The following is a 230686-nucleotide window of genomic DNA, read 5'->3' on the forward strand; positions in this document are numbered from 1 at the left end:
GGTGACGAACTGGACGGACCGCGCGGGCGTATCTATCAGATCAAACTGGTGCTGGAGGGACAGACGCCGACGCGCATCACGCAGCGGCATCTGGATCGCTGCCTGACCTGCCGCGCCTGCGAGACCACCTGTCCCTCCGGGGTGCGTTATGCGCGTCTGGCCGACATCGGGCGGCATCTGGTCGAGGAACGGGTGACGCGGCCATGGGGCGAACGCTGGCTGCGGCGCGCGCTCGTCGCCGTCGTGCCGCATCCAACGCGCATCGGTCCCCTGATGCGGCTGGCGCGACTGATGCGGCCAGTCCTGCCCGCCAGACTCCGTGCCAAATTGCCGATCCTGCGTCCGGCAGGCGTCTGGCCCCAGCCGAGCGGACGGCGGCGCATGCTGGCGCTCGCCGGCTGCGTGCAGTCGGTGGCGACACCGCTGACCAATGCCGCCGCCGCCCGGATTCTGTCGCGACTCGGCATCGATCTGATCGAATCGCCCAAGGCCGGCTGCTGCGGCGCGGTCGCCTGGCATCTGAATGCACAACAGGACGGACTCGACGCCATGCGGCGCAACATCGATGCCTGGTGGCCGGAGATCGAGTCCGGCTGCGAGGCGGTCCTCGTCACCGCCAGCGGTTGCGGGGCGCTGGTCAAGGACTATGGCGAGCTGCTTGCGCACGACCCCGACTATGGGGCAAAGGCGGCGCGGGTCGCGGCGCTGGCGCGGGATCCGGTCGAGATTCTGGCACAGGAGGATCTGAGCCCGCTCGGCGCGCCGGGACGTGGTCGCCGGGTCGCCTTCCATGCGCCCTGTACACTGCAACATGGTCAGCGGCTGAAACAGGTGGTCGAACCCATCCTGGCGCGTCTCGGCTTTATCCTCACCGCCGTCCCGGACGCTCATCTCTGCTGTGGTTCAGCCGGCACCTATTCCATCACCCAGCCGGCGCTGTCCGCCGCGTTGCGTGCGAGCAAGGTCGCCGCGCTCGCATCCGGCGCGCCCGAACTGATCGCCACCGCCAATATCGGCTGTCAGCTCCATCTGGCGGCGGGGACTGAGATTCCGGTGGTGCACTGGCTGGAACTGCTGGATGCGCTTCCTGGTGGGGCGGTTTAATTGAAGACGCGCTGCGAAATGCCGTTCATCACGACCACCTTGGCGAGTCCGGTGCGACCAAGCGGGCAGAAATAATTTTCGATGATGATGTTGTTAGTCGAACTTTGGGTGTTTTCGACGTTGGACGAGAGCGCCGCATGAGAGACGGGATTCGCCAGAAAGCAGCCGCAGGCTGAGAGCTGATCGGTCGTCATCCCCGCTGCCAGGGTGCATTTCGAAGACGTCGGCTGCATCGTCGGATGGGACTGACAGCCTGTACCGCTGAGTACAAGAGACAGGATGGCTGCCATCAGCCGGCATGCGTGCCGTCGCATCGGGGAAGGTATGGTCAGTGGCATGATCTCCAGTTGGACGCTGCATTGATCGCGAGGCAGGGAGATTGCCCTGCCTCGCCGTCCGTTTAGCGGAACCTGACCTCGCCACGGATGACGCGCATGTAGGTGGCGGATACGCCATCGCCCGGGGCGATCGAATTGAGCAGGGCATGATCACGCACGCCGAGCGTCACGGTCTGATTGGGGCCACGCACGGTCACGGTGGATTTGGCGTGATCCACCGATTCGACCCGCCCGTTCAGGGTCAGGGTGTCGATAATGGCGCCAGCCGGTTTGCGTCCCGGGGTGCGCTCGACGGTGGTTTCCTGAGTCGCGCCGACGCCCCCGGCGCTTGGTCCCTTCTTGAGATCGATCAGGACCGCTTCGGTTTGGCTGATCGTCAGGCGGTTGCCGATCTTGACCTGATCGAGGCGTGTGACCTCATCCGGCACATTCAGGACTTCAAAGCGGCCTTCCGGGGTGCGAATGGTCAGCATGCGCCGCGTCTGATCGACCACCACCACCTCTCCTGTGAGTTCGGCAGTGGTCACGGCGCCCGTGACCGGGGTTGTCTGTAGCTGCGCCAGGGCGACGGGTGACAGGGCCGTGCCGAGCAGGGCGCACGCAAGAGTCAATCCAGCAGGTCTGATGTGCATGATCGGGATTCCTTAAAAATAATGCAGTTGAGTGGATTTGCCGCAGCGCTGTTACGGTAGCCTTCGCCGCCGTGAGTCGCAACACCTAAACTGCGTCCAGTGCGATATGCCATGTTTTGACATGGATTATCTCTCGCCTGCAACCGGAAAATTTTGCGGTAACGCAGTTTAAATCTTTAATTTAAAAATGATTTAAACCGCGCCAGATCATGCGGTTGTCGATGCTCCAAGGTTGATTCAAACCAGAAACATGGCATATCGCACGGGGCGCGGTTTAATCGCTAACCAAAAATTAAGGATCCGTTCAGCCTCCGGCAATGCGGTGATGTCAATACTGTCCCCTGTCTACATGGTCGGCTGGATCCATCCTGATCTGACAGACAACTGACAGACAAGGTCAGGTCGAACGCGCCAGTCATTCCCGTCTTGCATTCAGGAGCCCGCGTATGAACGAACAGTCTCCCATTCATCAAGGTCAATCGGCCCCGACCGCCCGGCCAGTCGCCCGTCACGCCATCGCCGCTGCGGTTGCGCTCGCCCTCGCGGCTGGCGGGGTGGCGCTGGCTGAGATCAATACCCCTGCCGCAGGTTCGGTTGCGGTGCCGGCCACTGTGGCAGCGGTCGGCCTGCCCAGTTTTGCCGATGTCGCCGAGCGGGTGGTGCCAGCGGTGGTCAATGTCACGGTCACGTCTGAGTCGTCCCCTGCCGTGATGTTTCGCGGTCATCCGGGAATGCAGGACAATCTGCCGGTCCCGGAATTCTTCCGTCGCTTCTTCGATGAGCGCGGGCAGCTTGCGCCGCGTCAGACCCAAGGCCAGGGCTCCGGTTTTCTGGTGGACGCCGAGGGTCATGTCGTCACCAATAATCATGTCATCGATGGCGCCACGCAGGTGACTGTGGTGCTGAACGATGGCTCCAGCCATGAGGCGCGCGTGGTCGGTCGTGATGACAAGACCGATCTGGCGCTCCTGAAGATCGATGCCGGGCGACCGCTTGCCTATGTCGAACTGGGCGATTCGGGCAAGGCGCGGGTCGGTGACTGGGTGCTGGCGGTTGGCAACCCATTCGGGCTGGGCGGTTCGGTGAATGCCGGGATCATCTCGGCGCGCGGGCGCGATATTCACTCCGGCCCCTATGATGACTATCTCCAGATCGACGCCCCCATCAATCGCGGCAATTCAGGTGGTCCGCTGTTCGATACCAGCGGGCGTGTGATCGGGGTCAATACCGCCATCTATTCGCCGACCGGGGGCAGCGTTGGCATCGGCTTTGCCATTCCCGCCGAGACGGTCAGGCAGGTCGTGGCTGAACTCAAAACGACCGGTCGGGTGGCGCGCGGCTGGCTGGGGGTGCAGATCCAGGCGGTGACGCCCGAACTGGCGGCCGGACTGGGTCTCGACCGGCCGGACGGGGTGCTGATCGCCGAGGTGCTGGCTGACGGCCCGGCCAGCAAGAGCAATCTGCGGGCCGGCGATGTGATCCTGAGCCTGAACGGCCAGCCGCTGGAGAATTATCGTGATCTGCCCAAACGGGTCGCCGCAACCCCGGCGGGCAGTCGCTTGAATCTGGAAGTCTGGCGCAATGGCAAGCCCTGGCAGGTGGCGATCACGGTGGGTCAGATGCCTGACGACACGCAGCAGGCCGCACTCCCGGCTGGCGGTGCACCGGACGCCAGTCAGCCGCGCCTGGGTCTGGCGCTCGCGCCTCTGACCCCTGAACTGCGTCTGCAAAATGGGCTGGATGCCAACCGTGAAGGGCTCTATGTCACCCAGGTTGAGCCCGGTAGCCCGGCAGCGCGGGCCGGCATCGAAGCGGGCAGCCTGATCTCGATGGTGGGCGCTGACCCGCTCACCTCCCCCGAGCAGCTTCAGGCCGCCGTGCGCAAAGCGGTCGAAGACAAACGCACCGCCGTCATCCTGCGGGTCGAGCGGGGCGATAAGGCATTGTTCGTCGCGGTGCCGGTCGAGCAGCGGTAACACAGAGGATCCCGATGCGCATTCTGCTGATCGAAGATGACCGTCAGATGGCGGACTATCTGCGCAAGGCGCTGGCCGAGGTCGGGGCGCTGGTCGATCATGCGGCGGAAGGTCGTGAAGGTCTGCTCCAGGCGGCGAGTGGTGATTATGACGCGCTCATCGTGGACCGGATGCTGCCGGGACTGGACGGGCTCGGCATCGTCCGTACCCTGCGCGCATCCGGCAATCGCACGCCGGTGCTCTTTCTGAGCGCGTTGGGTGAGGTGGATGACCGCGTCCAGGGACTGCGCGCCGGTGGCGATGATTATCTGACCAAGCCCTTCGCCTTTTCCGAGCTCCATGCGCGGGTCGAGGCGCTGCTGCGGCGCGGGGTCGCGGAAGCGCCCGCGACCCGGCTGCGGGTCGCCGATCTGGAAATGGACCTGCTCAAGCGCGAGGTGAACCGGGCCGGCACCTCGATTGCGCTTCAGCCCCGCGAGTTCCGCCTGCTCGAATGTCTGATGCGTCACGCCGGGCAGGTGGTGACGCGCACCATGCTGCTGGAACAGGTCTGGGATTATCACTTCGATCCCCAGACCAATGTTATCGATGTCCATATCAGCCGGCTGCGCAGCAAGATCGACAGGGATTTCGATCCGCCACTGCTCCAGACCGTGCGCGGCAGCGGTTACATGATGGCCGCCGAATGAACCTGTCCGCAGAATCAGTCAGGGGCGCCGGGTTCGATCTGAGGATGCGCAGCGTGCGCATTCTGCGCAGTTCCATCTTCCGTCTGGCGCTGCTCTATGTCTTTCTGCTCGGGGTCTCGGTCGCGATCCTGCTGGGCTTCATCTACTGGTCAACGGCCGGTTATATGGACCGTCAGATCACCGCCACCATTGAGGCCGAGATCCGTGGTCTGGCCGAACAGTACCGTCGGCGCGGTCTGACCGGACTCACCTCGGTGATCGGCGAACGGGTGGCGCGCGATCCGGTGGGATCGAGCCTCTATCTGCTGGTGAACGACAGACTGGAGCACATCGTCGGCAATCTCGACCGCTGGCCGGCCGAATTTGCGGATGACGAGGGCTGGATCCGCTTTCGCCTGCGCGAGCGCGGCCCCGACCATACCGAGGAGCATGAGGCGCGGGCGCAGATGTTTCTGCTGCGGGGCGGTCTGCGTCTGCTGGTCGGGCGCGATGTCCGCGATCTGGAGGCCACCCGCGCCCTGATTCAGGATGCCCTGTCCTGGGGCTTCGCCATCACTGCCGCGCTGGCCATGCTGGGTGGCTGGCTGATGAGCGCCAGTCTGGTCCGGCGGCTGGAGTCCGTCAATCAGACCAGCCGTGAGATCATGGAAGGCGATCTCTCGCGACGGATTCCATTGAGCGGCAGCGGCGACGATTTCGATCAACTGGCGATCAGTCTCAACCGCATGCTGGAGCGGATCGAGATCCTCATGGCCGGTGTCCGGCAGGTGTCGGACAACATCGCCCATGACCTGCGCACGCCGCTGACGCGACTGCGCAACAAGCTGGAACTCCTGGATGCGGAACTCCCCGAGAGCGGAGCGGCGCGTGCGCTGGCCGAGGAAACCATTGCCGATGCGGATGAGCTGCTGCTCACCTTCAACGCCCTGCTGCGGATCGCACGCATCGAATCCGGCAGCCGTCGGGCCGCCTTCGCATCGGTCGATCTGGCGGCGCTGGTCGCCGATGTGGCGGAGCTTTACGAGCCGGTCGCCGCCGAGCAGGGACAATCCCTGATGCTCGTGGCGGACGATCCCGTCTGGATCGTTGGGGATCGGGATCTGTTGTTTCAGGCGCTCGTCAATCTGGTCGATAACGCGATCAAATACACTCAACCCGGCGGTGAACTGACCCTCTCGGTTGATGCCGCTGACGGACGGGCGCACATCCTGGTCGCCGACAATGGCCCCGGTATTCCGCACGCATTGCGTGAGCAGGTCTTCCGTCGCTTCTTCCGTATCGACGACAGCCGTTCACTGCCCGGCAGCGGGCTGGGCCTGAGTCTGGTCCAGGCCGTCGTGCAACTGCATCGCGCCACCATTGAACTCACCGATAACCGGCCCGGTTTGCGGGTTATGCTCTGCTTCGATCAGTAAATCATCAGCGGTGCGACGATTTCGCTCCAGCGTTCCTCGTCGGCAAGCAGGCGTGATTCCAGATCGCCCGGCTGTCCCTCGGGATCATCGACCCATTCGCGCAGCAGGGTTCCGCCCGACAGCAGATCAATCGCCAGCCGTTCGCTCTCGTATTCATAGTGGAATTGACGCCAGAGCGGATAGTCCGGGTATTCCCGTCGCACGCATTTGAGCAGCAGTGCGAGCAGGCGATAGGGCCGGAAGATTTCATGCTGATAAGCGGCGTTGTCGGTGTGGATCTGGAGTCCCGAGCAGAGCTGGCCGACGTGCTTGTGAAAGGTCGGCTCGAACCAGCAGGGACGAATGAGCGCGCCCTGGGTCCAGTCGGGACATTCGCGCTGCATCCGCTTGAGCAGCCGCTCGAAGTCCAGATCGGGCGCGCCGACCACTTCGAGCGCCGTGGTGGTGCCGCGACCTTCCGAGAGCGTGGTGCCTTCCAGCAGCACGGTGCCGGGGAAGCAGCGCGCCATGTTGAGACTGGAGGCATTGGGGCTGGGGTTGACCCACGCAAGTTCAGCGAGGGGCCAGCCAAATCCTGGCCCCTCGTTCGGGCGATAGCCGTCCATTGCGACCAGATGCAGATCCAGACTGCATCCGCGCTCGGCGACGAACCAGTTCGCCAGTTCGCCGAAGGTCAGACCGTGGCGCATGATGAGCGGCCCAGCGCCGACGAAGCTCTCCCAGCCGGGTTCCAGAATACTGCCCTCAATCGGACGCCCGGCCGGGTTGGGCCGGTCAAGGATCCAGAGCGTTTTACCGGCGCCAGCACAGGCATCGATCAGATACCCCAGGGTCGTCACATAGGTATAGATGCGGGTGCCGATGTCCTGGAGATCGACCAGCAGCACGTCAAAGCTGTCGAGCATCGCCGGGGTCGGATAGCGGACCTCGCCATAGAGGCTGTAGACCGGGATGCCGTAGCGCGGATCGATGGCGTCCGGGGTCTCGACCATGTTGTCCTGCTTGTCGCCGCGCATTCCGTGCTGTGGCCCGAAGGCGGCGACGATGTGCAGGTCGCCCAGCGCCATGAGCGCATCCAGGCTGTGCTGCCCGGTGGCGGTCAGAGAGGCGGGATGGCCGAGGAGCGCGATGCGCCGCCCCCGCAGCGGTTGGCGCAGATCGGGCGTTTCCAGCAGGCGGTCGATGCCGAGTTTCATCATGCGGAGTGGACCTGTGTCGGTCGGGCCGGTGGGTTCGCGCGGGCGGCGAGCCCGTCACGATGGCCTGAAATAAGTGGGTGGATTGTCGCCCGAATGTGCGCGACCACTCAATGTGGGTCAGAATTGTGCGCCAACATTCTCATTTTTGGCACAGTGATACCATTCGGAAGTGATACCATTCACTCAATGCAGCGCTCTGACTTTTATTACGATCTTCCGCCCGAATTGATTGCCCAACGCCCGCTCGCTGAGCGTGGCGGGGCACGGATGCTGGTTCTTGATGGCACGGAGGACAGCCCGCGCGACGGGATCTTCAGCGATCTGCCGCGCCTGCTGCGCCCGAATGACCTGCTCGTCTTCAATAACACCCGCGTCATGCGCGCCCGGCTGTTCGGTCAGAAGGCGACCGGCGGACGGGTCGAGATCCTGATCGAACGTCTGCTGGCGCCTGACGAGGCGCTCGCCCATGTCCGCGCCAGCAAGTCGCCCAGGTCGGGATCGATCATCCAGCTCGCCGATGGCGCGCGCCTGATGCTGACCGGTCGCGAGGGTGATCTGTTCCGTCTGCATGCGGTCGAAGCGACCTTCGCCGACATCATGTCCAGACAGGGTCACATTCCTTTGCCCCCCTATATTCAACGGCCTGATGACGAGGCCGATGATTCCCGCTATCAGACCCTCTATGCCAGCCGTGAGGGTGCGGTCGCGGCGCCCACAGCCGGACTGCATTTCGATGCACCCATGCTGCAACGCCTGGCTGAACTGGGCGTTGGACGGGCGGAGGTGACGCTGCATGTCGGGGCGGGAACCTTTCAGCCCGTGCGGGTGGATGACCTCGACCGGCACATCATGCATGCCGAATGGCTGGAGGTCAGCGAGGATACATGCGAACGCATCCGCCTGACGCGCCAGTCGGGCGGACGGATCATTGCGGTTGGCACCACCAGTGTGCGGAGTCTGGAGACCGCCGCCGCCGATGGCGAGCTCAAGCCCTTTCGTGGCGACAGCCGTCTCTTCATTCGTCCCGGTTATCGCTTCCGCATCGTCGATGTCATGCTGACCAATTTTCATCTGCCTGAATCGACATTATTGATGCTGGTGTCGGCCTTTGCCGGCCATGATCGCATCATGCATGCCTATCACCATGCGGTTGCCAAGGGCTATCGTTTCTTCAGTTATGGGGATGCGATGTTTCTTGTGCGGCGTCCCGACGCTTAGACGAACCACATTATCCCCAGCCTCTTCAGGTCTTCCCGGCATGTCACGTTCCGAGTATCCGGTCATCCATTGAGTCGGGATTTGCGCCATGCTCAATGGCTAAGTGCGGCAATGACCTTCTTGACATTTATTATGAATCGATTAAATTAGCCGCGAACGGTCATTCCGTCGACATAAATCTCAACTCAATCCAGTTTTGGAGGTATCGCAAGTGGAATACACTAATCTTAGCCTTGATGAAATCAGACGTCAGCTTGAAGAGGCCGAAAGCAAGCAGGCCGAGCTGAACCGTCTCCTCGCGGTTCGCCGCCATGAGGGCAGAGATGAAGTCATCCAGCAGATTCGCGAGATCATCGACAATAACGGCTATGAATATGATGAAATCGTCCCCTATTTGATCCCCAAGCGTGGTCGTGGACGTCGCCCATCACTCTTCACGCAGTCAAAGCCGAGCTCTTTCAGCACCCGTCAATATACTCGCTATGTCGATCCGGATAACGCTGAGAATGTCTATGTTCGTGGTGTTCTGCCCGCCTGGATGAAGCAGAAGATGCAGGAGCAGGGATACGATCCCTCGTCCAAGACTGATCGCGAGACATTCAAGGCCAACTCCCTGCGGGTGCTTGAAGGCTGAGGATCCATTGCCGTTCAAGCCGCGTTCAGTATGATTGCGCCATGCTGCATTGACCCGGAGCCATCTCCGCTAACCTGAAGCCGGAGAGGATGCGGTTTAAGTGTTTTATTTTAAAAATCATTTAAACCGCGTTTCTGTAACGATGCCTGTCGCTTCAGGCCGGTTGCGCAGTTTAAATCATCGAAAAATATCCGATTGCGTCACTGGCTTTTGTGCCTGATACCACGTAGACTGCCCACTTCGCATCATCCGGTCGATGCGTCGTCTCGCGGCTGAATCCCCTTCTGTCATCAGATATCACCCCCGAACGCCCCTCATTTTTGCCTAGGCCGGCCCCATCCACGCATGGGTTTGGCCGGCTCCAGGAGTTTTTCTTTCATGTCATTCGATTTGCTCGGCCTGCAGGCCGACTTGCTGCGTGCTGTCAAAACGCAGGGTTATGGCCGTCCCACCCCGATTCAGGCACAGGCGATCCCCGAGATTCTCGCCGGTCATGATCTGCTCGCCGGTGCGCAAACCGGAACCGGCAAGACCGCCGCATTCGTTTTGCCCGTGCTGCAATTGCTGGCCGAAAAAGGTCATCCGCAGCGTCACCCCCGCGCATTGATTCTCACCCCCACCCGTGAGCTTGCCGCTCAGGTTGGCGAGCGCGTGCATGCCTACGGCATTCATTTGCCATTGCGTTCCACCATCATTTTCGGTGGCGTGGGCATGCAGCCCCAGGTCAATCAATTGCATCGCGGCGTCGATATCCTGGTCGCGACCCCCGGTCGTCTGCTCGATCATGTCGGTCAGCGCACGCTTGATTTATCGCGGATCGAAATCCTGGTGCTCGATGAAGCGGATCGCATGCTCGATATGGGATTCATCCATGACGTGCGACGCATCATCAAGCTGTTGCCTGAACGACGCCAGAACCTGCTTTTTTCGGCAACCTATTCGGATGAGATCCGCCGCCTGTCCGATACCCTGCTCAAGCGTCCCAAACTGATCGAAGTCGCCCGTCGCAATACCGCTGCCGAAAGTGTGATCCAGGCCGCACATCCGGTCGATAAGGGTCGTAAGCGCGATCTGCTCGCGCACCTTTTTCATCGCGAAAGCTGGGATCAGGTGCTCGTCTTCACCCGCACCAAGGCTGGCGCCAATCGACTGGCCGAACACCTGGAAAAAGAAGGGATCACCGCTGCGGCCATTCATGGCAATAAAAGTCAATCCGCCCGCACCCGCGCATTGGATGACTTCAAACGCGGTGCGGTGCGCGCGCTGGTGGCGACCGATATTGCCGCGCGCGGACTGGATATCGCCAATCTGCCTCAGGTCGTCAATTTTGAATTGCCGAACGTGGCCGAAGATTATGTCCATCGCATTGGCCGCACCGGGCGCGCGGGTGCTGGCGGGCGGGCGCTGTCATTGGTGAGCCACGATGAAGTGGGATTGCTCAAGGGGATTCAACGACTGCTGCGACGCGATATCGCGCTGGAGCCGGTCGTTGGTTTCGAGCCGTCTCTGACGCCACCACCCTGCGAGCCGGATCCGGTTCCGGGCGGTCGTCGCGGCAATGCGGGTCTGGCTGGCGCGCCGCGCCGGCAAAATCGCCCGCCGGTGCGACCCCACGCCAACCCGCGCACGGGCCAGGGGCCAAAGCGCGGTGGTCGGGCGCGTCCCGGTCAGACCACGCATGCCAAACCATCAGCGTAGAGATACGGATGTTGCATGTCCGGTTTTTACAGTACTGTCCTGACCGGAAACCGACACCGGACAGGTGTCGGTTTTGCCAAACTTCGTCTCCAGCGGTTGGAGACAAAGACTGTCGAATCAGTTGTGCGTTGATTTTTCGACCGTTCTCACTTTCTCTTCAATGCGCTCTCCATGGAACTTGAATGATGAATATCTATGTTGGCAACCTGGCCTACGGCGTGACCCAAGAGGAACTGCGTGACGCTTTCGGCACTTATGGAGAAATCTCCAGCGTGAACCTGATCACCGACAAATTCACCGGTGACTCCAAGGGTTTTGGCTTCGTTGAGATGCCGAACAATGCTGAGGCCGATGCTGCCATCAAGGGCTTGAACGAAACCCCGCTGAAAGGCCGTAACCTGAAGGTTAACCAGGCCAAGCCGCGTGGCGAGCGTCCTGCCCGCGGGCCGCGCTGGTAAGCCAACGTCAATCCGGGGCGATTCGCCCCGGTGCATGCCGTCAGTGACGCCTCTGCGTCTGACGGCTTTTTTGTGTCCGCTGTCCGGGCGCGAGCCTGCATACATTTCATCTCCGATCAGCGGCCTGGGCCTTGAGTGACCGACAGACGCTGCACCCAGTTGCTGCATCTGCTAACGTGTCGGCTCGATCTTCAAGCCAGTACACCCATGCCAGACTCAAACCCTGTCTCGTTCGATCTGACCTATCGCGTATGCCCCGCCTTTCCGCAGGCGCATCTTTTTGCCGTCGAGATCCTGATCCCGCATCCGCCAAGCGATCCGCTGGTGCTGTCCCTGCCGGCCTGGATTCCCGGCAGCTACATGATCCGCGATTTTGCGCGCAATCTGCTGGACATCGCGGTGACCAACGCCGCCGGCCAGTCACTGCCGCTCGTCAAGCACGACAAGCAGACCTGGATCTGCGAAGGAGCGACGGGCGCGGTGAGGGTCGCTTATCGGGTCTTTGCCTGGGAACTCTCGGTGCGCGCCGCGCATCTGGACAGCACCCATGCCTATTTCAATGGGCCGAGTCTGCTGCTGCGGGTCGCGGGACTGGAAAATCGTCCCTGCCGCATTGATCTGCTGCCGCCGGACGACGAGATCGGTGTGGACTGGCGCGTCGCCACCAGCCTACGCCCGCTGGATGCCGAACCGCTCGGTTTCGGGAGCTATCGGGCCGAGGATTACGCCGATCTCATCGATCATCCGGTGGAGATGGGACGTTTCAGACTGGTGCCGTTCGCCGTGCGCGGTATCCCGCATCATGTCGCCATCAGCGGTCGGCACCGGCTCGACGAGACGCGTCTGATCGCGGATCTGGGGCCCATCTGTGCGGAACACGCGGCGCTCTTCGGCGAGTTACCGCTTGATCGCTATCTGTTTCTGGTGACGGCTGTGGGCGAAGGCTATGGCGGACTGGAACACGCCTGCTCCACCAGTCTGCTCTGCGCGCGCGACGACCTGCCCCAGCCGGGTGAGGATCCACCGTCGCTGCCGACCGAAGGCTACACCCGTTTTCTCGGGCTCTGTAGCCACGAATATTTCCATCTCTGGCTGGTCAAGCGGATCCGGCCTCAGGTTCTGATCAATGGAGGGCTGGAGCGCGAGGTCCACACCCGACTGCTGTGGGCCTTCGAGGGCATCACCTCCTACTATGACGAGCTGGCTTTGGTGCGCGCCGGCTGTATTGATCGCAAGACCTATCTCGGTCTGCTTGCCGCCACCATCACCCGCGTGATGCGCAATCCGGGGCGGCGTGTTCAGACCCTGGCTGATGCCAGCTTCGATGCCTGGACCAGGTTCTACAAACCCGACGAAAACGCCCCCAATGCGCTGGTCAGCTATTACGGCAAGGGCGCGCTGGTCGCGCTGGCGCTGGATCTGACCATCCGGCGCGGGACGGCTGGCGCCTGCTCGCTCGACGCGGTCATGCGCGAACTCTGGCGCCGCCACGGACAGACCGGCGTCGGGGTGCCGGAACGCGGCGTGGAAGCGGTCGCGGGTGCAGTCTCCGGGCTGGATCTGGATGGCTTCTTTGCCCAGACGCTCGATTCGACCGAGGATACGGATCTGGCCGATCTGCTCGCGAGCGTGGGCATCGGCATGCGGCTGCGTCCGAATCGGGGTCCGAAAGATCTCGGCGGCTGTGTGGAGCAATTCGCACCGCTCACATCCGCTGTGCCGACCCTGAATCTGCGTCTGCGTCCGGGCGGGAACGAGGTTGTGATTCAGTCGGTCATCTCCGGCGGGGCCGGCGAGCGTGCCGGTCTGGCGCCGGGTGACGTCCTGCTCGCGGTCGATGGTCTGCGCGCGACCCCGGAGAATCTGGAGCGGCTGGTCGCACGCGCGGCGGGTCAGACCGATGGCGTCGCGCTGCATCTGTTCCGGCGCGATGAGCTCATGACACTGACCGCTCATCCGCAGCCGGCCAATGCCGATACCTGCGAATTGATGTGGCTGGAGCCAGTTGCCGACGCCGTTGCCCGGACCCGTGACCGCTGGCTGGCCAGCCGTGTCTGAGCTGGAGTTGCTCGATACCGGACAGATTCGGGCAGGGTTATCGGACGCAGGTCGCGACCGGCTTGCCCGTCTGGAAATCCATGACCAGATCGATTCCACCAATACCCATCTCATGCGCGAGGCGTCAGCCGGCGCGCCATCTGGCGCCGTCTGTCTGGCCGAGCGCCAGACCGCCGGTCGCGGACGACGCGGGCGTGCCTGGATCTCGCCCTTCGGGGTCAATCTCTATCTGTCGATCCTCTGGCGCTATCCGCTGGCGCCAGCCGCGCTGGGCGGGGCGAGTCTGGCGGTCGGTGCAGCGCTGGCCGAGATCCTGCGCACGGCGGGGGTCTCGGATCTGGCCCTGAAATGGCCGAACGACATCCTGTGGCAGGGTCGCAAGCTCGCCGGACTGCTGCTGGAGGTCGCGGGCGAATCGCAGGGACCGAGCCATCTGGTGGTGGGGGTCGGTCTCAATCTGCGCATGGATCCAACGCAGGGAAACGACATCGATCAACCCTGGACGACGCTCGATCAGGCGCTGAACGGCAAGCCGCTCAGCCGCAACCGGCTGGCGGCGCGGATTCTGGATGATCTGATGGCGGCGCTGGAGCAGTATGGCAGCGAGGGGCTGGCGCCTTTTCTGGATCGCTGGCGGCAGTTCGATACATTGCAGGGCAAGCCGGTGCGACTGCTGATGGGCGAGCGGATCATCGAAGGGCGTCATGCCGGCATCGGCCCCGATGGGTCGCTGCAACTGGATACCCCGGATGGCCGACGGTCGTTTCAGACCGGCGAGGTCAGTTTGCGTGGATCTTAAACCGTGCCCAGCGCGGTATGCGAGGTTTTCGGTTTGGATCAACCTTGGCATACTCGCTAAAAACAGGCGGCACCTGATGTCTGAATCCACTCCCGTTATGGCTCCACACCGAAAACTCAGCGTGGAAGATTATCGCCGTAGGGGCGAGATCGGCATTCTGCAATGAACCTGCTCATCGACATCGGCAACACCAATCTGCGCTGGACCGGGTATGGCGACGGGGTGTCGTGGTCGGTTCAGGTCGTGCGCCACAGCGGTGGCGTGCCGCTGGATCTGCTGGCGGCCTGGGAGTCGCATCCGGCACCCGCGCGGATCCTGGTCAGCAATGTGGGTGGCGAGGCGGTGGCCGGTGCGCTGTGTCGGGTAACGCGCGCCTATTGGGGGCTGGAGCCCGAGTTCATCCGCACCCGCGCCGAGCAGGATGGCCTGCGGATCGCCTATGCCGATCCTGCCCGCTTTGGGGTTGATCGCTGGCTGACCCTGATCGCGGCCCATGCCGAGGCGCGGCAGGCGACCCTGATTCTCGATGCCGGCACGGCCGCCACCTTCGATCTGCTGCTCGCCGATGGACGTCATCTGGGCGGCCTGATTCTGCCTGGCATCGAGATGATGCGGACCAGTCTGCTGGCGGGCACCCGGATCCCCCGCATCGAATCCGAGCCGGTGGGCGATCCCTGGGCGGCGGATACCGGCACGGCGGTGGCCGCCGGCAGCGTGCAGGCGCTTGCGGCGCTGGCCGACCGACTGTTTGACCGTCTGGCTGTGGAGTCCGGCGACACCCCGCGTCTGCTCCTGACGGGCGGCGATGCGGAGCGGTTGCGACCGGCACTGGATCGGCCCTGCGTGGAGATTCCCGATCTGGTGCTGCGCGGACTGGCGCGGCTGACCGGGCGCTCTTCAGCGTGTTGATGATTGATTCTGCTTTTTTGAGTATTTGTCCGGGTGTACGACCCGGCCCGGACAGGCCAGAATGAGCTTCCACTCATTCATCTGCACAGTTCACCATGAAAATTGACCCTGCCATGATCTATCGCGATCTGGAGACCGACCCGGCCTCCTTTGGTGCTATTATCGCGGACAGACATTTAGCGGCTGACCAATTCGCGTCAACGCATCACGAAACCATCCGCCGTCATTATGCCCGGTCGGGCGTCTACGCACTGGATAAGGAAACGGCCCTCCAGGCCGCCGTTGACCTGTTGAATTATCTGCGCCCATCCCCGCGTCAAAGGACTCTGCATCGTTTCGATCATTGATCGCCGGATTCCTGCTTCGTTGCGCCAAATAGCCCCTGATATGCCGATGTGTGGATATGACTTGCTCGATCCATCGGTGCGTGATGCATCTTTGTTTAAGGAAACCCTGGACAGGCGCGCCGTCGGCTCCTGGGAGTTGCAGCAGGAACAGGCGCTCATTCTGGATCATGTGCCGGCCCTGATCTGGTACAAGGACACCTCCAATCGCCTGATTCGGGTCAACGCGGCGGTTGCCAGATCGCTCGGTTTGCCAAAAGAGCAGATCGAAGGTCGGCACACGTCAGAGCTCTATCCTGAAGAGGCTGATCGCTACTATCAGGACGACCTGATCGTGATTCAAACCGGCGAGCCGCGTTTAGGCATTATTGAACCCCAGCGCCTGCCATCCGGGGAACGGCGCTGGATCCGCACCGACAAGATTCCACTCAGGGATGCCTCCGGTCAGATCACGGGAATCCTGGTGATGTCGCTGGATATCACCACACAGCAAGAAACCGAAGAGGCGCTGCGCGAGGCTGATCGGCGCAAGGATGAATTTCTCGCCATTCTCGCCCACGAGCTGCGCAATCCACTGGCGCCAATCAGGAACGCCACAGAAATTCTGCGAATGGTGCTTGCGGATGACACGACACTCACCTGGTGTCGTAATCTGATCGAGCGTCAGGTCGAGCATCTGACTCAGTTGGTGGATGATCTGCTGGACATCTCCCGGATCAATCGTGGACGGATCGAGATCAGGTCAGTACCGCTGTCCATGACGGACGTTGTTGAGCGGGCCATCGAAACCAGCCGGCCTTTGATCGACGCCCGTCGGCACAGCTTCTCCGTCACGGTTCCGCGCGAGCCCCTGCGCGTCGAGGGCGATCTGATCCGTCTGGCGCAGGTGGTGTCGAATCTGCTCCACAATGCCGCGAAATTCACCGAACCCGGCGGGCGCATCCAGCTCAGTGTCGAACCGGATGGCAGCGAGGTTGTGCTGTGCGTCAGGGATACGGGTATTGGCATCTCGCCAGCGATGATCGACTCGATCTTCGAGATGTTCGTGCAGGCCGATTCATCGCGCAACAACTCCAGGGGCGGGCTTGGCATCGGTCTCAGTCTCGCCAGGCAGCTTGTCACCCTGCATGGTGGCACCCTGACGGCGATCAGTGCGGGCGAGGGAATGGGCAGTGAGTTCGTGGTCCGGCTGCCTCATCTCGTCACTTCCCTCGCCGCCTCTGCGACGACCGGCGCGGACGATGCGGCAAGGCGCCATCGGATTCTGGTCGCGGACGACAATGCGGATGTGGCGGACAGTCTGTCCATGCTGCTGAACCTCTTGGGACAGGAGGTCCGGATCGCCCGTGACGGAGTCGAAGCGGTCGAGATTGCGGCAACGTTTCGGCCCGACCTGATCCTTCTGGATCTGGGCATGCCAAGGCTTGACGGCTATGGCGCCTGCCAGCGTCTGCGCGCCGAGCTTGCGGATCCGAATGTCGTCATCGCGGCCCTGAGCGGATGGGGTCAACCGCAGGACAAGGCCGCAACCGAGGCGGCCGGATTCGATCATCATCTCGTGAAGCCGGCGAGTCTGCCCGACTTGCAGCACTTGCTGGAGTCGTTATCCTGATCAAGAGCCTCCAGCGATCCGTTTTCCACTGGACTCCAAAAAGCTGATAGCCTCACCGCTGACAGTGCGCGCAGTAAAAGCTCGAACGCTGTCCGATCAGCGTCTGGCGCACCGGCTCGCCGCAGACCCTGCAGGGTTCGCCCGTCCGTCCGTAGACCCGCAGCGATTGAGCGAAATAACCCGGCTGTCCATCCTCGTTGACGAAATCCCGCAGCGTGGTGCCGCCCTGTTCAATGGATGACCCCAGCACCGCGCGGATCACCGCCGCCAGACGCCGGTAACGCGCCAGACCGATGCGATTGCAGGGCCGCTTCGGATGGATGCCGGCCAGAAAGAGCGATTCGCTGGCGTAGATGTTGCCGACCCCCACCACCACGCTGCCGTCCATGACGAACGACTTGACCGCGACCCGCCGCGTCCGGCTCAGGTCATAGAGATGATCGCCGTCGAATCCATCCTCCAGTGGTTCCGGTCCCAGACCGCGCAGCAACGGGTGCTGGACGCGCACGATCCCGGGCGGTTCGGGTGTCCAGAGAAAGAGTCCGAAGCGGCGCGGGTCATGGAAACGCAGACAGCGCCGGTCGTCGAGAATCAGATCCAGATGATCGTGCCGTTTGGGCTGGCTCTCAGCCGCGACGATCCGCAGACTGCCGGACATTCCCAGATGCGCGATCAGGGTGCCGCGTTCGAGTCCGATCAGCAGATATTTGCCGCGTCGGGAGAGTGCACCGATGGTCTGTCCGGCGACCTGCTCCGGGGTGTCGGGCGGGATGGGCAGGCGCAGACGCGCCTCGCGGATCAGCAGACGCTCAATGCGCCGGCCTTCCAGATGTGGACGGATACCGCGCAGCGTGGTTTCGACCTCGGGGAGTTCGGGCATTTTGCTCTGAACGGGGTTCAATCCGGCACTGGATCCGGCGCGAAGGGATCCTGGCCGAAACCGGATGGCGGATCCTTATAGGGTTCGCCGCGCAGCGGCCCGTGCGGTTTCATGCCCTCCGGGCTCATTTTCGTTCTGACCGGCGCCTGGCCGTCGGGTGTCAGCCGTACCTCGGGAGGCGGGCCGACCGGGGCGTCGCCGGGCACGATGGCGTCGGGGTCGGCCTCGGGATCGAAACCATAGCCATCCGCTGTTTCGGGCAGTGGCGCGAAGGGGTCGGCCCCGTCGATCTCAGATGGCGGCATGCCTGGAGCGCGCATGACAGCCGCAGCAGGCGGTGTGGGATCGATGGCATCGGGATCCTCGATCAGTTCGGGCGCATTCGTCAGCACATAGAGCAGCCGCACATCCTCCCGGCTCCAGCGTCGGCGGTCTTCTGAAACCAGAAAACGCAGCGCGGTACCGTCGGCCAGCTTGAGTTCGACCGGTGTGCCGCCGGGCTCCCCGGTCAGCGGCTCAATCCGCTCGGCAACGATACCTTCCAGTCCGGTCAGCGTTTTGGTTGCCAGGGGGATGTCAGCGAGCCGCCCGAAGACCGGGACGAAACCGCGCGGCAGGAGTCGGCGCGAGACAGCGTCAAGCGGCGGGGCGATCAGGAGATGATAAAAGCGGTCATCGATCAGATGGACCAGTCCATCGCTGGCGACATAGCGATACTGACTCACCGGATCGATGCCGCCAAAGGTCAGTTCGAGCGCATCGAGCCGCAGCCGGAGTTTGGGCGACGCCAGACCCAGTTCGCCGAGCGCCGCCGTCTCGGCGGGGAGGCTGCGATGCACCGGAGTGCTCAGGATCGCGAGCAGTTGATCCACCCTGGCTGGATCGGCATCGATTTGCAGCGGCTCCTCCAGACGCCAGCCCTGGAGCGACTGGCCGAGCCGGATGGTCGGCTCGCCCTCGCGGGCGATCTCAATCCGCAGCAGATCGGATGCGATCAGATCGGTCAGGGTTGGCGGCGTCTGTGCACGGTTGACCTCATGCCGGATCATGGATCCCAGCAGGATGACCAGCACCAGCAGGAACAGGTTGACCAGCCAGCGTGCCGTCATTGTCCCCTCCAGCGCAGCCAGCGGATCGCCAGTCCGGCGGTTAAAAAGAGTCCCGGCAGCAACAAGAGTGCGCCGAGCCCGATCAGCATCCGCCGGCGGTCATCCAGGGTCAGCGGCTCGGCGGCGGTCGGAAGCGGTGGCAGTTCCAGCAGGCTTTCGCCGCCGCTCAACCAGCGCAGCAGTGCCATGCCGAGCGCCCGGTTGCCCTGTGCGCCGAGTTGGGCATTGCTCAGAAAATCGCCATCGCCGACCACCAGCACGCGCTGCTCGCGATCAGTCGCGCCGGTCTCGTCCGGGTCTGCGGCGGGCAGGGTCCGGGTCAGCGCCATCAGCACGGGGAGCGGCCCCGGCTGTTCGCCGACGATGGTATCGCGGTCGATCTGGCCTGTGGTGCGTCCGGTCTCGTTCCAGCTCTCTTTGCCGGTCGCCAGATAGCTGGCGAGCGTCCAGCCGGGCGCGATCTGGGGCTCGAAGGCGAGGCTCCCCGGCAGCAGCGCGGGGGCGCTGAGTCCTGTCGCCAGCGGATCGTCAGGATAGTCGGCGATGACGGCCACGGTCGGGGTTTCAATCTTCAGTTTCGCCGCTGCCGCATCCACCACCATCCCCGGCAGAATGGTCAGGCCCAGTTCATCCACCAGCGGCTCCAGACCGTTCAGCGGACCCGGATCCAGCAGCCAGAGCAGATTGCCGCCACGATTCAGATAGCGGATCAGGGCATCGATTTCGCCCGGAAAGAGCGGGATGTTCGGCAGCGAGAGGATCAGCAGACGGGTGTTGTCGGGGACATCCGGGACGGTGGCCAGATCCAGCGACCGCGCCAGAAAGCCCTGATCGGTCAGTTCGCGCCCGAAGCGCCCCAGATCGGTACCGCCCTGACCGGTGATGGCGCGCTCGCCATGACCTTCGACCACGGCGATCCAGGGCTTCCGCGTCTCGATGAGACGGGCGATGGCGGCGCCGATGGCGCGCTCGCTGACCTCTTTGAGCGTCTCACGCCGACCACGGTATTCGAGCAGGATCTGACCGACCAGCGAGACATCCGCCGCACGCGCGCGTTCCGGAAAGAGCTGCGGATCCAGATATTCGACCGCGAACGCTGACAGGTGCTGCGCATAACGGGTCAGAAGGCGTTCGATGGCCTGTGCGACCGGGCTGTCGGGGGCGGCGAAGACCGTCGCACGGAGCGGGCCGTCCAGTCGTTGCAGGATCGCCAGACTCTCCGGGGTCAGGCTGTTGCTGGCGGCGGCCGTCCAGTCCCAATAGCGGTCATGACGGGCGACCAGCCAGCCGGCGCTGACGACCAGTGCCAGCAGCAGCAGGGCAAAGAGCGCGTCCGCCAGTGGGCGTTCCAGTCGGCGTGCCTGATTCAGGATGCGGGTTGCGAGGTGCTTCATTGCAGACGCCGGTTCGCCAGCCGGCGATGGGTCAGGGCCAGAAAGAGGCCGGTGAACAGAATAAAGTAGGCCAGATCGCTCAGACGCACCGCGCCCAGCAGGAACCAGAACAGATGTTCGTTCCAGGACAGCCAGCCGAAGAGTGAGAGCGTTTGAACAGCGAACGACTCGGCGCGTCCGATGATGGAAAAGAGCAGCAGGATGCCGAAGGCGATGAGCACGGCGGCCCCTGGTTGGGCGGTGAGGCTGGAGGCATAGAGCCCGATCGCGCAGAACAGGATGGCGGCGAGCCAGAGCCCCAGGGTAGCGGCGGCGATCTGACCGGCATCCAGCCCGGCAACATCGGCGAGCAGCAGCAGATTGAGCGCCGGCAGCAGACAGAGCGGGGTGATGAGGGCGATCAGTCCCAGAAATTTGCCCAGCACCATCTCGACGATGCGCAGCGGCGCGGCGCCGATCAGATCGAAACTGCCGTCGCGGAACTCGCCGCTCAACATCCGCATCGCCAGCAGCGGCGCGGCCAGCATGGCGATGACGGCGGCGAAGCCGAAGAGATTCAGGGCCAGTTCCTGAGTCAGGCTTGCCACCCGCTCATCCGCGCCCAGCCCGCTGAAGGTCTCGATCACCTGCAGGAAGATCCAGGCCAGCACGATCTGACCCGCGCCGAGCAGGATCCAGGGCAGCGGCGTTACCAGACCGCTGCGGATCTCGCGTCCGGCCAGCACGCCGATCATGCCGCCTCCTCCACACCGATCAGATCGAAGAAGACCCGCTCCAGATCACTGCGATCCGGGATGAGCTCGCGCAGTTCAAGCCCGGCCAGCAGAATCACGCGCGCCAGATCGGCGGATGTCGCGTCGTCGGCCAGCATCACCCGATAGCGGTCATCGCCCAGCGCCAGCGCCCCGGCAACGCCGGGCAGATCGGCGACCTGCGCGACGCTGGACGGTGGCCCCAGGCGGATCCGCCAGCCATAGACCGGCTGCTCGGCAGGCAGATAGTCATCGAAACGGATCTGGCCCTGATACAGGATCGCGACCCGGTCGCAAACCGCCTGGACCTCCGGCAGCAGATGGCTGGAGAGGATGATGCCGCAGTCATGCGCCAGCTCCCGGATGAGTCCGCGCAGCTCGCGCATCTGGAAGGGATCGAGACCTTCGGTCGGCTCGTCGAGGATCAGCAGGGCTGGTTTGTGCAGGATCGCCTGAGCGATGCCGAGCCGCTGGCGAAAGCCCTTCGAGAGCTTGGCGATGAGACGCCGGCCAGCGTCTTCCAACCCGCAGCGGTGCTTGGCCTCCTCAATGGCCTCGCCGATGCGCCGCCGCGGGAGACGGTGAAGCCGCGCGCAGAAGGTCAGATATTCATCGACCCGCAGTTCGGGATAGAGCGGCGGGCGTTCGGGCAGATACCCGAGATGGCGTTTCGCCTCCAGCGGACGTCGCGCCAGATCGATGCCCTGGATCTCGATCCGTCCGCCGTCTGGCGCCAGCATCCCGCCCAACAGCCGCAGACAGGTGGTCTTGCCTGCGCCGTTGGGGCCGAGCAGTCCCAGCACCTCGCCGCGTTCCAGGCACAGATTGACCCCGGACAGCGCCAGATGGCTGCCGAAGCGACGACTGAGATCGGTGACGCGAACGAGGGTTTCCATAGGGCAGGGAAGATACCCCGTCAGAACCTCCTTGCCAAATCGTCGCTGGCTCGCCTCACGGCTCCGATGAGCCGATCACGCGCGCGACCTGTCGCAGATTCCCGACATAATCCGGTGCCAGCGGATCGATCACCTCCACGCGGCCGTCAATGGCGCGGGCGACCTGTTCCGCCGCTTTGCGTGGGAACTGCGGCTGAACGAAGATCACCCGCACCTGCTCGCGGCGGGCCTGATCGATCAGTGCGGTCAGACTGCGCGGTCCCGGCTCCTTGCCGGCCTTTTCGATGGGGATCTGGGTGAGCCCGTAAGTCTCGGCAAAATAGCCCCAGGCGGGATGAAAGACCATGAAGCGGCGCTGTGTCAGGTGTGCAAGATCGGCGCGGATGTCCCGATCCAGCGCATCCAGCTCGGTGCTGAAGGCGGTGAGATTGGCGGCATAATCCTGCGCGTGGGCGGGATCCAGCTCGGTGAGCGTCTCGCGGAGATTCCCGACCATCTGTCTGACCAGAACCGGACTGGTCCAGATGTGCGGATCCAGCTCGGTTTCGGCGTGTTCGTGGTTGTGGGCCTGATCATGATCATGTGCTTCATCGTGCTCGTGCTCGTGCTCTTGGTCATGCTCATGGTCGGATGCATGCGCATGTCCCTCGGCCCCGGCCTCATCGTCATGATCGTGCGCCGCCATCTCGCGCAGGGTGATTCCGTCACGGGCATCCAGGATCCGCATCTTTGGGTTGGCGGCGCGCAGACGCTCCATCCAGGCATCCTCGAAAGGCATGCCGATACGCACATAGAGATCCGCTTCGGCCAGTCTGGCGACCTGGCTCGGTGTCGGCTCATAGGTATGCGGACTGAAGCCCGGCCTGACCATGGATTCCACGACCACATGGCTGCCGCCGATGCGTTCGACGAAGGTCTGTTGCGGCAGGACGCTGACAAAGACCCGCAGCGGTTCGGCGCCCTGCGCCAGGGAGGCGCACAGCAACAGCGAGATGGCGATAAGCGATTTGCGCATGACTGGTGTCTCTAACCTGACTGAAGCGGGGAGGATGCCTGGAAACCCGATGCCTAATGCAGCAGTGCAGATGTTCCGAGACCGTTTCTGATCGTTGTCGTTGTCGTCTTCGGCTTGCGAATCTTCGATTACGACAACGACAACGAACGGCCTCGGGACTTATAAGCTGTTGCACTGGATCGGGAATTTTCTTTAAGACAGGATTAACAGGATTAAAAACAGGCGGTTAAAAAATCCTGCCCATCCTGAAAAATCCTGTCTGTTCACTTAAAACTCGACCGCCAACTGAGCGGTCAGGGTATTGCCTGACTTGCCGGTGCCGCCATCGTTGCGGCTGTAATCGTTATCGTGCGCCCATTCGAATGAAAGCGAGGTCTTGTCGAAGATGCCAATGGACCAGCCGACCAGCCAGCGTTCCTTGGGCAGTTCGAGCGCGAGCGCCTCGCGACTGCCCTGATAGGCGACGGCAGCGACCGTTTCCTTGCCCAGCACGTTAAAGGTGTAGCCGGCCTCGATGTTCCAGGCGGAGGGTTTGGCGCCCTGATCCCCGAAGCTCAGACTGTTGACATCGAAGTCGTCGGTGGCCGAGAGATATTCGCCAATGAGGTTGACGGGACCAAAGGTCGCGGCGGCGTTGACCGTCCAGCCGCCGACGCGATCCGTCGGGTCGATGCTGAAATCAGCCGGATCCTCACCCAGTTCGGCCAGCTCCTCCAGGACCGCGACGCGGTTGTCATTGATGAGATCCTGAAGGCTGTCCGAGTCGCCCAGGTCATTGATATAACCGGCGCCGATGGACCAGGCGCGGCCCTCGCCTTCCTGCGCGAAACCGAGATTGGCGCCCCAACTGCCAATCCGATCCTTGCCGTTGATGTTGCTGTCGCCATTGAAGACATAGGCGCTGCCCGAGAAGCCGCTGTGTTCGAAGCCAAGCTGGAGCGCGGTCTCGCGGCTCTCACCGATTTCCAGGGTGAGCGGATCGGAGACGAGGTTGCTCTCATAGGCACCGAAGGGGACATAGAGCTGGCCGGCGGTGAGAAAAACCGGCGTGCGTTCCGGGTTGGCAATGGTGATCCAGGCGGTATCCACTTCCAGATCGGTCTCATCCTGCTCATAGAGCAGCGAGGCGCCGGCCTTGACCCAGTCGCTGACCTGGGACTCGATACCCAGCTCGAAGGTCGCCAGCCGGATGTCGCTCTCGCTGCCGCCCTCATAGGGTGAGGTGTAATTGGCCTCGACCTCGATCAGACCGGCGATCTCGATGTGGCGATACCAGGCACCGCCATCTCCAGCGGCCTTCTGTTCAAGGTCGGTTTCCAGCTCTTTGACGCGACCGGGCGCGCCCTGCATCATCGCCCGCTGTTCGGCGATGGTCGCCTCCTGGCGCTTGAGCGCGGCTTCCTGCGCACGATTTTCAGCCTCCAGACGGCTCAGACGTGCATCGACGCTTTCAGCGAAGGCGGAGGTTTGAGTGGCCAGGGCGAGCGCCACGGCGGCTGGCAGGGTGTGTCGTGTCATCTTTCCAGGGTCTCCTGATAGCTTCAAGGTAAGCGGGATACTGAATTGATCCCAAACAAGAATTGTTAGTATTTATACAGGTAGACGGAATGGCTGTCAAAAGAGACGCTTGCTTCAGGTTGTTGATCCAACTGCTCAGGAGGCGCGCCAGTGCCATGGGCGCAGCAGAACGCGCGTTCCGCTTTGTGCCTGCTGAGCCGCCCTTTCCGGCTTATTTCGCGTGATGCATACCGGCATCTCGCGAACGGTGTTCCAATAACAACTCAATCAACAGCCTGACTCGACAGTCCCAACCACGATGTCGCTGACCACCAAAGTCATTTCGCTCATGCTGGCTGTCCTGGCAGGCTTTGCCGGTGTCGATTATCTCGTTCAGCGCCACGTTATCTTTCCAAGCTTCGTCGAGCTGGAGCGTGAGCAGGCGGCCAAAAATCTGGAGCGGGCCATTGAGGCGATTGCAAAAGAGCTGGAATTCCTGGCTTCCTCGGTCGCCGATTGGGCGCGCTGGGACGAAACCTACCGCTTCATGCTTGACCGCAATCCGCAGTACGTCGATGACAACCTGGGCCTGGACGCCATCCGTAATCTGCGTATCGATCTGATCGCCTTCCACTCGCTTGAGGGCGAACGGATCCAGGGGGTGGCGATCAATGCGGGCGCTCAGGACAGGCTGCCGATGGAGATCTTCCTGCCCCGCTTGCTGCCGCTTTCGCACCCACTCCAGCAGGATGCCTCGGCACGGGATTTGAAATCCGGGATTCTCATGTCCCCGGCGGGTGTGGTCCTGTTCGTCTCGCACCCCATCCTCACCAATGAAGGCGCCGGCCCATCGCATGGCAATCTGATCATGGGGCAGCGGCTGGACGACGCAGCGATTGCGCGGATCGCCACACAAACCCGTATCCAGCTGCGCGTCCAGCAAACTGCCGTCGGCGCAGCGGATGACGCATTTGCAACGCTCGGCGCGATCCATTACACCCCCATCGCCCTGCGCACCGAGACGGACTCCCTCATCGCTTCGACCCAGCTCCTGGATCTCAGCGGGCAGGCGGTGCTGACGCTGGTGGTCGAGACCCCGCGCCTGATCACGCAGCGCGGCGAGGATGCGCTGCGTCTGGCGAATCTCTCCACCGGCCTGGCCGGGTGTGCGGTCCTGATTCTGCTGCTGCTGCTGCTCAGACAAACCGTCTTCCGTCCGATCTCAAGGCTCACGTTACACGTCATGACCGTCGCCCCGCGCGATGATCGTCAGGCGCGTTTGCGTCATGCCTGCAACGATGAAATCGCGGTTCTGGTGCATGAGTTCGACGAGATGATCAAGCGGTTGGCGTCAGATGCGGCGGAGAAGCGGCGCCTCATCGACGAGCTGGAGCATCATCGGGCGCATCTGGAAGAGCGCGTGGCGACGCGCACGGCAGAGATCAGCCGGCAGAGCCAGGTGCTCCAGGCGCTCCTCGACAATCTGCCTCATCTGGCCTGGATGAAGGATCGGAGTGGTCATTATCTCGCCGTCAATCGTCTCTATGCCGAATTCCACGGGCGAGCCGTGGATGAATTGATCGGCGAGACCGATTCCGCTCTCTGGCCAGACGTGATCGCCTTTCGTTATCGGGCGGCGGAAACCGAGGTCATGACCAAGGGTCAGCCAGGGATCTTTGAAGAGCCGGATCCCAAGGGTTCGGACGGTCTGTACGAAATCGTCAGGGCGCCGATCTTCGACACCGACGGTGCGGTGATCGGGACGGTCGGGTTTGCACGCGACATTCGTCCGCAGCGCGAGATCGAGCGCGAACTGGCGCGGCGCGCCGAACTCGCCGAGAGCGCGACGCGCGCCAAAAATGCCTTCCTCGCCAACATGAACCATGAGATCCGCACGCCGATCAACGCCGTTCTGGGTCTTGTCCATCTGCTGCGACGCGATGGACTGAACACCCGCCAGAGCGAACGTGTGGCCCGGATTGAAACCGCCACCCGCCATCTGCTCAGGATCCTCAACGATATCCTGGACATTTCCAGGATGGAGTCCGGCACCTTGAGGCTGGAAGGCTCGGATTTTCTGCTGCCGGTCCTGCTCAATCAGGTGCGTTCACTCATCGCCGAGTCGGCGCGCGCAAAGGGGCTGAGCCTGACGGTGAGTCATGAGGGAGTGCCACGCTGGTTGACAGGCGATGTGACCCGTTTGCGTCAGGCGCTGCTGAATTACGCCAGCAATGCCGTCAAATTCACTGAGCATGGCAGCGTGACCTTGCGTGCGCGGTTGCTGAACGAGGACGCCGAGGGTTTGCTGGTGCGCTTCGAGGTCGAGGATACCGGTGTTGGCATTGAGGCGGACAAGCTGGCGGGACTCTTTCGCGCCTTCGAGCAGGCCGACGCTTCCACGGCCCGGCGTTATGGCGGCAGTGGTCTGGGGTTGGCCATCACCTTGCAACTGGCGCGACTGATGGGCGGCGAGGCCGGCGCCGAGAGTACGCCGGGGCAGGGAAGCCGCTTCTGGCTCACGGTCCGGCTCCAGCGTGGGCGGCATGACCGGATCGCGCATCCGGCGGCGCTGGAGTTGTTGCAAGCGGTCGATTTGGGGCTGGATACCGCCGACAAGGGTCATGATGCGTTGTATCAAGTCATGCAGGAGGATGAGGCCTGCGGTGAACTGATGGCGCTGCCCGGTCTGGATCCGGTTCAAGGCATGGCGGTTGTGGGAGGCGATCCGGCCAGATATCTGGGGTTGGTGGCGCAATTCGTCGCCACCCATCGCCGCGACCCCTCGCTGTTGAAGGAGGCGCTGGAGTCAGGTGACCGCAGCCGGATTCAGACATTGGTGCACGCACTGAAAGGCGTTTCGGCCACCCTCGGCGCGCACGACATCGCCAGGGCTGCCAGCCGTCTGGACGCCGCCCTGTGCGCCGGGACGGCGCTCATCGACGATCAGGTGCAGGATCTCATCGAGATGATCGAGGCGACTTTCGAGCCCCTGGAGCAGCGTCTCGACGCGCGCTCTTCCGTCTGGTCTGGCGTGGCCGAGACCGCTCGGGAGGTGAGCGCGGATCCGCAGCGCATCGAGCGGATCCACTGCCTTCTGATGGCACTGCTTGGCCGGCAGGACACCCGTGCGATTGATTTGGTCCGCACCGAGAAGGCCGTGCTGCACGCCGATCTGGGCGAACGCTTTATCCAGATCGAGCAACTGATCAACCGCTTCGAATTCGAGGAGGCGCTGACGCTGATCGGGGAAGCGGCACAGCAATCTCTGCATTAAGCGGTTTCCGGGGACGAAGATCCCGCCCGGCCAGATTCCGGTCGGTGCCTGGTCACGACCATCGGGCTGTGAAATTCGGCTTTCTCATGTACGCTTCACCCTGCATCAAGATCAACGCCGCCCGTGAGAACGCCTGAGTTCCCGCGCGACGGTTCGGCTTTCTGATGGCTCGCGCGAGGGATCAAGATGAAATTTGTCGATCTGGTTGATATCGGCGAGCTGCGGGGGCTCTGCGAGAGCTTCACGGCCTTGACCGGCGCGGTGACCGCGATCCTCGATCTGGAGGGGACGATCCTGGTCGCGACCGGGTGGCAGCGGATCTGCACCCAGTTCCACCGTGTCAATTCGCAGACCGCAGCGCGCTGCCGTCAGAGCGATACCCTGCTGGCGGGGCGTCTGCGCAGCGGGGACAGCTACAATGTCTATCGCTGCCAGAATGGTCTGGTCGATGTCGCGGTGCCGATCCGCGTCGGTGGCGAACATGTCGCCAACTTATTTACCGGACAGTTCTTTTTCGAGCCGCCGGATCTCGACTCTTTTCGCCGCCAGGCGGATGAGTTCGGTTTCAATGAGCGGGCCTATCTGGCGGCGCTGGTTGAGGCGCCCATCTTCACCGAGCCGCAGGTGCGGTCGATGATGGACTTTCTGACCCGTCTGGCGCAGGCGATCGGCGAGATGGGGCTGACCGGTCTGCGGTTGCAGCAGAACAATCGGGAACTGCAACAGCACCGCGAGCACCTCGAAGAGCTGGTGCAGTCGCGCACCCTGGAGCTGTTCCAGGCCAAGGAGCGGGCCGAGGTGGCGAGTCAGGCCAAGAGCCGGTTCCTGGCCAACATGAGCCACGAGATCCGCACCCCGCTCAATGCCATCACGGGTCTGGCCTACATGATCCGCACCTCCGGGGTCACGGCGTCGCAGGCCGTCTGGCTCGATAAGCTGGATGCCGCTGGCCGGCATCTGCTGGAGGTCATCAATGCGATCCTCGATCTCTCGAAGATCGATGCGGGACGGCTGGAATTGGAACGGCTCCCCGTCAGCATCGAAACGGTGGTGTCCAATGTCGTCACGATGATCGCGCCCCAGGCCCACGCCAGACAGCTACGTCTCACCACCAGGGTGGATGAGGTGTCCGTGCCCCTGGTGGGCGATCCGACCCGTTTGCAGCAGGCCCTGCTCAATTATGCCAATAACGCGGTGAAATTCACTCAGACCGGCGCGGTGACGCTGCGGGCGCGGGTGATTGAGCAGACCCTGGACGCGGCTGTCGTTTGTTTCGAGGTGGTGGACACCGGGGTGGGTATCGCGCCCGAGGCGATCAGTGGCCTGTTCGCCGACTTCGAACAGACCGACAATTCCATGACGCGACAGTTCGGTGGCACCGGGCTTGGTCTGTCCATTACGCGCCGTCTGGCCCATCTCATGGGGGGCGAGGCCGGGGTCTCCAGCACCCTGGGCGAGGGCAGCACCTTCTGGTTCACCGCACGTCTCGAGGTGCCATCCGCTGCGCATCGGATCGAACCTGACGCGCCGGACTCGGGCGATGCCTGTGACCGGCTGGTGCGTGATTTCAGCGCTCGCCGTGTGCTGCTGGTCGAAGACGATCCGATCAATCAGGAGGTGATGAAATTTCTCCTGGAGGAGGCGGGGTTGAGCGCGGAGATCGCTGCCAATGGGGCTCAGGCCACGGAACTGGCAGCCCATAACGGCTATGACCTGATCCTGATGGACATGCAGATGCCGGTGATGGACGGACTCGAAGCCGCCCGCCAGATTCGCACCCTGCCGCAGCATGCCGACACCCCGATCATCGCCATGACCGCCAATGCCTTCGCCGAAGACCGCGAGCATTGTTTGCAGGCGGGCATGAACGACTTTCTTTCCAAACCCATCGACCCCGACGCCTTTTACGCAATCCTGCTGAAGTGGTTTGTGGTGGCCGAATGAGGACGCGGGGGATGCTTATTCCCCCGCGCCGGTCCTGACGCTGCGCAAATCCGTCCATTGTGCTGACTGAGTCTGGCCGGTCAGTTGAGATCGGGCGTTTCGCCCGTCGCGACGAAGACCAGCCGCTCGGCGATATTGGTGGCGCGGTCGGCGACGCGCTCGTAGTGGTGGGCGATCCAGACCAGCTTGATGCCGATGAGCGATGACTGTGGGGACTGGCACATCCAGGCGGCGAGTTCCTGGATGGCCTGCTGCTCCTGGCGATCGACGGACGCCTCGCTGGCGACGGCAGAGCGGGCGCGCATGGCGTCCGCGCCGCTGGCGTAGATCGCCATGACATCGGTGAACATGGTCGCGGCAAGCTCACCCATGGCGACGATGCGCGCCACGGGTGCGTCTGGCAGGGACTGCCCCTCAGTCCGCAGGAGGATGACGGCCACGTCCGCCGCGTGATCGGCGATGCGTTCCATTTCCGTGATGATGTCGAGCGAGGCGCCGATCAGGCGCAGATCCGGGCCGGCCGGCTGATGCGCGGCCAGAACCACCAGCGCCTGCTGCTCCAGGGCGCGGCGCTCCTGATTGATGGTGGCATCGGCGTCGATGACCGCACGCGCCAGAGTGAAATCCTGTCGGCGCAGGGCGTCGAGCGAGCCATGCAGTGCCGTTTCGACCAGTCTGGACATGCCGACGATGCCCTCGCGCAAGGCGTCGCGTTTCTTTTCGATCAGGGAGTGACTCTCGGTCATTGATCTCTGCCTCGGATTAATTTCTGACACGTTACCCGGCGTCATCAGAGATAGAGGTTCACCATCCGCCGCCAGTGATAACCCTGATGGGCGCGTCCGTCCCACTCGTGCAGTGCATGCCAGATGCCTTTGTCCCAGAGCGTCCGGCTCAGATAACGGTTGTTGTCGAGGAATGGATCCTCATTGCCGATCACCAGCACGATGTCCATCCGCCGCAGCGCCGCCAGCCGCTCCGGACAGCCCAGATTGGGTAGATATTGAGTCGGGGTATGAAAATAGATCAGCTCGTCGCGGTGTCCGTCGAAGAGGTCGCGGAAGGATTCGACATTCAGGCCGAGGTCATAGCGCCCGGAGAAGGCCGCGACCTTGTGGAACAGATGCGGGTGCCGGAAGGCGATGTTGACCGCGTGAAAGGCGCCCAGGCTGCATCCGTGGGCGATGGTGCAGGGATGCGGATTCTTGCTCGCCATCAGCGGCAGCACCTCGTTCAGGATGTAATCCTCGAAGGCGTGGTGCCGGCGGATGCGGTCGGCGGGATGATTCCAGAAGCAGTAGAGCGATTCCCGGTCGATGCTGTCCACGCAGTAGAGCTGGAGCTGACCGGCCTCGATCTTGTGTCGGACTGTATCGACCAGATGCAGATCCTCGTACTCATGGAAACGCCCGTCGCGGGTCGGGAACACCAGCACCTTGGCACCGGCGTGACCGAAGATCAGCAGTTCCATGTCCCGCCCCAGCCGGTGGCTGTACCAGCGGTGATATTCGCGGTTCATCGGGTTATGGCCCATGTCAACACATCGCCTGTCGCACTGGACGCAGTTTAGTGGGGCAAGATTGCAGTTGAGTGAACCCGATGTTCGCTCACAGTGGGCCGAAGAAGGCCCAGAGCTGGCCCATGAGCCCGCGTTCCTGCGGCACGCGGTCGGGATAGTCGAAATGACCCGCCTCCAGCACCAGCAGCCGTCTGTCGCCGGGAATGGCGTTGTGGATCGCGAACTGTCCAGGCGGCGGGACGACGGGGTCGAAGCGCGCGGCGGCGATATGCATGGGCTGGCGGATGTGACGGGCGGCCAGCGCGGCGTCCAGATAGTTCAGCGCATCCGGCATCCGGCCCTGTTCGTGGGCGAAGCGCCGCACCGCCTCGCCGCTGCCGGTGGTCGGCAGATCGAGCCGCAGTGGCTGATGGCCGAAGGTCGGCACATTGAGATGACCGCGCCCGATGCGCGCATCCCAGGCGAGCGCGATGGCACCGAGCCCGCCGCCAAGGCTGATCCCCGCATAGCCGATATGGCCCTCCAGTTCGGGACAGAGTTGCGACAGGGCGCTGACGCCGGTCCAGATATCATCCACGCAGCCGGCGAGGATGTAGCGATCACGGTCATGGATGTCATGGAGGACGTGCCAGTTGGGATCCTCGGAGATGGGCGGGCGGCGGCTGAGACTGAGACCACGGAAGCAGGGGATGAGATAGGCGGTATCCTCGCGCGGCAGTTCCAGCGGCGGGTGGTCGATTCCGCCGTAGCCGTGGCCGAGCAGGAGTCCGCGTCGCGGCGGCTGATGCAGCGGGGTGAGCAGCCAGCCGCGAATCGCGAAACCGTCGGTGGAGTCATATTCCAGATCAAGGACGCGAAATCGCGGATGTCTCAGGCTGGACGGGCGCAGCCGTGGATTGGGATCGACCGCAAGGGCGCGCGCGCAACGGGCGCGCCAGAAATCCGCGAAATCCGCTGGTTCAGGTGGCGGTGCGACCGCGAGCAGTTGCTCCAGGTCGTGGCCGTAGGATGGATCGAAGGGGTAGCCGTGCGCGAAGGTCATGCGGTGCCTCCCGTGGTGAATCCGGGCCGTGAGCGCACGGCCAGGAGATTGGTGATCCAGTCGGCGCAAAAGGCCAGGTGAAGCAGCCCGGCATGGCGGGCGGTCCCCGGTCACCTTGGGGCAGGCGGTTCAGGCGCGGGGGATGCGCCCGCTCCGCCAGAGCAGCCAGATCGCCGTCGCCAGACTCAGGGTGAAGGCGATCCAGGCCAAATTCGCCAGGGACAGGCCAAAGATGGTCAGTTGTTTGTCCTCACAGAATCCGCTGGCCAGAAAGAGCGACGGCAGCGCCTGGCCGAGCCATTCGACCAGACGCTCGATCAGTCCCGGTTGCGCGCCGACGCAGGACAGGCTGTCGGTCGCTGGCTGCCATTGCAGCCAGCTCTGCCAAGCCGCCACGCCGCTGCCGAGTGCGGCAAGCAGCAGGAAGACCGTAGCCGGCAGATTTGCGATCAGGCGCGGAACGCCCGGTTGCGCCGCCCAGGCGGCGAGACCCGCGAAGAGCGCCAGCAGCATGAACAGCAGTCGCTGAAAGATGCAGAGATGGCAGGGCTCCAGACCCAGCCAGGGCGTCAGGATCAGGCTCGTCAGGGCAATGAAGGCGCTGACCACGGCCAGCAGGATCCAGATCAGACGAGGGTGCAGAGTCGTCATCGTTGTCAAAATTCCATGAAAATTTGATATTGGCGGTTTGCCGATTCACTGGTTGGTACTTGCGGCGGGGCGCGGGGCGGGCACAATAGGCTGACAACTCGTCTCTCAGGGGATCTGTCCATGCTGAAGTGTCTTGATCGATCGGGGTTCCGGGTTGCCGTCTGGCTGCTGGCCTTGTCCTTGCTGCCGGCAGGCGCTGCCCATGCCTTCAAATGTCTGCCGCTCTACGGCAACTGGTGCGGCCCCGGTCATCCGGCATCGGTCGCCCTGCCACCAGTGGATGTCTTCGACGCGGCCTGCATGCATCATGATTATTGCATTGCCAGCCCGGTTCCCGAGACCCTCTGTGATCGCGCCTTCGTCGGCGAACTGCATCAGCTCGCCGCCCAGACCGGATATCTGCCGCGACCGCTTCAGTGGGCCGAATATGCCATCCGGCTCAAGTCCGGCGGCGGCTGGGGCGGCATGCCCATGCCGACGCCGTGGGATGCGATGGGCATGCTGTCCAGCGCGCTGGCGCCCTGCCAGTAAGGTCAGGGGATGATGTCGGTGATCTTCCACTCGCTGCCGACCAGCGACAGCCGGACATGGGTTGCGCCCTGTCCCAGATCGCCGATGCGGATCAGAAAGCGGTTATAGGACTCGAAAAAGGCGAAATCGATCCCGGCCAGCAGATAAGGCGGGGTCTGGCCGGTGGCCTGCGTGACGGCATTGCGCAGGGTGTCGCGCACCCAGTCCAGGGTGATGGCCTGCTCCAGCGCCGATTCGCCGAGACGCTCGACGTTCTGGCGGATCCAGTTCATGACGCTGTCCGGGTCGGCGGACGGAAACATCGCATCCGCACCCGAGGCAAGCCGCCGCTTGTAGTTGGCGCGAATCGCCGGCAGATCCACGAAGGCGGCAAGCGGCGCGCTGCCGGGCTGGTTGATGGCGTCGTCGAGTCGATAGACGCTGGTGTACGGCCAGATGCCATAGCCGAGCAGCGCGAACAGAACCAGGTAACCGAAAAATCGCATCGTCGTGCCTCCATGATGAGTAGATTGACATGGATTCTAACCGCAACCCGGCGCCGGATATAATCCCGCGCCGCTGAATGCTGAATTGAGGAGGGGCGCATCATGCCGGCGACGCAGGACTTGACGATCTATCTGGTCGGCGGCGCGGTGCGTGACCGTCTGCTCGGTCGTGCGGTGCATGAGCGCGATTTCGTGGTGGTTGGCGCGACCGCCGGCGATCTGCTCGATCGGGGGTTTCAGCAGGTTGGCAAGGATTTCCCGGTCTTTCTGCATCCCGATACCAAAGACGAATACGCCCTCGCGCGCACCGAACGCAAGACCGCGCCCGGCTATCACGGCTTCTCCGTTCATGCCGATCCGTCCGTCACCCTTGAGCAGGATCTGCTGCGCCGCGATCTGACCATCAATGCGCTGGCGCAGGATGAAACGGGCCGCATCATCGATCCCTACGGCGGTCTGGCCGACCTCCAGGCGCGCGTACTGCGCCACGTCTCGCCGGCCTTTGCCGAAGATCCGGTGCGGATTCTGCGGCTGGCCCGCTTTGCCGCGCGCTTTGCCGATCTGGGCTTTCGGGTCGCGGATGAGACCCGCGAGCTGATGCGGGCGATGGTCGCAGCCGGCGAGGTGGACGCGCTGGTGCCCGAACGGGTGTGGCAGGAGTTGTCGCGCGCGCTCGGCGAGGATCGCCCGTCACGCTTTTTCGAGGTGCTGCGCGAAGGCGGCGCGCTGGCTCGGCTGCTGCCAGAGGTCGATGGTCTGTGGGGCGTGCCGCAGCCGGAGAAATGGCATCCCGAGGTCGATACCGGGGTGCATGCGATGCTGGTCGTCGATATGGCCGCGCGCCTTTCCCCCGACCTGGAGGTGCGCTTCGCGGCGCTCTGTCACGATCTGGGCAAGGGCACGACACCGGCGGACATCCTGCCCCGTCACAGCGGCCACGAAGAGCGCAGCGTCGGGCTGCTGGAAGCCGTGTGCGACCGCTTCAGGATTCCGACCCGCTGCCGCGATCTGGCACGCATCACGGCGCGCTATCACGGACTGGTGCACACGGTTGATGAACTGCGCGCGGGGACGATCCTGGATCTGCTCGAAGGCTGCGACGCCTTCCGCCGGCCCGAGCGTTTCAGACAGATGCTGACCGCCTGCGAGGCCGATTATCGCGGTCGCACCGGCTACGCGGAGCGTCACTATCCGCAGGGCGAGATCCTGCGCGGTCTGCTCGAAGCTGTCGCCGCGCTGGATGTCGGCGCCATTGCGCGGACGGCGCGCGAGCCGCGACTCATCCCCGAGCGCATTCGCGCGGCGCGGATTGCGGCGATCAAGACGCAGATGAGAACGGCGGGGTTGAGCGAAGGGCAGGGCGATGCCGGGGATTGCGGCTGATGCCACCCCGTGGGATCTCAGACTGGCCCGCCATTCAGCAATTGCGCCAGATCGTCGGCGTCGAAAATCCGTTCGGCCCAATCTTCCAACTGTTCCGGATCGGCCTGATTCAGTCGCTCCAGCGCCCACTCGGGCAGATCGCCAAAGCGTCGGCGGAGCTGTCTGGTCAGAATCGTCAGGGCTTCTTTTTGTCGGCCTTTTTCCATCCCGATGCCAACCAATTGTTGGTAGGCGCGGGTCTCTTCCAGCGGCGTCAATACCTGCAACATCTTCATCACCTCTTCGTAGGTTTTGCCTCGATAGCGCTCCATCAGCCATGAGATAAAGACATCCATCAAGGCTGTCGCGCCCGGTTCGTCCAAATGTTCGAGCCGTCGCCAGGCAGTCGGTGCCTGATCGGCCAACTCCCGTTCATCGGCAATCAACGGCAGGCAGGCTGCCAGCAGCGGATGCTGAGGTTGTTCCTGGCGCGCCTTGCGCAGCACGCGGTCCAGATAGACCGCATTCAGCAGCGGGCCATATCCCAGACAGGGGCGCCACGGCGACTCCGGTTCATCGCAGCCCGGCTCCAGGAACAGCACCAAGCCATACACCTTTCGTTCAGGATGGATCTTGCGATACAGAACCAGTTCCAGCACCAGCCGATCATAGACATCCCCGGATTTCCGGGCCTGAATCTCGACGAGATAGACCGGCCCCTGCCCGTTTTCCGGCTCGAAGACATGATCGGCCCGGCGCTCCAATTCCTTGAAGGCCACCGAGCGGCCCTGATAGGCGCCCGACAGTTCGATTCCGCCCGTCAGGAAGCGAAAGGCTTCCGGGCTGGAATTCAGCAGGATATGGATCTGCTTGTCGGTTTTCATCTTTCAGAATCCGAATCGGGTTATCGCGCGCATGCTAGCGGTTGCCTCCTGCCCGGCGCAATGTGTTGCCGTTGACAGGGCGCCGGCCCCTGTCGCATCGTGCGCCGCTCTTTGCCAACGGATGCTGATCGACCCATGCTGGAAACCCTGACCCATCACGCCGAGGGACTGGAACGCCGCCCCCTCAAGGATTTCACCGAAAAGGCGTATCTGGATTATTCCATGTACGTCATCCTCGACCGCGCCCTGCCGCATGTGGGCGACGGGCTCAAGCCGGTGCAGCGGCGCATCCTCTATGCCATGTCCGAGCTGGGTCTGTCGGCATCGGCCAAGTTCAAGAAATCGGCGCGTACCGTCGGCGACGTGCTCGGCAAGTTCCATCCGCATGGCGATTCGGCCTGTTACGAGGCGATGGTGCTGATGGCGCAGCCCTTCAGCTATCGCTATCCGCTGGTGGACGGTCAGGGCAACTGGGGCTCGCCGGACGATCCCAAGTCATTCGCTGCGATGCGCTATACCGAGTCGCGTCTGACGCCCTATGCCGAGCTGCTGCTGGGCGAGGTGGATCAGGGCACCGTGGACTGGCAGCCCAATTTCGACGGCACCCTGGAGGAGCCCCGACTGCTGCCGGCGCGTCTGCCGAATCTGCTGCTCAATGGCACCACCGGGATCGCCGTCGGCATGGCGACCGACATCCTGCCCCATAATCTGCGCGAAGTGGCGCGCGCCTGCGTGCATCTGCTGGAGCATCCCGAGGCGACGGTGGAAGACCTGATGCGCTTCGTGCCAGGGCCGGATTTTCCGACCACTGGCGAGATCGTCACCACGTCCGACGACTTGCTGAAGCTCTATCTGACCGGCGGCGGCAGTGTCAGGCAGCGCGCGCGCTACGAGGTGGAGCGGGGCGACATCGTCATCACGGCCTTGCCCTATCAGGTCTCGGGCAGTCGCGTGCTGGAGCAGATCGCGGCGCAGTTCAATGCCAAAAAGCTGCCGATGATTGAGGATTTCCGCGACGAATCGGACCACGAATACCCGACCCGCTTCGTCATCGTGCCGCGCTCCAACCGGGTCGATGTCGAGCGTCTCATGTCGCACCTGTTCGCGACCACCGATCTGGAGCGCAGCTATCGGGTGAACATGAACCTGATCGGTCTCAATGGCCGGCCCAGGGTCATGAATCTGCGCGAGATCCTGTCCGAATGGCTGACCTGTCGCACCGAGACCGTGCGCCGTCGTCTGCAACACCGGTTGGACAAGGTGCTGGAGCGGCTGCATCTGCTCGACGGTCTGCTGATCGCCTTTCTCAATCTCGACGAGGTGATCCGCATCGTCCGCACCGAGGACGAGCCCAGGCCGATCCTCATGGCCCGCTTCGCACTCTCTGAGGCGCAGGCCGACTATGTGCTCAACACCCGTCTGCGCCAGCTCGCGCGACTGGAGGAGATGAAGATCCGCGCCGAGCAGGCCGAACTGGCGCAGGAGCGGGATGGCTTGCAGCGTCTGCTGGGCAACGAGCAGGCGCTGAAACACCTGATTCGCGACGAGATCACCGCCGATGCGGAGCAATATGGCGATGCGCGCCGCTCGCCGCTGGTCGCCCGCGCCGCTGCTGCCGCCATCGACGAGACCGAGCTTTCGCCGAGCGAGCCGGTGACGGTGGTGCTGTCCGAAAAGGGCTGGATCCGCGCCGCCAAGGGGCACGAGGTCGATGCCGCCGGACTCAGCTACCGCTCCGGCGACCGTTTTCTCGGCGCGGCTAGGCTGCGCAGCAGTCAGAGCGTCGTCTTTCTGGATTCGACCGGACGCAGTTACTCGCTGCCGGCCCATACCCTGCCCTCGGCGCGCGGGCAGGGTGAGCCGCTCACCGGTCGGCTCGATCCGCCGCCCGGTGCGCGCTTCGTCGCCGTGCTCGGCGATGCGCTCGAGACGCGCTATGTGCTGGCCTCCGATGCTGGTTATGGTTTCATCGTGCGGCTGGAGGATCTGCTGGCCAAGCCCAAGGCCGGTAAGGCGGTGCTGACGCTGTCTCAGGGCGCGGAGGTGCTGCTGCCGGTGCCCTTGACCGATCCGGCGGCGCGGCTGGTGGCGGTGACGAGCGCGGGCTATCTGCTGCTGTTTCCGGTTTCAGACCTGCCTGAGATGCCGCGCGGCAAGGGCAACAAGCTCATCGGCATTCCTTCGGCTAAGGCTGCTAACCGTGAGGAAACGCTCATCGCGCTGGCGCTGGTCTCGGCGGGCGACAGCCTGACCGTGCTGGCGGGCAAGCGTGGACTCACCCTCAAGCCGGCTGATCTGGAGGTCTATCAGGGCGAGCGCGGGCGGCGGGGACGGTTGCTGCCGCGCGGATTTCAGCGGGTGGATGGGTTGGGTTGATGGTTCGTTGGTGCGAATTGATTCGCACAGGTGGGACGGGGCATTCACCCCATCCCGCCGGGGGCCGTTCGTTGTCGTTGTCGTTGTCGTTGTCGTAATCGTCGGCTTGCGAATCTTCGATTACGACAACGATCAGAGAGGGTTTCAGAACATCTGCATTGCTGCACTAACCAGCTTCAAGCTCGTGGTGGACGGCTCTTTCGACCAGGGCATTGAGACTGATGCCAGCGGCTTGGGCGGCTGTCACAGCTTGGGCGTGCAGAGTAGGCGAAAGGCGCACGACGAACTTGCCGCTGGCCTGTTTTTTGGGCGAGATGCCGTGTTTGGCGCAGGTCTCAAGGAAGAAGTCCAGAGAAGCGCGAAACTCGCGGCGCAGTTCGTCTGGCGTGCGACCGTAAAAGTCGGCACCACCGTTCAAGCCTTGAATCTCACCGCGAAATTCGTCTGTTTCCGGGTTATAACGAATCACGGCGGTGTAACCGTCCAGTTCCATCGTGTTCATCGTCATGGCGTCACCTCATGTTGTTTTAACCAGTCGCGCAATGCAGCAACCGCTCCCTTGTCCATCTTTGGCGATGGATGGGGCTTGTGCAATACGCGAACTTCACCGAACAACACCACGCCGACGCGCGAACCTTCGCGGTTGGTTTCGATGACTGCGCCAAGCTCGACCAGTAGTGCCAACACGTCATCGAACCTGACGTTGGCCGATACCGGGCGATGGAAGATCAGCGAGAGCGTCTTGGCGTGTTTATGTTTCACATCCACAATAGTATTGAAAAATAGTATCAAGCGAAAGGCGCAAGCTGGCTCGGAAAGTCAGGGGCGAGCGGCGACGATGTCTGGCCATTGCATAAGGTTTCGTCCTCCAGTCGGACGCGATTTAACGCGGGATTCAGTTGCGATGACCGGCATAATCCTGTCAAATTCCCCCACCCATGCTGTGCCGGATGCGGTTTCAGGAGGCTGAATGATCGACGGTGTTCTGCCGACGATCCTGATCGTCGATGATTCGCCTGAGAATCTCACCGTTCTCAGCGAGCTGCTGCAACCGGATTATCGGGTGCGCGCCGCCACGTCCGGCGAAAAGGCGCTGCGGATCGCCGCCACCGAGCCCTGGCCGGATCTGATCCTGCTGGATGTGATGATGCCGGGCATGGACGGCTACGAGGTCTTCACCCGGCTGCGCGCGGATCCGGTCACATGCGAGATTCCGGTGATCTTTGTCACCGCGATGGACAGCGCCGAGGCCGAACTGCGCGGGCTGGATGTCGGCGCGGTCGATTACATCGCCAAGCCGATCATACCGGCGATTCTGCTGGCGCGGGTCCATACCCAGCTCGAACTCAAGCAGGCGCGCGACTGGCTCAAGGATCAGAACGCCTGGCTCGAAACCGAACTCGCGCGGCGCATGAGCGAGAATCTGGTGGTGCAGGATGTCAGCATCCATGCGCTGGCGCATCTCGCCGAGATCCGTGACCCGGAGACCGGCAATCATCTGCGTCGCACCCAGGGTTATGTGCGCTCGCTCGCCAATCAACTGCGCGAGCATCCGCGTTTCGCGAGCTTTCTCACCGACCACACCGTTGATCAGTTGTCCAAATCCGCGCCGCTGCATGACATCGGCAAGGTCGGTATCCCGGATTCCATCCTGCTCAAACCCGGCAGGCTGATGCCCGAAGAGTGGGAGATCATGAAGACCCACGCCAAGCTGGGAAGCGACGCCATTGAGCAGGCCGAGCGTGACGCTGACCGCCCGGTCGAGTTTCTGGTGCTGGCGAAAGACATCGCCCATTATCATCATGAGAAATGGGACGGCAGCGGCTATCCCGATGGTCTGGCCGGCGACGCCATCCCGATCGCCGCGCGACTCATGGCCCTGGCCGATGTCTTCGATGCGCTCATTTCGCCGCGCGTCTACAAGCCGCCGATGACCTTCACCGAGGCGTTTGACATCATCGTCGCCGGGCGCGGCAGCCATTTCGACCCGGATGTGGTCGATGCCTTTCTGTCCCGGTTCGATGAGTTCTGCGAGATCGCGGTGCGTTATCGTGAGAACGAGCCACATCCGCCCCAATCGTCTCCGGGGTGACGGGCATCTCAATCCAGACAGGAGTCAGGGGATGACCAGGTTTGAATCCATGTCGATTTAGCCTCCTGCATCACGGGAGGGCATAGGGAGATGGCAATGATCCACGATTCTGAACGCCGCCCCCGTCCGCGTGCCTCATCCGCCATCCTGACGGTGGTGCTGGTCTACGCCATCTTCGCCGGGCTCTGGATTCTGCTGTCTGACAAGGCGCTGTCATGGCTGGTCAGCGCCCCGGCAGAGGCCGCCCTGATCAATACACTCAAGGGCTGGCTGTTCGTCGCTGTCACCTCGGTGCTGCTCTATGGTCTGATGCGGCGCTGGCTGGACCCGACCGCCCGGACTGCCGCAGCCGAGACCAGACTCCCCGATCCGTCATTCCGCACCATGCTGCTGCCCCTCAGTCTGCTGGCGGTGGCCATTGTCATCCTGACTGTGAGCGGCATCGCGCTCGATTTCCAGCGTTTGAAGGCGAGCGAGACGGACCGTCTCAAGACCATCGCCGAATTCAAGACGCGCCAGATCGCCGACTGGTTCGAAGATCGTCTGAACCATGCCCGTTTTCTGCGGGCCAGTCATTTTGCCGATGCATTCGATGCGCACTGGTTCGCGGACGGTCAGTCGGTGGCCGACATTGCGCTGCTAAACCGGCTCAAGGTCTTCCTGCGTTACAACGGCTTTCAGGGCGCCCTGCTGCTCAATACACAGGGCGCACCGCTGTGGAGTGCGGATGGCAGGGCAATGACCGCTGATGTGCGGCTGGCGGCGGCGGTCAGACAGGCCGTCATCCGGCAGGAGGTGATCCAGCATGGACCCTATCGCGATGACTCGGGTCGGATCCTGCTCGATTTTCTGGTGCCCCTGTCAACGGCGTCGGACGGCGTACCCGAAGCGGTCATCGCGCTGCATACCGATCTCACCAAGGATCTCTATCCCGAGATTGAAATCTGGCCCGTGCCGACCGAGAGCGGCGAAACGCTCCTGTTCCGGCGCGATGGCGATCAGGTGTTGTTCCTGAACGAACTGCGCCATCAGTCCGACACCGCTCTGACGCTGCATCTGCCGCTGACGAGCAGTCGGCTTCTGTCCGCGCGCTTTCTGCGCGATCCGGCGCAACTGGGTCAGATACTGGAAGGCGTCGATTATCGCGGCGAGCCGGTCGTGGGGGTGGCGCTGGCGGTGCCCGGAACCGACTGGTTTCTGCTGGTCAAGCAGGATCGCGCCGAGCTGTATGCCGTGACCTTCTATAACGGGATCTGGATTGGACTGGCGGGTCTGCTGGCGCTCTTCATGGCTGTCAGCGGCGCCTTTCTGCTGCGCCAGCGCCAGCAACTGGCGCTCGCCGCTGCCCTGCATCAATCGCAGTCTGAACGTTTGAATGCACTGAATCTGCTGGGCGCCATCGCCGACGGGTCAAGCGACGCCATTTTCGCCAAGGATCGAGCGGGCCGGTATCTGCTGTTCAATCGTGCCGCCGTGCGGCTCGTCGGCCAGCCTGTCGAGGCGGTGCTGGGGCGTGTCGATGACCAGCTTTTTCCGCCCGATGACGCGCGGTTGATCCGGTCAAACGACCGTCAGGTCATGCTTGCCCAGGAGAACCTGACCTTCCGCGAACCGTTGACGACGCAGGATGGCGAGGAGCGGCTGTTTCTGGCTCTCAAGGGACCGCTCTACGACACCGATGGTCAGGTGATGGGGATGTTCGGGATCTCACGTGACATCACCGAGACCGAGCGGGCCAATGAGGAACTGGCGCAGTACCGCCAGCATCTGGAAGAACTGGTCGCGGCGCGCACCGCCGAATTGCGTCAGAAGACCCGCTCGCTGCGGGCGCTGATCGACAATATCCCGCACCTGATCTGGATGAAGGATGTCGAGGGCCGTTTCGTCGCCGTCAACCGGTCGCTGGCGGAGGCGGTCGGTTGCCACTTTGCCGATCTGGTGGGCAGGACCGACTTCGAACTCTGGCCGAACGAACTGGCCGAGTGTTTCCGCGCCGACGATCTCGATGTCATGGCGACGGGCAAACAGAAAACGGTCGAGGGCGGGGTGCTGGCCCAGCATCCCGAGATCCTCTACGAGACCTTCAAGGCGCCCATCCTGGACGCCGATGGCAGCGTGCTGGGGACGGTGGGTTTCTCCCGCGACATCAGCGCCGAGAAAGAGACCGAACGGGTTCGGGATCTGGCGCGGCAGGCCGCCGAGGCCGCCAGTCTCGCCAAGAGCGCCTTTCTGGCCAATATGAGCCATGAGATCCGCACCCCCATGAACGCCATCGTCGGGCTCACCTATCTGCTCCAGCAAAGCGGCGTCACGCCTGAACAGGCCATACGTCTGGGCAAGATCGAATCCGCCGCCCATCATCTCCTGTCCATCGTCAATGACATTCTCGACCTGTCCAAGATCGAGGCGGGGCGACTGGAACTGGAGCAGACCGATTTTTCGCTGACGGCGATTCTGGACTATGTCTATTCGCTGATCGCCGACCAGGCCAGATCCAAAGGGCTGACCCTGGAAGTGGATACGGACGCGGTGCCGCTGTGGCTGCGTGGCGATCCCACCCGTCTGCGTCAGGCGCTGCTCAATTATGCCGGCAACGCGGTCAAGTTCACCGAGCGCGGCACCATCAGTCTCCGCGCGCGTCTGCTGGAGGAGGTCGGGGACCGGTTACTGGTGCGTTTCGAGGTGAGTGACACCGGTATCGGCATCGCGGCGGACGAACTGCCGCGACTCTTCGCGGCTTTCGGACAGGCCGATGTCTCGACCACGCGCAGGCACGGCGGCACCGGTCTGGGACTGGCGATCACCCGGCGTCTGGCCCAGCTCATGGATGGCGATGTCGGCGTCGAGAGCGTGCAGGGACAGGGCAGCACTTTCTGGTTCACCGCCCGTCTGACGCCGGGGCGCGGCGTCATGCCGGTCTCCACCGCGACGCCCGCACATCATGCCGAAGCCGATCTGCGCCGCCGCTGCGCTGGCGCGCGTCTGCTGCTGGCTGAAGACAATGCGGTCAACCGCGAGGTCGCGCTGGAGCTGCTGCACGCCGTGTCTCTGAACGTGGATATCGCGGAAAACGGTCGGGAGGCGGTGGCCAGGGTGGCCGCCGGCGCTTACGACCTGGTGCTGATGGATGTGCAGATGCCTGAAATGGACGGACTGGAGGCAGCCCGCGCGATCCGCGCCCAGCCCGAACAGGCCGCAGTGCCCATCCTCGCCATGACCGCCAATGCCTTTGAGGAAGACCGGCGGCTCTGCCTGGAGGCCGGCATGAATGACTTTGTCGCCAAGCCGGTGGAGCCCGAAACGCTCTATACCGTCCTGCTGAAATGGCTGCCTGCGACCGGCGAGGCCAGGGCATCGGCATCGCCGGTCGAACCGCCGGACAACCTGATCGCCTATCCCTGGCTCGCTGCCGTTCCCGGTCTGGACGGCCTGCGCGGGCTGGCGGCGGTGCGTGGTCAGCGCGCCATCTATCTGCGTCTGCTGCGACTCTTCGCGCAGACGCATGGCGGCGATATTGCCCGACTGCGCGAGCGTCTGGCGACCGGCGATGAGCTGGGGGCGGTGCGGGTGGCGCATGGTCTCAAGGGTGCGTCCGCGACCCTGGGCGCGGATCGGCTGGCGACCCTGGTGGCGCGACTGGAGGTGACGCTGGGGCGCCGCCCCGATCAGGGGGTGATCGAACCACTGATTGAGGAGGTCCGGCACGAACTTGAACGTCTGGTCGCCGCGATCCTGGCCCTGCCGGACGTGCACGAATGGACGCAGTCAGATACGCCGCCGCACGCGCTCAGTCATCTGCACCAGGTGCTGGATGAACTGGATGCGCTGCTGGCGGAGGACAATGTCCAGGCCGTGCAGTTCGTCCGCGACTCGGACGACCTCCTGCGCGGCATCCTGGGCGACGCCTTCCAGACGCTGATGCAGGCCATTGAGCGTTTCGATTTCGACGCCGCGCGAGTGACATTGAACGCCGCGCGTGCACGGCTGGGTGACGAGGCAGGGGATAAAGAATAGACAGGATTAACAGGATTTTTCAGGATTGAAAGGATTTTAAATCATTGTTTCTAATATCTTAAACCGCGTCCGCTCTCACGGTCGTTGATGCTGCCGAGGTTGATCCAGCCCCAGAACATGGCATGCCGCACTGGGCGCGGTTTAATCCTGTCTATTTCCCCTGCAACCGGATCTGATGGTGTTCCAGCGGATAACCCCGTTCGCGATAGATACGGAAACGCGCGCGTCCGGCGGCGCGGGTGGCGGGGTCATGGTCGATCGGTTCGCATAACCGCGCGAAGCGATCGACGAAGTCGGGAATCCCGCCGGACAGATTGATGAGCGCCTGATGCTCGGTCTCGGGGGTTCCGTCGCGGCTGATGAGCACCGGGGTCAGCCCGGCATCCACCTGACCGACCAGACCATGCGGCAGAAACCCATCCTCGCGGAAGGTCCAGAGCAGACGGTCGAGATGACGCGCCTGCTCGGCGTCAGGGCAGTGGATGAGCACCCGCAGATCGCTGGCGCGGATCCGCTCCACCAGCCGGCAGGTCAGCAGAAAGCGGTCGCCGCGACTGTCAGGCTGGAGGCTGTAGAAATCGATGCGGGTCATGTGTGAGCGCCCCTGAACTGCGAAGGCGCGAAGGCTTTCAGCCTGTCCGAAACGCCGCGAATGAGACAGGATTGACAGGATGATTCAAGATCAACAGGACAAAAAAAATCCTGTCCATCCTGGGAAATCCTGTTGATCCTGTCCATTCAAAGCACCGGCTAAAAACCATCCGTCGAGGTGAAGAGCCCCACTCGCAGATCGGAGGCGGTATAGATGGTGCGGTCATCGACCTGGACCACACCGTCGCCGATGCCGAGCACCAGCTTGCGGCTGATGACCCGCTTCATGTCGATGTGATAGGTCACTCTGGTGGCGCTCGGCAGCACCTGCCCGGTGAATTTGACCTCACCTACGCCCAGCGCGCGACCGTGGCCGGGATTGCCGATCCAGCCCAGATAGAAGCCGACGAGCTGCCAGAGCGCATCGAGCCCAAGACAGCCGGGCATCACCGGGTCGCCGGGAAAATGGCACTGGAAGAACCAGAGATCCGGGGTGATGTCGAGTTCGGCAAGGATCTCGCCTTTGCCATTGGCGCCGCCGAAATTCGCGATACGCACGATGCGGTCCATCATCAGCATGTTGGGCGTCGGCAACTGGGCATTGCCCGGACCGAACATCTCGCCGCGCCCGCAGGCCAGCAGTTCATCGCGATTGAAAGAGGCTTCTTTGTTCACAGGCGGTCTGGAGTCCCTAGAGAAGGTAATAGTTGAATTCGAGAATGGACAGGATTAACAGGATTTCTCAGGATGGGCAGGATTTTTCAATCGAGCCTTAATCAGGTGCGGCGCGTTCATTTGCTACCGATCCAACTATCAAAACATCCTGTTAATCTTGGAAAATCCTGTTAATCCTGTCCATTTTTTAAGTGTGTCTTAAGCCCGCAGGCGCTCGCGGACGAAGCCGACGATCTCGGCGATGGGCACGAGCTGCATGGCCTCGTCGGTGCGGCCTTTGTATTCGACCACGCTGTCGTCGAGTCCCTTGTCGCCCACGACGATGCGGTGGGGGATGCCGATGAGCTCCATATCGGCGAACATGACCCCGGCGCGGGCGTCGCGGTCATCGAGCAGGACGTCGATCCCGGCGGCCTGCAAGTCGGCATAAAGCTGCTCGGTCGCCTCGCGCACCCGGTAGGATTTGCCGAGTTTCATCGGCAGCAGCGCGACCTCGAAGGGGGCGATGGGGGCCGGCCAGCAGATGCCCTGCTCATCATGATGCTGCTCGATGGCGGCGGCGACCACGCGCGAGACGCCGATGCCATAACAGCCCATGGTCAGGGTGGTGGCGCGTCCGTCCTCGCCGAGCACGGTGGTTTTCATCGCCTCGCTGTATTTGCGTCCAAGCTGGAAGATGTGCCCCACCTCAATGCCGCGCGCGATGGTCAGGGTGCCCTGACCATCAGGGCTGGGATCACCCTCGACGACGTTGCGCAGATCGGCGACCTCGGGCAGCGGCAGATCGCGGCCCCAGTTGAGTCCGAACCAGTGTTTGCCGTCCGCATTGGCGCCAGCACTGAAATCGGCGGTGACCGCGACCGTGCGATCAGCGATGCAGGGGATGGGCAGGTCTTTCGGGCCCAGCGAGCCGGGGCCGGCGCCGATGGCCTCACGGATCTCGGCCTCGGTCGCCATCCGCAGCGGCGCGGCGACCTGGGGCAGTTTCGCGGCCTTGATGGCGTTGAGTTCGTGATCGCCGCGCACCAGCAGGGCGATCAGACCGCCGCCGCTTTCCTCCGATGCGGCGACGACGAGCGTCTTGACCGTGCGTTCGACCGGCTGGCCGAACTGCTCGACCAGATCGGCGATGGTGCGCGCATTCGGCGTCTCGACCAGACGCGCCGCTTCGTTCGGCGCGGGCAGGGTGTCGGTCAGCGCCACCGCCTCGGCCAGTTCGACGTTGGCGGCATAGTCGCTCGCGGTCGAGAAGGCGATGGCGTCCTCGCCGGAGGCCGCCAGCACATGGAACTCGTGCGAGGCGTTGCCGCCGATGCTGCCGGTATCCGCCTGTACCGGGCGGAAGTCGAGCCCGCAGCGGGTGAAGATGCGGCAGTAGGTCTCGTGCATCTGGCGGTAGGTCTCAGCCAGCGAGGCGTCGTCCAGATGGAATGAATAGGCGTCCTTCATCAGGAACTCTCGCGCGCGCATGACGCCAAAGCGCGGACGGATCTCGTCACGGAACTTGGTCTGGATCTGATAGAAATTGATCGGGAGCTGTTTGTAGCTCTTGAGTTCGTTGCGGGCGAGGTCGGTGATGATCTCTTCGTGCGTGGGGCCGAAGCAGAACTCGCGCTGATGGCGGTCTTTGAAGCGCAGGAGTTCGGGGCCATACTGGTCCCATCGGCCCGACTCCTGCCAGAGTTCGGACGGCTGCACGGCGGGCATGGAGATCTCCAGTGCGCCAGCGCGATCCATTTCTTCGCGCACGATCCGCTCAACCCGGCGCAGCACGCGCAAGCCCATTGGCAGCCAGGTATAGAGCCCGGCGGCGAGCTTGCGGATGAGCCCGGCGCGCAGCATCAGCCGGTGGCTGGCGATTTCGGCGTCAGATGGTGTTTCTTTGACGGTCTGTAGAGGGAACTGAGAAGTACGCATTGCAACGCCAATCGCCAGGTAAAGCGGGGGAGTTTATTGTTCAACGCGAGTGGAAACAACTCTTAAACTGTGTCATGTCGATCTCCATCCAGTGCAGCATCCTGGAAATCCTGAGGCCGTTCGCTTCGTTGTCGCTGTCGTAATCGTTGTCGTAATCGAAAGATTCGCAAGCCGACGACAACGATTCAGAAACGGTTTCGGAACATCTGCACTGCTGCACCAGATGCCTGTCTGCCATTTTCCAGCATGCCCGAACGGATCAGGCTTGTTAAAGTACGTCACTATCGAGTCGATGCCGGCTCCAGACCTCAAACATCAAGACGCAGGACACCTTGCCGATTGATCACCAGGAACATCCCGAGATGCAGCAGCCAGTCACTGAATCGAGTCCCCATGATCGACGCACCCAGGCGCGGATTCGGGTTCAGATCCCCATCAAAGTGATCCTGCCGGGTGTGGCGGAACCTGTCACCGCGCTCAACGAAGACATTTCCTGGGGCGGTGCGCTCTTTGCCATGGCTGAGCCCCTGCCGCAGCAGACGGAGCCCCTGCGTATCGTCCTGCCCTGGAAGCGTGACGAGCAGATCACAGCCGACGCCCGGTTGCTGCGTGCGCGTCCGCTGGAGAATGGCCGCTATCTGGTTGCCGTGCGTTTTGTCAGTCTCTCGCCCCGCAGCCAGTCACGACTGGAAAGGCTGCTGAAAATGCTCGGGGCCGGTGGGACGCAGGCGCATGGCGGCCCTTCCGACGGTCTGGTCAGGGAACTCGAAGTGACGGTCAATGATGCGGAGGATCTGCGCCGGATGCTGCTCCAGATCGCAGAGGGGCATTACAGCGTGACGGTGTTCGATGCCTATGAACTGGATCAGAGCATCCGTCTCTCGATTGCCGGCACCAAGGATCTGCCCGGCATCCGTCTGAGAACGCGCGTGGTCAAGGTGGAAAAGTCACACACCAAAGGGTTTGAGTGGGCCGATCTCCATACCCTGACGCTGGAGTTCGAGCATCCGCGCAAATCGCTCAAGGCGCTGGCCTCGCTGCTGTTGGGCCAACTGCCCGAGACCCAGGACGATTCCTATCTGTGTTTCTCCGAGATTCCCAGTTGGGTTCGCACCGCCGCCCCGCCCCTCGGCAAGTCGTCCGGTGACAGTCAGCCGTGTCCAGTGTCCGGGAGCACGCAACGCTGCGTGCTTGAGACGGATTTTCCAGAGGCGCTCAATCACCTGACTGCCGGCTGGGGTGATCCGGATGCCTTTCATGAATTGTTTCAGTCTTTGGTGATGGGGGACCACGGTCAGCCTGGCGGCTGGCCCGAAAATGCCTGGGAAGAGATTGAATTCCTGCAGAATCTGCATGACAGGTCGTATGGCCTGCCCAGAGCACGGCAGAATCCGTTGAAAGGCGGCAGACTCGCCTGAGTGGCCGGCGAATGGTCTGGCTTGACCCCTGTTGACGATCCCTGTTAGGCTCAGTCCCTTTTCAACCTTTTCCATGATCTGATTCGGAGGTCACTGAAGGTGGCACTGACTGGGGCGGAAGCGGATGGGGCGGATGCGATGGCGGTCGAGGAACTGAGCGGGGGCGAGATCGTCGTCCAGGCGCTCCTTGATGAAGGGGTCGAACTCGTTTTCGGCTATCCCGGCGGCTCGGTCCTGCATATCTATGACGCGCTCTTCAAGCGCGGATCGGTCAGACATATCCTGGTCCGTCACGAGCAGGCTGCCGCCCATGCGGCGGACGGCTATGCGCGCGCGACCGGCAAATGCGGCGTCTGTCTCGTCACCTCGGGACCGGGCGCGACCAATGCCGTGACCGGCATCGCCACGGCCTATATGGATTCCATCCCGATGGTGGTGCTGACCGGACAGGTGCCGACGCCGGTGATCGGCAGCGATGCCTTTCAGGAAGTCGATACCGTCGGCATCACCCGGCCCTGCGTGAAGCACAACTTCCTGGTCAAGGATGTCCGCGATCTGGCGCTGACCATCCGCAAGGCGTTTTACATCGCGACCACAGGCCGGCCCGGCCCGGTGGTGGTGGACATCCCCAAGGATGTGACGGATCCCAACGTCAGGGTGCCCTATCACTACCCGCGCGAGATCCGGATGCGTTCCTACAATCCGGTTGAGAAGGGGCATCCGGGACAGATCAGGAAGGCGGTCGATCTTCTGCTCCAGGCCAAACGTCCGGTGTTCTATACCGGCGGCGGCGTGGTGCTCGGCGAGGGTTCGACGCAGCTCACCGAACTGGTGCGCGCGACCGGCTTTCCGATCACCAGCACGCTCATGGGGCTCGGCGCCTTCCCGACCACCGATGGCCAGTTCATCGGCATGCTCGGGATGCACGGCACCTATGAGGCCAACATGGCGATGCACGAAACCGACGTGCTGATCGCCATCGGTGCCCGCTTCGATGATCGCGTGACCGGCAAGATCGAGCATTTCTGTCCGCACGCCAAGGTCATTCATATCGATGTCGATCCGTCATCGATCTCGAAGAATGTCCGGGTGGATGTGCCCATCGTGGGTCAGGTGGCGAGCGTGCTGACCGATCTGCTGCGGCTCTATCGCGAGCGCCAGCCGCAGCCCGACGCGCAGCCGGTCGCCGACTGGTGGGCGAAGATCAACGAGTGGCGTCGGCTCGACTGTCTCCGGTATGACCGCGCCAGCGCCGCGATCAAGCCCCAGTTCGCCATCGAGACGCTCCACAAGGTCACCAGTGGCGAGCTCTATGTGACCTCGGATGTCGGTCAGCATCAGATGTTCGTGGCCCAGTTCCATCCTTTCGACAAGCCGCGCCGCTGGATCAACTCGGGCGGTCTCGGCACCATGGGCTTCGGTCTGCCGGCGGCGATGGGGGTGCAGCTCGCGCATCCTGAGGCCCAGGTGGCCTGTGTCTCGGGCGATGCCAGCATCCTCATGTGCATCCAGGAGCTGGCGACCTGTCAGCAGTATTCGCTGCCGATCAAGGTCATCCTGCTCAACAATGGCTACATGGGCATGGTGCGGCAGTGGCAGGAGCTCTTCTACGAGAGCCGCTACTCGCATTCCTATGTCGATGCCCTGCCGGATTTCGTCAAACTCGCCGAGAGTTTCGGGCATGTCGGGATGCGGGTCGAGCGGCCCGCCGACCTGGAAGGCGCGATGCGTGACGCCTTCGCGATGAAGGACCGTTTCGTGTTCCTGGATGTGGTGGTCGATCCGACCGAAAACGTCTATCCCATGATCGTGGCCGGCAAGGGACACCATGAAATGCAACTGTCCCCGAGCCTGACCGAGCGCGAACTGTCCTGACCGCCGTCCAGAATCGATCCGATACGAGAGTTTTCGACTATGAGACACATCATCGCCGTGCTGCTGGAGAACGAGGCCGGAGCGCTGTCGCGCGTCGCCGGACTCTTCTCGGCCCGTGGCTATAACATCGAATCGCTGACCGTCGCGCCGACCGACGATCCGACCCTCTCGCGCATGACCCTGGTCACGACGGGCAACGACGAGGTCGTCGAGCAGATCAAGAAACAGCTCAACAAGCTGATCGACACCGTGAAGCTGCTGGATCTGTCCGAAGGACCGCACATCGAGCGCGAGATGATGATGGTCAAGGTGCGTGCCGAGCGATCCGACCGCGAGGAACTCAAGCGTCTGACCGACATCTTCCGCGCCAAGATCATCGATGTCACCGACACCAGCTATGTCATCGAACTGACCGGTGCCTCGCGCAAGCTCGACGCCTTCATCGACGCGCTGCCCGAGGGACTGCTGATCGAGGTCGTCCGCTCCGGCCCGACCGGCATCGCCCGTGGCGAAAAGGGTCTGAACCTGTAGGATGGGTGGAGCGCAGCGCAACCCATCGTCCCCGCTACACCAAACAGATTGACCTCAACCAGCATGCATGTCGGGTTACGCCCTCCGGGCTGACCCGACCGACACATCGACACCAACCAGGACCGTTCGCATGACCATCAACGTGTATTACGACAAAGACGCCGACCTTTCCCTGATCCAGGCCAAGCAGGTCGCCATCATCGGCTATGGCTCGCAGGGCCATGCCCATGCCAACAATCTCAAGGACTCAGGCGTCTCGGTCACGGTCGGTCTGCGTCCGGGCTCCGATTCGGCGGCCAAGGCGGCGAACGCCGGTCTGACCGTCAAGTCCATTGAAGAGGCCGTGGCTGGCGCCGACGTGGTGATGATCCTTGCCCCCGACGAGCATCAGGGCGCGCTCTACCGCGAGCAGGTTGCCCCGCACATCAAGCAGGGCGCGGCCCTGGCCTTTGCCCACGGCTTCAATGTTCATTTCGGCCAGATCACCCCGCGTGAAGACCTGGATGTCATCATGATCGCCCCCAAGGGGCCGGGCCACCTGGTGCGCTCCACCTACACCCAGGGTGGCGGTGTGCCCTCGCTGATCGCCGTTCATCAGGACGCCAGCGGTCAGGCGCGCGAGATCGCGCTGGCCTATGCCTCGGCCAATGGCGGCGGTCGCGCCGGCATCATCGAGACCAATTTCCGCGAGGAGTGCGAGACCGACCTCTTTGGCGAACAGGCGGTGCTCTGCGGTGGTCTGACCTCGCTGATCAAGGCCGGCTTCGAGACCCTGGTCGAGGCCGGTTATGCGCCTGAAATGGCCTATTTCGAGTGTCTGCACGAGGTCAAGCTGATCGTCGATCTCATCTATGAGGGCGGCATCGCCAACATGCGTTACTCGATCTCCAACACCGCCGAATACGGCGACCTGACCCGTGGTCCGCGTGTCGTCAACGCCGAGACCAAGGCCGAGATGAAGCGCATCCTGACCGAGATTCAGACCGGCCAGTTCGCCAAGGAATTCATGCTGGAGAATCAGGCTGGCGCCGCTTCGATGAAGGCCATGCGTCGTCTGGGCGCCGAGCATGAGATCGAAGTGGTCGGCGAACGTCTGCGCGAAATGATGCCCTGGATCCGCGAGAAGAAGCTGGTCGACAAGTCGCGCAACTGATCCTGCTGCTTTAAATTGGACAGGATTAACAGGATTCACAACAGGATATTAAAATCCTGTCGATCCTGTCCAAAATGCCTGTCAAACGGCTTTCCGGGAAAATGCCCGATCACTGGCGGAATCTCGGGTTCAGTTGCGGATGAATGACATGAACTCGGCGCGGGTACTGGGGTTCGCATCGAAAGCTCCGCGCATGGCGCTGGAGACCGTGGTGCTGCGCTGCTTCTGCACGCCGCGCATCATCATGCAGGTGTGACTGGCCTCCATGACCACCGCCACGCCGTGGGCGCTGAGATGTTCCATCAGGGCGTCCGCGACCTGATTGGTCAAGCGTTCCTGAACCTGGAGCCGGCGGGCGAAGACATCGACCACCCGCGCCACCTTGCTCAGTCCGACGACCTGTCCGTTCGGCAGATAGCCGACATGGGCATGCCCGAAGAAGGGCAGCATGTGATGCTCGCACATGGAGTAGAACTCGATGTCGCGTACCACGACCATTTCTTTGACATCCTCCTTGAAAATGGCCCCTTTGAGGATTTCCTCCGCCGACAGGCTGTAGCCGCTGGTCAGAAAATCCATCGCCTTGGCGACCCGTAGCGGGGTGCGGCGCAGACCTTCGCGCTCGGGATCTTCGCCAATCTCGGTCAGCATGCTGCGCACGAGCGATTCTTTGCGTGGGTCATAGACCTCTTCGGCTGATTCAGCGTCGAAACTCGTGGCGTAACGCCCGTGAGTCAGAACCTGAGACAGTTTTGGTTTTTCTGACATGGAGTGGCCTCGTTGTTCGTTGCTCGTGAAGGGTTCAATCAAATCCGTTCCACAAGGTGGGGCTGGTTTTGGAAAAAGGAACGCCGCCGATGCTGGCACAGCGTCTGTATTGCAACCGGAAATTTCTGATATGAATGATTCGTTTCGGGACGCCATGTTTGAGGCGACCCAACTGACCCAGGCGGGCCGACTGGCCGATGCGACGGTCATCATCCAGCGCGCCCTTGGCAACCTGTCTGGCGTCGCCGAGGCGATCCCCGATGAGCGGGATGTCATTGAGGGCGATTTCCAGATGGCAGCAGAAGGATTGACGGGGGTTGAAAATCGCCCGGATGCCAGCGACGTCATGATGTCCGGGGGCGGCATGGAGTCTGACCCCCTGCTCAATGAGATGTCCGGCCCTGGTTTTTTCGGCGGCTCCTACGCCAATCAGGCCGGCAGCCGTGACTACCGGCTCTATCTGCCCGGCCAGCGCGCCGGGGTTCGGCAGGCGCGGCCCCTGATCGTCATGCTGCATGGCTGCGGACAGGATCCCGAAGACTTCGCCACCGGCACCCGCATGAATCAGCTCGCCGAGGAGCAGGGCTGGGTCGTGCTCTATCCGGCGCAGGCCGACTCGGCCAATCTGTCAGGTTGCTGGAACTGGTTCAACGAGACGGATCAGCAGCGCGATCAGGGCGAGCCGTCCATCATCGCCGATCTGACGCGACAGGTGATGGCTTCCCACAATATTGATCCGCAGCGCGTTTATGTCGCGGGTCTGTCGGCAGGTGGCGCGATGGCGGCGACCCTGGCGGCGACCTATCCCGACCTCTACGCCGCCGTTGGCGTCCATTCCGGTTTGCCGCATGGTGCTGCGCGTGACATGGTCTCCGCCGTCGGCGCCATGCGTCAGGGTGTGGTGCGCAGCGGCTGGATCTCGCCGCCGTTGCAGAATCGTCCGTTACCAGCCATCGTCTTTCATGGCGACTGCGATACGACCGTGCATCCCGCCAATGCGCTGCAAGTGATCGCGCAGGCCTGCGGCCATCCGGCCTGCATGGAGGTTGGTGTGCAGGTCAGACAGGGGCGTATTCCCGGCGGTTACGGTTTCACCCACACCCGCTATCAGGACGCGGAGGGTCGTGCCAGGGCCGAACTCTGGCTGGTTCACAGCGCCGGTCACGGCTGGATGGGTGGCGATGACCTCGGCACCTACGCCGAGCCGCACGGGCCGGACGCCTCACGCGAAATGCTGCGGTTTTTTGACGAGCATCCCCGGCGGGATCGCTGATCCGGCTGTCCGGGAATGCTGATTGACATTCGCGCCGCCCCAACCGAAGCGGGCTCAAGTATCATTCCATTCTCTCCACGCATCCGGAGCAATCGCCCATGCTGGTCCTTCGCGGCGCCCCCGCCATGTCCGAATTCCGTCTCCGCAAGCTCGCCGACCGTCTGCGCGAGCATATCGGGATGCCGATTCAACCCTACGCCGAGTTCATTCATTTCGCCCAGTTGTCCGGTGAGCTGAACGGGGACGGGCAGGCGGTTCTGGAGCGCCTGCTGCGTTATGGTCCGAGCCTGCCCGATCATGACCCGGCGGGCGCGCTGGTGCTGGTGGTGCCGCGTCCGGGGACCATCTCGCCCTGGTCCTCGAAGGCGACCGACATCGCACACAACTGTGGTCTGAGTGCGATCCGGCGGCTGGAACGCGGGGTCGCCTATTACCTGACCCCGGCATCCGGCGGGATCGACGAGCGCACGCTGCGGGAGGCATCGGCCATCCTGCACGACCGCATGACCGAGCTGGCGCTCTTCGATCTGGATGCGGCGCAGCGTCTGTTCGAGGCCGCCGAGCCGCGTCCGCTGCGGCGGATCGCGCTGCTGGCCGACGGACGTCCGGCGCTGGTCGCGGCCAATCTGGAACTGGGTCTGGCCCTGTCCGACGACGAGATCGACTATCTGGCCGGGAATTTCGCCGCGCTGGGACGCGACCCGACCGATGTCGAGCTGATGATGTTCGCGCAGGCCAACTCGGAGCACTGCCGGCACAAGATCTTCAACGCCGACTGGGTCATCGACGGCGAGCCGCAGACGCATTCGCTCTTCGGCATGATCCGCCAGACCACCCAGGCGTCGCCCGAGGGCGTGCTGTCGGCGTACAAGGACAATGCGGCGGTCATCGCCGGCTGGGAGGGTCGGCGCTTCATCCCCGACCCGGCAAGCGCCGTCTATGGCGAGCACGAGGAACCCATCCATATCCTGATGAAGGTGGAGACCCACAACCATCCGACCGCCATTGCCCCGCATCCGGGCGCGGCGACCGGCTCGGGTGGTGAGATCCGCGACGAGGGTGCGACCGGTCAGGGCGCCAGGCCCAAGGCGGGGCTCTGCGGGTTTTCGGTCTCCAATCTGCGTCTTCCCGGTTTCGTGCAGCCCTGGGAGTCCGATCACGGCAAGCCGGGACGCATCGTCTCGGCGCTCGACATCATGCTCGATGGCCCCATCGGTGCGGCGGCCTTCAACAACGAATTCGGGCGACCCAATCTCGCCGGCTATTTCCGCACCTATGAACAGTGGATTCCTGGCCCCGATGGTGAACCCGAACTGCGCGGTTATCACAAGCCGATCATGCTGGCCGGGGGCTTGGGCAACATCCGCGCCGAGCATGTCGCCAAGCAGCCGTTTCCGCCCGGTACACCCCTGATCGTGCTGGGCGGGCCGGCGATGCTGATCGGACTCGGCGGCGGCGCGGCCTCCAGCATGACCTCCGGCAGTTCGGCGGAGGATCTGGACTTTGCCTCGGTGCAGCGCGCCAATCCCGAGATGGAGCGCCGCTGTCAGGAGGTCATCGACCGCTGCTGGGCGCGCGGCGAGGAAAACCCCATTCTTTTTATCCATGACGTGGGCGCGGGCGGACTCTCCAACGCGCTGCCCGAGCTGGTGCATGACGGCGAGCGCGGCGGCCACTTCGAGCTGCGTGAGGTGCCGAACGACGACCCCAGCATGTCGCCGATGGAGATCTGGTGCAACGAGTCGCAGGAACGCTATGTCCTGGCCGTGGCGGCGGAGCGGCTTGATGCGTTCAAGGCGATCTGCGCGCGCGAGCGCTGTCCCTTCGCGGTGGTCGGCGAGGCGACCGAAGCGGAAGAACTCCGGCTCAGTGACCGGCAGTTCGGCGACTGGCCCATCGATATGCCGCTGCCGCTGCTCTTTGGCAAACCGCCCAAAATGCAGCGCGCGGTGCAGCGGATCGACCCGCCGCGAACGGCCATCGCGACTGCTGGCATTGATCTCGGCGAGGCCATTTTCCGCGTGCTGCGACTGCCGACGGTCGCGGACAAGAGCTTTCTCATCACCATCGGCGACCGCAGCATCACCGGGCTGGTCGCGCGCGAGCAGATGGTCGGACCCTGGCAGGTGCCGGTGGCCGACTGTGCCGTGACCCTCAGCGATTATCGCGGCTTCACCGGCGAGGCCATGGCTATCGGCGAGCGCACCCCGCTGGCGCTGCTCGATGCCCCCGCCTCGGGCCGGATGGCGGTCGGCGAGGCGCTGACCAATCTCGCCGCGACCTATATCCACGACATCGGCGACATCAAGCTCTCGGCCAACTGGATGGCGGCGGCGGGCCATGCGGGCGAGGATGCACGGCTCTATGACACGGTCGCGGCGGTGTCGCGTCTCTGTCAGTCGCTCGGCATCGCCATCCCGGTCGGCAAGGACTCGATGAGCATGAAGACCGTCTGGTCTGGCGAGGACGGCGCGCGTCGCGAGATGACCGCCCCGCTGTCGCTGATCGTCTCGGCCTTCATGCCGGTTGAGGATGTGCGTCAGACCCTCACCCCGGTGCTGCGCACCGACGAGGGCGATACCGATCTGATCCTGATCGATCTGGGGCGCGGCCGGAACCGGCTTGGCGGCTCCTGTCTGGCCCAGGTCTATGGCCAGCTCGGCGATCAGGGGCCGGATCTCGATCAGCCCGAGCTGCTGGTGCAGTTGATTGCGGCGCTCCGCGATCTGTTCGGCGAACTGATGCTGCTCGCCTATCATGACCGCTCCGACGGCGGACTGCTGGTCACGCTCGCCGAAATGGCCTTTGCCGGACATTGCGGGATCGATATCGATCTGGATGCCCTGGGGCCGGATCCGCTCGCCGCACTCTTCAGCGAGGAACTGGGCGCCGTGATCCAGGTACCCCACAGCGGGACCGACTGCGCGCTGAAGATCCTCCGCGATCAGGGGTTGGGCGCATGCAGCACCGTGATCGGGACACTCAATGACGACGACCGGATCCGCATCCGGCGGCACGGTCAGGTGCTGTTCGAGTCCGGTCGGGCCGAACTGCAACAGGTCTGGTCCGAGACCAGCTACCGCATGCAGTCGCTGCGCGATCATCCCGACTGCGCCGCCGAATCCTTCGCGCGCATCGTCATGGATGATCCCGGACTCCATGCCGAGCTGACCTTCGACCCGGACGATGACATCGCCGCACCCTATATCGAGCGTGGCGCTCGTCCAGCCATCGCCATTCTGCGCGAACAGGGCGTCAACGGTCAGGTCGAGATGGCGGCGGCCTTCCATGCGGCGGGCTTCGAGTGTGTCGATGTACATCTGTCCGACATCATCGCCGGGCGCGTCGATCTGGCGCGCTTCCGGGGTCTGGCGGCCTGCGGCGGCTTTTCCTATGGCGACGTGCTGGGAGCCGGGGAGGGCTGGGCCAAGACCATCCTCTTCAACAACCGGGCGCGGGATCAGTTCCAGACCTTTTTCGCGCGCTCGGATACCTTCGCGCTCGGCATCTGCAACGGCTGTCAGATGCTCTCCAATCTGCGCGAGCTCATTCCGGGTGCGGATCATTGGCCGCATTTCGTGCGCAACCGCTCGGAGCAGTTCGAGGCGCGCACCCTGATGCTGGCGGTCGCCGACACGCCTTCAGTGCTGCTGGCGGATATGGCCGGCTCGCGGATGCCGATCGCGGTCGCGCATGGCGAGGGCCGCGCCGAGTTCCGCGACGCCGCGCAGTTGGCCGCTGCACAACCCTTCGTGACCGTTCGTTACGTGGAGAACGATGGCCGCGTGGCCGAACGCTATCCGGCCAACCCCAACGGTTCGCCGGAGGGCATCGCCGGTCTGACCACGGCGGATGGACGGGTAACGATCATGATGCCGCATCCCGAGCGGGTCTTTCGCGGGGTGCAGAATGCCTGGAATCCCGAAGAGTGGGAGCAGGACGGCCCCTGGATGCGGCTGTTCAGAAATGCACGGGTCTGGGTGGACTGAGGGCGTCGATTCGCGGCAACCGCCACTCAGGCGATTGCCCGGAAAGGTGATGTCAGCGCCGATGTTAGACAGGATTAACAGGATTTCCCAGGATTGACAGGGCTTTCAACTAATTGTTTTTAATCCTGTTAATCCTGTCCAATAGCGATCAGGTGCGCAGCAGGAAAAACACCAGGCCAGCGGCGCCGATGCCGAGGATCGCCGCCACGGCGATCAGTCCATGAAGTCGGCCGATTGCCCCGCGCAAGGCCTGTTCGGTCGCCTGCAGCGATTGCTGGGTCGTGATGAGCGCCGATTCGACGGCCTCCTGCGCGGCGCGGCGGGCCATTGCCTCCGTCCTGGCGAGAAGCGCCTGATCGCTCTCCTCCCCCCGCTCATGCCGGGCTGCCGCGCCGCTGGCGGGCGCGGCGTCGCGCAGATGGGCCTTGACCGCTTCCATGAGATGTCCCCGTTCGGCCTCGATCCCGCGCCGGAGCAGATCGGGCAGGGTTTCGGTGGCCAGACGTGTCGAGATCGCCTGCAAATCCGCCATCGTGGGCGGCGGTGCCGCCGTGCGGCGTGCCGCCTGTTCCGCCGCGAGACGGTCGTCAAGGATCTGGCGGACGTCGTTCTGGAGACCTTCGGTCAGATGGCGACGCAGATCATCGAGCATGGGCGTCAGCAGATGGGTCAATCGTTCATCCACACGCGCATTGATGAGTCTGGTGATGGCGTCCTCCGACAGCCCTGACGCCGTGGCGCCCATCACCGGTTTGCTCACTGCTTCGACTGGCGCGGATGTGCCGGGCGCGGCGAGACTGGCATGCAGTTTGTCGAGAATGTCAGGGAGCAGATCGGCGGCGGCTGATTTTGGCAGGATGCCGAAGACCCCCTTTTTGTTGGCCGTGGCGACGAATTCAGGCTCTTCGTGCGAGGTGCACATGATCACCGGGATCTGAGCCGTGCGCGGATCTTCACGGATCACGTCCAATGCCTCGAAGCCATTCAGCCCCGGCATCATGTGGTCCATCAGAATGGCGTCCGGCAGTTGCGTCTTGAGGATCTCGAAGGCCGACTCAGCGGAATCCGCCGTCTCGACCTCGACATTGTGACGCTGGAGCTGGAGCCGCAGGGCATACCGCGCGGATTTGGAGTCATCGACCAGGAGTATCTTCATCGGGGGCATGTTTCCAATGATGGAGTGGATGGAAAGATCGCCTTGCGTGGCGACATTTTGACCCTGGCCAGGGATGTGGGCAAGCAGGAAGGTACGTCCGCCCATTTCGATCATCGCTCGGGCCAGACGTGCACGACCCTGGATGCGGCTTGGGCTGGAGGTCAGGCACGGCGGGAGGATGTTCGGTCGGCCCGGGCGACTGGACCCGGGCGTAACCGAATGAAAAGCACTGCATCACATCACATCGGACTCAACGACAAACCGTCTCTCCGCCATTCCATTCGCCGAGATCCTCCTGCACGCTTTCCCGTGCACGCCTGAAGGCGGGTGAGTCGGTCTGCGACCGGGAGGTTGACGCCGCCGGGATCGCCCGCAGGGCGTTCAGACGTTTGGCAAGTTGCGGCGAGGAGCCGCCGGGCGCTTGCGTCAGACAGCGCAGGACGGCTGCCATCGCCTGAGGATCGAAACCGGCAGCGGTGAGCAGATCGACTGCTTTGGCGTCCGCCTCCAGTTCCGTTTTCAGATCGAAATGCTGCGTGACGCCGCCAAGATCGATACGCTCGGCGCTGCGCGGTGCCTGGCGGCAGAAATGATCCAGTTGCTGATGAGCGATCTCATGCGCGAGGACGGCGGCGAGTTCTGACTCGCTGCGCACGAAGGCGACGAGTCCGTCGCTGACGACGAAACGCCCGCCGCCGAGGGCGAAGGCGCTGGGTTCGAGATTGCGCACGACCGCAAACTCCCAGCGGCGCTGTCTTTGCGGATCGACCGTCCGCGTCAGGCGGCGCCCCAGATCCTGCACGGCGACCGCGACCGGATCCAGCGATGGCCGCAGGGGCCATTGCTGCCGGATCTCCTGCATGGTGCGGTCGGCCTGGGCGTCGGAGACGCAGCCGACGTCCGCTCCGCCGCCCAGCAGACCGCCGAACAGCCAGGTTGACATCAAAAAGGCGTTCATCGGCAATCAGGAGCGAATGACAAAGCTCGACTCGTCCATGTCATAGCTTCCACCCGACTTGACTGAGTGTTCGATCACATAGGTTCCCGGTGGCACGTCCGGCGGAATGGTGATCTCGGCCTGGGCCTCCCAGCCGCCAGCACTCCGGCTGGTGGATTTTTCCGGGAGCTGGGTGACGACCTTGCCGTCTTTTTTGAGTGTCCAGCTTTCTGTCACCAGGGCTGTGCCGGCGCTCGATGGCAGCATGACCGAGTAGTCGGTGACGATGTTGACCGGTTGTCCGGCGCGCACTGATTTGGGCGAGTTGGAACCCCTGCGGATCTTGACCTGGGTGCTGCTGACCGGTTTGGTCAGGCCGTAGACCCGGTTGTCGGCGGAGCTGGAGCGCACCTGCCGCGCCTGATACTGGTTGATGGCGACCACGCCCCAGCCCAGTACCCCACCGATTGCTGCGCCGGTGGCGCAGCCCCGGGCGTCGCCCGAAACCAGCGCGCCCACGCCGCACCCGAGTGCCGCGCCGATACCGGCCCCCATCGCCTGCCCCTGGGTGTCGCCGGTGGTGACGCAGCCGGAGAGCGTCAGGGCGATGGCGACTGTCAGCGCCGTCATGCTGCTGCGATTCGAGATAGTCATGTCATCGATCCTCTTTATTGTTGTGGCGTGGATTGCGGCATGGTCGATGGCCTCTCACTTGACACCCCATCCGCCGTTGGCCAGAAGGGATTGCCATCGGGAAGCGCGGGGATTTTCTGGTTCAGTTGCTGAATGGCCTCCATGGTGGCGGGGAAGGGTGGCGGCTGAATGGCCTCGAAGGTCGCGTCATCATAGACATATTTTCCGCTGCCGCTGGGATATTCGATGCCGAGCTTGATGTTATGGCTGGCGCCATCGACCGGGACATAGGAGCGGAAGGTGACGACATAGTCGCTTTGCAGGATATTCTGGATCTGTTCCACGACGCGCTGCATCTGATAGTTCGTTTCGCCGATGTGATAATAGATGCCGAATGAATTCTTCGACAGGGCTTCCAGGTTCTTGAAATAACTGCTGTCGATCCGCGAATAGGCGAGCGAATAGAGCGGAATCGGGATGCGCATATTGGAAATGCGCGTCATGAGTTCCTCGCGGCTGACCGAACTGCCTTCGTCCTTGCCGTCCGACATGACGATGACGGAACAGGAGATGACATAACTGCCGCCTGCGATCGATCCCTGCGCGCTCATGCCACAGAGTTGCAGGGCCGCGCCGATGCTGTCATAGAGCCGTGTCTTCATGCCGTCGGCGCGAATGTCGGCGATACGGCGCGCCAGTGCGCGCTCGTCGCGCTCGAATTGCGAGACCAGATCGTAGCCGTCTTTGGTGTCACGAATGGCGAGCACCGCCACTTCATCCTGCGGGCGCTTGCTTTCGATAAAGCGGATCGCGGCGCGCAGGGTTTCCTCGAATGGCGCGCCCGCCATCGATTTGCTGGCGTCGATCACCAGCACCGAACGGGTGGCCTCGGCGCGATCACGAATGGACTGAATGCCGTACTGCATCTTGCGCGGATCATAGGGGCGGCCCTGAATCATCAGACCCAGATTGCGCTCATTGAGATTGATCAGTGGCTGCATGTCCGCATCGAATGATCGCAGATAGATCTGCACGAATGGATAAAGCGAATAATCGGTTCGATAGACCTTGAGTCCGTAACCGCCGGGTGCGGCAAAGCCATAGCCGGGCTGTGCAACAGCGGCAAGGCTGCATAACGCCCAGATACCCAGGGCGGAAATCGCTTGGAAAAGGGTTCGTTTTTGATGCACGGTCAGGTCTCCTTTGGCATGTTGCAGATGAACTGATCAGGGGTTGGATTTGGCAAGTTAAATCGAATGATCTGGAATGAATGAGTTGGAATGACTGGTTTGAGTCAAGTCTTTGAGTCAATTCTTTCAGTCAATCCTTTTTCTCGGCTCCCTTGTATTGAAAGCCCCAGGACGAGGCGCTGCTGGCCGAACTGGATTTTGCTTGCGTGCTGGGTTTCCTTGTTGTCGTAGCGGTCGTTTTGGGCTTGGCCGGCTTTGGCGTGGTTGTCGTGCGGCTGGTCGTTGCCGGTTTGGCGGGTCTGGGTTGCTCGACGGTCAGCGGTTTGGGCGGCGAAACGGGCATCGGCAGTGGAGCCGGTCTGTCGGGTGTCAGCGGTTGGGCTGTCACAGGCACGGGTTGGGCTGTCACAGGCACGGGTTGGGTTGAGTCCGGCGCCTGGGTGGCGCGCTGCTGCTCAAAGACATCCAGCAGCGAACCGCCGCCAGCCGGTCGCGCCGGTGTGCTGGAGGCCGGCTGTTCACTGGAGAAGATGGACGGCAGCGCAGCGGATGGCTGGAATGATGCCGTCGCTGGAGCCGTTTGTGGCGATGCGGGCGCAGCCGTTTCGCTCCTGGCATTCAGCGCGGCCTGCGCGGCGGCGGCCGTTGCGGCGGTGGCGGCGACGCCGGCTGCCGCCGTGGAGGCAGACGCTGGCGTCAGGTCGGTTGGCGCGTCCTCCACCGGTGGTGGGCGCGCATCGTCCCCGGCTGTGCGTTGTCCCGCCGTCTGGTCGGCGGGCGCATCCTGTTGCGGTGGCTGGGCCTCTTTGCTGACTGGCGGGGTCTCTGCGACCTGTGAGCTGACATCCTGCTGTTGCTGCCAGTACCAGAATCCAGCCACGGCGAGCAGTGTGGGGATACTGATCCCGGCCAGTATGGCGATCCAGGGTCGGTTGGATGGCTCCGGGCTGGCCAGCGGCTGGTCGAGACGCATGCTGGCTGCCGCAAGACCCGCTGACGAGCGACTGGATGGAATCTGCACGCTCGGCAGATGGACCGCCGCGCCCGGTTGAGAGGGTCTGAGGGTCTCCGTCATGCCGGCGACAAGGACAGTGGCCGTGTCTGCGCCACCCGACTGCACCAGATCCAGCGTCTGAGCCAGTTCGTGGATCGACTGCTGACGCAGATTGATGTTGAGTTCCAGCGCCTTCATGACCGCCGCGTCGAGCAGGGGTGGGATCTCGGGCAGGATCTGCGACAGAGGAACGATGGTCTTGCCGATGACACGCTCATGCGCGGCGGGCGGCATGGTGTTGGTCAGGAGATTGTAGAGAATGGCGCCGAGCGCATAGACATCGGAGCGCGCATCGGTGCCGGTGCCGAGCACCTGCTCGGGCGGGCTGAAGCCCTGCGAGGCCGCGCGTCCCAGCGTGCGGGTCGCCGTATCGGGCGTGGAGTCCTTGGCGATGCCGAAATCGATCAGCATGATCCGGCCATTTTCGTCGAGCAGGACGTTGTCTGGCTTGAGATCGCGATGGATGATCGGCGGAGTCTGCTCATGCAGATAGTGCAGGACGTCACAGAGCTGGCGCATCCAGGGCAGCAGCACGAAGAGCGGAATGCGCCCGCCGCGCTGCGCCTGTTCGATTCTCAGGGTGCGGTTGCCACCGAACTCCAGCACCAGATAGACCATTCCCTGCTCGCTGAAACGGTCAGTGATGTCCGGTATGGCGGGATGGCTCAGACGCCCGAGCAGACGGGTTTCGTGCTCGTCGAAGAGTGCCTCCGGGATCTCCTTGAGCGCCCGGCGCTTGTGGTGGAGCCGCAGATCGTTGACCAGATAGGTGACGCCAAAGCCGCCCTTGCCGAGTACGGAGTCGATCCGGTAGCGATCATTGACCAGGGTGTCCACGTCCAGCAGCCAGCCCGTGATGCCACGGATGGTGCCGTGGATCGTCAGGTCCAGATGAGCGAGTTCCAGGCCGCAGTCGCCGCAGCGATAATCGCGCAGGGGCAGCTCGGCGATCAGGTTGAGCGCCTGACATTTGGGACAGCGTTTCTGCGCGGTCGAGTCGGTCATGTGTGCGGCCCGGTTCATAGGGTCGAAATATCTGAATTCAGACAGGATTAACAGGATTTTTAAACCACTGTTTTAAATCCTGTAAATCCTGTCTAAATAAATTTTCTGATTCAGGTACAAGGTTTCCAGGAAATCTCATTAAATCCTGCGATCCTTGAGTTTCAGGCCAATCAGCGTCAGGAGCACAAAGGCGGCTGTCTGCGCCCCGAGAAAGGCGGCGTCGCTGGCCCATTCGCCGCTGACCCGAATCAGCGGCGAGCCGTCGGGATGATGCAGGGCCAGGATCTCCGGGGCTAGAGTCGCGCGCATGGCGTCGAGCCCCCAGTAGGCGATGACGGTGATGCGCGCGAAGACCTCGGTGCCGTCCGACAGCGCCACCACTGAATTGGAGAGGATGAACTGCGGGATCAGCAGCAGCGGCAGCGCGGCAATCGCCTTGTCGTTTGAATTGACGAAGGCGCTCACGGCCAGACCCATGCCGGTCGCGGCCAGACCGGCGAGAAAGAGGACGACGAGCCGGTCGCCGAAGGATCCCGGAAAGCCGAGCATCCAGGTGACGATGGCGAGAAAGCTGGCACATTGCAGCAGACACAGGAGCGCGAGCGGAATGAGCTTGCTGACCAGATAGGCGGGCAGCCTGACCGTGACTGACCGCTCGCGCAGATAGACGGGCAGTTCCTTGACGATCTCGCGGGCTGAGTTGATACAGCCGAACCAGATCGCCGACAGCACCAGCACGAAGCTGACCTGACTCTCGGCGGCGGCGCGCTCGGGCAGTGAGCCGCCGGTCTCGAAGACCGCGCCGACCGCCAGCGCGATCAGCGGCGCCTGGAGCAGCAGCACCAGCAGATTCAGGCGATCAGACAGCAGCAGATCCAGATAACGGCGGGTGAGGGTGAGGCTCTGCCGGAAATCGAACAGCGCACGCAGACGGCGCGTGCGCCGGGGACGGGTCGGCGGAGCGGCATCGGCAGGCGTCGGCGGTTCGGCATTGCTCGGCAGACGCCCGCGCACATAACGCGCGTAGTGCTCAGAGGCGAGAAAGCGGGCATGCCACTCATCCGCCTTGCTGGATTCCAGCCGCTCGTAGACATCCGACAGACGCGCGACACCGAAATGGGCCGCCGCCTGCTGGGGCGGGCCGTAATAGACCAGACAGCCGCGATGCAGCAGCGCGACCAGATGACAGTGGTCGATGTTTTCGAGCGTGTGGGTGACACAGACCACGGTCTTGCCATCGGCGGCCAGATCGGCGAAGAGACGCATCATCTTCTTGTCGGTGCCGGCGTCGAGTCCGCTGGTGGCCTCGTCGAGAAAGAGCACATTGGGATTGGCGACCAGCTCGACCGCCAGACTGACACGCTTGAGCTGTCCGCCGCTCAGTGGCTCGGGCGTATCCACCGCCAGATCGGCCTTGTCGGCCATGCCGACCCGCTCCAGCACCCGCTCGATGTTGGCGTCGATCTCGCGCGGCGTGGTGTCGGGCGGCAGTCTGAGCCGCGCCGTGTAGCGTAGCGCGTTGCGCATGCGGATCTTGCGGTGAACGATGTCCTGCTGGGGCACATAGCCGATGCCGGAGCGGAAGAGGTCGAACGAACGGTAGAGATCGACACCGTTGTAAGCGACCTGTCCCGACGAGGCTGGACGGCGTCCGTTGAGCGCATCCATCAGGGTCGATTTGCCCGAGCCGCTGGTGCCGAAGATGACGACGAACTCGCCCGGTTCGATGACCAGATCGATCTGATTGAGCAGATGGCGCGGCTGGCCGCTGGCCCGATCAATCACCGTTTTGGTCAGCCCGCGCGCCGCGATTCGCACCCGGTTGCCGGCCTCGGCGGGTTCCAGTGCGGTCCCGGAAAAGAGAAAGACGAAGCTGGCGAAGGAGACGCGGTCGCCGGGACGCAGCGGCACGGGTTTGGTCACACGCTGACCATTGATCCAGGTCCCGTTGATGCTTCCGAGATCTTCCAGCCAGACGCCGTCGTCAGCGAGGATGAGTCGGGCGTGCTCGCGCGAGATCAGCGGCGAGTCGATCGGCAGGCCGCAGCCAGGCAGACGGCCGACAATGATGTCGGCGGCTGAATGGGTCGCCGTGCTGGTCGATGGTGGGCGTGGGGTTGCGGCGGTTTGAACGGGTGGCGCGCCGTCGGGCAGCCGGATTTGGATCAGGGTCTCGCCGAATGCCAGCCAGTCGCCGTCTTTGACCGCCATCGCCTGCTCGACCGGCGTGCCATTCAGCAGCAGGGGCGCGGTGCCCAGCGGTTCGATCCAGACGATTTCATTGCGGCAGACGAAGCGGGCATGCTGCGGCAGGACCGCCGGGCCGGCAATGCACAGCGGGCCGGCGTGATCGCTGCCGACCATGAGTTCCTGGTTCTGCCCCAGACCGATGCGCCCGATTGATCGACGCGATGTCCTGAACTCAATCTGTTGCATCGTTCGCTCCAGTGTCCCGATTCCAAGCGCGTTTGCAGCGATGGATCGATCATAGCCGCGCGGGAGCGGTCGCGCTAGAAGTCTCAGGCGCGAATGACGCGAATCCGCAGCGTGAAACAGCTTCCCAGGCCAGGGGTGCTGGCGACCCCCAGGGTGCCGCCCATGGTCTCGGCCAGTCGCCGGCTGATGGCGAGTCCCAGTCCGGTGCCGCCATAGCTTCGCGAGTGCGAGCCATCGACCTGGACAAAGGCGTCGAAGATGCTCTCGTGCAGCGCACTGGGGATGCCGATCCCGGTATCCATGACCGTCACCACGAGCATCGCGTGCTCATGGTCTGAATTCGCCGGCTCGCTCCAGACACGGACGCTGATCCCGCCGTCATGGGTGAACTTGATGGCGTTGGAGACGAGGTTGGTGAGGATCTGCCGGAAGCGAACCGGATCGGCGACGATCATGCCCGGTGGCGGTTCGAGCGTCTCGGCGCGCAGCGTCAGCGACTTTTTGTCTGCGTGCGGCGCAAAAAGTGCGAGGACAACCTGGATGGTCTCGACCGGATCGAAAGGGCTGGGTTTGAGCGTGATGCCGTGCGCCTCGATGCGCGAATAATCGAGAATGTCGGCGAGGATCGTCAGCAGCGATTCGGCGGAGCTTTTGACGATGCCAATCTGGCGGCGTTGTTTGTCGTTCAGTTCCGAGCGCAGCAGGATGTCGGTCATCCCCAGGATGCCGTTCATGGGGGTGCGCAGCTCGTGGCTCATGGTGGCGAGGAAGGTCGTTTTGGCCAGCGCCGCCGCCTCGGCGCGTTCCTTGGCGGCCAGCAGTTCCGCTTCATAACGCTTGCGCTCGGTCATGTCCGAGGTGACGCCGACACAGTGCTGAATCCGGCCTGCGTCATCCCGCACGGCATTGATGGTCAGGAGCCCGGTGTAGAGGCTGCCGTCCTTGCGGCGGTCGATGATTTCACCCTGCCAGTGCCCGGTCTCGATGACCGCGTTCCAGAGCGCGCGGTAAAAGGCCGCGTCGTGCTGTCCCGAGGCGAGCAGACGCGGGTTCCGCCCCCGCACCTCGTCCCCGCTGTAGCCGGTCATGTGCTCGAAGGCCGGGTTGGTGGAGAGGATCTCGCCGCTCGGCGTGGTCAGCATGATGGCGTCGGAGCTGGCGTCGAAGACACTGGAGGTCAGTCGGCGCTGCCGTTCCAGCTCGGCGCGCTGCTGTTCGAGCCTTTGATGACGCCGCCAGAACAGCAGCGTGGCGACCGACAGCGCCGCCAGAATGGGGAGCACGATCATCGACAGCCCACGCACGTCAGCCAACCACTGACCAAGAATGTACTTCCGGTCGAGATGGACGGCGATCACGACGGGGAAGCGGCTGGAGGCGCGGTAGGCCGTCAGCGTCTGCGTGCCGTCCGACAGCCTTTGCTCAAAGTCCCCGAATTCCTGCTGCTCCAGCCGGTTCGGCACCTGACCCGCCTGATCACTGCGCCCCGGAATGTCGTCGGGATGCGATGACAGCAGCAGCATGCCGTCATAGCGCAGGAGCTGGACGCGCCCCTCATCGACCGGCAGCAACTCGCTGAAGTGATTGATGAAGTCGTCCGGATTGAGCGCCGCCAGCCACCAGCCGGGCTGGTCCTTGAGTTCGACCGGGCGCATGACCGGGATGAAGCCCGGCGCGCTGGGTGGCGCGGGCTCCCCGGCGCAGGGCCGGGCGTCGCCGAGATCGCGCCCATGCCAGGGCGTGCCGATGCGCAATTGCGGCCAGTCCAGACCGGCCTCCGGATAAAACCCGTGCAGATTGATCGGCAGGCCGACATTGCGAGGGTCTGAACTGGCGATCACCCGGCCATCCGGGTTCAGCAGCGACAGTGAGCGGAGAAAAGGCGATGGACGCAGCATGACCGCCAGAGACTGATTGAGCGTCCCGGTGCTGGCGTGTCCACCGTCGGGCGGCAGGCTGTCCGCGCCCAGTTCGATCACCTGTAGCGTTTTGGTCAGATGATCCTCGACATTGCGCGCGTGCATCCGGGCATCGGCAAAGCCGTCGTCCAGCGCCTTGTCGTGCAGACTCCAGAGCGTGACGCCAAAGACCGCCAGCCAGCCGATCACCACTAGGAGCATCAGCGCCGCCAGCAGCAGGCCGCGCCGATGTGGCTGGAGCGAATGGGCCATGGCGGTGTTCAGCACCGAACTAACGGGCGACGATGGGTTCGAGTCCGTGGCGTCTGGCGTAGTCGAGCAGCCGGCCATCCTGCCTGATGGCGGTCAGAAACTGCTCGACGCGGGCGTAAAAGGCGTCGTCGCCCGGCTGCATTGCCCAGGCATAGGGCGTGATGTGATAGGTCGCAGCGGGGGAAACGAGCCGCGCCCAGTCATGGTTGTTGAGCATGCGGCGGCTGTAGGGAAAATCGGTCATGAAGACATCCGCGCGTCCGGACTGGACCTCCTGCTCGCGCGCGTGCGGGGTATCAAGGATGCGCAGTTCGGCGTGTTGCAGCTTCTCTTTCATCACCGGTTCGTGCAGCGTTCCCCTGGCGACGGCGACCACGGTGCCGGGCTGGTCGATGTCCGCCCAGCTTTGAATGCGCTGGTTGGTGCGGGTGGTAATGGCGTAGATGTCGCTTGCCAGATGCGGCTGGGTGAAGCGCAGTTTTTCCTGTCGCGATGGCGTGATGCCGATGGCGAACATGGCGATGTCGCAGCGGTCGCTGGTGACATCCTCGATCAGGGTGGCGAATGAACTGTCAATGAACTGAACCTCGACGCCCAGATCGGCAGCCAGATCGCGCGCCAGATCGATATCGATTCCCGAGAGCTGCCGGTTTTTCGGGTTGCGGAATGAAATGCCGTAATAGTCAGGCCAGATACAGACGCGCAGCGTTTTCGCCGCCTCAATGCGCTGGAGACGACCTTCGGATGTGGCCCATGTCAACGGCGGAACCAGCGACAGCAGCAGAACGGCGGCCAAAAGTCGGCGAGCGATTGGCATGACAGGCTCTCAATTTAGACAGGATTAACAGGATTTTCCAGGATGGACAGGATTTTTCAAACGATTGTTTTTAATCTTGTTAATCTTGAGTCATCCTGTTAATCCTGTCCGTTTTTGACCTCAGAAATCCGGCAGTACCCGCAGAAAGAGCGTCTTGAGATAAGCCGTCTCGGGAATCGCCGGATGCACCGGATGATCCGGTCCCTGCTGACCGGTTTCCAGCAACTGGAGACTGCGACCGGCCCGTCGCGCGGCCTGCTGCACCGCGCGCAGAAAGGCGTCGCGGTTCATGTGGAAGGAACAGGACGAGGTGACGAGCAGACCGCCCGGCTCCAGTAGCTCGATGCCGAGCCGGTTGAGCCGCTGATAGGCTTGAGCGCCTTCTTTTTCGTCCTTGCGACGCTTGATGAAGGCGGGCGGGTCGAGCATGACGGTGTCGAAGGTCTTGCCCTGCGCGCGCAGATCGCGCAGGACCTCGAAGGCGTCGCCCCGTTTGGTCTGCACCCGTTGATCCAGCCGGTTGCGGGCGGCATTCGCAATGATCCGTTCCAGTGCCGGCTGGGCGCTATCGACGCACAGCACTTCATCGGCGCCCAGCGCCGCCGCGCGCAGACCCCAGGCGCCGATGTAACTACAGACATCCAGCACCCGGTTGCCGACACCGTAGCGGGCCAGCCGCGAGCGGTTTTCGGCCTGATCGAAGAACCAGCCGGTCTTCTGTCCGGTTAGCGGCGAAACCTCGAATTCAAGCTCATGCTCGATCAGCGTCAGACTGTCAGCGGGTTGTCCAAGCACGACTTCCACGCCCTGCTCCAACCCTTCCAGTTCGCGCACCGAGGTATCGTTGCGCAGCACGATGGCCTTGGGCCGGATCACCTGTTCCAGCGCAGCCAGGATCTCGCCGCGTACCCGCTCCATGCCCGCCGTGGTGATCTGCACGCAGAGCAGATCGTCGTAGCGGTCTACGATCAGGCCCGGCAGACCATCGCTCTCGCCGAACACCAGCCGATAGAAAGGGCGTTTGTAGAGCCGCTCGCGCAGGGTCAGTGCATCGTGGATGCGCTGCACCCAGAGCGCCGGACTGAGCGGATGGCTGCGGTCGCGGCTGACGATCCGGGCGCAGATCAGCGAGTGCGGATTGACATAGCCATGCCCGATCCAGCGTTCGTGGTCGCTCAGGATCTCGACCGGCTGTCCGGGCGCGAAACCTTTCAGCGGGGTGGCCTGGGTATCGATCTCGTTGCTGTAGATCCAGCAATGGCCGGCGAGCAGGCGACGTTCCTGGTCCTTGCGCAGGATGAGGGGTTGGGGCTTCATGATGGGGTATCCGGTCAGGCTGAAAGCGGGTGGAGAGCATTTAAAGGTGCAAGCCTACCAGAAGCTGGCGCGAAGAGTCCTGTGGTGAGTGTCGCTCGGAGATTCTCGCTGAATGGAGCGTTGATGTGGACGCCCGCTTGCGGGCGACCCGATGCTGATAGCAAGACGCTTTCTGGGCCTCGCCCGGCCAGCTCAGAGCGATCTGCCGCCAGAAGCGGGTTCAGATGTCAGCCTGCGAAGGCGCACGCCAAGCCAAAACAAGAAGGGCAGGGCAATACTTTTTCGAGCCATCTTTCCCAGAATGGATGCTGAACGCGGCGATGGAGTCATTCCATCGCCGCGTGGACAAACCGATGACCAACACTCCTCATGGGGTGGCTGCGGAGGGTGTCGTGATCCTGAACCCGTTTTCATCCGGATACTCGGCCATTCCAGCGGTATTGCTATCGCGCAGATAGAAGGTGCCTGTCGCCGGTTTGAACAGCCCGATGGTGTCCGTGTCATCGCCGTTCCAGTCGCCGCCCAACGGCCACCAGTCGTTATCAACCGGTCCATAGCGGAAGATCACATTGGCGACACCCGGGGTATTGGTCTGGCGCAGATACACCAGCCCGGCCAACCCGTCGTAGAGCCCGATGGTGGTGGTTCCATCGCCATTCCAGTCACCGACCAGCGGGATCCAGCCAGGATCCAGCGGGCCGTACCGGAAGTGCTGATCGGCGACGCCGGGGGTGTGGGTGTTGCGCAGGAAGAAGATACCGGTTCGTGGGTCATAGAGCCCGACGGTATCGATCCCGTCATGGTTCCAGTCGCCGGCCAGCGGGTACCAGCCGGCATTCTTGGGGCCATAGCGGAAGGTGACATCGGCGACGCCGGGGGTATGGGCGTTGCGCAGATAGAAGGTGCCGGACAGCGGGTCGTACAAGCCGACCGTGGTGACGCCATCGCCGTCCCAGTCGCCGGCCAGCGGCCACCAGCCGGCATTCATCGGGCCATAGCGGAAGACGCTGTCAGCCGGGCCGGTGCGGTTGGCGTTGCGCAGGGCGAAGCGTCCGCTGACAGGGTCATAAAGCCCGGCGGTGACGGTCCCGTCGCCGTCCCAGTCGCCGACCAGTCCCAGCCAGGTGGAGGTCACGGCAAAGCGGGCCGTGACCGTGCAGGCGGCGGTGACGGGGGCGGTGGTGTAGGTCGTCCCGCTGAGGCGACCGCCGCAGCCGCTGACCTGGTCGATGGCGTAACCGTCCGCCGGGGTCAGGGTGAAGCTGGCGGTGAGACCGTGGCTGACGCGGCGACTGGCAGGGGCGATGGTGCCGCCGGGACCGGCGCTGGCGGTGACGGTGTATTGGCGGGGGCTGAAGGTGGCACTGACGATGCAGGCGCCGGTGATGACGCCGGTGGTGTAGGTGGTGCCATGCAGGGTGCCGCCGCAGCCGCTGACGCTGCTGAGGGCATAACCGGTCGCCGGGGTCAGGGTGAAGGTGGCGGTGGCGCCCTGGTTCACGACCTGCGACGGCGGGTTGATGGTGCCGCCGGCACTGGCGCTGGTGGTCACGGTATAGGTGGTGGCGGTGGCGCGGTTGGCACGGCAACTGGCCGCGCTGCCGCCGTTGCTGCCGAGACAGCTCCAGGTCCAGGGGCCGCTGCCGCTGACGGCGCTGGCGGTGCCGCTGGCGCAGAGGGCGCCGGTCGGCAGGTCATAGAAGAGACCGTTGTGGGCGCTGCCGCAGGTGCCGTTGACGGGGCTGGGGCCGCCGCCGCCCGCAGCGGCGATGGTCACACTGTAGGGCTGGGTGACGGTGGTATTGCCGTTGCCGGTATCGACCAGTTGCACGCTGAAGGTGAAGATGCCGGCCAGGGTCGGGGTGCCGCTGAGGGCGCCGGTCACGGGGTTGAGCGTGACGCCCGGCGGCAGGCCGCCAGCGGCGAGGCTCCAGTTATAAGGACCGGTGCCGCTGGTGGCGCTCAACGCGGCACTGTAGGCGCTGCCCACCTGGCCATTGCCCGGAGCGCCGCCGATCCCGAGGACCGGGCCGCCGGGGCCGCCCGGATCGGTGATGCTGCCGTTGGCGCTGAGGTCGTCGTCACCGAGACCGCCGTCGGTGATGGTGAAGCTGACGGTGTTGCCTTCGATGACGGCGGTGGGCAGGACGTACCAGTGGTCAGCCGAATTGTCGGCGGTCTTGCCGTATTTCCAGTATCGGGTGCCAGCGGGCAGTGCCGCCGGGTAGACCAGACGCACGGTCAGTCTGGTCTGACCGGGGGTGCAGCCCTGCACGGTCAGTTTGAACAGGCCGTAGGGCAAGGTGGTGCCGGTGGGCGGAGCGGCGGGCGCCCCGCTGTCGCCCAGATTGAGGATCAGGGTTTGCTGGTCGTCAAGCATGCAGGTGTTGCCGCCCTGCTCCGGGGTGAGGTTGGCGGCAACCTCGCTGCCGTTTTTGGTTTCGACCACCGTCGGGGCCGTCGTGGTCAGGGTGAGCGCCTGATCGGCGGTGCGATTGGCGGCATCCGTGACCCGGATCGTGAAGGGGGCGCTGGCGCCTAAATCAGTCGGGGTGCCGCTGAGTTCGCCGGTCGCGGCATCCAGGGTCAGGCCCGCTGGCAGGCTGCCGCTGAAGAGGCTCCAGGCGTAGGGGGTCTGGCCGCCGACGGCTTCGAGGGTTTGCTCGTAGCGGGCATTGGCCAGGCCAGCGGGCAGGCTGGTGGTGGCGACCGTGAGCTGGTTGACCAGAGATAGCGGCAGCGTTTGCGGCGGGCTGGTCTGGTTGAGGGCGTCGGTCACGGTGATGACGACGCTGGAGGTCGCAGCCGTGTTCCCGGTGCCGGACAGCAGGCCGGTCGTGCTGAGGCTGAATCCCGCCGGCAGGCCGGTGGCATTGAAGCGGTAGGGCGTCGCCGTGGTGACATGACCGCCGCTGGCGACCAGTTGCATCGCATAGGGCACCCCGACCACGCCGCTGTTCAGGCTGGGCGTCGCCAGACTCGGGGCGTCGGCCACCAGGTGGTTGGTGCCAGACGAGGCGCTGTTTTGCTTCCCTGCCGTTCCCGTATAACTAGCGATCAGGGTCTTGGTGCCGGCGCTGTTGAAGGTCAGGGTACAGCTTCCGCCGCCCGCCGTTCCGCTACAAGTGGTGCCGTCCTGGGCGGTCACCGTCACCGAATCGCTGGCCGCTCCGGGAGTGCTGACGCTATAACTCACCGTCACCGGCTGCCCGATCTTGGATGGCGTGGGATTGACGCTGATGATGGTCGTGCTGGTATTGGTCGCGGTGAAGCTGGCCGTGACCGTGCAAGCGGCATTCACCGTTCCGGTGGTGTACAGGTTGCCGTTCAGGCTGCCGCCGCAGGTGTCGCTGCTGACCGTGCCGATGGCAAAACCGTTGTCCGGCGTCACAGTGAAACTGGTCACGCCGCCGTCGTTGACGGTGCGACTGGTGGGACTGATCGAACCGTCCGCGCCCGCAGTAGCCGTCACGGTATGGAAGGTCGTGGCGGCGCAGTTGGCAGGCGCGCCGCCGCCTGTGCCGGCGCAGGTCCAGGTCCAGGGACCGGTGCCGCTGACCCCCGAGGCGCTGCCGGTGGCGCACAGGTTGGTCGGGGTGCTGCTCAGCGCCTTGCCGTGGTCGCTGCCGCACACCCCCGCCACCGCGTTCTGGCTGAAGCTCGCGCTGACCGTGCAGGTATTGTCGGTGATCGGGCCGGTGGTGTAGAGACTCCCCGACAGACTGCCGCCACAGCCGCTGACGCTGGCGATCCCGTAGCCGGTGGCCGGCGTGACCGCAAAGCTCGCCCGCGCGTTGTGACTGACGCTCTGGCTGGCCGGACTGATCGAGCCCCCGGTGCCATTCACGCTCGCCGTCGCGGTCCAGGTGCGCAGCGGGGCGGCGCAACTGGCAGTCGTGCCGCCGGCCAGGCCCTGACAGCTCCAGGCCCAGGGGCCGCTGCCGCTAACCGGCGAGGCGCGACCGGCGGCGCAGAGATTGGTCGTCGGCGCGCTGATTGCCGGCTGGTTCGCGGTGCCGCAACTGCCGTTGATCGGGCTCGCTTCCTCATAGGCGCCGATGTCGCAGCTCGTGCCCTGCGGGCGGGCGATGCCGCGCTGGTCGGTCGTGGGACAGCCAGTGTTGGTGCCGGCATCGATGGCCGGACTGGCGGCCAAGAGCGGGAAGGTGCCGGTGGTCGTGTCGAACGTGCCCAATGACGGGTTCGTGCTGCTCAGGGAGCCGTTGGCCGAACCGAAAGCGCAACTGGTGCCGTCGTCGAGGTTATGACCGTCGTTGCCAACAGTGCCAGAGCAATTGGTGCCATTCGTCGCCGTATTGCCGGCTAACAGCGTGTTCTTCAGCGTCAGATTGCTGCTGGCATTGCTGCCATGGTTGAACAGAGCACCGCCGGCGGTGGTGGCCGTATTGCCCTGGAAGGTGCCATTGGTGACGGTGGCGGTCGCGTTTAGATTGTTGAATAACCCGCCGCCGTTGGTGTCGCTATGATTACTGGTGACGGTCGTATTGCGCAGGCTGAGAGTGCCGTCGTTGAACAGGGCGCCGCCGGAGGCGGTCGTCGAATTGCCGCGCACCAGACACTCGTTCAGGGTCGCGCTGCCGCCAGGGGCCTGGTAGAGCGCGCCACCATTCACACCTGTGGCGACGTTGTCGGCGAGGGAGACGCGGTTCAGGGTCAGACTGCCGGTGCCGTTGTCAATCCCGCCGCCGCCAGTGGCGGTGACACGGCCATTGACCACGCTCAGGTCGTTGAGGGTGAGATTGGCGCCATCATTGACATGGAACACCCGCACCGCGTTGTTGCCGCTGACGGTGACGTTGCGGGCAGTGCCGCCGTTGACCGTCACGTGTTTACCCACCGTCAGTTCGCTCGCGAGGGTGATGGTTTGCGGGGCGGCAAAGGTCGTGGCATCGAAGCCGATGGCGCCACCGCCACAGACCTCCACCAGCGCCTGGCGCAGACTGCCGGCGCCGCTGTCGGCGGAGCTGGTGACAGTCGCCGTTGCGGAAAGACACACCGGCCCGACGGCGCTGGAACAGACTTCGCTGCCGGGACTGGTGCCCGCGCTGGCGGCGGGTGTGACGCAGTAGAACAGGTACTGGCCGATATCCGCCGCTACCGGGACATAGGTGTCGCTGCCGGGGGCACCGCCGGTCGCGGTCGCGGTAACCGCGTCGGTGTTGTCGCCCGTCGTGGCGACGTCATTGTCTGCGGAGCGCACGAGACGGTAGCTGGAGCCGCCCCCGCCGGTGTTCTCGGCATCGCTGTTGGCGTCGGTAAAGGTGTAGGTTCCGGTCAGGGTCTGACCTGCCGCCGCCGTGCCGGTGAGGGTGACGGCGCTGGCGACCGGCGCAGCGTTGAGGGTCGGTACGGTAAAGACGACATCGCCGCTTGCCTGATTGCCCGCCTGATCCACCACATTGGCCGCCGTGAGCGTCAGGGTGTCGCCGACGGCCAGCGTCGGACCGGTCCCCAGGGTGAGGGTGAAGCTTGCCGCATGGCCAGTGTTTGGGGTGAGGCCGGCCCCTGTTCCCAGGCTATGGCCATTGCTCACCGTCAGATTGCCGACGATGACGTGGGTGGCGTCCACCGCCTCGGTGAAGGTCAGGGTCAGGGTTTCGCTGGCGTCGTAAGTGCCGTCGTTGTCGGTATCGCTGGCGGTGATCGGATTGACTGCCGCCTTGTCCGGGCGAACGCCATCCACCAGTACGCCGGTAGTGGTCGGCGGGGTGAAGGCGAAGTTGGTCATGGCGTTGCTGGCGGCATCGCGGATGGTCGCGCTGTTGGGGGTGATCGCCGTTGCCACGCCGATGCCGTTCAGATCCAGATTGCCAGCGATCACGGTGTGGCGGAAGGTGCCCGTCGTGCTATTGGTCACCGTGCCGTTCAGGTTGGCCTGGACCGTGCCGCCGGTATCCAGCGTCAGCGCGATGGAGGGCGTGCCGCTGATGGTGACTGCTTCGCTGAAAGTGACAATGAAATCCAGGGTGTCGCCGATCTTGTATGTGGCATTCGCCGGGGCAGCGACGGATTGGACGGTGGGCGCGGTAGTGTCTACCACAGTCAGCGTCAGATCGTTGCTGTCCGTGCCGCCGCTGGTACTGATTTCGTAGATCAGACCGCCGGTGGTGAAGCGGTTGCTGGTGACGGTCACGGGCGTTCCGCCGACCGTCACGGTCGAGAAGGCTCCGGTCATCGCGTCCGTGCTGTCGTTGTTGATCAGGATGAAGCTGTTGCCCGCCGCCGGGGTGAAGCCCAGGGTCAGGGCCAGGGTGGCGCCGCTGACGTTGACCGCGCCCGTGACGTTCATTTGGTCATAGCCGGTTCCGGCGGTGGTTCCGTTGATTTCGGCCGCCAGGGTGCCGCCCGCTGCGATGGTCAGCGCGCCGGTCGCCACGCTGCCCGTCGTCCCAACGCCGCCCGTTGCGCCCAGCCTGGTGCCGGCGGTCGCGGCGACGCTGCCCGCCAGGGAGCCCTGGATCAACAGCGTCCCAGCAGAGACTGTGGTCGCGCCGGTATAGGTGTTCGCGCCCGACAGAGTCAGTGTCCCCGCGCCGGTTTTGGTCAGACCCCCCGTGCCACTCATGATCCCGCTGTAGGTTCCGTCGGCGGCTTGGGCGAACTCAACCGTGGCGTTGTTGGTCATGGCCCCTTGCAGGCTGGTCGAGGTGCCGATGAGGGTGCCGGACGAGACCGTGGTGCCGCCGCTGTAGGTGTTGGCGCCGGCAAGGGTCAGATTGCCGGCGCCGGTCTTGGTCAGGATCCCCGACCCGGAGATCACCCCGGACAGGGTGACGGCGTCGCTGTTGGAAATGGTTGCGGCGCCACTGACCGTGATGTCGTTGGCGATGGTCCCGGCGTCGGTGAGCACGAGCATGCCGCCGCCCAGCGTCACCGACCCGTAGCCGAGACTTTCGACCGTCGATGTCGCGTTGACCGTGCCGTTGTTGATCGTCACGCCGCCGGCAAGGGCATCGTTGTTGCCGGACAAGGTCATGCTGCCGCCGCCGGTCTTGGTCAGCAGCCCATCGCCGGAGACCTGGTTGGAGAGGGTCAGATGTCCGCCGCCGGTCTGGTTGAAGAAGGCGCCGCCAGTATCGATCGCAAAAGTGTTGGTGGCGGTGAGCGTGTTGCCGGCGGTGGCGAAGGTAACGCCGCCGCTCAAGGTCACGCCGTCGGTGCCGAGATTGGTGGCGGCGCTGATCTGCAACCTCCCGGCGCTCGCCATGATGGTGTTCAGCCCGGTACTGGAGGTGTTGTTGGTGCCGCCCAGCACCAGGGTGCCCGCGCCGTTCTTGGTCAGCGCGGAGGTGTCGCTGCCGTTGTCGGCCAGATGGGAATTGATGGTGAGGGTATCGCCCGTGCCGTTGGTCACGCTGAAGGCGCCCGCCAACGACAGTGTCTGTCCGGTGATGGTCAGCGTACCGACCGTGTCGGCGTCGAAAGTGGTTCCCGCAGCGACGGCGTAGCCGCCGCCCAACGTGATCGTCTGCCCCGAGAGACCAGCGTCAAAGCCGATGGTCTTGCCGCCGCCGCCGGCCAGGGCCAGGGCTTCGCGCAGGTCGAGACCGCCGCCGTCGGCGAGATCGGCCGCGTAGCTGCCGGCGGGGGCGCTGGCATCGATGGCGGCGACGGTGACGATCAGCGTGTCGGTCACCGTGATCGTGAAGGCTTTTGCATAGGTCAGATGGCCGGCGCCACTATCGGTGCTGCGAATCCGCACGGAATAGCTGCCCGCTGTCAAGGCACTCGCATCGTTCGCACGTAAGCTGTCGCCGGAAATGTTGAACGAGGCGTTATGGGTATCGCCCGTGCCGCTCACCAGGGTGTAGGTGTGGGTGTCCCCGCCGTTGGCATCGGTGCTGGTGAGGGTGCCCACGGTGGCATTGCTGCCGTCGTAAACGCTGAGGGTGGCATTGCTCAGTGAAATGTCAGTGGGGGCGGCATTGGGGATGTCATCGTTGGTGATGGTGCCGGTGGCTGTGGCGTCGGAGATCGTCGCGTTGCTGGGGTTGGACAGGGTGACGGTGAAGGTCTCGTCCGCTTCGGTCGTTGTGTCGCCACCGATAAGGACGTCGAAGGTCTTGCTGGTTTCCCCGGCGGCAAAGCTGAGGGGAATGTCGCTGACGCCAGCATAGTCATCGCCTACGGTCGCGGTGCCGTCGGATGTGGCGTAGTTCACGGTCACGGTCTTGCCGGAGGCGGCGCTCAAGGTGACGGTGAAGGTCATGTACGTGTCGCTGTTACCCTCTGCCTGGCTGACATCGGCGATGGACAGGCTGGGCGTTGGATCGTCGTCGGTGATGGTGATGGTCTGCTGCTGCGACCCGCTCTCGGTCGCCCCGCCGCCGCCCGACACGCCGGTGATGTCGAGGATCACGGTCTCGTCGTCCTCGTCGAGCGCATCCTGCACGGCGCTCAGGGTCGCGGTGCCGGTGGTGTTTCCGGCGGTGATGGTGATGGTGGTCGAGGACAGCGTGTAGTCGGTGCCGCTGCCGGTCGCCGTGCCGGACGGGGTGAGCGTGATGGTGGTGTCAGTGCTGGCGGTGGCACTCAAGGTCGCGGTGATAGTGGAGGAGCCGGCGGCCTCGGCGACGGTGGCGTTGTTGATGGAGAGCGCGACGGTGGGGGCGACGGCGGTGGTCACCGTGATGGTGGCGGTGGCGCTGGCCGTGGCGTCATCGTCGACCGTGATGGTGACGGTGCGGGCGCCGGTTGTCGGGGTGCTATCGACATTCTTGTATTGAATGTTGCGCAGCACGGCCTGGAAGTCGGCCAGCGTATCACCGCCGATCAGGGTCAGGGTGGCGGTGTTATTGCCGGTCACCGCAATGCCCGATTGCTGGGCGGCCAGCAGATTGGCATCAGACAGGAACAGGGTTTCGTCGGCCCCGCTGGTGCCATCGACATTGCCGGTCAGCGCCGCGCTCATTTTCCAAATGCGGGTTTCGCTGTCGGATTGGGTGACGGTGGCGGCGGAATCGACCACGGTAATGCCGGTGGTATAGCCGCTGCTGGCCGGGTTGGTGTAATTGACGCCGCCGGTGCTGCCGTTGACGTCCACCGAAGGGGCCGCGCCGTTCAGCCATGATTCGTAAGCGCCGATATCGACGGCGCCGTTGCGGACGCGTTGCAGGCCACGGACATCAAGCGAGCCGGTGAGGTAATGGGCATCGCCCACGTTCAGGGCATTGCTGGCGGCGGCGGCAAGGCGGTAATCACCGCTGCCGGAATTGACAAAGTTGACCGAAGAATTCGTTGTCAGGCTGCTTTGTGAGTTGGTTGAACCCACAATATTCGCGGTCGTATTGTCAACGACGATAGAGTTTAAGATATTGACACTGATCGTGCCGCCAGCCGGATCCAGGTTCACCCCTACAACGTTGCCAGCGACTGAGCTGTTGCTGACGTTCATATAAATGCTGTTTCCAGCGCCAAGCGTATAGGCATCAATGGCAGCGGGTCCACTATTGTCATAGATCGCTGAACTTGTGACGTTAACAACCGCCGTTCCAGCGTTCATACTATTAACAGCAATGACACCTTTATTATTGCTCACATCATTATTCAGGAATCTTGAGTTCTGTATATCAACAAGAATTAGCGTATTGGCAGTATCCGCACTCACGGAAACCACGCCGCCCCCAATACCCCCCGTCGAATTATTGCCATAGAATGAGACATCTCGGATGGCAGCGCTCAGCGTGCCAGGCGCATTCAAGGAAAGAAATGCCGCTCCAGCGAAAAAATTATTATCATCGGAAAAATTCGTCAACTCAATGTCTTCTAGCACCATGCGCGAACCGGACTGTTCGCCCATGCTGAAGCCAGCGTAGGCGGCACCATCAATCTTGAAGCCGTTGCCTTTTATCAGCGTATAGCCCCGTATAAAGGGCAGATCAAAATTGGCGGCATTCAGGGTCACATTTGTTCGAAGCTCGATAAAGTCTGCGCCGCCGGTAAAATCGGCCCAGTGCATCGCCTCGCGCAGGGTGAGGCCACCATTGTCGGTGAGATCATTGGCAAGCGAACTGCCGATTGAATCGGAATCCGTGCCGACATTAACGACCAGGGTCGCGTTGCTGACATCGACCACGACGACCGTGGCGGCGATATTCAGGACGGCGCTATTGCTGCTGGCCCCGCTATCGGTGATGCCAGTCAGGGTCACCACACGGTTGCCCGCCGTAACACTGGCATCGCTGTTGAAATACTGAATGCCGTCGATCAGTCCGCCCATCTGGTCGTTGCTGGCGGTCATGCCGCTGAGGGTCACGGTGGCGGTGCCACCGGCCATCGACACGGCATAGCTGCCAACCCCGGTAATGGTGCCGCTGGTCGCATCGGTCAGCGCCACCTGGGTGCCGGCGATGATCAGATATTCCGTGGTGTCGGTAACGCCGGTAACGGTTAGCGTAGCGCCGGTGAATGTTTCGCTGCCATCACCCGTGTCGGCGGTAACGCCAGCAAACACATCAATCCCGCCGCCTTCACCCTCAATAAACGCCGTGCCGATGCCGGTGGCGGTCAGGGTGGGGGCGGTATTTACCGATGGAAAGAAATTATTGATCGTCAGATCCGTGTAAATCACGCCAGGAAGGAAAAAGTTATACCAATCACCATTGTTGCCAACCACATTGATGAATGTTCCATCAGTCCCGGTCGTTGCGGTTGTGGATGCATCTCCAGCTGATTCTTTGGCAGGTGTGACGATAACAACATTAGTTATATCCGGTGTTCTTTTTAAAATATTGTCGCTCGACAAAAAGGTGGGCTGCGCTTCAAAGGTGACGGTCCCTGGATCAAAGCTGGCAATTACAGAAGTAAAGTCAAATCTATCAGTGGCTGCCTGAAAATTGGTGATGATATTGTGGGTATGAATTTCATCCTCAATACCAACCCCTTTGTTGGAAGCCACCCCCCACGCGTATTCATACTGGTTGTCATTAATGATGGAAATAGAAAAGATATCGCTCCCAGATGTTCCATCCCAAGTAATAGGTGATGCGCTAGTGCCATGTGAAAGTAGATCAATGGTATCTAGCACCTGGTTGTAAGCCATTATGAAAATGGAGGGCGTTGAAACTTCACTACTCAAAGACAAGACGCTTTCAAGAATCCAATCCCCGCCCAGCCCGCTCGCACCCGTCAAATCATCCGAAGCCGCCACATCCGCTCCGGTGGCCTGCGCCAATTTCCTGACAAACTCCACCCCCGTCTGCCCTTCGGCCACCTCACAGCCATACACCAGAAAGTCACCATCTTCGGTCAGCGCACTGCCAATTCGGGTCAACGTGTCGCTGTGCTGTTGCAGGTTGTCGCTGCTCAGCGTCAGCGCCCCCAGCTTGATGACTCCGCTGTTGCCGTGGCTCAGCAGATGAATCGCGTCATAACCCGACCGTCCTTGCGCCCACGCCGCCATCTGCGCCAGACCATCGGCGCCCGCATCCAGCAGCACGACTTCGACACCCGGCTTCACGCCATCACGCAAGACCTGCCAATCTGCGAGACCGGTGTCGATAAAGGCCGCTTCGCGCACGGGTGGCGACGTGGAGAGGATGCTGGCCGTCACTGGTGCGCCGGTCAGAATCAGGCTCAACAGCCACAGGGCGGCCCCCGCCGCACGCCAGGTTCCCGGTGAACGCATCGATTTCAGGCTATTCATGGCGAGCATCGTCATCTCCGCTGAGGTTCCGGCGTGTTTCGTTTTCCACTCGGCCGTTGGTTCAGGCGGCGATCCGAGCCAGTTTTTCGGGAACCGAACCGGGCATACTTTAATTTAAGGGTGAAGAGCAAGCGCCCGCGATAGTAATACAGCTTGATGTATTTGCTCATCATTGTTTTGGCACCGGTTTTCCGCCGGACATCTGGCAGTCCCATGCCATGCTCGCCCCGCTCCGTGCCTCACCAAGATGCCGTCCATGCGCTTCTTCACCACGGTGCGTGCCGGGCCTGATCGCGTCGATCCGATCGAAGGGACCGCCAGCCCCCAGGGGCGGCGGTTCGTCGTAGTGCGCGTCTGACTTCGTTCCGGTGTCTGTCTTACTGGAAATGATGCACGAAACGCAGATTCATCCGCGTGCCTTCGGGACGATTCTCGGCCTCGGTTTCCCAATAAGCATTGAGGAACAGATGGTCATGCGGCGAGACATGGTAGACCAGCCCCGGCCCGATGGCGAAGACCTGCTCCCGGCTGTCCGCCACGTCGTGCCCATCGAGTTTGCTGTCGGTGAACTGCTTCAGGTAATAGCCATTGATGCCGAGCCGCAGCCGGTTTGGCAGGATTTCGTAGGCGCTGGCGAAATTGAGATGGATGGCCTGTCCGGCCTGTGAGTCATTGGCGCCGGTCGGTTTGAAGGGATCCTCGTTCTCGGCGTTCCACAGATAATGCAGACGCCAGGAGAGCGTCCATTGCGGCGTCAGGAAAGCGGTCGCCGCCCAATAGGGATTGAACGAAAAGAAGTTGCTGCCCGGATTGAGCGCATGGTCGTCATCATAGGAGCCGGTCGGCAGCAGCATCTGGAACTCGACCCGCTGCATGAAACGGGGTCCGTTCTCGCCCATGATCGGATCCCATTGCAGAAAAGGCCCGACCAGCAGATCGCCAAGATTGCCGCTGTTGGCGGAGAGCGCGAAATTATCCTCCGGCTCCAGATCGAAGCTGGCATAGGGCAGCATCAGATTCATGCCCCATTTGCCGCCAAACGCCAGTTCCTGATCGGACTGGAAGGTGAGCTGGGTGATGCCGATATTGGCGTCCACTTCGGCAGTCTCCAGGCCGCGTGCGGTCGGCACCCGCAGGTTGCTGCCATGGGCATCCTTGAGCTGGCCGTTGCGGTAGAACTGCACATATTGCTGGACATACCAGCCGGGACCAGACGGCGGGCCGCCATCCAGAAAACTGGTAAAACCGAGATTCACCGCCGGCAGGTCATAAGCAGATACTGTCTGCGCCGCCACCAGTCCCAGCGTCACAGCCAGGGTCTTCAAACCATCATGTCGCATCGTCACGCCCCCTCGTTGATGTCAAGGAAATCAAAACGGGCGCAACCTTACCACAAGGTTTATGCGTGAACCCATGTGCTGTTCGTCCCCTATTGCGGGATTCTCGCCTGCTCCCTAAAGTCTCCCCCTAACGCAAGCGGCCCTGGCCGAGACGGCCCCGCAATACAACCCGAGAAGGCAGAAAAACGATGACCACTGTAATCACCCGTCCCAGCCCGTCCGCGCCCGATTTTTGCGATGGCATCCTGCATTTCAGCGCGCCATCGGATGATTTTGCGCGCCTCGGTCAGACGCCCGCCATCTGCGACGGTCAGACCGGCATTCAGGAGATCGATGCGGCGGCCGTCTATCAGACCCGGTTGCTGGCCGATGCGCTGCGCTATCTGACCCTTCAGCTCTGTGCCGCGAAGGAGTCGGGGCATCCAGGCGGTTTCGCCAGCGCGGCGGACGCCTATGCGGCGCTGGCGATGCTGGGGCATACCAATATCGTGACCGAGGTCGGTCATCACGCACCCGGTTTCTACAGCGCCATGTTCCTGGATGGCTCGCTGGAGGCGATGGGCATCCGCACCATGACCGAGCTTCAGGCCCGCTTTCGCGAGCGCGACGGGCTGCTGGGGCATCTCTCGGGCGCGATTCCGGGTCTGCTGGCCCCGGCGGGTCCGCTCGGTCAGGGTCAGCACTTCGCCATGGCCGGGGCCTATCTGAATCGTGACAGGCTCTTTCCCTGCACCATCGGCGATGGCGGGCTGGGCGAACCCTATATCCTCTCGGCGATGAAGCATTTTCATACGGGGTATCCCGAGATCACCAACTTCCTGCCGGTGCTGATCTGGAATGGCTACAGTCAGGAGCATCATTCGATGGTGTCGCTGATGGACAACGACGCCATGATCGACTACTGGCGGGCGCACGATTTCGCACGCGTCATCCTGATCGATGCCAAGGCTTACGACGATGCCGGGCAGGAGGGCGCCTATGTGGACAGCACCCGCTTCAGCCCCGAGGCGCGTCTGGCCTTCAGCCGCGCCCTGCTGGAAGGGATGCGCGAGGCCGCCGACTCGGCGCTGGGCGGGACGTTGACGGCGGTCATCGTCAAGCAGCTCAAAGGGTCCGGCGTTCATGCCGCCGGGGCCAAGTCGCACAATCTCTATCCGGGCGACAGGGCGGACAAGCCCAACATCGCCGAGGCGCTGGAGCGCGGCGCGCTGTCGCCGGAGGCCTGGGCGCTGGTGCGGACCAATCTGCAACGCGCCGGTGGCGGACCTGCCGGCCAGACGGTAGTGACCGAGTTCGAGCGTCCGCTGACCGACATCGGCGCCCTGCCGACACAGGATTTCGCACCCGGCGAATCGGCGGTGCCGGCGAGCGCCTTCGCGGCGATGGTGGCCGAACTGGGCCGGCGCGATCCGCTGTTCGTGGTGACCAATGCCGACGGCAACGAGGCGTCGGCGATGAAGGCGATCAACGATGCGCTCAAGATCCGTCATCCGACCGTCGATCCGCTCTACAACCAGTCGCCGACCGGACAGGTCTATGAGCCGCTGAACGAAGACGCCTGCGCCGGCCTCGCGGCGGGTCTGGCGCTCTTCGGCGGGCGGTCGCTCTGGCTGTCTTACGAGAGCTTCGCCATCAACGGCTGGCCCATCGTGCAGACGGTCGGTCAGGCAATGGCCGAACTGCGGCGCAAGACTCCGGCGGTCGTTTCCATGTTCACCGCTGGTGCACTGGAGCAGGGTCGCAACGGCTGGACCCATCAGCGCCCCGAGATCGAGAACTACATCGGCGGGCAGATGCGCAATGGCAATGTCTATCTGCTCTATCCGGCTGACGCCAACCTGATCCAGGCCGCCTATGGCTGGGCGGTGGCGCAGTCCAACAAGTGCATCAGCATCGTCGCGTCCAAATCACCGCTGCCGGTGTATGTCACACCGGAGCAGGCGCGTGAGGCTATCGACTGCGGGGCGGTTTGTCTCTACGAGTCTGCCAGCGGAAGCGCCGGGACGGTCGTCTTCGCGGTGACCGGCGACATGGTTCTGCTGCCGGTCTTTGCCGCCAGGGAACGGCTGGAAGCGGCGGGCTATCGGGTGCGCATCGTCGCCGTGGTCAATCCGCGCCGGCTGTATCGCGCGCGGGATGTCGCCTGGTTGCACAGCGCCGAGCCCGATGACCTTTTCATGAGCGACACGGACTTCGACGCGCTGTTTCACGGCGAGGCGCTGATTGGTGTCAGCGGCGGCGGCACCGTCGCACTGGAGCCGGTGCTGCTGCGCTCGCGCGCCGCCGCACGCGATCTGTTCGGCTGGCAGCGCGGCGAGACGACGGCCAGTCCCGCCGAACTCATGGCCTTCAACGGCATCAGCGCCGAGACGCTGGAACAGCGCGCGCGTGAGCTGATGGGATGAATGCAGGAGCCCGCTTGTGGGCGAGAGTCGCCCGCAAGCGGGCTCCTACGTCAATCGACCAATGAGCACCAACACCATGCCCCTAACCCCGACGACCCGAATCATCGTCATCGACGACGATCCCACCGGCTCGCAGACCGTTCACGGCTGTCTGCTGCTGACGCGCTGGGATGTCGACACGCTCGCTGAGGCGCTGACCGACGACTCGCCGCTCTTTTTCGTTCTCAGCAACACGCGCGGCATGAGTGCCACCGAGGCCGCCGCCGTCACCCGCGAGATCTGCGTCAATCTGCGCGAAGCGCTGCGCCGGCTGGCGGATGCGGGTCAGGCGATCCGCCCGGTTGTGGTCAGCCGCTCCGATTCCACCCTGCGCGGCCATTATCCGGTGGAGACGGATGTGATCGCCGAGGAGCTTGGCCCCTTCGATGCCCATTTTCTGGTGCCGGCCTTTTTTGAAGGCGGGCGCATCACCCGCGACGGGGTGCATTATCTGCTGGTCGATGGTCAGCCGGTGCCGGTCAACGAGACCGAATTCGCCAGCGATTCGGTGTTCGGCTATCGCCATGCCTTTCTGCCCGACTATGTCGCGGAAAAGACCGCCGGGCGCATCACGGCGGATCAGGTCGAGCGTTTCGGCCTGACCGACATTCGCTCAGACATCGGCGGGCGGCTGCGTGCCCTGCACGGCAATGTCTGCTGTGTGGTCGATGCCGAGTGTCAGGCGGATCTCGACGGCTTCGCCCGTCAGGTGTTGGCGGCGGCGGGGGAGGGCAGGCGCTTTCTTTTCCGCAGTGCGGCCAGTCTGCTGACCGCCTTTGCCGGACTGCCGCCGCAGCCGGTGGCGCCGGACGCCATGTCCCGATTCGTGCGGAATGGACGTGCTGGCGTGGTGCTGGTCGGTTCGCATGTCGCGAAATCGACCCGGCAGTTGCAGACGCTCATCGATACCACGGATGTGCTTCCGATTGAAATCGATCTGGAGCGCCTGCTGGACGAGGAGGCGGCGCTGCGTCGTGATCTGCTGGAGCGGCTCGCCGCTGCGCAGGCCGAAAATCGCGGTGTGGTGCTTTATACCAGTCGGGGCGAGCGCCAGTTTCCGACCAAGGCCGAACGGCTGGCCTTCGGCGAGCGGGTGTCCGGTCTGCTGGTCGACATCGTGCGCGATCTGCCGCGCGAGATCGGCTTTCTCGTCAGCAAGGGCGGCATCACCTCCAACGACACCCTGAGCAAAGGACTGGCGCTGCGCACCGCCCGCGTGCTGGGTCAGATTCACCCCGGCTGCTCGGTGGTGCGTTGCCCGGACGATCACCCGCGTTTCCCCGGTCTGCCGACAGTCATCTTCCCCGGCAATGTGGGTGGCGACGGGGCGCTGGCGGATGTTTACCGGATTCTCGCCGGACCAGCGTAGGAGCCTGCTGGCGGGCGACTGTCGCCCGCCAGCGGGCTCCTACGGCTCTATCCCTTTGCACGATTCCATCCTTCCGTTATATTGCCGCGAACCTGCATAAACGGCGAGGTCGCTCGCCAACCGCCATTCCGGCCCCTGAACCGGCCGTTTCAGAGACAAACCGATGCTGCGTAAGATTCTGATCGCGAACCGTGGCGAGATTGCGGTGCGTGTGATCCGCGCCTGTGCCGAGATGGGGATCCGCTCGGCGGCCATCTATGCCGAGGCCGACCGCCATTCGCTTCATGTGAAGAAGGCCGATGAGGCTTACAGCCTGGGCAGTGATCCGCTGGCGGGCTATCTCAATATCCATAACATCGTCAATCTGGCCCTGGCGACCGGTTGCGATGCCGTCCATCCCGGCTACGGTTTTCTGTCCGAGAACCCGGAACTGGCACGCGCCTGCGTGCGGCGCGGACTGACTTTCATCGGCCCGACCGCCGAGGTCATCGCGCGCATGGGCGACAAGACCGAGGCGCGGCTGGCGATGCAGAAGGCCGGCGTGCCCGTGACACCGGGAAGCGCGGGCAATCTGGAAAACCTGGACGAAGCACTGCGGGTCGCCGATGAACTGGGCTACCCGGTCATGCTCAAGGCGACCTCTGGCGGTGGCGGACGCGGCATCCGGCGTTGCGACGATGCGAGCGCGCTGCGTCACAACTATGAGCGCGTCATCTCCGAGGCGACCAAGGCATTTGGTCGGGCCGAGGTGTTTCTGGAACGCTGCGTGGTCAACCCGCGCCACATCGAGGTGCAGGTGCTGGCGGATCAGCATGGCAACTGCGTGCATCTGTTCGAGCGCGACTGCTCGATCCAGCGACGCAATCAGAAGCTGATCGAGATCGCCCCCTCGCCGCAGCTCGACGAGGCCGAGCGTCAGTATCTGGGCGGTCTGGCGGTGCTGGCAGCACGCGCCGTCAATTACACCAACGCCGGTACGGTCGAGTTCCTGATGGACGCGCAGCGGCGCTTCTATTTCATGGAGATGAACACCCGCATCCAGGTCGAGCACACCATCACCGAGACCATCACCGGGGTCGATCTGGTCGAGGAACAGATCCGCATCGCCGCCGGTCTGCCGCTGCGCTTCAAGCAGCACGAGATCGGGCGGCGCGGCTTTGCGATGCAGTTCCGCGTCAACGCCGAGGATCCGAAGAACAACTTCCTGCCGAGCTTCGGGCGCATCTCGCGCTATTACGCCCCCGGCGGTCCCGGCGTGCGCACCGATGGGGCCATCTATACCGGTTACACGGTGCCGCCGCACTACGATTCCATGCTGGCCAAGGTCATCGTCTGGGCCTTGAGCTGGGACGATGTGGTCAATCGCGGCGAACGCGCGCTGCGCGACATCGGCGTCTATGGGGTCAAGACCACGCTTCCTTTCTATCAGGAAATCCTGCGTCATCCCGATTTCCGCTCCGGCAGCTTCGACACCGGCTTTCTGGAGACACACCCCGAACTGCTGGACTATTCCACCAAACGCCGCCGCGAGGACGTGGCCGCCGTGCTGGCGGCGGCCATCGCCGCACACGCCGGTTTATAGACCGCGCATCAATCGACCCACTCATAGATTTCGATACTGGCCGGATCGCATTGGCAGCACCCCCCGCCACAGGGGGTGTTGGCCGGCAGCCTGCGCACCCGGCCCTTGCGCTCCAGGGTGTCGAGCATCCCGCGCAGCGCCTCCGGGTCGGTATCAAAACGATGTGACAGATCGCGCAGCGCGGCGCGGCGGGTGTCGTGCAGATAGTGCGCAAGCTCGGTGACGATCATGTGTCCCCTCCGTTTGGTCTGACAATGCTTTTGAACCGCAAAGGCGCGAAGGACGCGAAGGATTTCAACAATTTTCTTTGCGTACTTTGCGCCTTTGCGGTTCCAGTCGCGACGGCCTTCAGGCTGCGTCCCGCGCCAGCGCGGGCGTGGCGGACGCACGTCGCGCCCAGAGCCGCATGCCGATGACGACGGCGATCAGCAGCGCCAGCATGCCACCGATCCAGGTCGACGAGCTGACCGGATCGCGGGCGAAGATCGCGGACTGGTAGAAAATCGTCGCGGTGACATAGCCCAGTCCCGTAGTCCAGAGGGTCGCGAAGACCGCCCAGCCGGCTGTGGTTTCACGCTGGATGGCGCCGATGGCGGCGACGCAGGGCGAATAGAGCAGGATGAAGAGCAGATAGGCAAAGGCGCCAGCCGTCCCATCGAAGCGTTCGGCCATGGCGCCGAAGGTGGCGGTGGTGACTTCCTGCTCCTCGGCGACGGCCTCGGGATCGCTCAGATCGCCGACGTCCAGACCCAGCGGATCGGACCAGGTGCCCAGCGCGTCGATGAGATTGGTCGGGATGGTCGCCACGGCTTCGCCCAGACCGGCCTGGAGACTGTAGGGCGCCGCTTCTTCCGTTTCCGCGTCCGGATCGGCAGGGGCGGTGCCGAGCGCGGAATAGGTGGCGTCCAGGGTGCCGACGACCGCCTCTTTTGCCAGGATGCCGGTAAAGATGCCGACCGTCGCCGGCCAGTTTTCCGCATTCAGACCCATGGGGCCGAAGGCCGGGGCGATGGTGCGTCCGATCTCGGCCAGTACCGAGCGTTCGCTGTCCTCGTTGCCGAAACTGCCGTCGGTGCCGGTGCTGTTGAGCACATTGATGACCAGCACCATGGGCACGATGATGGAACCGGCGCGCACCACGAAGCCTTTGGTGCGATCCCAGGTGCGCAGTAGCACGCCCTTGAGCGTCGGCAGGTGATAGGGCGGCAGTTCCATGACGAAGGGCATGGCCTGTCCCTCAAGCAGGGTGCGCTTGAGGATGAAGCCGGTCAGCATGGCGGCGGCGATGCCGATCAGATAGAGGGCGAAGACGATATTCTGTCCCCCGGTGGCGAAGAAGGCCGCCGCGAAGAGCACATAGACCGGCAGCCGCGCCCCGCAGGACATGAAGGGCGCCATGAGCACGGTGAGGATGCGGTCGCGCGGATTCTCCAGGGTGCGCGCCGCCATGATCGCCGGCACGTTGCAGCCGAAACCGACCAGCAGCGGGACGAACGACTTGCCGGGCAGACCTACGCTGCGCATGAAGCGGTCCATGACGAAGGCGGCCCGCGCCATGTAGCCCGAGTCTTCCAGCACCGACATGAAGAGATAAAGGAAGGCGATGATGGGGATGAAGGTGGCGACCACCTGAATACCGCCGCCGATGCCGTTGGCCAGACCGATGATGAGCCATTCCGGGGTGCCGATGGACGCCAGCACCTCGGCGGTTCCACCGACGAAGATCGTTCCGGCGGCGAGGTCGAAGAAATCGATGAAGGCGCCGCCGATGTTGATGGTGAACATGAACATCAGGTACATGACCACCAGAAAGATCGGGATGCCCAGCAGACGATTGAGCATGATCCGGTCGAGCCGGTCGGAGAGATTGCGCGCTACCTTGCCCGAATGCGTGACGCTGGCCTGGGTCACGGCATGTGCAAAGCCGTAACGCGCATCCGCGAAGAGAATATCGGCATCGTCGGCATCGGCCCCGAGCAGGTCGCGGATGTCGTGCGGGTCAATCCGGTCGCCAACCAGGGTGCGCGCCAGATCGTCGCCTTCGATCAGCCGCGCCGCCAGCCAGCGCGACGGATCGCCCGCTGCGGCGGCGATATCGGTCAGTCGCGGCTCCAGCGCCGCAATGGCGTCTTCCAGCTTTTCGCCATAGTCCAGGCGGATCGGCGCGATGGCCGGTTTGTCGGCGCTCGCCGCCCCGGTCTCCAGCAGGATCCGGCGCAGTTGATCCAGTCCTTCCCCGGACGCGGCGACGATGGGCACCACCGGACAGCCAAGCCGCGCCGCGAGCGCCGCGCAGTCGATCGTCAGTCCGCGCTCCCCGGCCACGTCCATCATATTGAGCGCCAGCACCAGCGGACGGCCCATTTCGATGAGCTGGGTGGTGAGATAGAGATTCCGCTCCAGGCTCGATGCATCCAGGATATTGAGAATGACATCCGCCTCACGGGCATGGACGAAATCGCGCGCGATGCGCTCGTCGAGCGAGACGGACTGATCGGTGACATCCAGTGAATAGGTGCCCGGCAGATCGATCAGGGTGACATCGGCATCCCCGAAGCGATAACGCCCGGTCTTGCGCTCGACCGTGACTCCGGACCAGTTGCCGACCTGCTGGCGCGAACCGGTCAGCGCATTGAAGAGTGTCGTCTTGCCGCAGTTGGGGTTGCCGACGACGCCGATGGTATAGGTCTGTTTCATCCCATGCGCTCCATGTTGATCGCCGCTGCCTCATCGCGCCGAAGACTGACCGAAGTGCCGCGCACCCGGACCTCGACCGGATCGCCGAGCGGTGCGACCCGGATCACCTCCAGCGCCACGCCCGGTGTCAGCCCCATCGACAGGAGCTTACGCCGATAGGCGCCACCGCCGGCCTGAAAGCCGAGCACACGCCCCTGTTCGCCCACCGCAAAATCTTTCAGGGTGTCAGTCATGGCGCCACCGCCGTGACCAGGATCTTGGCCGCCATGCCGCCGCCCAGCGCGATCCGCGTCTCGCCGCGCGCGACCACCAGACCGCAGCCCTGACGTTGCAGGATGCGTACTTCGGTACCCTGGTTCAGACCCAGCTCGGTCAGACGCATCACCAGCCCCTTCCCGCCCTGAAGCGATTGGATGCGCACCTGCTCGCCTTCCCTGGCCATGGTGAGTGGAAAGGGCTTGGCGTGATTGATCTCAGGTTGTGGCAGCGCGTCAGCGAGCGGCGCGGAAAGCAGGGCTTCAGTCATGCCAGGAGGCAGCGCGTGAAGCGTCATGGAGGAATTCATGAACAGATGGCCTCAACGGGAAACGAACAAGAATGATTCCCATATTATTCTGCGGTCCATTTTAATGCAAATCACTCTTAAACCGCGCCCGTTGCGGCATGCGAGGTTTCTGGATTGAGTCAGCCTTGGCGGAATCGACGACTGTCGGAGCTGGCGCGGTTTAAGATTTTAAATAATATGAGATTTTAAACCGCGTCCCCACTGAGTTCAGCGAAGACCCCGGAGCCAAACACAAGGTGAAAATGATGTTTGTCGTGCTGGACGCGGTTTAACGTGGATGACGCAGCAGGGCGATCACCGGTGCGGTATCCGGACGCACATCCCGCCACAGATGGAAGGATTCGGCAGCCTGTTCGACCAGCATGCCGAGACCGTCCAATGCCTGCGCGGCACCGTGATCCAGACCCCAGCGCTGGAAGGCGGTGGGGGCATCGCCATAGAGCATGTCGTAGATCCAGCCGCCAGCGATCAGGCAGTCGTCGGGAATCGGCGGCACGGCGTCCGCCAGACCCGCCGAAGTGGCATTGATGATCAGATCGAAGCGCTCGCCCGCCAGCTCATTCAGTCCACAACCGTTCACCGGCCCGCAGGTTACGCCGAGTGCGGCCAGCTCCTGCGCCTTGATCGCGGTGCGGTTGGCAATCACCAGCCGTTTCAGTCCGGCTTCGAGCAATGGCCGCAGCACACCGCGCGCCGCGCCGCCCGCGCCGAGCAGGAGCACCCGTGCATCCTCGAAATCAAAGCCGTGGTTGTCGGCCAGATCACGCACCAGACCCACGCCATCGGTGTTGTCGCCGCGCAATCGGCCATCGGCCAGCCGGATCAGGGTATTGACCGCACCCGCCAGCTCGGCCCTTGAGCTGCGCTCGTTTGCCAGCGCCCAGGCCTGTTCTTTGAACGGAACGGTGACATTGAGGCCCAGGCCGCCAGCCGCCATGAAGCGGCTGACCTCGCCCGCAAAATCGGCCGGGTCGCCGAGGATGCGGTCGTAGATCAGATCCTGCCTGGTCTGGCGCGCAAAGGCGGCATGGATCGCGGGCGATTTGCTGTGAGCGATGGGATTGCCGATGACGGCGTAGCGGTCGGACATGGATTCAGCCTGCGATGCCGCCTGTTTTCAGCCCAACCAGCGGGCCACGTCCTTGGCGTAATAAGTAAGGATGCCGTCGGCCCCGGCGCGCTTCATGGAGACCAGCGCCTCCAGCACCACTGCCTGTTCGTTGAGCCAGCCGTTCTGGCTCGCGGCCTTGAGCATGGCGTATTCGCCGCTGACCTGATAGACGAAGGTCGGCGCGCCGAACTGGTCCTTGATGCGCCGGACGATGTCCAGATAGGGCAGGCCGGGCTTGACCATCACCATGTCGGCACCCTCGGCCAGATCCAGCGCGACCTCATGGATGGCCTCGTTGGAATTGGCCGGATCCATCTGATAGGTGTATTTATTGCCCGCGCCCAGATTGGCAGCCGAACCGACCGCGTCGCGGAAGGGACCGTAATAGCTGGAGGCGTACTTGGCCGAATAGGCCATGATGCGGGTGTGGATGTGTCCGGCCCCCTCCAGTGCCGCGCGCACCGCGCCGATGCGCCCATCCATCATGTCCGATGGGGCGACGATGTCGGCCCCGGCCTCGGCATGCGAAACCGCCTGACGCACCAGTACCTCGACCGTCTCGTCATTGAGCACATAGCCCGCATCATCGATCAGACCGTCCTGACCGTGCGTGGTGAAGGGATCGAGCGCCACGTCGGTCATGACGCCCATTTCGGGTACGGCATTCTTGATGGCGCGCACCGCGCGTTGCGCCAGACCATCCGGATTGAAGGCCTCACGCGCATCGAGCGATTTGGCCGACATCGGCGTGACCGGAAAGAGCGCCATCGCCGGAATGCCAAGCTGCTGCGCCTCGCGCGCCGCTTCAACCAGCAGATCGATGCTCAGACGCTCCACCCCCGGCATTGAGGCCACCGCCTCGCGCTCGCCCTGGCCTTCCAGCACGAACACCGGCCAGATCAGGTCGTCAGGGGTCAGCGTGTTTTCGCGCATCATGCGGCGCGAAAAGTCGTCGCGGCGCATCCGGCGCATGCGGGTGATGGGATAGGCGGAACGGGGGGTGTCAAGATCGGCCATGAGTCAAAGAGCCTCGGGATGAGATCCGGCGCGTCCGGGACCATCCCGGCGCTTCAGGGTTGGATAACATAGCTCAGGAGCGGTGTCGGCTCCAGTCGCGGGAGCAAAATACAGACGGCAGGCCGTGGTCGAGCGGCTGCCGACCGTTCGGAAGCAGGTTCAACGAGCGGCGGATTGGGCAGGGCGGGCGCAATTCTGTAAACTCTCCGACCATCTCAGCAGATTGTCCCCCTCCGGTTCCGCAAACACATCTTCCATGATCCTGATCCCTGCCCATAACGAGGCCGCCACCGTTGGCACCATCGTCGCTCAGGTGCGCCAGTGCTGCGATCAGCCGGTGGTGGTCATCGATGATTGCAGCACCGACGAGACCGCCGAGGTCGCGCTTGCGGCGGGCGCCAGCGTGCTGCCGCTGCCGCTGCAACTCGGCGCCTGGGGGGCGATCCAGACCGGTCTGCGGTATGCGCTGGATCAGGGCTGTCATCTGGCCATCACGCTCGATGCCGATGGACAGCATGAACCGGCCTGGCTGGGCGATCTGCTTGAACCCATCGTGGCCGGTCGGGCGGATGTCGTCATTGGCGCCTTTCCGGCCCGCGCCAGCCGTGCCCGCCGCATCGCCTGGGGCTATTTCCGCTGGCTGACCGGACTGGGACTGGAGGACATCACCTCCGGCTTCCGCGCCTATAATCATCAGGCGATGATTCTGCTGGCCTCGCGCGAGGCCAGTCTGCTCGATTATCAGGATGTCGGCGTGCTCCTGATCCTGCATCGACACGGGCTGCACACACTGGAAGTGCCGGTGCCCATGCAGCCGCGCATGCAGGGTGCCTCGCGGGTGTTCGATTCCTGGTGGACGGTGGGCAAATACATGCTGCAAACCAGTCTGCTGTGTCTCGCCCGGGTCGGCTACGGTCGCGCGCCACCATCCATTGACGAAACCTCATCGAACCCATGACCTATCAAATGACCTCGATGGTGATCGGGCTTCTGCTCGCCATCATCATTCTCTGGCTGGTGCGTCGCGATCATCTGCACGGGCCTTATGCCGTCTGGTGGATCGGCGCAGCGGCGACGGTGGCGCTGCTCGGCTTTTTTCCCCGGCTGTTCGACGCCATCGCCGTCTATGTCGGCGTCAGCTATCCGCCCATGCTGGCGATGGTGCTCGGTTTTGCCCTGCTGCTGGTCAAGATCCTGACCATGGATCTGGAGCGTTCGCGCCAGGAGCGCCAGATCCGTCGGCTGGCCCAGCGTCTGGCGATGCTGGAGGCGCGGCGCCCAGCGTCGGGCACGCCGCCGGATACGGGCGAGTAAGCGCGATGCGCGTGCTGCATGTCGGCAAGTTTTATCCGCCCTTTGCCGGCGGGATCGAATATTTTCTCGCCGATCTGCTGCATGCCCTGCCGGCACAGGGCGTGACGGCGGCGGCGCTGGTGCATGACGAAGACTCGACTGGCGCGCGTCCGGCGCCGAATGATGCCATTGCGATCTATCGCGCACCCTGTCATGGCCGACTGCTCTACGCCCCCGTGAGTCCGGGCTTTCCGTTCTGGCTCAAGCGGGCGATCAACGAGTTCCGGCCCGACCTGCTCCATCTGCATCTGCCCAATACCTCAGCCTTCGCAGCCCTGATCCTGCCCGCCGCGCGTCGTCTGCCCTGGGTGATTCACTGGCACGCCGATGTGGTGGCCTCCACCATCGATCGGCGTCTGGCGCTGGCCTATCGGCTTTATCGGCCCTTTGAGCAGCGTCTGCTGGCAGCCAGCCGTGCGGTGATTGCGACATCGCCGGCCTATCTCCAATCCAGCCCCGCGCTGACGCCCTGGCGCGAGCGGTGCGAGGTGATTCCGCTGGGTCTGGATCCGGCCCGTCTCCCTGATCCTGAACCGGACGCGCTGGCACAGGCCGAGGCGCTCTGGGGTAAAGATGGCCTGCGGGTGCTGGCGATTGGTCGGCTGACCTATTACAAGGGTCACGACACCCTGATCCGCGCCGCTGCCGAGGTGCCTGATGCGCGCGTCCTGATCGTGGGTTCCGGCGAGCGGCGTGAGCCATTGCTGGGATTGATTCGGTCGCTGGGTCTGGAACAGCGGGTGAGCCTGCCCGGTTTTCAGCCCGATGCGATGCTCCATGCCCTGCTGGCGAGCTGCGATCTGCTCTGTCTGCCCTCGCTGGAACGCACCGAGGCCTTCGGTCTGGTACTGCTGGAGGCGATGCGCTTCGGCAGGCCGGTTGTGGCAAGCGACATTCCAGGCTCAGGCGCCGGCTGGGTCGTGCGTCAGGCCGGGCATGGCGTGCTGACGCCGCCGGGCGATCCGGCGCCGCTTGCGCAAACCCTGCGCAGGCTCCAGTCCGATCCTGCGTCTCGCCAGCGGATGGGGCAGGCGGGCAGGGTGGCGCTGCGCGAGCAGTTCGGCATGGAGCCGGTGGCTAAGGCGGTGACGGATTTATATCGGCGGATGGTGGAAAAGAATGGGCGGTCGGTTTGACCGCAGCGTCTCGTCCTGCCCACAACGTCAGCATCCAGAACACGAAGGCCGGAGCAAAGTGCAGCAGCAGCCGGTTGATGCTGGTGGACTGAGCGGCCCAGAGATGGGCATTGGTCAGGAAAAAGAGCACGAAGAGCGCCAGCAGACTGCCAAGAACGAATGTCAGCCCCGCCCGCTGCCAGGGCGCTGCGCCCTGGCGGACGGTCTCGATCAGGCTCCAGACGACGGCGGCAGTCAGCAGATAGGCGAAGAGGTGCCAGCTTCCATAAACGAACAGATTGCGTGCGACCGGTTCCCAAGTGTCGTGATAGGAGAACTCGAAGCGGCCCAATCCAGGCGCCTCGATCAGGTTCGGCGCCAGATGCAGCGCGCCGAGCACCGGAATCTCAACCGTCAGCCCGCCCCGCAGCCCGATGGCAAGCAGGATGACCGCTGCCGCCGAGACCAGCCACAGCAAACCGCGCCCGGACAGACGCGCGGCGAACAGCGCGGCAAGCAGGAGCAACAGCCAGACCAGCCCCTCCTGTTTGATGAGCGGACAGGCCAGCGCCAGCACCAGCGCCAGCAGTCCCTGACGCCAGTCGCCGTCGCGCGCCCAATGCAGCAGGGCAATCAGCGCCAGACCGAGCGTGGTCGCCAGCCAGAGATCGGCATAGCCGGCGAGCGCGACATGCGTGTTCAGCAGCGGCAGCGACAGCAGCAGCCAGAGCAAGACCAGACTTGTCAGCGGCGAGGCGCCCCACAGACGCGCCTGTCCGTAAAACCCAAGTCCCAGCGCCAGCGCACAACCCAGCCAGGGCAGGTTGGCGGCAGTCTCGTTCCAGCCGCCGTAGCCCAGGGTCGGCCAGAGCGCCAGCAGCGAGACAGTTTCGGGATAGCTCGAGGCGGCGATGGTGTAGGCGCTGGCGCCGGGATCAGCCAGCCAGTCCTGCGCCGACACGAAGGGCGCCAACTGCTGCAATTCGGACCAGACCCGTGCGCGCACCGCCCAGGTCGTCCAGGCGTCCCAGGGAAAGAGCGGCTCCCACCAGACCTCCAGCGCCAGTCCGAGCAGACGCGCGCCCAGCCAGAGCAGCAGGAGCGCGAAGAGGATCTGTTGCCAGACAGGCAGACGCCGGAAGACGCCCGGATTGTCGCCCGTCCCGATCCTCACACGCTGTCGCAAACGCTGAACGGCCATTGCCGCCAGGAGCGCGAACAGAAGCAGCGTTGCGAAGAGTGCGAACGGCAGGCCAGCCATCCCGAAACCGCGCAACAGAAGCGTCACCCCCAGCAGCGACAGCAGATAACCATAGCCCAGTGCCAGCGGCCAGACACCGGCCACCGGCTCGCGCCACAGCAGACGCAGCCAGAGCGCGCCCGCCAGCCAGGGCAATCCCAGGGCCAAAGCAACTCCGAACCAGCCCATGATCAGAATCCTCTCCGCAGGAGAAACAGGGCGCCGCGACCGGGCTCGGCATACACCAGATCCGCCGGCCATTGCACGGCCTTCAAACTGAGCAGATGACGCTCGCGGTCATAGTCCAAACCAGGAAGCGGTTCCAGAACCAGAACATAATCGCCGGGATGGGCCTGTTTGGCATCTGGCAGAACCGACAGGCCGGCATAGGCGTTATGCGGCAGCAGATGATAACGCGCCCGTCCGCTCACATAGCCGTTGGGATCCTCGCTGAGAATGAAGATGCGGGCCGGTTTTGCGGGCAGACGCTGGCGCACCTCGCGCACGAAGGGATAGAGACGACGATCCGGTCCGGCGAGCTGACGCGCCTCGTCGTCCAGCCCGGCGTAGAGCGCCTGGGTCTGGACGAGACGCTGCCCCAGCACCCACTGCCAGCGCAGATCCAGCGCCAGCCAGCCAATGACCAGGATGACGGCATAGGGCGCCAGCGACCTGTGGCCGCGCCAGGGCGGATTGAGCAGGGCATAGAGCAGACCGGCAAGGGCCGCCCACAGTGCAGTGATGACGACGGGTCGAAAACTGGCGTCGCGTGGTCCGCCATCATCGAAATTGATCGAGCGCCCGGTCCAGCCATCGGCCTCTGTCCAGCCAGATGTCAGTGCGTTCAGCAGCATGGTGAAGGTCGGAGGGGGGGATTGAAGCGTCAGACTGCGAACCAGAATCGGCTCCTGGAGCGCGCCCTTGATGACCAGCCCGATGGCGACGATCTGGCCTGTCCACTTTGGCTCATCGTGCAGATCCAGCCGACCCTCGCCGTCCTGATCGAAAGACAGCGCCTGTTCCCGGATCCGGCGCGGGTTATCGGCGGTTGACCAGATCAGACCGACCTGCTGATCCGGTTTCAGGCCATCCACTTGCCAGGACAGACGGCAATACTGTGCCGCCTCCAGCGGTCGCATGGCGCCCTGCACGATGGCGACCCCATTGGCTTCAGGCTGGCGGATCGACACACCCTCCGCTGTCTCCTCACCCGCACCAGCGGTGAGTTGCAGATCCGCACCGGTCAGCATCAGGTGCGGCGCGACCAGGGGGTCGCCGGAGCGATACAGCAGCCACAGCGTCAGCATCACCAATAGCGCCCCGCCAAAAACGGCGATGAGGAAGCTGGCGACCGGTCGCCACAGTCTGATCGATGATCGTATTTCCATTGTTGGCGTCCAAAGCATCTTCAAAGGTGACGGTGGGGCGGAGTCAGCTCGCTGAAAACGGCTTCATAATGCGCAGCCATCCGGGCGATGGAAAGCTGTCTGGCCCGCGCCTGCCCCAGTTCGGCCAGGGCGAGCCGCCGCGCCGGATGATCCAGCAGACTGGCGATGCCCGCCGTGAGGGCGTCGGCGTCATTGCCGGGCACCAGCAGCCCGAAACGGTTGTCCCCAATGACCTCGCGCGGTCCATAGGGGCAATCCGTGGCAATGACCGGCGTGCCGCAGGCCATGGCCTCCAGCATGGTATAGCCAAAGCCCTCGAACTGGCAGGTGTGCACATAGAGATCGGCGCGGCGCATGTAAGGATAGACATTCTGCTGATGGCCGACGAAGGCCACGCGCTCCTGCAACCCCCAGTCTGCAATCCGGCCCTCCAGTGCGCCCCGCTCGGGACCGTCGCCGACGACAGCCAGCGTGGCGGGATGAGTGGCTTGCAGCCGTCGAAACGCCTCCAGCAACAGACCCAGATCCTTTTCGATCGAGAGCCGCGCGGCCACGCACAGGAGTGGCAGGTTTTCGGGCAGTCGCTCCAGCCCCGGTGCGGGCGCGGTTGCCGCAAGGCTCACGCTGGCATTGTCGATGCCATTGGGGATCACGACCGTGCGCGCTTTCGATCCCAGAAAACGCCAGCGCAGCTCGCGTGCGGTGCCTTCCGAGGGCACGATCATCCGATCCGCCAGCCGCGCCGTGCCGCCGATGGCGGCGTGCAGAAAGACCCGGCGACGGATGCCATGCTCGTAGCGGCGGATATGTTCATAGGCCGGCCCGCGATAGCTGCCGACCGTTTTGATCGGCAGTCGCGCCAGCCGCGTGCCCAGGACGGCCAGCGCCGCCGGGTAATGCATCATTCCCAGCACGATATCCGGTTTGGCCTCGCGCAGGAGTTCGCTGCATGCCCGGGCGTCGGACAGCAGATCACGGGGCGAATTGAACCAGCCGTGGCGCAGGTGGGGAGCGGTATCGATGAAGGCGTCGCAGCGTGCGGGGAGCAGATCACGTAGCGCCTCGGGTGAGGCAAGGGTGACATGTCGCACGACATCCCGGTTGAGATGGGTCAGCAGGTTGCTGGTGGTGCGTTCAGCGCCGCCGAAGATCGTGGCGAGATGGAGGATCAGCAGCCGCATACTGTTATTCCAGGACGATGCCGCGAATTTTGATCGGGAATCCGCTTACGCCCTGTCACGGCGCAAGCGGATGCAATGGAGCGGGACTCAGTAACGGGTGAAGACGATATCACGCGACTCGATGGTGAATTCGCGGTACCAGTCACCATCAAGCCATAACCAGGTGCTCTTGACGATGACCGTCCGTTCGGGCTCGCTGATCATTTCGCCCGTGCTCGGTACCTTGAATGCCGGGACAGAGGCGGTGATTCTGGTTTTGACGTCTGCCCTGGGGCCATCGATGTGTACCTCAACCACTTCGGCCTGGGTATATTTGATGCGTCCCATGCTCCCCAGATAGTGATCGAGCGGATTGCGGGCGCGGAAGAACGGATCCTGATAGGCGTAGGTCTTGGTGTAATCTCCCGCCAGCATGGCCTCCCAGAATCCTTCCTCGCGTTTGCGCAGCGCCTGTTCCTGAGCTTGAGTGGCAGGCTGTTCAGTCGCCTGATTCGATTTTGCGTACTCCTCCAGTTGCGCAGAGGTCAAGCTGATCGGGGTCAGTTGCTTGGTCACGAAGGCGTCATCCGTTGCCTGCTCGGCAATAACCTGGAAATGATCGCCATCGGCATAAACAGCGTTCGGCTCATAACGCAGACTGAGATTTTTGCCCGGCATACCCGGCAATGGCACATTGCTCAGGGTCCAGGTCTGACCGTAATCGTTGGACAGGCTGGCGTAGAGTCCGGAGCGGATCTGACGCCAATCCTCCCACACCACCAGCACCTGCCCCGGCACCTGACCAAAGGCAAGTGACGGATTGCGGGCATTGAATCGTGCCAGCGAGGCGATCTCCCGGTCGCGTTGCTCGCCTTCCTGCGCCATCACATGGCGCAGCCGGGTCGGGCTCGACCAGGTGTCACCCCGGTCAGCGGAGCGGATGACGTAGATGTCCTGCTTGGTCTTGGCGTCATCATTCCGCGTGCGGCCAGCCAGAGCCAGCAGGATGTGTCCTGTCTGGTCAGTCGCGATTTGCAGGCTGGCGACATCGATGCCGCGCAGATCCTCGAAGGCAAATCGCTTCCAGGTCTTGCCCTGATCATCGGAATAGGCGCCTTCGAGCAGGAAATCCTTTTTATCTTCGCCATATTGGGCCAGCCACATCACGAAGGATCGTGATCCGCTCTGGAAGGCTTTGAAGATGGTGGACATTTCCGGGATGTCGGCGATTGCTACCGGTTCGCCAAAGCCACCAGCGCCGCCATTGGCATCCTGTTTGGCGGGCCGATAACGCGCCTCGATGCGTTGGGCCTTGTCCCCCATCAGCCAGCTATAGACCATGACCCCGCCGGCTGTGTCGGTTGCCATGACCGGATAGATTCCAGGCATCAGCAACTCGATTGGCGAGAGCGCCAGGGTTTTCCGGTTGAGTTGACGATAATAAAGGTTATGTTTCTCGCCGGTCGGCTCGCCAACTTTTTCGCCGTACCACAGCAGGTGCAGCAGATCGCCCGGACCGGGGATGGCCTGAAAGCGCGCCAGCGGCTCGGTATCGCCGCCGATTTCAAGCGGTTCCATATTGGCCTGGCTGGTATCCAGCAGGTACAGGCCCTTCGCGGGATGTTTGTCGCGCCACAACACGGCAACCCCCTGATCGAGCGCCGCCAGGGCAAGACCGGACGGTGCCTGACCACGCCCTTCCGGGACCAGCAGAACCTCTTTGCCATCCGGATGCCGCAGCCGCAACAGTCGGTTCTGGTCGTAATAGGCAAGCCAGAGCTTTCCTGCTGAATCGAGTCGATAATCCCAATCGCCGCGAAGATCCATGACAAAGTCAGTCAAAGGCTTCGTCGGTGCCGATTCGGGTGATTCAAGGGCAGGCTGGCTCTGCGCGGAGGACGCAGGCTCACAGCCGATTAGCGACATCCCCCCCATCAAGGATGCCAGCAAACACAGAAGACGCCCGAAGCGCCGCGATCCGACATTGAACAAATTCACTGATAGCACCACAGACTATTGAATATCGCGAGACGATACGTCAAAAGATGAATCAAGACAACGCTTGCAAAAAAGGCTGCCCGAAGGCAGCCTTTTTATACGTTTGGCGCGGGGTGTTCACCCCGGCCAAGGTCGATATTCCGGTTTAACGGACAGGAATCTGCCAGTCCGGCGAGATCAGGAGCGAGTTGTTGTAGGTGCCGCCAACGTTCTCCCCGTTGAAGGTGCCGCCAAGGTTGTACTCCAGCTTGATGACGACAGCGCCATCGTCGGAAGCAAATTTGCTCGGAGCGGGAGAAAGACCGATGCTGTTGGTGGTGTCGAACACCGCAGGAAGCCACTCTGAACCAGGCTTCACCAGACGGTAGTTCCAGAGTTTGCCCCAGCCGCCATCAACCAGACGCGCCAGGGTACCGTCGGTCAGCATGTCTTCCGCGTTGATGCGAGCCACGCAGACCACGTCCTGCACCACGGTGCCGGAGACCAGATTCTCGTCGCGGTCATAGAGATCGCCACGCTGAGTCGTGACCAGCTCGATCCGTGCCCTGTAGTTATTGGTGAAATCAGGCGCCTGATCGAAATCAACCGGGGTCACGAAGAACGCGGTGGTGATTTCATCGAAGGGCATGATGGAGACGTTTGCCGGGCTCTGCGAAGCGAACTCGGAGTAGTCGGAGCCACCGTTAGGGCCGGTGTGGGGCAGGCCATCACGGTTGTAGGCTTCATAGCCCCAAGCCGCGCCGCTGCCGAATTCGAACACAAAGGCTTCGCCAGTCAACGACTCGACGGCATCGCTGCCCTGATTATCGATGTAGAGATAGCCACGAGCTGGCGTGACATTGCGCCCTAAGGCATAGTCACGGCCAGACGCCTTCCACTTGTTATTGATGCTCGGGTCATTGAAGAGCACGCCAGCGGTGTCATCGCCGAAGTGACCGCTCAGATCGATCGTCTGAACGTCGTTCTGACTGGTCGGGAGATATTCGTCGTATTCTTCGCAAGTCGCCAGCTGGTCGCCAGCAGCTGCGCCGGACTTGTAATAGAAGCGGTAATGCAGATTGGTACCAGTGGCGGTGCCGCTCTGGTTCCAGTTGTCGGCGCTGGTGTTAACCACGCTGACGATGGTGGTGACCGTGTCGCTCAGAACGACCTGGGGGAAGAAGACGCTGTCTGCGTGGGCGATGCCGACCGCCGAAACGCCGAGTGCTGCCGCGACAGCGGATGCGAGTGTGGATTTTGCAAACATTGCTGGAGTTCTCCTGTGATTCACACGTTGTAACTGAACAGGTTTTTGAGTATTCCGGATCTCGTGGTCTACCCAAGGATGGACGAAAACGGAGGTGCCGCCCAATCCGAAACGCATGCCACGCTGGCTCGCGGCTCGGTCAGGAGTTTACACCACAAATTGTTGTTGTCAACCTACATCAAGCGTTTTGAGCAATGCTGACCGGCGACTCCGGCGCCTGCGAAAGTGATCTGGAAACAGCTTGAAATCCATGTTTCAAGAGGCTTTGAGCGCAATTCGTCAGCCATTTGTTGCATCCTGGCAACAGTTGACGAAAAAACCGATTGTCGGGTTCGGCAACTTGTCATACCCGCCGTACAATGCATTCCACGCGCGAGCTGAAACTGGGGTTTTGGCCTCTCGTCCACAAGTGCGCCTTATGCCATGAAGTAAACATATCAAAAAATGTCCACGTCGCCCATGGTGTAATAGAGCGACTGGCGCACAGTTTGAGTGTCGAGCGCGCTACGCCAGCACATGTTAGCCGTCACCACCGGTGTTTCGTGATGCGGGCCGTCGAGTGCCTCACGCCAGGACTCTGGCAGCCAGATGACCGTTGCCGCACTGGGCATCCCGCGCGAAAGTCGCATAACGGCTGCCTGAAGTGCCGGACGGATCGCGCGGCGCGGAATCAGCGCATCGACCAGCAATCGCCGCTCGCCCTGCTGGCGCCAAACGACCCAGCCTGAAAGTCGCCCCAGGAACGCAAGCCCGGTCAGTTGGTAGTCATGAACGGGATGCTCGGCATAGCGCCAGCGCAGATAGGCGCCATCCCGAATCAGACTCAGCGCATATTGATCGCCCAGACGCTGCCATAACCGATCAAGGCGCCGATTATCCCATGCCAGGGGAAGGGCGCGCCACAGGTTGAAGGAGCTGGAAGCCGGTGCAAGTTCAGTTTCAAGCGCGACCTCCAGACGCTCATAGACTCCCGCCCATTCGCCGAGCAGATAGGGGCGTTGACCGGGAAAGCCGTAGCGAAAGGCGCTCGGCAGACGGCGGGCCAGATGGTCGAGCAGCTCGCGCAGCAGCAGGGTGAAGAGATTGTTCCGTCCCAGACCGCCGCGATGTTCGGGATGAACCATCACATCACAGACTTGTACGATTGGGATCGGCCTGCCCTGGAACTGGCCGGGCAGGATCAATGCACCCGCATGCGCAACGATCTGACCCTGACCATCCATAGCGACGAGCGAGTCGGATGACATGGCGTTGCTGGACAGCGCGCGACTGGACACGAATTTCCAGTGCCACTCGGGGGATGATCGCACCTGGCCAAAAACCAGCGCGAACAGATCCAGCAGGGCTGGTTCGTCGTCCGGTTGGCAAAGGCGCAGGCTATAATCGCTCATCGGGCAATTATCAAGTGTCCGCTGGACGCCCCGCAAGGTATTTCGGCGCACAGGCTGCCGCGATGTCACGCCTGGATCGGGGCGAGCGGCGCAGGCGGCAGGCCCTGTGTGTGCCGATCCCAGATACGCTGGTAAAGCGCTTCGAGATTGCGCGTGAAGCGCGTGGTATCGAAGAAGGCCGCGCTGCCATGGGCGTCCGCCAGGCGTTGCTTGATGGCTGCAAGTTCCTGTGGCTGACTGGCCAGGCGCAGTGCGCGCGCCTGATAGTCGTCCAGATCGGTTGCGATCAGCTCCGGCAGTCCGACGGCGTTCAGCAGACTCGCGGCGACCCGTGCGGCAAAGGTTTCGCCAAGACAGGTCAGGACCGGAACGCCCATCCATAGTGCGTCCGATGCCGTGGTATGTGCATTGACCGGCTGCGTATCAAGGAACAGATCGGCGAGTGCCAGTCGGGCCAGATGCTCGGGTTGAGGTTTCTTGCGCGCAAAGATGAGTCGCGCGGATGCAACATCGCGGATTGCAGCCTCTCGCCTGAGGTTATCCATGACCTCGTCGCTTTTCGCATAGAGCCAGAGCACGGCGTGCGGCACCGCCTTGAGCAGCGCACACCAGCGGTCAAAGACCTCGGGTGTGATCTTGTAGGGGTCGTTGAAGCAGCAGAAGACGAAACCCGTTGCTGGCAAACCGGCCTCGGCTCGCGTCGGCGTGACGGCGATTTGGCGGTTGGCATCCACCGGGGCGTAGACATCCGGCAGATAGGCAATCGCTTCATCGTAATGGATCGCCTGTTCAGATGGCGCCACGACCGGGTCGGCAATCAGATAATCGATGAAGGGTGCGCCCAGGCCACCTGGAAAGCCCAGCCAGGTCACTTGCAGCGGGCTGGGGCGCAGGGCGAGGATCTCGATGCGGGCGTTCCGGGTGTAGCCTTTCAGATCGATGAGAATATCGATGCCATCATCGCGAATTCGCTGTGCGGCGGCGAGATGAGACAGCGAACGGATGTCGATGAAGTGATCGAATGCCTGTCGCAGACGCTGGCGCATGGGGCCGCCATCGTCGGGATCGCTGGAATAGGCGAAGATCTCGAACCGCTCGCGGTCATGGCGTTCGAACAGTCCGGCCGTCAGGTAAGCCGTGGCATGTTCCTGGAAGTCGGCGGACAGATAACCGATCCGCAGACGCGAATCCGGCGACTTGAGCGGCGCGGGGCGCAATTCACTGGCGCGATCCATCCAGATGCCATAGCTCGCGGCCTGCTGGCGCGCAACCCGGAGCAGGTCACCCGGCTTGAGACCCGGTATCGTCAGCGCGGAAAAGGGCGAAATGACCGCCTCCTGATTCATCTTGACTTGTCCGCTCAGGACAGACAGGCGCTCGGACCAGTGTCGCCAGTCGCACAGGTGGCGCTGATTCATCATCAGTTCGCCCAGCAGCATTGGCGGATGCTGGGCGAAACGCGCCAGGCTCTGCTCCAGAATATCGATGGCAGCCTGGTATTGACCGATCTGAGCCAGCAGCGGCGCAAGGGCGAGCGCCTGTTCCGGGCGCTCGATCCCGGTCTTAAGGGTCTTGATGGCGGACGTGAGCGCGCTGCCCCGGTCTGCCTGAATCGGTTCTGCCGAATCGTTCTCTGGCGCCAGTGCGTCCAGCCGGTAAGCCGCCTGGAGCAGACAGTAACTGGACTCGCGGAGGTCCGGCTTCAGCCTCACCGCCTGGAGCGCATACTGAAACGCCTCATCGAAGCGTCCCCGCGACAGCGCCGAATCGGCGGCGTTGTTCCAGGTTTCGGCGCGCAGTGGATTCAGCGACAGCGCCTGCTCGAAGGCGCGTCGCACGCCTTCGTCATCGCCGAGACGGACACAGGCAACCCCAAGATGGTCCCGGATCTCGGCACGGCCGGGCAGCAGCTCGCTTGCCCGCTGGAGGGATGCGACGGCCTGCTCGAAACGCTGAAGACCCATCAGGCCGAGTCCGCGCAGATGATGACCTTCCCCCCACTCGGGAAAATCGGTCAGCAGCGTCTCCAGATCATCGACCAGTTTCTGCAGGCGTCCTGCCTGGTAATCCTCTATGGCCTGCTCGAATGGCTGTTGCAGTCCGGGCTGCGCGGCGGAAGTCGTGGGCAGATCGGGCGCCTGATCGGGCAGTTCGTTCGTGGTGTCGGCCAGACCCGGCGAGGCGAGATTCAGCTCGGCGGGATTCCTGCCCGCTGCGCAGTTGGCGACCCAGTTCCGCCAGTAGTCAAGCGTCTCGGGCGGCAGACCCCGTTGCGTGCTGTCGTCGATGAGTTGTCTGGCCTGTTCCAGCCGTCCGGCGTGAATCAGGGCGAACAGCCGGGCATAGCGGAAGATGAGCGAGTCCGGACGCAGCAGGGTGGCGTGGATCAGAAATGGCAGCGAGGTCAGGCCCAGGCCGGCGTCAATGAGCGCGACGCCAAGGTTGTAGTGAGCGATGGCGCGAGTTGGCCGATTCCGCAGGGCTTGGACATAATGGCCCATGGCCTGATCGAGATCTCCCCGCCGGTGCGCCTGGATCCCTTCCTGCAAGGGGTCAAGCGGCTTGGGCGCCGCTGGCTGGACGCTCCCGGAGTTCCATGAAATCGAATAATTGATCAACGCACACACCTGCAAAGAACTAAATGAAATATTCGGAACACGACTTCATCCCCTACGCCGCCAATACGGCCATGCCGCGCGGTCGCACGCTGGTTCTGGCGCCTCACCCTGACGATGAGGTGCTGGGCTGTGGCGGGGCAATTATGCGTCATGTTGCGGCGGGGGATCCAATCCGGGTCATCATCGTCACGGATGGCGCGCTTGGTTTGCCGCCCGGAACCCCCGATGCAGCCCTGACGCGCCAGCGCGAGAGCCTCTGTGCGGCGGCGGTTCTGGGCTACGGCGAGCCGGTCTTCTGGGGGCTGCCGGATCGCGGGCTGGAGTATGGCGAGGCGCTGATTCAGCGCATTCTGGGCGAGATGGAAGATGCTGGCGCGGATCTGGTCTATGCCCCGTCCTGGTGGGAGATCCATCCCGACCATCTGACCCTGGCGCTGGCGACGGCTGAGGCGGTGCGCCGCTGTCCGCGTCCCGTTCAGATGGTGATGTACGAGGTTGGTGCGCCGCTGCATCCCAGCCACCTGCTGAACATCGGCGATCTGTGCGAACGCAAGCAGGCGGCGATGGACTGTTTCACGAGTCAACTGGCGCAACAGGCCTATGACCGCCATATCGCCGCGCTCAATGTTTTTCGTACCTATACCCTGCCGGCTGAGATCGCATCGGCAGAAGCCTATCGATTGATCGTGCGGGATGCGTTACGGGAGGATCCGCTGCGCCTGATGCAGCCCGGCCCCGGCCATCAGGAGCCGCAGGCGATAACCAGGATCGCCGCTCTGCCCCCATTGAGCTGTGTCGCCGCGTGTGGCATGGACATCGGACGGTTGCTGGATGCACTGAACCCGCAGCCGGTATCGGAATCCGAAATGGCGCGGCTTCAGACCGCGCTTGAGCAGGTCTCCGGTCAGCTCGAAGAACTCCGCCAGTCCACTTCCTGGCGGATCACCGCCCCCTTGCGGTGGCTGGTTTCGCATGCCAGAACAATGCTCCGCTCACAGGCATAGCGGGACGCAGCGGACAGTCGGCCGCCTGTCCGCCACGCTCCAGCCAGACCCTGTCGCAGGGCTGGCTTACTTGCGTGTATTGGCCCAGATGTTGCGCGCCCAGGCCAGTCCAGAAGGCCGGTTGCGCGCCAATTTGATGATCCCCAACGCCAGATGCGCCATCGCCAGATCCGTGTCATCGCGTTTCTCCCGGCGCACCGGGAGCCGACGAAGGCGATTCATCCAGACGACACGGGGAAGTCTCACTGAACATGCGTGACGGTCTGCGTCTGACGCACCGGTTGCGTCACGCCGCATGAAAGTGTTCGCGAATGGACGCTTGCGAGCCGGGAAGTTCGGCAGGGCACAACTATGTCGCGACCGGGGAGAGGATCTGCGCGAGACACTGCGCGAAGCCTTCCTGGACTTACGTGACTCCGCCGCATTGCGGGTCTTCCGTGCAGTGTCCCTCATCCCCGCTGTGGACGCGGATGTCGATCAGATGCGCAACTGAATGGAACGCATCCTCCAGGCCCGTATCCGCCCGTCGGTACAGGGTCAGGCCACGGCAACCGCTCCGACAGACGGGCGTCCTGCCCGCCAGACGGGCGAGACGCTCGTCTCCCGGCAACCGCTCCGCTCTGCCTGTCCCGCAAACCGGGGCACTGCCCGTTCTCGTCCGTCCCCCAGAGTCGAGGCATCGCGATTCACTGTGCCTTCGCGTCAACCCTCTGAGTCGAAACATGTTATCAATGCATTTCGTACCGATGCATTGCTTGCCAGACGGTGTTAGGGTCTTGCCCTGAACCTTGCCACCCTTGCAACAACGAAGCACTTCAAACTCTGATCATGAATGCTGAATTAGACTTCACCAACTGCGATCGCGAACAGATCCAGTACGCTGGCGCCATCCAGCCGCATGGCGCACTCCTGGTCCTGCAGGAACCGGGGCTGCGCATCCTGCAGGCGAGCGCCAATACGGACGATTATCTGGGGCTTGCACCCGACAGGCTTCTGGGACAGGGCATTGAAGTGGTGCTGGGTGAGGCCGCCACCGCCGGCCTGCGGGAGCGGTTGTCGATGCAACGCCTCAATGGTGTGCTGCTGCGCCTCATGGCGGTCCAGCCGCTGGCGTGCGACAAACCCTGTCATCTCTTCGGCAACCGCACCGACGATGGCCTGCTGCTGCTGGAGTTCGAGCGTCTCGACGAGGCGGCACGTGTGGGGGCGCCCGATCTCTACCAGGAGGTGCATACCACGCTCCAGCGGTTGCAGGCGACACCCACACTGCACGCCTTCTTCGATCTGGCGGTGGCTGAGATCCGTGCCATCACCGGCTTCGACCGGGTCATGGCCTATCGCTTCGACGTGGACGGCAGCGGTGAGGTGATCGCCGAGTCGGTTCAGGAGGGTCTGGAAACCTATCTCGGGCTGCATTATCCGGCGGCCGACATCCCTGAGCCCGCGCGGCGTCTGTTCCGCCTCACCTGGCTGCGTCATCTGCCGGATGTCGATTACCAGCCGGTGCCGCTGCTTGCCGGACCCGATCACCCGGGCGCGGTGCCGGTCGATCTGAGTTACTCCTTCCTGCGCAGCGTTTCGGTGATGTACACGGGCTACCTCCAGAACATGGGGGTGAAGGCGACCCTGGTCACCACTCTGTTGAAAGACGGCAAATTGTGGGGACTGATCTCATGCATGCATCACGCCGCCCCGAAATATCTGCCCTACGAGACCCGTGTGGCGGTGGAATGTCTGGCCCACATGGTCTCCCTGCTGATGAGCGGCAAGGACGCCGAGGAACACTATGGCTACCGGCTCAGACTGGGGGCGGCGCGCGAGCAGCTGCTCGACGCCCTCTTCCGGAACAATGCGCTGCATCAAACCCTGATCCAGATCCGGCCCGACGTCCTGACCATGCTGGATGCCGACGGCGTGGCCCTGTTCAGCGATGGCCGGCTGAGCCTGCTGGGCAGGACGCCATCCGCGCCGGAGATCCTGGCCCTGGCCGACTGGTTGGCGACCCGCAGCGAACTCTCGTTCGCCAGCCACCATTTGCCGCTGGACTATCCGCCCGCTGCCGCCTTCCAGTCCGTGGCAAGCGGTCTGCTGGCCGTGCGCTGGTCGCACGCCGCGCCGGACGGGCTCATGTGGTTCCGCGCCGAATGGCAGCAGGTGGTGGACTGGGCGGGCGATCCGCACAAGCCGGTCGAGATCGACGACACGGCCGGCGAGATCCGTCTTCTGCCCCGCACCTCCTTCGCGCTCTGGAAGGAGACGGTCGCCGGCCAGTCGCGTCGCTGGCTGGACTGCGAGATCGAGCATGCGCTCGAGCTGCGCCGGGAGATTCTCGACTTCATCGTCCGCCATACCGAACATTTGCGACGCATCAATCTGGAACTGGCCGAGAGCAATCTGGAACTCGATGCCTTCGCCTACGCGGTCTCCCACGACCTCAAGGAGCCGCTGCGCGGTATCCACACCTCGGTCGAGTTTCTCCAGGAGGACGACGGAGCGGATCTCTCGGCAGCGGGGCAGGAGCGGCTGGCGACCATTCTGCGGCTCACCAGGCGGATGGATGAGCTGATCGAATCGCTGCTCCAGTATTCGCGGGTGGGGCGGATCGATCTGCAGCTGCAAAGGGTCGATCTCAACGGACTGGTGGCAAAAATTCTCGAAACCTTCCAGCCTCAGCAGGTGCCGGGGGCGAGGATTCGTGTGCTGGGTCGCCTGCCGGAGATCCAGTGTGACCGGGTCCGCGTTGCCGAGATCTTCAGCAATCTGATCTCGAACGCGCTCAAGTACAATGATCAGGATGAAAAGCGGGTCGAGATCGGTTGCGACACCAGCCTTGATCCGCCAGTCTTTTTCGTCCGCGACAACGGTATCGGTATTGCCCCGAAACATTTCGTGCGGATCTTCCAGGTCTTCCGGCGTCTGCACGGGCGCGACGACTATGGCGGCGGAACGGGGGCAGGGCTCACCATCACCAAGAAGGCCATCGAGCGGCACGGCGGGCGCATCTGGGTGGAATCGTCGCCGGGGCAGGGTTCGACCTTCCATTTCACGCTCGCGGCGCCACAGTAATCGCCCGTGGAACCTGTGGACTCCAGAGCGCTGTTGATCGTCGAGGACTCCAACGAGGACTATGCGCTGACCTTGTGGGCGCTGCAGCGGGCCGGTTTCAGCCGTCCGGTGCGGCGGGCGACAGGGGTTGCGGAGGCGCTTGCACTCCTGGCCCCTGATCACCCGGATGCGGTGGCCGGTTCGCTGTCGTTTGCGGTCCTGCTGCTGGATCTCAATCTGCCCGACGGGACCGGACTGGATCTCCTGGCGGCCTTGCGTGCCGAGTGCGATGGGGTGCTGCCGTTACCCACCGTGATTCTCACGAGCTCGAACAATCCGCGCGAGATCGATGGCCTCTATCGTCTCGGGGTTGCCGGGTACATCATCAAACCACTGGAGCGCAACCGTTTTGCCGACCAGATCCGGGCCTTCGTCGATTACTGGTTCGACGCCGTGACGCTCCCGCCGCTTGTCGGCGGCGGAGGGCCGGTGTGAAGATGAAGATCCCGCAGGGAACCGCGCGTTAACCGTGAGGAGATCCGTCCATGCGCGAAGACCAGCCGACTCTGCTGATCATTGATGACAACCCCGAGGATCGCGAACTGATCCGGCGCATCTTGCGCGACGGCTATGAGATCGTCGAGGCCGATCAGGGCGAACGCGGGATGGCCCTGGCGGCTGAGATCCGTCCGGCCTGTGTGCTGCTCGACTATTACCTGCCCGACATGGACGGGCTGGACTTCTTCACCGAGCGGGGTCCGGGGCATGACAACGACTACGCCCTCATCGTCCTGACCGGGAGCGATGACGCCAGTGTCGCCGTGGCCTGCATGAAGCAGGGTGCCCACGACTTTCTGACCAAAGGGCGTTTCAGCCCGCAGGAACTGCGTCGCGCGGTCGCCAACAGTCTCGACAAGATGGCCCTGCGTCGGCAGCTCCAGACCCAGCAGTTTGCGCTACAGGCGAGCGAGACACGTCTCGGTCTCCTCATCGAGCATGCCCCCGCCGCGCTGGCGATGTTCGACCGCGACATGCGCTATCTGGCCGTCAGCCGCCGCTGGCGGGAGGACTATGGCCTTGGCGACCAGACGCTGATCGGTCGTTCGCACTATGAGATCTTTCCCGAGATCCCCGAACGCTGGAAGGACGTGCACCGACGCGGACTGGCGGGCGAGGTGCTCCACGCCGATGAGGATCGCTTCGAGCGGATGGACAGACGTATCCAATGGCTGCACTGGGAGATCCGGCCCTGGTGCGAGGCTGACGGCGGCATCGGCGGCATCGTCATCTTCACCGAAGACATCACCGCCCGTAAGCAGGCCGAGCTGGCACTGAATGAGAGTCGGCAGCGCTTCCAGGACATCGTCGATGCCTCCGCCGACTGGATATGGGAGGTCGATGCCCAGGGTCGCTACACCTACGCCTCCGAGGGGGTGCAGGCCGTGCTCGGGTACAGCCCCGAGGAGATCCTCGGTCGCACCCCCTTCGAGTTCATGCCCCCGGACGAGGCGCAACGGGTGGCGGACGCCTTCGCCGCCACTCTCGTCCGGCGCACCGCCTTCCGCGACCTGGAGAACGTCAATCGGCACAAGGATGGCCACCCGGTCCATATTCAGACCACGGGCGTGCCCATCCTGGATGCGTCTGGCGAGTTGCTGGGCTACCGCGGTCTGGACCGTGACGTCACGGAGAAGCGGCTGGCCGAGCTTGCGCTGCAGGAGAACCGTGAGTTTCTGCGGACGTTGATCCGCACCATTCCCGATCTGGTCTGGCTCAAGGATCTGCAGGGGCAATACCTCACCTGCAATGCACGTTTCGAGACCCTGTACGGCGCACCGGAGGCGGAGATCGTCGGCAAAACCGACTACGACTTCGTGGATCCACAGCTTGCCGATTTCTTTCGTGCCAACGATCTGGCTGCCATCGCTGCTGGCGGACCGCGGCTCAACGAGGAAGAAATCACCTTCGCCAGCGACGGGCATCAGGAGCTGGTGCAGGTCATCAAGACCCCCCTCTACGCCCCGGATGGTGCGGCGATCGGTGTGCTCGGCATCGCACGCGACATCACCGAGATCAAAGGCACCGAACAGGAACTCGAACGTCATCGCCACCATCTGGAAGAACTGGTGGCCGCGCGCACCGATGAGCTGATCCAGGCCCGCGCCCGCGCCGAACGTCTGGCGCAGAGCAAGAGCGAATTCCTGGCCAACATGAGCCATGAGATCCGCACCCCCATGAACGCCATCCTGGGACTGACCCACCTGCTGCGTCGCGCGGGTCCGGACGCTTTTCAGGACATGCGTCTGCGCAAGATCGACGCCGCCGCCCGCCATCTGCTGAGCATCATCAACGACATCCTGGACATCTCCAAGGCCGAGGCTGGCAAGCTGCGGCTCGAACCGCAGGATTTCCGTCTCGACGGGCTGATGGATGAGGTGCGGGTGCTGATCCAGGACAGCATCGAAGCCAAAGGGCTCGCGCTTGAGGTGGACTGCCCCGATGCCTCCCAATGGCTGCGCGGCGATGCGACCCGACTGCGTCAGGCGCTGCTCAATTATGCGGGCAATGCGGTCAAGTTCACCGAGCGGGGGCGGATCGCCATTCGCACGCGAATGCTGGAGGACAGCGACAGGGGTCTGCTGATGCGCTTCGAGGTCGAGGATACCGGCATCGGCATCCCCGACACGACGCTCGCCGGGCTTTTCCAGGCCTTCGAACAGGCCGATGCCTCGACCACGCGCCGGTTTGGCGGAACGGGTCTGGGCCTCACGATCACCCGCCAGATCGCCAGGCTGATGGGCGGCGAAGCGGGCGCCGAGAGCACCCCTGGACAGGGCAGTCGCTTCTGGCTGACCGCCTGGCTCACGCGCGGCGAGGCGCCGCCCGTGACGGCGGACCGCCCCGTCGCGGAAGCCGAGGCCGCCCTGCGTGCGCGCCATGCCAGCACATCCATCCTCTTGGTCGAGGACAATCCGATCAACTGTGAAGTGGCGCTGGAACTGCTGCGCCCGTTCTGTCTGAGGGTCGAGGTCGCCGAGGATGGCCGCATGGCAATCGAGAAGGCGCGCACGGGCGACTATGCCCTCATCCTCATGGACGTACAGATGCCGGGGCTCGACGGTCTCGGGGCGACCCGTGCCATCCGCACCCTGCCGGGCTGGGCATCCAAACCCATCCTGGCCATGACCGCCAACGTCTTCGCCGACGACCGCCAGGCCTGTCTCGATGCCGGCATGAACGATTTCGTGGCGAAACCGGTCGAGCCGCAGGCGCTCTTTGCCACCCTGCTGCGCTGGTTGCCCGAAGCGGCGTCGCCGTCAACGGCGACGGTCTCATCCGCGCACACGCCCCCGTCAGGTCTGCCGGCGCTGCCGGGTGTCGATCTGGAGTGGGGACTGAGCCTGCTGCGGGGCAATCAAGAGAAGTATCTGGAACTGCTTGAAAAGTTTGTGACTGCCCATCGTCAGGACACGGCGCGTTTGGCGGACTGCCTGGCCGACGGCGACTGGGCAGCGGCACGCGAGATCACGCATAGCCTCAAGGGCGCCGCCGGCACTCTCGGTGCGCAGGCCATCGCCGCCACGGCCGCGGAACTGGATGACGCCCTGCGCGCATCCGCCGAACATGAGAAAACCGAGCTGACTGCACGGCTCGCCGTCCTCGATCAAGCCTTCGCGCCGCTGATCCAGGCGCTCGACGCACGCTTGCTCGACCGAGCCGCTATCGGTGCAGAAGCGCGTTAGGGCGCCGAGTCGAGGATCTGTTTGAGCGGGCGAACGTCCTGATGAAGGAGCGCGCGGCGCGGGTGGCGACCGAGCGCTCCGCTCGCGTCCGCGTAAGCTGGCCCGGCTGACGGAGACGCAGACCGCGCCAGCTCTGGCGGTCGTCGATGCTGCCTGATCCAGCCCAAAGACATCGCATATCGCACTGGGCGCGGTTTAATGGCGATTCTTCAGGTCCGTTTTGACCGATTTGATGTATCGACCGAAATCCCGATCCTTCTTTCTTTTTTCGGCATGGGACAGTTGGTGGAAGTCGGACTCTCCGCTGAGTTTCAGGTAGCTTTCGACCTGTTCACGGCTGATGCTGCCGGCATTCACCGCCCCGAGAACGGCGCAACCCGGCTCGCCGATGGGTGCAGTCGCTCCCAGACGCATCTTTAACCCAAATCTGGAGGCGGCGATGGGTGTCGCGTATTACCTTGCGCTCGATGTCGAAGCCCCGGACTTCAATGCCATGCTTGACGGCAAAACCATTGCGTCGTCAGCGGTGCGGCTGAACGCACTCAGACCTTGCTGGAAACACGGGAGAAAACGCGATGCCTGAGCCCATCGTTGGCCAGTGCTGGCACTGCGGACAGGAATTGAGCAAGCTGGACTATGGACGGGAGTCAGTCTGTCTCGTCTGCCATAAACCAACGCATTGCTGCCGGAATTGTCGTCACCATGCGCCGGGCCGACCAAACGAATGCATGGAACCCCTGGTGGATCGCGTCCTGGACAAGACGCGGTCGAATTTCTGCGACTTCTTCGAGCCGGTGCGACAGGCGAAGGCGGCAGGATCGGGTGCGCCCGATCCTGATGTGTTGCGCCAGACAGCGGAGGATCTGTTCAAGTGAGCATCCAGATCGAAGTGTCCCACCGTCTCGACAGCCAGCCGAAAAGTCCCCTGTCCGGTTCCTGTGGTTTGTCGTCTGGTCAGGGTTGATCTGTCGTCCGGGCACAGGCTTTGCCACGGCGCCATCGGCTCTCGGCGGTGTTGGCAATCAGTACCGCTGCAATGGCGAGTCGGCAATCCTCGCTTTCGTGCGATGGCGCCGCTGGATCGGCCCAGGCGATCTCCAGATCGCGGGATGGCTGGGTTCGCGGAGACGGTGATGACATCACTGCCGATGTAGTGAGCAATGGCAACCTTGATGCTGGCGTCGTAACGCTCGCAGCGGCTGGCAGCCTCCCATGCATCGGCTCGACATCGAATGAAAACGGCTGATGGAACAGCCAGAGCGCCAGCGCCGCAGTCCCGGCCAGACCAAACCAAACCAACGCTTTAACCACCTGAGGATCCCGCCCGTAGCGCTGTCGTAAACCACGCCGATGCGCGCGCCTGGAGGCGTGATCCCGGCGCGCCTGGCTCAATAACTGTCCCCAGGCGGTTCGCAAGGCAGCCGAAATCCTGCCGCGCCGACAGGCCTCCAGATCCTGAGCGATCGTCGCCAGACGCGAAACGCCAGCGGGCAAGCCATCGGGAAAGTGCGCCGTATTGGTGAAAACGACGTGCTCCAGGATCGGCACCCCCAGCCCCAGCGCCTGGATGGCCTTCACATGTGCATAGTTCTGGCGACGTGGATTCTGAAACTCATGGCGCCGCCGACCAATCCGTTGGATCCAGTGTGGATCCTCGGTTTGCCCGGTGATCATCCCCCGGTAGTGTTTCGTCTCGACGACCAGGAAGCCCTTTGGGGTCAGGGCGACGTGATCGATTTGGGTCAGATCGCCCCGCCCGTTGGGGAGTATCAGATCATGCGCAACAGCCGGGAACAGCCGTTCCAAGGCGCGGCCCACTTGCGCTTCCCCTTCCCGACCACGCTGCCTGGCCGATAACCGGCGTTGGAGCAGCGACAGGCCAGGAAGCATCAGCAGGAACGGGAGCAGCCAGCTCCCCGCATTCATGAATGAGTCAGCAAAAATCCGCAAGTCACCGGGGTCGATCATCGATTTCGTGTCTCGGCAGCCGGGGCTTGCTTTCGCTCACCCCGGCCTTGGCTGTTGGCTGAAAACCGCTACCAGGTCAGTGTGACTTCAGCCCGCACGAAGAACGAATCGTTCTGCCGATTATCGGCATAGTAATCGCCCGGCGCCAGATACTCGGCGACCAGATGCCCCGAGACATGCTTGTTGAGCTTGGTCTTGAGCCAGCCGGTGAAGAGATGACCGCGAAAATCGCCGTCGCCGCTGATGTTCACCATCTGCGCGGCGGTGCGCGTGCTCATCTGATCCGCCCAGAGCGCGTGATAATCGACCAGTAACTGCGTGGTCGGATGGATCTGGGCGATCCAGCCGGCGTTCAGACGCATCAGATTGGTGGCCTCGCCGACCCGGCTTTCCAGCGGCCACTGGTAGATCATCAGCTCGCTCCACTGCGGCCAGCGGCCCCACAGCGGATCGAATGCCTGGTCGCCCCGGCTGTCGGGGTCGTCGCCCGAGAGGAACTCGAAGTCGCCGTGGAGCTGATTCTTGAGCTTGTCGTTGAAGCTGAAGGTCAGGCGGCTGTTGAGACCGAAGGCGCTCAGATCGCGCTGGTTGCGGGTGCCCCATTCATAGACGCCCTCGCCGCGCACGGCCCATTGCGGGCTCAGTTTGGCGTCGGCGCGCAGACCGGCGGCGTAGATGTCGCCGGAGTCGGTCCCGGAAACGAATGGTGCGCCGTTGTTGACGCGCAGGTTGACCGGCGGCCCGGGGGTGACGTTCGGGCGGTTGTGCTTGTAGATGAAATAGCCGTCGAGATCGGTGTCCTTGAGCAGCGATTTGTTGCGCGCATAGAGGATGGCGCCGGTCTCATTCTGCTCGGTCTGGTCCTCGACCTCGCCATTGAGAGCCTGCGGGAAGCGGCCCGTATCCGCGCTTTGATCGATGTAGATGAGATCCAGCGTGGTGGCGAGCGATTCCAGGCTGTAGGTCGCGCGTGCGGCGTCGAAATAGATCGACCGCGAGCCATCAATGGGTGAGCCGTCGAGCACCAGCCAGCCGTTGCCCAGCACGATGTCCTGACGCCCGAGCTTGGCCGAGAGCGGCAGTCCGACGATGTGCTTGCCCTCAATGGTGAGCTGATCGAAGAGGATGCCGCCGCTGTACCACTTCTCGAAACCGGGGGCAGGCCAGTTGTCGGCGTTGGGATCCTGATAATGGCGTCCTTCCCACATCAGTCGGGCGCTGACCGTCAGGTCTTCGTTCGGCGCATAGGAAGCCCAGGCGCGCGTGCGATACCGCTGAAAGGTGCGGTCGCCACTCGGGCTGTCGGCGTTCAGGCCCACGTTGTCGATGAAGACCTGACGCAGACGCAGATCCGCACCCCAGGTAAAGGGCGAGGCGGCTTCCTGAGCCTGCACCGTCGGACAGGCAAGGACGACGGTCAGACCTGCCGCCAGCCGCATGTTGTGCGAGAGATTAGAGTTCATCTTCCACCTTCTTTTCGTCGAGCGCCCACTGGCGGTCTTCCGGCGTGACCTCGTCACGCGCGGCGTTGCGGCGCACCAGCCCGTAGACCAGGCTCAGGGCTGCCAGTGTGACGATGCCGAGATAGGCCGTCAGGACGAATGGATCATCGATACCAAGCATTGAGTCGTTACCTCGTTAAGTAAGCCGTCAGCGTTCAGCCTCCAGCGACCAGCTTCTGCATGCAGCGACTCAGGCTGAAGGCCGCGCGCTGGTGGCTGGAAGCTGATCGCTGAAAGCGGTCTAATTCCGCTCCGGGAAACAGTGACGCAGATGTTCCGCATCCGGCGGACGGGTGACGGCGCTGACCAGAATCAGGGTCAGCAATGCCGCCGGCAGGGCGACGATGATCGGGTCCACCGAGGGCCAGTTGGGATAGTCGGCGAGGATGCTGGTCTTGCCGCCCGTGACCCATTGCACCAGACCGATGGCGCTGGCCTCCTTGGCCTTGACCAGCAGCAGCCAGAAGAGTGAGATCGCAAGCCCGACGATCATGGAGGCGAAGGCGCCAGTCCTGGTGACGCGCCGCGAGAAAAGTCCGCCAACGTAGGCCGGCAGGAAGGTGGCGGCGCACAGACCGAAGAAAATGGCGGTGAAGCGGGCGATGATGTATTCCTGACGCACCATGTAGCTGATGGTCACGGCGATCAGCAGACCCACCACGATCGCGAGCCGCATGACCAGGATGCTCGGCTCGCGAGACCGCCCCTTGTCACCGATCCGCTCGTAGAGGTCACGCCCGGCTGAGGTGCCCATGGTATGGAACTGGCTCGACAGAGTGCTCATGGCCGCCGCCAGCAGGGCGAGAAAGAAGACTACGCCGAACCAGTGCGGCAGAGCCGCCGAGATGAAGGCCGGAATGATTTTGTCGGCATCGCCCTTGACATAGGTCACGGCCGAGGAGCGTCCGCCGGCCAGCTCGAAGCTCGCTCCAGTCGTGTCCTGAGCCGCTTTGCGCTCGCTGACGATCAGTGCCGCCGTGGCTGGTTTGTTGGTCTTGGGGTTGATGACTGCCGTCCAGGCACCGGAGTCGTCCTGCTTCATCAGCTCGACCAGGGCGCGTCCTTTCTCGGCGTCGATTTCCTGGATCACCTTGCCGTTGAGGATCGGGCCGTGTTGGGCGAACCAGGCATTCGACAGACTGCCGACCAGGAAGGGCGCGCCGGTCATCAGCATGATGAAGACCGCGCCGATCGGCACCGCGCGATCCAGTTCGCGGCGGCTGCGCACGGTCATGAAGCGCACGATCAACTGCGGCTGCGCCAGTACGCCGATGCCTACGCCGAGAATGATGGCCGTCACCACGGTCCACCAGAGGTCATAGGTGGGCGCGCCCCAGCCGAAGGCCGGCATCGCGGTCCAGCCCTGATGACCCATCTGCACCAGCGGCGCCGGCACCATGTCGGTCATGTCGGTCAGGTAGCGATGGGCCTCGGTCACGCCACCCAGACTGGAATAGGTGAACCACAGCAAAAACAGCATGGCGATGACCATCACGAACCCCTGGAAGGTATCGGTGTACATCACGGCCTTGAGCCCGCCGGGGATCACATAGGCGGCGGTGACGAGTGCGAAGATGAGCAGCGCGACCTCGAAGTCGATGCCGAACTGGGTCGCGGCGAAGACGCTGCCGCCGGTCATGACCGCTGCGGCATAGAGCGGCATGAAGGCAAAGACGATGGCGCCGGTAAAGATCTGGATACCCCGGCTCTGATAGCGCAGCCCTAAGAGTTCGGGAAAGGTATGGGCGCCGAGATGATGGCCGAGCCGGCGTGTGGGCTCGCCGAGCACGATGAAGGCGATCAGGATGCCGACCCCGATATTGAGGAAGGTGAGCCACAGCAGGCTCATCCCGAACAGCCCGGCGACCCCACCGAAGCCGACGATGGCGGCGGTGGAAATAAAGGTGGCGCCATAGGAGACGGCCATGATGATCGGGTGCGCCGAGCGCCCACCGACCAGAAAGTCCGCCGCCGAGCGGGTGCCGCGATAGCCGAGCCAGCCGAGATAGCCGGTGGCGAGCAGGTAGGCCAGAATGACGACAATGTCAAGCCAGCCGACCGAAGATGATCCGGTCATGATTCCCCCTGTCAAAATTGGTTTGAGATGCGCCCTCGGGGCGCGGGGCGCAAAATACCCTGACTGTTGTTGCAGTTGTATAGATCCAGCGCAGCTAAATGACCATTTTTTGACTGTTTTGTCATAAAAGAGACAGATTGATGGAAAATTACAAGGTCGTGAGACCCGGCCATCTGAACCACTACGGCCATCTGTTTGGCGGTTATCTGCTGCAATGGGTGGACGAAATCGCCTGGATCGCCGCCAGCCGTGACCATCCGGGCTGTCGTTTCGTGACCGTCGCCATGGATCGGGTCGAGTTCCATCGCGGCGCGCGCGAAGGAATGGTGCTGCGCTTCGATGTCGCCGAGAGCTGTCGCGGACGGACCTCAGTCACCTATGGCGTCAAGGTCTACGCCGACGACCTGGAGACCGGCGCAGAGGAGTCGGTCTTTTCCACCTGCATCACCTTTGTCCGTCTCGATGAGAACGGACAGAAGATTCCGGTCTGATATGTGCGGCATCGCCGGTTTCATTCTGCGCGACGGTCAGCGCCCGGATCCCGAACAGCTCGCGCGCATGGCGGCGCGGCTCGCCCATCGCGGGCCGGACGATCAGGGGATTCATTGCAATGGCCCGGTCGGGCTGGCGCAGACCCGGCTCTCCATCATCGGTCTCGCGACCGGCCATCAGCCGATGGTCTCAGCGGACGGTCGCCTCGCGCTGGCGGCGAATGGCGAGGTCTATAACTACATCGAGCTGAACGCCGAACTGCGCGCGCGCGGACTGACGCCGCGCACCGATTCGGACTCCGAGACCATCCTGCTGTCCTACGCCGCGCACGGGCTCGACTTCCTGTACCGGTTGCGCGGCATGTACGCCTTCGCCCTCCACGATGCCCGAACCGGGCGGCTGATCCTCGGCCGCGACCGGCTCGGCATCAAACCGCTCTTCTATGTGTGTCTGCCGGACCGCATCGCCTTTGCCTCCGAGATCAAGGCGCTGCTGCCGATCCTGCCCGAGCGGCCCCAGGTCGCGCCCGGTGCGCTGCGTCAGTTCCTGCAGAATCAGTTTGCCAGCGGCGAGGAGACACTGATCGCCGGCATCAAGCGGGTCTTGCCGGGCGAGGCGCTCGTCATCGACGCCGATCTGCGCATCGAGCGTCATCGCTACTGGTCCGCGCTGGATGTCACACCGCGCGCCATCGGTTTCGACGAGGCCTGCGACGAGCTCGACGGGCTCATGGACGCGGCGATGCGCGAACACATGCGCTCCGATGTCCCTTTTGGACTTTTTCTTTCGGGGGGGGTCGATTCGGCGGTGCTGGCAGCCATGCTGGACGCCCACGGCGCCGGTCGCATCAAGAGCTTCTCGGTCGGCTACCGGGGCACCGTGATGGCGCATGAGCTGGACGAGGCGGCGCGGGTTGCGGCGCATTTCGGGCTCGATCATCGCCCGCTGGAGCTGGAGTTGACTCAGGTCTTCGGGCGCATCCCCCACAGCATCTGGTGCGCCGATGAACTCATGCGCGACTACGCCTGTCTGCCGACCTCGATTCTGGCCGAGACCGCCGGGGCCGAACTCAAGGTGGTCTTCTCTGGAGAGGGCGGGGATGAGGTCTTTGCCGGCTACGGACGCTATCACCCGCGCTTTGCCGAACGCTGGTTCAAGGCCATGCGCTATCCCGGCAGCGGCGGTTTCCGCACCCGTGGTCAATGGGCGGGGCGCTGGTCACGACGCCTCTTCGGTCCCGCGTTGCGCGATGCGCCAGGTGCTGATCGCGCGCCCTTTCTGCGCGCCTGGGGCGAGACCCCCGCGTCCTGGTCAGACATGCAGCGGCGCCAATACACCGATCTGGTCACGGCCCTGCCGGACAATCTGCTGGTCAAGACCGACCGCCTGCTGATGGGCTTCGGGGTCGAAGGGCGGGTGCCCTTTCTCGATCACCGGCTGGTCGAGTTCGGCCTCGCGCTGCCGGACGATCTCAAGGTGCATCGCCATCGCGGCAAATGGCTGCTCAAACGCTGGGCCGGACCGCTGCTGCCGCCCGGCCATCTGGAACGGCCCAAGCGCGGTTTCCATGTCCCGGTCGGCGACTGGCTGTGCGGCGAGGTGGCTGAAGCCGTCGGTCAGCGTCTGATCGGAAATCGGGGCATCCGCGACTGGTTTCGGGTCGAGTCCATCCCGGCACTGGTTGCCGCGCGCCAGAGAGTGCAAGGCGGCGGTCGCGAGCTGTTCGGGCTGATGCAGTTCGCTATCTGGCACCGGCTGTTCATCGAGGAACCGGGGCTCAAGCCTGCGCCGGATGAGGATCCGCTGGAGTGGATCGGATAGAATGTCCCTCTCCAACCGCTCACACAGGTCCACGATGGAAAATTTTCGCGGCACGACAATCCTTTCGGTTCGGCGCTCTGGCCGCGTCGTGATCGGCGGCGACGGTCAGGTCTCGCTGGGATCGACGGTCATGAAGGGCAATGCGCGCAAGGTGCGTCGGCTCTACAAGGGTCAGGTGCTGGCGGGCTTTGCCGGCGCGACGGCGGACGCCTTTACGCTCTTCGAGCGCTTCGAGGGCAAGCTGGAAAAGCATCAGGGTCATCTGACCCGTGCGGCGGTGGAACTCGCCAAAGACTGGCGCACGGATCGGATGCTGCGTCGGCTGGAGGCGCTCTTGTGCATCGCCGACGCGAAGAGCTCGCTCATGATCTCGGGCACTGGCGACGTGATCGAGCCGGAGCAGGACATCATGGCCATCGGCTCGGGCGGCTCTTTCGCCCTCTCGGCGGCGCGGGCGCTGTTCGAGAATACCGAACTGGGCGCGCGCGAGATCGTCGAGAAGGGTTTGCATATTGCCGCCGACATCTGCATCTACACCAATCACAACCTCGTGATCGAAGAGCTGGACGCGGAAAATCAGTTGGCAGTTGACGGCCACTGACCACTTTCAAGGCGCCGCCCGTTCTGGACGGCTCAATCGACGGGCAGGTCCCATGTCTGAAATCACCCCTCAACGTATCGTCGCGGAACTCGACAAACATATCGTCGGCCAGGATGAGGCCAAGCGCGCGGTGGCGATTGCCCTGCGCAACCGCTGGCGTCGCTCGCAGATCGACGAGCCGATGCGCTCGGAGATCACGCCGAAGAATATCCTGATGATCGGCCCGACCGGGGTTGGCAAGACTGAGATTGCGCGGCGTCTGGCGAAGCTGGCGAACGCGCCCTTCATCAAGGTGGAGGCGACCAAGTTCACCGAGGTGGGCTATGTCGGGCGCGACGTCGAATCCATCATCCGCGATCTGGCCGACATCGGCGTGAAGATGGCGCGCGAGCAGGAGATGGCCAAGCTGGCCGATCAGGCCGAGGCGGCGGCGGAGGAGCGGATCCTGGATGTGCTGCTGCCCCAGCCGGGCGGCTTCGAGGAAGAGACCCGCACGACCGCCAGCCATAAAACCCGCGATAAATTCCGCGACAAACTGCGCGCCGGCGAGCTCGACGACCGTGAGATCGAAATCCAGGTTTCGGCCACGCCGCTCGGGGTGGAGATCATGGCTCCGCCCGGCATGGAGGAGATGTCGAGCCAGCTCCAGGGGTTGTTCCAGAATCTGGGACAGGGGCGGACGAAGCGCCGCAAGCTGCGTATTCGCGATGCCCGTCAGCTCCTGAAAGACGAGGAGGCGGCCAAACGGGTCAATGACGAGGATCTCAAACTGCGCGCCATCGAAAACGTGGAGCAGAACGGCATCGTCTTCATCGACGAGCTGGATAAAGTGACCAAGCGCGGCGAGGGCATGGCCGGGGCCGATGTCTCGCGCGAAGGGGTGCAGCGCGATCTGCTGCCCATCGTCGAAGGCAGTACGGTATCGACCAAGCATGGCGCGGTGCGCACCGATCACATCCTCTTCATTGCCTCAGGCGCCTTTCATCTGTCCAAGCCGTCGGACCTGATCCCGGAACTTCAGGGGCGTCTGCCGATCCGGGTCGAACTCAAGGCGCTGACCAGCGAGGACTTCGTGCGCATCCTCACCGAACCGGACGCCTCGCTGACCGATCAGTATCGCGCCCTGCTCGGGACCGAAGGGGTCAATCTGGAATTCACCGAGGACGGCATCCGGCGTCTGGCCGAGATCGCCTGGCAGGTCAACGAGCGAACCGAGAATATCGGCGCGCGGCGCCTGCATACCGTCATGGAGCGGCTGCTGGAAGATGTCTCCTACAACGCCTCCGAACTCGACCGCGTGACCGTGACCGTGACCGCCGCCTATGTGGACCAGAATCTGGCCGGTCTGGCGGCAGACGATGATCTGTCCCGGTACATCCTTTGATCATTCACATGAACGACTGAAATCATGCCCGTACCAACCGAACTGAATCTGCATCGCCAGTCCCGCGTGCTGGAAATCGCCTACGAGGACGGCACCCGCTTTCATCTGCCGTGCGAGTATCTGCGCGTCTATTCGCCTTCAGCCGAGGTCCAGGGCCATGCGCCGGATCAGCGCGTGATCCAGGCCGGCAAGGAGGGGGTCGGGATCGACCGCATCGAGCCGGTCGGCAACTACGCAGTCTGTCTGCATTTCGACGATGAGCACAACACCGGCATCTATTCCTGGGAGTATCTCTACCGGCTGGGCGTCGAACAGGAACAGCTCTGGCGCGAGTACCTGGACGAACTCGAACAGACCGGCTACCAGCGCAAGGTCAGGCCGTCCTGACGCTTTGAGTTAAACTAAGTTCCTTTTGCCCCCTTCGAGATCAGGTCACAGCATGTCCGACAAGCAAACCACCCACTTCGGCTACCAGCAGGTTCCGGTCGAGGAAAAGGCGAAGCGCGTGCGCGCCGTCTTCGATTCGGTCGCCTCGCGTTACGATCTGATGAACGATCTGATGTCGCTCGGCATCCATCGGCTCTGGAAGCGTCACGCCATCGAACTGGCCGGCGTGCGGCGCGGACAGCGGGTGCTGGATCTGGCCTCGGGAACCGGCGATCTGGCGGATCGCTTCGCCGGCATCGTCGGCGCCGATGGTCTGGTGGTGATGTCGGACATCAACGCCTCCATGTTGACCGAAGGGCGCGAGCGCATGCTTGAACGCGGTCGGGTCGGCAATCTGCACTATTCGCTCATCAATGCCGAAAAGATCCCCTTTGGTGATGATCACTTCGACTGTGTCACCATCAGTTTCGGTCTGCGCAATGTCACCGACAAACAGGCTGCGCTCAACGAGATGTATCGGGTGCTGCGTCCGGGCGGGCGGGCGCTGATCCTGGAGTTCTCGCACCCGGTCAGCCAGTCGCTGAGCAAGGTCTACGATCTCTATTCCTTCACCGTGCTGCCGACCCTGGGCCGGCTGGTGGTCAACGATCCGGGCAGTTATCGCTATCTGGCCGAGTCCATCCGCATGCACCCGGATCAGGAGACGCTGCGCTCGATGATGGAAACCGCCGGATTCGAACGCTGCGAATATTTCAATCACAGCGGCGGCATCGTCGCCATCCATCGGGGGTACAGGCTGTGAGCGAGGGCATCCAGATTCCTGACGCGCTGCTGGCCGTTCTGGAGCAGACGATCAACCGCTATATCGCGCTCGATCCCGAAGGCGCCGCCGCGTTCGACGCACTCACCGGGCGCATCATCGGCATCGAGGTCAAGGGCTTCGGCACCCGCATCACCATCGTCCCCGGTGTGCGCGGGCTCCAGCTTTTCGGCGATTACGATGCCGAGCCCGACTGTCTCATTCGCGGCACCCCGCTGGGGCTCGCCCGCATGGGCATGGCCGAGCGCAAGGAAACGCAGCTTCTGTCCGGCGAGGTCGAGATCACGGGCGATACCGCGCTCGGGCAGGCTCTGAGCGCGGCCTTCGCGCGGCTGGAGGTCGATTGGGAAGAACAACTGGCGCGTCTGATCGGCGATCCCTTCGCCCATCAGGTCGGCAACCAGTTCCGCGCCGCCAGTCAATGGGGCCAGCGTACCTCTGATTCGCTAACTGCCAATCTCAAGGAATTACTCCAGGAAGAACGCCGGCTGGTGCCGACCCGCTACGAGGTCGATGCCTTTCTGGCTCAGGTCGATACCCTGCGCGACGATGTCGAGCGTCTCGCCGCCCGGGTCGAACGACTCGCCCGGCACGCCACGGAGTCCGGCCTTCACTCATGATTGGTTTCCGTCAGGCACTGCGTCTCTTCCGCATCAATTCGGTTCTGATCCGCCACGGTCTCGACGAGGTCGTCCTCGCCACCCATCTGTTTCGACCGCTGCGCTGGATCCTCTATCTGCTGCCCTGGCACTGGGTCAAGCGCGATCTGCCGGCTTATCCGGCACGGATCCGCATGGCGCTGGAAGACCTGGGACCGATCTTCGTCAAGTTCGGCCAGATCCTCTCCACCCGGCGCGATCTGCTGCCGGATGATCTGGCCGTCGAACTGGCCAAGCTCCAGGATCGGGTGCCGCCTTTCGACGGGGCCGAGGCGCGTGCACTGATCGAAAAGGCCTGGGGCTGTTCGGTCGATGCGGTGCTGGATCAGTTCGATCCGATTCCGCTGGCCTCCGCCTCCATCGCTCAGGTCCATACCGGACGCCTCAAAGACGGCACCGAGGTCGTGGTCAAGGTACTGCGTCCCGGCATCGAGCACACCATCCGCCAGGATCTGGCGCTCATGTATACCGTCGCCCAGCTTGCCGAACGCTACTGGAAGGAAGGCCGGCGACTGCGCCCCATCGAAGTGGTGCGCGAATACGAGAAAACCATCTACGACGAACTGGACCTCCAGCGCGAGGCGGCCAACGCCTCGCAGATCCGGCGTAACTGGCTCAACAGCGAGATGCTTTATATCCCCGAGGTCTATTGGGACTGGACCCGACCCAATGTGATGGTGATGGAGCGCGTCTATGGCACCCCGGTGAGCGATGTCGTCAGTCTCAAGGCCCAGGGCGTGAGCATGAAACAGCTCGGCGAGCGCGGGGTGGAGATCTTCTTCACCCAGGTCTTCCGCGACAACTTTTTTCATGCCGACATGCACCCCGGCAACATCTTCGTCGAACCCTCCGGGCGCTATATCTCCATCGATTTCGGCATCGTCGGCACCCTGACGACCGAAGACCAGCGTTATCTGGCCGAAAATCTGCTCGCCTTCTTCGAGCGCGACTATCGGCGCGTGGCCGAATTGCATGTCGAGTCCGGCTGGGTACCGCCCGGCACCCGCGTCGATGAGTTCGAGTCGGCCATCCGCACCGTCAGCGAACCCATCTTCGAGAAACCGCTGGCCGAGATTTCATTCGGACATTTCCTGGTGCGGCTCTTTCAGACCGCGCGCCGCTTCGATATGGAGATCCAGCCGCAGTTGGTGCTCCTGGAGAAGACCCTGCTCAATATCGAAGGTCTGGGCCGTCAGCTCTATCCCGAACTGGATCTCTGGACCACCGCCAAGCCGTACATGGAACGCTGGATGAAGAATCAGGTGGGGCTCAAGGGGCTGTTTGATCGCACCAAGCGCAATCTTTATTCAGTCGCCGATCAGGCGCCCGAGCTGCCGCTCATTGCTTACCGGATGCTGATGGCCTACGACAAGCAGTTGCGGGGTGCCACCTTCGATCAGGCCCAGGTCCGCGAGCATCAGGCCACGGCGTCCGGGGCCATGCTCAAATCCATCGGCGGCGCGACGCTGTTCGTCTGCGCGACCCTGATGCTGCTGCTCGGTCCAGGCCACTGGCTGCCCGAACAGGCGGCGGCCGGACTCATCGCGGCGGCTTATCTGGCCGGGGTCTGGCTGTTCTTCTCGGCGGCGCGGGCGGGGTGATCGCGATAGGATTCGCGGTGCGCGACCCGTTTTCCGTGGGTCAGACCGTTGGCACCATGACCTTCGGCTCCGTCGACATGGTGATGCTCTGTATCTCTTACTCTGTAAGAGGGTGAATCTAGGATGGGGTAAAGATTGGAGTCAAGGCGGTCTTCCCGATACTCGGTCAGGGTACTGGCGTTGGAAATGGGCGTGCGGCGCATGGAGCGCCAGGACGGCCCGCAATAAATGGGATTGGCAGTTGCTTCGCTGCCGTGCCCGCATCTTGTTATCATCTCCACCTGCCGATTCGCAGCCATCGCTCCAGTCGATGGCGGCGGGCTGTTCGCCGTCTGAATGATTGGAGACATGCTATGCGCTTGCTGGTAGGTGACATCGGTGGAACGAAAACCGCGCTGGGCGTCGCGGAGACGGATGGCGAGAGCGTGACACTTGTGGAGCCACGGCGATATCCGAGCGCCGCATTCGAGTCATTCGATCAGATCGTGCGGCGTTATTGCGCCGAAACCGGTCTGATCTGTCGTTTCGCGGCCTTCGCCGTCGCCGGTCCGGTGCAGGATCGCTGCTGCGCGGCCACGAATCTTCCCTGGATCCTGGAGGCCGATGTACTGGAGGAATCATTCGGCTTCGCGGGCGTCGAGCTGCTGAACGATCTGGCGGCGGTCGCCTGGGGCGTGCCGGCCCTGGGCCCTGACGACCTGGCTGAGCTGCATCCTGGCGATGGCAGTGATCGCGGCAATGCCTGCGTGGTCTCTGCCGGGACCGGGCTCGGCGAGGCCGGGCTCTATTGGGATGGCTTTCGTCATCATCCATTCGCCACCGAAGGCGGACATACCGACTTCGCCCCCGCTGACGACCTCGAATTCGCGCTGCTCAGTCATCTCAAGACACGCTTCGGGCGGGTGAGCTGGGAGCGCGTGGTCTCCGGCATGGGCATTGCCAATCTCTACGACTTCCTGCTGACCCGGCATGGCGGCCAGACCCCCGACTGGCTGCGCAAGGTCATCGATGAGGGCGGCGACACCCCGGCCGCCGTCGCACAGGCGGCGGCTGAAGGCCGTTGCCCCATCTGTGTCGAGACCATGGAACTCTTTCTGCGACTCTATGGACGCGAGGCGGGCAACATGGCCCTGCAGCAGATGGCGCTTGGCGGTGTCTTTCTGGCGGGCGGCATCGCCCTGAAAAATCTACCCGCACTGCGCCGGGGCGGCTTTCTCGAAGGCTTTTTTGACAAGGGCCGCATGGGCGCCCTGATGCGCCGGATGCCGGTGCGGGTCATCCTGCAACCCCACACGCCCCTGATGGGCGCGGCGCGTTTCATGGCGTCGCAGTGAAAGCGCTCGACGCATGACACGACTGATGATCCGGGCTCCAGCCAACTGAGAGGACACATAATGACAATTGACATCAAGATTTCGGGCATGAGCTGCCAGCATTGCGTCCGCGCCGTGACCCAGGCCATCGAGTCCGTTGCGGGCGTCGAGAGCGTCGCGGTCGATCTGGCCCTGGGACAGGCGCGGGTGACGGGGCCGGTCGATGCGGATGCGCTGATTGCAGCCGTGACCGCTGCCGGCTATGAGGCGGAGCCGGCCTGAATCCAGCCAGTCTCAGTATTTAATGCTCTTGCATCCGAAATATTGGCCAAGCTGGGTCGCCGTCGGTCTGGTGTGGGCATTGGGGCGGCTGCCCTTCCCGCTGATCTGGGCGCTTGGCAGTCTGCTGGGGCGTCTCGGCTATCTGGTCGCTGGCTCGCGCCGGTCGGTCGGTCGCCGCAATCTTGCGATCTGTCTGCCTGACTTGAGCGCACGCGAGCGCGAGCGTCTCCTGCGCGCCCACTTCGGCTGGCTCGGGGTCGCGGCGCTGGGCCAGGGCGTCGGCTGGGGGATCTCGCGTCAGCGGCTGGCGCGGCTGGTCAAAATCCGCAACCGCGAATTCATCGATGCCTGCATGGCCGAGGGTCGTCCGGTCATCGTGCTGGTGCCGCATTTCGTGGGGCTGGAATTGGGCGGCGCGGCCTTTACCGGGCTGGTGCATGCGGGCGTCTATATGTACCAGAAGATCCGCAATCCGGTGGTGGATCGTCAGGTCCGGCGTGCGCGCCGGCAGTACGGCAGCGTCTCCATTGAGCGTCAGGATGGTCTGCGCGGCCTGATCCGGGAGATGAAACGAGGCACGCCCTTTTTCTATCTGCCGGACCAGGACGCCGGGCGGCGCGGCATCTTCGTTCCCTTCTGCGGCGTACCGGCCTCGACCGTGCCCATGCTCGGGCGCTTCGCCGCCATGACCGGGGCCGTCGTCATTCCGACCTTCGCCCGCTTTCTGCCCTGGGGGCGCGGGCTGGAATTGATCTTCGATCCGCCGCTTGCGGATTTTCCGAGTGGGGATACGGTGGCGGATACGACGCGGATGAATGCGGTCATCGCGGCCCGCATCCACACCATGCCCGAACAGTATTTCTGGGTGCATCGCCGGTTCAAGACCCGCCCGCCGGGCGAGCCCCCTGTCTATGCACCCAGGCGGAAATGACTTCAGGTCGCGTGCGGCCATGCGTCTCGGGAGATGACCATGAAGTATGTTGAAATTATCGCCGATGCGAAGAGTGTGGACACGCTTGCGGCCTTGGCCGAACAGGTCAAGGCCTTCGATTTCAGACCCGGTGTCGTCGGCAGCGATGGCATGCAGCAATCGCGGATGCTGGTCCGCGATGAGCAGGTCCAGCGCGTGCTGGATGGCCTGCAAAGCGTCCTGGGGGCGCAGCCGACCGCCCGGATTCTTGTGCTGTCGGTCGAGACGGCGCTGCCCAAGCCCGACGAGAATGAGAAGGGCAGGAAGGATTCGGCGTCCATCGCGCGCGAGTCGCTGTATGACGACATTGCGAAGGGTGCGCGGCTGGATTTCAATTACCTTGTCCTCGTCATGCTCTCGACGATTGTCGCGGCGATCGGTCTGGTGGAAAACGATGTGGCTGTCGTCATCGGCGCCATGGTGATTGCACCGCTGCTCGGCCCGAATCTCGCGCTGAGTCTCGGCACCGCGCTGGGCGATAGGGTACTGATGCGGAAAGCGGTCCTCACACTCGTTGCGGGCATCCTGCTGGCCGTTGGTCTGTCGCTGCTCTTCGGGATGTTATGGCCGGCGGCGTTCGACAGCGACGAGTTGCTGTCGCGCACGCATGCAGATCTTGGCGCAATCGCCCTCTCGCTGGCCTCGGGGGCGGCGGCGACGCTGTCCCTGACCACCGGATTATCGGGTGTGATGGTCGGGGTGATGGTTGCCGTTGCTTTGCTGCCGCCCGCCGTCACGCTCGGGATGATGCTCGGCAACGGACATCCGGAACTGGCGCTGGGCGCAGGCCTGTTGCTTGCCATCAACATCGTCTGCGTCAACCTGTCGAGCAAGATCGTGTTTTTTCTCAAGGGCGTCCGTCCGCGCACCTGGCTGGAAAAAGAGAAAGCCAAACAGGCGATGATGCTGTATGTCGTCGGCTGGGTGGTGACGCTGGCGATACTGCTCGTCGTGATCTATTTGCGTAATCTATAAAAGACCGGTTGCGTTGTTCGCTTGCGCCGTCTGGCGTGGGGATGTGTTCACACCGCCATCTGTCCGGCGCTCCATACCCGAAAGCAACGATTGTCAATGTCTGATCATTAAATTGGTGCTGACACTGGAGATGAAAGCATGATTGATCTGAATCGCATTACCATGGATCCGCAGGTGTGTGGCGGGCGGCCCTGTCTGCGTGGAATGCGGATCCGGGTTACGGATGTCCTTGATCTGCTCGCAGCGGGAGCGTCGCGCGAAGAGATCCTGGCCGATTATCCCTATCTCGACGATGCGGACATTTCCGCCGCCCTGGCCTATGCGGCAAAACAAGCGAATCACCTCGTCCTGCGGGTGGCCTGACGATGCGTTTTCTGGTGGATGCGCAGTTGCCCCCAGCCTTGGCGCGCTGGCTGACAGAACGGGGGCATGATGCCGCGCACGTTCTCGATTTGGGATTGCTGGAGGCCAGTGACCAAGTGATTTGGGCGCGTGCTGGCGAAACCGGGGCTGCACTCGTGACCAAGGATCAGGATTTTGTCACGCTCCTGTCGATCACTCCCAATGGCGCCTCAGTGGTTTGGGTGCGGCTTGGCAATACAACGCGGCGCGAGCTGCTGATGTGGTTCGATAAGTTGCTGCCTGTTATCGAGCAGGCTCTGGCATCTGGCGAACGCTTGATCGAGCTGACCTGATGGCAGTCAACATGCCTGAGAATCCGGATACTGCCAGCCGCCCGCGCTTCGGTCGTCTCCGCGATTGGGCGATAGGCGGATCGCTGCTGGCGGGGCTGGTCGTCGCCGTCCAGTTCACTGTCGGCTGGGGACCGCTGCTCGCGCCCTGGCGCGATCTCTCGCCCTGGCTGCTGGCGTGGCTCTTTCTGCTGACGGCCCTGAGCTATGCCCTGCGCGCGGTGCGGGTCAGCGACTATTTCAGCCCGCGTTTCGCCGGCCAGTTTCCGGTCATGCTGCGTCTGACCATTCTTCACAACACGGCCAACAATCTGCTGCCGATGCGGACCGGCGAGCTGGTCTTTCCCTGGCTGATGCGCCGTTATTTCGGGCATGGTCTGCTGGATGCGGCGGCGTCGCTGGTCTGGATCCGGCTGCTGGATCTGCATTTTCTGGCTCTGATCGCGATTCTGATCCTCAATCTGAGCCATCCGTCCGGATGGTGGTGGATGCTTGCTGCGCTCTGGCTGGCCGGGCTGGCGATCCTGGCCGTCATCGCCGGTCTGGGGAACGCATCCATCCTGGTCGGGGAGGGCAGGGTGCGCACCATCGTGCGCGGTGTGCTGCTGGCGGCACCCCGCAATCCCTGGCTGATCGCGCGGGTCTATTTCTGGACGGCCTGGATCTGGGGGCTCAAGTTCGCCGCCTTCACCAGTCTGCTCAAGTTCTTTCTGCCGATTGATGTCTGGCGTCTGCTGGCCGGGGTCATGGGGGCCGAGCTCTCCAGCGTGCTGCCTTTCCACGGTATCGCCGGCAGTGGCAGTTACGAACTGGCAGCGGTCGCGGCGCTGGTGCCACTGGGGGTCGATCCCAAACTGGCGCTGGCCGGGGCGGTCAATCTCCATCTGTTTCTGCTGGGATCAACCCTGATTCTCGGCGGTCTGGCGTTTCTGCTGCCGAAGACGGCGAACGCGGCTGACAATGGTTTTTCACATGATGTTCGATAAAAGCATTGATGAAAGACAGAAAAAAGCTATATGCTGCCGCGCTGCACAAAAGGCCCGGTTTGCTCCCGGCCCATGACCGGTGTGGATGGTTGCCACGCCGTTGCGCAAAACTTGTGGGATCGCTCCAGCGTTATCCAGGGATGATCCGTCACCCCGACTGCGCGCCGATGGCGTCACCCGCCTCATCAAAGGTCCAAGCATGCACACAATCAGACCCGTTTTCCTGAATTTACGGCACATCAAGCTGCCGCTTTCAGGGCTTGTTTCCATTCTCCACCGTGTCAGCGGGATCCTCATGGTCCTGACCATCCCGATCATCGCCATCCTCTTCCATCAGGCATTGTCCAGCCCTGAGGGCTTTGCCGCGACAGCGGCTTTTTTGAGCACCTGGCCGGTCAGGCTGGTCGTGATCGGGCTGCTCTGGGCGCTGTTTCATCATCTGCTGGCCGGAATCCGTCATCTCTTCCTGGACTATGGCGTCGGACTGGATCGACCGGTTGCGCGCCAAACCGCCCGCATCACCCTCTATGCCGCGCCGGTCCTGCTGGTGCTGTCCATCATCCTGACACTTCTGATGGGAGGCTGACACATGAGTCGTCAAGCATCCGGACTCATGGCCTGGCTGTTACAGCGCACCACGGCCATTTATCTCTCTTTTCTCGCGCTCTACCTGCTGCTCAAATTCATTTTCGACGCCCCCGCCGATCACGCCGAACTGGTGGACTGGGTGGCGCATCCGCTGGTCGCCATGGCCCTGATGCTTGGCGTGCCGCTGGTGCTGGCCCATGCCTGGGTCGGTATCCGCGACGTGCTGATCGATTATGTGCGTATCACCAATCTGCGGGTCGGTCTCATGACCTGGTTCGTGTTCATCATCGTCGCCTCCGGACTCTGGTTCGTGAAGGCGATCATCACCGCTGGCACCGGGGGTTAAGTCCTGTATGAGTCTTCCAACACGTCATTTCGACGCACTCATCATCGGTGCTGGCGGCGCGGGTCTGAATGCGGCACTGCAACTCGCCAGCGCGGATCTGCGCGTGGCCGTGGTCTCCAAGGTCTTCCCGACCCGCTCGCATACCGTGGCGGCGCAGGGCGGGGTGAACGCCGCGCTCGCCAATGTGCTGCCGGACTCCTGGCACTGGCACATGTTCGACACCGTCAAGGGTTCGGACTATCTGGGCGATCAGGACGCCATCGAGTTCATGTGTCGCGAGGCCATCCCGACCGTTTATGAACTCGAACATGCGGGCGTGCCCTTTTCGCGTCTCGACAACGGCAAGATCTATCAGCGCGCCTTCGGCGGCCAGAGCCAGAACTTCGGCGGCGATCAGGCCGCGCGCACCTGCGCGGCGGCGGATCGCACGGGTCACGCGATCCTGCACACGCTCTATCAGCAGAACATCCGCGCCCGCACCCATTTCTTCGACGAATTCTTCGCGCTCGATCTGGTGCGCGATGCCGAAGGCGTCATCTGCGGTGCGCTGGTGCTGGAGATCGAGACCGGCGAACCGCTGCTGATCGAATCCAAGGCCACCCTGCTCGCCACCGGCGGCTGCGGTCAGGTCTTCCGCACCACGTCCAATGCCCACATCAATACCGGCGACGGTGCCGCGATGGCGCTGCGTGCCGGCATCCCGCTGATGGACATGGAATTCTTCCAGTTCCATCCGACCGGTATCGCTGGCAAAGGCATGCTCATCACCGAGGGCACGCGCGGCGAGGGCGGCTATCTCATCAACAAGGACGGCGAGCGTTTCATGGAACGCTATGCCCCGCGCGCCAAGGATCTGGCGAGCCGCGACGTGGTGTCGCGCGCCATCGTCACCGAGGTCAAGGAAGGTCGCGGCTGCGGCGAGCACGCCGACCATGTGCTGCTCAAGCTCGATCATCTGGGCGAGTCGATCATCTCCAAGCGTCTGCCCGGCATCCGCGAGTCGAGCAAGATCTTCGCTGGCGTCGATCCCATCGTCGAGCCGATCCCGGTCTTCCCGACTGCGCACTACGCCATGGGTGGCATCCCCACCGACCGTTTCGGACGGGTCGCCATGCCGGCCGGTCAGGGCGCGGAAGAAGTGGTTGCCGGACTCTATGCCGCTGGCGAATGCGCCTGCGCCTCGGTCCACGGCGCCAATCGTCTTGGCGGCAACTCGCTGCTGGACATCCTGGTCTTTGGGCGTCTGGCGGGCAAGGACATCATCGACTATGTCCGCGAGAACCCCTATCAGCGTGCGGTCGATGCGGCGAGCCTGGAACAGGCGATGGCGCGTCTCACGCGCTGGGATCAAAAGGGCAAAGGCATTCCGGTGTCGCAACTGCGCGCTGACTTCCGCAAGTGCATGGAAGACCACGCCGGCGTCTTCCGCACCGAAGAGGTCATGGCCGAGGGCTATGAACGGCTCTGCGAACTGCGCGAGCGGCTCCCCGAGGCGCGTCTCAGCGACCAGTCCAAGGTCTTCAACACCGCGCGCATCGAGGCGCTGGAGCTGGAGAACATGATGGACGTGGGCATGTCGATTGCCGTCTCCGCCCTGCATCGTCAGGAAAGCCGTGGCGCCCATTCGCGTCCCGACCATCCCGACCGCGACGATCAGACCTGGCTCAAGCACAGTCTTTACTACAAGGACGGCGACCGCATGGATTACAAACCGGTGCGCACCAAGCCACTCACCGTCGAATCCTTCCCGCCGAAAGAGCGGGTGTATTAAACCGCGCCCGGTGCGGTATGCGCTGTTTGGGGATTGGGTCGATCCTGGCAGGATCGACGACTGTTGGAGCGGGCGCGGTTTAAGGTTTGCTGAAAGTCACCCAGATGACCGGAGTGATCACCATGTCCCAAGCCATGTATGACCAGGATCTCTATCGGTGGGCGACGGAAACCGCCGGTCTGGTTCGTGACCGGCGGTTTTCTGAGATCGATGCCCTGCATCTCGCCGAGGAGCTGGAATCAATGGGCAAAAGTGAGCGCCGGGCGCTGGAGAGCCGACTCGTGGTGCTGCTGGTTCATCTGCTCAAATGGCGCCATCAGCCTGAACGATGTTCCAAAAGCTGGCGGCGGACCCTGATCGAACAGCGTAAGCAGATCGCCAAACTGCTACATGACAGCCCGAGCCTGAACGCGCAACTTTCTGAACTGACGGTCGATGCCTACGACAGTGCCGTGCGCTGGGCGGCGGACGAAACCGGCATGGACGAGAGCGATTTTCCGCCGACGTGCGAGTACAGCGTCAGGCAACTGCTGGATGCCGAGTATTATCCAGCCGCCTCGACCAGCGGATCATCGACCTCCGGTTAAACAAATCAGTGCGGTACGCGAGGCGTATCGACGAGGTATGAACAGATGAGAATCAGCGTCTATCGCTACAATCCGGACACCGATAAAAAGCCCCGGATGCAGGATTACGAGGTCAAAACCTTCCAGGGCATGATGCTGCGTGACGCCCTGCTGGAGGTCAAAAAGCAGGACGAGTCATTCAGCTTCCGTCATTCCTGCGGCGAAGGCGTCTGTGGCTCCGATGGCGTCAATGCCAATGGGCTCAATGTGCTGGCCTGCGTCACGCCGATTGAAGAACTCAAGCAGCCGATCTCGGTGCGTCCGCTGCCGGGTCGTCCGGTCATCCGCGATCTGGTGGTCGATATGACCCAGTTCTACGAACAATACCGGGCGGTCAAACCCTATCTGGTGCGCAAGGATCCGCTGCCCGAGCAGGAGCTGCTGCAATCCCCGGCGGATCGCGACAAGCTGGACGGACTCTACGAGTGCATCCTCTGCGGCTGCTGTTCCACCGCCTGTCCGTCCTTCTGGTGGAACCCCGACAAGTTCCACGGCCCCGCCGCACTGCTCCAGTCCTGGCGCTTCCTCGCCGACAGCCGCGATCAGGCCAGCGAAGAACGGCTCGATGCGCTGGATGGGCCGTACAAGCTCTTCCGCTGCCACAGCATCATGAACTGCGTCGAGGTCTGTCCCAAGGGCTTGAACCCCACTCGCGCCATCGGCCATATCAAGGAACTGATGCTGGAGAAGGGGCTTTAGGCGGTTTCCGGGACAGTTCGTGCCCGCGATCAATCTTTTCGACAGGATTAAACCGCGTCCAGAGCGAAAGACCGAGTTTCGAGTGAGTTCGATGTTTGACGCGTCCCCGGCCCTTAGCGGGGACGCGGTTTAACAGGATTTTTAAACGGCGATCTGGTCCTGTCCGCCTACGACCGGCGCTGTTCGGTTTCCGGCTTGCCCATCGCGCAACTACTGCAAACCCCCCAGATCATTCCTGACCGCGAAGAGCGCGGACAGCCGGATATCACCAACGGCATCTGTCTCTCGATCCTGCACCACACCACACCGCTTACGACCGACGTCTGTTGAGCATCGCTCCAGACGGACGGATCATCGTCGCCGACTATCTGCTCGGGCAGCATGATGGGCCGACGTTGGAGACTGCGATCAAAGCATTGCACGCTAGACTAACCGTCTTTCTCGCCATGACGGGGATTGGCCGAATCGGGACTATCTGGCTGAACGGTTCGAGGCGTTTCGGCGGGTGGTGAGTGTATAGAAGAGACCGCTCAGTCGGTCATGAGCTGTCGGTACCGAAGGGACTGGGTGCGACTGAAACACGCGGTGAGCGGAAAGCCGGGCAGTGATCTGCGCTGTCGAAAGCCGCCGATAGCGGACGGCTGGGATGCCAACGATCAAGTTCAAGCGGTGCCGCCTTTGCAGGTTCGTAGGGCGCAATAGCGTAGCGTATTGCGCCGAAAGGACATTGGCACAGGTCTATCAGATTTGTGGCACAAAGACGCCATTCGACGTGCAAGGGACATGCAGCGTTTGTTGTGTCTTGGGGTGAGCAGCCTGCCAACCATGCGGCGTAATACGCTATCGCTATTACGCCCTACGCGGGCTGATCGAGGACGCAGCTCGCGAGCCGTTCGCTGGTATCGGCAAGCCGCAGCCGCTGCGCGGCACCTCTCTGGCTACTGGTCGAGACGTATCGACGGCATCCATCGGCTGGTCTATCGTGCGATAGACACGGAGCTTGTCGTCACGGTCTGGTCTTGAAGAACAGGCTCACGCACCGTCGAATTTCTGCGGCATGGCTCAGCGACTGATGAGATCCCCTCCATGACTAGCCCCATCGCCACCGGCGGCGCCGGTATCCATCTGGAAAGCTGGATCGCAGCCGACTATCTGGCCGCGACCCTGACCGGCAGCGCAGTCCGCGGCCTGCCAGCCGGTGCGGTCGCGACCGGCGTCAAGCTGCAACGGGCCTTCGAGGGTGCCCCGCTGGACGACGTGATCGTCTCGGCAACGACCGCTTCCGGTACTGCGACCCTCTCGCTCCAGGCCAAGCGCACGCTGTCCTTCGGTGGCAATGCGCTGTTCCGGGAGGTCATGACCCAGTGCTGGGAGACCTTCAGCGGCACCGGCTTTCAGCCCGGCCGCGACCGCTTCGGGGTCGCTATGGGTACGCCCGATGCGCGCTTCGAGTCGGCTGGACGCAACTGCCTGACTTGGGCACGGCAGAGCAGCGATGCCAGCGACTTCCTCCGGCGCATCGCCGCCAAGGACGTCGCCAGCGATCCGATGCGCGCCTTCGTTGCGACCGTTCGCGGGGTCTTGACTGGGGCTGCCACCGGCCCGGTGGACGACGACGCACTCTGGCGCTTTCTCAAACATTTGGTCGTAGTCACGGACGACTTCGAGCAGGCCGACGAGTCGGCCAATCGGCTCTCGGCAATCGAGCGGCTGCGCCTTGCCCTACCGCCTGAGGACGACGCCCGAGCGCCGGACCTCTGGCGTGCGTTGGTGGACATCGCCGATCGCGCCAAACCCGCCGCCGGCAGTCTGGACCGGGCGGCTCTGGTCGAGTGGCTCCAAAGCGAGTTCCACCTTGGCCCGCTGCGCCCCGTTCAGCCCGACCTGGAGCGGATTCGAACGGTCTCGGAGCGAGCGCTGGCTGACATCCGCGCCGACCTCGGCGGTGTGCGTCTGACCCGATCCGCGCTGGCCGAGGACCTCGATTCGAAGCTGACCGAGGCCCGCGTCGTCGAGGTGGTCGGCGAGGCCGGCTCCGGCAAGTCGGCGCTCTTGAAGGCCCTGGCGCAACCGTTCCTGGACGAAGGGCCGGTGCTGTTTCTGTCTGCCCGACGACTGCCGACCGGTGCGCCCGGCTGGGAAGGTCTCGCCGCCCACTGGCACCTGACAACCCCGTTGCCCGCCCTGCTGGTGGAGCTGGCGACCGTAACGACACCCTGTCTTTTCATTGACGGCATCGAGCGCCTCGAAGACCCCGGCGCCTGGCTTGCGGTGAACGACCTGCTGCGGGCGATCCGCCAGGCGCCATCCGCCGCCCGCTGGCGCGTCGTGCTCAGCGCGCGGGCCAACGCGCTGCGTTATCGCCTCCAGTTGGACCTGGATGACTGGGAGCGCGGCATGGCTCGCGTCATCGTCGGCGATCTCGATGCCGATGAGGTCACCGAGATTGGTGCCGCGCATCCGAAGCTCGCCCCACTGATCGCTCCCGGTGGACGGGCCGCCGCACTGGCGGCCCGTCCATACCTGTTGGATCGGCTGATCCGACTCGGCACCGCCGGGCTGATCGGCGATAGCCCCATTTCCGAGATCGACCTGATGCTCGAAATGTGGAAAGGAAGCCTCGGGGCCGCGCCGCTCGTTGAGGCCGAAATCCTGGCGCGGCAGGACGCACTGCTGGCGCTGGGCCGCCAGCGGCTCGCCGCACCGGCGCGGCCCCTGACCTCGGTCGGGATTGAGCGGGAGGCACTGCTCGGTCTGGTGCGGGACGACCTGTTGCGCCATGACAGCGCGACTCGCACCCCCGCCTTTGCCCACGACATCCTAGAGGACTGGACCCTCTGCCAAGCCCTGCACCACGACGGGCGCCCGCTCGCCGAGATCGTCGAGTCCCTGGGACAACCGCTCTGGCTGCTGGACGCAGTAGCCCTGCTCGCCCAATGGCGGCTGGAGCAGGCATCCAACCCGGACGAGTGGTTTACCCTGCTCGGGGCGCTCAGTCGCCCGCCGCTGCAACCGCGCTGGCGCCGTGCCGTGCTCTGCGCACCGCTGCTATCGACCCGGGCCGGCGCGCTGCTCGTCAAGGTGTCCGAGACCCTGTGGGCCGACGACGCAGTGCTGCTCGGCGAGTTGATGCTGTCCATGCGAACCATCGAGGTCGAGCCCGACCCCTTGGCCCTGGACGCGACCCTGTTCCCGGACTGCGATGATGTGACCCGAATGCAACTGGCCCATATCCGGGCAGTCCCGCGTCCGCGATCCTGGCGGTACTTCTTCCCCTGGCTGATTCGGCGGTTGGATCGGATACCAGTAAGGCATGTCGATGAGGCGACCCGCGTCCTCGAATCCTGGGCGCAATCTTGGCGCTGGTTTCCTGCGTGGGCAGCAGATCCCATTGCGACCTGGTCGCGCGGGTGGTTGGCAAGAATCGAGCGACAACGTGGATGGGAGAGCTACGAAGATGTCCGCGCTTTGCTCGGTCAGATGGGCGTAGGGCACGACGATGAAGCGGCCCTGCGAGAGCGTTTGCAGCTACAGATCCTGACCGCTGCCCACGGCGCGCTGGATCAGGTCGCGGCTCACTTGCAGGAAATTCGTTCCCGCTCGCACCACGAAGGCGCGGAGTTCTTCATCAGATATGCCAACTGGCTGGTCGAACCGATGCCCGCAGAGCTGGTGGATTTTCTGCTGGCGGTCATGTGCCGCGACTTCAACAGCGACGACTCGCGGCGCTGGCCCTACGGCGATCTGAATGAGCTCGGCATCGCATTTGAAGGTGAGTTCTCTCCCGCGTCCCATCTACGTCCGCCCTTTCTGTTTCTGTTAAGGCAGCATCCCGATCAGGGACTGAGACTGATCAATGGTCTATGCAACCATGCAATGGCTGTATGGCGCGTGACACTTGAAGATGAGCGCAGCGCCACCCCACTGCCCGTCCGCATTCGCTTTTCTTGGGGGGAGCGCCTGTTCTGGGGACATGCACGGGAGTACACCTGGTTTCGTGGAACCGGCCCCGGTCCCTATCCGGTCGAATCCGCACTGATGGCTCTGGAGGTCTGGTTAGAAGAACAGGTCGCTACGGGTGTGGACATGGAGGCACTGTTCCACCGCGTCCTGGACGACAACCAGTGTGTCGGTGTGCTGGGCGCATGTATATCCGTCGCCCTTGCCAATCCTGAGCGGGCACTGAAGGCCGTTCTGCCTTTGGCCGCATCGCCGCAACTTTGGCACTGGGATATGCAACGACGAATGCAGGAGCACGGTGACAGCATGTCGAACGTGATTGGGCTTCCGAGGGACCGGATATTTCTGCGCGAGGTAGCCAAGCGCAATCGGCTACCCCATCGCCAGCGAATGCTGCGTGAGTTGGCCTTTTACTATGTGCTTGATCGCGACCAATCGTTGCGCGCGGATCTACTTCAACGGCTTAGCGATTTGAAGGGCGACGATCTTCCTTTCGATTTCGCGGAGCAGCCGCAGGACCCGGCGTTGAGCGACGAGCTAAGAGAGTGCATTCGCCGCATGCGTGCCGAACTGTCATCCGAGAACTACAGCGCCCACCACGACGAGGCCGAGCAACGCCTCTTGATACAATACACTGCCCCTGCGGAGCTGACCCCGCCGCTAGCTCAAACGGAGCAGCATGAAATTCTCACCAGGGCGATGAAGGTCGCACTCTGGGCAGAGCGATCAATGGAAGCGAACGCGGTTCAGACGGATCTGTCGCTCGCGGACGCGATTGAGATTGCCAGATCGCTGGACTCGGCAGACCTCTTCGATCACCCGCCCGATGTGACCGATTTTCCGACGACCAATCGGATCGGTGCAGTGGCCGGCGCTGCTGCTATAGCGTTGAAATTCGGCGAACTCGCGGGCGATTTGCTTGGTTGGGGCCGGGATGTGATTTACCGGGCGGCTGGTACGCCTTTGGATGCCGGACCTATGACATTCGCCCAGTCGGCGGTCATGTTCCATCCGGTGGTATTCAGTGCGCGCGGGCTCACTGCATTGGTCGAGCGCGGGCGCGCGACCGATGACGAGCGTCAGGCGATCCTGGAGTTGGTGTGTCATCCGCTGCATAAGGTTATGGAGGCCGTCTACCGTGGGCTCGCCATGTGCTGGGAGCAGGATCCCCTGCTCTGCTGGCAGGCATTCGCGCTCGGCATGCGCCTATCCGTTGAGCCCTGGGCTGCGCTCGATCAACGGCGTGAATACGGCTTGGCACGACCCGAAGAAGAGATGCAGTGGATGCTCGGGGTGCTTGCGGAGATCGTCGCCGACTGGCAAGCCGGTCAATACTCGGCTCTACCAGTTATTCCGCTGCCTTGGGTGCCAGATGAGGGTGCGGATCCCGACCATCGTCCTCGCGGATGTCACGACGACTCGCCATATCGACGTTCAGAAATAGCTTTCCTGTGGCATATTGCCCCCGTCGTCTTAACAGCGCAGCCCCTCGTCTCGCTGCTTGGGACTTCTGAGCGACGGCATTCAGTGATCCGACTCGCTTCCGATTTGCTGGCCTGGACCATCATGGACGCCTGTCCACCGTTCGAACGGCAACACGGCGGCCGGGCCTATGAATGGGGATCCACATTCTTGGAATGGTGCGCTCGACTGACCGAGCACCTAACCGTAGCAGAGACCAGCGCGATCATCCTCGACCCGATTCGAGCGGTTGAGAATAGTCGAGATGCTGGGTACTTGCTGGAAACTCTGATGTTCGGCTTTGTTCGGCATCGGTTCGGTCAGGACCAGCCGCCGGACGCATCGACTATCGCTGTTTGGGGTCTGCTCTGCGACATGCTATTCGCCCAAACCAAGACGTGCAGACGACGATCAAACGATTGGTGGGGTGATGGCTACGATAAGTGTGTGCCGTTGGTCGTCTTTGTTTACGGCGGGTTTTGCCTTTTCGATCATCCCTGGCCGGCCCTCGATGCCGTGCGGTCGACGGTCGAAACCTGGGTGGAGCGATTCTCAGAGTCTGCGCAGGGCTATGCTTATCTTCTCGTCTTTCTGACCTACGCCGGCCGAGGACTATTGCCAGACCCAGCACTCGGCTGGTTGGAACGGGTGGTCGAGGCCCGAGGTCAGGACGTGCAGTTCTGGCGTACTAGCGATAACGGCTCCAGAACTGCGGCACTGCTTGAGCAGATGCTTGACGAGCATGGCGGTGAACTCAAACGTTGCGCAGGTTCGACGCAACGACTCATCACGATGACCGATCTCTTGATTTCCGTCGGTGTGCGGCAGGCGGCGCGTTTGCAGCAGCGGTTAGCAAGAACAACGGAGAACCCTGGCGGGAGATAGGGGCGGGGATCAAGTAACCGCGTCGAAATCATTTTCGGCCTGATGCAGTTGCGAGGACACTATGCACACAATCCAGTCATCAAAGCGGCTGGATGTCTGACGGATCAACAAGAAGGGGTATCGCTTGGGACCGTACAGATCGATGCGCCGCGCAACGATTGAGTCCTTAAGGCTTCAGCGCGCCAGCTCCGCAAACCGCCGACAGTTCTCGACCAGATCCGCGCCCTGCGCATGCAGATCGCCGCCGATCAGCAAAATGCTGTCGCGGCCATAGAAATCGCAGAGATCGGCGACCCGGTCCAGTCGCATGCCGCCCGCTGGCACCGGAAAGATGGGGCGGATCCGGCCCATGTCGCGGGTCGCGCCAAAGACCAGATCGCGGCATTCCGTCTGGGTGAATGAAAAGCGTCCGCCCCAGTTGGGGAAGATGGTCGCGTCAGCGCCGGCGAGCCGGTTGAGCTGACCATAGAGCACGCCATGCGCCAGCCCCGAGTCCGGGTGCAGGCAATAAGCGCCCTGAAAGGCGGGATGACTCAGAATGGGCAGCGCCAGATCGTCATCGTCGGCGAGTGCGCGCATGGCGTCCAGACCGACGAGTCCGGGACAGACGAGCAGGCCGCCGGCCCCCCATTCCCTGGCGAGCTGCGCGCGTCGCATCATCTCGCCTGCCGGGGCGGTGACGTTCGGTACGTAGAGACACTGTTGCCCGGTCTCGCGATTGGCCTGCGCGACCGCCTCGGTGCAGCGCCGGACCCGCTCATCAAAGGGACAGAAATCCTGATTGCCGAGCCCGTGATCGTCCTTGATCAGATGGATGCCGCCGAGCGCCAGCCGGTAGGCGAGATCGGCCAGCGCCTGTGGCGAGAGCCCCATCGGTTTGATGGCGGTGCAGAGCAGGGGGCGATCCCACACGTCGAGCAGTTCACGCAGGCCGCTCTGCCCGAAGCGCGGGCCGCGATACTGGCCGGCCAGCGATGCCGGTAACTCGATGCCGACCAGCCGCACGCCGGGCTTGAGGCTGATGTTGCCGAAGAGGACGTTGACGAGCTGCGTCAGCTCCGATCCGGCGGCTTCGACCGGATAGGCGATGCGTGTCTCGAAGCGATCCCCGCCAAGCGGTTCCAGCGTATCGATCCGCCCGACGATCCCGTCGCGGATCGCGGCATTGGGGATGAGCGTCTCGGGAAACTCCACGGTCTGTTCCAGACAGATGTCGTGCGCGCGGGCAGCGGCTTCATCCGGCGGACATTGGAGATGGTAAACGGCGGTGAAGCGTTCACCGCTCAGTGAGAGTGCGGGCTCGTTGTGCATCGGGTGGCTCGATAAACTGTGAACGGCAGGTTACAGCGCCACCGCGCAGGCTTCAAGGCGTCGGGCGCGTGCTATCCTGATTCAGTCTGACGACCGGCACACTGACTATCCCTCAAGCATTAGAGAGACTGCATCGCCATGCCATTGCCGTCCGAAGCCCTCCAACAGTCCTTCCTGGCGCTGGATCGGATGCGCGCCAGCGAGTTAGTGGCTGTCGCGGCGACCGAGCTGCCGCCGTTGCAGGTGATCGAGACCATGGTGCGACCGGCGCTGGAGGCGATCGGTCAGCTCTGGGAGCAGGGCGACTGCGCGCTCTCGCAGGTCTATATGAGCGGCCGTATCTGCGAGGAGCTGATCGATGGGTTGCTGGTCGGCTCCGCCTCGGATGCCAGTCGGATCCTGACGCCGCAGGTTGCTGCGCCCCGGCTGGCGATCGCTGTGCTGGAGGATTATCACCTGCTTGGCAGGCAGATCGTGCGCACTGTGTTGCGGGCCGGCGGGTACGAAGTGCTTGATTATGGACGCCAGGATGTCGAGGAACTGCTGGACCGGGTCTGCGCGGATCGCATCGAGATTCTGCTGGTCTCGACCCTGATGCTGCCATCGGCGCTGCGCACGCGGATGCTGATTGACGGTCTGCGCCGGGTCTCGCCGCAAACGCGGGTGGTGGTCGGCGGCGCGCCCTATCGCTTCGACGATCAGCTCTGGCAGGAAGTCGGTGCCGACGCGGTAGGACTCCATGCCGGCGAGGCGCTGACGATTGTCAATCGGTTGACGGGAGAGGCACCATGAGCGGGACACAGGGACTGCAAGCTGGCCTGACGTCCATGCAGCGGGTGCTGACCGCGCTCGGTCATCAGGAGCCGGATCGGGTGCCGCTCTTTCTCCTGGCCGTGATGCAGGGCGCGCGCGAACTGGGCCTGTCCATCGAGGACTATTTCGCTCGCCCCGAACAGGTGGCCGAGGGCCAGTTACGGCTGCGCGCCAAATACCGCAGCGACTGTTTCTATACCTTCTATTACGCCTCCATCGAAACCGAGGCCTGGGGCGGCGGGACCATTTTCCGCAAGGATGGCCCACCGAATGCGGCGGCCCCGGTGATCCATGAGATCGCAGACATCGCGCGTCTGACGCCGCCGCGCATCGAAGATTCGCCGGGGCTGCTGCGCGTGCTGGAAACCACGCGCCTGCTGGCGCAGGAGTCGCGTGGCGAGGTGCCCATCGTCGGCGTGGTCATGTCACCCTTCTCGCTACCGGTGATGCAGTTGGGATTCGAGCGTTATCTGATCCTGATGCACGAGCATCGCGAGCTTTTTGCACGGCTGATGCAGCTCAACGAAGCGTTCTGCGTCGCCTGGGCCAACGCGCAGGTTGCCGCCGGAGCCAACGCCATCTGCTATTTCGATCCCATCTCATCCAGCAGCATGGTGCCGCGCGCGCTGTTTCTGGAGACGGGATTTCAGGTCGCCCGCCGCACCCTGGCACGGCTTCAGGCGCCGGCGGCGATGCATTTTGCATCGGGTCGCGTGCTGCCCATCGTCGATGACCTCGCAGCGACCGGCGCGGCAGCGGTCGGCGTCAGCAGTCACGAGGATCTGGGCACGCTGAAAGCGGCCTGTCGCGGCAAAATCTCGCTGCTCGGCAATCTCAACGGCATCGCCATGCGCCGCTGGACCCCGGCGCAGGCCGAGGCGGCGGTCAAGGCAGCCATTGCCGCCGCCGGTTCGGGCGGCGGCTTCGTGCTGTCCGACAATCATGGTGAGATCCCGTGGCAGGTGCCGGATACCGTACTGCTCGCCATTGCGGACGCGGTTGAACGCTGGGGACGCTACCCGCTGGACTGGTGTCAAACTGCATGATGGCGTTTGCCTGACGAACCGAATCCTTGTCCAGTCCGTCCGCCAATCCTGTATGGCCGTCCGGCACCGAGCCCGAAACGCCGGTCCATCTCTTCGTTTGTCTGCGCTTTCTGGATGAGGCCCGCGCCGCGCTGGATGGCGAGGTGGAACTGGCGCATCTGCGGCTGCATCCTTTTCCGGCGCGTTGCGGGGCACCGCCGATTGCCGCGAGCGAAATCAGCCGCGCCATCGCCGCCATTCCTGCCGACCAACCCCAGGTCTGGATCGGCGGTTGCTGTCTGGCGCCACTGTGCCGGCAATTCGATGACGAGACGGCGCGCCAGCAGGCATGCGGGCGGTCGCTCGATATCCATTGGCTCCCGCAATGCTTCCATTTGCTGGCTGATCGCGATTGGGTCGATGAGCAGCTCCGTCGGGGCGCCTATCTCTGCACGCCAGGCTGGCTCGCTGGCTGGCGCGGACATCTGAAACAGCTCGGACTGAGCGATCCCGGGCTGGCCCGCGAGCTGTTCGGCGAGAGTGTCCAGCGCATCCTGCTGCTGGATACCGGGCGCGACCCGGCCACCCCGGCGCGCCTGACCGCGCTGGCGCGCCATCTCGACCGCCCCAGTGCGCGCCGTTTCGTCGGGCTGGGTTATCTGCGGCTGAATCTGGAGCGGATTGCGCTACGGGCACAGCGTCGCACCGAACACCGAGTGGCAGCGGCCCGGGTCGCCGCCGCTCAGAGGCAGGTCGCCGAGACCGCCATGGCCATGGATCTTCTGGGCCAGCTTTCCAGTGCGCGCGGCGAGCGTGAGGTCATCGCACAGATGCTCGACATCTTCACCGCGCTCTTCGCCCCGGCCAGTCTCCTGTATCTGCCCTGTCGGGAAGGCGGGTTGAGCGGTCCCATTGGGCAGCCGCTGCCGACTGCTGAGGCGCTGGCTGAGACGGTCGCTTTCGGCCAGGGCCATGCCGCGACCCTGGAGACGGCTTCGCGCACCGGTTTTCTGCTGCGTCTCCAGCACCAGCGCGAGACGCTCGGTGTGTTCCGGCTCGACGGCTTCGCGCTGGATCTGTATCGCCAGCAATACCAGAATCTCGCCTTGCAAATGTCTGGATTGTGCGCGCTGGCGATCCAGCGCGCCCAGGCGAGCGAACAGCTCGGTCAGAGCGAGGCACGTTTCCGCAGCCTCTTCACCGCCATGCAGGAAGGCTTTGCGCTGCATGAAATCATCTGCGACATCGAGGGGCGTCCGATCGACTATCGCTTTCTGGATATCAATCCAGCCTTCGAGCAGCTCACCCGGCAGCGGCGCGAGGATCTGATCGGATATACCGCGCGCGAGGCCACGCCGCTGATCGATGACATCTGGATCGCGCGTTATGGTGCGGTCGCCTTGACTGGCGAGCCGGCGCGCTTCGAGCAATATGTCGCCACCATCGACCGCCATTTCAGCATCTATGCCTATCGTCCCCTGCCGGGCTGTTTCGCTGTCATCTTTGCGGACATCACCGAGCGCAAACGGACGGAACGCGAGCTGGAACAGCACCGGCATCATCTCGATCAGCTGGTGGAGCGTCGCACTGCCGAACTGGCGCTGGCGAAAGAGGAAGCGGAACGCGCGAATCGGGTCAAGAGCGCCTTTCTCGCCAACATGAGCCACGAGATCCGCACCCCCATGAATGCAATTCTGGGCTTTACTTATCTGCTGAATCGCGAGATTGACGACCCCGCGCAGCGCGACCGGCTGCAAAAGATTCACACCGCCGCCGATCATCTGCTGGCGGTGATCAACGATATTCTGGACATCTCCAAGATCGAGGCCGGCAGACTGACGCTGGATGCCGTCGCTTTTGCGCCGCAGACATTGTTCGAGCAGGTTCGCGCCCTGATCGCTGAGCATGTGCAGTCCAAGGGGCTCATTTTCGAAATCGATGCCGGCCAGCTTCCCCCGGTCCTGCATGGCGACGTCACCCGTTTACGCCAGGCGCTGCTCAATTATCTGAGCAACGCGGTCAAATTCACCGATCAAGGCAGGATTCGCTTGAGCGCCGGTCTGGTCGAGGAAACCGCCGAGACCCTGTTGGTTCGCTTTGAGGTCATGGATACCGGCATCGGCATTGCGGACGAGCATCAGGCCCGGCTCTTCAATGTCTTTGAACAGGCCGACAACTCGACCACCCGTCGTTATGGCGGAACCGGCCTGGGTCTGACCATCACCCGTCATATCGCCGAATTAATGGGCGGCGAGGCGGGCGTCGAAAGCACGCCCGATGCGGGCAGCCGTTTCTGGTTCACGGTGCAGCTGGGCAAGCATTCAAACCCGCTGTTGCTGCACCGGGATGAGCCGTCCGGATCCGATTCCCAGGCGATGCTGGCGCGCGATTATCGGGGTTGCCGCGTGCTCGTCGCCGAGGACAACCCGATCAATCAGGAAGTGATTCTGGAATTGCTCGCTCAGGTCGGTCTGGCGGCGGATCTGGCCGAGAATGGAAGGCGGGCGGTCGAGCTGGCCGGACGCGGTGCCTATCGACTGGTGTTGATGGACATCCAGATGCCCGAACTGGACGGCTTGGAGGCGACCCGTTTGCTCCGACAGATTCCGGGCCAGGGCGATCTCCCCATCCTCGCCATGACTGCCAATGTTTTCGACGAAGACCGCCGGCGCTGCCTCAATGCCGGCATGAACGATCATATCGCCAAGCCGGTTGATCCCAAGGCATTGTATGACGTCCTGCTGCACTGGCTTTCGCATACCGGCCCCGCTGTCCCGGAATCTGTGGCGCGCATGCCGGTCGTGACCGGGCTGATCACGGCGACGCATGACCCGCTGAACGACGTGCCCGGATTGGATATTGCCTTCGGACTCAAGTGCGTGGGCGGCAAGGTGGATTGCTATGGGCGTCTGCTCAAGCGGTTCATCGACGATCATCGCGCCGATATCCCCGATCTGCGCGCCCGTCTCGCCGCCGATGATCGCCAGGAGGCGCACCGTTTGGCCCATTCGCTCAAGGGCGTGGCAGCCACCCTGGGTGCGACCCGGATCCGGCACACGGCAGCCGCGTTGGCGGCCGCCATTCTGGCAGAACAGCCAGCGACCGAGATCGAGCATCTGGCCTCTTTGGTCGGGGAGGCGCAGCGCCAGTTGGCGGAGGCGTTGGACGACCGTCTCAGTCGGTCCCGGACGGCGGCTTCATTCGGCGAGGATCCGCCCGCGCCAGACGACATCCTGGATCGACTTGAGCAATTGCTCGCCGAGGCCAATACGCAGGCGGTTAAACTCATGCGAGAGACCGCGCCCATTCTGAGCCGTGCCATGGGCGAGCGATTCGCTTTACTGCACAGTCAGACGACTGGCTTCGACTTCGATGCCGCGTTGCACACGCTGCGTCTGATTCGCTCCATTCAGGCCGGCGCGGACGATGCCGCAAAATCGTGACGGCAAGCCGCTTAACTTTCACCTCGGGTTTCGCGTAGACTGCAAAGACCGCCAAGCTTAACGAAAGCCGTGACAGTTGAAACGGCCTGTATTAGATCAGAATTCTGCGTGGATTCCGGATTGACTGGCGGAACCGCATCGGTAATCCAGAAATCCAAAAAATCAATTTGGCTTGCTCTCGGCTGGAGGACTTCTTGCCATGGTCGCTTTCGCGCAATTACACGCACAGAATCACAAGATCACCGAGCTGTCGAACGTCTTTCTCTATCTGGTTCGCGAGCGACCCATGTGCGATACCGATGTCGCCTGCAATGTTTTTTTCGACCTGACGCATCTGATCAGGGAGCACATGGAACTGGTTGATCGGGAGCTCTGCGGCAGGCTGATTTCGCATCCGGATCAGTTGGTCAGGAACACGGCTGACCGGTTTCTCTCCGGTTCGACCGAGATCAAGCGCATTTTTGCGGCCTATGTCAAAGAATGGTGCTCGCCGCAGCGTCATGCCCTGACCATCGGCAATCATGACGCTTTCGTTCAGGAGACCGAACAGATGTTCGGTCTGGTCATGGATCGGATCCAGCGTGAAACCGAGCATCTGTATCCGCTGATCCGCAGGCTGGAAGGCGAGGATCTGCAGGTGGCCTGAGGTGGCCGGGGCATGGCGGCTTCAGAGGTCGCCATCGTCCAGCCAGCGGCGGATCCGCGCCAGGTGCCGGCGGCTGATCGGCAGCCGTGTGTCACAGTCGCGCAGTTGCGCCAGCACCACACCTCCTTCGGTCGTTTCCAGACCCAGCAGACGGTCGCGCGCCACCAGGGCGTTGCGATGAATGCGCAGGAAGAGATCGGCAAAGGTCCGCTCGAAGAAGCGCAGCGATTCGTCCGCCAGCAACTCGCCGCCAGGATGGCGGACGGTCACATATTTCTGATCCGCCAGCAGATAGATGACATCGCGGAGTGGCACGGCGCGAATCTCGCCGCGATAGGTCGCGCTGACCTGCCGACGGCGGCCCGGATAGGGGTCGGTCGGGATCTGGCGGCGCGTTCGGGTGCGAATCGATTGGGGCGGGCGGTTGTTCATGCCGTGCATCGGCATTTGCCAGTCGTCTGATGCGGGCTGGTTTGAGCCATTCGCAAGCTGATGCTCGGTACGCAGAGTCGGTTGCTCGTCGGTTGTCATCAGTGTTGTCCATCCAGGATTTGAACTCATCCCAAGAATAGCGCAAGACGTGACAGGGCAGGGCGTTTCGCGGGTCGCGCGCATCCCGCACCCGGCGCCGGTCAGCGTGTAGAATCGCACCCTTTGCCTCTTGCCGGACACCGCCGATGTCAGACACCAATCCATCCGCCAAACCCTGGGCCGGACGCTTCAACGCCCCGACCGACGCCTTTGTCGAGGCCTTCACGGCCTCGGTCGATTTCGACCGGCGGCTCTATCGCTACGACATCCAGGGCTCCATCGCCCATGCCACCATGCTCGCCCGTCAGGGCATCCTGACCGATGCCGAACGCGACGCCATCGTCGCGGGTCTTGAGACGGTGCGTGCGCGCATCGACGCCGGTGAGTTCAACTGGTCGATCCCGCTCGAAGATGTCCACATGAACATCGAGACCGCACTCACGGCGGACATCGGCGACGCCGGCAAAAAGCTCCACACCGGACGCTCGCGCAACGATCAGGTGGCGACCGACGTGCGACTCTGGCTGCGCGACGAGATCGATGCCATTCGTGCCGAAATCCTGCGGCTGCAACGGGCGCTCCTCGATCTGGCCGAGCGCGAGGCCGACACCATCCTGCCCGGCTTTACGCACTTGCAGGTCGCCCAGCCCATCACCTTCGGCCATCACATGCTGGCCTGGTTCGAGATGCTGGAGCGCGACCGCGACCGGCTGGCCGACTGTCGTCGCCGGATGAATGTTCTGCCGCTCGGCGCTGCCGCGCTGGCCGGGACGACCTATCCCATCGACCGCCATTACACCGCCGAACTGCTCGGCTTCGACCGCCCGGCCGAGAACTCGCTGGATGCCGTCTCGGATCGCGACTTCGCCATCGAATTCACGGCGGCCGCCGCCATCCTCATGATGCATCTGTCGCGCTTCTCGGAGGAACTCATCCTCTGGTCATCCGCGCAGTTCGGCTTCATCGATCTCTCCGACAGCTTCTGCACCGGCTCATCCATCATGCCGCAGAAGAAAAACCCGGACGTGCCCGAGCTGGTGCGCGGCAAGAGCGGGCGCATCTTCGGTCATCTGATGGGTCTTCTGACCCTGATGAAATCGCAGCCACTGGCCTACAACAAGGACAATCAGGAAGACAAGGAGCCGCTCTTTGACACCGTCGATAACCTCAAGGGCTCGCTCAAGGTCTATGCCGACATGATGGGTCATGTCACCTGTCGCCACGAACGCATGCGCGCGTCGGCCAGACAGGGTTTCAGCACTGCCACCGATCTGGCCGATTATCTGGTGCGCCGGGGCATCCCGTTCCGCGACGCCCATGAGATCGTCGGCAAGGCGGTCGCGCTCGGCGTGCGTGAAGGGCGCGATCTGTCCGAGCTGACGCTGGATGAACTGCGCCAGTTCTCGCCGGCCATCGATGCGGATGTCTTTGCCGTGCTGACGCTGGAAGGGTCGGTCGCCGCGCGGGATCACATCGGCGGCACCGCGCCGGCTCAGGTGCGCGCAGCCATCCAGCGCGGGCGGCAGCGTTTATGTGATATTTGAGGATTGAGCCGGCCTTGGCAGAATCGACGCCCGTTCGCGCGGGCGCGGTTTAAAGTATTAAAAAATATAAAATTTAAACCGCGTCCCCACTGAGGTCGGTGGCCTCTCCAAAGCCGAATACAAACTGAAAATGACGCCTATCGCTCTGGACGCGGTTTAGTTCAATAGATCCAGGGGAAGAACTTGCGTACCTGCCGCTGATAGTCGGCGTATTCCGGGTGACGCTCGGTCAGCCAGATTTCCTCCCGGCGTGCCTTGTAGTCGAAAAAGAAGAAACCGAGTACGAGGATGAGCAGATGGCTCAGGCTCAGGGTGAAGAGCGTCCAGCCGAGTGCGGCAAGGAGCTGGCTACTGTAGAGCGGATGGCGCACCCAGGCATAGACGCCGTGCCGGACCAGTTGGCTGTGATCGACCGGGTAGGGCAGGGGGGTGAGATAGTCGCGGATATGGAAGGAGCCCAGCACCCCGAACAGGAGCGCGATGACGCCGAGTCCGGCGAGCGCGATCCAGCGTGGCAGCGCCAGTGTGGCGAGCAGATCATCCGTCGCCAGCGGGTTCCAGGCTGGCGTGAAGATGAAGGCGAAGAAAAAGACGAATTGCAGCACGACGAGATATTCGCCGCGCCGACCGTCGAGGAATGTGGGAAGCGGCATGGACTGGCTCCGTTTAAACCGCGCCCAGCGCGGTATGCGATGTTTTTGGATCGGATCGGCCCCGGCAGACTCAAGGATTGTCGGAGTCGGCGCGGTTTAAGAAGGCAGACAGAACTGCCGGATCAGCGCCCGCAGCAGATCCAGCGTTGGCGGGATGCGATCAAGGGCGAGGAACTCGTCCGGCTGATGGGCCTGGGCGATGTCGCCCGGACCCAGGATGACCGTGTCCATGCCGAGCTGATTCAGAAAGGGCGCCTCGGTGCCGAAGTTGACCGCCTCGGCCTGATGCCCGGTCAGGGTCTCGCAGGCGCGCACGATCTCGGCATCGGCGGGGGTTTCTGCTGGCGGAATCGACTCGAAGAGCGGGCTGACCGACCATTGCAGACCGCGCCGTGCGCCGACCTCGGCGACCCGCTGCGACAGCTCGGCGCGCAGATCGGCGGGATCGAGTCCGGGCAGGACGCGCAGATCCAGATGCAGCTCGCAGTCGCCGCAGATGCGGTTGGGGTTGTCGCCGCCGTGGATGTGGCCCAGATTGAGGGTCGGATAGGGGATCCTGAAGGCGGGGTGGCGGTGCGTGCGCTGCAAGTCGTCGCGCCAGGCCAGGAGTGCGGTCATGACCTCGTGCATGCCTTCCAGCGCATTGTTGCCCAGGCTGGGGTCGCTGGCATGACCGCTGCGTCCGATCAATCTCACTGACTCACCCATCACGCCCTTATGCAGCCGCACCGGGCGCAATCCGGTGGGTTCGCCGATCACCGCATGGCGCCCGAGCGGACGCCCGGCGGCGACCAGTGCGCGGGCGCCATACATCGCCGATTCCTCGTCGGCGGTGGCGAGAATCATGAGCGGGCGGTCGAAGTCACGCGCCTCGAAGGCTCGCGCCGCTTCCAGCGCGAGCGCAAAGAATGACTTCATGTCCGCGATGCCGAGCCCGTAATAGCGCCCGTCGGCCTCGGTCAGCCGTAGCGGATCATGGTTCCAGAGTGGCGCGTCAAAGGGGACGGTATCAGTATGGCCCGACAGCACCAGACCGCCGGGGCCGCTGCCGAGCGTCCCCAGCAGGTTGAACTTCCCTGCATGACCGGGAACCGGCAGGATCTCGACCCGGAAGCCGGCGCTTTCCAGCCAGCCGGCGAGCAGATCAATGAGCGGACGGTTACTGTGATCGAAGGCGGGTGTGACGCTGCTGACCGACAGGGTGCCGATCAGGTCGGCGAGCATCTGTCTGAGCGATGGGGTCTGACTGATCATGGTCGCGGCTGTCCTCACAGACTCTTCACATCGGTCGAATCGCCAAAGGTCTCGATCCCCAACTGTCTGGCGACCTTCTCGGCGCGGGCATCGATCATTGGCGAGATCACGATCAGCCGGTTGGCCTGCCGTCCATGCCGCCGCTCATAGAAACGGGCCTTGCGCTCGAAGCTGTACATTCCGGCCTTGTCGATTGAGGATTTGAGTTCGCAGATCAACAGCAGGCCGTTCTTGATGATGACATCCAGCTCGATCTGATCGGGCCGCCCGAAGACCTCGCCCTCATCGTCGAATTCGTTGACGTTGATGACCTGGACGCCGAAGCTTTCCTCCAGAATCCCCGCCAGCGCATCGCGGAACGCCTTTTCCGAGCGCATCCCCCAGCGTGCGCCCAGGGCGCCGATGGAGCGATCAAACTTTTTGGCCTGCGCCATGATTTCCTCATGGACCCGCCTGAATTCCTCGCGTGTCTCGGCTCGATACTCCTGCTGCTCCTGCTTTGCCTCAAGCCAGCGACGGTTGTTTTCCTCCCAGTTACGTGCCTGCTCTTCCTTGTATTCTTTCCAGCGGAGGTTGTTTTCCTCCCATTTACTGTTATTTTCCTCCCACTTACGCGCCTGTTCCTCCTTTTCCTCCGCCCATTTGCGGTTCTGCTCTTCGCGCAGCAACCGCTGTTCTTCCTTGTATTCCTGCCATTCCTGAGTACGTTTCTCGCGTTCGCGGCGCAGCTCGCCCAGGAGTTCGTAGAACCGATCCTGGGTCTCGGCTTTGTCCGCAAACTGACCGCGCGCCAGATCCAGGATATAGGCTCTGAATTCCGGGTCGCTGCGCAGAATGTCAGGCAGCTCGCGCCGGATGGCGTCTTTCAGTGATTCAGCGCTCATATCCGTCTCGTCCAAAAACATTGCATATCGCACTGGGCGCGGTTTAGATTGATGCAGCTTATCCCGCCGGATCCATCCTCGCCAGCCTCAACCCCGTGGTCAACGAATCCCCCCGTATCCGACCCGCCATCCTGAGCGATCTCGGCGCCCTGCTGCGGCTGGAGAACGTCTGCTTCGACAGCGACCGCATCAGCCGGCGTCAGTTCCGTTATCTGCTGACCCGTGGACGCGCCAGCACCCTGGTGGCTGAACGCGACGGCGACCTGCTCGGCTATGTGCTGGTGCTCTTCAGCCGCGCCACCTCGGTTGCCCGGCTCTATTCGATTGCCGTGACCGCTCAGGCGCGTGGTCAGGGGCTGGGACAGACCCTGGTGAAAGCGGCGGAGGACGCCGCCTGGGAGCAGGAGCGGGCCTATCTGCGTCTGGAGATCCGGCGCGACAACCTGGCCTCGCAGACCCTCTTCGAGCAGGCCGGCTACCGGCGCTTCGGTGTGCTCTCCGATTACTACGAAGACCACATGGAGGCGCTGCGCTACGAAAAAACACTCTCGCCCGGTCTCAAGCCCGAGCTGAAGCGGGTGCCCTTCTACGAACAGACCCTGGATTTCACCTGCGGTCCCTCTTCGCTGATGATGGCGATGCAGTCGCTGCGTCCCGAGCTGGAACTCTCGCGTACTCTGGAACTGCGTATCTGGCGTGAATCGACCACCATTTTCATGACCTCCGGTCATGGCGGCTGCGGCCCGCTCGGACTGGCGCTGGCGGCGCACCGGCGTGGCTTTGCGGTCGAGGTCTTCGTCAGCGATACCGGCGTGCTGCTGGTCGCCTCGGTGCGCAGCCCGGAGAAAAAAGAGGTGATGCGTCTGGTCCATGAGGACATGCTTGCCGAGGCCGGCCAGCTTGGCATCCCAATCCGTTACGAAACCCTGAGCGTCGATGGTATCCAGCGGTGCTGGGATACCGGGGCCGTGCCGCTGGTGCTCATCAGCTCCTATCGCATCTATCAGGAAAAATTCCCGCACTGGGTCGTGATCACCGGTTTCGACGAGCATTTCGTCTATGTCCACGATCCATATATCGACTATGCCAACGGCGAAACCCGGCTGGATTCGCTCGACATGCCGATCCAGCGCGACGAATTCACCCGCATGGCCCGCTATGGGCGGGTTGGGTTGCAGGCGGTGGTGCTGATATCACGATCCAAACACGAAGGGATGGAGCATTGAGCGCCTGCTGCCCGACTTCAGGGCCGGCCCGCGTTCAACTTTCGGACGCAGCGGATTCAATCTGTCTCCGGCTTCATCTCCCGCGCGGCTGAAATCATGGTGCGCGAACCGGACAGACTGCGAGCAGCCCACAACCGAACGCAGTGCCCGGCGGCATGGCGACTGGCGTGTCTGTTCTGGTGCGGACTGCTTCTGTTCCGTCCGGGCGACACGCTTGCCGGGCCGGCCACGCGGGAAGCGGCGGCACCTGACCTTGAGCGCGTTTCGCTGCAACTGCCCTGGAAGCATCAGTTCGAGTTCGCCGGTTTTTATGCCGCCATCGAACAGGGGTTTTACCGGGACCGGGGGCTGGCGGTCGAGCTGCGCGAGTACGAATCGGATCTTGATGTGCGTGAAGAGGTCTTGTCCGGACGCGCGAACTATGGTCTCGCCAACGGCAGCCTCATCGGCTGGCGGCTCGCGGGTCAGCCCGTCGTCCTCCTGGCCAATTACTTCAAGAAGCCGCCGCTGGTGCTGCTCGGTCAGCCGGGCATACGGAATCTGAACGACCTCAGGGGGCGGTGTCTGATGGCCGCCGACTCCGATCTGCAATCGCCCCTGCTGCGTATCGCCCTGCGCGAGGTCGGGCTGGTCGCTGGCGACAACCTGACCCTCGTGCCCCACAGCTTCGATACCGGACCCTTCATCCGTGGCGAAGTGGATGCCATGACGGCCTTTCTGAGCAATCAGCCGTCTGAACTGGAACAGAAGGGCGTTCCTTTTCAGATCATTGAGTTGAGCGCCTATCTGCCGGGCCTGGGCGACGATTATCTCTTTACCTCGGAGAGCGAGTCCGCCGCGTATCCGGAACGCACCCGCGCCTTTGTCGAAGCGAGCAATGCCGGCTGGCGTTATGCCCTGAAGCACCCGGATGACATGGTCGAACTGATTTTAAACCGCTATTCCCAGCCCAAGAGCCGCGAGGCGCTTCGTTATGAGGCGGATAAAACGCGACAACTGATGTTGCCGGGCTCCCATCCGGTCGGCGCCGTTTCCGTCGCGCGTCTGCAAATGGCCGCCAGTGCCCTGCTGGAATCCGGTCAGCCCGGCGATGCGTCACAGTTACAGGGATTTGTGTTCGAGTCCGCCGTTTCATTGCCCATTGCGGTTCCGCCGGGCGAACAGGAGACGGCGGTGCGGCAGGCGCCCGAATCCTCTGAGCCGTCGGCGTCCGGTATGGTCTTGACACCCGATGAGCGCGTCTGGCTCGCCGCGCATCCGGTCATCCGCTATGGCCTGAGTCCGGATTGGGCGCCCATTCAATCCCTTGGTCGGGATGGGCAGCCGAACGGGATCGGGCCGGACTATCTGGAACGTATCGCGGCGCTGATCGGCGTGCGCTTCGCGCCGGTGACACTGCCCAACTGGTCAGACGGGCTGCAATGGTTGGAGCGCGGCGAGATCGATCTGCTGCCGAATATCGCCCAAGCCCCGGAACGATCACGGCGTTTGCGTCTGACCACGCCCTATCTCAGCTTTCCGGTGACGATCTTCGCCCGCGTGGATGCCCCCTTCTTCAGTCATCTGGAGGCGCTGGCCGGCAGGCGGGTGGCGGTGGTCTCCGGTCATGCCATCGAGACCTGGCTGCGCCAGGACCATCCCCGGGTCGTGCTGCGGTCCTTTCCCGACACGCCGACAGCCTTGCGCGCGGTAGCCGCGCGCGAGGTTGATGCCTTCGTCGATAGCCTGGTGACCACCAGTCAGGCGATTGGTCGCAGCGGGCTGACGCAGATCCGCATGGCCGGCACCACGCCCTACGACATGGCGTTCGGCATGGCGATCCGCCACGATTGGCCGCAACTGGTCCGCATTCTGGAGCGGGCCATCGCCGCCATTCCCGCCAGCGAGCGTGACCGTATTCAAAGTCGCTGGATGCAGGCTCCATTGCTGGCGCAGGTGGATTACATCCTGCTGTGGCAACTGCTGGGGCTGACCGCATTGATCCTGGCAATCATCCTCTATTGGAATCGGAGACTGACACGGGAAATCAGGAGACGTCAGCATGCCGAGCAGATCCTGACCCACAGCGAAACCCTGTTGCGCACCACGCTGGATGCAACCGACGATGGCATTCTGGTGGTGAACGCGGATGGCAGCATTCTGACGACCAATCGCCGCTTCCAGGCACTCTGGCGCATTCCGGATAAACTGATCCATCTCCGGCAGGACAAGCAGCTGCTCGCCTACGTTCTCGATCAACTGTCTGAGCCAGACGTCTTTATCCGCGGTGTCGAGCAGGTCTACGCAACTGATCGGGAACAGCGTGATCTGCTGCATTTCAAGGATGGCTCCATTGTCGAGCGTTACACTCGGCCCATGTCACTCGATAATTGTCTGGCCCGTCTCTGGTCGTTTCGCGACATCACGGAACGCGAGAAGATGCTGGAGGCGCTGGCGCAGGCGAAAGACGCAGCGGAACAGGCCAATCGCGCCAAGAGCGACTTTCTCGCCAATATGAGCCACGAGATCCGCACGCCGATGAATGCCATCCTGGGCATGCTCTATCTGTGCCTGGAAACGGATCTTAGCGACCGGCAGCGCGGTTATCTGGAGAATGCCCGGACGGCCTCTCAGTCTTTATTGGATCTGCTCAACGATATTCTGGATTTTTCCAAGATCGAGGCCGGGTGTCTGCCCCTGGAGACGACCCCTTTCGATTTGCAGGCGGTCGTCGCCCATGTCGTCGCGGTGATCGGGCACGCAGCCGAAACCAAAGGATTGGTTCTGCGGCTTGCGCTCGCGCCCGAGGCGCCACGCGCACTGATCGGCGATCCGTTGCGTCTGGGACAGATCCTCATGAATCTGGGTACCAACGCCGTCAAGTTCACCGCACAGGGCGAGATTGAGATCGCCCTGCGCTGGCTGTCCAGCAGGGAGGAGGGACGAGCACATCTGGAGTTTCGCGTGCGTGATACAGGCATCGGGCTGAGTTCTGAACAGAGCAGACACCTGTTTCAGCGGTTCACCCAGGCCGACAGTTCGATCTCGCGCCGCTACGGCGGGACCGGACTGGGACTGTCGATCTGCGCGCGACTGGTCGAAATGATGGGCGGTCAGATCGGCATCGACAGTCAACCGGGTCAGGGCAGCACCTTTTATTTCGATGCCTGGTTCGATCTGGCCGCAGCGGGGGATCTGCCGGCGTCCGCCGCGCCGGAGATGCTGGTGCTGAATGACAACGCACAGCCTGTGCCGCTGTCGATTGCGCCGGTTGTCGATGCCGGTCTCCGGGCGCTCTTGAGCGAACTGCGCGCCCGCGCCCTCAGCCACGATCCCACCGCCGAAGATCTGCTGCTCGAACACCGGCAGCGCCTGACTGCCGGTCTGTTGGCGGGCGTCCTCGTCACGCTGACGGATCATCTCGAACATTACCGTTTTGCCTCAGCCGTTACGATCCTTGACGCACTTCTCGCTGACACGGGAGCCTGACCATGACCGGATCGAATCAGCAAGCGCTACTGATCGTCGATGATCAGGTCGAAAATCTCAGGGTTCTGTCCGGGCTGCTCAAGCGGCACTATCGGATCCAGGCCGCCACGAGCGGCGAGGAAGCGCTGAAACTGGTGCTGGTTGCACCGCTTCCCGATCTGATCCTGCTGGATGTGATGATGCCCGATCTCGACGGGTATCAGGTCTGCGAACGACTCAAGGCTGAGCCGCAGACGCGCGACATCCCGATCATTTTTCTGACCGCGCGCACGCATCCCGAGGACGAGGCGCGGGGGTTTGCAGCAGGTGCGGCGGACTATGTGGCGAAGCCGATTCATCCCCCGCTGCTGCTGGCACGGGTGCGGGCGCAACTCGCACTGGCCGAGCCGCTTCATAAGGCCCGTCGCGAGCTGGATGTCAGCGAGTTCGAGCGTCGGCGCCTCTGGGATCGTCAGCAGGCGCTGCTGGCGATTTCACGCACGGCCTTGCGCGAACTGACGCTGCCCCAGTATCTCAACGAGATTCTGGACATTCTTGCCGCCATTCCGTGGTTTGCCATCGAACGCTGCGGGATGCTGTTTCTCGTCAATCGTCGTCAGGAGCCCATTCTGGTGGCCCAGCGGGGGATGGAGGATGTGCAATGCTGTCAGTGCGTCCGGGTCCGGCCCGGATCGGGCGTCGGCGCCTGCGGACAGGTTCTGGTGCAGCGGCGTGCGCTTTTCTGTCCATCCCAGCGCGCACTCGAAGACCGGTGCTCGACCCGAAGCGACGAGACCGGCTGTTATCACCTGCCCTTGATGGAGGGCGAACAGGTTTATGGCGTTCTGGCTCTGCGGGCGCCGCTCGGTCGTGAACCCGGCGCCGATGAGATGGCGTTCATGGCCGATGTCGCCTATACCCTGGCCAGCCTCATCCGTCGCCGTCTGGCAGAGGAAACGCTGCGGGTCAGTCAGGTCGAAACCCAGATGGCGCGCAACGAGGCGATCCGTCGGCTGGGCGTCGCCGCTGAGTTTCGCGACACCGAGACCGGCTTTCATGTGCTGCGCATGAGTCGCTATGCCCGTGTGCTGGCGCAGGCGCTCGGTTGTGACGAGACCTTCTGCGAACTCCTGGAGCTCGCAGCACCCATGCATGATGTGGGCAAGATCGGGATCGATGACGCCATCCTCAAAAAGCCCGGCAAGCTGACCGACGATGAATTCACGATCATGAAAACCCACACCACGCTGGGCGGGCTCATCCTGGAAGGGGGCGACGATCCGCTGATTCGTCTGGCGCGCGAAATCGCCCTGACGCATCATGAAAAGTGGAATGGTCAGGGTTATCCTCAAGGATTGGCGGGCGTGGCGATTCCGCTGTCGGGGCGGATCTGTGCGGTTGCCGATGTGTTCGATGCGCTGACCATGGAGCGTCCCTATAAAAGACCCTGGCCGGTCGAGAAGGCCGTGGCACTGATCGAGGCAGGCGGCGGTACGGACTTCGATGCCGAGATCGTGGCGGCGTTTCGTGAGCGGCTGCCGGAGCTGGTGGCGATCAAGGCCCGCTACCGTGACGATGTCATCGACCCTCGGGAAATCCTGCTGATGACGCGCAGCGAGGCGGACGGCGATGTCTGGCTGCCCTGGCGACCGGAGTATTCGATCGGCATCACGGTGATCGACGAACATCATCGTTATCTGCTCGGCTGGATCAACCGGATTTACGACATCATCAACGACAATGCCGGAACGGCTCAGATCGCCAGCGCGCTCTTTGCGCTTGAGCAGTACGCGCGCATTCATTTCCAGGCGGAGGAACGCCTGATGGCCGCGCACCAGTCTGCCGGGCTGGAACGGCATCGTATTGAGCACCGCTCCTTCGAGACCGAACTGCGCGAATGGCGCGCCGAACTCGCACACAACCCCTTTATTGCCGGAATGGAAATGCTCGACTATCTGCGAACCTGGCTGCTCAATCATATTCTGATGGAAGACAAGCGTATTTTGGAAACACTCTCTCACACGACACTGATCGTGCCGGACGCGGTTTGAATGGCCGAGCATCTGTTGCTGGTCGAACAGCAGGGCGACTGGAAGCCCGGTTTTCCGCATCTGCCGGTGGTCACCGCGCGCGATTATCTGGCCGGCGGCGAGCTGGCGCTGAAACGCGATCTGCGCGTCATCAACCTGTGCCGCAGCTACCGCTATCTTTCGGTGGGCTATTACTGTTCGCTGCTGGCGGAAGCACGCGGGCACAAGGTCATCCCGTCGGTGCGCACCATCCAGGAACTCTCCAGCCGCGAGCTTTACAGCCTGGAGACCGAGGAACTCGACGGTCTGGTGCAGCGTCTGCTGGCGCGGCGCAAGACCTCCGCCCTGACGCCGACCGCCTACGAGCTGACCATCTGCTTCGGTCAGTGCAATCTCAAGGAACTGCAACCGCTGGCGCGGCTCATCTTCGAGACCTTCCGCTGTCCCATCCTCAAGGTCGAATTCAGACTGCACGGCACCTGGCGCATCGGCGCCATCAAGGCGCTGCCGCTGACGGCGGTGACGGCTGAGGGCGAGGCTTCGCTTTTCTCCGCCCTCGAAGGCTATCTGTCGCAACGCTGGCGTCAGCCGCGCGCACGGCTCGCCTCGCGCTACGATCTGGCGGTGCTGCACGATCCGTCCGAAGAGATGCCGCCATCCGATCCCAAGGCGCTCGCCCGCTTCATCAAGGCTGGCAAGGCGCTGGGGGTCAATGTCGAACTCATCCAGCGCAAGGACTACAGCCGGCTGGCCGAATATGACGCGCTCTTCATCCGCGAGACCACGCGCATCGGGCACCATACTTTCCGCTTTGCCAAGAAGGCCGACAGCGAAGGCATGGTGGTGATCGACGACCCCGACTCCATTATGCGCTGCACCAACAAGGTCTATCTCGCCGAGCTGCTCGCCGCGCACCGCATCCCCCGACCCAAAACGCTGGTGCTGCGCAAAGAGAATCTGATGGAGGCCGAGGAGCAGATCGGCTATCCCATCGTGCTCAAGATCCCGGAAGGCTCCTTCTCGCGCGGGGTGTTCAAGGCCGAGGATCGCGCCGGGCTGACGCGGATCGCTGGCAAGCTCTTCAAGGAGTCGGATCTCATTCTGGCGCAGGAATATCTTTACACACCCTTCGACTGGCGCATCGGCATCCTGGGACGCAAACCCTTCTACGCCTGCAAGTATCTGATGAGTCGCGATCACTGGCAGATCGTCAAGCATGGCGTCGATGGCGGTCACGAAGAAGGCGGTTTCGAGACCCTGCCGGTCGAGCAGGTGCCGCCAGCCGTCATCCGCACCGCGCTCAAGGCCGCCGATCTGATCGGCGACGGGCTCTATGGCGTGGATCTCAAGGAGACCGCCGCCGGCCCGGTGGTGATTGAGGTCAACGATAACCCGAGTCTGGATGCGGGCATTGAAGATCAGGTGCTGGGGGACCAACTTTATGCACGCCTGATCGCCGAGTTCGTCGCGCGCCTCGACCGGCGACGGGACGGCAACGGGAAGCGTGACAAGAGCCTGTAGGGGCGAATTCATTCGCCCCGACATCCGCACAACCAACGTGGCGAATGAATTCGCCCCTACTCAATGCGGGAATATGCGATGACACAACGAATCAAAATTTCTTTGCTGGCACCACTGTGCGCGATCTCGATCAGCGGTGCTCCCGCGCTGGCACAGATGACCCCGGCGCCGGTGGTTGAACCGGCCCGCGCAGAATGGGCCATCGCACCTCAAAGCGCGCCTCAGGAAGCGCCAGCGCCGGCATCCACCGGCATGGTGCTGGAGAGCGAGACCGTCCTCTCGGCTGAAACCGTTCTGCCGGGCGGCATCGTGCTGCCGGCCGGGACGGTCCTGCCTGCCGGATCCATGCTGCCGGCCGGGACGGTGCTGCCGATTCAGACTCCCACGGCGATGCCAGCACCAATCCAGACCCCGGCACCAGCGATGCAGACCCCACCAGCGCTGCCTGCTGAAACGGTCGCTGCGCCCGCTCCGCCGAGCATTCCCAACCAGCCCGTTATCCCTCAGCCCACGCCCAGTGCGCCGGAGGCGACAGGTGGCATCCCCTATGTCAGCGGCGGCATCGGCTTCTCCGAGCGCGAGGAACTGGCGCAGGTCAAGTCGCAATACAATCTGCGGCTGCTGTTCGCGGTCAAGGGCTCGGGCTCCTATCTGTCCGACGTCAAGGTGCGGATCGATGACGCGACCGGCCCGACACTCCTGACCGCCGTCTCCAAAGGCCCGCTGTTTTATGTCGCCCTGCCGCCCGGTCTCTATAACCTGATCCTCGACAATGCCGGTCAGGTCCAGACCATGCAGGTCGCCATCCCCGACAGCGGCGCCATCGAGCGATCCTTTTACTGGGTATCGGATTAAACCGCGCCCCGTGCGGTATGCGATATTTTTGGTTTGGGTCGATCTTGGCGGCATCGACGACCCTGTGTGCTGGCGCGGTTCAAGATCCTTCGTGTTCTTTGCGTCCTTTGCGGTTCAACTGCTTTTTTAGGCTTATTGCTGGAATCTCCGATATGTCTCGATCCATGCAGATCCACGAAGCACTGCAAGCCTTCGGCCTGAGCACCGATGATCACGATATCCTGGGCGTGAGCACCCTGGAGCAGGCCGGGCCGCATGATCTCTGTTTCGCTGAAGAGGCAGGACAGGCGGCGGCGGTCGCCCGGAGTCAGGCGGCGCTGATCCTGGTCGGCGAGGATTTTCCCGAGGTTCCGGGCACGACCCTGCTGCGGGTTGCGGATCCGCGTGATCGCTTTTTCGAGATCGCGGCACTCTTCATCCCCGCGCCTGAGACCGAAGGCATTCACCCGAGTGCAGCGATTCACCCGGAGGCCGACATCGGTGCAGATGTGGCCATCGGCGCCTGTGCGGTCATCTCAGCCGGTGTGACGGTCGGCAGTGGCTCGCACATCGGCCCCGGCACCTATCTGGGGCCGGGCGTGCGGATTGGCAGCGACTGTCTGATCGGTCCCAACGTCAGCATCCTGCGCGACTGCGAGATCGGCGACCGCTGCATCCTGCATCCGGGCGCGACCATCGGTGGCGACGGCTTCGGTTTTCGCTGGGATGGGAGCGGGCATCGCAAGGTGCCTCAGCTCGGGCGCGCGGTCATTGGGGACGATGTCGAAATCGGCTGCAATAGCTGTGTGGATCGCGCCACGCTCGGCATCACCCGGATCGGACAGGGCGTCAAGATCGACAATCTGGTTCAGGTCGCGCACAACGTCACCGTCGGTCGGCATACCATCCTGGTCAGCCAGTCCGGTATTGCCGGCAGTTCCGCGCTGGGAGACGGGGTGGTGGTCGCCGGTCAGGTCGCCATCTCGGATCATGTGCAGGTGGGCGATGGCGCCCGGATCGGCGGTCAGGCCGGAGTCGTCAAGGATGTGCCGCCGCAAGCCGCCATGTTCGGCACCCCGGCGCGTCCCGTGAAGCAGGCGCTGCGCGAACACGCGGCGCTGGCCAGACTGCCGGATCTCCTGAAGCAGATCAAGCACCAGCAGGAGACCATCGAGCGATTGGAATCGCGGCTGAGCCGGCTTGAAGCCGGTCAGTCCGACGCCTGAAGGCGCGTGTCAGGTGATCAGCGCACGCAGCGTGACCCGCAGCAGGGGCAGCAGTGCCTCCTTGTCCAGGCCAGGGTTGGTGATTGCGCGCGCCGTCAGCCCATCGAACAGCGCCCTGGTGATCTCGGTAACGGCCGGATCGACCTCGCCGCTCAGACCACAGGCCAGACGCGCCCGCTGAAGCAGCTTCCGTACCTGCTCGTGCATCGCGACATCGGCGGCCTGCACCATCGCGGCAACCTGCGGATTGCGCGTCGCCTCGGCCAGGATCTCGATCTCCAGCGCCGCGTGGTCCGGATCGGTTTTCTGGTTCACCCCGAGATCGACCCGGTCGAGCATGGATTGAAACGCATCCTCCGCATCGTCGAAATGGCGCATCAGCGCCAGCGACTCTTCCAGCTTGCGCTCGACCAGGGCGGCGATGATGGCCTCCTTGTTCGCGAAGAAGTGATAGATATGTCCGGGGCTCATGCCCGCCATCTTTGAAATCGTGGCGATACTGGTGCCGTGAAAGCCATGACGAACGAAGCCAGCGGCGGCGGCATCGAGGATCTGCTGCCGTCTGGTCTGCGTCCGGGTCTGGTCCGGCTCGGTTTCTGGCATGCTTCTGTCTGCTCCTCTTGTGGTCGCGCAGCCAAACGATTGCGCCCTGGTTCTCAAAAAGTCAAAAAGCCGCTGCTGATACCACCGATCATCCCTTGACCCGAACGGCCTGCGCATCTACAGTTCTGCCATAGACTAGAATGAATGTTCATTCTAATCCACTCCTGAACGGCGATCCGCTCAAGATCGTCGCCTTCCCACGCCGAGGTCATCCATGGGATCCGCCCGCCGCCACTCAGGCATCCTTGATGTCTGCGCCATCCTCATCCTCTCCCTGCTCGCCGGCTGCAATCAGGCACAACCGCCAGGCACAGGCGCCACGGCCGCTGCGCCGCCGCCCCCGGAAGTCGGCGTCGTCACCCTGTCCGCACAATCGATCAACCTGAGCACCGAGCTTGCCGGTCGCACCGTGCCCTACCGGATCGCCGAGGTGCGTCCGCGGGTCAGCGGGATCATTCAGGAGCGGCTCTTTACCGAAGGCGGGGAGATCACCGCCGGCCAGGAACTCTATCGGATCGACCGGGCCATCTATCAGGCGGCTTACGACAGTGCCAGGGCCGCGCTGGCGCGTTCGCAGGCCACCCTGGACCGGGCGCGTCTCAAATCGGATCGCTATGCCCGGCTGGCCGCGTCCAAATCGGTGAGCCAGGAAGACAACGACGACACCCAGGCCGCGCTCAAGGAGGCCATCGCCAGCGTGGCGGTGGATGAAGCCGCTCTGGAGCGCGCGCGGATCGATCTGGCCTATACCCGGGTCGATTCGCCCATCGCCGGACGCATCGGGCGCTCGACGGTGACACAGGGCGCATTGGTCACGGCCAATCAGGCCGAGGCGCTGGCGACCGTGCAGCAGCTCGATCCCATTTATATCGACCTGACCCAGTCCAGCAGCCAACTGCTCCAACTGCGGCGCGCCCTCGCCGACGGTCGGCTGCAACGTCCCGAGGGCGCTGCCGCCAGGGTGACGCTGATCCTGGAAGACGGCCGTACCTATGCACACAGCGGGCATCTGGAATCGTCTGAAGTGACCGTGGATCAGGCCACCGGGACCGTGACCCTGCGCGCGATCATGCCGAATCCGGATCGTGAGCTGCTGCCGGGGATGTTCGTCCGGGCACGGCTGGAGGAGGGCGTGCGCGAAGGGGCCATCCTGGTGCCGCAGCAGGGCGTGCAACACGACCGGCGCGGCAACCCCATGGCCCTGATCGTGAACGCCGGGGGGCAGGTCGAGGAACGCAAGATCGAGACTGAGCGCGCCATCGGCGACCACTGGCTGGTCGATTCAGGATTGCAGGCGGGTGATCGGGTGATCGTCGAAGGCACCCAGAAGGCGCGGCCCGGCGCCCCGGTGCGGGTCACGGATCTCAGCGACCGACCCGGCTTCGCGGTCAAGGCTGCGATTCTGCCAGCCGACGGGTGATTGCTGGCGCCTCATTGCGCCCCCTGCCGCCTCTCACTCCCGAATCGAGGATTTCTCATCCATGGCCCGTTTCTTCATCGATCGCCCCGTCTTTGCCTGGGTCATCGCCATCGTCATCATGCTGGCAGGGACGCTGTCGATCCTCAATCTCCCGATCTCGCAATATCCCGCCATCGCGCCGCCAGCAATCAGCATTACCGCGACCTATCCCGGCGCCTCAGCGCAGACGGTCGAGGACTCGGTCACTCAGGTCATCGAGCAGCAGATGAACGGGCTCGATGGTCTGCGTTACATGTCCTCGACCAGTGAGTCCAACGGTCTCTCGACCATCACCCTGACCTTCAACAATGGCGTCGATCCCGACATCGCCCAGATGCAGGTGCAGAACAAGCTGCAACTGGCCAACGCCCTGCTGCCCGACGCCGTGGTGCGTCAGGGCATCCAGGTCGCCAAGTCGGTGCGCAATTTCCTCATGGTGGTGGCCTTCGTCTCGCGTGACGGGCGCCTGAACAATGCCGATCTGGGCGACTATGCCGCCAGTCTGGTCAAGGATCCCATCAGCCGTGTTCCCGGAGTCGGCGAGATCACACTCTTCGAGTCGCAGTACGCCATGCGGATCTGGCTCGATCCCAACAGGCTCAACCAGTATGGTCTGACCCCGCCCGACGTGGTGACGGCCATCGAGGCCGAGAACGCCCAGATCTCGGCCGGTCAGTTGGGCGCCATTCCGTCACCGGCGGGTCAGCAGCTCAACGTCACCGTCAATGTCCAGGGCCGGCTCACCACGCCCGACGAGTTCGGCGAGATCCGGCTGCGCACTCAGGCCGACGGTTCGACCGTGCATCTGCGCGATGTCGCCCGTATCGAGCTGGGCAGCGAGAGCTACGGCAAGATGGCGCGTCACAACGGCAGTCCCGCCGCCGGCATGGCGATCCGGCTCGCCACCGGCGCCAATGCGCTGGAGACGGCGGATGCGGTCAAGCGCAAGGTCGAGGAACTCTCGGCCTTCTTCCCGTCGGGGATGGAGGCGGTCTTCCCCTACGACACCACGCCCTTCGTGCGCATCTCCATCGGCGAGGTGGTCAAGACCATCTTCGAGGCGGTGATCCTGGTGTTCCTGGTGATGTATCTCTTTCTCCAGAACTTCCGCGCCACCCTGATCCCGACCATTGCCGTGCCGGTGGTGCTGCTCGGCACCTTCGGGGTGCTCGCCGCCTTCGGCTTCACCATCAACACCCTGACCCTCTTTGCCATGGTGCTGGCCATCGGTCTGCTGGTCGATGACGCCATCGTGGTGGTCGAGAACGTCGAGCGGGTGATGGACGAGGACGGTCTGCCGCCCAAGGAGGCGACGCGCAAATCCATGGATCAGATCACCAGCGCCCTGATCGGCATCGCCCTGGTGCTCTCGGCGGTGTTCGTGCCCATGGCCTTCTTCGGCGGCTCGACCGGGGTCATCTATCGTCAGTTCTCCATCACCATCGTCTCGGCCATGCTGCTGTCGGTGGTGGTGGCGCTCACCCTGAGCCCGGCCCTGGCCGCCTCGCTGCTCAAGCCAATGCCGCACGGACCCCGGCGCGGCTTCTTCGGCTGGTTCAATCGCAGTTTCGAGCGCAGCGTCGATCTCTACGGCAAGAGCGTCGCCGGCATCACCCATCGGCGCTGGCTGTTCCTGGGGGTCTATCTGGTGCTGGTCGGCGCCCTGGTGGTGCTGCATGAGCGGATGACGACCTCCTTCCTGCCTGATGAGGATCAGGGCATTCTCATCATGCAGGCGATCCTGCCCTCGGGCGCGACCCTTGAGCGCACGCAGGAGGTGCTCAAGCAGGTCGAGCGCCACTTCCTCGAAAATGAAAAGGAAGCGGTCAAGGAGCTCATCACGGTCTCGGGCTTCAGCTTTGCCGGTCAGGGCCAGAACATGGCGATCGGCTTCGTCAGACTCAGGGACTGGTCGGAGCGCCAACGACCCGATCTCCAGGTCAAGGCGGTGGCCGGGCGCGCCATGATGGCCTTCTCGCAGATCCGCGATGCGCGTGTCTTCGCCTTCCCGCCGCCAGCGGTCATCGAACTGGGCACCGCCTCAGGCTGGGACGTGCAGTTGCAGGACAAGGGCGGCGTCGGACGCGAGGCGCTGTCCGCCGCGCGCGGCCAGTTCCTGGGGATGGCGATGCAGGATCCGCGTTTCATGGCCGTGCGGCCCAATGGGCGCGAGGATGAGGCGCAGTATCGGGTGGAGGTTGATCGCACCAAGGCCGGCGCCTTCGGGCTGTCGCTCGCCGAGATCAACCGCACGCTCTCGATGGCCTGGGGCAGCGCCTATATCGACGATTTCGTCCACGCGGGGCGGGTGAAGAAGGTCTATGTCCAGGCCGATGCCCCCTATCGCATGCTGCCGGAGGATCTGAATGCCTGGTATGTGCGCAACGACAAGGACGACATGGTGCCCTTCTCGGCCTTCGCTACAGGCGAATGGAGCTTCGGCTCGCCGCGTCTGGAGCGCTACAACGGTCTGCCCTCAGCCGAGATCCTGGGTCAGGCCGCCCCCGGTCTGAGCACGGGCGCGGCGATGGCGGCGGTCGAAGAGCTGGTTGGCAAACTGCCGCCCGGTGTCGGTCTGGAATGGACCGGTCTGTCGTTCGAGGAACGCGCCGCCGGTGCCCAGGCTCCCGCGCTCTATGCCCTCTCGGCGCTGGTGGTGTTCCTGGCGCTCGCCGCGCTCTACGAGAGCTGGTCAGTCCCCTTTGCGGTCATGCTGGTGGTGCCGATCGGCGTGCTGGGGGCCGTGACGGCCGCGTTCGGGCGCGGCCTGCCGAGCGACATCTATTTCCAGGTGGGATTGCTCGCCACCATCGGACTCTCGGCCAAGAACGCCATCCTCATCGTCGAGTTCGCCAAGACCCTTCAGGAAGAAGGGCGCGATGCAGTGAGCGCGGCGCTGGAGGCGGCGCGGATGCGTATCCGCCCCATCGTCATGACCTCGCTCGCCTTCGGCTTCGGCGTGCTGCCGCTGGCCTTGAGCACTGGCGCGGGCTCAGGCGGCCAGAACGCCATCGGTACGGGCGTACTCGGCGGCGTGGTCGCGGCGACGATGCTCGGGGTGCTGTTCGTGCCGCTGTTCTTCGTCGTGATTCGGGGACGTTTGAGCAAGGTTGAGGGGCATTCGGACAAATAAGGGGTGGAGTGTTCTCACGCGGAGCTTAACGTTTTCATCATCAATCACGGTGCGGATGTGACTGGCGACGGGGCTGGTGAGTTCTGATAAAGTCGAAGCTCAGCTTACTTATGCCGCATTTTGCGCATTTTTTCTGCGCTGGCTGTCGTTAAACTGCCTTTTCTATCAGGCTGAGCCCGCCATGCTCATTGAATTTCGTGTCGAGAACCACCGCTCCATTCGGGAAGAGCAGGCATTAACCATGCGTGCGGGCAGGCAGGATGATTCAGCCGATCCGCGTCCCCGCCGCGTCCAGGGCTGCTCTGATCCACTGCTGCCAGCGGCCGCACTCTACGGCGCGAACGCCAGTGGGAAAAGCAATGTTCTTTCCGCCATGGGATTTATGCGCAGTGCGGTTCTTCACTCCCATCGAGCCTGGCCGCCAGACGGAGGTGTTCCAAGGGATCCCTTTGCCTGGGGCGAAAAGGCTGCACAGCCTTCACTCTTCGAAATTACGCTGCTGGTGTCGGGTATCCGCTATCAATACGGATTTGTTGCGGACGATGAGCAGTTTCTCGAAGAGTGGCTATTCGCCTGGCCTGGAAAGCGAAAGCAGGTCTGGTTCGAACGTGAACTGGGGAAGTACAAGTTCAGCGAGTACCTGCATGGTGAAAATCGACTGATTGAGCAGATTACGCGGCCAAACGCGCTTTTTTTGTCTGCTGCGGTTCAGCTTCGCCATGAGCAGCTCGGCTCCCTTTACAGTTGGTTCCGAAATCTCAACGGGGTCAATATTCCCGGTCGCCGGCCTTCCGCTCTCCCCTTCGCCACCGGTCAATTACTCGCGCGGGGGATAGAGTCCTGGTTCAGCCAGAATCCACAGCGATCTCTTTTCGAAGAAGACGGGGTGCAAAACCACAGCATTGAGCTTTTTCGCGACCTGCTGCGCGCAGCGGATGTGGGCATCCTGGACATCAAACTGGATAACGATTCCGGTGAACCCACAGATCCTAAAGATCCCCCTTGGTCTCCTCGTCGTGGGCGGATACTGGTGCGTCACAGCAGCAGCGTTGAGGACGCCTGGCTGCCGCTGGAAGAGGAGTCACAGGGAACACTGACCCTGTTTCGCGTTGGGCCGGTCATTCTCGACGCGCTTCGGCTCGGAACCGTCGTCATGATTGATGAGCTTGAGGCCAGCCTCCATCCGCTGCTGGCCATTCAGATACTGCGTCAGTTCAACGATCCGGAGCGTAACCCGCGAAATGCTCAGATCTTATTCACGACTCACGATACCAGCCTGCTCGGGACCATTGCTGGAGAGCCATCGATGCGTCGCGATCAGATTTGGCTGACGGAGAAAGACCCGGAGGGTGCGACCTGTTTATACCCCTTAACCGACTTTCGACCCAGGAAGGGCGAGAATATCGAGCGCGGCTATCTGCAAGGGCGCTATGGCGCTATTCCGTTTCTCGGTGATCTTCCACAGGTTGGGGGAGAATAGGTCGGTGGGCGGGAGTCGTCGCAAGAGGGTGCGCCAACCGGCTCGCGGGGCTGCCCGCAGGAGCCCGAGGCGGCGTCTGCTGCTTGTCTGCGAGGGGCAGGTGTCGGAGCCCGAATATTTCAAGCAACTCAAGGCCTGGGTACGCAACAACTTAGTCGAGATTAAGATTGCCAGCGAGCACGGTGTCCCCCTAACCCTTGTGCGGCAAGCCGAGTGGCTTAAGTTGGACGCAGAATCTGAGGCGCGGAGCGGGGCCGATTCGTTTTTGGCTTACGATGAGGTGTGGTGCGTGTTCGACGTGGACGAGCACCCGAAAATCAACGAAGCCCGTCAACTGGCACACGCCAGAGGTATTGAGCTTGCGGTATCTAATCCGTGCTTCGAGCTTTGGCTTTTGCTGCATTTTCGCGAAAGCCCGGGAGCCCGTCACCGGCACGATGTGCAGCGCATGATGCGTGAGCACATCCCCTCCTACGACAAGCACCTCGACTTCAAGCGCCTGTCCACTGGTATTGCCGATGCCGCCCGACGCGCCCGGCGCCTCGACGATGAGGCCAATGAAGAGGGGGAGTCTGGCCGCAATCCAACGACGGGCGTCTATCGACTGACCGAGTCCATAGAGCGACGCGATTCCATCTGATCCAAGCCTTCAAAAGCCGCAAACACTACCCGCGCGCGTCAGTCTCCGCTTCGAAATTGGCCTGCAGGCGTCGCCGTTGCAGTGCATGCACATGATGAATGATGGCCTCGCGATCGGCTTCGCGCAGATAGACGAATTCGAGCGCCGTGACCATGCCGATCTCTTCCGCGTCGCATTTGACGACGCGCGCGAGCGCCTTGACCCGACTGTGATCGGGAAAGAGCGCCAGACTGACATCGACCAGCGAGCCCATGGCAAAGCCTTCGTCTGATGCCAGACTCATCCCCTGCGCGCTGAGATTGACCGTATGACTGGGTTTGCCGGGAAAATCATCCCGATCGTCGATGGCGAAAGCAAGGATTTCGATCTGCCGCTCCAGCACCTCGATATAGCTGGCAACGGTGGGAAAACGGTTCTCCAGACTCCGGCGTTCCGGCAGATGCCGCTCACGCACGGCCCGCAATTCGTTGACCAGCCCGGCACGGGCGCTGGCGTCGTCAAAATTCGCAATCGCCGCCGCCTCGTCTGCGGCGGCGATGCCGACCAGCTTCAGGCCGACCTGATCGTCGATACGAAAATAGCGTCGTCTTTCCTGTTCCAGCATGGGGGGTGATCCTTGAATCATTGAACTGGACTGGTGCCTGCCGGTTCAGCGGCATCATTTAACGCGGCGTTGGCACCACGGTCGCCGAGCACGATGATCTCGACGCGCCGGTTTTTGGCCCGGCCCTCGGGCGTATCGTTCGGTTCCAGCGGACGATTGTCGGCATAGGCGCGAATCTCGACCCGCTCGTGCGCCACGCTGCCGCGCTCGGTCAGGGTGTCGGCGACCGCCGCCGCGCGCGCGCCCGAGAGGATCCAGTTGGAGGCAAACTCACGGGTCTGGATCGGGATATTGTCGGTGTGACCGGCGACCAGAATGCGTCCTTCCACCTGATTGAGCGCGTCGCTGATCTTCGTCAGCACCGCCATAAAGGCCTCATCGACCTTGGACGAGGCCGACGGAAAAGAGCCCTTCTCGCGGATGCGCACGATCACCTGATCGTCGATGGTGCTGACTTCCAGCAGCCCCTCTTTGATCTCCGTTTTCAGCGCCTCCTGGAGTTCCTCAGCCTTGTTTTCGGCGTCTTCGACCGCTGGATCCTTGATGTCGAGATATTGCTTGGAAGTGTCTGTCGTCTGCTGCTGAACCTGATTGAGCGGTGTGGGATCCGGCTGGGCCGACGAAAACTCCTGGGCGATGATGCTGGTGCCCATCGGAACCGCCATCGCGCTCTTGTCTTCACGCTGCACGCCGAAAGCGACCTGCATCGAGCCGGCGATCTGCTTGAATTTCAGCACATCCATTTCGGAAAAAGACAGCAGCAGCACGAAGAAGCACATCATCAGCGACATGAGGTCGGCGAAGGTCATGACCCATTCGGGGATGCCGGCGGGGCATTCGGGGCATTCGGTTTCTTCGTCCATCGTTGACCTCGTCTTGCGGTGTGGGTGCGCTCAGGTCTTGCTCGTGCTTTGCCGCTGGCTTTCGGGCAGATAGGCCATCAGCAGTTGCTCCAGCACGCGCGGATTCAGACCTTCCTGAATGCCCGAAATGGACTCAAGAATCAGCGTTTTAGCCAGCTTTTCCTCGTTGCTGCGCAGCTTGACCTTTTCGGCGATGGGCGTGGCGAACACATTGGCGATGGCCGCGCCATAGAGTGTGGTCAGGAGCGCCACGGCCATGGCGGGACCGATGGCCTTGGGGTCGGACATATTCGACAGCATCTGCACCAAGCCGATGAGCGTACCGATCATGCCCATGGCCGGCGCGACTTCGGCGGTCGCCTTGAAAACGCCGTAACCGGCCTCCTGCCGCTGAATCGTCAGATTGATGTCCTTCGACAGCACCTTGCGCACCACGTCCGGTTCGTGACCATCGACGCACATGCTGATGCCCACCTTGAGGAAGGGATGCGAGATCTCCTTTCCCTCCAGCGCCAGCAGCCCCTCTTTGCGGGCCACCGAGGCCAGATTCACGGCCTCTTCGATGAGCTTCTGCGGATCCGTGCTCTTAAACAGAAAGGCACCCATCGCGACCTTGAAGCTGCCGAGGAACTGGCCCATGGTGGTGCGGAACAGCACCACAAAGGCGGTGCCGCCAACGACGATGACGATTGAGGGGATATCGACGAATCCCATGACATCGCCGCCCAGCACAATGGCGCCGACCATGACGCCCATCGCGCCAACCAATCCCAACAGTGTCGCCAAATCCACGTCGTATCCTCGTTTGTCACCGCCGCGCGGCCAGTCGGACCACGGGGCACATCGCAAAAGCCGGGTTCATGTTCGGTGCTGACACCAGACCAGGCCAGCCAGCAAGGGCGCATTCTCGAACATCCCGTCGCACAGGTCCAGCCATCGTCATGGGTTTACAATAAAGCCTTCACACACGCCCGGCAGACGCCTTGATGACATCCGTACCCGATCTTTTTTCCTATCGCAAACACTGGGCCCACAAATTCGGCACCGCGCCCGAGCTGCCGATGTCGCGCGCCGAGATGGACCTGCTGGGTTGGGACAGTTGCGATGTCATCATCGTCACCGGCGACGCCTATATCGATCACCCTTCCTTCGGCATGGCCATCATCGGGCGTCTGCTGGAGGCGCAGGGCTTTCGGGTCGGGCTCATCGTCCAGCCGGACTGGACCTCGGTGGCCGATTTCCAGCATCTGGGGCGGCCCAATCTCTTTTTCGGCATCACCGCCGGCAACATGGATTCGATGGTCAACCGTTACACCGCCGACCGGCGCGCGCGCTCCGATGACGCCTACACCCCGGACGCCGCCCCCGGTCGCCGCCCGGATCGCTCGGTGACGGTTTATGCCCAGCGTGCCCGCGAAGCCTTCAAAGGGGTGCCCATCGTCATCGGTGGCATCGAGGCTAGTCTGCGCCGCATCGCCCATTTCGATTACTGGTCCGAGACCGTGCGCCGTTCGGTGCTGGTCGATGCCAAGGCTGATCTGCTGCTCTTCGGCAACGCCGAGCGTGCGCTGGTCGAACTGGCGCACCGGCTGGCGCGCGGTGAACCCATCGGCGAGATCCGCGACCTGCGCGGCACCGCCTTCATGCGCCGCGACCAGCCCGAAGGCTGGACCCTGATCGACTCGACCCAGCTCGACACGCCGGGACCGCTCAAGATCCACAACGATCCCTACGAAGACGACCCGCGCTGCGATGACCGCGCCGTCGGGGTGCCGGTCGTCGCGCCCGTGCCGCGCGCCACGCGTGACAAAACCGTGATCCGGCTGCCGTCTTACGAGCAGGTGCGCGACGATCCGGTGCTCTATGCCCATGCCTCGCGCGTCTTCCATCTGGAGACCAATCCGGGCAACGCGCGCGCCCTGGTCCAGGCCCACGGCGAGCGCGAGGTCTGGCTCAACCCGCCGCCGATCCCGCTCACCAGCTCCGAACTCGACCGGCTGCATGAACTGCCCTTCACCCGCCGCCCGCATTCGAGCTATGGCGAGGCGCGTCTGCCGGCCTGGGAGATGATCCGGCACTCGGTCATCATCCTGCGCGGCTGTTTCGGCGGCTGCACCTTCTGCTCCATTACCGAGCATGAGGGGCGCATCATCCAGAACCGCTCCGAGGACTCCATCCTGCGCGAGATCGGCGAGGTCCGCGACCGCGCGCCCGGCTTCACCGGCACCATCTCGGATCTGGGCGGGCCTTCGGCCAACATGTGGCGTCTCGGCTGCCGCGACCCGCGCATCGAAGCGGCCTGCCGCAAACTCTCCTGTGTCTATCCCGACATCTGTCGCAACCTCAACACCGACCACGGCCCGTTAATTCAGCTCTACCGCAAGGCGCGCGCCGTGCCTGGCATCAAGCGCGTACTCATCGCCTCGGGTCTGCGCTACGATCTCGCCATGCGCTCGCCGGCCTATATCCGCGAGCTGGTTACGCACCATGTCGGCGGTTATCTCAAGATCGCCCCCGAACACACCGAGCCGGGCCCGCTCGGCAAGATGATGAAGCCCGGCATCGGCATCTTCGACCGCTTCAAGGAACTCTTCGACCGCTATTCGCGCGAGGCCGGCAAGGAGCAGTATCTGATCCCCTATTTCATCGCCGGTCATCCGGGGACGACCGACGTTGATATGCTCAATCTCGCCGTCTGGCTCAAGCGGCACAAGCTGCGGCTCGATCAGGTCCAGTCCTTCCTGCCCACGCCGCTGGCCATCGCCACCGCCATGTATTACACCGGGCGCAATCCGCTGCAACGGGTGACGCGCCAGTCCGAAGCGGTGCCTGTGGTGCGTGGGATGCGGCAGCGTCGCCTGCAGAAGGCCTTTCTGCGCTATCACGACCCCGAGAACTGGCCGCTGTTGCGTCAGGCGCTCAAGGACATGGGCCGCGCCGATCTCATCGGCAACGGCAAACGCCATCTGGTGCCGGGGTTTCAGCCTGTCGGCACGGGCGGTGTGTCGGAGGGACAGCGGCGAGCCGCGCCAAAAAATACCGGCCTCAAGCGCCGTCGGTAATCACCATTGAAAAAAGGATCCATCATGCCAAGCATCGCCGCCATTTCACGCGAACGTCATGCCGACAAAGTATGGAAACGTTTCGTTTCCTACGACTTCGCCCGCCCGTCCTCCCTTGCGCCGCTGGTCGCCGCCGAGATTCCCAAGGCCGCGATGAGCATGCCGCTGGCCTTCATCCGTCAGGGCGAAGGTTATGTGCCGGTGGCGCTCATGGGGCTGGAGCCGGGCAAAAATCTGCTGGTTGCCCCGGATGGCCGCTGGCTGGGACGCTATGTGCCATCGGCGCTGCGCGGCTATCCCTTCAGTCTGGCCAGAACGGAAGGGGAGACGCTGGTGCTCTGCATTGACGAAGACAGCGGTCTGGTGAGCGACGGTGCCGAAGGCGAACCCTTTTTTGACGCCGAGGGCCAGCCCGCTGCCGGCCTGAGTCAGGTGATGGACTTTCTGCAGCAGATCGAGCGCAATCGCGGTGCGACCGCCATCGCCTGTGCGGCGCTTGCCGAGCAGGATCTCATTCGCCCCTGGCCCATCACACTCAAAGGCGAAGCGGGCGAACGTCAGATTGAAGGTATCTTGCAGATCGACGAGGCCGCGCTCAATCAACTGCCTGACGATGCCTTTCCGAGCCTGCGTCGCGCGGGGGCGCTGCCGCTCGCCTATTGTCAGTTGCTCTCGATGCAGCATTTGGCCATGCTGGGTGAACTGGCCAGCGCCCATGCCCGTCCGCCGCAGCCGCAGCCGCAGCCGCAGCCGGCTCGTCCGTTCAGCGGTTTTGCCTTGCCGGAAGATGGCCTGTTGCAGTTTGACTGGAACCAATCCAGCGCCGGATGAGTCCATTCAGGCGCCATTCTGCGCTATACTCAGCCCCCTGCAATTAAGACGCGACGAGTCATGGTCGCGTCTTCATCCTCTCGCCACCAATCGGTTCACTATTCGTGAAAGCCATCGACCGTCCTCAAGACGAATTGCGTGCCGCGCTTCAGGCCAGCCGCAACTCCTTTCTCTTCGCCGGATTGTTCAGCCTCTTCATCAATCTGCTGATGTTGGTGCCCTCTCTCTACATGCTCCAGGTCTACGACCGGGTGCTGGCAAGCAGCAGCGCCTCGACGCTGGTGATGCTGACCATCCTGGTGGTCGGTCTGTTCGCAGTCATGGGCGTGCTGGAGCTGCTGCGTGCGCGGATTCTGGTGCGGGTCAGCGCACGTCTGGACATGCTGCTGAACGGACGTCTGTTCACCGCCATGTTCGACGCCAAACTGCGCGACGGTCGCGGCACCGGTTCGCAGCCGATCGACGATCTCACCAATCTGCGCCAGTTCCTGACCGGCAACGGACTCTTCGCCTTCTTCGACGTGCCCTGGATGCCGATCTATATCGCCGTGCTCTTCCTCATGCATCCCTGGTTCGGCTGGTTTGCGATCGGCGGTGCCCTGCTGCTCTTCGCCCTCGCCACCGCCAACGAGATCACAACCCGTCAGCCGCTCGGCAAGGCCAACGCCATTGCCATCGGCGCGCGCAATTATCTCGGCGGCAACCTGCGCAACGCCGAGGCCATGGAGGCCATGGGCATGCTCGGGCGCGTCCATCAGCGCTGGTTCGCCCGTCATCGCGAGGTGCTCAAACTCCAGGCGCTGGCCAGTGATCGCGCCGGTCTGCTGTCGAACGCCAGCAAGGTTCTGCGCGTCACGCTCCAGTCGCTGACCCTGGGGCTGGGCGCCTATCTGGTGATCACCCATGTCTCGACGCCGGGGATCATGATCGCCTCATCAATCCTCCTCGGTCGCGCCATGGCTCCGGTCGATATGCTGATCGGCGGCTGGAAAGGCTTTCTGTCCGCGCGCTCGGCCTATAAACGTCTGCATGATCTGCTGCTCGCGATTCCCGAGCGCCCGCGCTTCATGAGCCTGCCGGCCCCGGATGGTTCGCTCACAGTCGATGGCGTGCTGGCCGCTCCGCCTGGCTCCAACGTGCCCGTGCTGCGCGGCGTCCGCTTCGATATCGCCGCTGGTGAGATCGTCGGCGTCATCGGCCCGAGCGCTGCCGGCAAATCGAGCCTGGCGCGCGTGGTGCTTGGCGTCTGGCCCATCGCCGCCGGCAAGGTGCGACTGAGCGGCGCGGACATCAGCCACTGGAATCGCGAGGAACTCGGCCCCTACATCGGCTATCTGCCGCAGGACATTGAGCTGTTCGACGGCACGGTCGGCGAAAACATCGCCCGCTTCGGCGAGGTCGATCCCGAGCAGGTGGTCGCCGCCGCCCAACGCGCCCAGGTCCATGACATGATCCTGCATCTGCCCAAGGGCTACGACACCCCCATCGGCGAGGGCGGCGCCGTGCTCTCCGGCGGTCAGCGTCAGCGCATCGGTCTCGCCCGCGCCATGTATGGCAAGCCGGTGCTGGTCGTGCTCGACGAGCCCAATTCAAATCTGGACGATCAGGGCGAGGCCGCGCTGGTCAAGGCCATCGCCCAGCTCAAGGCGGACGGCGCCACCGTGCTCATCATCACCCACCGGCCCAGCGTGCTGAACTCGGTCGATAAGATCCTGGTGCTGCGCGAAGGTCAGGTTGAAGTTTTCGGCCCCCGCGATCAGGTGCTGGCCCAGTTCGCCCGTCCGACGGCGGTTGCGCGTCCCGCCACGCTGACCGCCCAGGCCGCCATGTAGGATGGGTAGAGCGCAGCGAAACCCATCGCCCCGCCGATCAGACAGGATTAACAGGATTAAAAACAATAATTTGAAAAATCCTTTCAATCCTCGAAAATCCTGTTAATCCTGTCAAAATTGATCGATTGCAGCGAAATCCATCACCCCAAATCCAATCAGGCATCTGAATCAACGAACGATGGACATCACAGTCATTCCCCGTCGCGTCGATGAAACCGACGACGCGCCCGTCCCGACCAGCGACCGACCCGAGCGCATCGCCGGGCTGCTCGTGCTGCTTGTGGCCTTCGGCGGCTTCGGTCTCTGGGCCGCCTTTGCTCCTCTCGATGGTGCCGCTGTCGCTCCCGGTGTGGTTGCGGTTGAATCCGCCCGCAAGACCATCCAGCATCTCGATGGCGGCACCGTCAGCGAGATCCTGGTGCGCGAAGGCGACCGAGTCGCCGCTGGCGACATCATCATCCGTCTCGACGACACCCAGGCCAGCGCCCAGCTCGAAATCGCCCGCGGTCAGTATCTCTCGCTGCGCACTCAGGAAGCACGGCTGGTGGCTGAACGTGACGACCTGCCTGACATCGCGTTTCCGGACGAGCTGCTCACCGCCAAAGACGACCCGCGTATCCGCGAGGCCATCACCGGCGAAGAGCGCGTCTTCGATGCCCGCCGCAAATCGTTGATTGGCGAGCAGGCGGTGCTCAAGCAGCGCAGCGAACAGCTTCAGGAGCAGATTCGCGGGCTGACCGCACTCGCCGACAGCAAGACCAAGCGCATCAATCTCTATCAGGAAGAAATCGAAGGTCTGCACAAACTCTTCGAGAAAGGACTCGGCGACAAAAGCCGTCTGCGCGAATGGGAACGTCTGTCGGCTGAATTGCAGGGCGAGCGCGGCGAGCATCAGTCAGCCATCGCCAGCGCCCAGGTTCAGATCGGCGAGACCGAGATTCAGGCCGCCCAGTTGAAGCGGCGTTTCACCAGCGAGGTCGTCACCGAATTGCGCGACGTGGAAACCAAGCTCGCCGATCTGCGCGAACGTATACGCGCCCTGCAACAGACACTTGAACGCACGGTGGTCAAGGCACCCGTTGCCGGCGCCGTCGTCGGCACCAGCGTCCATACCATTGGCGGTGTCATCCGTCCCGGCGAAAAAATCCTCGACATCGTGCCCGAAAACGAGTCCTTCATCGTCGAAGCCCAGGTCCAGCCTGTTGACATTGACCGCGTGTCGCCCGGACTGGAAGCCGATCTGCACATGAGCGCCTTCAACACCCGCACCACACCCGTCATCCCCGGCAAGGTGCTGACCGTCTCGGCGGATCGTCTGGTCGATCAGGCCACCAACCGACCCTATTATCTCGCCCGCATTCAGGTCACACCCGAAGGCATGGATAAACTCAAGGGACGCACACTCCAGGCCGGCATGCCCGTTGATGCCATGATCAAGACCGGCGAACGCACCTTCTTCGACTATCTCATCCGTCCCATCACGGATCGGCTGGCGCATGCGTTCAGGGAGGAGTGATGGGGCCAGGCGAGGGCGCGCGGATACATGATCGCGGTCATCGTCATCAATTATCGCCAGACAGCCGTGACTCTGGCCTGTCTACAATCGCTTGATGCCCATGCCGAGACGGACTTTCATCTGTTCCTGGTGGACAACGCGGCGGATGACCGCTCGCACGCCGCGCTGACTGACTGGATCGCCTCGCGCACGGGCGATCCGTCAGGGATCACGCTGTTGAGCAACGCCGACAACCTCGGTTTTGCCGGGGGCTGCAATCAGGCGCTCGACATCATCCTGGCGGACGAGCGATTCAACGCCATCGCCCTGCTCAATAATGACACTCTGATCGAACCCGGCTGGCTGCTGAACCTGTCAGCGCCTCTCGATCCGTCTCGCCGCATCGGCATGGTGGCCGGGCGCATGATGGATCTCGCGCACCCCGAGCGCATCGACAGTCTCGGCATCGTGTTCTACCGTTCCGGCATCGCCTCCAATCGCAAGGACATGCGCACCCCGCTGCTTGGTCCCTGTGGCGGCGCGGCCCTCTATAGCGCCGACCTGCTGCGGGCCGTGCGCGCCATCGATGGTGCGGTCTTCGACCCAGCCTTTTTCTGTTATGCCGAGGACACCGACCTCGCCCTGCGCGCCCGCGCACTGGGTTATACCTGCGCCTTCGCCGATGACGCCGTGCTACGACACCACGGCAGTCTCTCATCGGGCGGCGGCTTCAACGAATTCGTCGCCTATCAGGGGCTGCGCAATTCGCTCTTCGCGTTGCTCAAATCGCTTCCGGCGGGATTCCTCTGGCGCAATCTCGGCTGGATCCTGCTGATGCAGTGCGCCGTCACGGTGAAATATCTCATCAAAGGCAAACCCGGTCTGGTGTGGCGGATCTATCGTGACCTGATCCGGGGGCTGCCGCGCGTGCTGCGCCAGCGTCGGCGGATTCAGGCCGCCATGATCGCTCCGCGCGATGACTGGCAGCGCTGGACCTGCCTCCGCTTTTATGATCGCGCCTATGTGCGGCATGGGCTTCGCACCCTGCACCGGCGCGATATACTGGCGGCGCATCCCGTATCAGGAGAGGCTGACCAGCGAAGCGATGCACATCAGGATTGGCAGGCGCCGTCTTCCGGCGCTGGACGGTAATTTTTGCAGGGGTGATCGAAGATGGGATTGTTTGTCATGGTGGCCGGTCTCGCCGACCAGGAAATCGAACGCGAACTGCCCATGCTGGAGATGCTGCTGCATTTTCAATACGACATCCGTTCGGTGCATCGGCTGCGCCCTGGCCTCTGTCTCCTGCACTATGCCAAGGACAATTACTTTTATACCGCCGGGGATCAGGAGTTCGTCAGAACCGATGATTCAGGCGCGATCCGCTCGATCACCCTGCTGCAGGGCTATGCCTGGCGCAACGACAGCCGGACCGGCAGCCGCCCCCTGAGCGCAGCGCAGATCGCCGACCTGATCGCCGAGGCCGATCAGGATGCCGCAGCGGTGCGCGCCCGTCTCAACGGTGAGTACGCCATCCTGCATCTCCAGGCTGATGGTTCCTGTCTGGCCTTCAACGATCTGCTCGGTATCGAGCATATCTATGTCTGCCAGCGGCGGGGGTTGACGATCCTCGCCAATCGGGTCGCGCTGGCTGCCCATCTGGCCGGGGATCATGACTGGGACATCCCGAATCTGCTCTGGCTCCCGCTCGTCGGTTACCGGATCGGCGAGGGCACCCGTTCGCCCCAGGTGCGCATGATGCCGCAGGGCGCTCACATCAGGATCCGGGACGGTCAACTGGCGATCCGCGAGGATCCCTGCTTCATGGTCCGCGACTTTCCTGATCGCGCAACCCTGCGCAACGACGACGATCTGTTCGAGCGTATCGTCGCGCGTGGTATCGATGCCTCGCTGGCCAGCCTGACCGCCACCTTTGATCACGACGGCCCCATCGTCCTGCCGATCACTGGCGGCAAGGACTCGCGCCTGGGGCTGGCCTTTGCGCTCCAGGTCTTTCCGGTTGAGCGGCTGCGTCTCTTCACCAACGGCAGCGACGATCATCCCGACGTGATCGTCGGTCGGATGGTTGCCGAGCGCCTGGGACTCCCGCATGAAACACGTCAGCCGGCACCAGTGCGCGACACCACGCAGGATGCAAACGACCTGTTGCGGCGTCTGGCGATTCATGCCTTTCAAAACGATGGGATGTTTGGCGCCTGGGATCTCAAGGCCCATCCACGCGCGGGCAATGGTGTCATCTCGGCCGGATTCGTCGGCGGCGTCTTCAAGGGCTATCTGCCCAGGCCCTTTCACTTCGATGCCTTGCCAGATCCCGCTCAGTTCATCGCCTCGCATGGCCCCTACGATCCGCTCAAGCTGTTTCGGCCCGGCGCGCGTGAGCCATTCGATCAGACACTGCGTGAGCGTTTCGCGAATTATTGCGTCTGCACGAACGACTACAACGACATCCCTGACCTGCTGCACCTCAAAGAGCGCCTTCCCAACTGGTTTGGCGGCGCCCGGCGACTCGACGCCTACAGTAACCAGGTCGTCAATATTCTCAATAACGAATATCTGATCAAGCTGGCCTTTGCGCTCGACTATCGTGAACGTCAGCAGCATGTCATTCATTTCCGTTTGCTGCGTCAACTGGCGCCACAGTTGCTTGATGTCCCCTTCGCCGCTCAGTCCTGGAATCCCGAACTGAAGCGCCACGGTGCCGACCCTCGAATATTCAGAGAGCCGGTCACCGCCCCACCGACCACGCCGCTCCACGGCAGTTGGCAATATACGATCAACCGGAACCCGGATTTTCGCTTGCAGTTGCGCGAGTTGTTTGGCGCCTTCCCCAACTCGCCAATCTGGGATTATCTGGATCGGGATGCGTTGCTCGCAAAACTGACGCAAACCGATTTCAGCATGCAGCCACTCATCAGCCTCTACGGACTCTGCACCGTTTTCATGGCCGTCCACGCGTATTGGCTACCGCTCAAGATGGCAGCCCAGGATGGACGTCCGGATCCGAATATCGTCCGAGTCCGCAATCCATTGACAAAAGACACCTACCGACTGCGTGGCGAGCAACTGGAAATCTGCCAGGATGTGCCGGATCAGCCGGCCATCCATTCCATCTGTACGCACCTCATGACCGGCAGCGCTCCGACTAAACCGGCTGCCGCCGCTCCGCCAATCGACAACAAGGTTGCGCCAGCCGACGAGGGTTACGTTGATCGCGTTCAGGGCAATATCGTCACCGGCTGGGCCTGGCATCCAGCCAATCCCGACGCGCGCGTGCAGATCGATGTCATCGACCCCGCTACAGGTCAATGGCTCGACGACTTCGTCGCCGACACCTTCCGTGGCGATCTGTTACGGGCGGGCAAAGGCGACGGACGTTATGCCTTTCGTTACGATCTGCAACGGATTCGCGAACGGCTGACCGGTTCCGTGGTTGCTTTTCGTATCAAAGACAGCGGATTCGAACTCAAGCGTTCACCGGTCACGCTTGCATAACCACCCGAGCGCGCGAACGACTGGCCGAATTGCCTTCACCAGGGAATGGCGCGCTCCGCATCCAGCGCACGCGTGACCTCCAGGATCGTCTGTGCCCGATGGTCGAAGGTGTGTCCGGCGAGGATCCGGGCGCGCGCCTCCTCGCGTCGCGCGGCGAGACGTCCCGGGTCGGCCAGCAGCTCGCCAACCCGCGCCTTGAGTCCCGCCGGCGTATCGTCATAGGTCGCGACCGCCTCCCCGAAGACATCCCCGAGCCCTTCGACTGTATCCGAAAGCACCGCCGCCCCGCAGGCGGCGGCGTCGAACAGACGGTTGGAGAGAAAACCCTGTTCGCGCATACCCGGCCAGTGGTCATTGAGCAGCACCTGACAACGGCTGTAATAGGTGCGCAGGCGCTCGTTGGGGACATGCTCGCCGCGCAGCGCAGCGCCTGGAATCAGCTTTTCCCAGCGTGTGCCATAGACGCTCAGCGGCAGACCGGCCTTTAACGCATCGCGCACGATAGGGCGGAACTGCCTGCGCGAATTGCCGACGAACAAGACCTCGTGCGCCGGAACGGTCTCATCCGGATCAGGATAGAAGATGGTCGGATCGGTGCATTGCAGCAGCGCCGTCACCGGCACACGCAGACGCGCGCTCAACTGCCCGGCCCAGCGCTGCGAGGCGACGAAGACATGGTCGTAGCCCTCGTATTCGGCATCCGTCACCTTGTCGGGATGGCTGATGTTCCACATCAGATTGATGTGGTCGGGGCGCGGCTCATAGACGCTCAGACCCCGCAGCACCAGCACCACATCATCGCCGAAGCCCTCGTCACGATACCATTCGGGCAGGATGTCGATCCTCACCCCGTAACCCGCGCGCACCAGCGCCCGTTGCAGGGCGCGCGCGAAATGATAGTCGCCCCATTCTTGAACCGTGTCCCAGGCGGGGGCGGGCACCTTGATGGCAAACCGCAGACGCTCGCGGCTCCAGTTCGCGAGCAGATCGCGCAACTCGCGGGCGCGATTGGCATAGGTGTGATGCGCCAGCACCTGTTCGCGCAACTGGCGGGTGAGCGCGATCCGCTGCTCGGGATGGTCGAGATAGGTGCGCAACTGCTGTTCGAGTTCAGCCCGGTCGCGATAGGTCGGCAGCAACCCGCCGAATACCTCTTCGGCCCCCGCGACGCCGTTGGTGATGGTCAGGACGCCGCTGGCAAGCGCATCGAAGACCCGGCTGTTGACCGAGGCCCAGGGTTTGGTGACATGGTTGGCGTCGTCCACCAGCAGACGGGTCTGACGGTAGACCGCCGGCAGTTCGTGATAGGGCAGAAAACCCTTCCAATAGGGTTTGAACTGCGGATGTTTGTCCCAGCCCTGCCCATAGAGGGCGAAGGTCCAGGGCAACTGACGCGGATCGAGCGCCTCAATCTCGCGTTCGGCATTCCAGTGACTGCCGGTGAAGCAGTAATCGATTTCTTTGCGCGCATCGGCGAGCGTGATCGCATCGGCGGCTGTCTCGCCACTGTCCAGCGGACTGAAACGGGCCGGATTACAGGCGATCCGCAGCACCTGTGCATCCTTGCCGTTGACCTCGCGGATGTAGTCGGCAGCCTTGCGCGAGGAACAGAGAAAGAGATCGTAATCATCGAACCAGGGGCGGTCGGCCCAGCGCTCGAACCAGTTGCGCATCCAGGCGATACGGATCAGACCCGGTTTGCGGTCATGAGTCGTGCGCAGATCATATTGATCGACCATCACGATCAGGATGTCGATTCCGCTCAGATCGTAGCAATCCTGCGCCCGATCACGCAGCGCCAGAAAGCGGCACTCCCAGCCACATTCCGAAGCCAGCGCCCCGGCCAGCTCCAGGGCCGTGAAATAATCCCCGGCGGCGGTCTCGGCATGGGCCTCGGTCACGATGAATCCGACCGTTGGCGGGGCATCGTTCCAGGCCGGATCGGGATCGAAACGATCGATGCGTATCCGCCGCTTGAGCGCATAGCCGAAACGCTGCCTGAAGGTTGCGATATTGCCCAGACGACGCTTGCGCACCGCCTGCGAGCGATCACGCTGCTGGGTCGCGCTTTCGTTATGGATGGCGCTGACCCGTCCCAGCAGGATGCACTCGCGACCCTGCCGCCGATATGTCAGGCAGAGGTCCACATCCTCGTAGCCATACTGATAGGCCTCATGGAAACCACCCAGCGCCAAAAATTCATCACGTCGGCACAGGAGCGCCGCCGCCGTCACCGCCGACATGCGCCAGGCCTCGCCGCCCCGCTCGATTTCACCCCGGAGGTTGTGAGGGCGGTAGAAGGCGAATTGACGATCCTCATGAAAACGGATCCCGGCATGCTGGATTTCGCCCGGAAACTGCGCATGGTCATCTGGATAGAGCAGCTTGAATCCGACCACGCCGATCAGCGGATCCTGCAGGGCGCGCAGACCGGTTTCGATGATCTCGGCGCTGGTCAGGACGATGTCGTTGTTCAACAGCAGCAGGGTCGGATAGCGCGCCTCGCGAGCGGCAAAATTATTGGATTCGGCATAGCTGCGGTTTTCCTTCAGGGCAAAGATCCGCAGCGGCAGAATCCGCGCCCAGGTCTCCAGCACGCGCGCGCTGTGATCGGTTGAGGCATGATCGACGATGAGGATTTCGTGCGGCACGCTCGTCAGATGCTGCTTCAGCGAGGCGCATAACGCCTCCAGCAGGGCCGCGCCGTTGCGGTTCAGAATGATGATCGACACACCGCTCTGACGGATCGCATCCGGTAAATCCGCCGGCAACGGATAGGTCAGATCCCGCTGCGGCGCACGCTCAGGCCCATTGAGCGTCTCCGCTGCGCGCGGCAACGACACCAGGGTCAGATCGCGGCGTCCCTGTTGCCATTGCCGCGCCTGAGTGAAAATGGATTGCAGATGATCGACCGCCAGCGGGCCGCGCCGACGCCATAACAGAACCTCGACCGCCCGTACCAGCCGATCACCGATCCGCCAGCGCCAGGAAGCCAGGGTTGCCCGCAGATCCAGTTCGGCGGCGTTCATCCAGTCCTGCAGCCGGGCAAGATCACGTGCCTGACGCTGCAACTGTTGCTCGGCCTGAGCGAGCATCTGTGTCAGACGCACGATACGATCATCCGGCGGATCGATCAGGGTCGTCTCCGTTTGGTGCAGTGGCGCTGTTGAAGTCGCCCTCGCAACCTGCCCCGCTTCCCAACGCACGCGCTCCTGTTCATTCTGACGTGCCTGCGCCGCGAAGGCATCCCAAGCCTTTTCGGCCTCTGTCAGTTGATTGGCCAGCGCCGCGCGGTCCATTTCGCCCTGACGTGCCTGCGCCGCCAGCGCATTCCGAAACCGTTCGGCCTCTGCCAGTTGACCAGCCAGCGCCGCGCGGGCCATCTCGCCTTGATGAGCCTGAACAGCCAGATCGTTCAATCTCTGCTCGGCGGCCCGCAGTTGTTCAGTCAACGACGCCCGTTGAGCCTCGCCGTTTGCGATCTGCGCGTGCGCCGCAGCCAGCAGTGACTCGCGTTCATCGACCTCCTGCCGCAGACGGAGGGTTTGCCAGACTGCCTGCCAATGCGCGGCGTCCAGCGTCTCGATCCAATGTCGCTGAGTCAATGAGAGCCGCAGCTCGGCAATCAGACGGCCAAAATCACGCTCCTGTTCGCGGTGGACAGGGTACAGAAGCCCCATTCCTCCCCAGCCAGGCCATGTCAGCATCGCTAATGACGACTGCGCGGACTGCGCAAGAAAATCCTCCACCGCCGTCAGCACGCCATTCAGCACACCGCCTTCGACGCTGGCGTGGCAGCGATCTGCGTACAGCCCGACCTCTGGCGCAAGCTCGGGCGCACCCGGCATCAGACCCAGACGCTGCCAGGGTTGCCTGAACCCTTCGGGAATCAGCTCCGGTTCGACATAGCCATCGCGGCGTCCGTAGGGCCAGCCGATTCCAGACAGAAACACCAGCGGAAAGGCGCGCCCGGCGCCAGCGGCGGTCTTGCCGATCAGGGTCAGGGTGTGGAAGACGCTGTACCAGTTGGGGTCGCCGTCAAGGATGACGGCGTCCAGATCGTCAAGACGCCACAGCACATTCAGGCCCGGATCGGGATGGAGACGCACGCCCTCCCGATCCCGATTCCCGCACACCGGGTGCCGGTCTGTACCGATCAGATCCAGCCGCCCGCCTGCCCCGCGACAATAATCAATCAGTTCATCAATGATCGTCGATGCGCCAATGACCGCCACCCGCCGCGCGTTGACCGCATGCAGCGCTGGTGCAATCGCCACCCGCCACCAGCCGTCTTCCGTCTTCTGTCCAGTCGAAAGACCGGTGGGCTCGTTCAGACCAAACATGGGGTCATCCTGATCGGGTTGCGTATTCGTCATGGGGCGATGACGCTCAACATGAAAGTCTCAGTTTTTTATCCAGACGAAGGATGGCGCGAGCCATTTCAGCGCATAGACGATCCATTTTTTCATCCGTTGCCGGAATCGGCTGCCAGGGCGCGACAGCTTTGTCACGATAACATCCGGCGTCCCACCATCCTGGATCGGATTGCAACGCCTTCAAGGATTCACGGTCCAGATGCCTGTCCAGTTTTCTGTTGCTTTCACTGCACTCACGAATGATGTGGTCTGCATGCTGAGGCGTAATGACCCAGGGTGTTTCGCCGCTCAGACCAAGATGTCTCGATAAAACAAAATCCATGACGGATGCGCTTGGAGAAGCGCGCAGATCGCGATGACGCTGATATAAACGAAGGATTTCCGATGGCAGACCTTTGTTGACCTTATCCTGAGAGTCGCGATTGAAAACAATGCCGGCATGCTCAAAAAAATCGGACACAACATCTTTCCCGAGCAGCTTCACTTTGACCTGCGAAACACCCGGAACCTGTTTCCATCGGTCAATGAAGCGGTCCCAGCGGATCGATGGCAGGCGATATTCAATGTATTCGTCCAGGCTTTTTCCGGTCCATGCACCCCATTGCCACCAGGCAGAGTTCATGAATTGAACCTGTGGCCTGATATAGGCAATGACCTCCACCTGAATCCCAAGTCTCTCGAAGAAAGCGATATCCCTGAAGCCAAGCCCAACATTGAACCAGCCTTCGCTTGAAAAGATCAGACCGTCATGGTCAGCCAGAGCGGTCGCCAGCTTTTTTCTCGTTTTCGCATACCATTCATCATCAAATGTCTTGATTTCCTTCAAATCTGGCGAAGGGATATATCCGCGCGCATACCGATTCAGCCGTGCTTTCAGCTCTGACCCAAAACAAACGCCCTCGACTGAATCAAAGACCGCATAGGCATCACGTCGTCCATCCGGCGACAACAGATCCCTGCCCTTTGAGAGTTCTGTTTGCAAGGCGCTGCTTCCGCATTTGCTGGCGCCGATATGGAAAATGATGCGTTGTGACATGGACTGATCTTCCCGGCAGGTTCTGTGATCTCGATAGCGATTTATCTCGGGTGATGATGGATGAGATGAAAGCAGAAACCGCTTACCTTGACCGTACTGACCTGGTCTGTTTCCGCCGCCGCGCCAGTTCGTCGCGATACGTTGCCGTCACCTCATCGACCGGACCGACCGCGCGGGTGACTCCCTCTTCGATCCAGACCGCGCGATCACAGAGTTCACGAATCGTTCCGGCGTTATGCGAAACCAGCACGATGGTCTTGTCCGAACGAATCCGCGCATGCATGGCCTCGGTCGATTTGGTCCTGAATGATTCGTCACCGACCCCCAGCATCTCATCGATCAGAAGGATATCCGGCTCGACCTGATAAGCCACCGCAAACCCCAGACGTGCGCGCATCCCCGATGAATAGGTGCTCAGAGGTGCATCGATGAAATCGCCCAGTTCCGAGAACTCGATGATGGCCTGCATCTGTGCCTCGACTTCACGCCGTCTCAAACCCAGCAGGATGCCGCTGAGGATGGCGTTCTGGCGTCCGGTCAGATAGGGCACGAACCCGGTCTGGAGCGACAGGAGCGCGGCCGTGTAGCCATGATTGACGAAGTTTCCGCGATCATGCTTGATGATTCCCGCCAGCAGACGCATCAGCGTGCTCTTGCCGGCGGCGTTGCGTCCGATCACGCCCAGTGTCTCGCCGTGATGCAGCGTAAAACTCACATCCTTCAACACCCAGAACGGCGGCTGCGGGCGCAGCGAGAGCCCCCCCGAACGAAATGCCAGACCCACCTGATCCAGCGACAGCAGCGGTTGCATCCTGTCTGCATTCATGCTTGACGCACCAGTCGCGGGTAAACCTGATCCAGACGCTGGATCAGAATCGTTGCCAGCGTCAGCACCAGCAGCGACAGCAGCGCGATGACCGTCAGTCGCCCCCAGTGCGGCCAGCCCCCCTTCAGCAGAATGACGTGATAATCATGGATCAGACTCGCCATCGGGTTGAGAAAAAACCAGAAGCGGTAAGGCTCGGGAATGTCGTTGGCTGAATAAAAAACACCGGACAGGAAAAACTGGAGATGGAGCAGATGACCGACCAGCAGTTTCAGATCAGGGAGATAAGGGACGATGGCCGCCAGCACCAGTCCCAGCGCCATGCACAGCAGCAGTTGCGTCAGCAGCACCAGCGGCAGAGCCAGCCAAGACGCGCTCGGGCTGTACCCGGAAATCAATAGAAACAGCAGGAGCACGCACAGCACCACTGCAAACTTGGTGAGGTCTGTCAGGAAGGTCACCAGCGGAAACACCAGCTTGGGCACATAGACCTGATTGATCAGTCCCTTGCCATTCAGAATGGTGCTGCCGGCATGCGACAGCGTCTGATTGTACCAGGTCCAGGCCACGAGTCCGGTGAGGAGGAAGGGGACATAGCCTTCGCCCCCGCGATGGAAGATAAACCCGAACACCACATAAAACACCAGCATCGAGAGGATCGGGTCAAGCACCCACCACAGATAGTTGACGTAAGTCTTGGCCGCCTCCGCGCGCAGATCGGCGTAGGTCTTATAGAGCACCAGATCGATCATGCGCGGATCGATCCAGCGCCCCCCCCCTCCAATTCCACGGTGACTCATCTGCATTGGCAAAACGATTTCAGACCTTAAAAAGTCGCGCATTATAGCGCCTGAGCCTGGATCGGCGATGCCGATTTTGCAAAAGGAACCCGCTCGCAGGCGACTGGCGGATCCTCAGCGACCTCTGCGAGCCATTGGAATTGGCGCCTGCGAACGGCTCCAGGGGCCATCATGAAATGTGCCCGCCCATGCTATGATCGCGCCCCAAGATTGCCGACGAGGATCACAGGAAAACATCATGCACCGTTTTTGGGACACCATCATCGAACCGCTCCTGCGCGCACTCGATGCGCGCCGGATCCTTGAGATTGGCTCGGATGCAGGCGACAACACGCGCCATCTGCTCGATTACTGCCAGGAAGTCGATGGCTTCCTGGAGGTGGTCGATCCCCTGCCTCAGTACGATTCCGAGACCTGGTTCGAGCCCTGGCCTGGACGTGTCAGCTTTCATCGCGATCTCAGCCTTAACATCCTGCCGCAGATCGCGCCGGTCGATGTCGCGCTCATCGACGGCGACCACAACTGGTACACCGTTTACCATGAGCTGAAACTCATCGACAAAGCCGCCCGTCAGGCGGGGCAACCCTTTCCGCTGGTGCTGCTGCACGACATCGAATGGCCCTATGGTCGCCGCGATCTCTATTACGACCCGGACACCATCCCGGTTGGACACCGCAAACCCTATCGCACCCAGGGTCTGCGCTATGGCGAGTCCAGACTGGCTGAAACCGGCGGGCTCAACCAGGGGCTGTGCAATTCCATCTATGAGCACAACCATCAGAACGGCGTTCTGACCGCAGTCGAGGACTTTCTGGCCGAGATCGGCGACGCGCTGCGGTTCGAGCGGCTGCCCGGCATTCATGGCCTGGGCATCCTCTATCCGGCGGCCCTCGAAGATCACGACGCCTTTTCGCAGTTCATGCTGGAGATTCGCCCAACCCTGCGTCAGCGCCACTTCATGGAAATGATCGAAGCGCAACGGCTCATCCTGCAGGTGCGCGACGCCGAACAGCAGGCTGAATTGCGGGATCTGCACCAGTTGCATGCGCAGCGAATGGCGCAGATCCGGCAAAGCGAACAGGAACAGGCCGCGCTGACCGAACGGCTCAGCGCCACGGAGCAGGAGCGCGACGTCTCGGCACACGAGCGCGAGACCCTCGCCGAGCGTTTGCAGACCGCCGAAGCCGAACGCATCGCGCTGGCGGATCGCTGCGTGCATTCCGAGCAGACACGCCATGTCCTGAGTCAGCAACTGGAGCAGGCCGAGACCGAGCGTGCCGCGCTGACTCAGAAACTCAACAAGGCCGAGACCGAGCGCGCCGCGCTCACACAGAAACTCACCAAGGCCGAGACCGAGCGCGCCAATCTCGCTCAGAAGCTCGCCAGCCTGACGACAACCCGCGCCCAGTCCGATAAACGTCTGGCCGAGCAGGAACAGCGTCTGGCAGCCCAGTCGCGTCGCACGAGCGAGCTGGAAGCCGTCCTGCAACGCTATCGTGGCGGGATCGAGCGGCTCGAAAAGGACTACCAGGCCGTCAAATCATCCGCCCGCTGGAGAGTCGGCTGCCGTGTGGTGCGCCTGCTGGAGATCCTGCTCCTGCGCGGCAAGCCGCCGCTGGTCATGGATCGCATGGCGGACACCTTCGCCGCCGCCCGCAACTGGGGTCCGCGCCCACCGGCAAAGCCCTGATCCGCTGCGCGCACCAGATGATCAATGGCCGTTTTTGGCTGGAACCCATTCACCTTCACCGCAACGGCCATCCGTCCCGTCAAGCCCATGTTTAACGATCCGGTTGACTTTCCCCTCAAGCTCATCGTCTATTCCGACGGCCCCGGCCCCGAGCTGCGTCTCACCCTCGAAGCCCTGGCCGGCGCGAACGACGGTGCCGGTGACATCCATGTCGTACTCGACTGGGATCCCGCCGAGCCCGACCCGGCGGATCTGACCTTCGGCGCGTCCTGCGCCACCCCGCCGTGTCTGCATCGTCACCCTGAACAGCACGGCTTCTATCCCGCTGTGCATGCCGCGATCAACGCCATCGGCCCGGCGCACATCGGTCTGATCCGCCAGGGCAGCATCTTGTCGCCAGCGGCCCTTGCCAGTCTGGTACGCGGCATCACCCAGCAGGGTTATGCCGCCGTCAGTCCGGTGACCAATCGTCTCGCCGGCCTGGCCATTCCGCTCGCCCCCGGCGACACCCCGCTGACCCTCAGCGCCCGGCTGGCGCTCGGTTTTGGCGAGGGCGCCATTGTCCCGGCCCCGCTGCTCGATCTCGATGTCCTGCTGCTGGCGCAGACGACCCTGCAGGTCGTGCCCTTTCCGCACTTTCACAACGACCCGACCGACCAGTCGCTGGTCAACTTCATGCTCGCGCTCAGCGCGCGCAGGCTGCCGCTCGGCGTCTGTCTTGACGCCTATGCCTACAGCCTGCCGCGTCCCGGTGCCTCGCCCGTTATGTCTGCTGACACCGATGCGGATACCGCCGCCATCGCCCGTCTCGCCGCCCTAGTGCATCCCGAGTCGGAACGTGCCGATCTGACCGCCCGTTTCACCGACTTCGCCACCGCCCAGGCCGCGCGTCGCGCACAGATCCTGGCGCAGCGCCCCATCCTCACCGCGCCCGCCACCCTCTGTGTGCTGATGTCCAGTCTCCAGCTCTACGGCGGCGTCATCGTCCTGGTCAACTGGATCAATCAGCTCATTCTCAAGGGGCTGGATGTCCGTCTCTATGTCCAGAATCCGGGGCAGGGTCCGCATCCAGGGCTGCATCTGCTATGTCAGCCCAAACCCTTCGCCGCCTACGACGCCATGGCCCGCGAACTGCCGGTCGGTACCCGCGTCGTTGCCACCTTCTGGACCACCGCCGAAGCCGCCTGCGAACTGGTGTGGCGCATCCCGCGCGCGCGCGGCTACTATTTCATCCAGGATGCTGAACAGCGTTTCTATCGCGATGAAGGCCGCGAGGCCGAACACCACCGCCGCGCCGCCGCCAGTTATCGCCTGCCGCTGACCCAGATCGTCACCTCGCGCTGGATCGCCGGGCAGATCGCCGAGAGCAACCCCGACGCCATCACCCGCATCCCGGTCGGCATTGATCACAGCCTCTTTCCGCCCACGCCGCCTGCACCCGCCGCCCCGGATCGTCGGTTCGCCCCGGTACTGGTCGCCATGGCGCGTCCCGAAACACCCCGTCGCGGCTACGATCTGCTCATCGCCACCCTGGCTCTGGTCTATCGTCGTCATCCGCTGATCCACATCCGTCTGTTCGGCTCCAAGACCCTGGGCGATGCCGACCTGCCTTTTCCCTGCGAGCGGCTGGGCGTGGTCGATCCTCCCGCCCTGCGTGCCATCTATCGCGATGCCGATCTCTTTATCGACACCTCCGACTTCCAGGGCTTCGGACTCGCCCCGCTCGAAGCCATGGCGCTCGGCTGCGCCTGCGTCCTCACCGACAGCGGCGGCATCGCCGAATATGCGCAGCACGGCGTCAATGCCCTGATCGCGCCGCACGACCCCACCGCACTCGCCACCGCGCTCTGCGAGCTCATCGAGCACCCCAGCCAGCGCGCCCGACTGGCCGCTGCCGCCGTCGAGACCGCGCGACGCTTCGACTGCGCCCGCACCACGGCGGGCTGGCTGAGCGTCTTTCAGGAAGAAGATCGCCGCGCCGACGAGATCCACGCCGCCCGCCTGCCGCCGCGCGGTCTGGTCGTCATCGTACCGATTTACAATCAACTGGAGGTCGTGCGCTCCTGCATCGACAGCGTCCTGCCAACCCTCGGCGACAGCCATCATCTGCTCTTGGTCGATGACGGCTCCGCCCCGGACACAGCCGCCGCCCTGGACGCTTATGCGCAGGGCCATCCGCGCGTTACCTGTCTGCACAACGCCGTCAATCTCGGCTTCGTCGGCGCCGCCAATCGCGGCATGGCCTGGGCCGGCGAGCGCGGACACGACATGATCCTGCTCAACTCGGATACCGTCGTCGTCCCCGGCTGGCTCGACCGTCTGGAGACCGCCGCCGTCCTCAACCCCGAGGTCGGCATCCTCTCGCCGCTTGGCACCGCCAGCTCGCATCTCTCACTGCGTCTGCTCCCCGGTCACAGCGTCATCGATGCGGATCGCTGGCTCCAGCGCGAGATCACGCCCGTCTATCCCACCGTCATCACCCCCGAAGGCTGGTGCTTCTACATCCGCCACGCAGTCTGGCGGCGTCTGGGCGGTTTTGACCCCATCTTCGGGCGCGGCTACTGCGAAGAATCCGACTATTGCCTGCGTGCGCTGGCCATCGGCTGGCGCCTCGCCGTCTGCGACAACCTGCTGATCCACCACCAGGGTCAGGCCACCTTTGGCGGCCAGCGCGACGACCGCTACCGTGCCAACCGTCGGATCTTCGATCAGCGCTGGGACATGATCTACCAGCGCCACTACCGCGACTTTCTTGCCGCCGACCCGCTCGGCCCGCTGCGTGCCCGTTATCAGGCAAGCGGCGGGCAGACTCTCTGCCTCCTGGCGGGAGAGGGTAGGGGAGATGGGGCCGGCCTGCCGCCACGCTGCAACCTCTGCGGCAGCACCGACTTCCGCCCCCATGGCGAACGTCCCGAATGGATCTGCGCCCAGTGCGGCTCGCATGACCGCACCCGGCTCATGGGACTCTATCTCAGCCGGCTCGACCTGCCCGCCGATGCCCGCATCCTGCACCTCGCCCCTGAGCGCGGCATCTATCAGGCGCTGGTCGCACGCTTCGGTCTGGACCGCTACGAGACTGCCGACATCGACCCCTCGCGCTACGCCTTCGCGCGCAACATCCGGCGTCTCGACCTCTGCCAGCTCGACGATCTCCCGTCCAACCATTACGATCTCATCCTGCACAGCCATGTGCTGGAACACACCCCCTGCGATATCGCCTATACGCTCGGACACCTGCATCGCGCCCTTGCCCCGACCGGCATCCATCTCTGCATCATCCCCTTCATGGGCGGCGTCTATGACGAGTCCTTCGAGGACATCGGCGACGACGAGCGCACGCGCCGCTTCGGCCAGTTCGACCATGTCCGCCGCTTCGGTCGCGACGACGTCGATCGCCACCTTGGCGCGCTACTGGACTTCAATCCCCACTTCGACGCCACCGCCGATTTTCCTCCGGCCCTGCTGCGCCAGTGCAACATCGCTGAAGCCATCTGGCACGGACTCAGCACCAAAACCGTGCTGGTTCTGCCCAAGCAGGCGTATAAAGGGATTCTTGGGTAAAGTGCCTGCGCGTGGCCCGTAGCCCTCCCACGCTCCAGCGAAATGGGAGCCAGAATTACGGAATAGGCCCGAGACAGACGACCGGATTGGTTTTGTTGAGATACCGAACACGATCACGATTCACGACCTGACGCCAATAATCGGCGCCGGGAAAATTCTCCTCCTCCGGAATCAGCACCGTCTTGAAAAACCGCCGCAGCAGGTTGTGCAGATCGCGATAACTGTATTCGATCTTGTGATGCTCCCAGGCGGGATTCAGCAGGGTCTGCTCATGCCCGCAGGGCGTACTGAACAGCAGCAGACCATTAGGCGACAACTGACTGACGATCCGCAGCAGCGCGATCTCGCGATGCAGCAGATGCTCCAGGGTATCGAACGACACAATCGCATCAAAGACCCCGAGCGAACCCACCGGACCCGGCGCCCCCGCCTCCCAGGTCACCAGATTCCCCTGCGTATAGGTCAGATTCGGGCGCGCATAGGTTGCCGCTGCGAGCGCCACACCGCGTGGATCGTAATCCGCCCCCAGAATCTGTGCGTCCGGCATCTGCCCGGCGAGAATGAAAGAGCCGTAACCGGATCCGCAGGCGATATCCAGCACCCGCCGGGGCCGAAACATGGCAAGCACCTGCTTCGCCCAGTGATAACGGGCCAGGTGATGCAAACCCTGCATGTCGTCGCCGGCCAGATAGGGTTCGATTTCAAGCCCCAGTCTGGGTTGGAAGAACTCGGGCGTTTCATGCAGATTCTTATCCACGACCGGATTCCCCGCGATGAGTTGGAATTCGCACGGAAGGGGTTCGATTCTGGTATTCCAGACAGAGATTCATGCGGGATGACTCCAGGGCAGCGGTAACGTGAGCCAGCATAACACGCCGTGCGCCAACTCGAAGACAGCGTGGTAGCCAGAGAAAAATGCCCCTCTTGGACCTCGCCAGCCTGTTGTAACATGCTGACTTCTCTGCCATCCGGAGCCTGCCGCCATGCCCGCCTCCCCCCGGCTACTCTGGCACCGCCTGTTCGGCATCGCGCTGGTTGAGCAGTTTGTCGGCACCCCGTGGCGGGTCGAGCTGGAACTGGAACTGGCCTTGCGCAGCCAGCGGCTCGACATCGTGCTGAACGCACGCCCGGCGCGGCGACCGGCGCGGCGCCGAGCCTGCCTGACGGACTCGACGACCTGCGCGCACATAATCTGCTCACCTACTAAATCGGTTCGCGAATCCCTCACCGCCTGGAGTTTCCCGACATGGCCTACACGATGCAGGACTTCATTCGCGACACGAATCGGCTGTTTATCGAAAATCTGACCCCGGAACAGCGCCGGGAGGTCGCATCACACCTCACCCCCGAAGAGCGCCTGCGCGGTCTGCCACCCGAGGACCGTTTGCTCGGCCTGCCACCCGCAGAGCTGCAACGTCTCCGCGAGCTGCTCAATCGCCTGAATTGACCGGGCGCTGTGCCGGCGTCATCACGCAGGCTCCATGCTCCCGGCATGGGAGCCAGAACCAGAACGCGCCAGCGTCACCTCACATCCAGCCACAGCGCCCGTCACCTCCACGGAACTTTCCGCCCCCCACATTGCCCACGCTGAGACCAGGAAAACGCGATATGCTGTCACACACGGTTCAATCAGCCGAACCGCAAATGCCCAGACCAACCCTTTACCCCCGGAGTCCCCGTGAGCGTCAATCCACTCGTCGTCCAACAGATCGCCGCCGAACTCTTCATGCCCGCCCTGCAGCAGGCCGTCATCCAGGCCAAAGAGCAGGGCTGCGCCAAGGAAGACGTGCTCTATGCCCTGGGCAATGCCTATCTCACCCTGATCACCCGCTTCATCGGCGACCAGACCAACACTGAAACCTTTTTGCAACGACAGCTCGATTACCTGCGCGCGCAGTCAGACGCCCCCGCGCCGCAGCCGATTTCCGGCTGAACCGGGCCATCTGTTGCGCATCTGCCGACCCTGTCGCATTCATGTCAAGGAGCTTGAAAAATCGCTGTAAACCTGCAACACTCGCCATCGCGTGACATCCAGGCGATGGCGGATGACAGTCGCGCCACGCTCAACGCCTGACGCGAGCGCCAGACGACCAAGTCGATGCGGATTCAGCTTCGGTTGTGACGGCTTGCAAGCCTCGCACAAGGCAAAGTAACATGGGGGCGTGATGCCTCGGTCCTTATAAGGTGGGCCGTCCCGATCCAAAAGATCAAATACCCCCGTTCCATCGTCTACCTAAACGTCCTGCAATTCATTTGACCTCATCATCAGGAGAGATCCATGGCTGACCGTATCGGCTTGTACAATACCACTGGCAGTTCCTTCTTCCTCCGCAACGACCTCGCCAGCGGCATTGCGGACACCACCTTCGGCTTCGGTGCGGCGCCTTCGACCTCCACCGCGCTGACTGGCGACTGGGACGGCGTGGGCGCTGACGGCGTGGGTCTCTATAATCCCGCCACCGGCACCTTCTTCCTCAGCAATGGTCTGACCCAGGCCACCGTCAATACCGGCGTGACCACCCTCCAGTTCGGCCCCGCCACGTCCGACATCATCCCGCTGGTCGGCGACTGGGACGGCAACGGCACCGATACCGTCGGTCTCTACCGGGTCAGCGACGGCGTCTTCTTCCTGAGCAACGGCACCGATCAGGCCACGGTCAATACCGGCGTGAGCACCATCCAGTTCGGCCCCGCTGGCACCGACATCATCCCGCTGGTCGGTGACTGGGACAACAACGGTACTGACACCGTTGGTCTCTACCGCGTCAGCGATGGTGCCTTCTTCCTCAGCAACGGCACCACCCAGGCCACCGTCAACACCGGCGTGACCAGCTTCTTCTTCGGCGCCCCCGGCGCTGGCACCAAGCCTCTGGTCGGCGACTGGGACGGCAATGGCAGCGACACCGTTGGCATTTACAACTCCAGCAACGGCGCCTTCTTTGTCACCAATGGTAACACCCAGGCCACCGTCAACACCGGCGTGGAGAGCTTCTTCTTCGGCCCCGGCGGTACTGACTGGAATCCGCTGGTTGGCGAGTGGGTGGCTCCGGCCCCGACCTTCACGCTCACCGCTGCGTCCACCACGGTCAACGAAGGCAGTGCGCTGACCTTCACCGTCACCCTGGCCGCCGCACAGGCAACCGCCACCACCGTTACCTTCCAGCTCAAGCCGGGCGATGCGGCGGCGGCGAACTTCGGCACCACCAACACCAATCTCGCTGATTTTGCGGGCGGCGCCTTCAATCCCGTCACCGTGACCATTCCGGCCGGTTCCACCACCGCGACCTTCCTCACCGCGCCCCTGAATGACAACCTCACCGAGTTCGCCGAGGCCTTTTCGGTCGAGGCGACGGTAGGCGGCGTGACCAAAAGCTTGGGCGCGACGGTGCTGGATGGTGCCAGCGGCGGCGGGCAGGTCTTCACGCTCACGGTCGATGAGGACAGTGGTGCCGCGTTCCTTGGCAGTGCGGGAAATGATACCTATAACGGTGCCGCAATCAACATCAATGGTTACCTGCACAATACCTTGCAAAGCGTCGATTCACTGGATGGCGCCGGCGGCGTCAACACCCTGGACGTGACTGAGGTGGAAGGCGCGAGCATCGCTGCCACTCTGAAGAACATCCAGAATGTGAATGTGCGGTTTACGTCTGATAGCTCGGCGACTGCTACGCGGACGGTTACTGACACTGTGTCGTCTACCGAAACGGCTACCGAAACGGCTACCGAAACGGCTACTGAATCGGCTACTACTTTAACGGCATCGACGGCAACCCTCACTGGCACGGCTACCGTTACCGCCACTACAACACCGATTACTAACACTATCACGGAAACCGATACAGTAACACTTACCGTTACCGGATCAACTGGTACTGCTACTACTGCTACTGCTACATTTACGGCAACAGGCACAGAAACGAGTACGGCAACCCAAACCGCTACCGCGACTGTCACCTCCACCGCTACAGCGACGTTGACTGCAACCGCAACCGCAACCACAATCACCGAAAACACGGTCACCGAGACGGTCACCGAGACGGTCACCAATACGGTTTATACCGTAACGGGAACCGTAACCGAGACCATCACAAATTACGACGCCGATCTCAGTCTGACCAACGCCACTGGCGTCGAAAATGTGACGGTTGCCGGCAGCGCCTACGAAGGCTCGGTCACGCATCTGGGCGCAGTGGCGAATCTGGCGATCAAAAACCAGAAGGCCGATGTCAACTTCGATGGCTCCACCGCCACGACCCTGAATCTGACGCTGGACACCGTTGGCACCGTCAGCCAGACCGCTCCGGTGACGACCTGGGTGGAACTGGGCGAAACGACGGCCTCCAAGGCCACCACGCTGAACGTCGTGGCGAACAATTCGAATGTGGCGGTGAATGATTCCACGGCGAATCAAATCATCAAAACTCTGACGGTCGATGCCACCGGCGCGAATGTCCTGGCGCTTTACGAAGCGGTCAAGGCGACCACCGTCACCGTGACCGGCACCGGTTCCGTGGATCTGCTCGCTGCACCCTTTACCGGTGCGCTCACCAAATTCGACGCCTCGACCAATACCGGCGGCGTCAAGGCCGATATCCAGAGTACGGCGACTGTTGTTGTGACGACCGGCGACGGCGCCGATTGGATCGACATGGATACCACGGTGCAGGCGGGTAGCTCGGTGGATCTGGGCAAGGGGAATGACACCCTGCTGGTCGGCGCGAATCTGGCGCTGTTCAACCCGGGAGTGAAGGGTGGCGACGGAACCGATACGATCAACATCACCAACGGGGCCACGCTGACATCGCAGAACAGCAAGTTCATCACCGGTTTCGAGGTGCTGGATGTCTCCGGCGGCACGGGCAGCTACGATGTCTCGCTCAACAGCTTCTCCACGGTGCAGATCGATGAGACCGTGAATGATGCGCTGGCGGGCCCGGTGACCTTCACCAAGGCCCCGGACGCCTTCACCCTGACGGTGGCGAGCGAGGCGCTCGATAGTGATTTTGCGGTTGGTCAGGCCATTGACGTGGTCTTGAACGACGCGGCCGGCACCACCGCGACGGGTAATGCCGAGACCTTCACCCTGATCGGCAACATGCGTGATGGCAACAAGAATAATGTTGCCGATGGTCACATCGACGCGAATGTCATTACCGTGGCAGGTGTCGAGAATCTGGTGGTGCAGTCCAATGTGACGACGCTGGATGGCGGCACCAAGGCGCTGTCGGCGGCGAATCATACGCTGACCGCTTCGTTGATCGCGGCACAGGCGGAGACCCTCACCGTTCAGGGCGCCGGGAGTGTGGATCTCAGTGGCGTTAGCGCGATCGGCGTACTGACCACCGTCAATGCGGCGGGCTCCACCGGTAATGTCAAGCTCGATTTGAGCGCCCACACCAAGAGTGTCGGTTACACCGGTTCCGATGGCATCGATACCTATATCGCGTCTGCCGCCGGCGGCAACATTTACACCGGCAAGGGCGCGGATATCGTGACGCTGGAGGTTGCCGACGCTGTTCGCGATACCTTTGTCCTGAAAGCCGCCACCGATTCGCAACTGGCGGACAACAATGGCGACGGGAAGGTGACCATTGCGGCTGACATGGTCAAAGCTGGCGTGCAGATGATCGATCAGATCGTCAACTTTAATACGGGTGGTGGCGTCACCGATGATCGCCTGGATGTGACGAACTTCAGCTTCGCCGGTGCGCAACGTGGCATCGTGGATGTGAGTTCGTTGGTTAGTGTGACCACCGATCTGACCAGCGTGGCTGACCTGTTCAACTCGGTGGCGGGAGATCGCGGGCTGGCCTACTCCAATATTGGGCTTGACAGCTACGTGTTCGTCGATGTCAACAAGGATGGCAACTTCACGGCGGCGAATGACCTGATCATTCAGTTGACGGGTGTCGCGTCGCTGTCCGAGACCGACATCAACTTCTAATCGCCCTGACGAGGTTCGTCAGGTCCGCCTGACGTTCCCGAAGTGATGACCGAACCCCGCCTCCTGCAAAGGGGGTGGGGTTTTTTCTAAATGCAGTTCTGGAGTGTGTTTAGAAAAAACTGGGGCGTTATTCAGATATTATCTTTTGACTCATACGTCGATTCCTCTGATTTTCACTACTGATATTCATCCCTTATGCCTTCTCTTTCCTCGCCGCTGGCGGATCTGCTGCGTCAGGCCGTCGCCCATCATCAAGCCGGTCAGTTGGCGAAAGCCGAATCGGCGTATCGCGCCGTTCTGGACGCGGCGTCGGAACAGCCCGACGCCAATCATAATTTAGGCGTCTTACTGGCCCAGCGGGAGCAATATGCCGAGGCGATCCCTCATCTGAAGCGCGCGCTCGAAACCAACCCTGCGCATGGTCAATACTGGCTGAGTTATGCCGAAACCCTGTTGAAATTTGGCGACAGCGAGCAGGCGCAACGGGTTGTTGAGGAAGGGCGGCAACGCGGTCTGGCCGGGACGCAGGTCGATTGGCTGACGGAAGAGATTCAAAAAGTCTTGGTGAATCAGCCAGACTGGCCCGCGCTGCGGGCACTGGAGGAACAGGGTCAATACGCAGCCCTGGAGGCTGAGATCAGGCGTGAGATTGAGCGTTGCGGACGGCGTCCACGGCTGATGCAACTGTTGGGCGTTGCCCTGCTGCATCAACGCAAGGATCTGCTGGCGCGTAATTGTCTCAATCTCGCGGCTGTCGTCATGCCCGATAACGTGGATTTGCTCAACCAGCGCGCGCTGGCGCTGAACCATCTGGGGAGCTATGACGAGGCGCATAAACTGTATCTTCAGGCACTCGCGCTGGCGCCTCGCAACGTCGATTTACTGGCCAACATTGGCGACAATCTAAACGATGCCGAGCGCTATGAAGCGGCGCTGCCCTGGCTGAAACAGGCGTTGGCGATCGATCCCAAATCGGTGTCGGCCCGCGCCAATCTTGCCAATGCGCTGCTTGGGCTCAAGCGGCACCAGGAGTCCTGGGAGCTGGTGCGCGCGCTTATGGCCGAGGAGCAGTACGTCACCCAGATCTTGCTGGTGTGCGCGAGACTCTTGATCGAAACCAACGAGTACGCCCACGCCGAGGCGGCACTGCGTCAGGCACTGATACAAAAACCTAACGATGTCACGTTATTGAGCAACTTGACGGTGGCACTGGGTAAATCGGGTTTGGCTGAGGAGACGATGCGGATTCATCGACGCATCCTGGAGCTGACTCCCGAGAATGACAACACGCAAAGTAATTTATTGTTTTCGATGAATTACAGCGGTAACTATACTGCCGAAGAGCGTGTCGCTGAAGCCCGCCGCTATGGCGATCTGGTGCGTCAGCGGATGCATCGCGCTGGCGGGAAAGCCTATAGTCGCTGGATGTGTGATCGTCATCCCCGGCGCCTTCGTGTTGGGATCGTTTCTGGCGATTTGCATCAGCATCCCGTTGGCTACTTCTTGCTTGGTCTGATTCCGCAGCTTGACCGTAGTCGTATCGAATTGGTCGCTTACTCCACCTGGCCACATCCGGATGATGGCGTAACAGCTCGTTTGCGGCCGCATTTCGACCGCTGGATCTCCCTGGTGGGCGTGGAAGATCGTGACGCGGCCGAACGTATCCACGGGGATGGCGTGCATGTCCTCATTGATTTGGCCGGGCACACGGCACACCATCGGCTTTCCATGTTTGCGTGGAAACCCGCTCCAGTCCAAGTGAGCTGGCTGGGTTACTTTGCTTCGACAGGGGTCGCTGAAATCGATTGGCTGATTGCCGATGAAACAGGTGTTCCCGCTGCTCATCGGAGCCAGTTCACCGAAAAAATCTGGTATGTACCGGATACACGGCTTTGTTTCAGTCCACCCGACCATGCGCCAGCGGTGAGTCCGCTGCCGGCCTTGCACAATGGCTATGTCACGCTTGGCTGTTTTCAGAATCTGTCCAAGGTGAGCGATGACGTTTTGGGTCTTTGGGCCAAGGTCATTGCGCGTTTGCCGGGTGCGCGTCTGCGTTTGCAGACGGCTGCGTTTTACGAAGAGGCAGGCCGTGAACGGATGCTGAAACGCTTACGGAATGCGGGTATCGATCCCGACATGGTCTCGCTGCATCCATCGACCGGTCGTGGTGAATATTTGGTAGCGCATGCCGAGGTAGACCTGCTTCTCGATACCTTCCCTTATCCAGGTGGCACTACGACCTGCGAGGCGTTGTGGATGGGGGTGCCGACGGTGACCTTGGCGGGCGATTCGCTGATTGCCCGCCAGGGAGCCAGTCTGCTGACAGCCGGCGGTTTGACTGATTGGGTAGCTCACTCGCCAGATGAGTTTGTCGAGAAGGCCGTGGCATTCGCCAATGATCTCGACAGTTTGGCTGATCTCCGTAGCCGCTTGCGCGAGCAAGTCGCTATTTCACCCTTATTTGACGGTACAAAATTCGCGGAAAATTTAAAGCAGGCACTTTGGGGAATGTGGCGAGTATTTTCTGACGAAAATGTGAAGGGAGCCGCACACGGTAAGGGCAAGAAAGGAACTGTACTCGTCAAAAGGAAAGCGTCTCCAGCCATCAAAGAGCCAAAGCAAAAAGAGATGGAGGGATTCGAGGCATTATATGGTTCCGGCCGCTATCCGGATGCAGAACAGCGCGCGCGCGCGCTGCTTGCCAAGTACCCACAGCATCCATTTGGATGGCAGGCATTGGCTCGCATCTTTCGTGCTCAAGGGAAGTTACAGGAAGCACTGGCAGTGATGCGTAAGTCAACCGGGCTGGCGCCGGATAATCCCGATGTCCGCACCGATCTTGCGCATACGTTATATGAGGTGGGGCGTTTTCTTGATGCTGTTGCCGAGTACAAAAAATCGCTCGAAATAGCGCCGGATTTCGCGCCGGCACATTTCGGCTTGGGGCTGGCTTTTAAAGCGATGAATCAATGGACAGCGGCGAGTCAAGCGTTCGATCGAGCCGTGCAACTCAGACCTGACGACGCTGATGCGTGCGGCAATCTTGGGGTGATGTACGCTAGGATGGGGCGCTATGATGAAGCGCAAATTCATTTACGTCACGCTCTTGAAATTAAACCTGATGCCTTCTGTTTCTATAGCCATTTGTTGATGTGTTTGAATGAGCAGGGTCTGGTGACGGCATCGGGGTATTTAAATGAAGCAAAGAAATATGGCGAACGGGTCTCTCGGAATGTGTCTCCTTTTACCACCTGGCCAGCTAGCATCGATCCGGAATCCACGAAGTTGCGGATTGGTTTTGTGTCAGGTGAATTTCTCGATCATCCTGTTGGCCATGTGCTCGAAAGTGTGTTGCGGCACTTAAGTCGAGATCGCTTGGAGCTCTTTGCTTATGCAACGCAGCCGCTTGAAGATGTCATGACTGCGGGCTTAAAGCTGCAATTCAATGCTTGGCGAACACTGGACTCTGAAACGGACGATGCATTCGCTGAACGTATTCGAGCAGACGGAATCCATATTCTAATCGATCTTTCGGGTCATACTGAACATAATCGTTTGGGTGTTTTTGCCCGGAAACCCGCCCCGGTACAGGTGAGCTGGTTGGGGCATTGTGCAACGACCGGGGTTAAAGAGATTGATTGGTTGTTTGCCGATGAAATTGCTATTCCGCCTTCTGACCAGCGATGGTTCACCGAGGAGGTCTGGTATTTACCAGAAACGCGGGCCTGTTTTACTATTCCAGACGATGCCTCAGAAATCGGCCCCTTGCCAGCATTGGAAAATGGTTTTGTCACTTTTGCTTGTTTCCAAGATCCTGCCCGAATATCCGATGGAATAATTACCCTTTGGGCCAGGATTTTTGAACGTCTTCCATCGGCTCGTCTGTGTGTACAGAATAAGCAATTGAGCGATTCGGCACTAAGGGAAGAATTTTTGCGCCGTCTTCGTCAACAAAACTGCACTCCAGAACAACTGATTTTGGTTGATCCAAGCAACCAAGTGCCTTCCTTATCAGCATATGCTGAAATCGACCTGATTTTGGACGCATTCCCTCAATGTCATGGTTTGATCACCTCTGAGGCCCTTTGGATGGGGGTGCCTTCCCTGATACTGGCTGGTGATTCGATTTTGGCTCGTCAGAGGCTTAGCCTGCTTTCCGCTGCCAAGCTGACAGATTGGGTGGCGAATAGTGACGATGACTATGTCGAAAAAGCTGTAGAGTTCGCGAGCGATTTAAAAAACATGGAGTTATTACGGCTGAGGCTACGGGAACATCTTCGACAATCTCCGCTGTTCGATGGAAAGCGTTTTGCGAAACGCTTTGAAGAGGCATTATGGAATGTATGGAAACGTAGAATGTAGATACCGTCTTTCCCGTCAAGCCTGCGGGGCATAATCCGCTTGATAAGATTGACGGGTTTTGAAAACGCCAAAACACAGATGGACGTGAGGTTCCCCCGAAAATTAGTCTTCCAAGGGCGACGTAAACTGTCAGCCGGGTAGGGTACGCATCGCGTACCTTACACCCTCTCAATCGGCACGGACGCTGATTGATTGGTCCAATGCTTGATTCAACCGCCGCGCTTCTTCCGGGAGCGCGGCGGTTTTTTTGTGCCTCGATGGAACTACATTGAATCGCCGCGCTTTTTCGGAAACGCGGCGGTTTTTTACGGCTTGGCGGAATGGTACGCGATGCGTACCCTACGGTTTTTCCGACGATGGAATGTGCGGCCAATGTCTCACTATCGCCGTTGTTATCTGCCGGGTGGGTCGTTTTTTCTGACGACGGTCACCGAACGTCGGCGTCCGATCCTGTGCACCGATCTGGCGCGGGCCTGTCTGCGCGCGGCGATCCTCGACTGTCAACGTCAACATCCGTTTCGCCTGGATGCCATCGTGCTCATGCCCGATCATTTTCATGCCATCTTCACCCTGCCGCCGGACGATACGCACTATCCGAAACGCATGGGGCTGATCAAAAAACGCTTCACCCAATGCTGGCTGGCGGCGGGCGGTGCGGAACAATCCCGCTCCGCCTCGCGTCAGCGCTACCGTCGGCGTGGCGTCTGGCAACGCCGGTTTATGGAACACACCCTGCGCGATCAACGCGACTACACCAACCACCTGAATTATCCGCATTTCAACCCGGTGAAACACGGTCACGCCGCCTGCCCCCGCGACTGGCCCTATTCCTCCTTTCACCGCTGGGTCAACTGCGGCGCCTACACCCCCGACTGGGGCTGCGGCGCCGTCCCCGACATCGACATCGACGACCTCTCCCGCGCGCTGGGCGAATAAAGGATACGCATCGCGTACCTTAACCTGAACGACTGATTTCGTTGATTGTTTGTCACCTTTTGGGGTGGTACGATCAAACCAATGAACAAAGAGCAACTCAAACATATTGCCGCTGCGTTGCATGCGATTGCCTTGGCGCAGTTTGCGGTCTTTGGTTATACCGCGCTGATCGCTCAACCCGTTGCCTGGGTGCAACTGACGCTGTCAATCATCGGTTTCTTCAACATCGAATTTGTGGCTGTTTGGGTGTTGTCTTACGTTCGTGATTCGGGGAATCCGCCATGACGAGTTCAGTGCTTTCTCTCTTGATGCTGTTGGTGATTGTCAATGTGATCGGCGGTGCATTGATCTGGTATCTCAAACATCACCCGCCTGGTTATTGATTAGCCAGCAAGGTAGCAAGGTAGGATGGGTAGAGTGACCGTGGTACGACTTTGAAGATTGGGCACGGACGCCTGTCGGTCACGAAACCCATCGTTTACTGCACCAACGCTTGAACTTGAACGCCCTCGGGAAACCGGGGGTGTCTTTAATTGGAGATATGAACAATGGGGCATCTGTTTGCCGACATCCAATTAAGCAATCCGCGTCGGTCAGACTTAAAACCATTGATGGTGCAGGCATTGGTGGATACTGGCGCCTTGATGCTGTGCATCCCGGAACACATAGCCGTGCAATTGGATTTGCCTACCGAATCGATGCGTGAAGTAACGGTGGCTGACGGACGGGCGCTGAAAATTCCGTATGTCGGTCCGACCAAAGTCATGTTTGAAAATCGGCTGTGTTTCGTCGGTGCGCTCGTCATGGGCGATGAAGTGTTGCTCGGTGCGGTCCCGATGGAAGACATGGATTTGTTGTTATCGCCCAGTCGGCAAAGTGTGGTGGTCAATCCGGCCAGTCCGAATGTCCCGCATGCACGGGTCAAATAGCAAGGTAGGATGGGTAGAGTGACCACGGCATGACGCCGATGATTGGCACGGATGCCAATTGGTCACGAAACCCATCGAACCCATGCACCAACGTCTGATCTTTGAACGCCATCGGGAAACCGGGGGCGTTTTTGTTGGACCGCGCATCGGGTTTGCTAAAATCACCGGGTCGCACCAACGCGCGGAGCACGACACATGCCTACGATCAGTATGTTTTACGGTACCGGATGGAAATATGCTGGAGGGTGATCTTCCAGCTAAGAAACTCTGAAACCGGTTGTGCTGGTGGATCTGTCGGGCCATACCGCCGGTTCACGGTTGACGGCGTTCGCGCACCGCCCGGCGCCGGTACAGGTGTCGTGGATGGGCTATTTCGCCACGATCGGGCTGGCGTGTCTGGATGGGGTGCTGCTCAATGTCTGGCACGCGCCACCAGGCGCCGAGCACGCCTTTGTCGAGCCGATCCTCCGTCTGCCCGGCGGGCGCTTCTGTTACCAGCCAGTGCCCTGGATGCCGACAGAGCTCGCACCACCACCAGCGCTGGTGCGCGGGTTTGTGACCTTCGCCCGCTTCAACAATACCGCCAAGCTCAACGTCGGGGTGATCGATCTCTGGGCGCGTATCCTGGCGGCGGTGCCCGCGTGCTCAAGTGGCGCACCCTGCTCGATCCGGACTTGTGCGCTTCGGTGAGTGCCGCCTTCGCGGCGCGGGGGATCGCGCCCGAGCGGCTGGAACTGCGGGGGCCGAGTTTCCATGCCGATCTGCTCCAAGAATACGCCGACCTCGACCTTGCGCTCGATCCCTTTCCCTTCACCCGCGGGCTGACCAGTTGCGAAGCGCTGTGGATGGGTGTGCCGGTCGTGACCTGGCAGCAGGCTCGGGCGGTCAGCGGTAACTGGCGAATGACCTTTGTGTTTGAAGACGAAGATGCCACCCTGATCGATTACCAGGATGACCACTGAAAAGGTTTCAATTTGCGCCCAACCAAAAGCGCCCCCGGTTGGCCGATGGCGTTCAAGTTTAAACCGTGGTTACTCTATCCGTCCTATCTCGCTCAACGATGAATCGCTGCTTCACGAGACGGCAGGTTTCGAGCTTGGATCGATTTGAGCACTCCGCCTCGAATTCGTGAAGCGGAGCTTCGTCACCAGATCCAGGGAGGATGAATCAACGGCGCCAACAGTCGCTGACCGTGCCGTCGGACCCTTTCAGCCCTGTCTGCGTGATGGTCAGGGTGCCGCAGGTGTCGCTGGCCTGGGAGCCAACAGGTACGGCTTGCAGGGTGAAAGCGGTGGCGGTTGGATTGGCGGCAAATGAAAAGCCGTAGTGAGCAGCCATATCGGCCTCGGTCGTGCAGCCGCTGGGAGGCAGGGCGTTGCCGACGTAACTTGAACTGCCGGTAAAGCGCCGTTCCATCCTCTGCGCCAGTTCCATCAGACAGGACGCCCCATTTGCCCGCCAGGATTTGCGCACCGAATCCTGATAGGAGGGATAGGCAATCGCGGCCAGAATGCCGACGATGGCGACCGTGATCATGAGTTCGATGAGGGTAAAACCGGCGATCTGTGAACGAGTGGTTTGCATAAATTAAGAGCCTGTTCCGGCATGTCGTTTCATGAAGTCGCAAAATCAGTCACGCTGCATCCTCTGGCTCCCAAACCCCGGCGCGGGAGCCACTCAGGACGCTCCGTCGTCGCGTGACCGACAGTGGTGCAATGGCATTCCCACGCCAGAGAACGTGGGAATGAGCCAACGAGCCAGACAGTCAGCGCAGTTGCCGCCAACCTTGTCGGCCAATCGCACTGCCATCCACTCTGCCCGATTCTTTAGCTTCCTCGCCGTTGGAGCCAGCCGTCACCAGGGTGTAATCGTCGCCATCCAGCAGGGCGCGGGGGGAATCAATGATCTGATCCAACCTGAAACCGCTCAGTGGCACGACGACTTCCTTGCCATCAATGGTCACTGTCCTGGTGTCGTTTTCATCAAATTTCTTGTCACCATTCACGTCGAAGGTCGGTCCTTCCGAGCGTGCGCCGGTAAACATATCGACAGCAAGTATCCAGCTTTCTCCGCCGCCAGTCTGACATGGATCGGTCGATGTCACGGGAACCAGAGTGGTGAACAATACCAGCCCGGATCCGGAAAGAATCTGCGGGCGGCTGATGATTCGCTCGCCCTGCTTGATGCGCGCACCAGCCGTGTTAGGATCGGGAGAGGTTAAATCGATATACCAACCGCGTTTAACCGGGCTCGCACGAGTTCCCCAGTCGATTGAATTTTTCGAGATGACTCGCCAGTTTTCCTTTTCGCTTGCAATCTTCAGCTCGAAAATGATTTCCTGTTTCTGCAATGCCGAACGGCCTGCCGTAATTGCACTGCCGTCTTTCCAGACTGTCTTGGTTGTCTCGGTCGTGTCTTTCCCCAGGATCGCGTTATCCCAGATTCCATAAGCGGTCTGGACTGTTTTATCGGCAGGGTCGGTCGCGCGCATATATTGGCCCGTGCCGAAAAAGACGAGATAGCCGCCTGATGGGTGTATGCCGACATCCAATGGATCGGTAATGGGTTGAGCCACGCCATCGCCATTAACGGCCTGGAATAGTGGTGCGCCATAGGCGATACCCCAGTCGTCGGCTGACGTCCCGGTAAGGTCGAATTTCCAGAGATTGCCCTTGAGATCGCCGGCATAGGCGCCGGCGATGGTTTGTTGGCCATCGCGGATCAAGGCGACGGCAGAGAGTCCGTTCATATTGTCATTCGAAACCTGGATCTTTTTAATCAGGCTGCCATCATCCAGATCGACAATGTAAAGCGATGCCCCGGTGCCCGTGTCGGAGCCATTGCCGAAATAACCGCTGCCGAAAATGGCGGCCCATTTGCCGTTCTGCAGGCGACCGATAACGGGTGAGGAGGTCATCTGGCCGACCATATAACCAAGGTCGGTGTCGGTAAACTCCCAGAGCACGTTCGATTCGTCGAAGTTATCCGGGTCCGTCACATCCAGTGCAAAGACGGTACGCCCGCCAGCGCCCAGCGTGCCGACCAGAACTGAACGCCAAGCACAATCGTCATCACCAACATTGACACAGGCATCGCCAACAGAGGGCGAGCCATCGACGAAGTACCGGTGTTGATAGGTTTTGCTGGCGAGATTGGCCAGATTGGGCAACACCGCATTTGGCGCATAGGCAAATTTTTCGACGCCCGTTTCCGCATCGAAGGCATGCAGCATGCCGTCATTCGCGCCGACATAAATCATCGGGCTGCGATCTTTATAGGTATCGATAAACCCGCCTGCGCCAAGATAAGTATCCTGTCCGGGTGTTCCTGTCGGCAGCTTCGCGTACCCAAGATTGGTCGGTTTACCGACATAAAGCGGATCGGAGTTAATGATGTCGCCAAGAATTTTGGTGCGGTGGCGAAAGCCGGCTCCATTTTCGCTCGCAGATTCCTGACTATGGTCGCCATAGACCCAGTTCAGCAAAGCCTTCTGTGAAGTTTCATTTGCAGCCAGCATGTTCTTCTGTGGCGCGTTGAGGTCATCCCAAGTAAGCGGAATGCCCAGTGTCTCATCTGTATCCGTGTCCCACGACCAGCTATAGATTTTTCGTTTATTCCAATTTGGAAGCTTTTTCTCAGCGCTCCAGATTGGTGTCTTGGAAGCGTCCTTGCCAAATATTTTCAAGGCGATTAAGTCGCCGCTCCAGTCATTGCTGTCGAAACTGGCTTGATAGATTATCGCATCGTTAGTGGCGCGACTCGAACTTGCCGCAATGGATGCGGCAGTCGATTTTGACAGCAGGATGATTCGGGTAAAGGCGTCTTCCAACTGCTTCTGTAAGTTGCCGGCATTGGTGACGAGGAAATAATTGAGTGAAGGTTGGCCTTTCTTAAGGCCGCTATTCCCTTCTGAGCCATATTTGGCGGCATACCAGAGTGGATTTTCCAAGACGGTCGCCACATCAGCCGAATTACTGGCGGTGAAGGTGCGACTGGCCTGAAGCGGGAGTGGTTTGCACGTACTGGGTGGAGTAGCGACGTCGCAGGCTCCGGGCACGAGTCCGGCAGGTGTGTTGAGGAAATAAGCAGGATCCTCGTTCTCGCTGGTGTCTTTATCGCGGACTTCCAGGTAAACGCCATCATTTGTGGTTCCCGAAACCACATATCCGATGTGTTGCATAATGCCACCAGCGGCGTAGCTCGAATCGAGTGAAATCGTCAAGGTCTTGTCTGCATTCACTTTGAGGTCATACAGGACGATCGCGTCCATATCGTGATCGGCGCCTTGCTCGACGTCTTCATAATTGATGCGAAATTTAATTGAAGGGCGTCCTTCATTGATGTTTGCATTGGCATCGGAACCCTTTGGATCGGTATTTGCAAATTCCTCAATGAAGAAATCAACGATGGTATTCGTCGGCTGGAATTTGCTTTTTTCGGCATTGATGCTGGAGCCGCCTACCGATTTGGCGAATGGCACGACAGTGACCAGTTTGCCATCTACCGGAATCACGATTTTAGGCAGCGGAGAGGCCAGTGCGACAGAGAAAGTATTGATATCCTGTTTGTCGGTCAGATTGGTGCGAAGGTCATTGAGAAAGCCATAACGGGCAATGCCAGCGGAATAATAGCCGCCCTGCTTGGTTGGCTCTGCAGGCGACAGGCCGCGGATATTACCTAATCCGCTGACGCTTTTAGCCGTCGGTGCGCCATCATAGTTATCGCCCACCTGTCCGATGAAATGCATGCTTGAACCGCTGCCATATTCGGCGGTCCAGATGGCGTCCGCCTCATTTTTCACATTGAGGCCGCTGATGTCGCCACTGAAACTACCCCAAGCGCTGCCAGGAACATACTCGGTATCGAATGATGGATTCACATCGCTGATGAGCAATTGAGCCGCAGGTGAACAATAGAGTGTATCTTTTTTCAGGTAAGGGTCCTGCCATGATGGCATGGGGAGGTCCATCGTCGAACTGCCTGAATAATCGCGCAGAGTCACGCGCTCCTTGCCATCGGTCGGTGTTGGCGTGAAGTCTGCTGTGGCAGTTGTTTTTCCGGAAAAATAACGCAGGGTTTCATACATCATTTCAGCCAGCGGATTGCCCCAGTCCGGAAATTTGCTATTCGATTTGGACATTGACTCGGTTGTCAGCCAACCGTCGTTATATTGATAACTCTGGTCCATATTAAAATCGACGATGCGGAATTTATTGATGGTTTGCACGATGCCATCAACATTTTCTTTGAAAATTCCGGTTTTCAGGTCGATTTCGTTGGTAAAGCTTTCGATGTTTTTGCGCAGAACGCCGCCGCGCATGTTATAGGGGTGGGTAAATGATCCAGACATCAGGCCAAACATCATCTTATCGGTATTTCCATACTTTTGAAGCAGGCCGTCCGGTTTATACGTGGTGGTATTTGGCGTGGCTGTCGTATCCGTATAGGTTTTACAGCTTTTGTCTAAAAGATCGGAAGATTTGCAGACCTGCACGCGCACCACATAATCTGCGATTTTCGAGGCTGGAAGGTCTCGTTTCAGCTTGTAGGTTGTAATGGTTGGCGCCACATTCGGTTCATCTGCTGATTTGCGAAAGCTTGTCGCCGGCACGATAGCCCAGACTCCATTCGCTGGTTTCCAGAGCAGTTCCCAGTTGTCGTCGCCGGTCATTTCTTCATGGCGAAATTCAATGTCATGCCAGCCGGCGGTTAATGTTTTGGTCACAACTGAGCCGGTATTGTTTGCACGGGTCTCAATATTTGAGTCGCCTCTTCTGCCATGTCCGCCATACCAGCCAGTGATGACCTGATTGTCAATCAACACCTCGACTGCATCGTCGCCATTCGTCGCAAACAGATAGTTACCCTCTGTCGGCGCATAAATCTGGCCGCGAATGACAGTCATGTAATAGTCGTGAGCACAGCCATTTGAACCACTGAACGGATTTTTATTTGATCCGGAGTTGCTGATATTGCCGCCAGTGATGGCGCCGCTGCCGCATTTTTGATCATCGTTTCCCCAGGCATCGACGAGCGCCTGGAATTCAGACGAGTTGTTTGGATGGCTCGCAGTCTGTGTCGTCGAGCTTGTCTCGCAATCGCCTGAAACGCATTTCGTGCCGGCGACCGGTCGCTCGATCGCCACCCACTCCCAGATCCTGAATTTTGAGTTGGGCAGAACCCGCATTAAAGGTTCTTTGCTTCCTGTTTTCAGCAGGGTGGTATTGGCAATCAGATGACGTGTCCCGGTCGTGGGGAGAGATAGCGGGGTGTAATCGCGAATGTCATAGCCATCGCGGGCGATGCTGTGATATTCCTTGCCCCAACTGTGGGCGTCTTGCGGGATATAAGCGCGCTCCAAGACGGTTTCAGTGGTGGTATCGACGATACGGTGGCCGCCATACAGCACCTTGCGCAGGGCGTCAATGCGGGTCGTAGTGATGTAGTTGAGAAAATCGCCGCTCCATTTTCCAGGGCATTTTTTGTTGGTGGTCGTGGAGTCAGGGGTAAAACGATTGTCGCTATAGGTGTAGCAAAGATAAGAATCGAAATAGCCAAAATAATCAAAGCCAGCGTTTGGCTTGTAGCCGACATCCAATACATTGTCACCGTTAAGATCGGACGCATCGTTATAGGCTTCATAATAAAGCGTGTGGTCGCGACCCATGACCAGCATGGTCAATGGTGGCGCGTCAATTCCCCCGCCCATAAAAAGCGGCGTTTGAGCAATGGCTGGTGGCAGGGATGCATCGTCAGAATACGTAAAGGCTGCGGGAAAAATGAGCAAGGCGCCAAGTAAAAGTGGGAATAATGGTTGCTTGAGCATGAAACGGCGGCCACGGTTACGCATGATGTGTCTCCAGTGTAGGAATTTCTTGGCCTGGCATTGCGCCTTGCAATCTTTACTTCATTCAGCAATCAATCAGGATTGCCGCGTCCAATGGTCGTTTGCAGAACAACAACAGCCGTTGCGGTAGATCCTTGCCCGCGTGAGGTGACGCGATAAAGGCCGCTAACATCTTTAAATTCCAATGCGCTGCTTAAATCTGCTAATTTTTCAATGACATAGGTCGGTTTGTTGATGATATCCTGAATCGTGCCAGTGTAAGTTTGATAGTTGTCCCACGCAGTGTCTTGCTGTGGATCCGGTTTAACCTCGGTCAGTTTTGGCAGTAAATCCGGTGTGGATGTTTTTGTGACATTTTGTTCGGCTTCACGCAGTGCCGCTTCTGCGGCTTGGAAAGCGAGATTGCGATCTCGCGCATTGCCCGCCATGCGTTCATCGAGACTGGTGGTTTGAATGGCCGTCACACCAATCAGTGTCATGAGCAGAAGCAAAATCAGCCCGATGACCAGGACAGTGCCGTGTTGTCGGTGGCGGAGTGATTGCTGCATCATGGTTGTTCGCTTCCTTAGGGCAGTCTGTTGCGCAGGGCAATGGTGGTGGTGAACATTTGATAGATGCGCCGGTCTGGAAATGGATTGGCTGAGTCGTAAAAACTGCCATCGTTTTTCATGAAGGGAAGCGACATCGGCGTTTCCACCAGATTGTCGTCATCGCTGTAGACTAAAAGATTGATTCTGACAGCGATCACCTTTTCCCAATTCGTGTCCGTCCAGGCCGAATCTGCCTCGACGTAGTTAGTGCCCGAGTCGGTTAGATAGGTTATCTGCATGTCGAAAACATTTGGCATTAACTCAATGTCTTCATAAGAAGAGCCTTTGTCGAATCGCCGCTCCCATAAATTGCGCCGTTCATTTGCGTCTTGAGCAATAAAATAAATCCGGCTTTGAAGAAGAAGAATTTCCATGTTTTCTTCATAGTCGTGGCTGAATTTATTGCTTGCGGCATCCTTGTTTCCTGGTCCGGGAGTTGCGGTGCTGCTGGCGCGTGAAAGCGTTGACGCAGTATTAATGGAACGATTCTGAAAGACATCGCAGCCATACGGGTCAGTGATGACGAAAATGGAATTCAGATTTTCATTTGGGTCTTCCAGAGCGATTGTTGTGGAAGCGGAAGATGTATCGCTTGCCGCCTCTAGGCCGGAAAGTGTTGCAGCATGTTTGAACATGATGACATCGGTTCCGGCAACATAATCATTCATCGCTCCGGTGTTGGCGCTTGGGTCGTCTCCCTTTGCTCCATTCCAGCCCTTGATGGGTTTTTTTAGATCGAAGCGATCAGCCGTATAGCCTTTTGCTGAATCTTCAAGAAGCAGGTTGTTGGGCGATTTGATGCAGGAGCCCTTGAACCCGGCCTGACGGATTTCGCGGGATAGATAGTCGAGTACAAACCGCCCGTCTTCCTGTAGTCGCGACAAGGATTCAGTTGTTCGGTAACTTTGTTTGCTGCCAATGAAAAGTGAGATAATGCCCGCGGTCAGGAACAAACCAACGGTCATGGCGACCATTAGCTCGACCAGCGTAAAACCGCTATTTTTTAGTCTACTCATAACTGAGTCTCGAAACTGAACGAAATGGTCCCATCAATGCCTAAGTCAGTGCAAACCGGATCGCTCTCACTTTCTTCAGACTCGCTGCGCGAATCATTCCAGCAAATCGTAACGGTGATTTGATTACCCGATGCTGAAATATTTCCTTGTCCTTCTGGCAGCAGGCAAGCAAGACGATTTGCCCATTCGTTAAAGTCATCTTCAGCGATATTGGAACCTGTTCGTGTGAAATCGCCTTCGCATTCTTCGGCTTCGGCATTTCCTTTATAGGCGGCTACCTTGTCCCGATTCGCCCGCATGGCATCGGTAATTTCATACGCCAGATTCGTAGCCTGGGTGCGCAGATAAGACCCTTGGTTCAACTTGAGTGAGACACTCTGCAATCCAGCTAGACCAAGCAGTCCAACAGAAAGAACAAGGGCTGCAATCAGGACTTCAATGAGCGTAAAACCGCGCTGCCGAAAGACGGCGCAGGGCGCAAAATCTGCTGAACGCTTCATGTCGACTCGCTCATCCATCAGGGGCATGTTGCCTTGCTTGAGGTCGCCCGGCCAACAGCGCTGACGGCGATGGTTCGCCGTTGATCGCCGGAGCAGCCGGTTGGCGTATAGGTAAAAGTAATCGCTGCCGCCGCCTGTCCGGTGCCGCGAAAAGTGACCTGTCCGGTGCTTGCGGTAAAGGTGGCGGTTCCGCTGAGGGCAGGCCAGACCCGCAGGATCTCCAATGGGCTGGAACCGGTGACGTACAGAATCCAGCCATCCGCCCAATTAGTCGTATTGGCGGTGCGGCATGCCGTGGAGTTGGTGGACGAACAGACTGAAACAGAGGCGCCGCGTTTGACCGCCTCGCTGCGTGCCAGATTCAAGGCGGTCAGAAATTCGTTGACCTGGGTGGCGGTGCGATTGGTGCGCATCAGATCCTGAAAGCTCGGTACGGCAATGGTCATCAGGATGGCGGCAATCGAGAGGGTGATGACCAGCTCAACGAGCGTGACGCCAGCCATGTGTTGCGCCTGCCACGGTCGTGCAGGCGGTTGCATGGCGCGGATGGCGGGAACCTTCCTGGTTTGATGGATACGGCTGGCGGTCATCGGCTTTCTTCTTCGCTCGTCTCGGGTCTGTGGGCGTCGCCACTGGTGGACGACTGACGGTTGACGCTGAGGGTCGCTGATGGGTCGTCCCTGGTCAAGTGATCGCGCTGCTCCGCTGTCGGGCGCCCGCAAACGGATTTGGCGTCAACGCGCGAGTATCAAAACATGAGATCGATCCGGGCGGCGAGACCGTCATGATCGGTTCGGGTGGCGAGCACGGCGGGATGACGGTGAATCCGTGGGGCTAATCTTAGTCCATGTTTTGAGTGAAAAGCGGGAGGTATCGCACAGTTCTTAACTGTCGCCTGGTGTGCGGGCGCCTCCGGTGGCTGGGCTGCCGCGTGCGTTCAAAGTGTGGACGGAACGCATGCCCCATCCGCTTCATCCTGGGGGCGTCAGTGGGTGAGCAGTTCGTCAAGGGATTGGATGTCGAGCACAGCGTCGAGCCAGGCGTCCAGTTGCGGGATGTCGGCGCTATCAATGCGCGTGCTGACTCCGGCTGGCAACGGGCCAAAGCGGCGGGTGAGCAGACGCTTGAGGCTGTCGGCTTTTCCTTCGGCCTTGCCTTCGGCTTTGCCCTTGGCTTCGCCCTTGACGAAGATGGATTGATAAGCGCGGGTTTCTTCGCGCGGGGTGAAGATGTTCAACATCGTCGCGATCTCCTCGTCCGTAAGCGACCGGAAACGATCGATGGGTCGGTTTTCATGCAGTTCTCGGGCGGGTCAGTGCGTTCTCAGTGTAGACGAAGCGCACGCCGTTTCGTCAAATGAGGGTGGGGCTTCATTGTTTGTGAGCCTGTTGTACCATGCTGCCTCCCCCGCCATCCGGCATAGAATAAAATCAGAACAGCAACGCCGCATGCCGCGCCGGACGTGGCTGAACACCTGGACTGTAAAAGATGTTTCGTATCCTTGAGCAATCCCTGCGCACCGGCGTTGTCACCGAGACGCCGCCCGACTGCGGGGACGCTGAACTCGAACGGCTGGGCATTGAGCTGCGCCGGCTGATCGATGTGCGCTTCGGGCGCAGTCTCGCCATCCGTCAGGTCGATGCCGGCTCCTGCAATGGCTGCGAGCTGGAGATCCACGCGCTCAACAATCCTTATCATGATGTCGAGCGTTTTGGCGTCCATTTCGTTGCCTCACCGCGTCATGCCGATGCACTGCTTGTGACGGGGCCGGTCTCGCGGCACATGGAAACCGCGCTGCGTCGCACCTGGCGCGCGACGCCTGCGCCGAAATTCGTCATCGCGGCGGGGGAGTGCGCCTGTACCGGGGGTGAGTTCGGTGTTTCTTATGCAAGCTGCGGTGCGGTGGAGAACGTCATCCCGGTGGATGTGAAGATTCCCGGCTGTCCGCCCGCGCCGCTGGACCTGCTCAAAGGACTGCTTGGGTTCATCGCGTCAGTCCGCGTCTGAGCGACGGCCCGATCAGCAATGCGTCCCCCACCGCTTTCCATTCTGATGTATCACCAGGTCGGCGACTTTGCGCCGATGCGGGCGCATCGGGCGAATTACTGCGACCGTCGCCGCTTTGCCGCGCAGATGGCCTTTCTTGACCGCTTCGGGTACCGCGTGCTGAGTCTGGATCAGGCGCTGCGCGGGCTGCGCGGCGAGGAGGTCATCCCGCCGCGCGCCGTGGTGCTGACCTTCGACGACGCCTATGACAACTTCGCCGATCGCGCCCTGCCGGTGCTGCAACAGCATGGCTTTCCGGCGACGATCTATGCCATCAGCGGCTGGCTCGGGCGGCGTGCCGACTGGTTCGCCAAGGATCCGGGACGCCCGATTCCCACGCTGATGAGCGGCGAGCGGCTGCGCGCCGTGCATGCCGCTGGCGTCACCATCGGCTCGCATACGGCCAGTCATGTCAAGCTGGCAGAGGTCGATCCGCCAACCCGACGCGCCGAACTCAGCCGGAGCCGGGCGGATCTCGAAGATGTGTTGGGCGCGCCGGTAACGCACCTCTGTTATCCCTTCGGCAGTTTCGATCTGGACACGGTGCAGGCCGCCGCCGAAGCCGGCTATGTCAGCGCCACCACCTGTCTGCGCGGCGCGGCGACGCCGCTGGATCATCCGCTGGTGCTGCCGCGCAAGGCGATTTCCTATGGGGACAATCTGCTTGGCTACTGGTGGAAGCTCGCTGTCAAACAGGCGCCGAAACCGGCGCTGGTGGAGTGGCGGAGGCTGGGTGAATCGGCTCAGTGGTAGTGATAACGCACCTGCGCAATCAGCAGATCCTCGCCATGAAGCTTGTAGACGATTCGATGCTCAGCGTTGATCCGCCGCGACCAGTAGCCGGAGAGCGCGTGCTTCAAGAGTTCGGGTTTGCCGGTGCCGGCAAAGGGCGTGCGCTGGATTTCGCGGATCAGACGATTGATCCGTGCCAAGATCTTGCGATCCTCTGTTTGCCAGTCCAGGTATTCCTCCCAGACCCGTTCGGAAAAGACGATCCTCACTCGATCAATCCCCGCTCGGCTCCGCCGCCGGCTTCAAGCTCGGCGATGGATTCCAGCAACCGCCGGGCGTTGGCTGGACTGCGCAATAGATAGGCCGTTTCCTGAAGCGCGTTGTAGTCTTCCAGCGAGAGCATGACGACCGCCTGATCGGTCTTGCGGGTGATGATGATCGGCTCATGATCGTCACAGACCCGGTTCATGGTCTGGGCCAGATTGGCACGGGCGGCGGTGTAGGTGATCGCATCCATCGAGTTTTTCTGCGAGCGGATATGTACCGTATATTGTACATGCTCGACATTTGAGACGATCGATATTCCGCAAACCAAATTGACGATGATGACTCGGTGGCGACTTTGAATCCGACCCGTCCTTCCGTTTTTCCCGACTTCACCCAGGCCCGCGTGCTGGTGGCCGGCGATCTGATGCTCGACCGCTACTGGACTGGAGCGACGCGGCGCATCTCGCCCGAAGCACCGGTGCCGGTGGTGCATGTCGCCGGGGTCGAGGATCGGCCCGGCGGGGCGGCCAATGTCGCGCTCAATCTGGCGGCGCTCGGGGTGCAAACCGCGCTGGTCGGGGTCACGGGTACGGACGAGGCGGCGGACATTCTGGCCGCCCGACTGGCCGGGCAGGGCATCGCGGCGGGGCTGCATCGGCGCGCCGATGTGCCAACCATCACCAAGCTGCGGGTTCTGAGCCAGCATCAGCAGTTGATCCGGCTCGATTTCGAGCAGTCGCTGGCGCCCGAGGGCGAGGATCCGCTGCCGGCGCTGGTCGCGGAGCGGCTCGACGGGGCCGATCTGCTGCTGCTTTCAGATTATGCCAAGGGCACGCTTGCCAATCCGCAGCCGCTCATTGCGGCGGCTCGCGCCCAGGGCAGGCCGGTGCTGATCGATCCCAAGGGGCGCGATTTCAGCCGTTATCGTGGCGCGACCCTGCTGACACCGAATCGCGGCGAGCTGGAAATGATCGTCGGGGTCTGTCTCGATGACGCCATGTTGGTCGAAAAGGGCCAGCATCTGCGTGCCGAACTGGAACTGGATGCCCTGCTGGTGACACTGGGTGAGCGCGGTCTGCTGCTGTTGCGGGCGGACGCGCCCGCGCTGCATCTGCCGACCCAGGCGCGCGAGGTGTTCGACGTGACCGGCGCGGGCGACACCGTGATTGCCACCCTGGCGGCGGCGCTGGGTGCGGGCGTGGCGCTGGAAGATGCCTGCGCCCTGGCGAATTGCGCGGCGGGGCTGGCGGTGGGTAAGCTGGGCACGGCGACTGTCGGCGCGCCCGAACTGGAGCGGGCCTATCGTGGCGTCGAATGGCACAGCGTGTTGGATCAGGAGGCGCTGATCGCGGCGGTCGCAACCGCCCGCGCGCGCGGCGAGCGGGTGGTGATGACCAACGGTTGTTTCGACATCCTGCATGAAGGCCATGTCGCCTACCTCCAACAGGCACGGCGGCTGGGCGACCGGCTGGTGGTGGCGGTCAACGACGATGCGTCGGTGCATCGGCTCAAGGGGCAGGGCCGTCCCATCAATGGGGTCGCGCAGCGCATGGTGGTGCTGGCCGGGCTGGCCTCGGTGGACTGGGTCTGCCCCTTCAGCGAAGACACCCCGGAATCGCTCATTTGCCGCGTCAAGCCGGACCTGTTGGTCAAGGGCGGCGACTATCGGCCTGACGACATTGCTGGCGCCGATTGCGTGCGCGCCAATGGTGGCGAGGTGCGGGTGCTCGATTTTCTGCCGGGGCGTTCGAGCAGTCGGATCATTGAGGCGATTGGCAGATTGTATGACTGACGTGAATATGACCCTCGGCCTCTACACCTTCATCCTGCGCCTGCTACTGCCTGTCGCGCTGCTGCGGCTGATCTGGCGCAGCCTCAAATCACCGGACTATCGTCAGCGGATCGGCGAGCGGCTGGCCTGGGGGCGGCCCGCACCGTCGGCTGACCTCTGGATCCATGCCGTCTCGGTCGGTGAGGTTCAGGCCGCCGAGCTGCTGATCCGTCAGCTTCTGGCCCGCGAACCGTCCAGACGCATTCTGGTCACGACCACGACGCCGACCGGTGCGGCCCGGCTGCGTGAGCTGTGCGGCGAGAGCGTCGCCCATCGCTATACGCCTTACGATCTGCCGGGAATCCTGCATCGCTTTCTCGATCAGGTGCGGCCCGCGCTGGTGATCGTGATGGAAACCGAGATCTGGCCCAATACCCTGGCGGCCTGCGAGCGACGGGGCATGCCGGTGATTCTGGCGAACGCCCGGCTGTCGGCGCGCTCGGCACGCGGCTACGCCCGGCTTACCAGTCTGACCCGCACGACCCTGGCGCGTTTTGCCTGCATTGCCGCTCAGAGCGAAGCCGATGCGCGGCGGTTTATCGCACTCGGCGCGGATCCGGAGCGGGTGCGGGTGACGGGCAGCATCAAATTCGATCTGCGTCAGCCGGCCAGTCTGCTCGATCAGGCGGAATCGATGCGGCGCGCCTGGGGAGTCGGGCGTCCGGTCTGGATCGCGGCCAGCACCCATGAGGGCGAGGACGGGCCGTTGCTGATGGCCCATCGGCAGGTGCGGGTACGGATTCCCAACGCGCTGCTGGTGCTGGTGCCGCGTCATCCCGAACGCTTCGAGCGGGTTGCCGCGCTCGTCATGCGTCAGGGTCTGACGCTGGTCCGGCGTAGTCGTCAGGATGTCTGTCGCGACGATACGGCGGTGCTGTTGGGCGATACCATGGGCGATCTGCCGGTCTTTCTCGCGGCCGGAGACGCTGCCTTCATCGGCGGCAGTCTGGTGCCGACTGGTGGTCACAATCTGCTGGAGGCGGCGGCGGCCGGGGTGCCGGTGGCCATTGGTCCGCATACCTTCAATTTTGCGACAATCACTGAGTTGATGGTGGAGGAGGGTGCGGCAGTCCGCGTCGTGGATGCCGATGAGCTGGCGGCGCTGATGACCGACTGGCTCGGCAACACGCCCCTGCGCGCCCGGATCGGCGAGCAGGGGCGGGGCGTGGTCGAGCGCAATCGGGGGGCGCTGGAGCGGCTGATCGCTTTGATTGATGAATGCCGGTCAGTCTGAATAGAGTGCGTCGGCGATCCAGGCGCCGAAGACACCCGAGGTCACGACGAAGATCCGGCTGGCGGCGGCGGCGGCGGGCGAGATGATGGGCGCTGCGGTTTCGATGCTGACCGCCAGCGGCAGGGTTCCCAAACCATAGGTCAGGACGTTCACGGCGGCGATCCCAACCAGGGCGCCGGTCGCCAGCACCAGCGGATAGAGGGGATCGGGTTGAGCGGGCGGGGTCGGGTTCGGGATCTGAGTGGTTGGTGCGTCTGCGGTCTGGACGTACAGATAATGAGCCGCCAGGGCGCTGCCGCCAGCCGCCAGGGCCGCCAGCAGACGACTGCCCAGGGCGATATCCACCGGCGTGCCGGCCAGGACGCCAGTCACGAAAGGGACCGAACTCAGCGGGTAGGTCAGCATGTTGAACGTCACAGCACCCACGATGGCACCAGCGCCGACCGCAAGCAGCCGGTGATCGCTGGCGGGCGCTGGCGCCGGGGTGGTCGTCGGGGTTGCGGTCGAAGCCGGGGGCGATGTCGGTGCTGACACCGGCGGTTCGGCATGGCAGGTTTTCAGCGGCAGCCATCCGCCGAACATCAGGATGGCGATCAGAACCGGCGTCTTGATTCCACGCATGTGATACCTCGCTGTGGCGCCTTCAGGGCTCTTGGTGCAACGCAGTTTGCAATTTCATATCTTCGAATATCTTAAACCGCGCCAGCCCTGACAATCATCGAATCTGTCGGGATTGACCAAAACCAAAAAGCACTGCATACCGCGCCGGTCGCGGTTTAATGATCATAAATCCAGTTGGCGATCCAGGCGCCTGTCACGGCGCTGGTGACGGCATAGATCCGACTGATGCCGACTGACACCTCTGCCGCGATCACCGTTTCCGATGCGACTGAGCCTGCCAGGAATGGAAAGCCGGCGGCTCCGAACAGCAGCCCCTGGGTGACCACCACGCCGGCAATGGCGCCGAGACCGATGACATAGGGGTAGACGGTTCCGGACAGCGGCGGCGGCTGTTCCGCCGCTTGCGCCTGGACCGCTGGCGGCAGACAGACCAGAAGCATCATGAGAATCGGCAGGGTTCGGCGCATGGGATCACTCCAGCGTGATGCAGCAGAGAAGGTTACTTGAAAAGCGACCAGACCTCGCGGAACTGTTCATCCGACGAATCGCCGATCCACTCGAAGCCGACCGATTCGGTACAGACGACCTGGATTCCACCCTGACGCATGCGTTGCAGCACATTCTCCTGATAGAAGGCGGTGCGCGAGAGGATGGCGTCGGCGGGCACGAATACCTGATAGCCCCAGCGTTGCAGGCCGGAGACGGTTTGTGCAATACAGATATGGGCCTCCATGCCAACCACGATCAGTTGGCGACGCTCCGGGTGGGCCGAGATGTGGCGCTCGAAACCGGGGGCGGTGCAGCAGGAAAAGGCGGTTTTTTCGGTGGGGTCGGTGTCATCAGGCAGATTGGCCTGAATGGCCTGGATGATGGGGCCAAGCCCTTTCGAGTAATGCTGGGTGGCGATGATCGGGATCCCCAGGATGTTGGCCGCCGTCATCAATCGGTTGATGTTGGCGACGACCCGCTCCACCTCGTCAGACGGCATGGCGGCGGCGAGGCGTTCCTGAGCGTCGATGATGAGGAGCTGCGAAGCCGTCCGCTGACACAGCGGCATCTGGGTCGGATGGGTGCTCATGCTGGATGTCCTCCGTTAAACCGCGCCGACTGCGGTATGCGATGTTTTTGATTGGATCGATCTTGGCAGCATCGACGATGGTCGGAGCTGGCGCGATTTAAGATATTAGAATATTTTGAAACGCGCCGACGAAAAAGCTTGTGAGTTCACGCAAGGTTAAACCAGTCCACGCACTAGGCCGATCGCCTCAGGCACGTTTCAATCGAGATCCGGTGTCTGTCCGCAGGCGACATAAACGGTTCGTTCTGCGATATTGGTCGCGCGGTCGGCGACCCGCTCATAGTTGTGTACGATCCACAGCAGATAGGTGCCCGTGGCGGCAAATCCGGAATCCGCGCGCATGCGCTCGAACACCTGTTCGATGATGCTGTCCTCATCGCGATCAACCTGCTCTTCACTGGCGACCGAGGCGCGCGCGGTCTGTTCGTCGCTGTTCGAGGTGAAGGCGGCGAGCGCCTCGGCGAGCATCTCGATGGCCACATCCGCCACGGCGATGATCGATGCCACCGATTCGGGCGGAAAAGGGGTCTCGCCATGTTTGAACATGATCCGCGCCACGTCGGCGGCATAGTCGCCGATGCGTTCCAGTTCCGAGACCAGCTCCATGCAGGCGCCGACCGCGCGCAGATCCGCGCCCGCTGGCTTGTAGGCGGCGAGGGTCACCAGACATTCCTGTTCGAGCAGGCGGCGCTGTTGATTGATGCGGGCGTCGTCTTCGATGATGCGTGCCGCCAGGGCCAGATCATGCCCCGCGAGGCAGGTCACGGATTGACGCAGTGCGGCGATGACCATTGATCCCATGCTGTTCACGGCGGCTTGCAGTTGGGTGCGTCTTTTCTGAACCAGATTCTCGGTCATCTTGGTTTCCTCGTCTCGCTCAGGGGGCTCGGGTTGATAGAGAGCAGGCGTCAGCATCCAGCAGGGATCCGGCACGTTTTACCGACTCACCTGATGGAGATGAAAACGGCTGCGCAGGAATTCCTGGACGTTTTTGACCTCTTCCAGAGCCAGTCGCAGACGCCCTTCCTCAATGCGGTTCAGATGATTGAGTGGCAGATAATTGCTTGGTTCCCGGCCCTGTTCGAGTGACAGCAACTGGGCGCGCAGGCGCAGGGTCACAAGGAAATCGAACGCGGCGATCAGGTTGTCGCCCTGACGTGATGTGAGAATACCGGCCTGCTGGAGTCCGCTGACGCGATCGCGGGTGCGGCCATCCGTGATGCCGGCCTGGAGCGCCATGGCCTTGACGCCTTCGGTGATGGCGAAGATGCCGGCTTTCTTGAGTTCGATGCTGCCACGGTGCGGGAGACGCCGCTCTGCCTTGATCCCGCCGAAAAAGTTGAGCGGCGGCTTGAAATTCACGGCATTGGAGGCGCTGTGGATGAGAAAGAGATTGTTCCGGCGCAGCAACCCGATGATGTGCTGCTTGAGCGACTGCTCGAAGGATTCATCGCCATAAAGGGTGCGCAGGTCGAAGAACATGCTGCCGGCGAGGATGTGGTCGGGCGTGGGCGTGTGCAGCCATTTTCCGAGCACCTGCATCCAGTCACCGAGCGAGCGCCGCCAATCCGCATTTTTGGCCATGATGCCACCGCTACAGGCGGGCATGCCGATGCCGATCAGATTGTCGATGAGATCAATGCTGAAATCCCGCAGCCGATCCAGCTCGTCGGGCGTCAGATCGTCGGCATAGACGATGGCATTGTCCTGGTCGGTTGCCAGTGTCTGCTCGCGACGTCCCTCGCTGCCCAGTACCAGAAAGGCGAAACGTCCGGTGAGGTCGGGATAGCGGGCGGCGCGCACCAGTTCGATCAGGCGCACCAGGAGCCGATCATTCAGCAGCGCCACGGTCTGCACCAGATCCCTGGTCGCAACACCCGTGCCCATCAGATGGA

At 62.4% G+C, this 230686-nt stretch carries 178 protein-coding genes and 3 pseudogenes (2 of these 181 running past the window's edge); 100 read left to right on the forward strand and 81 right to left on the reverse strand.

Features of this window, described 5'->3' with window-relative positions:
- Window positions 1–1104, forward strand: partial view of a glycolate oxidase subunit GlcF gene (gene glcF, locus EDC35_RS03535; protein ID WP_132975817.1) — the 3' portion only. The gene continues 123 nt to the left of window position 1, outside the view; 1104 of the gene's 1227 nt are visible here — the last part of the coding sequence; its start codon lies beyond the left edge, outside the window; the stop codon is at window positions 1102–1104.
- Here the strand turns inward: glcF and EDC35_RS03540 are convergent.
- Window positions 1101–1394 carry a hypothetical protein gene (locus tag EDC35_RS03540; RefSeq protein ID WP_132975819.1) on the reverse strand — a complete coding sequence of 98 codons (294 nt, stop codon included), beginning with the start codon at window positions 1392–1394 and terminating at the stop codon, window positions 1101–1103. The genes glcF and EDC35_RS03540 overlap by 4 nt on opposite strands.
- Window positions 1395–1504: 110 nt before the next feature.
- Entirely contained in the window at window positions 1505–2074 is a 570-nt protein-coding gene (locus tag EDC35_RS03545) for a hypothetical protein (RefSeq protein WP_132975821.1), read from the reverse strand.
- A gap of 446 nt (window positions 2075–2520) precedes the next feature.
- Here EDC35_RS03545 and EDC35_RS03550 point away from each other — a divergent pair, with 446 nt between their 5' ends.
- From EDC35_RS03550 to EDC35_RS03560, 3 genes are read left to right on the forward strand one after another with little or no spacing between them, the layout of a single operon-like run.
- A complete protein-coding gene (locus EDC35_RS03550) occupies window positions 2521–4050 on the forward strand; it encodes a Do family serine endopeptidase (RefSeq protein ID WP_132975823.1) in 1530 nt (509 codons plus the stop codon).
- Between the two features lie 14 nt (window positions 4051–4064).
- A complete protein-coding gene (locus tag EDC35_RS03555) occupies window positions 4065–4739 on the forward strand; it encodes a response regulator transcription factor (protein WP_132975825.1) in 675 nt (224 codons plus the stop codon).
- Window positions 4736–6154 carry a sensor histidine kinase gene (locus EDC35_RS03560; protein WP_132975827.1) on the forward strand — a complete coding sequence of 473 codons (1419 nt, stop codon included), beginning with the start codon at window positions 4736–4738 and terminating at the stop codon, window positions 6152–6154. The genes EDC35_RS03555 and EDC35_RS03560 overlap by 4 nt, the downstream gene beginning before the upstream one ends.
- Here EDC35_RS03560 and EDC35_RS03565 read toward each other — a convergent pair.
- Window positions 6148–7353 (reverse strand): exo-beta-N-acetylmuramidase NamZ family protein, encoded by a 1206-nt coding sequence (locus tag EDC35_RS03565; protein ID WP_207896097.1) that lies wholly within the window; start codon window positions 7351–7353, stop codon window positions 6148–6150. The genes EDC35_RS03560 and EDC35_RS03565 overlap by 7 nt on opposite strands.
- A 186-nt stretch (window positions 7354–7539) precedes the next feature.
- Here EDC35_RS03565 and queA point away from each other — a divergent pair, with 186 nt between their 5' ends.
- From queA to EDC35_RS03610, 9 genes are all read left to right on the forward strand, one after another.
- Entirely contained in the window at window positions 7540–8571 is a 1032-nt protein-coding gene (gene queA / locus EDC35_RS03570; RefSeq protein WP_132975829.1) for a tRNA preQ1(34) S-adenosylmethionine ribosyltransferase-isomerase QueA, read from the forward strand.
- Between the two features lie 211 nt (window positions 8572–8782).
- On the forward strand, window positions 8783–9205 hold the full coding sequence (locus EDC35_RS03575; RefSeq protein ID WP_132975831.1) for an H-NS histone family protein: 423 nt from the start codon (window positions 8783–8785) through the stop codon (window positions 9203–9205).
- Window positions 9206–9583: 378 nt separating this feature from the next.
- Window positions 9584–10903 carry a DEAD/DEAH box helicase gene (locus EDC35_RS03580; protein WP_132975833.1) on the forward strand — a complete coding sequence of 440 codons (1320 nt, stop codon included), beginning with the start codon at window positions 9584–9586 and terminating at the stop codon, window positions 10901–10903.
- A gap of 185 nt (window positions 10904–11088) precedes the next feature.
- The gene (locus tag EDC35_RS03585; protein WP_132976290.1) at window positions 11089–11361 is read left to right on the forward strand and encodes an RNA recognition motif domain-containing protein; all 273 of its coding nucleotides are present in this window, start codon (window positions 11089–11091) and stop codon (window positions 11359–11361) included.
- Between the two features lie 207 nt (window positions 11362–11568).
- Entirely contained in the window at window positions 11569–13419 is a 1851-nt protein-coding gene (locus EDC35_RS03590) for a M61 family metallopeptidase (RefSeq protein WP_132975835.1), read from the forward strand.
- Window positions 13412–14218 carry a biotin--[acetyl-CoA-carboxylase] ligase gene (locus tag EDC35_RS03595; protein ID WP_243651401.1) on the forward strand — a complete coding sequence of 269 codons (807 nt, stop codon included), beginning with the start codon at window positions 13412–13414 and terminating at the stop codon, window positions 14216–14218. The genes EDC35_RS03590 and EDC35_RS03595 overlap by 8 nt, the downstream gene beginning before the upstream one ends.
- 162 nt (window positions 14219–14380) lie before the next feature.
- On the forward strand, window positions 14381–15127 hold the full coding sequence (locus EDC35_RS03600) for a type III pantothenate kinase (RefSeq protein ID WP_132975839.1): 747 nt from the start codon (window positions 14381–14383) through the stop codon (window positions 15125–15127).
- Window positions 15128–15240: 113 nt separating this feature from the next.
- Window positions 15241–15474, forward strand: coding sequence for a hypothetical protein (locus EDC35_RS03605; RefSeq protein WP_132975840.1), 234 nt, complete (start codon window positions 15241–15243; stop codon window positions 15472–15474).
- Between the two features lie 61 nt (window positions 15475–15535).
- A complete protein-coding gene (locus EDC35_RS03610) occupies window positions 15536–17083 on the forward strand; it encodes a hybrid sensor histidine kinase/response regulator (RefSeq protein ID WP_165903336.1) in 1548 nt (515 codons plus the stop codon).
- Window positions 17084–17135: 52 nt separating this feature from the next.
- Here the strand turns inward: EDC35_RS03610 and mutM are convergent, their stop codons facing one another.
- The 7 genes from mutM to EDC35_RS03645 all read right to left on the reverse strand — a co-directional run bounded on the left by mutM (window position 17136) and on the right by EDC35_RS03645 (window position 24647).
- On the reverse strand, window positions 17136–17963 hold the full coding sequence (gene mutM / locus EDC35_RS03615) for a bifunctional DNA-formamidopyrimidine glycosylase/DNA-(apurinic or apyrimidinic site) lyase (RefSeq protein WP_132975844.1): 828 nt from the start codon (window positions 17961–17963) through the stop codon (window positions 17136–17138).
- Between the two features lie 17 nt (window positions 17964–17980).
- Complete coding sequence (locus EDC35_RS03620) at window positions 17981–19072, reverse strand: DUF4340 domain-containing protein (protein ID WP_132975846.1); 1092 nt, start codon at window positions 19070–19072, stop codon at window positions 17981–17983.
- Window positions 19069–20466, reverse strand: a complete 1398-nt coding sequence (locus EDC35_RS03625) for a GldG family protein (RefSeq protein WP_132975848.1) — start codon at window positions 20464–20466, stop codon at window positions 19069–19071. Before EDC35_RS03625 ends, EDC35_RS03620 begins: the two co-directional genes overlap by 4 nt.
- Window positions 20463–21200, reverse strand: a complete 738-nt coding sequence (locus EDC35_RS03630; RefSeq protein WP_132975850.1) for an ABC transporter permease — start codon at window positions 21198–21200, stop codon at window positions 20463–20465. The genes EDC35_RS03625 and EDC35_RS03630 overlap by 4 nt, the downstream gene beginning before the upstream one ends.
- Window positions 21197–22114 (reverse strand): ABC transporter ATP-binding protein, encoded by a 918-nt coding sequence (locus EDC35_RS03635; protein WP_132975852.1) that lies wholly within the window; start codon window positions 22112–22114, stop codon window positions 21197–21199. The genes EDC35_RS03630 and EDC35_RS03635 overlap by 4 nt, the downstream gene beginning before the upstream one ends.
- Window positions 22115–22169: 55 nt before the next feature.
- Entirely contained in the window at window positions 22170–23129 is a 960-nt protein-coding gene (locus EDC35_RS03640) for a metal ABC transporter solute-binding protein, Zn/Mn family (RefSeq protein ID WP_132975854.1), read from the reverse strand.
- 267 nt (window positions 23130–23396) lie between these two features.
- The gene (locus tag EDC35_RS03645) at window positions 23397–24647 is read right to left on the reverse strand and encodes an LbtU family siderophore porin (protein ID WP_132975856.1); all 1251 of its coding nucleotides are present in this window, start codon (window positions 24645–24647) and stop codon (window positions 23397–23399) included.
- A 298-nt stretch (window positions 24648–24945) separates the two neighbouring features.
- On the opposite strand from EDC35_RS03645, the gene EDC35_RS03650 reads away from it, so the two are divergent.
- Together EDC35_RS03650 and EDC35_RS03655 are read left to right on the forward strand one after the other, a co-directional pair.
- Window positions 24946–27900 carry a CHASE4 domain-containing protein gene (locus tag EDC35_RS03650; RefSeq protein WP_132975858.1) on the forward strand — a complete coding sequence of 985 codons (2955 nt, stop codon included), beginning with the start codon at window positions 24946–24948 and terminating at the stop codon, window positions 27898–27900.
- Between the two features lie 186 nt (window positions 27901–28086).
- Entirely contained in the window at window positions 28087–29844 is a 1758-nt protein-coding gene (locus EDC35_RS03655; RefSeq protein WP_132975860.1) for a PocR ligand-binding domain-containing protein, read from the forward strand.
- Window positions 29845–29924: 80 nt separating this feature from the next.
- Here the strand turns inward: EDC35_RS03655 and phoU (EDC35_RS03660) are convergent, their stop codons facing one another.
- The 4 genes from phoU (EDC35_RS03660) to EDC35_RS03675 form a co-directional block, all read right to left on the reverse strand.
- Window positions 29925–30590, reverse strand: a complete 666-nt coding sequence (phoU, locus tag EDC35_RS03660) for a phosphate signaling complex protein PhoU (RefSeq protein WP_132975862.1) — start codon at window positions 30588–30590, stop codon at window positions 29925–29927.
- A gap of 44 nt (window positions 30591–30634) precedes the next feature.
- The gene (locus EDC35_RS03665) at window positions 30635–31378 is read right to left on the reverse strand and encodes an esterase family protein (protein ID WP_243651402.1); all 744 of its coding nucleotides are present in this window, start codon (window positions 31376–31378) and stop codon (window positions 30635–30637) included.
- A 73-nt stretch (window positions 31379–31451) separates the two neighbouring features.
- Window positions 31452–32405, reverse strand: coding sequence for an acetylxylan esterase (locus tag EDC35_RS03670; protein WP_132975864.1), 954 nt, complete (start codon window positions 32403–32405; stop codon window positions 31452–31454).
- A gap of 129 nt (window positions 32406–32534) precedes the next feature.
- Window positions 32535–33056 (reverse strand): disulfide bond formation protein B, encoded by a 522-nt coding sequence (locus tag EDC35_RS03675; RefSeq protein WP_132975866.1) that lies wholly within the window; start codon window positions 33054–33056, stop codon window positions 32535–32537.
- A 120-nt stretch (window positions 33057–33176) separates the two neighbouring features.
- Between EDC35_RS03675 and EDC35_RS03680 the strand changes: the two genes are divergently transcribed.
- Window positions 33177–33587, forward strand: a complete 411-nt coding sequence (locus EDC35_RS03680; protein WP_132975868.1) for a phospholipase A2 family protein — start codon at window positions 33177–33179, stop codon at window positions 33585–33587.
- A gap of 2 nt (window positions 33588–33589) precedes the next feature.
- Here EDC35_RS03680 and EDC35_RS03685 read toward each other — a convergent pair whose 3' ends face one another.
- Window positions 33590–34072 (reverse strand): DUF2939 domain-containing protein, encoded by a 483-nt coding sequence (locus EDC35_RS03685; RefSeq protein ID WP_132975870.1) that lies wholly within the window; start codon window positions 34070–34072, stop codon window positions 33590–33592.
- A gap of 102 nt (window positions 34073–34174) precedes the next feature.
- On the opposite strand from EDC35_RS03685, the gene EDC35_RS03690 reads away from it, so the two are divergent.
- Entirely contained in the window at window positions 34175–35455 is a 1281-nt protein-coding gene (locus EDC35_RS03690) for a multifunctional CCA addition/repair protein (protein WP_279387968.1), read from the forward strand.
- A gap of 17 nt (window positions 35456–35472) precedes the next feature.
- Here the strand turns inward: EDC35_RS03690 and EDC35_RS03695 are convergent, their stop codons facing one another.
- Window positions 35473–36318 carry a DUF2887 domain-containing protein gene (locus tag EDC35_RS03695; RefSeq protein WP_132975872.1) on the reverse strand — a complete coding sequence of 282 codons (846 nt, stop codon included), beginning with the start codon at window positions 36316–36318 and terminating at the stop codon, window positions 35473–35475.
- Between the two features lie 135 nt (window positions 36319–36453).
- On the opposite strand from EDC35_RS03695, the gene parC reads away from it, so the two are divergent.
- Window positions 36454–38694, forward strand: coding sequence for a DNA topoisomerase IV subunit A (parC, locus tag EDC35_RS03700; protein WP_132975874.1), 2241 nt, complete (start codon window positions 36454–36456; stop codon window positions 38692–38694).
- A gap of 166 nt (window positions 38695–38860) precedes the next feature.
- On the opposite strand, the gene EDC35_RS03705 is transcribed toward parC, so the two are convergent.
- On the reverse strand, window positions 38861–39202 hold the full coding sequence (locus EDC35_RS03705; protein WP_243651404.1) for a type II toxin-antitoxin system HicB family antitoxin: 342 nt from the start codon (window positions 39200–39202) through the stop codon (window positions 38861–38863).
- Entirely contained in the window at window positions 39199–39486 is a 288-nt protein-coding gene (locus EDC35_RS03710) for a type II toxin-antitoxin system HicA family toxin (protein WP_243651406.1), read from the reverse strand. The genes EDC35_RS03705 and EDC35_RS03710 overlap by 4 nt, the downstream gene beginning before the upstream one ends.
- A 178-nt stretch (window positions 39487–39664) precedes the next feature.
- On the opposite strand from EDC35_RS03710, the gene EDC35_RS03715 reads away from it, so the two are divergent.
- The 3 genes and pseudogenes from EDC35_RS03715 to EDC35_RS19080 all read left to right on the forward strand — a co-directional run.
- Window positions 39665–40786, forward strand: coding sequence for a response regulator (locus tag EDC35_RS03715; RefSeq protein WP_132975876.1), 1122 nt, complete (start codon window positions 39665–39667; stop codon window positions 40784–40786).
- Between the two features lie 1287 nt (window positions 40787–42073).
- Window positions 42074–43186, forward strand: a pseudogene (locus EDC35_RS19075) (PAS domain-containing protein); the annotation flags it as partial.
- 159 nt (window positions 43187–43345) lie between these two features.
- Window positions 43346–44800: pseudogene (locus EDC35_RS19080) on the forward strand (response regulator); the annotation flags it as partial.
- 151 nt (window positions 44801–44951) lie between these two features.
- Here EDC35_RS19080 and EDC35_RS03725 read toward each other — a convergent pair.
- The 3 genes from EDC35_RS03725 to EDC35_RS03735 form a co-directional block, all read right to left on the reverse strand.
- Window positions 44952–45392: a DNA polymerase III subunit chi gene (locus EDC35_RS03725; protein WP_132975880.1), complete on the reverse strand. Its 441-nt coding sequence runs from the start codon at window positions 45390–45392 to the stop codon at window positions 44952–44954.
- Between the two features lie 158 nt (window positions 45393–45550).
- Complete coding sequence (gene fabA / locus EDC35_RS03730; RefSeq protein WP_132975882.1) at window positions 45551–46066, reverse strand: 3-hydroxyacyl-[acyl-carrier-protein] dehydratase FabA; 516 nt, start codon at window positions 46064–46066, stop codon at window positions 45551–45553.
- A 198-nt stretch (window positions 46067–46264) separates the two neighbouring features.
- A complete protein-coding gene (locus EDC35_RS03735; RefSeq protein WP_132975884.1) occupies window positions 46265–47983 on the reverse strand; it encodes a proline--tRNA ligase in 1719 nt (572 codons plus the stop codon).
- Window positions 47984–48345: 362 nt separating this feature from the next.
- Here EDC35_RS03735 and EDC35_RS03740 point away from each other — a divergent pair, with 362 nt between their 5' ends.
- The 4 genes from EDC35_RS03740 to ilvC all read left to right on the forward strand — a co-directional run bounded on the left by EDC35_RS03740 (window position 48346) and on the right by ilvC (window position 52960).
- Window positions 48346–49401 carry a PilZ domain-containing protein gene (locus EDC35_RS03740; protein WP_132975886.1) on the forward strand — a complete coding sequence of 352 codons (1056 nt, stop codon included), beginning with the start codon at window positions 48346–48348 and terminating at the stop codon, window positions 49399–49401.
- A 138-nt stretch (window positions 49402–49539) separates the two neighbouring features.
- Window positions 49540–51276 (forward strand): acetolactate synthase 3 large subunit, encoded by a 1737-nt coding sequence (locus EDC35_RS03745; RefSeq protein ID WP_132976295.1) that lies wholly within the window; start codon window positions 49540–49542, stop codon window positions 51274–51276.
- 39 nt (window positions 51277–51315) lie between these two features.
- Window positions 51316–51807 carry an acetolactate synthase small subunit gene (gene ilvN, locus EDC35_RS03750; protein ID WP_132975887.1) on the forward strand — a complete coding sequence of 164 codons (492 nt, stop codon included), beginning with the start codon at window positions 51316–51318 and terminating at the stop codon, window positions 51805–51807.
- Between the two features lie 136 nt (window positions 51808–51943).
- On the forward strand, window positions 51944–52960 hold the full coding sequence (gene ilvC, locus EDC35_RS03755; RefSeq protein WP_207896123.1) for a ketol-acid reductoisomerase: 1017 nt from the start codon (window positions 51944–51946) through the stop codon (window positions 52958–52960).
- Window positions 52961–53089: 129 nt separating this feature from the next.
- On the opposite strand, the gene folE is transcribed toward ilvC, so the two are convergent.
- On the reverse strand, window positions 53090–53728 hold the full coding sequence (folE, locus tag EDC35_RS03760) for a GTP cyclohydrolase I FolE (protein ID WP_132975891.1): 639 nt from the start codon (window positions 53726–53728) through the stop codon (window positions 53090–53092).
- 130 nt (window positions 53729–53858) lie between these two features.
- Between folE and EDC35_RS03765 the strand changes: the two genes are divergently transcribed.
- Complete coding sequence (locus EDC35_RS03765; protein WP_132975893.1) at window positions 53859–55001, forward strand: extracellular catalytic domain type 1 short-chain-length polyhydroxyalkanoate depolymerase; 1143 nt, start codon at window positions 53859–53861, stop codon at window positions 54999–55001.
- A gap of 98 nt (window positions 55002–55099) precedes the next feature.
- Complete coding sequence (gene purL / locus EDC35_RS03770; protein ID WP_132975895.1) at window positions 55100–58990, forward strand: phosphoribosylformylglycinamidine synthase; 3891 nt, start codon at window positions 55100–55102, stop codon at window positions 58988–58990.
- Between the two features lie 148 nt (window positions 58991–59138).
- Here purL and EDC35_RS03775 read toward each other — a convergent pair whose 3' ends face one another.
- The 11 genes and pseudogenes from EDC35_RS03775 to EDC35_RS19085 form a co-directional block, all read right to left on the reverse strand.
- Window positions 59139–60146: a response regulator gene (locus tag EDC35_RS03775; protein ID WP_132975897.1), complete on the reverse strand. Its 1008-nt coding sequence runs from the start codon at window positions 60144–60146 to the stop codon at window positions 59139–59141.
- 250 nt (window positions 60147–60396) lie between these two features.
- The gene (locus tag EDC35_RS03780; protein ID WP_165903338.1) at window positions 60397–61089 is read right to left on the reverse strand and encodes a M48 family metallopeptidase; all 693 of its coding nucleotides are present in this window, start codon (window positions 61087–61089) and stop codon (window positions 60397–60399) included.
- Window positions 61090–61110: 21 nt separating this feature from the next.
- A complete protein-coding gene (locus EDC35_RS03785) occupies window positions 61111–61737 on the reverse strand; it encodes a glycine zipper domain-containing protein (protein WP_132975901.1) in 627 nt (208 codons plus the stop codon).
- Window positions 61738–61751: 14 nt separating this feature from the next.
- Window positions 61752–62906 carry a vWA domain-containing protein gene (locus EDC35_RS03790; protein WP_243651408.1) on the reverse strand — a complete coding sequence of 385 codons (1155 nt, stop codon included), beginning with the start codon at window positions 62904–62906 and terminating at the stop codon, window positions 61752–61754.
- 130 nt (window positions 62907–63036) lie between these two features.
- Window positions 63037–64965: a serine/threonine protein kinase gene (locus EDC35_RS03795; RefSeq protein WP_132975905.1), complete on the reverse strand. Its 1929-nt coding sequence runs from the start codon at window positions 64963–64965 to the stop codon at window positions 63037–63039.
- A 138-nt stretch (window positions 64966–65103) separates the two neighbouring features.
- Window positions 65104–67401, reverse strand: a complete 2298-nt coding sequence (locus EDC35_RS03800; RefSeq protein WP_132975907.1) for an ATP-binding cassette domain-containing protein — start codon at window positions 67399–67401, stop codon at window positions 65104–65106.
- 83 nt (window positions 67402–67484) lie between these two features.
- Entirely contained in the window at window positions 67485–69572 is a 2088-nt protein-coding gene (locus EDC35_RS03805; protein ID WP_165903339.1) for an ATP-binding protein, read from the reverse strand.
- Between the two features lie 19 nt (window positions 69573–69591).
- Complete coding sequence (locus EDC35_RS03810; protein WP_132975911.1) at window positions 69592–70389, reverse strand: ABC transporter substrate-binding protein; 798 nt, start codon at window positions 70387–70389, stop codon at window positions 69592–69594.
- A gap of 120 nt (window positions 70390–70509) precedes the next feature.
- Window positions 70510–71706 carry a class I SAM-dependent rRNA methyltransferase gene (locus tag EDC35_RS03815; RefSeq protein ID WP_132975913.1) on the reverse strand — a complete coding sequence of 399 codons (1197 nt, stop codon included), beginning with the start codon at window positions 71704–71706 and terminating at the stop codon, window positions 70510–70512.
- A 367-nt stretch (window positions 71707–72073) separates the two neighbouring features.
- Window positions 72074–82297, reverse strand: a complete 10224-nt coding sequence (locus tag EDC35_RS18770) for a choice-of-anchor U domain-containing protein (RefSeq protein ID WP_279387970.1) — start codon at window positions 82295–82297, stop codon at window positions 72074–72076.
- 513 nt (window positions 82298–82810) lie between these two features.
- Window positions 82811–83185: pseudogene (locus EDC35_RS19085) on the reverse strand (DUF4347 domain-containing protein); the annotation flags it as partial.
- On the opposite strand from EDC35_RS19085, the gene EDC35_RS18775 reads away from it, so the two are divergent.
- On the forward strand, window positions 83084–83347 hold the full coding sequence (locus EDC35_RS18775) for a hypothetical protein (RefSeq protein ID WP_243651467.1): 264 nt from the start codon (window positions 83084–83086) through the stop codon (window positions 83345–83347). The pseudogene EDC35_RS19085 and the gene EDC35_RS18775 overlap by 102 nt on opposite strands.
- Window positions 83348–83748: 401 nt before the next feature.
- On the opposite strand, the gene EDC35_RS03825 is transcribed toward EDC35_RS18775, so the two are convergent.
- Entirely contained in the window at window positions 83749–84711 is a 963-nt protein-coding gene (locus EDC35_RS03825; protein WP_132976296.1) for a SphA family protein, read from the reverse strand.
- A gap of 188 nt (window positions 84712–84899) precedes the next feature.
- On the opposite strand from EDC35_RS03825, the gene EDC35_RS03830 reads away from it, so the two are divergent.
- The 3 genes from EDC35_RS03830 (at window position 84900) to EDC35_RS03840 (ending at window position 90106) form a co-directional block, all read left to right on the forward strand.
- A complete protein-coding gene (locus EDC35_RS03830; protein ID WP_132975917.1) occupies window positions 84900–87116 on the forward strand; it encodes a phosphoketolase family protein in 2217 nt (738 codons plus the stop codon).
- A 76-nt stretch (window positions 87117–87192) separates the two neighbouring features.
- Window positions 87193–88524: a four-carbon acid sugar kinase family protein gene (locus tag EDC35_RS03835; protein ID WP_132975919.1), complete on the forward strand. Its 1332-nt coding sequence runs from the start codon at window positions 87193–87195 to the stop codon at window positions 88522–88524.
- Window positions 88525–88687: 163 nt separating this feature from the next.
- A complete protein-coding gene (locus EDC35_RS03840) occupies window positions 88688–90106 on the forward strand; it encodes an acetyl-CoA carboxylase biotin carboxylase subunit (protein ID WP_132975921.1) in 1419 nt (472 codons plus the stop codon).
- An 8-nt stretch (window positions 90107–90114) separates the two neighbouring features.
- Here the strand turns inward: EDC35_RS03840 and EDC35_RS03845 are convergent, their stop codons facing one another.
- From EDC35_RS03845 to hemB, 6 genes are all read right to left on the reverse strand, one after another.
- On the reverse strand, window positions 90115–90336 hold the full coding sequence (locus EDC35_RS03845; protein WP_132975923.1) for a FeoC-like transcriptional regulator: 222 nt from the start codon (window positions 90334–90336) through the stop codon (window positions 90115–90117).
- Window positions 90337–90454: 118 nt separating this feature from the next.
- The gene (gene feoB / locus EDC35_RS03850) at window positions 90455–92803 is read right to left on the reverse strand and encodes a Fe(2+) transporter permease subunit FeoB (RefSeq protein WP_132975925.1); all 2349 of its coding nucleotides are present in this window, start codon (window positions 92801–92803) and stop codon (window positions 90455–90457) included.
- On the reverse strand, window positions 92800–93036 hold the full coding sequence (locus tag EDC35_RS03855; protein WP_132975927.1) for a FeoA family protein: 237 nt from the start codon (window positions 93034–93036) through the stop codon (window positions 92800–92802). Before EDC35_RS03855 ends, feoB begins: the two co-directional genes overlap by 4 nt.
- Window positions 93033–93356: a FeoA family protein gene (locus tag EDC35_RS03860; protein ID WP_243651411.1), complete on the reverse strand. Its 324-nt coding sequence runs from the start codon at window positions 93354–93356 to the stop codon at window positions 93033–93035. Before EDC35_RS03860 ends, EDC35_RS03855 begins: the two co-directional genes overlap by 4 nt.
- A 280-nt stretch (window positions 93357–93636) precedes the next feature.
- Complete coding sequence (gene aroE, locus EDC35_RS03865) at window positions 93637–94458, reverse strand: shikimate dehydrogenase (RefSeq protein ID WP_132975929.1); 822 nt, start codon at window positions 94456–94458, stop codon at window positions 93637–93639.
- Window positions 94459–94485: 27 nt separating this feature from the next.
- A complete protein-coding gene (hemB, locus tag EDC35_RS03870; RefSeq protein ID WP_132975931.1) occupies window positions 94486–95496 on the reverse strand; it encodes a porphobilinogen synthase in 1011 nt (336 codons plus the stop codon).
- A gap of 256 nt (window positions 95497–95752) precedes the next feature.
- Here hemB and EDC35_RS03875 point away from each other — a divergent pair, with 256 nt between their 5' ends.
- From EDC35_RS03875 to EDC35_RS03885, 3 genes are read left to right on the forward strand one after another with little or no spacing between them, the layout of a single operon-like run.
- Window positions 95753–96454, forward strand: a complete 702-nt coding sequence (locus EDC35_RS03875) for a glycosyltransferase family 2 protein (protein WP_132975932.1) — start codon at window positions 95753–95755, stop codon at window positions 96452–96454.
- Window positions 96451–96810 (forward strand): DUF2304 domain-containing protein, encoded by a 360-nt coding sequence (locus tag EDC35_RS03880; RefSeq protein ID WP_132975933.1) that lies wholly within the window; start codon window positions 96451–96453, stop codon window positions 96808–96810. The genes EDC35_RS03875 and EDC35_RS03880 overlap by 4 nt, the downstream gene beginning before the upstream one ends.
- Window positions 96811–96815: 5 nt before the next feature.
- A complete protein-coding gene (locus EDC35_RS03885) occupies window positions 96816–97985 on the forward strand; it encodes a glycosyltransferase (RefSeq protein ID WP_132975934.1) in 1170 nt (389 codons plus the stop codon).
- Here EDC35_RS03885 and EDC35_RS03890 read toward each other — a convergent pair.
- The 7 genes from EDC35_RS03890 to EDC35_RS03920 all read right to left on the reverse strand — a co-directional run bounded on the left by EDC35_RS03890 (window position 97927) and on the right by EDC35_RS03920 (window position 109005).
- Window positions 97927–99393, reverse strand: coding sequence for a hypothetical protein (locus EDC35_RS03890; protein WP_207896099.1), 1467 nt, complete (start codon window positions 99391–99393; stop codon window positions 97927–97929). The genes EDC35_RS03885 and EDC35_RS03890 overlap by 59 nt on opposite strands.
- A 2-nt stretch (window positions 99394–99395) precedes the next feature.
- Entirely contained in the window at window positions 99396–100592 is a 1197-nt protein-coding gene (locus tag EDC35_RS03895) for a hypothetical protein (protein WP_132975935.1), read from the reverse strand.
- A 20-nt stretch (window positions 100593–100612) separates the two neighbouring features.
- On the reverse strand, window positions 100613–101773 hold the full coding sequence (locus EDC35_RS03900) for a glycosyltransferase (RefSeq protein WP_132975936.1): 1161 nt from the start codon (window positions 101771–101773) through the stop codon (window positions 100613–100615).
- Between the two features lie 87 nt (window positions 101774–101860).
- Window positions 101861–103579 carry a sialidase family protein gene (locus EDC35_RS03905; RefSeq protein ID WP_165903341.1) on the reverse strand — a complete coding sequence of 573 codons (1719 nt, stop codon included), beginning with the start codon at window positions 103577–103579 and terminating at the stop codon, window positions 101861–101863.
- A gap of 316 nt (window positions 103580–103895) precedes the next feature.
- The gene (locus tag EDC35_RS03910) at window positions 103896–104996 is read right to left on the reverse strand and encodes a hypothetical protein (protein WP_132975938.1); all 1101 of its coding nucleotides are present in this window, start codon (window positions 104994–104996) and stop codon (window positions 103896–103898) included.
- Between the two features lie 437 nt (window positions 104997–105433).
- Window positions 105434–106387 (reverse strand): GNAT family N-acetyltransferase, encoded by a 954-nt coding sequence (locus tag EDC35_RS03915; protein ID WP_132975939.1) that lies wholly within the window; start codon window positions 106385–106387, stop codon window positions 105434–105436.
- A gap of 65 nt (window positions 106388–106452) precedes the next feature.
- Entirely contained in the window at window positions 106453–109005 is a 2553-nt protein-coding gene (locus EDC35_RS03920) for a tetratricopeptide repeat protein (protein ID WP_132975940.1), read from the reverse strand.
- 23 nt (window positions 109006–109028) lie between these two features.
- Between EDC35_RS03920 and EDC35_RS03925 the strand changes: the two genes are divergently transcribed.
- On the forward strand, window positions 109029–110009 hold the full coding sequence (locus tag EDC35_RS03925) for a PIG-L deacetylase family protein (protein WP_132975941.1): 981 nt from the start codon (window positions 109029–109031) through the stop codon (window positions 110007–110009).
- A gap of 66 nt (window positions 110010–110075) precedes the next feature.
- Here EDC35_RS03925 and EDC35_RS18780 read toward each other — a convergent pair whose 3' ends face one another.
- Complete coding sequence (locus EDC35_RS18780; RefSeq protein WP_243651469.1) at window positions 110076–110231, reverse strand: hypothetical protein; 156 nt, start codon at window positions 110229–110231, stop codon at window positions 110076–110078.
- Between the two features lie 73 nt (window positions 110232–110304).
- Between EDC35_RS18780 and EDC35_RS03935 the strand changes: the two genes are divergently transcribed.
- The 6 genes from EDC35_RS03935 (at window position 110305) to EDC35_RS03960 (ending at window position 117672) form a co-directional block, all read left to right on the forward strand.
- On the forward strand, window positions 110305–110502 hold the full coding sequence (locus tag EDC35_RS03935; RefSeq protein ID WP_132975942.1) for a hypothetical protein: 198 nt from the start codon (window positions 110305–110307) through the stop codon (window positions 110500–110502).
- A 335-nt stretch (window positions 110503–110837) separates the two neighbouring features.
- Window positions 110838–113075 carry an ATP-binding protein gene (locus tag EDC35_RS03940; RefSeq protein ID WP_132975943.1) on the forward strand — a complete coding sequence of 746 codons (2238 nt, stop codon included), beginning with the start codon at window positions 110838–110840 and terminating at the stop codon, window positions 113073–113075.
- A gap of 15 nt (window positions 113076–113090) precedes the next feature.
- Window positions 113091–113549: a response regulator gene (locus EDC35_RS03945; RefSeq protein WP_165903342.1), complete on the forward strand. Its 459-nt coding sequence runs from the start codon at window positions 113091–113093 to the stop codon at window positions 113547–113549.
- Between the two features lie 50 nt (window positions 113550–113599).
- Window positions 113600–116797, forward strand: coding sequence for a PAS domain S-box protein (locus tag EDC35_RS03950; protein WP_132975945.1), 3198 nt, complete (start codon window positions 113600–113602; stop codon window positions 116795–116797).
- 198 nt (window positions 116798–116995) lie between these two features.
- Window positions 116996–117217 (forward strand): hypothetical protein, encoded by a 222-nt coding sequence (locus EDC35_RS18455; RefSeq protein WP_165903343.1) that lies wholly within the window; start codon window positions 116996–116998, stop codon window positions 117215–117217.
- A 155-nt stretch (window positions 117218–117372) separates the two neighbouring features.
- On the forward strand, window positions 117373–117672 hold the full coding sequence (locus tag EDC35_RS03960) for a hypothetical protein (protein WP_132975946.1): 300 nt from the start codon (window positions 117373–117375) through the stop codon (window positions 117670–117672).
- 79 nt (window positions 117673–117751) lie between these two features.
- Here the strand turns inward: EDC35_RS03960 and EDC35_RS03965 are convergent, their stop codons facing one another.
- The 4 genes from EDC35_RS03965 to EDC35_RS03975 all read right to left on the reverse strand — a co-directional run bounded on the left by EDC35_RS03965 (window position 117752) and on the right by EDC35_RS03975 (window position 122344).
- A complete protein-coding gene (locus EDC35_RS03965) occupies window positions 117752–118765 on the reverse strand; it encodes a nuclease-related domain-containing protein (protein WP_132975947.1) in 1014 nt (337 codons plus the stop codon).
- Between the two features lie 68 nt (window positions 118766–118833).
- On the reverse strand, window positions 118834–120228 hold the full coding sequence (locus EDC35_RS03970) for an alginate export family protein (protein ID WP_132975948.1): 1395 nt from the start codon (window positions 120226–120228) through the stop codon (window positions 118834–118836).
- Window positions 120218–120388 (reverse strand): symporter small accessory protein, encoded by a 171-nt coding sequence (locus EDC35_RS18460; protein WP_165903344.1) that lies wholly within the window; start codon window positions 120386–120388, stop codon window positions 120218–120220. The genes EDC35_RS03970 and EDC35_RS18460 overlap by 11 nt, the downstream gene beginning before the upstream one ends.
- Before the next feature lie 120 nt (window positions 120389–120508).
- A complete protein-coding gene (locus tag EDC35_RS03975; protein WP_132975949.1) occupies window positions 120509–122344 on the reverse strand; it encodes a sodium:solute symporter family protein in 1836 nt (611 codons plus the stop codon).
- Between the two features lie 140 nt (window positions 122345–122484).
- Here EDC35_RS03975 and EDC35_RS03980 point away from each other — a divergent pair, with 140 nt between their 5' ends.
- The 23 genes from EDC35_RS03980 to EDC35_RS04090 all read left to right on the forward strand — a co-directional run bounded on the left by EDC35_RS03980 (window position 122485) and on the right by EDC35_RS04090 (window position 145663).
- Entirely contained in the window at window positions 122485–122835 is a 351-nt protein-coding gene (locus EDC35_RS03980; RefSeq protein ID WP_132975950.1) for an acyl-CoA thioesterase, read from the forward strand.
- Between the two features lies 1 nt (window position 122836).
- Window positions 122837–124657 (forward strand): asparagine synthase (glutamine-hydrolyzing), encoded by a 1821-nt coding sequence (asnB, locus tag EDC35_RS03985; RefSeq protein WP_132975951.1) that lies wholly within the window; start codon window positions 122837–122839, stop codon window positions 124655–124657.
- 34 nt (window positions 124658–124691) lie between these two features.
- A complete protein-coding gene (gene hslV, locus EDC35_RS03990) occupies window positions 124692–125258 on the forward strand; it encodes an ATP-dependent protease subunit HslV (RefSeq protein ID WP_132975952.1) in 567 nt (188 codons plus the stop codon).
- Window positions 125259–125310: 52 nt separating this feature from the next.
- Window positions 125311–126642: an ATP-dependent protease ATPase subunit HslU gene (gene hslU, locus EDC35_RS03995; protein WP_132975953.1), complete on the forward strand. Its 1332-nt coding sequence runs from the start codon at window positions 125311–125313 to the stop codon at window positions 126640–126642.
- 24 nt (window positions 126643–126666) lie between these two features.
- Entirely contained in the window at window positions 126667–127029 is a 363-nt protein-coding gene (locus tag EDC35_RS04000) for a gamma-butyrobetaine hydroxylase family protein (protein ID WP_132975954.1), read from the forward strand.
- Between the two features lie 52 nt (window positions 127030–127081).
- The gene (gene ubiE / locus EDC35_RS04005) at window positions 127082–127831 is read left to right on the forward strand and encodes a bifunctional demethylmenaquinone methyltransferase/2-methoxy-6-polyprenyl-1,4-benzoquinol methylase UbiE (RefSeq protein ID WP_132975955.1); all 750 of its coding nucleotides are present in this window, start codon (window positions 127082–127084) and stop codon (window positions 127829–127831) included.
- The gene (locus EDC35_RS04010; RefSeq protein ID WP_132975956.1) at window positions 127828–128469 is read left to right on the forward strand and encodes a ubiquinone biosynthesis accessory factor UbiJ; all 642 of its coding nucleotides are present in this window, start codon (window positions 127828–127830) and stop codon (window positions 128467–128469) included. Before ubiE ends, EDC35_RS04010 begins: the two co-directional genes overlap by 4 nt.
- Entirely contained in the window at window positions 128466–130109 is a 1644-nt protein-coding gene (ubiB, locus tag EDC35_RS04015) for a ubiquinone biosynthesis regulatory protein kinase UbiB (RefSeq protein WP_132975957.1), read from the forward strand. The genes EDC35_RS04010 and ubiB overlap by 4 nt, the downstream gene beginning before the upstream one ends.
- A 353-nt stretch (window positions 130110–130462) precedes the next feature.
- On the forward strand, window positions 130463–131443 hold the full coding sequence (glk, locus tag EDC35_RS04020; protein ID WP_132975958.1) for a glucokinase: 981 nt from the start codon (window positions 130463–130465) through the stop codon (window positions 131441–131443).
- 60 nt (window positions 131444–131503) lie between these two features.
- The gene (locus EDC35_RS04025; RefSeq protein WP_132975959.1) at window positions 131504–131704 is read left to right on the forward strand and encodes a CopZ family metallochaperone; all 201 of its coding nucleotides are present in this window, start codon (window positions 131504–131506) and stop codon (window positions 131702–131704) included.
- 22 nt (window positions 131705–131726) lie between these two features.
- On the forward strand, window positions 131727–132635 hold the full coding sequence (locus EDC35_RS04030) for a lysophospholipid acyltransferase family protein (RefSeq protein ID WP_132975960.1): 909 nt from the start codon (window positions 131727–131729) through the stop codon (window positions 132633–132635).
- A 33-nt stretch (window positions 132636–132668) separates the two neighbouring features.
- Window positions 132669–133649: a TIGR00341 family protein gene (locus tag EDC35_RS04035; protein ID WP_207896101.1), complete on the forward strand. Its 981-nt coding sequence runs from the start codon at window positions 132669–132671 to the stop codon at window positions 133647–133649.
- A gap of 138 nt (window positions 133650–133787) precedes the next feature.
- Complete coding sequence (locus EDC35_RS04040; protein WP_132975962.1) at window positions 133788–134012, forward strand: DUF433 domain-containing protein; 225 nt, start codon at window positions 133788–133790, stop codon at window positions 134010–134012.
- Between the two features lie 2 nt (window positions 134013–134014).
- The gene (locus EDC35_RS04045) at window positions 134015–134344 is read left to right on the forward strand and encodes a DUF5615 family PIN-like protein (protein WP_132975963.1); all 330 of its coding nucleotides are present in this window, start codon (window positions 134015–134017) and stop codon (window positions 134342–134344) included.
- A gap of 11 nt (window positions 134345–134355) precedes the next feature.
- Complete coding sequence (locus tag EDC35_RS04050; protein WP_132975964.1) at window positions 134356–135327, forward strand: lysylphosphatidylglycerol synthase transmembrane domain-containing protein; 972 nt, start codon at window positions 134356–134358, stop codon at window positions 135325–135327.
- Between the two features lie 199 nt (window positions 135328–135526).
- Window positions 135527–135913 (forward strand): succinate dehydrogenase, cytochrome b556 subunit, encoded by a 387-nt coding sequence (sdhC, locus tag EDC35_RS04055; protein WP_132975965.1) that lies wholly within the window; start codon window positions 135527–135529, stop codon window positions 135911–135913.
- A gap of 3 nt (window positions 135914–135916) precedes the next feature.
- The gene (gene sdhD / locus EDC35_RS04060) at window positions 135917–136261 is read left to right on the forward strand and encodes a succinate dehydrogenase, hydrophobic membrane anchor protein (protein ID WP_132975966.1); all 345 of its coding nucleotides are present in this window, start codon (window positions 135917–135919) and stop codon (window positions 136259–136261) included.
- 7 nt (window positions 136262–136268) lie between these two features.
- Window positions 136269–138032 carry a succinate dehydrogenase flavoprotein subunit gene (gene sdhA / locus EDC35_RS04065; protein WP_132975967.1) on the forward strand — a complete coding sequence of 588 codons (1764 nt, stop codon included), beginning with the start codon at window positions 136269–136271 and terminating at the stop codon, window positions 138030–138032.
- 122 nt (window positions 138033–138154) lie between these two features.
- Entirely contained in the window at window positions 138155–138619 is a 465-nt protein-coding gene (locus EDC35_RS04070) for a DUF29 domain-containing protein (protein ID WP_132975968.1), read from the forward strand.
- Window positions 138620–138664: 45 nt separating this feature from the next.
- Window positions 138665–139357, forward strand: coding sequence for a succinate dehydrogenase iron-sulfur subunit (locus EDC35_RS04075; protein WP_132975969.1), 693 nt, complete (start codon window positions 138665–138667; stop codon window positions 139355–139357).
- 195 nt (window positions 139358–139552) lie between these two features.
- Complete coding sequence (locus tag EDC35_RS18975) at window positions 139553–139687, forward strand: hypothetical protein (protein ID WP_279387971.1); 135 nt, start codon at window positions 139553–139555, stop codon at window positions 139685–139687.
- A 495-nt stretch (window positions 139688–140182) separates the two neighbouring features.
- Entirely contained in the window at window positions 140183–140380 is a 198-nt protein-coding gene (locus EDC35_RS18785; RefSeq protein ID WP_341539426.1) for a type II toxin-antitoxin system YoeB family toxin, read from the forward strand.
- Between the two features lie 63 nt (window positions 140381–140443).
- Window positions 140444–145663: a hypothetical protein gene (locus EDC35_RS04090; RefSeq protein ID WP_132975970.1), complete on the forward strand. Its 5220-nt coding sequence runs from the start codon at window positions 140444–140446 to the stop codon at window positions 145661–145663.
- 174 nt (window positions 145664–145837) lie between these two features.
- Here the strand turns inward: EDC35_RS04090 and EDC35_RS04095 are convergent, their stop codons facing one another.
- Window positions 145838–146974: a RuBisCO large subunit C-terminal-like domain-containing protein gene (locus tag EDC35_RS04095; protein ID WP_132975971.1), complete on the reverse strand. Its 1137-nt coding sequence runs from the start codon at window positions 146972–146974 to the stop codon at window positions 145838–145840.
- 138 nt (window positions 146975–147112) lie between these two features.
- Here EDC35_RS04095 and EDC35_RS04100 point away from each other — a divergent pair, with 138 nt between their 5' ends.
- From EDC35_RS04100 to EDC35_RS04115, 4 genes are all read left to right on the forward strand, one after another.
- Window positions 147113–147766 (forward strand): cobalamin B12-binding domain-containing protein, encoded by a 654-nt coding sequence (locus EDC35_RS04100; protein ID WP_132975972.1) that lies wholly within the window; start codon window positions 147113–147115, stop codon window positions 147764–147766.
- Window positions 147763–148833 carry a uroporphyrinogen decarboxylase family protein gene (locus tag EDC35_RS04105; protein ID WP_132975973.1) on the forward strand — a complete coding sequence of 357 codons (1071 nt, stop codon included), beginning with the start codon at window positions 147763–147765 and terminating at the stop codon, window positions 148831–148833. Before EDC35_RS04100 ends, EDC35_RS04105 begins: the two co-directional genes overlap by 4 nt.
- Window positions 148834–148859: 26 nt before the next feature.
- On the forward strand, window positions 148860–152255 hold the full coding sequence (locus EDC35_RS04110) for an ATP-binding protein (protein ID WP_132975974.1): 3396 nt from the start codon (window positions 148860–148862) through the stop codon (window positions 152253–152255).
- Window positions 152256–152454: 199 nt separating this feature from the next.
- Complete coding sequence (locus EDC35_RS04115; RefSeq protein WP_132975975.1) at window positions 152455–152901, forward strand: hypothetical protein; 447 nt, start codon at window positions 152455–152457, stop codon at window positions 152899–152901.
- Between the two features lie 21 nt (window positions 152902–152922).
- Here the strand turns inward: EDC35_RS04115 and EDC35_RS04120 are convergent, their stop codons facing one another.
- Window positions 152923–153432: a LytR/AlgR family response regulator transcription factor gene (locus tag EDC35_RS04120; RefSeq protein ID WP_243651415.1), complete on the reverse strand. Its 510-nt coding sequence runs from the start codon at window positions 153430–153432 to the stop codon at window positions 152923–152925.
- Window positions 153433–153578: 146 nt separating this feature from the next.
- On the opposite strand from EDC35_RS04120, the gene argH reads away from it, so the two are divergent.
- Window positions 153579–154976 carry an argininosuccinate lyase gene (gene argH, locus EDC35_RS04125; protein WP_132975977.1) on the forward strand — a complete coding sequence of 466 codons (1398 nt, stop codon included), beginning with the start codon at window positions 153579–153581 and terminating at the stop codon, window positions 154974–154976.
- A 161-nt stretch (window positions 154977–155137) separates the two neighbouring features.
- Here argH and EDC35_RS04130 read toward each other — a convergent pair whose 3' ends face one another.
- The 3 genes from EDC35_RS04130 to EDC35_RS04140 all read right to left on the reverse strand — a co-directional run bounded on the left by EDC35_RS04130 (window position 155138) and on the right by EDC35_RS04140 (window position 157767).
- A complete protein-coding gene (locus EDC35_RS04130) occupies window positions 155138–155629 on the reverse strand; it encodes a methyltransferase family protein (RefSeq protein ID WP_132975978.1) in 492 nt (163 codons plus the stop codon).
- 96 nt (window positions 155630–155725) lie between these two features.
- A complete protein-coding gene (gene argE, locus EDC35_RS04135; RefSeq protein ID WP_132975979.1) occupies window positions 155726–156883 on the reverse strand; it encodes an acetylornithine deacetylase in 1158 nt (385 codons plus the stop codon).
- Between the two features lie 14 nt (window positions 156884–156897).
- Window positions 156898–157767 carry a PD-(D/E)XK nuclease family protein gene (locus tag EDC35_RS04140; protein ID WP_132975980.1) on the reverse strand — a complete coding sequence of 290 codons (870 nt, stop codon included), beginning with the start codon at window positions 157765–157767 and terminating at the stop codon, window positions 156898–156900.
- A gap of 95 nt (window positions 157768–157862) precedes the next feature.
- Between EDC35_RS04140 and EDC35_RS04145 the strand changes: the two genes are divergently transcribed.
- From EDC35_RS04145 to lpxD, 6 genes are all read left to right on the forward strand, one after another.
- On the forward strand, window positions 157863–158993 hold the full coding sequence (locus EDC35_RS04145) for a peptidase C39 family protein (protein WP_243651417.1): 1131 nt from the start codon (window positions 157863–157865) through the stop codon (window positions 158991–158993).
- A gap of 96 nt (window positions 158994–159089) precedes the next feature.
- Window positions 159090–162461 (forward strand): ABC transporter substrate-binding protein, encoded by a 3372-nt coding sequence (locus EDC35_RS04150; RefSeq protein WP_132975981.1) that lies wholly within the window; start codon window positions 159090–159092, stop codon window positions 162459–162461.
- 2 nt (window positions 162462–162463) lie between these two features.
- Window positions 162464–164491, forward strand: a complete 2028-nt coding sequence (locus EDC35_RS04155) for a bacteriohemerythrin (RefSeq protein ID WP_132975982.1) — start codon at window positions 162464–162466, stop codon at window positions 164489–164491.
- The gene (locus EDC35_RS04160) at window positions 164492–165991 is read left to right on the forward strand and encodes a RimK family protein (RefSeq protein WP_132975983.1); all 1500 of its coding nucleotides are present in this window, start codon (window positions 164492–164494) and stop codon (window positions 165989–165991) included.
- Window positions 165992–166069: 78 nt separating this feature from the next.
- On the forward strand, window positions 166070–166846 hold the full coding sequence (locus EDC35_RS04165) for a carboxypeptidase regulatory-like domain-containing protein (protein ID WP_132975984.1): 777 nt from the start codon (window positions 166070–166072) through the stop codon (window positions 166844–166846).
- A gap of 152 nt (window positions 166847–166998) precedes the next feature.
- A complete protein-coding gene (lpxD, locus tag EDC35_RS04170) occupies window positions 166999–168051 on the forward strand; it encodes a UDP-3-O-(3-hydroxymyristoyl)glucosamine N-acyltransferase (RefSeq protein WP_132975985.1) in 1053 nt (350 codons plus the stop codon).
- Between the two features lie 9 nt (window positions 168052–168060).
- Here lpxD and EDC35_RS04175 read toward each other — a convergent pair whose 3' ends face one another.
- Window positions 168061–168654: a TetR/AcrR family transcriptional regulator gene (locus tag EDC35_RS04175; RefSeq protein WP_132975986.1), complete on the reverse strand. Its 594-nt coding sequence runs from the start codon at window positions 168652–168654 to the stop codon at window positions 168061–168063.
- Between the two features lie 214 nt (window positions 168655–168868).
- Here EDC35_RS04175 and EDC35_RS04180 point away from each other — a divergent pair, with 214 nt between their 5' ends.
- From EDC35_RS04180 to EDC35_RS04195, 4 genes are all read left to right on the forward strand, one after another.
- Window positions 168869–170074: an efflux RND transporter periplasmic adaptor subunit gene (locus tag EDC35_RS04180; RefSeq protein WP_132975987.1), complete on the forward strand. Its 1206-nt coding sequence runs from the start codon at window positions 168869–168871 to the stop codon at window positions 170072–170074.
- Window positions 170075–170135: 61 nt separating this feature from the next.
- Window positions 170136–173246, forward strand: a complete 3111-nt coding sequence (locus tag EDC35_RS04185; RefSeq protein WP_132975988.1) for an efflux RND transporter permease subunit — start codon at window positions 170136–170138, stop codon at window positions 173244–173246.
- 76 nt (window positions 173247–173322) lie between these two features.
- Window positions 173323–174726, forward strand: a complete 1404-nt coding sequence (locus EDC35_RS04190) for an AAA family ATPase (protein ID WP_243651419.1) — start codon at window positions 173323–173325, stop codon at window positions 174724–174726.
- Entirely contained in the window at window positions 174677–175366 is a 690-nt protein-coding gene (locus tag EDC35_RS04195) for an RloB family protein (protein ID WP_279387973.1), read from the forward strand. Before EDC35_RS04190 ends, EDC35_RS04195 begins: the two co-directional genes overlap by 50 nt.
- A gap of 25 nt (window positions 175367–175391) precedes the next feature.
- On the opposite strand, the gene EDC35_RS04200 is transcribed toward EDC35_RS04195, so the two are convergent.
- From EDC35_RS04200 to pomA, 3 genes are read right to left on the reverse strand one after another with little or no spacing between them, the layout of a single operon-like run.
- The gene (locus EDC35_RS04200; RefSeq protein ID WP_132975990.1) at window positions 175392–175970 is read right to left on the reverse strand and encodes a PilZ domain-containing protein; all 579 of its coding nucleotides are present in this window, start codon (window positions 175968–175970) and stop codon (window positions 175392–175394) included.
- A gap of 17 nt (window positions 175971–175987) precedes the next feature.
- Window positions 175988–176833: a type VI secretion system protein TssL, long form gene (gene tssL / locus EDC35_RS04205; RefSeq protein ID WP_132975991.1), complete on the reverse strand. Its 846-nt coding sequence runs from the start codon at window positions 176831–176833 to the stop codon at window positions 175988–175990.
- Between the two features lie 30 nt (window positions 176834–176863).
- Entirely contained in the window at window positions 176864–177625 is a 762-nt protein-coding gene (gene pomA, locus EDC35_RS04210; RefSeq protein WP_132975992.1) for a flagellar motor protein PomA, read from the reverse strand.
- A gap of 194 nt (window positions 177626–177819) precedes the next feature.
- Here pomA and EDC35_RS04215 point away from each other — a divergent pair, with 194 nt between their 5' ends.
- The 6 genes from EDC35_RS04215 (at window position 177820) to EDC35_RS04240 (ending at window position 187566) form a co-directional block, all read left to right on the forward strand.
- A complete protein-coding gene (locus tag EDC35_RS04215; RefSeq protein WP_132975993.1) occupies window positions 177820–179895 on the forward strand; it encodes a YgiQ family radical SAM protein in 2076 nt (691 codons plus the stop codon).
- 24 nt (window positions 179896–179919) lie between these two features.
- A complete protein-coding gene (locus EDC35_RS04220; RefSeq protein ID WP_132975994.1) occupies window positions 179920–180726 on the forward strand; it encodes a SapC family protein in 807 nt (268 codons plus the stop codon).
- A 104-nt stretch (window positions 180727–180830) separates the two neighbouring features.
- A complete protein-coding gene (locus EDC35_RS04225) occupies window positions 180831–182558 on the forward strand; it encodes a type I secretion system permease/ATPase (RefSeq protein WP_207896105.1) in 1728 nt (575 codons plus the stop codon).
- A gap of 178 nt (window positions 182559–182736) precedes the next feature.
- Window positions 182737–184074: an HlyD family type I secretion periplasmic adaptor subunit gene (locus EDC35_RS04230; protein ID WP_132975995.1), complete on the forward strand. Its 1338-nt coding sequence runs from the start codon at window positions 182737–182739 to the stop codon at window positions 184072–184074.
- 27 nt (window positions 184075–184101) lie between these two features.
- The gene (locus EDC35_RS04235) at window positions 184102–185205 is read left to right on the forward strand and encodes a glycosyltransferase family 2 protein (RefSeq protein ID WP_132975996.1); all 1104 of its coding nucleotides are present in this window, start codon (window positions 184102–184104) and stop codon (window positions 185203–185205) included.
- A 21-nt stretch (window positions 185206–185226) separates the two neighbouring features.
- Complete coding sequence (locus EDC35_RS04240) at window positions 185227–187566, forward strand: adenine nucleotide alpha hydrolase family protein (protein ID WP_132975997.1); 2340 nt, start codon at window positions 185227–185229, stop codon at window positions 187564–187566.
- A 35-nt stretch (window positions 187567–187601) separates the two neighbouring features.
- Here EDC35_RS04240 and EDC35_RS04245 read toward each other — a convergent pair whose 3' ends face one another.
- The 4 genes from EDC35_RS04245 to EDC35_RS04260 all read right to left on the reverse strand — a co-directional run bounded on the left by EDC35_RS04245 (window position 187602) and on the right by EDC35_RS04260 (window position 194556).
- Window positions 187602–191942, reverse strand: coding sequence for a glycosyltransferase family protein (locus EDC35_RS04245; protein ID WP_132975998.1), 4341 nt, complete (start codon window positions 191940–191942; stop codon window positions 187602–187604).
- A gap of 13 nt (window positions 191943–191955) precedes the next feature.
- Window positions 191956–192978, reverse strand: coding sequence for a hypothetical protein (locus tag EDC35_RS04250; RefSeq protein ID WP_132975999.1), 1023 nt, complete (start codon window positions 192976–192978; stop codon window positions 191956–191958).
- A gap of 82 nt (window positions 192979–193060) precedes the next feature.
- Window positions 193061–193804, reverse strand: a complete 744-nt coding sequence (locus tag EDC35_RS04255; protein WP_243651422.1) for an ABC transporter ATP-binding protein — start codon at window positions 193802–193804, stop codon at window positions 193061–193063.
- On the reverse strand, window positions 193801–194556 hold the full coding sequence (locus EDC35_RS04260; RefSeq protein WP_165903345.1) for an ABC transporter permease: 756 nt from the start codon (window positions 194554–194556) through the stop codon (window positions 193801–193803). The genes EDC35_RS04255 and EDC35_RS04260 overlap by 4 nt, the downstream gene beginning before the upstream one ends.
- Window positions 194557–194842: 286 nt before the next feature.
- Between EDC35_RS04260 and EDC35_RS04265 the strand changes: the two genes are divergently transcribed.
- Window positions 194843–196294 carry a class I SAM-dependent methyltransferase gene (locus tag EDC35_RS04265; protein ID WP_165903346.1) on the forward strand — a complete coding sequence of 484 codons (1452 nt, stop codon included), beginning with the start codon at window positions 194843–194845 and terminating at the stop codon, window positions 196292–196294.
- A 24-nt stretch (window positions 196295–196318) separates the two neighbouring features.
- Window positions 196319–199855, forward strand: coding sequence for a glycosyltransferase (locus tag EDC35_RS04270; RefSeq protein WP_132976002.1), 3537 nt, complete (start codon window positions 196319–196321; stop codon window positions 199853–199855).
- Between the two features lie 55 nt (window positions 199856–199910).
- Here the strand turns inward: EDC35_RS04270 and EDC35_RS04275 are convergent, their stop codons facing one another.
- Entirely contained in the window at window positions 199911–200612 is a 702-nt protein-coding gene (locus EDC35_RS04275; protein WP_132976003.1) for a class I SAM-dependent methyltransferase, read from the reverse strand.
- Window positions 200613–200856: 244 nt separating this feature from the next.
- Window positions 200857–201042 carry a hypothetical protein gene (locus EDC35_RS04280; RefSeq protein ID WP_132976004.1) on the reverse strand — a complete coding sequence of 62 codons (186 nt, stop codon included), beginning with the start codon at window positions 201040–201042 and terminating at the stop codon, window positions 200857–200859.
- Between the two features lie 59 nt (window positions 201043–201101).
- Between EDC35_RS04280 and EDC35_RS04285 the strand changes: the two genes are divergently transcribed.
- From EDC35_RS04285 to EDC35_RS18675, 9 genes are all read left to right on the forward strand, one after another.
- Window positions 201102–201302 carry a hypothetical protein gene (locus tag EDC35_RS04285; protein ID WP_132976005.1) on the forward strand — a complete coding sequence of 67 codons (201 nt, stop codon included), beginning with the start codon at window positions 201102–201104 and terminating at the stop codon, window positions 201300–201302.
- A gap of 231 nt (window positions 201303–201533) precedes the next feature.
- Window positions 201534–201788, forward strand: a complete 255-nt coding sequence (locus EDC35_RS04290) for a hypothetical protein (RefSeq protein ID WP_132976006.1) — start codon at window positions 201534–201536, stop codon at window positions 201786–201788.
- 345 nt (window positions 201789–202133) lie between these two features.
- Window positions 202134–205802 carry a beta strand repeat-containing protein gene (locus EDC35_RS04295; protein ID WP_132976007.1) on the forward strand — a complete coding sequence of 1223 codons (3669 nt, stop codon included), beginning with the start codon at window positions 202134–202136 and terminating at the stop codon, window positions 205800–205802.
- Between the two features lie 195 nt (window positions 205803–205997).
- Complete coding sequence (locus tag EDC35_RS04300; RefSeq protein WP_132976008.1) at window positions 205998–210164, forward strand: tetratricopeptide repeat protein; 4167 nt, start codon at window positions 205998–206000, stop codon at window positions 210162–210164.
- 372 nt (window positions 210165–210536) lie between these two features.
- Window positions 210537–211100: an REP-associated tyrosine transposase gene (locus tag EDC35_RS04305; RefSeq protein WP_132976009.1), complete on the forward strand. Its 564-nt coding sequence runs from the start codon at window positions 210537–210539 to the stop codon at window positions 211098–211100.
- Between the two features lie 81 nt (window positions 211101–211181).
- Window positions 211182–211385: a hypothetical protein gene (locus EDC35_RS04310; RefSeq protein ID WP_132976010.1), complete on the forward strand. Its 204-nt coding sequence runs from the start codon at window positions 211182–211184 to the stop codon at window positions 211383–211385.
- 263 nt (window positions 211386–211648) lie between these two features.
- Window positions 211649–212029: a clan AA aspartic protease gene (locus tag EDC35_RS04315; RefSeq protein ID WP_132976011.1), complete on the forward strand. Its 381-nt coding sequence runs from the start codon at window positions 211649–211651 to the stop codon at window positions 212027–212029.
- A gap of 285 nt (window positions 212030–212314) precedes the next feature.
- Window positions 212315–212719 carry an O-linked N-acetylglucosamine transferase family protein gene (locus tag EDC35_RS04320; RefSeq protein ID WP_243651464.1) on the forward strand — a complete coding sequence of 135 codons (405 nt, stop codon included), beginning with the start codon at window positions 212315–212317 and terminating at the stop codon, window positions 212717–212719.
- Window positions 212716–212991 carry a hypothetical protein gene (locus tag EDC35_RS18675; RefSeq protein ID WP_132976013.1) on the forward strand — a complete coding sequence of 92 codons (276 nt, stop codon included), beginning with the start codon at window positions 212716–212718 and terminating at the stop codon, window positions 212989–212991. The genes EDC35_RS04320 and EDC35_RS18675 overlap by 4 nt, the downstream gene beginning before the upstream one ends.
- A gap of 205 nt (window positions 212992–213196) precedes the next feature.
- Here EDC35_RS18675 and EDC35_RS04330 read toward each other — a convergent pair whose 3' ends face one another.
- The 7 genes from EDC35_RS04330 to EDC35_RS04360 form a co-directional block, all read right to left on the reverse strand.
- On the reverse strand, window positions 213197–213613 hold the full coding sequence (locus tag EDC35_RS04330) for a type IV pilin protein (RefSeq protein ID WP_132976014.1): 417 nt from the start codon (window positions 213611–213613) through the stop codon (window positions 213197–213199).
- A gap of 181 nt (window positions 213614–213794) precedes the next feature.
- Complete coding sequence (locus EDC35_RS04335) at window positions 213795–218879, reverse strand: PilC/PilY family type IV pilus protein (RefSeq protein WP_132976015.1); 5085 nt, start codon at window positions 218877–218879, stop codon at window positions 213795–213797.
- A 68-nt stretch (window positions 218880–218947) separates the two neighbouring features.
- A complete protein-coding gene (locus EDC35_RS04340; RefSeq protein ID WP_132976016.1) occupies window positions 218948–219427 on the reverse strand; it encodes a pilus assembly PilX family protein in 480 nt (159 codons plus the stop codon).
- Between the two features lie 14 nt (window positions 219428–219441).
- A complete protein-coding gene (locus tag EDC35_RS04345) occupies window positions 219442–220482 on the reverse strand; it encodes a PilW family protein (protein WP_132976017.1) in 1041 nt (346 codons plus the stop codon).
- The gene (pilV, locus tag EDC35_RS04350; RefSeq protein WP_132976018.1) at window positions 220479–220982 is read right to left on the reverse strand and encodes a type IV pilus modification protein PilV; all 504 of its coding nucleotides are present in this window, start codon (window positions 220980–220982) and stop codon (window positions 220479–220481) included. Before pilV ends, EDC35_RS04345 begins: the two co-directional genes overlap by 4 nt.
- A gap of 17 nt (window positions 220983–220999) precedes the next feature.
- Window positions 221000–221572 (reverse strand): GspH/FimT family pseudopilin, encoded by a 573-nt coding sequence (locus tag EDC35_RS04355; protein ID WP_132976019.1) that lies wholly within the window; start codon window positions 221570–221572, stop codon window positions 221000–221002.
- A gap of 395 nt (window positions 221573–221967) precedes the next feature.
- On the reverse strand, window positions 221968–222222 hold the full coding sequence (locus tag EDC35_RS04360) for a DUF4351 domain-containing protein (RefSeq protein WP_243651425.1): 255 nt from the start codon (window positions 222220–222222) through the stop codon (window positions 221968–221970).
- Window positions 222223–222470: 248 nt separating this feature from the next.
- On the opposite strand from EDC35_RS04360, the gene EDC35_RS04365 reads away from it, so the two are divergent.
- Both EDC35_RS04365 and EDC35_RS04370 read left to right on the forward strand, forming a co-directional pair.
- Complete coding sequence (locus EDC35_RS04365; RefSeq protein WP_132976020.1) at window positions 222471–222989, forward strand: NADH-quinone oxidoreductase subunit B family protein; 519 nt, start codon at window positions 222471–222473, stop codon at window positions 222987–222989.
- An 18-nt stretch (window positions 222990–223007) separates the two neighbouring features.
- A complete protein-coding gene (locus tag EDC35_RS04370) occupies window positions 223008–223781 on the forward strand; it encodes a polysaccharide deacetylase family protein (protein ID WP_132976021.1) in 774 nt (257 codons plus the stop codon).
- On the opposite strand, the gene EDC35_RS04375 is transcribed toward EDC35_RS04370, so the two are convergent.
- A complete protein-coding gene (locus EDC35_RS04375; RefSeq protein ID WP_132976022.1) occupies window positions 223772–224029 on the reverse strand; it encodes a Txe/YoeB family addiction module toxin in 258 nt (85 codons plus the stop codon). The genes EDC35_RS04370 and EDC35_RS04375 overlap by 10 nt on opposite strands.
- Window positions 224026–224277, reverse strand: a complete 252-nt coding sequence (locus tag EDC35_RS04380; protein WP_132976023.1) for a type II toxin-antitoxin system Phd/YefM family antitoxin — start codon at window positions 224275–224277, stop codon at window positions 224026–224028. Before EDC35_RS04380 ends, EDC35_RS04375 begins: the two co-directional genes overlap by 4 nt.
- Window positions 224278–224373: 96 nt before the next feature.
- Between EDC35_RS04380 and hldE the strand changes: the two genes are divergently transcribed.
- Both hldE and waaA read left to right on the forward strand, forming a co-directional pair.
- Window positions 224374–225819 carry a bifunctional D-glycero-beta-D-manno-heptose-7-phosphate kinase/D-glycero-beta-D-manno-heptose 1-phosphate adenylyltransferase HldE gene (gene hldE, locus EDC35_RS04385; RefSeq protein ID WP_279387974.1) on the forward strand — a complete coding sequence of 482 codons (1446 nt, stop codon included), beginning with the start codon at window positions 224374–224376 and terminating at the stop codon, window positions 225817–225819.
- Window positions 225812–227092, forward strand: coding sequence for a lipid IV(A) 3-deoxy-D-manno-octulosonic acid transferase (waaA, locus tag EDC35_RS04390; protein ID WP_243651426.1), 1281 nt, complete (start codon window positions 225812–225814; stop codon window positions 227090–227092). Before hldE ends, waaA begins: the two co-directional genes overlap by 8 nt.
- Here waaA and EDC35_RS04395 read toward each other — a convergent pair.
- The 5 genes from EDC35_RS04395 to EDC35_RS04415 form a co-directional block, all read right to left on the reverse strand.
- Complete coding sequence (locus tag EDC35_RS04395) at window positions 227084–227713, reverse strand: hypothetical protein (protein WP_132976024.1); 630 nt, start codon at window positions 227711–227713, stop codon at window positions 227084–227086. The two genes, waaA and EDC35_RS04395, sit on opposite strands and share 9 nt — an antisense overlap.
- Before the next feature lie 155 nt (window positions 227714–227868).
- Window positions 227869–228180, reverse strand: coding sequence for a hypothetical protein (locus EDC35_RS04400; RefSeq protein WP_132976025.1), 312 nt, complete (start codon window positions 228178–228180; stop codon window positions 227869–227871).
- Between the two features lie 32 nt (window positions 228181–228212).
- Complete coding sequence (locus EDC35_RS04405; protein ID WP_132976026.1) at window positions 228213–228791, reverse strand: isochorismatase family protein; 579 nt, start codon at window positions 228789–228791, stop codon at window positions 228213–228215.
- Between the two features lie 198 nt (window positions 228792–228989).
- Entirely contained in the window at window positions 228990–229649 is a 660-nt protein-coding gene (gene phoU, locus EDC35_RS04410; RefSeq protein ID WP_132976304.1) for a phosphate signaling complex protein PhoU, read from the reverse strand.
- Between the two features lie 78 nt (window positions 229650–229727).
- Window positions 229728–230686: the 3' portion of a putative nucleotidyltransferase substrate binding domain-containing protein gene (locus EDC35_RS04415; RefSeq protein WP_132976027.1), read on the reverse strand. It continues 484 nt past the right edge of the window; the window shows 959 of its 1443 coding nt (coding positions 485–1443); its start codon lies off the right edge, out of view — the gene reads right to left on this strand; its stop codon occupies window positions 229728–229730.

Source organism: Thiobaca trueperi, from assembly GCF_004342175.1.
Taxonomy (GTDB): Bacteria; Pseudomonadota; Gammaproteobacteria; order Chromatiales; family Chromatiaceae; genus Thiobaca; species Thiobaca trueperi.

What these genes read in the sequence shown, in the direction of transcription:
- EDC35_RS04200 (WP_132975990.1), bottom strand. Translation starts at nt 175,970, where the DNA reads ATGCTGGAACAGGAAAGACGACGCTATTTTCGTATCGACGATCAGGTC.
- EDC35_RS04175 (WP_132975986.1), bottom strand. Translation starts at nt 168,654, where the DNA reads ATGCCAGAAACCGAGCCGGACCAGACCCGGACGCAGACCAGACGGCAG.
- EDC35_RS03740 (WP_132975886.1), top strand. Translation starts at nt 48,346, where the DNA reads ATGCAGCAGCCAGTCACTGAATCGAGTCCCCATGATCGACGCACCCAG.
- ubiE (WP_132975955.1), top strand. Translation starts at nt 127,082, where the DNA reads ATGTCCGACAAGCAAACCACCCACTTCGGCTACCAGCAGGTTCCGGTC.
- phoU (WP_132976304.1), bottom strand. Translation starts at nt 229,649, where the DNA reads ATGACCGAGAATCTGGTTCAGAAAAGACGCACCCAACTGCAAGCCGCC.
- EDC35_RS03805 (WP_165903339.1), bottom strand. Translation starts at nt 69,572, where the DNA reads ATGGCCCATTCGCTCCAGCCACATCGGCGCGGCCTGCTGCTGGCGGCG.
- EDC35_RS03975 (WP_132975949.1), bottom strand. Translation starts at nt 122,344, where the DNA reads ATGACCGGATCATCTTCGGTCGGCTGGCTTGACATTGTCGTCATTCTG.
- EDC35_RS03935 (WP_132975942.1), top strand. Translation starts at nt 110,305, where the DNA reads ATGAAAGTGTTCGCGAATGGACGCTTGCGAGCCGGGAAGTTCGGCAGG.
- EDC35_RS03980 (WP_132975950.1), top strand. Translation starts at nt 122,485, where the DNA reads ATGGAAAATTACAAGGTCGTGAGACCCGGCCATCTGAACCACTACGGC.
- EDC35_RS03670 (WP_132975864.1), bottom strand. Translation starts at nt 32,405, where the DNA reads ATGACCTTCGCGCACGGCTACCCCTTCGATCCATCCTACGGCCACGAC.
- EDC35_RS03785 (WP_132975901.1), bottom strand. Translation starts at nt 61,737, where the DNA reads ATGACTATCTCGAATCGCAGCAGCATGACGGCGCTGACAGTCGCCATC.
- EDC35_RS03655 (WP_132975860.1), top strand. Translation starts at nt 28,087, where the DNA reads ATGAAATTTGTCGATCTGGTTGATATCGGCGAGCTGCGGGGGCTCTGC.
- EDC35_RS04075 (WP_132975969.1), top strand. Translation starts at nt 138,665, where the DNA reads ATGAGAATCAGCGTCTATCGCTACAATCCGGACACCGATAAAAAGCCC.
- EDC35_RS04360 (WP_243651425.1), bottom strand. Translation starts at nt 222,222, where the DNA reads ATGTTGAACATCTTCACCCCGCGCGAAGAAACCCGCGCTTATCAATCC.
- EDC35_RS04220 (WP_132975994.1), top strand. Translation starts at nt 179,920, where the DNA reads ATGCCAAGCATCGCCGCCATTTCACGCGAACGTCATGCCGACAAAGTA.
- EDC35_RS04035 (WP_207896101.1), top strand. Translation starts at nt 132,669, where the DNA reads ATGACCATGAAGTATGTTGAAATTATCGCCGATGCGAAGAGTGTGGAC.
- EDC35_RS03915 (WP_132975939.1), bottom strand. Translation starts at nt 106,387, where the DNA reads ATGAGCGATTATAGCCTGCGCCTTTGCCAACCGGACGACGAACCAGCC.
- EDC35_RS04255 (WP_243651422.1), bottom strand. Translation starts at nt 193,804, where the DNA reads ATGAATGCAGACAGGATGCAACCGCTGCTGTCGCTGGATCAGGTGGGT.
- EDC35_RS03645 (WP_132975856.1), bottom strand. Translation starts at nt 24,647, where the DNA reads ATGACACGACACACCCTGCCAGCCGCCGTGGCGCTCGCCCTGGCCACT.
- EDC35_RS04195 (WP_279387973.1), top strand. Translation starts at nt 174,677, where the DNA reads ATGGCGCTATTCCGTTTCTCGGTGATCTTCCACAGGTTGGGGGAGAAT.
- EDC35_RS03695 (WP_132975872.1), bottom strand. Translation starts at nt 36,318, where the DNA reads ATGAAAACCGACAAGCAGATCCATATCCTGCTGAATTCCAGCCCGGAA.
- hslV (WP_132975952.1), top strand. Translation starts at nt 124,692, where the DNA reads ATGGAAAATTTTCGCGGCACGACAATCCTTTCGGTTCGGCGCTCTGGC.
- EDC35_RS03650 (WP_132975858.1), top strand. Translation starts at nt 24,946, where the DNA reads ATGTCGCTGACCACCAAAGTCATTTCGCTCATGCTGGCTGTCCTGGCA.
- EDC35_RS04355 (WP_132976019.1), bottom strand. Translation starts at nt 221,572, where the DNA reads ATGACCGCCAGCCGTATCCATCAAACCAGGAAGGTTCCCGCCATCCGC.
- EDC35_RS04180 (WP_132975987.1), top strand. Translation starts at nt 168,869, where the DNA reads ATGGGATCCGCCCGCCGCCACTCAGGCATCCTTGATGTCTGCGCCATC.
- EDC35_RS03855 (WP_132975927.1), bottom strand. Translation starts at nt 93,036, where the DNA reads ATGACTGACACCCTGAAAGATTTTGCGGTGGGCGAACAGGGGCGTGTG.
- pilV (WP_132976018.1), bottom strand. Translation starts at nt 220,982, where the DNA reads ATGAAGCGTTCAGCAGATTTTGCGCCCTGCGCCGTCTTTCGGCAGCGC.
- EDC35_RS04235 (WP_132975996.1), top strand. Translation starts at nt 184,102, where the DNA reads ATGATCGCGGTCATCGTCATCAATTATCGCCAGACAGCCGTGACTCTG.
- EDC35_RS03600 (WP_132975839.1), top strand. Translation starts at nt 14,381, where the DNA reads ATGAACCTGCTCATCGACATCGGCAACACCAATCTGCGCTGGACCGGG.
- EDC35_RS03840 (WP_132975921.1), top strand. Translation starts at nt 88,688, where the DNA reads ATGCTGCGTAAGATTCTGATCGCGAACCGTGGCGAGATTGCGGTGCGT.
- EDC35_RS04130 (WP_132975978.1), bottom strand. Translation starts at nt 155,629, where the DNA reads ATGCCGCTTCCCACATTCCTCGACGGTCGGCGCGGCGAATATCTCGTC.
- EDC35_RS03630 (WP_132975850.1), bottom strand. Translation starts at nt 21,200, where the DNA reads ATGATCGGCGTGCTGGCCGGACGCGAGATCCGCAGCGGTCTGGTAACG.
- EDC35_RS03900 (WP_132975936.1), bottom strand. Translation starts at nt 101,773, where the DNA reads ATGCGGCTGCTGATCCTCCATCTCGCCACGATCTTCGGCGGCGCTGAA.
- EDC35_RS04395 (WP_132976024.1), bottom strand. Translation starts at nt 227,713, where the DNA reads ATGCGTGGAATCAAGACGCCGGTTCTGATCGCCATCCTGATGTTCGGC.
- EDC35_RS04340 (WP_132976016.1), bottom strand. Translation starts at nt 219,427, where the DNA reads ATGATGCAGCAATCACTCCGCCACCGACAACACGGCACTGTCCTGGTC.
- EDC35_RS03835 (WP_132975919.1), top strand. Translation starts at nt 87,193, where the DNA reads ATGCCCCTAACCCCGACGACCCGAATCATCGTCATCGACGACGATCCC.
- EDC35_RS04185 (WP_132975988.1), top strand. Translation starts at nt 170,136, where the DNA reads ATGGCCCGTTTCTTCATCGATCGCCCCGTCTTTGCCTGGGTCATCGCC.
- EDC35_RS03565 (WP_207896097.1), bottom strand. Translation starts at nt 7,353, where the DNA reads ATGATGAAACTCGGCATCGACCGCCTGCTGGAAACGCCCGATCTGCGC.
- EDC35_RS04400 (WP_132976025.1), bottom strand. Translation starts at nt 228,180, where the DNA reads ATGCGCCGAACCCTGCCGATTCTCATGATGCTTCTGGTCTGTCTGCCG.
- EDC35_RS03725 (WP_132975880.1), bottom strand. Translation starts at nt 45,392, where the DNA reads ATGACCCGCATCGATTTCTACAGCCTCCAGCCTGACAGTCGCGGCGAC.
- ubiB (WP_132975957.1), top strand. Translation starts at nt 128,466, where the DNA reads ATGATTGGTTTCCGTCAGGCACTGCGTCTCTTCCGCATCAATTCGGTT.
- EDC35_RS04115 (WP_132975975.1), top strand. Translation starts at nt 152,455, where the DNA reads ATGGTCGCTTTCGCGCAATTACACGCACAGAATCACAAGATCACCGAG.
- EDC35_RS03580 (WP_132975833.1), top strand. Translation starts at nt 9,584, where the DNA reads ATGTCATTCGATTTGCTCGGCCTGCAGGCCGACTTGCTGCGTGCTGTC.
- tssL (WP_132975991.1), bottom strand. Translation starts at nt 176,833, where the DNA reads ATGGACGAAGAAACCGAATGCCCCGAATGCCCCGCCGGCATCCCCGAA.
- EDC35_RS04095 (WP_132975971.1), bottom strand. Translation starts at nt 146,974, where the DNA reads ATGCACAACGAGCCCGCACTCTCACTGAGCGGTGAACGCTTCACCGCC.
- EDC35_RS04090 (WP_132975970.1), top strand. Translation starts at nt 140,444, where the DNA reads ATGACTAGCCCCATCGCCACCGGCGGCGCCGGTATCCATCTGGAAAGC.
- EDC35_RS18785 (WP_341539426.1), top strand. Translation starts at nt 140,183, where the DNA reads ATGCGGCGTAATACGCTATCGCTATTACGCCCTACGCGGGCTGATCGA.
- EDC35_RS03800 (WP_132975907.1), bottom strand. Translation starts at nt 67,401, where the DNA reads ATGCAACAGATTGAGTTCAGGACATCGCGTCGATCAATCGGGCGCATC.
- EDC35_RS04405 (WP_132976026.1), bottom strand. Translation starts at nt 228,791, where the DNA reads ATGAGCACCCATCCGACCCAGATGCCGCTGTGTCAGCGGACGGCTTCG.
- EDC35_RS04215 (WP_132975993.1), top strand. Translation starts at nt 177,820, where the DNA reads ATGACATCCGTACCCGATCTTTTTTCCTATCGCAAACACTGGGCCCAC.
- EDC35_RS03735 (WP_132975884.1), bottom strand. Translation starts at nt 47,983, where the DNA reads ATGCGTACTTCTCAGTTCCCTCTACAGACCGTCAAAGAAACACCATCT.
- EDC35_RS04120 (WP_243651415.1), bottom strand. Translation starts at nt 153,432, where the DNA reads ATGACAACCGACGAGCAACCGACTCTGCGTACCGAGCATCAGCTTGCG.
- EDC35_RS04260 (WP_165903345.1), bottom strand. Translation starts at nt 194,556, where the DNA reads ATGATCGATCTGGTGCTCTATAAGACCTACGCCGATCTGCGCGCGGAG.
- EDC35_RS03860 (WP_243651411.1), bottom strand. Translation starts at nt 93,356, where the DNA reads ATGACGCTTCACGCGCTGCCTCCTGGCATGACTGAAGCCCTGCTTTCC.
- EDC35_RS03665 (WP_243651402.1), bottom strand. Translation starts at nt 31,378, where the DNA reads ATGGGCCATAACCCGATGAACCGCGAATATCACCGCTGGTACAGCCAC.
- EDC35_RS04070 (WP_132975968.1), top strand. Translation starts at nt 138,155, where the DNA reads ATGTCCCAAGCCATGTATGACCAGGATCTCTATCGGTGGGCGACGGAA.
- argH (WP_132975977.1), top strand. Translation starts at nt 153,579, where the DNA reads ATGTCAGACACCAATCCATCCGCCAAACCCTGGGCCGGACGCTTCAAC.
- EDC35_RS04030 (WP_132975960.1), top strand. Translation starts at nt 131,727, where the DNA reads ATGCTCTTGCATCCGAAATATTGGCCAAGCTGGGTCGCCGTCGGTCTG.
- EDC35_RS04150 (WP_132975981.1), top strand. Translation starts at nt 159,090, where the DNA reads ATGGTGCGCGAACCGGACAGACTGCGAGCAGCCCACAACCGAACGCAG.
- EDC35_RS03605 (WP_132975840.1), top strand. Translation starts at nt 15,241, where the DNA reads ATGATCTATCGCGATCTGGAGACCGACCCGGCCTCCTTTGGTGCTATT.
- waaA (WP_243651426.1), top strand. Translation starts at nt 225,812, where the DNA reads ATGACTGACGTGAATATGACCCTCGGCCTCTACACCTTCATCCTGCGC.
- EDC35_RS03970 (WP_132975948.1), bottom strand. Translation starts at nt 120,228, where the DNA reads ATGAACTCTAATCTCTCGCACAACATGCGGCTGGCGGCAGGTCTGACC.
- EDC35_RS03830 (WP_132975917.1), top strand. Translation starts at nt 84,900, where the DNA reads ATGACCACTGTAATCACCCGTCCCAGCCCGTCCGCGCCCGATTTTTGC.
- EDC35_RS04270 (WP_132976002.1), top strand. Translation starts at nt 196,319, where the DNA reads ATGGCCGTTTTTGGCTGGAACCCATTCACCTTCACCGCAACGGCCATC.
- EDC35_RS04345 (WP_132976017.1), bottom strand. Translation starts at nt 220,482, where the DNA reads ATGAGTAGACTAAAAAATAGCGGTTTTACGCTGGTCGAGCTAATGGTC.
- EDC35_RS04285 (WP_132976005.1), top strand. Translation starts at nt 201,102, where the DNA reads ATGGCCTACACGATGCAGGACTTCATTCGCGACACGAATCGGCTGTTT.
- EDC35_RS03545 (WP_132975821.1), bottom strand. Translation starts at nt 2,074, where the DNA reads ATGCACATCAGACCTGCTGGATTGACTCTTGCGTGCGCCCTGCTCGGC.
- EDC35_RS03685 (WP_132975870.1), bottom strand. Translation starts at nt 34,072, where the DNA reads ATGCGATTTTTCGGTTACCTGGTTCTGTTCGCGCTGCTCGGCTATGGC.
- EDC35_RS03635 (WP_132975852.1), bottom strand. Translation starts at nt 22,114, where the DNA reads ATGGAAACCCTCGTTCGCGTCACCGATCTCAGTCGTCGCTTCGGCAGC.
- EDC35_RS04330 (WP_132976014.1), bottom strand. Translation starts at nt 213,613, where the DNA reads ATGCAAACCACTCGTTCACAGATCGCCGGTTTTACCCTCATCGAACTC.
- EDC35_RS03940 (WP_132975943.1), top strand. Translation starts at nt 110,838, where the DNA reads ATGAATGCTGAATTAGACTTCACCAACTGCGATCGCGAACAGATCCAG.
- EDC35_RS04315 (WP_132976011.1), top strand. Translation starts at nt 211,649, where the DNA reads ATGGGGCATCTGTTTGCCGACATCCAATTAAGCAATCCGCGTCGGTCA.
- EDC35_RS03675 (WP_132975866.1), bottom strand. Translation starts at nt 33,056, where the DNA reads ATGACGACTCTGCACCCTCGTCTGATCTGGATCCTGCTGGCCGTGGTC.
- EDC35_RS04155 (WP_132975982.1), top strand. Translation starts at nt 162,464, where the DNA reads ATGACCGGATCGAATCAGCAAGCGCTACTGATCGTCGATGATCAGGTC.
- EDC35_RS03880 (WP_132975933.1), top strand. Translation starts at nt 96,451, where the DNA reads ATGACCTATCAAATGACCTCGATGGTGATCGGGCTTCTGCTCGCCATC.
- EDC35_RS03690 (WP_279387968.1), top strand. Translation starts at nt 34,175, where the DNA reads ATGCCGGCGACGCAGGACTTGACGATCTATCTGGTCGGCGGCGCGGTG.
- EDC35_RS03640 (WP_132975854.1), bottom strand. Translation starts at nt 23,129, where the DNA reads ATGCGCAAATCGCTTATCGCCATCTCGCTGTTGCTGTGCGCCTCCCTG.
- mutM (WP_132975844.1), bottom strand. Translation starts at nt 17,963, where the DNA reads ATGCCCGAACTCCCCGAGGTCGAAACCACGCTGCGCGGTATCCGTCCA.
- parC (WP_132975874.1), top strand. Translation starts at nt 36,454, where the DNA reads ATGCTGGAAACCCTGACCCATCACGCCGAGGGACTGGAACGCCGCCCC.
- EDC35_RS04300 (WP_132976008.1), top strand. Translation starts at nt 205,998, where the DNA reads ATGCCTTCTCTTTCCTCGCCGCTGGCGGATCTGCTGCGTCAGGCCGTC.
- EDC35_RS03795 (WP_132975905.1), bottom strand. Translation starts at nt 64,965, where the DNA reads ATGACCGACTCGACCGCGCAGAAACGCTGTCCCAAATGTCAGGCGCTC.
- EDC35_RS03950 (WP_132975945.1), top strand. Translation starts at nt 113,600, where the DNA reads ATGCGCGAAGACCAGCCGACTCTGCTGATCATTGATGACAACCCCGAG.
- EDC35_RS03550 (WP_132975823.1), top strand. Translation starts at nt 2,521, where the DNA reads ATGAACGAACAGTCTCCCATTCATCAAGGTCAATCGGCCCCGACCGCC.
- EDC35_RS03620 (WP_132975846.1), bottom strand. Translation starts at nt 19,072, where the DNA reads ATGACGGCACGCTGGCTGGTCAACCTGTTCCTGCTGGTGCTGGTCATC.
- EDC35_RS04240 (WP_132975997.1), top strand. Translation starts at nt 185,227, where the DNA reads ATGGGATTGTTTGTCATGGTGGCCGGTCTCGCCGACCAGGAAATCGAA.
- EDC35_RS03590 (WP_132975835.1), top strand. Translation starts at nt 11,569, where the DNA reads ATGCCAGACTCAAACCCTGTCTCGTTCGATCTGACCTATCGCGTATGC.
- aroE (WP_132975929.1), bottom strand. Translation starts at nt 94,458, where the DNA reads ATGTCCGACCGCTACGCCGTCATCGGCAATCCCATCGCTCACAGCAAA.
- sdhC (WP_132975965.1), top strand. Translation starts at nt 135,527, where the DNA reads ATGCACACAATCAGACCCGTTTTCCTGAATTTACGGCACATCAAGCTG.
- EDC35_RS03540 (WP_132975819.1), bottom strand. Translation starts at nt 1,394, where the DNA reads ATGGCAGCCATCCTGTCTCTTGTACTCAGCGGTACAGGCTGTCAGTCC.
- argE (WP_132975979.1), bottom strand. Translation starts at nt 156,883, where the DNA reads ATGATCAGTCAGACCCCATCGCTCAGACAGATGCTCGCCGACCTGATC.
- EDC35_RS04380 (WP_132976023.1), bottom strand. Translation starts at nt 224,277, where the DNA reads ATGGATGCGATCACCTACACCGCCGCCCGTGCCAATCTGGCCCAGACC.
- EDC35_RS03910 (WP_132975938.1), bottom strand. Translation starts at nt 104,996, where the DNA reads ATGTTTGCAAAATCCACACTCGCATCCGCTGTCGCGGCAGCACTCGGC.
- EDC35_RS03555 (WP_132975825.1), top strand. Translation starts at nt 4,065, where the DNA reads ATGCGCATTCTGCTGATCGAAGATGACCGTCAGATGGCGGACTATCTG.
- EDC35_RS04245 (WP_132975998.1), bottom strand. Translation starts at nt 191,942, where the DNA reads ATGACGAATACGCAACCCGATCAGGATGACCCCATGTTTGGTCTGAAC.
- folE (WP_132975891.1), bottom strand. Translation starts at nt 53,728, where the DNA reads ATGTCAGAAAAACCAAAACTGTCTCAGGTTCTGACTCACGGGCGTTAC.
- EDC35_RS18780 (WP_243651469.1), bottom strand. Translation starts at nt 110,231, where the DNA reads ATGAATCGCCTTCGTCGGCTCCCGGTGCGCCGGGAGAAACGCGATGAC.
- lpxD (WP_132975985.1), top strand. Translation starts at nt 166,999, where the DNA reads ATGTCTCGATCCATGCAGATCCACGAAGCACTGCAAGCCTTCGGCCTG.
- EDC35_RS03825 (WP_132976296.1), bottom strand. Translation starts at nt 84,711, where the DNA reads ATGCGACATGATGGTTTGAAGACCCTGGCTGTGACGCTGGGACTGGTG.
- EDC35_RS18775 (WP_243651467.1), top strand. Translation starts at nt 83,084, where the DNA reads ATGAATCGCGTCATAACCCGACCGTCCTTGCGCCCACGCCGCCATCTG.
- EDC35_RS03585 (WP_132976290.1), top strand. Translation starts at nt 11,089, where the DNA reads ATGAATATCTATGTTGGCAACCTGGCCTACGGCGTGACCCAAGAGGAA.
- EDC35_RS04040 (WP_132975962.1), top strand. Translation starts at nt 133,788, where the DNA reads ATGATTGATCTGAATCGCATTACCATGGATCCGCAGGTGTGTGGCGGG.
- EDC35_RS04250 (WP_132975999.1), bottom strand. Translation starts at nt 192,978, where the DNA reads ATGTCACAACGCATCATTTTCCATATCGGCGCCAGCAAATGCGGAAGC.
- EDC35_RS04045 (WP_132975963.1), top strand. Translation starts at nt 134,015, where the DNA reads ATGCGTTTTCTGGTGGATGCGCAGTTGCCCCCAGCCTTGGCGCGCTGG.
- EDC35_RS04025 (WP_132975959.1), top strand. Translation starts at nt 131,504, where the DNA reads ATGACAATTGACATCAAGATTTCGGGCATGAGCTGCCAGCATTGCGTC.
- EDC35_RS04365 (WP_132976020.1), top strand. Translation starts at nt 222,471, where the DNA reads ATGTTTCGTATCCTTGAGCAATCCCTGCGCACCGGCGTTGTCACCGAG.
- EDC35_RS03885 (WP_132975934.1), top strand. Translation starts at nt 96,816, where the DNA reads ATGCGCGTGCTGCATGTCGGCAAGTTTTATCCGCCCTTTGCCGGCGGG.
- feoB (WP_132975925.1), bottom strand. Translation starts at nt 92,803, where the DNA reads ATGAAACAGACCTATACCATCGGCGTCGTCGGCAACCCCAACTGCGGC.
- glk (WP_132975958.1), top strand. Translation starts at nt 130,463, where the DNA reads ATGCGCTTGCTGGTAGGTGACATCGGTGGAACGAAAACCGCGCTGGGC.
- asnB (WP_132975951.1), top strand. Translation starts at nt 122,837, where the DNA reads ATGTGCGGCATCGCCGGTTTCATTCTGCGCGACGGTCAGCGCCCGGAT.
- EDC35_RS04105 (WP_132975973.1), top strand. Translation starts at nt 147,763, where the DNA reads ATGAGCGGGACACAGGGACTGCAAGCTGGCCTGACGTCCATGCAGCGG.
- EDC35_RS03925 (WP_132975941.1), top strand. Translation starts at nt 109,029, where the DNA reads ATGAAATATTCGGAACACGACTTCATCCCCTACGCCGCCAATACGGCC.
- EDC35_RS04370 (WP_132976021.1), top strand. Translation starts at nt 223,008, where the DNA reads ATGCGTCCCCCACCGCTTTCCATTCTGATGTATCACCAGGTCGGCGAC.
- EDC35_RS04000 (WP_132975954.1), top strand. Translation starts at nt 126,667, where the DNA reads ATGCCCGTACCAACCGAACTGAATCTGCATCGCCAGTCCCGCGTGCTG.
- EDC35_RS04100 (WP_132975972.1), top strand. Translation starts at nt 147,113, where the DNA reads ATGCCATTGCCGTCCGAAGCCCTCCAACAGTCCTTCCTGGCGCTGGAT.
- EDC35_RS03715 (WP_132975876.1), top strand. Translation starts at nt 39,665, where the DNA reads ATGATCGACGGTGTTCTGCCGACGATCCTGATCGTCGATGATTCGCCT.
- EDC35_RS04335 (WP_132976015.1), bottom strand. Translation starts at nt 218,879, where the DNA reads ATGCGTAACCGTGGCCGCCGTTTCATGCTCAAGCAACCATTATTCCCA.
- phoU (WP_132975862.1), bottom strand. Translation starts at nt 30,590, where the DNA reads ATGACCGAGAGTCACTCCCTGATCGAAAAGAAACGCGACGCCTTGCGC.
- hemB (WP_132975931.1), bottom strand. Translation starts at nt 95,496, where the DNA reads ATGGCCGATCTTGACACCCCCCGTTCCGCCTATCCCATCACCCGCATG.
- ilvN (WP_132975887.1), top strand. Translation starts at nt 51,316, where the DNA reads ATGAGACACATCATCGCCGTGCTGCTGGAGAACGAGGCCGGAGCGCTG.
- EDC35_RS03705 (WP_243651404.1), bottom strand. Translation starts at nt 39,202, where the DNA reads ATGACGATGAACACGATGGAACTGGACGGTTACACCGCCGTGATTCGT.
- EDC35_RS18460 (WP_165903344.1), bottom strand. Translation starts at nt 120,388, where the DNA reads ATGCTTGGTATCGATGATCCATTCGTCCTGACGGCCTATCTCGGCATC.
- EDC35_RS03875 (WP_132975932.1), top strand. Translation starts at nt 95,753, where the DNA reads ATGATCCTGATCCCTGCCCATAACGAGGCCGCCACCGTTGGCACCATC.
- EDC35_RS04165 (WP_132975984.1), top strand. Translation starts at nt 166,070, where the DNA reads ATGACACAACGAATCAAAATTTCTTTGCTGGCACCACTGTGCGCGATC.
- EDC35_RS04140 (WP_132975980.1), bottom strand. Translation starts at nt 157,767, where the DNA reads ATGAGCGCTGAATCACTGAAAGACGCCATCCGGCGCGAGCTGCCTGAC.
- EDC35_RS18455 (WP_165903343.1), top strand. Translation starts at nt 116,996, where the DNA reads ATGGCGATTCTTCAGGTCCGTTTTGACCGATTTGATGTATCGACCGAA.
- sdhA (WP_132975967.1), top strand. Translation starts at nt 136,269, where the DNA reads ATGAGTCTTCCAACACGTCATTTCGACGCACTCATCATCGGTGCTGGC.
- queA (WP_132975829.1), top strand. Translation starts at nt 7,540, where the DNA reads ATGCAGCGCTCTGACTTTTATTACGATCTTCCGCCCGAATTGATTGCC.
- EDC35_RS04305 (WP_132976009.1), top strand. Translation starts at nt 210,537, where the DNA reads ATGTCTCACTATCGCCGTTGTTATCTGCCGGGTGGGTCGTTTTTTCTG.
- EDC35_RS04310 (WP_132976010.1), top strand. Translation starts at nt 211,182, where the DNA reads ATGAACAAAGAGCAACTCAAACATATTGCCGCTGCGTTGCATGCGATT.
- EDC35_RS03890 (WP_207896099.1), bottom strand. Translation starts at nt 99,393, where the DNA reads ATGGGCTGGTTCGGAGTTGCTTTGGCCCTGGGATTGCCCTGGCTGGCG.
- EDC35_RS03815 (WP_132975913.1), bottom strand. Translation starts at nt 71,706, where the DNA reads ATGAAGCCCCAACCCCTCATCCTGCGCAAGGACCAGGAACGTCGCCTG.
- EDC35_RS03625 (WP_132975848.1), bottom strand. Translation starts at nt 20,466, where the DNA reads ATGAAGCACCTCGCAACCCGCATCCTGAATCAGGCACGCCGACTGGAA.
- EDC35_RS03960 (WP_132975946.1), top strand. Translation starts at nt 117,373, where the DNA reads ATGCCTGAGCCCATCGTTGGCCAGTGCTGGCACTGCGGACAGGAATTG.
- EDC35_RS03680 (WP_132975868.1), top strand. Translation starts at nt 33,177, where the DNA reads ATGCTGAAGTGTCTTGATCGATCGGGGTTCCGGGTTGCCGTCTGGCTG.
- EDC35_RS03895 (WP_132975935.1), bottom strand. Translation starts at nt 100,592, where the DNA reads ATGGAAATACGATCATCGATCAGACTGTGGCGACCGGTCGCCAGCTTC.
- EDC35_RS03560 (WP_132975827.1), top strand. Translation starts at nt 4,736, where the DNA reads ATGAACCTGTCCGCAGAATCAGTCAGGGGCGCCGGGTTCGATCTGAGG.
- EDC35_RS04160 (WP_132975983.1), top strand. Translation starts at nt 164,492, where the DNA reads ATGGCCGAGCATCTGTTGCTGGTCGAACAGCAGGGCGACTGGAAGCCC.
- EDC35_RS04230 (WP_132975995.1), top strand. Translation starts at nt 182,737, where the DNA reads ATGGACATCACAGTCATTCCCCGTCGCGTCGATGAAACCGACGACGCG.
- EDC35_RS03765 (WP_132975893.1), top strand. Translation starts at nt 53,859, where the DNA reads ATGAATGATTCGTTTCGGGACGCCATGTTTGAGGCGACCCAACTGACC.
- EDC35_RS03905 (WP_165903341.1), bottom strand. Translation starts at nt 103,579, where the DNA reads ATGGATCTTCGCGGCGATTGGGATTATCGACTCGATTCAGCAGGAAAG.
- purL (WP_132975895.1), top strand. Translation starts at nt 55,100, where the DNA reads ATGCTGGTCCTTCGCGGCGCCCCCGCCATGTCCGAATTCCGTCTCCGC.
- EDC35_RS03845 (WP_132975923.1), bottom strand. Translation starts at nt 90,336, where the DNA reads ATGATCGTCACCGAGCTTGCGCACTATCTGCACGACACCCGCCGCGCC.
- EDC35_RS03745 (WP_132976295.1), top strand. Translation starts at nt 49,540, where the DNA reads ATGGCGGTCGAGGAACTGAGCGGGGGCGAGATCGTCGTCCAGGCGCTC.
- EDC35_RS04295 (WP_132976007.1), top strand. Translation starts at nt 202,134, where the DNA reads ATGGCTGACCGTATCGGCTTGTACAATACCACTGGCAGTTCCTTCTTC.
- EDC35_RS03965 (WP_132975947.1), bottom strand. Translation starts at nt 118,765, where the DNA reads ATGATCGACCCCGGTGACTTGCGGATTTTTGCTGACTCATTCATGAAT.
- sdhD (WP_132975966.1), top strand. Translation starts at nt 135,917, where the DNA reads ATGAGTCGTCAAGCATCCGGACTCATGGCCTGGCTGTTACAGCGCACC.
- EDC35_RS04265 (WP_165903346.1), top strand. Translation starts at nt 194,843, where the DNA reads ATGCACCGTTTTTGGGACACCATCATCGAACCGCTCCTGCGCGCACTC.
- EDC35_RS03780 (WP_165903338.1), bottom strand. Translation starts at nt 61,089, where the DNA reads ATGTCAACCTGGCTGTTCGGCGGTCTGCTGGGCGGCGGAGCGGACGTC.
- hslU (WP_132975953.1), top strand. Translation starts at nt 125,311, where the DNA reads ATGTCTGAAATCACCCCTCAACGTATCGTCGCGGAACTCGACAAACAT.
- EDC35_RS03775 (WP_132975897.1), bottom strand. Translation starts at nt 60,146, where the DNA reads ATGAAGATACTCCTGGTCGATGACTCCAAATCCGCGCGGTATGCCCTG.
- EDC35_RS04050 (WP_132975964.1), top strand. Translation starts at nt 134,356, where the DNA reads ATGCCTGAGAATCCGGATACTGCCAGCCGCCCGCGCTTCGGTCGTCTC.
- EDC35_RS03810 (WP_132975911.1), bottom strand. Translation starts at nt 70,389, where the DNA reads ATGCCAATCGCTCGCCGACTTTTGGCCGCCGTTCTGCTGCTGTCGCTG.